General features: G+C 64.2%; 181 protein-coding genes, 1 tRNA gene and 2 pseudogenes. 75 read left to right on the plus strand and 109 right to left on the minus strand.

Going from position 1 to position 197,946, the window contains the following annotated elements; genetic code table 11:
• Positions 1–60: 60 nt before the first annotated feature.
• Positions 61–1,209, minus strand: coding sequence for a branched-chain amino acid ABC transporter substrate-binding protein (locus tag HUX88_RS22765; protein ID WP_373886828.1), 1,149 nt, complete (start codon positions 1,207–1,209; stop codon positions 61–63).
• 138 nt (positions 1,210–1,347) lie between these two features.
• Here HUX88_RS22765 and HUX88_RS22770 point away from each other — a divergent pair, with 138 nt between their 5' ends.
• Positions 1,348–2,499 (plus strand): pyridoxal phosphate-dependent aminotransferase, encoded by a 1,152-nt coding sequence (locus HUX88_RS22770; protein ID WP_176363227.1) that lies wholly within the window; start codon positions 1,348–1,350, stop codon positions 2,497–2,499.
• Between the two features lie 9 nt (positions 2,500–2,508).
• Positions 2,509–4,734: an ATP-binding protein gene (locus HUX88_RS22775; RefSeq protein WP_176363228.1), complete on the plus strand. Its 2,226-nt coding sequence runs from the start codon at positions 2,509–2,511 to the stop codon at positions 4,732–4,734.
• Here HUX88_RS22775 and HUX88_RS22780 read toward each other — a convergent pair.
• The 3 genes from HUX88_RS22780 to HUX88_RS22790 all read right to left on the minus strand — a co-directional run bounded on the left by HUX88_RS22780 (position 4,718) and on the right by HUX88_RS22790 (position 8,893).
• The gene (locus HUX88_RS22780; protein ID WP_229219486.1) at positions 4,718–5,482 is read right to left on the minus strand and encodes an ABC transporter substrate-binding protein; all 765 of its coding nucleotides are present in this window, start codon (positions 5,480–5,482) and stop codon (positions 4,718–4,720) included. The genes HUX88_RS22775 and HUX88_RS22780 overlap by 17 nt on opposite strands.
• Positions 5,483–5,580: 98 nt before the next feature.
• Positions 5,581–6,666 (minus strand): metallophosphoesterase, encoded by a 1,086-nt coding sequence (locus tag HUX88_RS22785; protein WP_176363229.1) that lies wholly within the window; start codon positions 6,664–6,666, stop codon positions 5,581–5,583.
• Positions 6,667–6,676: 10 nt separating this feature from the next.
• The gene (locus HUX88_RS22790) at positions 6,677–8,893 is read right to left on the minus strand and encodes a TonB-dependent receptor (protein WP_176363230.1); all 2,217 of its coding nucleotides are present in this window, start codon (positions 8,891–8,893) and stop codon (positions 6,677–6,679) included.
• A 268-nt stretch (positions 8,894–9,161) separates the two neighbouring features.
• Between HUX88_RS22790 and HUX88_RS22795 the strand changes: the two genes are divergently transcribed.
• From HUX88_RS22795 to HUX88_RS22815, 5 genes are read left to right on the plus strand one after another with little or no spacing between them, the layout of a single operon-like run.
• Complete coding sequence (locus tag HUX88_RS22795; protein ID WP_176363231.1) at positions 9,162–10,379, plus strand: cytochrome-c peroxidase; 1,218 nt, start codon at positions 9,162–9,164, stop codon at positions 10,377–10,379.
• A gap of 15 nt (positions 10,380–10,394) precedes the next feature.
• On the plus strand, positions 10,395–11,702 hold the full coding sequence (locus HUX88_RS22800) for a hypothetical protein (RefSeq protein ID WP_176363232.1): 1,308 nt from the start codon (positions 10,395–10,397) through the stop codon (positions 11,700–11,702).
• 1 nt (position 11,703) lies between these two features.
• Positions 11,704–12,240, plus strand: a complete 537-nt coding sequence (locus tag HUX88_RS22805; RefSeq protein WP_176363233.1) for an FMN-binding protein — start codon at positions 11,704–11,706, stop codon at positions 12,238–12,240.
• Positions 12,237–13,049: an FAD:protein FMN transferase gene (locus HUX88_RS22810; protein ID WP_229219487.1), complete on the plus strand. Its 813-nt coding sequence runs from the start codon at positions 12,237–12,239 to the stop codon at positions 13,047–13,049. Before HUX88_RS22805 ends, HUX88_RS22810 begins: the two co-directional genes overlap by 4 nt.
• Positions 13,050–13,052: 3 nt before the next feature.
• On the plus strand, positions 13,053–13,517 hold the full coding sequence (locus HUX88_RS22815) for a DUF4405 domain-containing protein (protein ID WP_176363234.1): 465 nt from the start codon (positions 13,053–13,055) through the stop codon (positions 13,515–13,517).
• 12 nt (positions 13,518–13,529) lie between these two features.
• Here HUX88_RS22815 and HUX88_RS22820 read toward each other — a convergent pair whose 3' ends face one another.
• The 7 genes from HUX88_RS22820 to HUX88_RS22845 form a co-directional block, all read right to left on the minus strand.
• A complete protein-coding gene (locus tag HUX88_RS22820; RefSeq protein WP_176363235.1) occupies positions 13,530–13,937 on the minus strand; it encodes a bacteriohemerythrin in 408 nt (135 codons plus the stop codon).
• 109 nt (positions 13,938–14,046) lie between these two features.
• Positions 14,047–16,278: a bifunctional diguanylate cyclase/phosphodiesterase gene (locus tag HUX88_RS22825; protein WP_176363236.1), complete on the minus strand. Its 2,232-nt coding sequence runs from the start codon at positions 16,276–16,278 to the stop codon at positions 14,047–14,049.
• A gap of 68 nt (positions 16,279–16,346) precedes the next feature.
• Positions 16,347–16,754, minus strand: a complete 408-nt coding sequence (locus HUX88_RS22830) for a response regulator (protein WP_176363237.1) — start codon at positions 16,752–16,754, stop codon at positions 16,347–16,349.
• A complete protein-coding gene (locus HUX88_RS22835; RefSeq protein ID WP_176363238.1) occupies positions 16,712–18,568 on the minus strand; it encodes a hybrid sensor histidine kinase/response regulator in 1,857 nt (618 codons plus the stop codon). Before HUX88_RS22835 ends, HUX88_RS22830 begins: the two co-directional genes overlap by 43 nt.
• A gap of 146 nt (positions 18,569–18,714) precedes the next feature.
• A complete protein-coding gene (locus tag HUX88_RS32570; RefSeq protein ID WP_373886829.1) occupies positions 18,715–19,734 on the minus strand; it encodes a sensor histidine kinase in 1,020 nt (339 codons plus the stop codon).
• Positions 19,731–20,618 carry a cache domain-containing protein gene (locus HUX88_RS32575; RefSeq protein WP_229219488.1) on the minus strand — a complete coding sequence of 296 codons (888 nt, stop codon included), beginning with the start codon at positions 20,616–20,618 and terminating at the stop codon, positions 19,731–19,733. Before HUX88_RS32575 ends, HUX88_RS32570 begins: the two co-directional genes overlap by 4 nt.
• A 99-nt stretch (positions 20,619–20,717) precedes the next feature.
• The gene (locus HUX88_RS22845) at positions 20,718–21,338 is read right to left on the minus strand and encodes a response regulator (RefSeq protein WP_117010444.1); all 621 of its coding nucleotides are present in this window, start codon (positions 21,336–21,338) and stop codon (positions 20,718–20,720) included.
• Positions 21,339–21,554: 216 nt separating this feature from the next.
• On the opposite strand from HUX88_RS22845, the gene HUX88_RS22850 reads away from it, so the two are divergent.
• The 3 genes from HUX88_RS22850 to HUX88_RS22860 are packed head-to-tail and all read left to right on the plus strand — an operon-like array spanning position 21,555 to position 22,901.
• Positions 21,555–22,430, plus strand: a complete 876-nt coding sequence (locus HUX88_RS22850) for a two-component system response regulator (protein ID WP_229219489.1) — start codon at positions 21,555–21,557, stop codon at positions 22,428–22,430.
• 37 nt (positions 22,431–22,467) lie between these two features.
• Positions 22,468–22,626, plus strand: coding sequence for a hypothetical protein (locus tag HUX88_RS22855; protein WP_176363239.1), 159 nt, complete (start codon positions 22,468–22,470; stop codon positions 22,624–22,626).
• A complete protein-coding gene (locus HUX88_RS22860; protein WP_176363240.1) occupies positions 22,623–22,901 on the plus strand; it encodes a helix-turn-helix transcriptional regulator in 279 nt (92 codons plus the stop codon). Before HUX88_RS22855 ends, HUX88_RS22860 begins: the two co-directional genes overlap by 4 nt.
• 259 nt (positions 22,902–23,160) lie before the next feature.
• Here the strand turns inward: HUX88_RS22860 and HUX88_RS22865 are convergent, their stop codons facing one another.
• From HUX88_RS22865 to HUX88_RS22945, 17 genes and pseudogenes are all read right to left on the minus strand, one after another.
• The gene (locus HUX88_RS22865; protein ID WP_176363241.1) at positions 23,161–23,541 is read right to left on the minus strand and encodes a hypothetical protein; all 381 of its coding nucleotides are present in this window, start codon (positions 23,539–23,541) and stop codon (positions 23,161–23,163) included.
• A 225-nt stretch (positions 23,542–23,766) separates the two neighbouring features.
• Positions 23,767–24,324 (minus strand): hypothetical protein, encoded by a 558-nt coding sequence (locus HUX88_RS22870; RefSeq protein ID WP_176363242.1) that lies wholly within the window; start codon positions 24,322–24,324, stop codon positions 23,767–23,769.
• Between the two features lie 78 nt (positions 24,325–24,402).
• Positions 24,403–24,711 (minus strand): hypothetical protein, encoded by a 309-nt coding sequence (locus tag HUX88_RS22875; RefSeq protein ID WP_176363243.1) that lies wholly within the window; start codon positions 24,709–24,711, stop codon positions 24,403–24,405.
• Positions 24,712–24,764: 53 nt separating this feature from the next.
• Positions 24,765–24,917 (minus strand): annotated as a pseudogene (locus HUX88_RS22880) (transposase); the annotation flags it as partial.
• Between the two features lie 108 nt (positions 24,918–25,025).
• On the minus strand, positions 25,026–25,412 hold the full coding sequence (locus HUX88_RS22885) for a VOC family protein (protein WP_176363244.1): 387 nt from the start codon (positions 25,410–25,412) through the stop codon (positions 25,026–25,028).
• Positions 25,413–25,492: 80 nt separating this feature from the next.
• Positions 25,493–26,512 (minus strand): FAD:protein FMN transferase, encoded by a 1,020-nt coding sequence (locus tag HUX88_RS22890; RefSeq protein WP_176363245.1) that lies wholly within the window; start codon positions 26,510–26,512, stop codon positions 25,493–25,495.
• Between the two features lie 43 nt (positions 26,513–26,555).
• Positions 26,556–26,882, minus strand: coding sequence for a cytochrome c5 family protein (locus HUX88_RS22895; RefSeq protein ID WP_161093179.1), 327 nt, complete (start codon positions 26,880–26,882; stop codon positions 26,556–26,558).
• 91 nt (positions 26,883–26,973) lie between these two features.
• Positions 26,974–27,492 (minus strand): nitrous oxide reductase accessory protein NosL, encoded by a 519-nt coding sequence (locus HUX88_RS22900; RefSeq protein ID WP_176363246.1) that lies wholly within the window; start codon positions 27,490–27,492, stop codon positions 26,974–26,976.
• Entirely contained in the window at positions 27,489–28,313 is an 825-nt protein-coding gene (locus HUX88_RS22905; protein ID WP_217916414.1) for an ABC transporter permease subunit, read from the minus strand. The genes HUX88_RS22900 and HUX88_RS22905 overlap by 4 nt, the downstream gene beginning before the upstream one ends.
• On the minus strand, positions 28,297–29,253 hold the full coding sequence (locus HUX88_RS22910) for an ABC transporter ATP-binding protein (RefSeq protein WP_176363247.1): 957 nt from the start codon (positions 29,251–29,253) through the stop codon (positions 28,297–28,299). Before HUX88_RS22910 ends, HUX88_RS22905 begins: the two co-directional genes overlap by 17 nt.
• Positions 29,234–30,529: a nitrous oxide reductase family maturation protein NosD gene (locus tag HUX88_RS22915; protein ID WP_373886830.1), complete on the minus strand. Its 1,296-nt coding sequence runs from the start codon at positions 30,527–30,529 to the stop codon at positions 29,234–29,236. Before HUX88_RS22915 ends, HUX88_RS22910 begins: the two co-directional genes overlap by 20 nt.
• A complete protein-coding gene (locus HUX88_RS22920) occupies positions 30,526–32,715 on the minus strand; it encodes a NosR/NirI family protein (protein ID WP_176363248.1) in 2,190 nt (729 codons plus the stop codon). The genes HUX88_RS22915 and HUX88_RS22920 overlap by 4 nt, the downstream gene beginning before the upstream one ends.
• A gap of 57 nt (positions 32,716–32,772) precedes the next feature.
• Positions 32,773–34,692: a TAT-dependent nitrous-oxide reductase gene (nosZ, locus tag HUX88_RS22925; protein ID WP_117010433.1), complete on the minus strand. Its 1,920-nt coding sequence runs from the start codon at positions 34,690–34,692 to the stop codon at positions 32,773–32,775.
• 81 nt (positions 34,693–34,773) lie between these two features.
• The gene (locus HUX88_RS22930) at positions 34,774–35,331 is read right to left on the minus strand and encodes a nitrogen fixation protein NifQ (RefSeq protein WP_176363249.1); all 558 of its coding nucleotides are present in this window, start codon (positions 35,329–35,331) and stop codon (positions 34,774–34,776) included.
• Positions 35,328–35,870 (minus strand): molybdopterin-dependent oxidoreductase, encoded by a 543-nt coding sequence (locus HUX88_RS22935; RefSeq protein ID WP_176363250.1) that lies wholly within the window; start codon positions 35,868–35,870, stop codon positions 35,328–35,330. Before HUX88_RS22935 ends, HUX88_RS22930 begins: the two co-directional genes overlap by 4 nt.
• Positions 35,871–35,891: 21 nt before the next feature.
• On the minus strand, positions 35,892–37,865 hold the full coding sequence (locus HUX88_RS22940; RefSeq protein WP_176363251.1) for a TonB-dependent siderophore receptor: 1,974 nt from the start codon (positions 37,863–37,865) through the stop codon (positions 35,892–35,894).
• Positions 37,866–38,142: 277 nt separating this feature from the next.
• Positions 38,143–38,721, minus strand: coding sequence for a TetR/AcrR family transcriptional regulator (locus HUX88_RS22945; protein WP_176363252.1), 579 nt, complete (start codon positions 38,719–38,721; stop codon positions 38,143–38,145).
• A 102-nt stretch (positions 38,722–38,823) separates the two neighbouring features.
• Here HUX88_RS22945 and HUX88_RS22950 point away from each other — a divergent pair, with 102 nt between their 5' ends.
• Both HUX88_RS22950 and HUX88_RS22955 read left to right on the plus strand, forming a co-directional pair.
• On the plus strand, positions 38,824–39,381 hold the full coding sequence (locus HUX88_RS22950) for a tautomerase family protein (RefSeq protein WP_158568789.1): 558 nt from the start codon (positions 38,824–38,826) through the stop codon (positions 39,379–39,381).
• Positions 39,378–39,776, plus strand: a complete 399-nt coding sequence (locus tag HUX88_RS22955; RefSeq protein WP_229219490.1) for a VOC family protein — start codon at positions 39,378–39,380, stop codon at positions 39,774–39,776. The genes HUX88_RS22950 and HUX88_RS22955 overlap by 4 nt, the downstream gene beginning before the upstream one ends.
• A gap of 67 nt (positions 39,777–39,843) precedes the next feature.
• On the opposite strand, the gene HUX88_RS22960 is transcribed toward HUX88_RS22955, so the two are convergent.
• The 5 genes from HUX88_RS22960 to HUX88_RS22980 all read right to left on the minus strand — a co-directional run bounded on the left by HUX88_RS22960 (position 39,844) and on the right by HUX88_RS22980 (position 48,714).
• Positions 39,844–42,729 (minus strand): TonB-dependent receptor domain-containing protein, encoded by a 2,886-nt coding sequence (locus tag HUX88_RS22960; RefSeq protein WP_176363253.1) that lies wholly within the window; start codon positions 42,727–42,729, stop codon positions 39,844–39,846.
• A 262-nt stretch (positions 42,730–42,991) separates the two neighbouring features.
• Entirely contained in the window at positions 42,992–43,774 is a 783-nt protein-coding gene (locus HUX88_RS22965; protein ID WP_217916415.1) for a hypothetical protein, read from the minus strand.
• On the minus strand, positions 43,734–44,948 hold the full coding sequence (locus HUX88_RS22970) for a hypothetical protein (protein ID WP_229219491.1): 1,215 nt from the start codon (positions 44,946–44,948) through the stop codon (positions 43,734–43,736). The genes HUX88_RS22965 and HUX88_RS22970 overlap by 41 nt, the downstream gene beginning before the upstream one ends.
• 110 nt (positions 44,949–45,058) lie before the next feature.
• Positions 45,059–45,691 (minus strand): response regulator, encoded by a 633-nt coding sequence (locus HUX88_RS22975; RefSeq protein WP_373886832.1) that lies wholly within the window; start codon positions 45,689–45,691, stop codon positions 45,059–45,061.
• A gap of 53 nt (positions 45,692–45,744) precedes the next feature.
• Positions 45,745–48,714 carry a sensor histidine kinase gene (locus HUX88_RS22980; RefSeq protein ID WP_176363255.1) on the minus strand — a complete coding sequence of 990 codons (2,970 nt, stop codon included), beginning with the start codon at positions 48,712–48,714 and terminating at the stop codon, positions 45,745–45,747.
• Positions 48,715–48,851: 137 nt separating this feature from the next.
• On the opposite strand from HUX88_RS22980, the gene HUX88_RS22985 reads away from it, so the two are divergent.
• A complete protein-coding gene (locus tag HUX88_RS22985) occupies positions 48,852–49,643 on the plus strand; it encodes an SDR family NAD(P)-dependent oxidoreductase (RefSeq protein WP_176363256.1) in 792 nt (263 codons plus the stop codon).
• A gap of 44 nt (positions 49,644–49,687) precedes the next feature.
• Positions 49,688–50,599 (plus strand): alpha/beta fold hydrolase, encoded by a 912-nt coding sequence (locus HUX88_RS22990; protein WP_229219493.1) that lies wholly within the window; start codon positions 49,688–49,690, stop codon positions 50,597–50,599.
• A 22-nt stretch (positions 50,600–50,621) separates the two neighbouring features.
• Here the strand turns inward: HUX88_RS22990 and HUX88_RS22995 are convergent, their stop codons facing one another.
• The 5 genes from HUX88_RS22995 to HUX88_RS23010 all read right to left on the minus strand — a co-directional run bounded on the left by HUX88_RS22995 (position 50,622) and on the right by HUX88_RS23010 (position 57,126).
• Positions 50,622–51,845, minus strand: coding sequence for a response regulator (locus HUX88_RS22995; protein WP_176363257.1), 1,224 nt, complete (start codon positions 51,843–51,845; stop codon positions 50,622–50,624).
• The gene (locus HUX88_RS23000) at positions 51,842–54,019 is read right to left on the minus strand and encodes an ATP-binding protein (RefSeq protein ID WP_229219494.1); all 2,178 of its coding nucleotides are present in this window, start codon (positions 54,017–54,019) and stop codon (positions 51,842–51,844) included. Before HUX88_RS23000 ends, HUX88_RS22995 begins: the two co-directional genes overlap by 4 nt.
• Positions 54,016–54,798, minus strand: a complete 783-nt coding sequence (locus HUX88_RS32580; RefSeq protein ID WP_229219495.1) for an ABC transporter substrate-binding protein — start codon at positions 54,796–54,798, stop codon at positions 54,016–54,018. The genes HUX88_RS23000 and HUX88_RS32580 overlap by 4 nt, the downstream gene beginning before the upstream one ends.
• A gap of 133 nt (positions 54,799–54,931) precedes the next feature.
• On the minus strand, positions 54,932–55,855 hold the full coding sequence (locus HUX88_RS23005; RefSeq protein WP_176363259.1) for an amidohydrolase: 924 nt from the start codon (positions 55,853–55,855) through the stop codon (positions 54,932–54,934).
• Positions 55,852–57,126, minus strand: coding sequence for an MFS transporter (locus tag HUX88_RS23010; protein WP_117010421.1), 1,275 nt, complete (start codon positions 57,124–57,126; stop codon positions 55,852–55,854). The genes HUX88_RS23005 and HUX88_RS23010 overlap by 4 nt, the downstream gene beginning before the upstream one ends.
• Positions 57,127–57,276: 150 nt before the next feature.
• Between HUX88_RS23010 and HUX88_RS23015 the strand changes: the two genes are divergently transcribed.
• Entirely contained in the window at positions 57,277–58,017 is a 741-nt protein-coding gene (locus HUX88_RS23015) for a GntR family transcriptional regulator (protein WP_117010420.1), read from the plus strand.
• A 58-nt stretch (positions 58,018–58,075) separates the two neighbouring features.
• On the opposite strand, the gene HUX88_RS23020 is transcribed toward HUX88_RS23015, so the two are convergent.
• Positions 58,076–58,444: a helix-turn-helix domain-containing protein gene (locus HUX88_RS23020; RefSeq protein ID WP_117010419.1), complete on the minus strand. Its 369-nt coding sequence runs from the start codon at positions 58,442–58,444 to the stop codon at positions 58,076–58,078.
• 68 nt (positions 58,445–58,512) lie between these two features.
• On the opposite strand from HUX88_RS23020, the gene HUX88_RS23025 reads away from it, so the two are divergent.
• Together HUX88_RS23025 and HUX88_RS23030 are read left to right on the plus strand one after the other, a co-directional pair.
• Positions 58,513–59,661 (plus strand): NADH:flavin oxidoreductase, encoded by a 1,149-nt coding sequence (locus HUX88_RS23025; RefSeq protein ID WP_229219496.1) that lies wholly within the window; start codon positions 58,513–58,515, stop codon positions 59,659–59,661.
• Between the two features lie 92 nt (positions 59,662–59,753).
• Entirely contained in the window at positions 59,754–60,728 is a 975-nt protein-coding gene (locus tag HUX88_RS23030; RefSeq protein ID WP_176363260.1) for an NAD(P)-dependent alcohol dehydrogenase, read from the plus strand.
• A 67-nt stretch (positions 60,729–60,795) separates the two neighbouring features.
• On the opposite strand, the gene HUX88_RS23035 is transcribed toward HUX88_RS23030, so the two are convergent.
• The 13 genes from HUX88_RS23035 to HUX88_RS23095 form a co-directional block, all read right to left on the minus strand.
• Positions 60,796–63,627 (minus strand): TonB-dependent receptor, encoded by a 2,832-nt coding sequence (locus HUX88_RS23035; RefSeq protein ID WP_176363261.1) that lies wholly within the window; start codon positions 63,625–63,627, stop codon positions 60,796–60,798.
• A gap of 89 nt (positions 63,628–63,716) precedes the next feature.
• Entirely contained in the window at positions 63,717–64,655 is a 939-nt protein-coding gene (locus HUX88_RS23040) for a carbohydrate kinase (protein WP_176363262.1), read from the minus strand.
• Entirely contained in the window at positions 64,652–65,755 is a 1,104-nt protein-coding gene (locus HUX88_RS23045) for an ABC transporter ATP-binding protein (RefSeq protein WP_176363263.1), read from the minus strand. The genes HUX88_RS23040 and HUX88_RS23045 overlap by 4 nt, the downstream gene beginning before the upstream one ends.
• Position 65,756: 1 nt before the next feature.
• Positions 65,757–68,072: a GH32 C-terminal domain-containing protein gene (locus tag HUX88_RS23050; protein ID WP_176363264.1), complete on the minus strand. Its 2,316-nt coding sequence runs from the start codon at positions 68,070–68,072 to the stop codon at positions 65,757–65,759.
• 43 nt (positions 68,073–68,115) lie between these two features.
• A complete protein-coding gene (locus HUX88_RS23055) occupies positions 68,116–69,093 on the minus strand; it encodes a family 43 glycosylhydrolase (RefSeq protein ID WP_176363265.1) in 978 nt (325 codons plus the stop codon).
• A 14-nt stretch (positions 69,094–69,107) separates the two neighbouring features.
• On the minus strand, positions 69,108–69,995 hold the full coding sequence (locus HUX88_RS23060; RefSeq protein ID WP_217916416.1) for a carbohydrate ABC transporter permease: 888 nt from the start codon (positions 69,993–69,995) through the stop codon (positions 69,108–69,110).
• Positions 69,992–71,068, minus strand: coding sequence for a carbohydrate ABC transporter permease (locus HUX88_RS23065; protein ID WP_117010411.1), 1,077 nt, complete (start codon positions 71,066–71,068; stop codon positions 69,992–69,994). Before HUX88_RS23065 ends, HUX88_RS23060 begins: the two co-directional genes overlap by 4 nt.
• Positions 71,065–72,333 carry an extracellular solute-binding protein gene (locus tag HUX88_RS23070; protein ID WP_176363266.1) on the minus strand — a complete coding sequence of 423 codons (1,269 nt, stop codon included), beginning with the start codon at positions 72,331–72,333 and terminating at the stop codon, positions 71,065–71,067. Before HUX88_RS23070 ends, HUX88_RS23065 begins: the two co-directional genes overlap by 4 nt.
• Positions 72,330–73,355, minus strand: a complete 1,026-nt coding sequence (locus tag HUX88_RS23075; RefSeq protein ID WP_176363267.1) for a LacI family DNA-binding transcriptional regulator — start codon at positions 73,353–73,355, stop codon at positions 72,330–72,332. Before HUX88_RS23075 ends, HUX88_RS23070 begins: the two co-directional genes overlap by 4 nt.
• A gap of 169 nt (positions 73,356–73,524) precedes the next feature.
• Positions 73,525–75,651, minus strand: a complete 2,127-nt coding sequence (locus HUX88_RS23080) for an amylo-alpha-1,6-glucosidase (protein WP_176363268.1) — start codon at positions 75,649–75,651, stop codon at positions 73,525–73,527.
• A gap of 334 nt (positions 75,652–75,985) precedes the next feature.
• Positions 75,986–79,027, minus strand: a complete 3,042-nt coding sequence (locus tag HUX88_RS23085) for an efflux RND transporter permease subunit (RefSeq protein WP_176363269.1) — start codon at positions 79,025–79,027, stop codon at positions 75,986–75,988.
• The gene (locus HUX88_RS23090; protein ID WP_117010406.1) at positions 79,024–80,094 is read right to left on the minus strand and encodes an efflux RND transporter periplasmic adaptor subunit; all 1,071 of its coding nucleotides are present in this window, start codon (positions 80,092–80,094) and stop codon (positions 79,024–79,026) included. Before HUX88_RS23090 ends, HUX88_RS23085 begins: the two co-directional genes overlap by 4 nt.
• Positions 80,091–81,452, minus strand: a complete 1,362-nt coding sequence (locus tag HUX88_RS23095) for a TolC family protein (protein WP_176363270.1) — start codon at positions 81,450–81,452, stop codon at positions 80,091–80,093. The genes HUX88_RS23090 and HUX88_RS23095 overlap by 4 nt, the downstream gene beginning before the upstream one ends.
• A gap of 200 nt (positions 81,453–81,652) precedes the next feature.
• Here HUX88_RS23095 and HUX88_RS23100 point away from each other — a divergent pair, with 200 nt between their 5' ends.
• The 4 genes from HUX88_RS23100 to HUX88_RS23115 are packed head-to-tail and all read left to right on the plus strand — an operon-like array spanning position 81,653 to position 87,316.
• Positions 81,653–82,306: a response regulator transcription factor gene (locus HUX88_RS23100; RefSeq protein ID WP_176363271.1), complete on the plus strand. Its 654-nt coding sequence runs from the start codon at positions 81,653–81,655 to the stop codon at positions 82,304–82,306.
• Complete coding sequence (locus HUX88_RS23105; RefSeq protein ID WP_176363272.1) at positions 82,303–83,682, plus strand: ATP-binding protein; 1,380 nt, start codon at positions 82,303–82,305, stop codon at positions 83,680–83,682. Before HUX88_RS23100 ends, HUX88_RS23105 begins: the two co-directional genes overlap by 4 nt.
• A gap of 8 nt (positions 83,683–83,690) precedes the next feature.
• Entirely contained in the window at positions 83,691–86,297 is a 2,607-nt protein-coding gene (locus HUX88_RS23110) for a TonB-dependent receptor (protein WP_217916418.1), read from the plus strand.
• Positions 86,298–86,323: 26 nt separating this feature from the next.
• Positions 86,324–87,316 carry a YncE family protein gene (locus tag HUX88_RS23115; RefSeq protein ID WP_176363273.1) on the plus strand — a complete coding sequence of 331 codons (993 nt, stop codon included), beginning with the start codon at positions 86,324–86,326 and terminating at the stop codon, positions 87,314–87,316.
• A gap of 43 nt (positions 87,317–87,359) precedes the next feature.
• Here HUX88_RS23115 and HUX88_RS23120 read toward each other — a convergent pair whose 3' ends face one another.
• Both HUX88_RS23120 and HUX88_RS23125 read right to left on the minus strand, forming a co-directional pair.
• Positions 87,360–88,751, minus strand: coding sequence for a sensor histidine kinase (locus HUX88_RS23120; RefSeq protein WP_176363274.1), 1,392 nt, complete (start codon positions 88,749–88,751; stop codon positions 87,360–87,362).
• Positions 88,735–89,409 (minus strand): response regulator, encoded by a 675-nt coding sequence (locus HUX88_RS23125; protein WP_117010401.1) that lies wholly within the window; start codon positions 89,407–89,409, stop codon positions 88,735–88,737. Before HUX88_RS23125 ends, HUX88_RS23120 begins: the two co-directional genes overlap by 17 nt.
• A 163-nt stretch (positions 89,410–89,572) precedes the next feature.
• Between HUX88_RS23125 and HUX88_RS23130 the strand changes: the two genes are divergently transcribed.
• The 6 genes from HUX88_RS23130 (at position 89,573) to HUX88_RS33310 (ending at position 94,806) form a co-directional block, all read left to right on the plus strand.
• Positions 89,573–90,901, plus strand: coding sequence for a porin (locus HUX88_RS23130; RefSeq protein ID WP_117010400.1), 1,329 nt, complete (start codon positions 89,573–89,575; stop codon positions 90,899–90,901).
• Positions 90,902–91,000: 99 nt separating this feature from the next.
• The gene (locus HUX88_RS23135; RefSeq protein WP_176363275.1) at positions 91,001–91,996 is read left to right on the plus strand and encodes an ABC transporter substrate-binding protein; all 996 of its coding nucleotides are present in this window, start codon (positions 91,001–91,003) and stop codon (positions 91,994–91,996) included.
• Positions 91,996–92,772: an ABC transporter ATP-binding protein gene (locus tag HUX88_RS23140; RefSeq protein ID WP_117010398.1), complete on the plus strand. Its 777-nt coding sequence runs from the start codon at positions 91,996–91,998 to the stop codon at positions 92,770–92,772. The genes HUX88_RS23135 and HUX88_RS23140 overlap by 1 nt, the downstream gene beginning before the upstream one ends.
• An 18-nt stretch (positions 92,773–92,790) precedes the next feature.
• The gene (locus HUX88_RS23145; protein ID WP_161088785.1) at positions 92,791–93,660 is read left to right on the plus strand and encodes an ABC transporter permease; all 870 of its coding nucleotides are present in this window, start codon (positions 92,791–92,793) and stop codon (positions 93,658–93,660) included.
• 194 nt (positions 93,661–93,854) lie between these two features.
• Entirely contained in the window at positions 93,855–94,382 is a 528-nt protein-coding gene (locus HUX88_RS23150; protein WP_161088784.1) for a glycine zipper 2TM domain-containing protein, read from the plus strand.
• A 55-nt stretch (positions 94,383–94,437) separates the two neighbouring features.
• Entirely contained in the window at positions 94,438–94,806 is a 369-nt protein-coding gene (locus HUX88_RS33310; protein WP_117010585.1) for a YXWGXW repeat-containing protein, read from the plus strand.
• Between the two features lie 273 nt (positions 94,807–95,079).
• Here HUX88_RS33310 and HUX88_RS23160 read toward each other — a convergent pair.
• The 4 genes from HUX88_RS23160 to HUX88_RS23175 all read right to left on the minus strand — a co-directional run bounded on the left by HUX88_RS23160 (position 95,080) and on the right by HUX88_RS23175 (position 97,207).
• A tRNA-Val gene (locus HUX88_RS23160) sits at positions 95,080–95,154 on the minus strand.
• Between the two features lie 70 nt (positions 95,155–95,224).
• A complete protein-coding gene (dnaQ, locus tag HUX88_RS23165) occupies positions 95,225–95,941 on the minus strand; it encodes a DNA polymerase III subunit epsilon (RefSeq protein ID WP_117010395.1) in 717 nt (238 codons plus the stop codon).
• Between the two features lie 53 nt (positions 95,942–95,994).
• On the minus strand, positions 95,995–96,435 hold the full coding sequence (rnhA, locus tag HUX88_RS23170; RefSeq protein ID WP_117010394.1) for a ribonuclease HI: 441 nt from the start codon (positions 96,433–96,435) through the stop codon (positions 95,995–95,997).
• Positions 96,428–97,207: a class I SAM-dependent methyltransferase gene (locus tag HUX88_RS23175; RefSeq protein ID WP_176363276.1), complete on the minus strand. Its 780-nt coding sequence runs from the start codon at positions 97,205–97,207 to the stop codon at positions 96,428–96,430. Before HUX88_RS23175 ends, rnhA begins: the two co-directional genes overlap by 8 nt.
• Before the next feature lie 21 nt (positions 97,208–97,228).
• Between HUX88_RS23175 and gloB the strand changes: the two genes are divergently transcribed.
• On the plus strand, positions 97,229–98,035 hold the full coding sequence (gene gloB / locus HUX88_RS23180; protein WP_176363277.1) for a hydroxyacylglutathione hydrolase: 807 nt from the start codon (positions 97,229–97,231) through the stop codon (positions 98,033–98,035).
• Between the two features lie 33 nt (positions 98,036–98,068).
• On the opposite strand, the gene aceB is transcribed toward gloB, so the two are convergent.
• Positions 98,069–99,667: a malate synthase A gene (gene aceB, locus HUX88_RS23185; RefSeq protein WP_176363278.1), complete on the minus strand. Its 1,599-nt coding sequence runs from the start codon at positions 99,665–99,667 to the stop codon at positions 98,069–98,071.
• 201 nt (positions 99,668–99,868) lie between these two features.
• Between aceB and HUX88_RS23190 the strand changes: the two genes are divergently transcribed.
• Positions 99,869–100,780: a LysR family transcriptional regulator gene (locus tag HUX88_RS23190; RefSeq protein WP_161085641.1), complete on the plus strand. Its 912-nt coding sequence runs from the start codon at positions 99,869–99,871 to the stop codon at positions 100,778–100,780.
• A gap of 98 nt (positions 100,781–100,878) precedes the next feature.
• On the opposite strand, the gene HUX88_RS23195 is transcribed toward HUX88_RS23190, so the two are convergent.
• The 6 genes from HUX88_RS23195 to HUX88_RS23220 all read right to left on the minus strand — a co-directional run bounded on the left by HUX88_RS23195 (position 100,879) and on the right by HUX88_RS23220 (position 105,850).
• The gene (locus HUX88_RS23195; RefSeq protein ID WP_008448165.1) at positions 100,879–101,082 is read right to left on the minus strand and encodes a cold-shock protein; all 204 of its coding nucleotides are present in this window, start codon (positions 101,080–101,082) and stop codon (positions 100,879–100,881) included.
• Positions 101,083–101,368: 286 nt separating this feature from the next.
• Positions 101,369–101,725, minus strand: coding sequence for an Hpt domain-containing protein (locus HUX88_RS23200; RefSeq protein WP_176363279.1), 357 nt, complete (start codon positions 101,723–101,725; stop codon positions 101,369–101,371).
• A 5-nt stretch (positions 101,726–101,730) separates the two neighbouring features.
• Positions 101,731–102,381 (minus strand): uracil phosphoribosyltransferase, encoded by a 651-nt coding sequence (gene upp / locus HUX88_RS23205; RefSeq protein ID WP_117010388.1) that lies wholly within the window; start codon positions 102,379–102,381, stop codon positions 101,731–101,733.
• A 38-nt stretch (positions 102,382–102,419) separates the two neighbouring features.
• Positions 102,420–103,001: a TetR/AcrR family transcriptional regulator gene (locus HUX88_RS23210; RefSeq protein ID WP_117010387.1), complete on the minus strand. Its 582-nt coding sequence runs from the start codon at positions 102,999–103,001 to the stop codon at positions 102,420–102,422.
• 15 nt (positions 103,002–103,016) lie between these two features.
• Complete coding sequence (locus tag HUX88_RS23215) at positions 103,017–104,693, minus strand: isovaleryl-CoA dehydrogenase (protein WP_176363280.1); 1,677 nt, start codon at positions 104,691–104,693, stop codon at positions 103,017–103,019.
• On the minus strand, positions 104,690–105,850 hold the full coding sequence (locus tag HUX88_RS23220) for an acyl-CoA dehydrogenase family protein (RefSeq protein ID WP_176363281.1): 1,161 nt from the start codon (positions 105,848–105,850) through the stop codon (positions 104,690–104,692). The genes HUX88_RS23215 and HUX88_RS23220 overlap by 4 nt, the downstream gene beginning before the upstream one ends.
• A 109-nt stretch (positions 105,851–105,959) precedes the next feature.
• Between HUX88_RS23220 and HUX88_RS23225 the strand changes: the two genes are divergently transcribed.
• The 4 genes from HUX88_RS23225 to HUX88_RS23240 all read left to right on the plus strand — a co-directional run bounded on the left by HUX88_RS23225 (position 105,960) and on the right by HUX88_RS23240 (position 111,830).
• The gene (locus HUX88_RS23225; RefSeq protein ID WP_176363282.1) at positions 105,960–107,162 is read left to right on the plus strand and encodes an acetyl-CoA C-acetyltransferase; all 1,203 of its coding nucleotides are present in this window, start codon (positions 105,960–105,962) and stop codon (positions 107,160–107,162) included.
• An 11-nt stretch (positions 107,163–107,173) separates the two neighbouring features.
• Positions 107,174–108,403 (plus strand): enoyl-CoA hydratase-related protein, encoded by a 1,230-nt coding sequence (locus HUX88_RS23230; protein WP_229219498.1) that lies wholly within the window; start codon positions 107,174–107,176, stop codon positions 108,401–108,403.
• Positions 108,404–108,663: 260 nt separating this feature from the next.
• Positions 108,664–110,337, plus strand: a complete 1,674-nt coding sequence (locus HUX88_RS23235) for a bifunctional diguanylate cyclase/phosphodiesterase (protein WP_117010382.1) — start codon at positions 108,664–108,666, stop codon at positions 110,335–110,337.
• A complete protein-coding gene (locus HUX88_RS23240) occupies positions 110,334–111,830 on the plus strand; it encodes an HDOD domain-containing protein (protein ID WP_117010381.1) in 1,497 nt (498 codons plus the stop codon). Before HUX88_RS23235 ends, HUX88_RS23240 begins: the two co-directional genes overlap by 4 nt.
• On the opposite strand, the gene HUX88_RS23245 is transcribed toward HUX88_RS23240, so the two are convergent.
• The gene (locus HUX88_RS23245) at positions 111,827–112,978 is read right to left on the minus strand and encodes an MFS transporter (RefSeq protein ID WP_176363284.1); all 1,152 of its coding nucleotides are present in this window, start codon (positions 112,976–112,978) and stop codon (positions 111,827–111,829) included. The genes HUX88_RS23240 and HUX88_RS23245 overlap by 4 nt on opposite strands.
• A gap of 3 nt (positions 112,979–112,981) precedes the next feature.
• The gene (gene aroC, locus HUX88_RS23250; protein WP_176363285.1) at positions 112,982–114,100 is read right to left on the minus strand and encodes a chorismate synthase; all 1,119 of its coding nucleotides are present in this window, start codon (positions 114,098–114,100) and stop codon (positions 112,982–112,984) included.
• Between the two features lie 252 nt (positions 114,101–114,352).
• On the opposite strand from aroC, the gene HUX88_RS23255 reads away from it, so the two are divergent.
• Positions 114,353–116,614: a bifunctional diguanylate cyclase/phosphodiesterase gene (locus HUX88_RS23255; RefSeq protein WP_117010378.1), complete on the plus strand. Its 2,262-nt coding sequence runs from the start codon at positions 114,353–114,355 to the stop codon at positions 116,612–116,614.
• 90 nt (positions 116,615–116,704) lie between these two features.
• Here the strand turns inward: HUX88_RS23255 and HUX88_RS23260 are convergent, their stop codons facing one another.
• Positions 116,705–117,160 (minus strand): CBS domain-containing protein, encoded by a 456-nt coding sequence (locus HUX88_RS23260; protein WP_176363286.1) that lies wholly within the window; start codon positions 117,158–117,160, stop codon positions 116,705–116,707.
• Between the two features lie 196 nt (positions 117,161–117,356).
• Between HUX88_RS23260 and HUX88_RS23265 the strand changes: the two genes are divergently transcribed.
• Both HUX88_RS23265 and HUX88_RS23270 read left to right on the plus strand, forming a co-directional pair.
• The gene (locus tag HUX88_RS23265) at positions 117,357–118,667 is read left to right on the plus strand and encodes an O-acetylhomoserine aminocarboxypropyltransferase (RefSeq protein ID WP_176363287.1); all 1,311 of its coding nucleotides are present in this window, start codon (positions 117,357–117,359) and stop codon (positions 118,665–118,667) included.
• A gap of 1 nt (position 118,668) precedes the next feature.
• Positions 118,669–119,478 (plus strand): alpha/beta fold hydrolase, encoded by an 810-nt coding sequence (locus HUX88_RS23270; RefSeq protein WP_176363288.1) that lies wholly within the window; start codon positions 118,669–118,671, stop codon positions 119,476–119,478.
• Here the strand turns inward: HUX88_RS23270 and HUX88_RS23275 are convergent.
• The 4 genes from HUX88_RS23275 to HUX88_RS23290 all read right to left on the minus strand — a co-directional run bounded on the left by HUX88_RS23275 (position 119,475) and on the right by HUX88_RS23290 (position 122,415).
• Positions 119,475–120,152: an RES family NAD+ phosphorylase gene (locus HUX88_RS23275; protein WP_176363289.1), complete on the minus strand. Its 678-nt coding sequence runs from the start codon at positions 120,150–120,152 to the stop codon at positions 119,475–119,477. The genes HUX88_RS23270 and HUX88_RS23275 overlap by 4 nt on opposite strands.
• Before the next feature lie 3 nt (positions 120,153–120,155).
• Positions 120,156–120,788: a hypothetical protein gene (locus HUX88_RS32585; RefSeq protein ID WP_229219499.1), complete on the minus strand. Its 633-nt coding sequence runs from the start codon at positions 120,786–120,788 to the stop codon at positions 120,156–120,158.
• Positions 120,789–120,800: 12 nt separating this feature from the next.
• Entirely contained in the window at positions 120,801–121,235 is a 435-nt protein-coding gene (locus HUX88_RS23285; RefSeq protein WP_176363290.1) for a hypothetical protein, read from the minus strand.
• Positions 121,236–121,323: 88 nt separating this feature from the next.
• Entirely contained in the window at positions 121,324–122,415 is a 1,092-nt protein-coding gene (locus HUX88_RS23290) for an HAF repeat-containing protein (protein WP_373886831.1), read from the minus strand.
• 222 nt (positions 122,416–122,637) lie between these two features.
• On the opposite strand from HUX88_RS23290, the gene HUX88_RS23295 reads away from it, so the two are divergent.
• Both HUX88_RS23295 and HUX88_RS23300 read left to right on the plus strand, forming a co-directional pair.
• Positions 122,638–123,222 carry a LysE family translocator gene (locus HUX88_RS23295; protein ID WP_176363292.1) on the plus strand — a complete coding sequence of 195 codons (585 nt, stop codon included), beginning with the start codon at positions 122,638–122,640 and terminating at the stop codon, positions 123,220–123,222.
• A gap of 9 nt (positions 123,223–123,231) precedes the next feature.
• Positions 123,232–124,695 (plus strand): PLP-dependent aminotransferase family protein, encoded by a 1,464-nt coding sequence (locus HUX88_RS23300; protein WP_176363293.1) that lies wholly within the window; start codon positions 123,232–123,234, stop codon positions 124,693–124,695.
• 3 nt (positions 124,696–124,698) lie between these two features.
• Here the strand turns inward: HUX88_RS23300 and HUX88_RS23305 are convergent, their stop codons facing one another.
• Positions 124,699–126,075, minus strand: a complete 1,377-nt coding sequence (locus HUX88_RS23305) for a YihY family inner membrane protein (RefSeq protein ID WP_176363294.1) — start codon at positions 126,073–126,075, stop codon at positions 124,699–124,701.
• Positions 126,076–126,140: 65 nt separating this feature from the next.
• On the opposite strand from HUX88_RS23305, the gene wrbA reads away from it, so the two are divergent.
• From wrbA to HUX88_RS23335, 6 genes are all read left to right on the plus strand, one after another.
• Positions 126,141–126,752, plus strand: a complete 612-nt coding sequence (gene wrbA / locus HUX88_RS23310) for an NAD(P)H:quinone oxidoreductase (RefSeq protein ID WP_176363295.1) — start codon at positions 126,141–126,143, stop codon at positions 126,750–126,752.
• A 13-nt stretch (positions 126,753–126,765) separates the two neighbouring features.
• Entirely contained in the window at positions 126,766–127,173 is a 408-nt protein-coding gene (locus tag HUX88_RS23315) for a DUF2069 domain-containing protein (RefSeq protein ID WP_176363359.1), read from the plus strand.
• A complete protein-coding gene (locus HUX88_RS23320; RefSeq protein ID WP_176363296.1) occupies positions 127,170–128,576 on the plus strand; it encodes an FAD-binding oxidoreductase in 1,407 nt (468 codons plus the stop codon). The genes HUX88_RS23315 and HUX88_RS23320 overlap by 4 nt, the downstream gene beginning before the upstream one ends.
• An 11-nt stretch (positions 128,577–128,587) precedes the next feature.
• Complete coding sequence (locus HUX88_RS23325) at positions 128,588–131,143, plus strand: FtsX-like permease family protein (protein ID WP_176363360.1); 2,556 nt, start codon at positions 128,588–128,590, stop codon at positions 131,141–131,143.
• Positions 131,143–132,240: a lipocalin-like domain-containing protein gene (locus HUX88_RS23330; protein ID WP_176363297.1), complete on the plus strand. Its 1,098-nt coding sequence runs from the start codon at positions 131,143–131,145 to the stop codon at positions 132,238–132,240. Before HUX88_RS23325 ends, HUX88_RS23330 begins: the two co-directional genes overlap by 1 nt.
• A gap of 67 nt (positions 132,241–132,307) precedes the next feature.
• The gene (locus HUX88_RS23335) at positions 132,308–134,152 is read left to right on the plus strand and encodes an ABC transporter transmembrane domain-containing protein (RefSeq protein WP_176363298.1); all 1,845 of its coding nucleotides are present in this window, start codon (positions 132,308–132,310) and stop codon (positions 134,150–134,152) included.
• Positions 134,153–134,181: 29 nt separating this feature from the next.
• On the opposite strand, the gene HUX88_RS23340 is transcribed toward HUX88_RS23335, so the two are convergent.
• Positions 134,182–135,414 carry a hypothetical protein gene (locus HUX88_RS23340; RefSeq protein WP_117017698.1) on the minus strand — a complete coding sequence of 411 codons (1,233 nt, stop codon included), beginning with the start codon at positions 135,412–135,414 and terminating at the stop codon, positions 134,182–134,184.
• A gap of 163 nt (positions 135,415–135,577) precedes the next feature.
• Between HUX88_RS23340 and HUX88_RS23345 the strand changes: the two genes are divergently transcribed.
• The 5 genes from HUX88_RS23345 (at position 135,578) to HUX88_RS23365 (ending at position 140,845) form a co-directional block, all read left to right on the plus strand.
• Entirely contained in the window at positions 135,578–136,351 is a 774-nt protein-coding gene (locus HUX88_RS23345) for a sterol desaturase family protein (RefSeq protein WP_176363299.1), read from the plus strand.
• Between the two features lie 24 nt (positions 136,352–136,375).
• The gene (locus HUX88_RS23350) at positions 136,376–137,461 is read left to right on the plus strand and encodes a low specificity L-threonine aldolase (RefSeq protein ID WP_176363300.1); all 1,086 of its coding nucleotides are present in this window, start codon (positions 136,376–136,378) and stop codon (positions 137,459–137,461) included.
• A gap of 64 nt (positions 137,462–137,525) precedes the next feature.
• A complete protein-coding gene (locus HUX88_RS23355; protein WP_117010362.1) occupies positions 137,526–139,091 on the plus strand; it encodes a DEAD/DEAH box helicase in 1,566 nt (521 codons plus the stop codon).
• Between the two features lie 84 nt (positions 139,092–139,175).
• Positions 139,176–140,150, plus strand: coding sequence for a thymidylate synthase (locus HUX88_RS23360; protein ID WP_176363301.1), 975 nt, complete (start codon positions 139,176–139,178; stop codon positions 140,148–140,150).
• A gap of 41 nt (positions 140,151–140,191) precedes the next feature.
• Positions 140,192–140,845, plus strand: coding sequence for an alpha/beta fold hydrolase (locus tag HUX88_RS23365; RefSeq protein ID WP_229219500.1), 654 nt, complete (start codon positions 140,192–140,194; stop codon positions 140,843–140,845).
• On the opposite strand, the gene HUX88_RS23370 is transcribed toward HUX88_RS23365, so the two are convergent.
• Positions 140,835–141,188 carry a cupredoxin domain-containing protein gene (locus tag HUX88_RS23370; RefSeq protein ID WP_176363303.1) on the minus strand — a complete coding sequence of 118 codons (354 nt, stop codon included), beginning with the start codon at positions 141,186–141,188 and terminating at the stop codon, positions 140,835–140,837. The genes HUX88_RS23365 and HUX88_RS23370 overlap by 11 nt on opposite strands.
• A 6-nt stretch (positions 141,189–141,194) precedes the next feature.
• Positions 141,195–142,076, minus strand: coding sequence for a metallophosphoesterase (locus HUX88_RS23375; protein WP_176363304.1), 882 nt, complete (start codon positions 142,074–142,076; stop codon positions 141,195–141,197).
• Positions 142,077–142,250: 174 nt separating this feature from the next.
• On the opposite strand from HUX88_RS23375, the gene HUX88_RS23380 reads away from it, so the two are divergent.
• The 10 genes from HUX88_RS23380 to HUX88_RS23425 all read left to right on the plus strand — a co-directional run bounded on the left by HUX88_RS23380 (position 142,251) and on the right by HUX88_RS23425 (position 152,791).
• The gene (locus HUX88_RS23380) at positions 142,251–142,790 is read left to right on the plus strand and encodes a sigma-70 family RNA polymerase sigma factor (RefSeq protein ID WP_117010358.1); all 540 of its coding nucleotides are present in this window, start codon (positions 142,251–142,253) and stop codon (positions 142,788–142,790) included.
• Positions 142,780–143,580, plus strand: coding sequence for an anti-sigma factor (locus HUX88_RS23385; protein WP_176363305.1), 801 nt, complete (start codon positions 142,780–142,782; stop codon positions 143,578–143,580). The genes HUX88_RS23380 and HUX88_RS23385 overlap by 11 nt, the downstream gene beginning before the upstream one ends.
• Before the next feature lie 60 nt (positions 143,581–143,640).
• Positions 143,641–144,369 carry a hypothetical protein gene (locus HUX88_RS23390; RefSeq protein WP_176363306.1) on the plus strand — a complete coding sequence of 243 codons (729 nt, stop codon included), beginning with the start codon at positions 143,641–143,643 and terminating at the stop codon, positions 144,367–144,369.
• 2 nt (positions 144,370–144,371) lie between these two features.
• Positions 144,372–144,866, plus strand: coding sequence for a membrane protein insertion efficiency factor YidD (gene yidD, locus HUX88_RS23395; RefSeq protein ID WP_176363307.1), 495 nt, complete (start codon positions 144,372–144,374; stop codon positions 144,864–144,866).
• Positions 144,863–145,354 (plus strand): dihydrofolate reductase, encoded by a 492-nt coding sequence (locus tag HUX88_RS23400; protein ID WP_176363308.1) that lies wholly within the window; start codon positions 144,863–144,865, stop codon positions 145,352–145,354. Before yidD ends, HUX88_RS23400 begins: the two co-directional genes overlap by 4 nt.
• Positions 145,355–145,383: 29 nt before the next feature.
• The gene (locus tag HUX88_RS23405; RefSeq protein ID WP_117010354.1) at positions 145,384–146,004 is read left to right on the plus strand and encodes a DUF4337 domain-containing protein; all 621 of its coding nucleotides are present in this window, start codon (positions 145,384–145,386) and stop codon (positions 146,002–146,004) included.
• Positions 146,005–146,204: 200 nt separating this feature from the next.
• Complete coding sequence (locus tag HUX88_RS23410) at positions 146,205–148,457, plus strand: arginine/lysine/ornithine decarboxylase (RefSeq protein WP_117010353.1); 2,253 nt, start codon at positions 146,205–146,207, stop codon at positions 148,455–148,457.
• Between the two features lie 263 nt (positions 148,458–148,720).
• Positions 148,721–150,511, plus strand: a complete 1,791-nt coding sequence (locus tag HUX88_RS23415) for a DUF1800 family protein (RefSeq protein ID WP_176363309.1) — start codon at positions 148,721–148,723, stop codon at positions 150,509–150,511.
• 8 nt (positions 150,512–150,519) lie between these two features.
• Positions 150,520–151,950 carry a DUF1501 domain-containing protein gene (locus tag HUX88_RS23420; protein WP_117010351.1) on the plus strand — a complete coding sequence of 477 codons (1,431 nt, stop codon included), beginning with the start codon at positions 150,520–150,522 and terminating at the stop codon, positions 151,948–151,950.
• A gap of 34 nt (positions 151,951–151,984) precedes the next feature.
• Positions 151,985–152,791, plus strand: a complete 807-nt coding sequence (locus tag HUX88_RS23425; RefSeq protein ID WP_117010350.1) for a lipid II flippase Amj family protein — start codon at positions 151,985–151,987, stop codon at positions 152,789–152,791.
• Here HUX88_RS23425 and HUX88_RS23430 read toward each other — a convergent pair whose 3' ends face one another.
• Genes HUX88_RS23430 through HUX88_RS23440 form a run of 3 tightly spaced genes read right to left on the minus strand, consistent with a single transcriptional unit; the run spans position 152,792 to position 154,931 of the window.
• Positions 152,792–153,664: an intradiol ring-cleavage dioxygenase gene (locus HUX88_RS23430; protein WP_176363310.1), complete on the minus strand. Its 873-nt coding sequence runs from the start codon at positions 153,662–153,664 to the stop codon at positions 152,792–152,794.
• Between the two features lie 13 nt (positions 153,665–153,677).
• A complete protein-coding gene (locus tag HUX88_RS23435) occupies positions 153,678–154,349 on the minus strand; it encodes a hypothetical protein (RefSeq protein WP_176363311.1) in 672 nt (223 codons plus the stop codon).
• 30 nt (positions 154,350–154,379) lie between these two features.
• Complete coding sequence (locus HUX88_RS23440) at positions 154,380–154,931, minus strand: Spy/CpxP family protein refolding chaperone (protein WP_176363312.1); 552 nt, start codon at positions 154,929–154,931, stop codon at positions 154,380–154,382.
• 205 nt (positions 154,932–155,136) lie between these two features.
• Here HUX88_RS23440 and HUX88_RS23445 point away from each other — a divergent pair, with 205 nt between their 5' ends.
• Together HUX88_RS23445 and HUX88_RS23450 are read left to right on the plus strand one after the other, a co-directional pair.
• Positions 155,137–155,829, plus strand: a complete 693-nt coding sequence (locus tag HUX88_RS23445) for a response regulator transcription factor (RefSeq protein WP_117010346.1) — start codon at positions 155,137–155,139, stop codon at positions 155,827–155,829.
• 3 nt (positions 155,830–155,832) lie between these two features.
• Entirely contained in the window at positions 155,833–157,425 is a 1,593-nt protein-coding gene (locus tag HUX88_RS23450; protein ID WP_176363313.1) for an ATP-binding protein, read from the plus strand.
• A 66-nt stretch (positions 157,426–157,491) separates the two neighbouring features.
• Here HUX88_RS23450 and dcd read toward each other — a convergent pair whose 3' ends face one another.
• Both dcd and HUX88_RS23460 read right to left on the minus strand, forming a co-directional pair.
• Positions 157,492–158,058, minus strand: coding sequence for a dCTP deaminase (gene dcd, locus HUX88_RS23455; RefSeq protein WP_117010344.1), 567 nt, complete (start codon positions 158,056–158,058; stop codon positions 157,492–157,494).
• 55 nt (positions 158,059–158,113) lie between these two features.
• Positions 158,114–158,941, minus strand: coding sequence for an alpha/beta fold hydrolase (locus HUX88_RS23460; RefSeq protein ID WP_176363314.1), 828 nt, complete (start codon positions 158,939–158,941; stop codon positions 158,114–158,116).
• A 91-nt stretch (positions 158,942–159,032) separates the two neighbouring features.
• Here HUX88_RS23460 and HUX88_RS23465 point away from each other — a divergent pair, with 91 nt between their 5' ends.
• A complete protein-coding gene (locus tag HUX88_RS23465; protein WP_217916419.1) occupies positions 159,033–160,394 on the plus strand; it encodes a hypothetical protein in 1,362 nt (453 codons plus the stop codon).
• 78 nt (positions 160,395–160,472) lie between these two features.
• Here HUX88_RS23465 and HUX88_RS23470 read toward each other — a convergent pair whose 3' ends face one another.
• Positions 160,473–162,956 (minus strand): DNA internalization-related competence protein ComEC/Rec2, encoded by a 2,484-nt coding sequence (locus HUX88_RS23470; protein ID WP_176363316.1) that lies wholly within the window; start codon positions 162,954–162,956, stop codon positions 160,473–160,475.
• Between the two features lie 390 nt (positions 162,957–163,346).
• Between HUX88_RS23470 and HUX88_RS23475 the strand changes: the two genes are divergently transcribed.
• A complete protein-coding gene (locus HUX88_RS23475; RefSeq protein WP_176363317.1) occupies positions 163,347–163,784 on the plus strand; it encodes a hypothetical protein in 438 nt (145 codons plus the stop codon).
• A 254-nt stretch (positions 163,785–164,038) separates the two neighbouring features.
• Positions 164,039–165,211 carry a DNA glycosylase AlkZ-like family protein gene (locus HUX88_RS23480; RefSeq protein WP_176363318.1) on the plus strand — a complete coding sequence of 391 codons (1,173 nt, stop codon included), beginning with the start codon at positions 164,039–164,041 and terminating at the stop codon, positions 165,209–165,211.
• Here HUX88_RS23480 and HUX88_RS23485 read toward each other — a convergent pair.
• The 14 genes from HUX88_RS23485 to HUX88_RS23550 all read right to left on the minus strand — a co-directional run bounded on the left by HUX88_RS23485 (position 165,159) and on the right by HUX88_RS23550 (position 176,795).
• A complete protein-coding gene (locus HUX88_RS23485) occupies positions 165,159–166,634 on the minus strand; it encodes a B12-binding domain-containing radical SAM protein (protein ID WP_176363319.1) in 1,476 nt (491 codons plus the stop codon). The genes HUX88_RS23480 and HUX88_RS23485 overlap by 53 nt on opposite strands.
• A gap of 46 nt (positions 166,635–166,680) precedes the next feature.
• Positions 166,681–167,379 (minus strand): dTMP kinase, encoded by a 699-nt coding sequence (locus HUX88_RS23490; protein WP_176363320.1) that lies wholly within the window; start codon positions 167,377–167,379, stop codon positions 166,681–166,683.
• Positions 167,342–167,584 carry a hypothetical protein gene (locus HUX88_RS23495; RefSeq protein ID WP_176363321.1) on the minus strand — a complete coding sequence of 81 codons (243 nt, stop codon included), beginning with the start codon at positions 167,582–167,584 and terminating at the stop codon, positions 167,342–167,344. Before HUX88_RS23495 ends, HUX88_RS23490 begins: the two co-directional genes overlap by 38 nt.
• A 24-nt stretch (positions 167,585–167,608) precedes the next feature.
• Entirely contained in the window at positions 167,609–168,412 is an 804-nt protein-coding gene (locus HUX88_RS23500) for a hypothetical protein (protein WP_176363322.1), read from the minus strand.
• Between the two features lie 18 nt (positions 168,413–168,430).
• The gene (locus HUX88_RS23505) at positions 168,431–168,634 is read right to left on the minus strand and encodes a hypothetical protein (RefSeq protein WP_176363323.1); all 204 of its coding nucleotides are present in this window, start codon (positions 168,632–168,634) and stop codon (positions 168,431–168,433) included.
• Positions 168,635–168,726: 92 nt separating this feature from the next.
• Entirely contained in the window at positions 168,727–168,879 is a 153-nt protein-coding gene (locus tag HUX88_RS23510) for a hypothetical protein (RefSeq protein ID WP_176363324.1), read from the minus strand.
• Between the two features lie 199 nt (positions 168,880–169,078).
• Entirely contained in the window at positions 169,079–170,836 is a 1,758-nt protein-coding gene (locus HUX88_RS23515) for an ABC transporter ATP-binding protein (RefSeq protein ID WP_176363325.1), read from the minus strand.
• 4 nt (positions 170,837–170,840) lie between these two features.
• Entirely contained in the window at positions 170,841–171,719 is an 879-nt protein-coding gene (locus HUX88_RS23520; protein WP_176363326.1) for a hypothetical protein, read from the minus strand.
• A gap of 147 nt (positions 171,720–171,866) precedes the next feature.
• Positions 171,867–172,043: a hypothetical protein gene (locus tag HUX88_RS23525; protein ID WP_175000991.1), complete on the minus strand. Its 177-nt coding sequence runs from the start codon at positions 172,041–172,043 to the stop codon at positions 171,867–171,869.
• Positions 172,044–172,152: 109 nt separating this feature from the next.
• A complete protein-coding gene (locus tag HUX88_RS23530) occupies positions 172,153–172,953 on the minus strand; it encodes a CsgG/HfaB family protein (protein ID WP_176363327.1) in 801 nt (266 codons plus the stop codon).
• 157 nt (positions 172,954–173,110) lie between these two features.
• Positions 173,111–174,043 carry a hypothetical protein gene (locus HUX88_RS23535; RefSeq protein WP_176363328.1) on the minus strand — a complete coding sequence of 311 codons (933 nt, stop codon included), beginning with the start codon at positions 174,041–174,043 and terminating at the stop codon, positions 173,111–173,113.
• Between the two features lie 8 nt (positions 174,044–174,051).
• Positions 174,052–174,837, minus strand: coding sequence for a TatD family hydrolase (locus HUX88_RS23540; protein WP_176363329.1), 786 nt, complete (start codon positions 174,835–174,837; stop codon positions 174,052–174,054).
• A 4-nt stretch (positions 174,838–174,841) separates the two neighbouring features.
• A complete protein-coding gene (gene lolD / locus HUX88_RS23545) occupies positions 174,842–175,537 on the minus strand; it encodes a lipoprotein-releasing ABC transporter ATP-binding protein LolD (protein ID WP_176363330.1) in 696 nt (231 codons plus the stop codon).
• Entirely contained in the window at positions 175,530–176,795 is a 1,266-nt protein-coding gene (locus tag HUX88_RS23550) for a lipoprotein-releasing ABC transporter permease subunit (RefSeq protein WP_117010335.1), read from the minus strand. Before HUX88_RS23550 ends, lolD begins: the two co-directional genes overlap by 8 nt.
• A gap of 150 nt (positions 176,796–176,945) precedes the next feature.
• Between HUX88_RS23550 and HUX88_RS23555 the strand changes: the two genes are divergently transcribed.
• The 5 genes from HUX88_RS23555 (at position 176,946) to HUX88_RS23575 (ending at position 182,732) form a co-directional block, all read left to right on the plus strand.
• A complete protein-coding gene (locus tag HUX88_RS23555; protein WP_229219501.1) occupies positions 176,946–177,989 on the plus strand; it encodes a hypothetical protein in 1,044 nt (347 codons plus the stop codon).
• A gap of 1 nt (position 177,990) precedes the next feature.
• Positions 177,991–179,685, plus strand: coding sequence for a single-stranded-DNA-specific exonuclease RecJ (gene recJ, locus HUX88_RS23560; protein ID WP_176363332.1), 1,695 nt, complete (start codon positions 177,991–177,993; stop codon positions 179,683–179,685).
• Positions 179,686–179,759: 74 nt separating this feature from the next.
• Positions 179,760–179,972: a DUF6434 domain-containing protein gene (locus HUX88_RS23565; protein ID WP_117010333.1), complete on the plus strand. Its 213-nt coding sequence runs from the start codon at positions 179,760–179,762 to the stop codon at positions 179,970–179,972.
• Between the two features lie 37 nt (positions 179,973–180,009).
• Positions 180,010–182,070 carry a response regulator gene (locus HUX88_RS23570; protein WP_176363333.1) on the plus strand — a complete coding sequence of 687 codons (2,061 nt, stop codon included), beginning with the start codon at positions 180,010–180,012 and terminating at the stop codon, positions 182,068–182,070.
• A gap of 119 nt (positions 182,071–182,189) precedes the next feature.
• Positions 182,190–182,732, plus strand: coding sequence for an LptA/OstA family protein (locus HUX88_RS23575; protein WP_117010331.1), 543 nt, complete (start codon positions 182,190–182,192; stop codon positions 182,730–182,732).
• Here HUX88_RS23575 and HUX88_RS23580 read toward each other — a convergent pair.
• Entirely contained in the window at positions 182,721–183,050 is a 330-nt protein-coding gene (locus HUX88_RS23580; RefSeq protein WP_176363334.1) for a hypothetical protein, read from the minus strand. The genes HUX88_RS23575 and HUX88_RS23580 overlap by 12 nt on opposite strands.
• 141 nt (positions 183,051–183,191) lie before the next feature.
• On the opposite strand from HUX88_RS23580, the gene HUX88_RS23585 reads away from it, so the two are divergent.
• The 3 genes from HUX88_RS23585 to HUX88_RS23595 are packed head-to-tail and all read left to right on the plus strand — an operon-like array spanning position 183,192 to position 184,652.
• Positions 183,192–183,629, plus strand: coding sequence for an antitoxin Xre/MbcA/ParS toxin-binding domain-containing protein (locus HUX88_RS23585; RefSeq protein ID WP_117010330.1), 438 nt, complete (start codon positions 183,192–183,194; stop codon positions 183,627–183,629).
• The gene (locus HUX88_RS23590) at positions 183,630–184,319 is read left to right on the plus strand and encodes an RES family NAD+ phosphorylase (protein WP_117010329.1); all 690 of its coding nucleotides are present in this window, start codon (positions 183,630–183,632) and stop codon (positions 184,317–184,319) included.
• Positions 184,320–184,322: 3 nt separating this feature from the next.
• Complete coding sequence (locus HUX88_RS23595; RefSeq protein ID WP_117010328.1) at positions 184,323–184,652, plus strand: DUF2288 domain-containing protein; 330 nt, start codon at positions 184,323–184,325, stop codon at positions 184,650–184,652.
• Here HUX88_RS23595 and HUX88_RS23600 read toward each other — a convergent pair.
• Complete coding sequence (locus HUX88_RS23600; protein ID WP_176363335.1) at positions 184,649–186,493, minus strand: carbohydrate-binding module family 20 domain-containing protein; 1,845 nt, start codon at positions 186,491–186,493, stop codon at positions 184,649–184,651. The two genes, HUX88_RS23595 and HUX88_RS23600, sit on opposite strands and share 4 nt — an antisense overlap.
• 228 nt (positions 186,494–186,721) lie before the next feature.
• On the opposite strand from HUX88_RS23600, the gene HUX88_RS23605 reads away from it, so the two are divergent.
• Positions 186,722–187,408 (plus strand): GntR family transcriptional regulator, encoded by a 687-nt coding sequence (locus HUX88_RS23605; RefSeq protein ID WP_161088724.1) that lies wholly within the window; start codon positions 186,722–186,724, stop codon positions 187,406–187,408.
• A 7-nt stretch (positions 187,409–187,415) separates the two neighbouring features.
• Here the strand turns inward: HUX88_RS23605 and HUX88_RS23610 are convergent, their stop codons facing one another.
• From HUX88_RS23610 to HUX88_RS23620, 3 genes are all read right to left on the minus strand, one after another.
• The gene (locus HUX88_RS23610) at positions 187,416–188,777 is read right to left on the minus strand and encodes an 8-oxoguanine deaminase (protein ID WP_117010325.1); all 1,362 of its coding nucleotides are present in this window, start codon (positions 188,775–188,777) and stop codon (positions 187,416–187,418) included.
• 75 nt (positions 188,778–188,852) lie between these two features.
• Positions 188,853–190,211, minus strand: a complete 1,359-nt coding sequence (locus HUX88_RS23615) for a nucleobase:cation symporter-2 family protein (protein WP_176363336.1) — start codon at positions 190,209–190,211, stop codon at positions 188,853–188,855.
• Between the two features lie 181 nt (positions 190,212–190,392).
• A complete protein-coding gene (locus HUX88_RS23620; RefSeq protein ID WP_176363337.1) occupies positions 190,393–191,292 on the minus strand; it encodes a LysR family transcriptional regulator in 900 nt (299 codons plus the stop codon).
• Positions 191,293–191,410: 118 nt separating this feature from the next.
• On the opposite strand from HUX88_RS23620, the gene HUX88_RS23625 reads away from it, so the two are divergent.
• The gene (locus tag HUX88_RS23625) at positions 191,411–191,956 is read left to right on the plus strand and encodes a carboxymuconolactone decarboxylase family protein (protein WP_176363338.1); all 546 of its coding nucleotides are present in this window, start codon (positions 191,411–191,413) and stop codon (positions 191,954–191,956) included.
• A gap of 25 nt (positions 191,957–191,981) precedes the next feature.
• Positions 191,982–192,614 carry a pyridoxamine 5'-phosphate oxidase family protein gene (locus HUX88_RS23630; RefSeq protein ID WP_176363339.1) on the plus strand — a complete coding sequence of 211 codons (633 nt, stop codon included), beginning with the start codon at positions 191,982–191,984 and terminating at the stop codon, positions 192,612–192,614.
• A gap of 15 nt (positions 192,615–192,629) precedes the next feature.
• Here HUX88_RS23630 and HUX88_RS23635 read toward each other — a convergent pair whose 3' ends face one another.
• The 8 genes and pseudogenes from HUX88_RS23635 to HUX88_RS23670 form a co-directional block, all read right to left on the minus strand.
• Positions 192,630–193,085 (minus strand): YbaK/EbsC family protein, encoded by a 456-nt coding sequence (locus HUX88_RS23635; protein ID WP_117010320.1) that lies wholly within the window; start codon positions 193,083–193,085, stop codon positions 192,630–192,632.
• A gap of 46 nt (positions 193,086–193,131) precedes the next feature.
• Positions 193,132–194,205, minus strand: a complete 1,074-nt coding sequence (locus tag HUX88_RS23640) for a DUF4272 domain-containing protein (RefSeq protein ID WP_176363340.1) — start codon at positions 194,203–194,205, stop codon at positions 193,132–193,134.
• Between the two features lie 54 nt (positions 194,206–194,259).
• On the minus strand, positions 194,260–194,991 hold the full coding sequence (locus HUX88_RS23645; RefSeq protein ID WP_176363341.1) for a hypothetical protein: 732 nt from the start codon (positions 194,989–194,991) through the stop codon (positions 194,260–194,262).
• 8 nt (positions 194,992–194,999) lie between these two features.
• Positions 195,000–195,851 (minus strand): aldo/keto reductase, encoded by an 852-nt coding sequence (locus HUX88_RS23650; protein ID WP_176363342.1) that lies wholly within the window; start codon positions 195,849–195,851, stop codon positions 195,000–195,002.
• A gap of 66 nt (positions 195,852–195,917) precedes the next feature.
• Positions 195,918–196,322 (minus strand): hypothetical protein, encoded by a 405-nt coding sequence (locus HUX88_RS23655; RefSeq protein ID WP_176363343.1) that lies wholly within the window; start codon positions 196,320–196,322, stop codon positions 195,918–195,920.
• Positions 196,323–196,438: 116 nt separating this feature from the next.
• Positions 196,439–196,912 (minus strand): lytic transglycosylase, encoded by a 474-nt coding sequence (locus HUX88_RS23660; protein WP_176363344.1) that lies wholly within the window; start codon positions 196,910–196,912, stop codon positions 196,439–196,441.
• Entirely contained in the window at positions 196,912–197,256 is a 345-nt protein-coding gene (locus HUX88_RS23665; protein ID WP_217916420.1) for a hypothetical protein, read from the minus strand. The genes HUX88_RS23660 and HUX88_RS23665 overlap by 1 nt, the downstream gene beginning before the upstream one ends.
• Before the next feature lie 199 nt (positions 197,257–197,455).
• Positions 197,456–197,946, minus strand: a pseudogene (locus HUX88_RS23670) (POTRA domain-containing protein); the annotation flags it as partial.

Consider the following 197,946-nt stretch of genomic DNA (forward strand, 5'->3'; position numbering starts at 1 on the left):
ATTGCTTAACTCGTTACGGAAGAGCTCGTGTCCGAATGCCAGACTTGACCCCAAATTGCTTTATTTAACGACGGCGAGCTTTTCGCGCTTGGCGTTGCGGAAGGTGTAGATGGTCAGCACGCCGTCCTGCACGTCGCCGCGCTGGTCGAAGGTGATGTTGCCGGTCACGCCTTTGTGCGTGATCCTGGCCAGCACCGGCAGATACCTGGCCGGGTCCGGCGAGCCGGCCTTCTGCATCGCCTCGACCATCGTCATCAGCGCGTCGTAGGTGTAGGGCGAGTAGGTCTGCACGTCGATGCCGAACTTCTTCCTGTACGCGACGCGGAAATCGGCCATGCCCTTTTCCTGCGACGGCTCGACCCCGCCCGCCTCGGCGCAGATCACCTGGCCGTCGCTCATGGCGTCGCCCGCCAGGCGCGGCACCGAATCCGAACACATGCCGTCGCCGCCCATGAACTTGATCGGGATCGCCAGCTGCTTCATCTGCCGCAGCATCGGCCCGGCCACCGCGTCCATGCCGCCGAAGAACACCATGTCCGGCCTGGTCGCCTTGATGGCGGTGAGGATGGCGCTGAAGTCGGTGGCCTTGTCGTTGGTGAACTGGGTCGACACCACGCTGGTGCCCGAAGCCGCCCCGCCGCGCTTGATGTTCTTGACGAATTCATCGACCAGTCCCTTGCCGTAGGCGGTGCGGTCGTCGATGACGGCGATGCGCTTGGCCTTGACGTTCTGCATCGCATAGCGCGCCAGCGCCGCGCCCAGCTGCTCGTCGTTGGCGATGTTGCGGAAGGCGGTGTTGAAATGCTGGCGCGTGTACTGCGGATTGCTGGCCGACGGCGAGATCTGCGGTATGCCGGCGTCGTGATAAATGCGCGAGGCCGGTATCGTCGTGCCCGAGGTCTCGTGGCCGATCACGCCGTTGACCCCGGCATCGACCAGCTTCTGCGCCACCACCGTGCCCTGCTTCGGATCGGCGGCGTCGTCCTCGGCCTGCAGCACGATCTTGTACTTCTTCCCGCCGATCACCACGCCCTTGGCGTTGAGCTCGTCCACCGCCATGCGGGCGCCGTTTTCGTTGTCCTTGCCCAGGTGGGCGATCGGACCGGTCGTGGCCGCCACGTGGCCGATCCGGATCACGTCCTCCGCCTGGGCGGCGCCGGTGGCCGCGCACGCCAGCGCGAGCGCCTGGACCAGTTTACTTGTTATCATCCGCATAAGATTTCGCATGCCCTTGTTGGTAAATTCCACGAGAATACCATCCAGCAAATAACGACGCCATGCGTGCGTACCGACTTCCGTATCTGAAGTAGAATGTCAAATCAAAAAATTTGCCATAGAGACATTAATATGGAACTTTCACAACGAATTGCCCGCTCCAGGCCACTGGCGACCACCGCCATGCACGGCCGCGTCGACGCGATGAAAGCACGCGGCGAGGATGTCATCGACTTCTCCATCGCGATTTCCCATTTCCCGGCGCCGCAATCCGTGCTGCAGGCCACGCACGACGCCTTGTCGCAGCCGGCGCTGCCCTACACCACGGTCGGCGGCGACGCCGGCATCCGCGCCCGGCTGGCCGCCAAGGTCGTGCGCGAGAACGGCATCGCCGCCACGGCCGACGAAGTCATCGTCACCAACGGCGCCAAGCAGGCCCTGTACCAGGCGCTGTACGTGATGGCCGATCCCGGCGACGCCGTGATCATCTTCAAGCCGCACTGGCCGGCCTACGTCACCACCTGCAAGCTGCTGGGCCTGGTGCCGGTGCTGGTCGACCTGCCCGCCGCCGTCACCGCCGACTTCCTGGCCAGCCTGCCGCCGGCCAAAATCCTGATCATCAACAACCCGCACAACCCCACCGGCGGCGTGCTGAGCGCCGACGAGATCGAGCGCATCGCGACCTGGCTCAAGCGCACCGGCACGCGCGCCATCGTCGACGAGAGCTACGAAAAACTGATCTTCGACGGCGCCCACACCAGCCTGGCCGCGCGCCCGGACTGGCGGGACATCGGCATCGTCACCCTGTATTCGGCCTCGCAGAGCTACGCGATGATGGGCTGGCGCGCCGGCTTCGCGGTGGCGCCTGCGCATGTCGTCACCGCGATGGAGACGCTGCAGGGCCCGATCACCGCCGCCGCGCCGATGCTGATCCAGCTGGCGCTGGCCGCGGCCTTCGAATCGGGCGAGCCGGCCGCGATGCTGGCCGAATACCGCCAGCGCCGCAACCTGGTGCTGGACCTGGTGCACGGCCTGCCGTGGCTAACCATGCACTGCCCGGCCTCCGGTCCCTACCTGTGGGGCGACATCTCGGCGCTGACCATGGACAGCAACCAGTTCGCCGAACAGCTGCTGAACGAGTATTCGGTGGCGCTGATGCCGGGCGAAGCGTTGGGTGCGCCAGGATTCATCCGCATCGGCTATATTTCGGACGACATCGCCACGCTGCGGCGCGGCGTCCAGGCGATCATCCGCTTTGGCAACGCACGCTATCGGAGCCGGTAAGCACCGAGCATGGCATTTCTTCTCTTTCAACTCAATAGCCTGCGCAGCCGCCTGATCCTGCTGGTGGCGCTGGCGATCGCGCCGATCGCTGTGATGACGCTGGTCAGCGGCGTGCGCGAACGCGAACACGCGATCGAAGTGGCGGAGGAGAACCTGCAGCGCCTGACCAACCTGGCCGCCGCCAACGAGGCGCAGTCGATCGAAGGCGCGCGCCAGATCCTGCGCGACCTGGCCAGCATCCCCGACCTGAACGGCGACCAGGCCCATTGCAGCCGCCTGCTGTCCAACATCCAGCGCCAGAATCCGGACTACGCCAACCTCGGGCTGATCCAGCTGAACGGCGACGTCACCTGCAGCGCGATCCCGTCGGACGCGCCGGTCAACCTGGCCGACCGCGCGCACTTCCGCCGCGCCGTCCACCTGCGCCGCTTCGTCGCCGGCGGCTATGTGTTCGGCCGCGTGATCCGCAAGCACACCGTCAACCTCACCTACCCGCTGATGGGCGAGAACGACCAGGTCAAGGCGGTGGTGTTCGCCGCGCTCGACCTGACCAAGCTCGATCGCTTCGTCGCCGACATCAAGCTGCCGCCCGGATCGCTGCTGCTCACCGCCGATTCCGAAGGCAGGATCATTTCGCGCAAGCCCAATCCCGACCAGTGGTACGGCCGGATGGTCTGGCCCGAGATGCGCACCGCCATGTCCGGCGAGCCGGGCAAGCCGGTGCTGCTGACCGGCCCGGACGGCATCGAGCGGCTGCACCGCTTCGCCCGCGTCGGCAACAACGGCCTGTCCGACTACACCGTCACCATCGGCATCCCGGCCGCCGACATCACCGCCGTGGCCCGCCGCGACCAGCTGCTGGACATGGCGGCGCTGGCCGTCACCGTGCTGCTGGCGCTATTGGCGGCGTGGTTCGTCGGCGACGTGCTGGTGCTGCGCCGGGTCAAGCGCCTGGCCACCACCGCCAACAACATCGCCTCCGGCTCGCTGGGCGCGCGCAGCGGCATCGTCTACGGCAACGAGGAGATCTCCGAACTGGCGCGCGCGCTGGACGCGATGGCCGAGGCGCTGCAGGCCAAGGAACAGCAGCACCTGAACGCGGAACGCCAGCTGCGCCTGGCCGACCAGCGCAAGGACGAATTCCTGGCGATGCTGGCGCACGAGCTGCGCAACCCGCTGGCGCCGATCAGCGCGGGCGCGCAGCTGCTGCAAAGCGGCCACGCCACCGAGGCGGCCGTCGCGCGCACGGCCGGCATCATCGTGCGCCAGGTGCATCACATGACGCGCCTGGTCGACGACCTGCTCGACGTCTCGCGCGTCACGCGCGGGCTGGTGACGCTCACGCGCGCGCCGCTGAACGTGGCCGACGTCGTCGCCGACGCCGTCGAACAGGCGGAGCCGCTGTTCCAGGCCAAGCAGCAGCATTTCGAACTGTCGCTGCCCGAGACCCCGCAGCGGATCGACGGCGACCACAAACGGCTGGTGCAGGTGCTGGTCAATGTCCTCAACAACGCCGCCAAATACACGCCGGTCGGCGGCAGCGTCAAGCTGGCGGTGCGCGGCGGGCCGGGCGTGGTGCGGCTGATGATCAGCGATTCGGGCATCGGCATGTCGCAGGAGCTGCGGACCCGCGTGTTCGAGCTGTTCGCCCAGGCCGACCGCAATCCGGACCGTTCGCAGGGCGGGCTGGGACTGGGACTGGCGCTGGTCAAATCGCTGGTGGAGCTGCATGGCGGCAGCGTCGCCGCCGACAGCGCGGGTGAAATGCAAGGCAGCACCTTCACCATCACCCTGCCCGGCGGACCGGGACAGCACGCGCCGGCCGCGCCGACGCGGGCGGCGAAAGGCGGCGGCAAAAGGCTGCGGGTGCTGGTGGTGGACGACAACGTCGACGCCGCGCAAACGCTGCAGCTGCTGCTCGACGCCTCGGGCCACGAGGTGCTGGTCGCGCACACCGCGCTGGAGGCGCTGGAGATCGCCCAGCGCCAGGCGCCGGAACTGTGCCTGCTCGATATCGGCCTGCCCGACGTCAGCGGCAACGATCTGGCGCGCGGCCTGCGGGCCTTGCCGCAGACGGCCGGTTCCACGCTGGTGGCGGTGACCGGCTACGGCAGCCGCGAGGACCGAGACCAGGCCAGCGACGCGGGCTTCGACCATTACTTCGTCAAGCCGGTCGACGTCGAGGCGCTGCTGCATTTGATCGCCGGACTGGCGCAGCCTACTCCCACGACTTAGCGATCCGTTCCAGCTCCCCGCTTTTTTCCAGCGTCTGCAAGGCGGCGCGCAGGCGCTCGGCCAGCGCGGGATCGAACCGCCTGGATACCATGAAGTACAAGGGACTGGCGGCCATCTCGGTCGGCAGTATCTTGACCTTGGCCGCGACGCCGGCGCGCTCCAGCAGGGTCTTCAAGCCCGGCGTGCGGTGGAAGAAAAAGCGGCCCCGGTGGGCCAGCAGCTTTTGCAGATTGAGTTTGGGATCGCCGGCGCCGGCATCGATCCGGGCCACGCCGGCCTGCTCCAGTATCCCCACGCCGGCGAAGCCGCGATTGGCCAGCACCACGTTGTCCGGCTCCAGCCGGCGCAGGTCGTCCCAGCTGCCGACCACCGCCGTGTCGTCGATGCGGGCCACCAGGTAGTAGCGGATGGTGAACAGCGCCGGCCCGACGAACAGGTATTTCCTCTCCCGCTCCGGGTTGCGCGACAGCCCGCAGGATGCATCCTGCATGCCACGGTCGAGCGAGGAGTAAATACGCGGCAAGGGCTGCCAGACCTGGTCGCCGGTGAATCTCAGGCCGGAGTCCAGTCTTTCGATGGCGCGCATGATGTCGATGCAGACGCCGGCCACGCGCCCGTCGCCCGCACCCTGGAATTTCGGCTCGGTGCCCTGCTGCGCCGCGGTGCGGATGTCGGTGGCGGCGATGCCATCCCCCGCCGTCGACAGCAAGGACAGCATCGCACTGAACACATAAACCCGAATCGGCATGCGTAACACAATAGGCCCGCTGGCTGGCGGCGGTGGCTGCGATCAACCCATTGTAGCGCTACGTTGCAGGATCGTCACTCATTTGGCGGTGCCCCGGTTCAGAAGTCGATGGTTTTCAGACGCCGTGTTTTACCGTAGTGTTCATCGAAGCCATGCACCTCGATGTGCACCTTGCCGCTGGCGCGCACCCGCACCAGGGCCCACGCGTACGTCCTGTCCTGCGGGTTGCGGCTCTCTCCCGGCTTGGCGCTGAACGGAGAACCGCCCGAGCCGACCATCACCTGCCACGCCTTGCCGCCGCCGGCGCGCGCCGGCTGCTGCGCGTTGAAGATGTGCTGGTGGCCGCAGAAATACGCGCCGCCGTATTCCTCCATCACCCGCCAGAAAGCCTGGGCGTTGTCGGGATAGATGTCCATGCCGTCCTTCTCCACGCCATCCTTGAAGTAGTAGGTGTAGGCCGGCTTGTGGCCGAACACGAAGAAGCGCCTGGCGCCGCGTGCCTTGGCCTGGCGGAAGTCCTCGGCCAGCCAGTTGGCCGGTCCGTGGCCGTCGTTGCCTACCGGGTCGGTGTCGATGACGGCGAAGTGGCTGCCGCCGGCGTCGAAAGAGAACGTGAGCTGCGACTGGCTGGTCCGGTTGCCATCCGGTCCGTCCACCGGCGGCGCGTTGGCGGCATCGAAGGCGGTGGCCTCGATGCCGGTGACGGCTTTCCAGCGGGCCGTGTCCAGTATCAGGTCGCCCATGCTTTCGCGCCACAGCTCCTCGTTTTCGAGACGCGCGGTCTTGGTGGTCTTGCCGGCGGCGTCCTTGTCCTTGAACTGCATTTCGTGGTTGCCGGTCACGGGCACCACGTAGGTGCCGCTTTCCATCAGGCCCGCCGTCATGCCGCGCCAGTAGGCGTACTGGCGCGCTATCGCCGCCTTGTCGGCGGTGTAGCCCATGATCATGTCGCCGTTGAAGAACAAGGCTTTCGGCCGCGCCGCCTGGATCTCGCGCAGGATGCGCGACAGCGCCCGCGTGTTCTGCAGGTAGACCTTGTCCTGCGCCGTTTCCGCGCTGGCCGGGTCGGCGCGCGAGTCGCCCACGGTGGCGAAGGACATCACCACCGGATCGGGCCTGGCGGCCAGCGCGGCGCCCTGGTGCAGCACCAGCGCCGCGCCGCACAGCATCGTGGATAAGCGCATGCCCGCCACCTTAGAAGTCGGCATTGAGCGAGACCGTCCAGCTGCGTTCCGGCACGAAGGTGTACTGGTCGAACGCCGCGCCCTTGCTGCTGGCCGAGATCGACGTCGCGTCCTGCTTGTTGAAGACATTGTTGACGCCCACCTGCAGCTTGAGCATCTTGACCACGCCGCCGCCCACGCGCCAGCGGTAGCCGGCCGTGAAGTCGGTCACGGTGTAGGCGCCGATCTGGTAGGCGGCCGGCTCGCCGTCCTTGGCGTATTGGCTGCCGTTGGTCTTGGCGATCAGCGATCCATACAGGCCATGGTCCTTGTACAGCAGGCCCAGTGCGGCGGTCGATTTCGGCACCTTGGCGATTTGCAGGCCGGTGTCCTTGGCCTCGGCCTTGTTGACCGAGCCGTTGGCGTGCAGCGAGAAGCCGCCGCCGACATACAAGGTCGCCGCGCCTTCGATGCCCTTGTAGACCACCCCGCCCTGGTTGTAGTAGACCAGGTCATTCCCGGTGCCGGTCGAGGCGATCTTGTTGTTGAAATCGATGTAGTAGACGTCCGCGTCGAAGGTCAGGCGGCCCGATTGATGCACGGTGCCCAGCTGGTAGTTGGTGGAGGTCTGCGGCTTGGGTGTGCTCAGGTTCGGGTTATTCACGTAGAACATCGACAGGTCCGGCACCAGGAAGCCGCGCGCCGCCTGGGCGTAGGCCGACCATTCCTTGTTCACGGCGTAGTTCGCGGTCAGGAAGGGCAAGGTGGTGTTGTAGGTCTGGTCGGCCTTGGTCGCGATGCGCGTGCCCTGGTTGACCACCGCGTCCAGCGAGCGCTTGAAGTCGACGTACTTGATCCCCGGCGTCACCGTCCATTGCGGCGCCACCGCCCATTCGAATTCGACGAAGGGCTGATACTGCTTCCACGACGAGTTCTGGTTGTACGAGACGTCCTTCGGCGCGGTCGCCTCCTTCGGATTGGGCACGTTCAGCGTCCAATCCAGGTCGAAGGTGTGGCGGTCGGTGTCCGAGTTCTCCAGCCAGATGCCGGTGCGCAGCAGGCCCGCGTCCAGGCGCTTGGTCAGCTTGAAGATGTCGCCGTTGACGCGGTAGGAATTGAGCTTGTTGTAGCCGGGGACGTTCTTGTTCCCCGCCGCGCCGGACTTGGTGCCGTTGGCGGTGGCGCCGCTGGCGTCCTGGCCGGAGAAGGTGTTGTTGTCGTAGGCGTAGGTGTACAGCGTGTTGTCGATGCCCCAGCCACCGTCCAGGTTCGATTGCAGACGGATGTACTCGAAGTCCGTGCGCTTGTCGTTGTAGTTGTAGCCGAAGTAGTTCTGGCTGGTCTTGTCGTTGTTGAGCGAGTAGTTTTTACCGTACAGCGCGACCTGGTTCAGCGTGACGCCCGCCTTGTCCGGCACGTAGCTGTGGATCTTGTTATAGGTCGAGAACACGGTCAGCATGGTGTCCTTGCCGAGCGGCTTCTGGAGCTTGAACTGGTAGTTGTCTTCCTTGACGCTGCTGTAGGTCTGGTAGCCGTCGCTGGTCAGGCGCGAGGCGTTGAACATCATGCGCGCGTCGCCGAATTTCTCCAATTGGCCGGAGTCGATCTCCGCGCCGAGGATCTTCGTGTTCCAGGAACCGTAGGTGGCGTAAGGAGAAAAGCGGAATTCGGTCGACAGCTCCTTCGAGAACAGGTTGATCGAACCGCCGAAGGTGGCCTGCCCCAGGTTGCTGGCGTTGCCCGGTCCGCGCTCGATCACCATGCCGCCGATGATACGGGCCGGGAAGTAGGACGTCGAATGGTGGGTCGGGTTGTTGGTGTCGCCAAACGGGATGCCGTCGTAGGTGATGTTGTACTCGCCGTCCTGGAAGCCGCGCAGCGTGACCTTCGATTCGCCCAGCCCTGGCCCGTTCGACGACAGCCCGGAGCCGACGCTGGGCGCGATGCGCGCCACGGCGTTGAAGTCCGCCAGCGGCGTGACAGCCTGCTCGATGAAGGTCGCGGTGATGATGGACTGCGGCTGGGTGGCCTGCAGCGATGCCTGCACCGGCGCGCGGTTGGCGGCGTTGGAACCGGTGATCACCACGCGACTCTTGATCGCCTCCGAATCCAGCGCGGTGTTCGATACCGGCACGTCGTCGGAGGGCGCGGCGGTTTGCGCCTGCGCGCCACCGGACATCAAGGTCAGCGCGGCCAGAACGTGGGCCGACATGGTCGACAAGATCAAGTGCTGCTTCGGATTCTTCATTTGGCTTTCCAGTTTGCGGGGTGTAAAAACCGGAAAGTCTAAGAAACTATTGTGACAACAGTATGAATCGCTTTGATAAACCTGCGCGAGCACATCCCCTAGCAGAGCGTTCATTAACGCAGAATTAAAGCCTCAAACATGAATGAGATTAATACGAACTCGCTATCCACGAGGAAAAATAAACCACACCAGCCCTTGATCGATTGGCATAAAACCAACGCATCGGCGATAATGCGAATTGTTGTCATTCCCATTTACTCGAAAACGCATGCGTACACAATATTCCCGCGCCCTCCTCCTCCCCGCGGCGCTGCTGCTGGCCAGCCTGGCGGCGTGCAGCGGCGGCGGCTCGTCCTCCACCCCGCCGTCCCCAACGCCGCCCGTGGTTGACGCGGGCCTCAGCCAGGCCGCCAAGCTGGGCGAGCTGATATTCAAGGACCAATCGCTGTCCGCCTCCGGCAAGCAGTCGTGCGCGACCTGCCACAGCCCGGACCGCGCCCACGGCCCGACCAACAACCTGTCCGCGCAGCTGGGCGGCGCCAATGGCGACGTGCAGGGCTTCCGCGCCGCGCCGTCGCTGCGCTACCTGAACCAGAACCCGGCCTTCTTCTTCGCCAAGGACGGCACGCCGACCGGCGGCATCGACCGCGACGGCCGCGCGCAAAGCCTGGCCGAACAAGCCGAGCGCCCCTTCCTGGCGCCGCACGAAATGGCCAACGCCAGCAAGCAGGACGTGATCGACAAGCTGAAAAAGGCGCCGTACGTCGAGCAGTTCCGCGCGCAATTCGGCGCCGCGATCCTCGACAACGCCGAGCAGGCCTTCAGCCGCATGACCTTCGCGCTGCAAGCCTACCAGCTGGAGGACACGGAGTTCCACCCCTTCGATTCCAAGTACGACCAGTTCCTGGCGGGTAAAGTGAAGCTGTCCGACCAGGAGCTGCGCGGCCTGGCGCTGTTCAACGATCCAACCAAGGGCAATTGCATCGGCTGCCACACCAGCGCGCGCGGAGCGAATGGCGCGCCGCCGCTGTTCACCGACTTCACCTTCGACAACCTCGGCGTGCCGCGCAATAAGAAGCTGGCGGCGACCGCCGATCCAACTTACTTCGACCTTGGCCTGTGTGGCCCGGACCGCACCGACCTGACCGCGCGCACCGACTTGTGCGGCGCCTTCAAGGTGCCGACGCTGCGCAACGTGGCCACGCGCCAGACCTTCTTCCACAACGGCGCCTTCGACAACCTGAAGGACGTGGTGGCGTTCTACGTGCGGCGCGACACCAACCCCGAAGAGTGGTATCCGACCGGCGCCGACGGCGTGGTGCAGAAGTTTAACGACCTGCCGCCGCAGTACCGCAAGAACGTCAACACCACCGAAGTGCCCTACAACCGCCAGCCAGGCATGGCGCCGGCGCTGTCGCCCAGCGAGATCGACGACGTCGTGACCTTCCTCGGCACGCTGACCGACGGCTACAAATCCAACCCTTAATCTCAGAGACCCGACATGAACAAACACCTGATCGCCACCGCCCTCGCCGCCGCCTTCCTCGCCGCGCCGCTCGCCGCCACCGCGGGCGAGGCCGAACTGATGGCCCGCATCGAAAAAATGGCCGCCGAGCTGGAACAGCTGAAAGCCGAACTGAAAGCCAGCGTCAAGAAAACCGAAGCGGTCGAACAACGCCAGCAAGCCATCGCCGCGGCGGCGCCAGCTCCCGTGGCGGCGGCACCGGCAACGGAGCCCGCCGTTGCGGCCTCCGCGCCATCGACCATCTTCGGCGCCTACGGCGAAATCAACTACAACCGCCCGACCAAGAACGCCAGCGGCGCGCAGGCCGACGTGCGCCGCGCCGTGATCGGCGTCGAACACCGCTTCGACCAGAAGACCAAGATGGTGGCCGAATTCGAATGGGAACACGCCGTGGTCTCCGCCGACGACAAGGGCGAGAGCGAAGTCGAACAGCTGTACGTCGAGCGCGAATTCGGCAACGGCTTGCGCAGCAAGGTCGGCCTGTACCTGATCCCAATGGGCCTGCTGAACACCAATCACGAGCCGACCGCCTACTACGGCGTCGAGCGCAACTTCGTCGAGACGGCGATCATCCCGTCGACCTGGCGCGAAGTGGGCGTGAGCCTGTCCGGCGACACCGCCGGCGGCCTGACCTGGGACACCGGCATCACCACCGGCTTCGACCTGGGCAAGTGGGATGCCGCCGGCAGCGACGGCCGCGAATCGCCGCTGGGTTCCATCCATCAGGAAGGCCAGCAGGCCAAGTCGCGCGACCTGAGCGTGCACGCGGCGCTGAACTGGCGCGGCGTGCCCGGCCTGCTGGTGGGCGGCTCCGTCTTCACCGGCAAGGCCGGCCACAAGGCCGACGGCTTCACCGCCAACGACGCCCGCATCACCATGGTCGACCTGCACACGCGCTACACGCCGGGCCGCTGGGACCTGTCGGCGCTGTACGCGCGCGGCCAGATCAGCAACACCGAGGCGCTCAACGAAACGCTGGTCGGCAATCCGACGCCGGTGCCGAAGAGCTTCGCCGGCTGGTACACGCAGGCCGCGTACCGCCTGATGGAGGTGGGCGACTACACGCTCAGCCCCTTCGTGCGCTACGAGCAGTTCAACACCGCCAAGAGCTACGCCGCCGTGCCGCAGGGCCTGGGCGTAGCCGCCTCGCCGGACGAAAAAGTCACCACCGTCGGCGCCAACCTGAAGGTCGGCGAAGGCGTGGTGCTGAAGGCGGACTACCAGAAGTTCAAGGAGGACAAGTCGCGCGACCGCCTGAACCTGGGCATGGGCTTCTCGTACTGATATGCGCTACCGCCACTTGATCCCCCTGGCGGCTTGCGCCGCCGGCGCGCCGGCCTTCGCGGCGCAGTACCTGAACGCCGAGCAGGCGCAGAAACTGATGTTCCCGGAGGCGACCGCGTTCCGCCAGCAGGACCTGGCGCTGTCGCTGGCGCAGATGCAGCAGGTGGAGAAGCTGGCCGGCCTGGCGGCGCGCTCGGTCAACTGGCGCGTGGTCGGCGCCTACAGCGGCGACCAGCTGCTGGGCTACATGGTGCTCGACGACGTGATCGGCAAGTTCGAGCTGATCTCGTACGCGGTCGGCCTCAATCCCGACGCCACGGTGCGCCAGATCGAGATCCTGACCTACCGCGAAAGCCACGGCGGCGAGATCCGCCTGCCGGCCTGGCGCCACCAGTTCGCCGGCAAGTCGGCGCGCACGGGCGGGCTGACGGTGGGCGACGGCATCGCCAACATCAGCGGCGCCACCCTCTCCTGCACCCACCTGACCGACGGCGTGCGGCGCATCGCCGCCGTGGCCCAGGTGGCGCTGAAAAAATGATGCGCCGCGCCCAGCCCTGGCTGGGCACCCTGGTCGACATCACGGCGGACGGCGATCCGCAGGCGATCACACAGGGCTTCGCAGAGATCGCGCTGGTGCATCGCCTGATGAGTTTTCACGACGCCGCCAGCGACGTCTCGCGCCTGAACCGCGCGGCGCCGGGCGAGCTGCTGGAACTGCATCCGCACACGTGGCGCGTGCTGCAGCTGGCGGCGCGCATGACGGAGCTGTCGCACGGCCTGTTCAACATCGCCTGCGCGCCGCGCCTGGTGGACTGGCAATGCCTGCCCCGCCCCGGCGCGGCCGACTCCCCGCCGTACCAGCCGGCGCTGGCCGTGTACCGCTGCGAGCAATCGCCGATGGCCTGCAAGCTGGCGCCGGGATGGGTGGACGTGGGCGGCATCGCCAAGGGGTACGCGGTCGATCTCGCGGTCGAGGCCTTGCAGCGCGCGGGCGTCGCCAGCGGCTGCGTCAACGCCGGCGGCGACCTGCGCGCCTTCGGCGAGCGTGACTGGCCGGTGGCCGTGCGCGATCCGCAGGCGCCGCAGCGCGTCGGCGCCCGGCTGGTGCTGCGCAACGAGGCGCTGGCGACATCGGCCTCCTATTTTTCCGCGCGCCGCCACGGCGGCCGGCAAGTGAGTGCGCTGGTGGACGGCCGCAGCGGCGAGCCGCTGGTGACGCCGGCCAGTGTGTCGGTGCGGGCGCCGCGCTGCGACATCGCCGACGCGCTGACCAAGGTGGTGCTGGCCAGCGGCGACGCCCGCCACCCGGCGCTGGCCGGATTGCAGGCCGCAGCGTTTATAATCTAGCCGATGCATACACACCGTCACCGTCCCCACATCAACCTGCGCGTCGAGCGCTGGCACCGCCGCTGCATCTACGCCAGTTTCGCCGCGCTGCTGCTGAGCGGCGCCGCATGGCTGCTGGCGCGCTACTTCTTCCGTCCCGTCGGACAATTCGGCGAAACCGTCAATCCGTTGGAACCGTGGTCGATGAAGCTGCATGGCGCCGCCGCGATGGCGATGCTGTTCTTCATCGGCAGCCTGATGAACGCGCACATCCGCCGCGCGCTCAAGGCCGGCCGCAACCTGGCGACCGGATGGGGCATGATAGGCGCGATGGCGCTGCTGACCGCCAGCGGCTTCGGCCTGTACTATCTCGCGGGCGAGAGCGACCGCCCCGTGTGGTCGGCGCTCCACTGGGCCATCGGCCTGGCCGCCGCGCTGCTGTTCGTGGCGCACGTGGTGCTGGGCCGCCGCGCCGTGCACCGCCCCTGACCACGTGGACGGTCAGTGGGCCTTGGCCGACGCCTCGTCCAGATCGAGGCCGCTCATCTGCAGCGCGATGGCCAGCGCCGTGTCGGCCGTGGCCAGGTGGGCGTGGAACCACGGCAGCACCAGCCCGACGGCGGTGCGGCAGCTTTTCAAATCGTCCAGGTTCAGCTGATTGAGCTTGCTCAGCACGCGCGCGTGCTGTTCGCGGTGGCTGTGCAGCGCGGGATAGTCGATCGCCTCCATCAGCGTTTCCTCGTGGCGGAAATCGGCGTCCAGGCAGTCCACCAATTGTTCCAGCCCGGCGGCGAAGTCTTCGTCCTTGCTTTGCATGAGCGTCTTGATCTGCTCGGCCAGCGCCTCGTGCGCCTCGTCGAACAGCGGTATGCCCAGCGCCATGTCCGGGCTCCAACCTTCTTCTTCCATGATATGCCTCTTTGTGGTTCGGGCCGGCGCAGGCTGCGCCGCCAACCATGACTATGGGCGGTTGGCGCGGTCAAATCCATGACGCAGATCAAATAATTCGGGCCTGCCCTCACTCGATCGCGACGCGCTCCTCGACGCCGGTGCACTTGGCCAGCCACACGCGGAACTGGTCGGCGGGCAGCGGCCGGCCGTACAGATAACCCTGGTAGCGGTGGCAGCCCGACTGCTCCAGCAGCGCCGCCTGCTCGGCGGTCTCCACGCCCTCGGCGATGACGTCCAGGCCCAGGCTGCGGGAAATGGCGATGATGGTCAGCACGATGGCCTGGTCGCTGCTGTCGCTGGCCAGGTCGCGCACGAAGGAGCGGTCGATCTTCAGCTGGCTCAGCGGGAGGCGCTTCAGGTACTGCAGCGACGAGTAGCCGGTGCCGAAATCGTCCAGCGAGAAGCGCACGCCCAGGTGGCGCAGCTGCTGCATGATGTTGATGGTCTCCTCGATATTCTCCAGCAGCATGCCCTCGGTCAGCTCCAGCTTGAGCAGCGCCGGGTCGACGCCGTGGCGCTCCAGCGCGGCCCGCACCTGCTCGCAGAAGTCGCGCTGGTGGAACTGGGCGGCGCTGACGTTGACCGCCATCACCAGATGCGCCATGCCCGGCTCGTCGTGCCACTGGCGCAGCTGGGCGCAGGCGGTCTCCATCACCCACTGCCCGATCGGCACGATCAGGCCAGTCTCCTCGGCCACCGGGATGAAGCTGTCCGGCGCCATGAAGCTGCGGTCGGCCAGGCGCCAGCGGATCAGCGCCTCGGCGCCGATGGCCTTGCCCAGGCCGTCCACCTGCACCTGGTAGTACAGCTCGAACTGCTGCTCGAGGATGGCGTGGCGCAGCGCTTCCTCCAGTCGCGCCCGGCTGCTGATGCTGTCCTGCATTTTCTGGTCGAAGAAGCGCATGCCGTTGCGGCCGGTCTGCTTGGCCTGGTACATGGCGATGTCGGCCTGCATCAGCAACTCCTCCGGCTGCGCCGGCCAGCCGTCGTGGAACAAGGTCACGCCCATGCTCGGCGTGCTGTGGCACTGGTGCGCGCCCAGCGTGTAGGGCCGGTTCAGCTCGCCCAGGATCTTGCCGCCGACCGCCTCGGCGTGCGAGATCGCGCCCGGCTCGTCGCAGCCCAGCCCCTCCAGCAGCACCACGAATTCGTCGCCGCCCAGGCGCGCCACCGTGTCGCCCTGGCGCAGGCAGGCCTGCAGACGCGCGCCGACCTGTTGCAGCAGCAGGTCGCCGATGTTGTGGCCCAGCGTGTCGTTGAGCGTCTTGAAGTTGTCGAGGTCGATGAACATCAGGGCGCCGTAGCGGTCGTGCAGCTTGCTCGCGTCCAGCACCTGGCGCAGCCGCTCGAGCAGCATGCGGCGGTTGGGCAGGCGCGTCAGCGGATCGTAGAACGCCAGCGTGCGGATGGCGTCGCTGGCGGCCTTGCTCAGGGTGATGTCGCTCAGCCCCGCCACGTAGTTGCTGATGTGGCCCTCCTGGTCGCGCACCGCCGCGATGCTCAGGTGCTCGGGATAGACCTCGCCGTTCTTGCGGCGGTTCCAGATCTCGCCGGCCCAGCTGCCGTGCTCGGCGATCGCGGCCCACATGGCCTTGTAAAAGTCGGCGTCATGGCGGCCCGAGCTGAGCATGCGCGGCGTGCGGCCCACCGCCTCCGCCATCGTGTAGCCGGTGATGCGGGTGAACGCCCGGTTGACCTTGAGGATCACGCCGCGGCTGTCGGTCACCATCAGGCCCTCGGACGACTCGAAGGCGATGGCGGCGATGCGCAGGTCGGCGTCGGCCACATGGCGCTCGGTGATGTCCTCGTGCACCACCAGCGCGCCCTGCCAGTTGTGCGCCATCGGCGACACCGTCATGCGGAACCAGCGCTGCCGGGACGCCGTATGGCTGGGGTACTCCATCTGGAATTGGCGGCTGCGCCCGGCCAGCACCGCGCCGACGCCGGCCTCGGCCTTGACACCGCCGTCCTCCTCCAGGCCCTCGGCCTCGCGGCAGGCGGCCAGGTAGTCGCTGCCGATGTCCGGCGTCAGCATCGCCTGCCCCGGCAGCGGCCGCACCTGGCCGCTCTGGCGCCAGGCGGCGTTGACGGCCAGCACCGCGCCATCCTTGGCCAGCACGGCGATCTGCTCGTGCAGCGCGTCGAACACGGCGCAGGCGGCGTCCAGGCAGGCCCCGTCGGGCCCCGGCGACGCCGGCCGCAACGCCGCCGACAACGCCCCCTCCGACGTGATGCAGGCAAAATCGCAACGCGCGCCATCCGCGCGTGCCGTGGCTCGTGGTCTCTGGTGGTGGGTCATGAGTAGCCTCGATACAAGATAGTTTCCACAAGGATACTGATCCAAATCAAAAAAAGATTTGATTCATATCAATTTTCAGCGAGGCCGCCGGCGGCGCCGGCGCCGGCCCAGCGCATCACCATGGCGTGGAACTGAGCCGCGCTGAACGGCTTGCTCAGGTAGTCGTCCATGCCGGCGGCGGCGCAGCGTTCGCGGTCGCCTTCGATCACGCTGGCCGTCAGCGCCACCACCGGCGTGCGGGCCAGACCCTCGGCCGCCTCGCGCGCGCGCCAGCGGCGGCAGGCGTCGTAGCCGTCCAACACTGGCATCATGCAATCCATCAGCACCAGGTCGTAGCGCCGCGCGGCCAGCGCGTCGAGCGCCTGCTGGCCGTCCGGCGCCTCGTCCACCTGCCAGCCCTGGCGGGCCAGCAGCACGCGCGCCAGTTGCCGGTTCATCTCGTTGTCCTCCACCACCAGGATGCGGCGCTGCGACATGCTCGCCTCGGCCGGCGGCGCGGCGGGCGCGGCCGGTGCGCCGCCGGCGCCAGCCTGCACCCGCCGGCAGGTCGAAGGCGAAGGGCGCCGGCGCCGGGTCGGTTGGCGCAGCCGATGTGTCCACCCATCAGTTCCAGCAGGCGCTTGCAGATCGCCAGACCCAGGCCGGTGCCGCCGTACTGGCCGCTGATGGTGCTGTCGGCCTGCGTGTAGGGCTCGAACAGCCGCGCCTGCGCCGCCTCCGAGATGCCGATGCCCTGGTCGCTGACGACGTAGCGCAGGCGCCACAGGCCGGTCTGCGCGCCATCGACCTCGGCGCTGTATTCCAGCGCGATCACGCCGGACGGGCTGAACTTGATGGCGTTGCTGAGCAGGTTGCCCAGCACCTGCCGCAGCCGCGCGGCGTCGCCCCGCACCCACAACGGGCCGGCGCCGGCGCTGAGCTCCAGCCGCAGGCCCTTGCGCTCGGCGGCCGCGCGGTGCAGCGCGACCACCTGCTCCAGCTGGGCGGCCGGGTCGAACGGCTGCTGCTCCAGCTGCATGTGGCCCGATTCGATCTTGGAAAAGTCCAGCACGTCGTTGATGATGTGGGTCAGCTCGCCGATGCCGCGGCAGACGTTCTGCGCGTAGCCGCGCTGCACCGGATCCAGGCCGGTCTCCAGCAGCAGCTCGGCCATGCCGGCCACGCCGCCCATCGGCGTGCGGATCTCGTGGCTCATCATGGCCAGGAAGCGCGACTTGGCCAGGTTGGCGGCGTCGGCCTGGCGCCGCAGGGCCTGGGCCTGCTCGGCGTCGCGCGCGCGCCGGGCCAGCAGGCGCCCCACCAGCCAGAACGCGGCCAAGAGGCCCAGCGTGCCGGCCAGGGCGACCGCCGCCAGCAGCTTCAGGTTGCGCCACCAGCCGGCCAGCAGCAGGTCCTCGGTGATGGTGGCGTTGATGATCAGCGGATAGTTGTGCACCCGCCGCACCGCGCCCATGCGCAGCACCGGACGCAGGCCGTCGGCCACGCGCGGCGCGCGGGTGACGCGCACATCGGCGTCCAGCCCGTCGGCGATGACCGCCTGGGTGACGCCGGTGGAGACCTTCGTGCCCATCAGGTTTTCCGCCTGCGGCCAGCGCGCCATCAGCGTGTAGTCGTCGCGGTACAGCGAGACCGACGCGTGCTGGCCCAGGCTGACGCGGCGGAAATAATCGACGAAATAATCCACCGAGATGCCGACCAGAACCACGCCGGCGAAGCTGCCGTCGGCGTGGTTGAGCCGGCGGCTCAGGTAGTACACCCAGCGGTCCGTGACCTTGTTGCGCACCGGCGCGCTGACGAAGGGCGCCGCGCTGGCGTGGTCGCGATGCCAGATGAAATAGTCGCGCTCCACCACATTGACGGCCGGCGCCGGATAGGAACGGCTGAAATTGAGCAGCTCGCCCTCGGCGTCGATCAGGCTGATGACATCCACCTGGCGCAGGCCGGTGCCGATCTCGCGCATCGTCTGGAACAGCTGCCGCGTGCGCAGCGGCGCATGCTCGTCGCCGCCGCCGCGCAGCAGCGTCTGCGCGACCTCGGTGGTGCTGTCCAGCACCTCGAAGCCGGACGCCATGCTCTGCGCCGTCGTCTCCGCCAGCATCAGCGACAGGTTGCCCAGCCCCTGGCGCCAGTCGTCGATCTCGTGCCCGCGCAGGATGTAGCCGACGCCGAACGTGGTGACGGCCAGCAGCAGCAACAGCGCCGCGCCGATCAACGCCAGCGCGCGCCTGGCCTCCGGCAAACCGCGCAGCCATGCACGCGGCGAGTAGCGCCGCAGCGACCAGCGCGTCATCGGCCGTCCTCCGCGCCATCGTAGCGCACCATGCTGAGGGCCACTCGTCCATGACCTGGCGGAACAGCGGCGCCAGTTCGCCGTCCGGCGCCGGCGCCAGGCCGGCGCGCGCCTGCCGCTCCAGCGCCTGCGTGGTGCAGCGCGCTTCAGGCGCTCGGCCCCGCCTCACCGTCATGCCCTGAGCGCAATGGCTGGCGGCGCCGATCGCGGCCGGAGTTCCCAGCCGCAGCGCCTGCTCCAGCCTGGCCTGCAACGGCGGCGCGTGCTCGAGGAAGGTTTGCGCCAGCGCGCGGAACGTCTGCAGGTCGGCGCCGGCGGCCTGCCACAGCACGCCCGGCGCGGTGGCGCGGTGCAGTGGGGCGCTCATGCGGCTTCCAGCTGGCCGCCGCCGTCCGGCACCCGCGCGCTACCGGCAGTCTGACCACGAACACGGCGCCGCCGCCGCTCGCTTTTCCGCGCAGGCGCAGGCGGTCGCGCATCAGCGCCGCCAGCCGGCTGGTTGCGATCGCCAGGCCCAGGCCGGCGCCCTCCTTGGCGCGGCTGGCGGTGTCGTCGGCCTGCGAAAAGTTCTCGAAGATGGCGCGGCGCATGGCCTCCGGCACGCCCGGCCCGGTGTCGCGCACCTCGCAGCGCAGGCCGCCGCCGGGGCCGGGCGCCACCCGCAACAGCACCGAGCCGGCCGCCGTGGCGGAGATCGCGTTGAGCAGCAGGATGTCGAGGATGCGCAGCAGCTTGACGCGGTCGCACGGCCACACGGCGGGCAGGCCGGCCTCCATCTGCGCGTTCAGCGCCACGCCCTTGAGCACCGCCGCCTCCCGATGGCGCGACAGCGCCAGCTGCGGCAGCTCGGCCATCACCATCGGCTCGACCACCAGCGGCTCGCGCCCCGACTCCAGCGCGCTCAGCTCCAGCACCGCCTCCACCAGGCCCAGCAGCCGCAGGCCGCTGCGGTGGATGGCGTCGGCGAAGCCGCCGGCGCGGCTGGCGCCCATTTCGATCTGCAGCAGTTCGGAGTAGCCCAGGATGCCGTTCAGCGGCGTGCGCAATTCGTGCGACATATTGGCCAGGAAGCGCGACTTGGCGAGATTGGCGGCCACCGCGCGCGCCCTGCTCCTGATGAGCTGGCCGAACAGGATGTGCAGGCCCAGCGTGCACAACAGGATCACCGTGGTGGCGCCGGCCGCCGAAGCGCCAGCGTGCGCTGGCGGCCGGCGTCGTAGCGCGCCATGCACTCCCGCAGGTCGATGCCGACCAGCACATACAACGGGAAGCGCTCCAGCCGCTGGAAGGCGTAGATGCGGTCGCGGCCGTCGACCGGGCCGGCGTCGGTGGTCGTGCCCTGGCGCTGGGCGCGCATGGCGGCGAACACCGGGCTGGCGGAAATATCCTGGCCCAGACTGCTGTCCTTGCCCACCCGGCGCACCCGCATGACACCGTCCGCGCCGACCAGCGCGATCAAGCCTTGGCGGCCGACGTCGATGTCCTGGTACAGGCGGGTGAAATACTGCGGGTCCATGGACGCCACCACCACGCCGCGGAAGCGGCCGTCGGGATAGTTGACGCGCCGCGTCAGCTGCAGCGACCACTTGTTCGACACCCGGCCCAGGATGGGCTTGCTGATGTAGAGCAGGCCCTCGTCGCTGTTCATGTGGACCCGGATATGTTCGCGGTCGGCCACGTTGGTGGACTTGAACGGCATGCTCGACAACGCCACGTCCCCGTGCTCGTCGACGATGCTGAATTGGTTGAAGATGTCGGCCGGCCCCAGGCCGTCCTGCAACTCGCGCTTGATGTCGAGCCGCGCGCCCTCCACCTCGTAGCGGTGGCGCAGGAAAATCACCGCCTGGTCGGCCGCCTCCAGCGTGCGCGCCGCGTGCTCGTTGAACAGGCGGCCCAGCGCCTGGGCGTCGCGGCGCGCGTCGTCGACCTGCAGGCGCTTCGATTCATCGAGCTGATGCAACGTCAAGGTCCAGCCGGCGGCCACCAGCAGCAGAGCGATGCTCCACAACATCCAGCGCACATCGAATCGCCCCATGACCTTCTGCCACATCCTGCCTCCCGCGCCTGAGAATTACTCAACGGAAAATTCTGGTATGGAGCGATGCTGCCTGAAACTCAAATATTTGTCAAATTCAATTAATTCGTTGGATTAGCTGTCGTACTGGGCGGCCCGCTGCAACTGCGCGCAGCAGGCCCGCATATAACCGCGCAACTCGTCGTAGTTGACCGGCTTGCCGAAGAACACCACGCCGGGCGGCACGCCGCCGCGCTCGGCCAGGTCCTCGGGCGTCAGGCTGGAGACGATGGCGATATGCATGCCCGCCAGTTGCGGATCGGCCAGGATGGTCTTGACCACTTCATAGCCGTCGATGCCGTCCATGATGATGTCGGCCAACATCACCTGCGGCCGCCGGCGCGCGATCTCCATCAGCGCCTGGTAGCCGTTCTCGCAGAACGTCAGGCTGACCGGCAAGTCCCACAGGGCGAACTGGCGCTCGTACACCGCGCGCTGCAGCGGACTGTCCTCGACCACCAGCACCGTGGCCTCGCCGTTCTGGCGCGCGGGCCGGGCGGCGCCGTCCGCCGCGGGCGCGGCCTTGTAGCGCAGCACCGCCGACAGCGGAATGCGGCGGTGGCCGCCCTGGGTCTTCCAGGCCTCGATCACGCCCGACTCCACCAGCTGTTGCACAGAAGATACGGAAATCCCGAGCAGTTCCGCTGCGCGCTGGGTTGTGCACACCTCGTCCGCCGGGGTATCGCTGCGTTTCATCGTCACATATTCCTCACAACAAAAAATAAAAAATCAATTTCAACATATTTTTACCAAAATCAATATAATCGGTAAAAATTCAGCGTGATGCTTGGCGCCGAAGGCTGTGTCCCCATTATGCCGCCGAATCGGCAACTTGGCGAACGTCATGGCAAACAATCAAATTCGCCGGATTTGCGTTCCACGCCAGTCCGATTTCTTAGCAGGAGAGCAAACATGCAGATTCTGATCGTCGACGACAATCCCGCCAATCTGGAATTGTTCGGGCATATGCTGGAAATGTTGTGCGATAGTCCGCCGGTGTCCATGAGCGATCCGGGCGCGGCCCTGGCCTGGTGCGCCGACCACGACCCCGACGTGGTGCTGGTCGACTACATGATGCCGGAGATCGACGGGCTGGAATTCCTGCGCCGCTTCCGCGCCCTGCCCGGCAAGGAGCAGACGCCGCTGGTGATGGTCACCGCCGACACCCAGAGCAAGGTGCGGCACGAGGCGCTGCGCCTGAGCGCCAACGACTTCCTGACCAAGCCGGTCAATTTCATCGAGCTGAACGCCCGGGTCGGCAACCTGCTGGCGCTGCGCCGGGCCCAGCGGCAACTGGCCCATCACGCGGCCGGGCTGGCCGACGAGGTGCGCAAGGCCACGGCCGACATCGCGGCGCGCGAGCGCGAGGCGATCTACCGGCTGTCGCGGGCGGCCGAATTCCGCGACCCGGAAACCGGCGGCCACCTGCTGCGCATGGCGGCCTTTTCCGAGCTGATCGCCCGCAACCTCGGCCTGCCGGAAGACGAATGCGAGCGCATCCTCGCGGCCGCGCCGATGCACGACATCGGCAAGCTGGGCATCCCGGACGCCATCCTGCTCAAGCCGGGTCCGCTCGACAGTGCCGAGCTGGAGATCATGCGCCGCCACGCGCAAATCGGCGCCGACATCCTGGCCGACAGCGCCTCGCCGCTGCTGCAGGCCGGCGCGCTGATCGCCGCCAGCCACCACGAGCGCTACGACGGCAGCGGCTATCCGCGCGGCTTGGCCGGCGCCGACATCCCGCTGTACGGGCGCATCGTACGCCGCCGACGTGTTCGACGCGACTGACCTCGGCCCGCCCCCCTTACAAATGGCCTGATTTCGCGTGCAGGCGCGCAGCGCGATGGAGGCCGGCTGCGGCAGCCACTTCGATCCTGCCTGCGTGGCCGCGCTGTTCCGCGACGAGGCGGCGCTGGCCGCCATCCGCCAGCGCTACGACGATCACCATCCATCCCCACAACAACAACTCAAGGAGGCCGCATGAACGCCTACGCAACCCCATTGACCTCGGCCGCCGCGCGCTGCCCGCATCCGCTGCTCGACAACATCCTGGACCATCTACGCTTGAAGAACGACGCCGCGCTGGCCAAGGCCCTGAACATCGCGCCGCCGCGCATCAGCAAGATACGGCGCGGCCGCATGGAGGTGAGCGCCGCCCTGCTGCTGCGCCTGCATGAGGTGGCCAACATCCCCGTGGCCGACCTGCGCCGCATGGTGCAGGACGCCCAGGCCGCCATGACGCCAAGCCCGTCAAATTGATCGGAACAGCACGGGGGCACCTTCACCCTCGATAATTTCACCATCCAACTTTGAAGAAATAGCCCATCCATGGCGGCGCCGCCGCCAGTGGCTGGTGCAGCCCTGTGCCGCTGGACAACGACTTGGCCAAGGCCTTGAAACTGTCCACGTATCTACTTTCGGACCTCCAACGCCTTTGCCAACTAACTTGTAAGGATTATTCCCGCCGTATGCATATCGGTTGAAGCTCGACCCAGTCCTTACATCGGTCACCACAGGATCAATGCTCAATAATTCGACCCTGGCCCCTCATTTGCATAAATGATGGGGCAGAAACAATATCGCCAAAGTAGCCCCAATCCTGTAACGCTTCGATAAATTCTCTTTGATTAACAATCGACAATGGATTCACAAACGAAATAGGGATATTTTCTCGCTCGGCAACTAATCGATGTGGCTCGCTAGTAGCAAAATCAGGCTCACAAACTTCGTTAATGAGTAGCCCTCGCCCACTACCAAAATGCGGCAAATATGCAGCAAACCTGACAACATCGCTGCCATTTGACAGGTCGTACGGACAGGTTGCCTTGATTCCTAACTCCACACAATGAGATTCAATCTTAAGAGACAAATTCATGCGTTCGTTTTCCAGAGTTTTCATTATTTCAATCCCGATATTTTCACCGTCCCTTTACACCTCAGTCGTGTAATTGATATGATTGTAGTCGTGCGGTTGATAGTGCATTTACTAAATCGCGCCACCTTTTATCCCCGTGCCAGCCTTCGTGCATGCCAAGTTACACCATTCCGTATCCCGTTCCTCGAAACATGGGGCTGTCCCTATTTGTGCACTCTGGTGTTGCACCTAGTCTTTGAGAATGCCACCTTAATTGGCCCTTAAGAAACCCATTTCCTTAAATGTGACACCCTTTAAACCAAGATTATTGACTCTATCCATGAAGGAAGGAAAAACAAAGATATTCGACCTATTCGAATCATCAATAACAAATATCTCACGCGCCAACAAAGACGCGTCATTGACAATCAAATAATTAATGAGAAATATCTGCCCTTCAATGCTTCGATAGAAAATTGACTCGTGCGAATCATATGCAAGTGTCGTTGATAGACAATTTAGGACAAACCAGCTTTCTCCCGCCACTTGGATCGGCAAAAACTCAAACATATCAGAATAAAATGGAAAAATTTCATCCTTCAATGCCTGACGAAATGCCAACCCTGCTCCAACAACGATAGATATATCTGGGATTTTGGTGATTTTTCCACGCTGAACAATTTGAAACTCATAGTTCAAACTGACCCACTCATTCCATAGTGGTCTTGAGTTAAATATCGGAACGACATCTGTAACTTTTTGATTAAGCGGCGCCAAAACCGCATAATCATTGGAAACTTGGATTCGATATATCTTTGACTCTGCCATGGAAAGACACCCATATTTATCTGAAATCGTATACCCGTAAGTCTAGCTGCTCCATCTGCATATGTAGTTGCACCACGCTCACGCCGTTCCCTTCTCGGGGAAAAAAGTAAAGCCCATCCCTGGAACGTCAATGCCTCTGAACGATCCGATCTGTTCAATTTCTGAAACAATTGCTACGGGCGGGTCATTCACATTGTTGAGCAACGCCCCCGTAGAATTCAGTTCGTTTCTAACAAGGTCTAGCGCATACTCAGACGCCTCGTCGGGATCCATCGCTTCCACATATCTAGTTGTGAAGTAACCAAGCCGCTCGATCCCCTGCATCTCCATCAACAAATTTGTCCCTTCAACAAGTACACGGTACTTTTTTTTCCGCTTGAAAAACATCGTCAGTTCCTTGATCCAGAATTCAGACGGTTGCGCTCACCATTCGATTGCTGGATCGGGTACACGGCGTCGAGCGGGCGGGCCTGCCAGAGCTTCACATTCTCGCCGACGGCATCCGTGACATTGGAGATGAGGGTCGGCGACACTTCCGTGCCGTACCTCTCCTCCAGATGGCTATGAATCTCCCGCACACTCAGCCCGCGCGCCTTCACAAAGCATCAAAATATGTGAGTTCGGTAGCATTCCCGGTGCTGACGCGCTTCAGGGAGCGCTACGGTTGTCCGCCCTCGCACGTGCGCTGAGGCGGCGCGGTGTCACTGGCCTGCCGGCGGCTCCCACAGCTCGACCTTGTTGCCGTCCAGGTCCAGCACCCAGCCGAACTTGCCGTACTCCGAATCGTCGACCTTGTCCTCGACGCGGCAGCCCTCCTCGCGCAGCGCGGCCAGCAGGCCGTGCAGGTCGGCCACCCGGTAGTTGATCATGAAGCTGGCCGTGCTCGGCGCGAAATAATCCGTGTCGGCCTTGAAGACGTTCCACGCCGTGGTGCCCTTGCCGCCCGGATTGTCCGGACCGGACCAGTCGAACGCGGCACCGCCCCAGGGCCCGATATCCACGCCAAGGTGGACCCGGTACCATTCGGACAGGGCCTTCGGGTCCGGTGACTTGAAGAACACACCGCCTATGCCGGTGACACGTTTCATGTAGGGCTCCTAAAGATGGGCAAACAGCGCGTCATGCGCGGTTATTGCCTCATCGATAATACCTTCATGCCGCCGCCCGATCAAGATCCTTCCATGCGGCTGCGCATCGCCGGCGTCAGCAACACGCGCCGCGTGGTGTCGACCATCATCACCTCGTTCAGGCCGAGGCGGCGCGACATGGCCTCCCATCCGGCCGGCCCGGTGATGAACAAGGGCTTGGAATTGCCGTCCGAGCGCAGGCCGACATCGCTGCCGCCCGAGGTGATGATGGTGACCGACGCCACCAGGTCGATCGGATAGCCGGTGCGCGGATCGATGATGTGCGGACGGCGCTTGCCGTCCTTCATGAAGTAGCGCTCGTAGTCGCCGCTGGTGCCGATGGCCTCGTTGTCGTGCAGCGTCACCATGGCCAGCGTGCCGCTGCCGCGAGGATCGCGGATGCCGACCTGCCACGGACGATCGCCCGGCTGGCCGAGCGCCAGCACATTGCCGCCGATGTTGACCAGAGCCGCCTGCACATGCTCGGCGCGCAGAATGGCGGCGGCGCGGTCGAGCGCGTAGCCCTTGGCATAGCCGCCCAGGTCGATCATCACCGCCGGATTGACGCTGGAAATCGTGGTGCCGTCGTAGCGCAGGTCGCTCAAGCTGGGCCGCGCGTCGACCCAGCGCCGCACCTCCTCGGCGCTCGGCGCGTGGGCGCAGATGTCGCTGCTCTGGAATCCCCACAGCCGTATCAGATGGCCGATGGCCGGGTTGAACAACTGGTCCGAACTGGCCGACAGTTTGGTCGCCGATTGCAGCAGGCCGACCATTTCCTCATCGGCCTTGAACGGCTCGCCGCGCTCGATGCTCGCGTTCAGGCCGGTGAGCATGCTCGGCTCCCACGCGTGCAGCTTGCGGTGCAGCCGGTCGAACTCCGACAGCACCTTGGCCGCCGCCGCATCGGCGTGCTGGCGCGTGCCGCCGTAGACCGTCACCTCCACCGTGGTGCCGAACACATGGCCCTGGGTGACATGGCGCTGCTCCTGCCGCGCACAGCCCGCCGCAAGCCACAACGCGGCCGCCAGCAAGGCGGCGCGCCTGACAAAATTCCACAACATGCTTTTCTCCGATGACGGGGCGCCGTGGAAGGTGCCCCACCGGTTAGTTACTCTTTGCGATCATGTAGTCGACCACGGCCTTGACCTCGTCGTCCTTCAGGGCCGGATTGCCGCCGCGCGGCGGCATCATCTTGAAGCCGTTGAGGGCGTTGGTGTACAGCGCAGGCTTGCCCTTGGCGACACGCGGTCCCCAGGCCGCCTTGTCGCCGAACTTGGGCGCGCCGAGCACGCCCGCGCCGTGGCAAGCCATGCAGGTCGCCTTGTAGATCTTCTCGGCCTTGGCGCTGTCGGCCGGGGCCGGAGCTGCGGCGGTGGCGGCGGTAAAGGCGCCGCCGATCAGCAGCGCGGCGAAGAGTTGGATTGCTTTCATTTTTAAACCTCTTTGTTGCGGGTGGTTGAACCAGCGCGGCTCGCCGCGCTGACGTAAATCCCGGCCGACACCGGCCGGATCGGGAGCGCCGTCAATGCGCAATGTCTGCGTGCGTGGCGGCCGTGCGGGCGGCGCTCAGCATCGACGCGCGGATATCGGCGAAGCGCAGCACCTGGCCGCCGTCGCGCTTGGCGAACGAGGCGGCGTCGGTCTGCCGGGCGAACGGCACGATGGTCGGGCCCATCGAGCCACGGGCGCGGCTGCCGACCACATACACCGCGTCGCGCGCGGCGATCCAGTTGCCTTGCGGGTGCTGCCAGTCGGCCGCGCCCATGTCCTGCACGTACTGCGCGTTGGCGCTGCGATGCTGCTCCGGCGCCAGCATCGCGCCCAGCAGTTCCATCACGTCGCAAAAATAATCGGTCTTGCCGTCGGCATAGCGGATCTGGCCCTTGGCGCCGGCGTAGTCCTGCAACAACATGCCATCCAGCGCGCAAGCGGTGTCCGCGCTCGGTTCCTGAGCCTGCGGCAAGGGGGCGATCTGGCCGCAACCGGCCAGCGTGGCGGCGACCAGCCAGGAACGCCAGCGCGGGCGATAGGTAAGCTTCATCGAAATCTCCTGTGAGCAAAATAAAACGGCACGACGATCCAGCCCAGCATCACCGCCAACAGCACCGCCGGCTGGGTCCAGGCCGGCGGCATGACGGTGGCCAGGCCGTACATGCCCTGCGCCTGGTCCGAGCTGAACACGTTCAACAGCCGGAACACGTCGGCCGGGTTGAGCATCAGCAGCGCGGCGAAGGCGCCACTACTCAGGCCGCCCTGGCTCAGGACCAGGGCGCCCATCAGCAGCAAGTCGAACACCAAAACAAAGAAGAACCACAAGGCCAGCGCGGCGCCGCTGGCGCGCACGCGGTCGCGGGCGATCACGGACACCAGCACGGCGATGCTCAGGAACGCCATCCCCATCAGCACCGCGCTGGCGACGAACAGCGCGTAGCGTTCGCCCTCGCCCACGGTCAGCTCGGACGACAACGGCAGCAGGCCGACGCCGAAGCCCAGCGCGGTGGCGGTGGTCAATGCAGCCGCCAGGCCGAGGTATTTGCCGCACAGGACTTCGAACCGGCTGATCGGCATCGACAACAACAGCTCCAGCGCCCCGCGCTCGCGCTCGCCGACGATGGCGTCGTAGCCCAGCAGCAGCGCGATCAGCGGCACCAGGTAGATGACCAGGCTGGCCAGGCTGGCGATGGTGGCGTCGACGCCGTGGAAGCCCACCTGCCCCTGCTGCACCGCGCCGAAATAGGCGATCGCCAGCGCGAACACGGCGAACACCACCGCCACCGCCAGCACCCAGCGGTTGCGCAAACGGTCGCGCCACTCCTTGGCGGCGATGATCCACACCTGGCGCCATTCAATGGGAGCTGGCATACGCACCTCCATAACCGAGAAAGACCTGTTCCAGCGTGGGCTCGTGCAGCGCGATGTCGCGCGCGTGCGGCAGCAGTGCGGCCAGCACCGCCAGCTTGTCGGCGGCGGCGCAGCGCACGTCGAAGCGCGTGCCCTCGCGTTCCAGCGTCGGCGCGCCGGAGGCGTCGCCCGGCAGCGCGGCCAGGGCGGCCAGGGCGGCCGTCTGGTCCGCTTCGGCCACGGTCGCCACCACGCCCAGCCGCAATGCCATGCCGCTGCGCAGCTGCGCCAGCGTGCCCTGGGCGGCGATGCGCCCGCCGTGCATGATCACCAGCCGGTCCACCCGGTCCTGGATCTCGGCCAGGATGTGCGAGGTGATGACGATGGTGGCGCCGCGCGCCCGCACCGCGCGCAGGATAGCGTAGAAGTCGGCGATGCCTTGCGGATCGAGGCCGTTGGTCGGCTCGTCGAGGAAGATCAGGTCCGGCTCGCCCAGCAGCGCCTGCGCCAGGCCCAGCCGCTGCCGCATGCCTTTCGAATAGCCGTGCACCGGACGGTCGGCCGCGCCGGCCAGGCCGACCTGTTCCAGCAGCGCCGGGCAGGCGCCGCGCGCCACCCGCTTCAGGTCGGCGAACAGGTGCAGCACTTCCCTGCCGCTGAGGTTGTCGTAGGTGACGAAGTTCTCAGGCAGGTAGCCGATGCGGCGCCGCGCCTGGCGGAACGCCGGGGCGCCGGTGGGCTGGCCGAGCACGTGCAGCGTGCCGCTGCTGGGCGTGATCAGCCCCAGCATCAGCTTGAACAAGGTGCTCTTGCCGGCGCCGTTGTGGCCGATCAGGCCGAACATTTCGCCGCGCGCGATGTCGAGCGTTACGTCATGCAACGCCGTCACCGCGCCGAAGCGCTGTCCGACGCCGGCCAGCGACACGGCGGCGCCGGCGGGTTCAACGTGGGTAGATGTCATGCCATTTTTTCCAATCAAGGGAGGCGGGCCGCATGCGCGGATGCTTGTCGACCACGCTCGGCGCCCGCAGCAGCGGGAACTGGCGCGCGACGAAACGCAGCGTCTGCAGCGCGGGGCTGGCGCTGAGCAGTTTCATCAGCGGGTATTGCCAGCCGAGGCGGTCGACCACGTCGTTGGCCTCGTACGGCAGGTCGCCGATGCCGTCGGCGTTCTGGTCCCAGCCGCCGTAGTTGCTCCAGTAGTTGCCGGCCGTGCGGCCCCATTGCACGTCCTGCGCGGCCACGAAGCGCACCTGCTCCTCGTTGCCGATGAAGTCGTTGTCGTCGACCTGGTTGTTGGACGAGCCGGCCGACAGGTGCACGCCGGTGCGGTTGTTGATCACCAGGTTGCGGCGCACGATGTTGTATTCGGCGTCGTAGATGAAGAAGCCGCGGTCGTTGCCGGCCACCACGTTGTCCTCGATGACCGAGTCCTGGATGGTGCGCAGCATGATGCCGTGGTCGGCGTTGCCCCAGGCGATGTTGTGTCGCACGATCAGGTCGCGCACCTCCATCAGCGCCAGGCCGGCGCGGTTCTGGTAGACCTCGTTGTCTTCCCAGGTGCTGTGGTTGGTGTTCATGTAGTGCGTGCCGTAGCGCACGTGGTGGATGCGGTTGCCACGGAACAGCGCGTCGCGCGAGACGTCGACGTAGATGCCGTCGCGCGTGTCGCTGATCTGGTTGCCGATCACCTGCGCGCCGCGCGTGTCATACACCTGGATGCCGTTGCCGCGCGCGGCCGATTGCAGGTCGGCGCGGCCGGTGACCACGTTGCGCAGCAGTTGGGCATCGTCCGAGCGCTCCAGCCAGATGCCGAACAGGTTGGCGGTCAGCTGGCAGTCGGCGATGGTCACATGGTGGCTGCCCGGCAGCACGTAGATGCCGGCGTTCTGCGCGGTCAGGTCGATGCCGCTGTCGCGCACCACCAGGCCGGCCAGCGTGACGTTAGCCGCGCTGACGCGGATCACGTCCGCGCTGCCGGCGCCACTGATGACGGGACGGCCCTCGCCCTGCAGCGTCAACGGCTTGTCGATGCGCAGGTGTTCGACGTAGCGGCCAACTTCCACGCGCACCGTGTCGCCCGGCTTGGCCTGCGCGATGGCCGCAGCGATCGACTCGCCGGCGCGCACCCGCAGCACCGCCGCTTCCGCGCCGGCGCACAGCGCCAGGCCAGTGGCCAGCACCAACGCCGCCAGCGCAAACGCGGGCTTGGGCCTGGGCCTGCCTCCGCCGTTCACGGCTGCTCCTTGCCGGAGGCCGAGACATCGCGCAAGCTGCCGCGCAGGCTTTCCAGCGAGACGAAATAGCCGTCCGCGCCGATCCGCGTCAACGCCTGGCCCTTGGCCGTGCGCTGCTTGCGTTCCTTGACCAGCGGCGGGCAGGCGTGGTCGTCGTAGTACATCACCATGCAGTCGAGGCACAACATGCATTCGGTCTGGTCGATGCGTCCCTTGGCGTCGATCGCGTGCGAGCCGCAGCCGGCGGCGCAGGCGTGGCAAGTCTCGCATTCGGATTTGCGCTTCAGGCCGAACAACCTGAAGCGGCCAGGCAACGCAAGCCCTGCGCCCAGCGGGCACAGGTACTTGCAATAAGGCCGCTCGCTGAACATCGATACGCCGACGATGCCGCCGATGAAGATCCAGAACGGCCACGTGCGGTTCCACACGCCGACCAGGAAGGTGGTCTTGAACGGTTCGATCTCGGCCAGGCGCTCCGCCGTCTCCATCGACCACAGCGACACCGCCAGCAGGCCGAAGAAGATCACATACTTGACCCATTTGAGGCGGTCATGCAGGCGCTTGGGCAGCAGCCCTTGCCAGCGCTTGAGCCCGATGACGCTACCCAGCTTGAGCGCCAGGTGTTGCAGCGAGCCGAACGGGCACAGCCAGCCGCAGAACAGGCCGCGTCCCCACACCAGCACGGTGATGATCATGAACCACCAGAACAGGAAGATGAACGGGTCGGACAGGAACAGCTCCCACTTCCACTGGTGCAGCAGCGAATGGACCCAGGTCATCACCTGCGTCACGCTGGGCTGCGCCTTCAGGTAGAAGCCGACGAAGCCGACGCTGAACATCCACAGCACCAGACGAGGCCGGCTGATCCACGGCTTGTGGCGGCGGGTGGAGGCGCGCACCAGGCGGTCGCGCATCGCGTACAGCACGGCGGTGACGGCCAGCAGCGCGACGAACAGCGCGATCTGCGGCACGCGTCCCAGCCAGATCGCCTGCCAGGCGGGACGCGCGACCACCACCTCGGGATGACCACCTTCGAGATAGCGCGCGGGCAGCCAGTACTGCTGGTCGAAGCGGGCGAAGGTCTTGACGCCTGCCGCGTCGCGCTTGTTGGCCAGCACGCCGAGCGTCCACGGCCAGGCCGGGTTGAAGCCCGACGAGCGCACGATGAAGATCGCCGATTCGGTGAACGCCGGCACGTCGGCCGGCTGCAGGTGGTACAGGTTCAGGTAGTCGGTGTCGCGGAAGGTGAAGGTCTGCGCCTCCTGGCGCACCTGGATGCGGTCGTAGATGCCGCCGCGTACGAAGCCCGAGCCCTTGAACGAGGTCTGGCCCTCGCCGATGATGAAGATGGCGTGCTCGTCCGGCCCCAGGCTTTGCATCAGGCGCTTGTAGGCGCCCTCGCCCAGCAGGCTGTTGCCTATGCTGGGGGTGTTCAGGTAGCCGAAATACAGGTCCAGGTACGGGCCGGCGGCGGGATCGACGCCCACTTCGGCGGCCGGGATCAGCAGGTGCGTGACGGCTCCTTCGTCGGCCAGCTTGCGCCAGTCCAGGCGCTCGTCGATGGGTGTGAAGCGGGCCGGCGGCCGCGCGGCGGTGGTGAAGATGCCGACCTGGCGGCCGATCTCGTAGGCGCTGCGCGAGATCACCTGGTTCTCGGCGATCGCGGTGACGGTGGCGCCGCTGATGGCGTCCAGGCCCGCGCTGCCGTCGCCGCCACGGCCGATTTCCAGCTTGGCGTCGCCACGGCGACCGACATATTGATGAATGAAATCGAGCAGCGCGGACTCGGGAATGCCGGCCAGCAGGATCGGTTCGGAATGCTTGAGCACGCGCACGCCGGTGATGATGCCGTGCACGTCCATGCCGATCAGCGTGACCACGGGTTTGCCGGAGTAGGCGGGAATATCGACCACGTCGGTCGACAGGAAGACATAGCCGATCAGCTGCTCAGCGCTGCCGGGCTTGGTGCGGAAGGCTTGCACGTACTGCGGCGAACCCATGCGTTGCGAGAAGCGCGTGGCTTCGGGCATCACGTCGGCGCAGGCCACGTTGGCGCACAGGTCGGGGCCGTGCATCAGGCCTTGCGACAATTCGGCGTCGTACACCGCCGCGCCGGCGGGCGCGCCGCACAGCAAGGCGACCAGCAACGCCAGCAAAATACGAATAATGGATGTGTTGGGTATCATAGTCTCAGGAGGCCGCACCACGCGCAACAGCGCGCGGCGCGGCAACACTCACCGCCGTCAGGCTTCTACCAGGAAGCGGCTGCGCATTTCCAGGTGCAGCGCGTGGCAGAAGTGCGTGCAGTAAAGCCAGAAGGCGCCGGCATGGTCGGCCTTGAACGTCACCGACTTCGTCTCTTGCGGATTGACGATGAAGTTGATGTTATAGGTCGGCAGCGCGCAGCCGTGCGTCAAGTCTTCCACCTTGTCGTGGTTGGTCAGGGTCAGCGTGACTTCGTCGCCCTTCTTCACCTTGATGATGGGCATGCTGTACGCCGGGGCCTGCGACATCAGGCGCACATGGACCTTGTTGCCATGGCGTTCGATACCGGCGTTCTCCGGCTTGACCGCGTTCGGGAAGTCGTCCATGTTGTAGATCTGGCGCGTCTTGACGATGTCGCGGCGCACGATGATGCCGTCGTGCGGTTCGGAGTAAGCCGTGTGATCGGCCACCAGGTGCATCTTGCCGCCGCTGATGTCGATCAGCTGTTCCGTTTCGGGATGCAGCGGTCCGACCGGCAGGAAGCGGTCCTTGGAGAACTTGTTGCCCGAGTTGAGGTATTTGCCGTCGGCTTCCTTGGTCTCGCCCATCGACGAGTAGTTGTGGCCGGGCTGGTAGTGCACGTCCATTTTCTCGATGATGACCTTGGCCGTCTTGTCGCCCTTGAATTGCGCGATGGCGGCGTCGACGTTCCACTTGACGCACTGGCTGTCCAGGAACAGCGAGGTGTAGGCGTTGCCCTTGCCGTCGAAGGCGGTGTGCAACGGGCCCAGGCCGATTTCCGGTTCCGCCACGACGGCGTCGCGTGGTTCCTTGAGCTCGCCATTGAACCAGGCCATCACACGCTTCAGTTCGATCACGGTGGCGGTCGGCGACAATTTACCCGAGCAGACGAAGTACTTGCCGTCCGGGCTGGCGTTGACGCCGTGCGGATTCTTGCCGACCGGGACGTAGCAGGTCACGGAGGTCTTCGGATCGCTGTTGGCTGCCTTGCGGCCGTCGACCACCGGCACTTTCGAGCCGCCGATGGTGGTGAACTTGCCGGCCTTGACCAGCGCTTCGATGCGCTCGATGTTGAAGAACACGCAGGCGTCGCGCTCGGCCGCCATCATGCCGTTCAGGTCGGCGGCGTTCTCGGTGTTGTACTGGTTGGAGGCGGCCAGCTTGCCGTCGTAGCTGGTGGCGACCAGGTCGTTGTTGCCGTCGATGCGGCACTGCCACTTCAGTTCCATGGTCTCGGCGTTGACGCAGCTGAACAGCGTGCCCCATTTGGTCGGATCGTCGAGGTCGCGGCCGTCGTTGGGCAGCGGGATGTGGAATTCGCCGCCGCAGAAGACGCGCGTGGTGTAGTTGATCTTGGTGTCGACCGGATCGCACTTGTCGGTGAACAGGCCGTGGAAGCCCATCACGTTCGGCAGTTCGACGATCTTGTCGCACTCCATCGTGTCCATGCGGATGCGCGCCAGGCGCGAGTGGATCTTGTCGTTGACGAACAGCCAGCGTCCGTCGTAGGTGCCGTCCTTGTAGCTGCCGTGCACGTGGTGGGTGTCGCCGGTGGTGTACTTGAGCGTGCCGTCGGCCTTGGTGCCCATGATCGCCTTCGATTCATTGGTCACGCCCCAGCCGACCATGCAGTCGGTGTTGAAGACCGGGATGCGCTTGAGCGTGCGGCCCGATGGCAGGCCCAGCACGCGCGCCTCGCCGCCGTGGCCGGCGCTGATGAATGCGTAGTACTCGTCCAGCTGGCCGGGGGCGATTTCCTTGCTCGCGCCTTCCTTCTGCGGAGCGGCCGCGCCGCCCTTGGCCGCGCCGGCCTCTTCCTTGCATGCGACCAGGCCGAGCGTCACGCCCGCCAGGCCCAGCGCCGCGCTCTTGCTCAGGAAGCCCCTGCGTCCACTTTGCTCGGCACCGTTATCGACGCCATTATCCTTGCTATCCATCTGTTCTCCAATCTATGCAGTTGTCATTGATCAACAGTGCATATTGTCGGGGTAACACCATGGATTAAAGAATGATGTGGATCATGGGAATTCGTACTGGCCGGGCACAGATTGCGGGAAGCAGGTGGCCGTCTGCGAACAGCGTGAACAGTCGGGGACGCAGCCGCCGTAGCCGCCGGTCAGCTCCGCCAGCTCCCGGAATAAAAAGCGCTTCCATTTCAGCTGCCCGGTATTTCGCCGGTACAGCGGCTCGAAGTAATGCCGCAGCAGGGCCGACACGTCGGCCCGCTCGCCCAGGCCCATGTCCTCCCACAGGTGCCGGCTGCCCAGCGCTGCGGCGGCGATCGCGTGGGCCAACCAGGCCGCGTGCCGCAGATCGGCCTGCTGCGAGCGGCCGGCCAGCAGCAGCGTGACCAGCCGGCCGTGCTCCGGCGGCGCCGCGCGCGAGATGGCGTGGTACTGCGGCTCCGGCATCGGCTCCATCGGTCCGAGTTCGGGGTAGCAGTGGGCGAGCAGCTTGACCAGTTCCGCCTGTGGCAGGCCGAGCGTCCACGCGAACAGCGGCAGCTCGCCCTCCTGCGCGTTGCGGATCACGCCGCCTATTGCCCTGACCAGCAAGCGCTCGCCTGCCGGGCTCATTCCACGATCCTCCTCACCTCGATGCTCTGCAGCCATTTGACGTGGCGCGGTCCGGGGCGCAGGTCTTTGCTGGAGACCATGGCGATGCGGCCCTCGTCGTCGGCCAGCGGCGCCCCGTCCTTCTCAAAGTACACCAGCACGCCATCGCCGACCGGCGAGTTGAACAGCTCGGACCACGAGAACACCACCGCATAGCCATCGCTGGCGGTGGCGATGACCACCATCTTCTTGACGTCGTTGTGGTTGCGGGACACCACGTTCGCCTGCTCCAGCAGGTCGCGCAGCCGCACGCCCTTCAGGTTTTCCAGCTGCCCCAGCTTGGCGCCGGTCTGGCACACCATCGGCACCTCCCCCAGTTTCTGCGGCGGCAGCTGACGCAGGTCCGCCACGCTCAGCTTCAGCACGTGCTCCACCGCGCCGGTCACGGCCAGCTGGGTGGTGACGTATTTGGCGGCGTCGCCGTCGGTGGGATGTGCGTAGGCGTGGGCGCTCAGGCCCAGCGCCACCGCGAGTACGAGCTTACGTATCGAACAAATCATGATCATTTCCTTTGCACGTGGTTAGTATTGGTAGCTGACATTGCCGAACCATTGCCGGCCGGCGCTGGGGAAGCCATCTGCCAGCGCGTAGTTGCGGTCGCCCAGGTTGCTCACGCCAGCCTCGACGGTGACGCCGCGCGCGGGCCGGTAGGCGGCCTTCAGGTTCAAGGTGGTGAAGCCGGCCAGCTGCACCGTGTTCGACGCCCAGCGGCTGCTGTTGTGCTCGGCCAGCGCGATGACGTCGACGTCGCCGCGCGGGTGCAGCAGCGCTTGCGCGATCAGTTTTTGCTGTGGCACGTCGGTCAGCCTGGTGGATGGCGAGCTGAGGTTCTTCAGGTCGGTGTAGGTGTAGTTGGCGGCCAGTTCGACCAGGCTGTTCAACGTATGCTGTCCGCCCAGCTCGATGCCCGAGGCGCGCACCTTGCCCACGTTCTGCATCTGCGAGCGGTTGCCGGAGACGTTGGCGACGGCCTGGATCTTGTCGTGGATCTCGCTGTAGAAGAACGCGGCCTGGATCGGTCCCTTGTAGCCGACCTCGTAGTTGCGCGCGGCTTCGGGGCTCAGCGCCGGGTTTTCGATGTAGGTGCCGAGGCGCTGCGAGTAGCGGTCCTTCAAGGTCGGCAGGCGCGACTTCTGCGCGACGGTCGCGTACACGCGGGCGCCGGCGGCGAGGTCGTTGAACAGGCCGGCCTGCCAGTCCCGCACCATCTTGGCGTCCGGCAGCGTGTAGGGGTTGCCGAGGCTGTAGACCGTCAGCGGCCGCAGCCGGTGCTGCTCCGCGCCCAGCGACAGCATCGTCGACGGACGGAGCTGGATGTTGTCCTCGACCGCGTACGAGACCAGCTCATCTTTGAGGATGGCGGTGGTCGTCGCGCTCGCGTCGCGCTCCAGATGCTTGTCGAGCTTGTAGTGCGAGATCAGGCGCAGCGTGTGCTCGGCCAGGCGGCGCGATTCCAGTTCGATCGACGCGCCGTTGGTCCAGTCGCTGTAGATGCTGCGGCCGGTGCCCACGCTGCCCGCCCCCGCCGTCTTGAGCGTGGAGTAGGCGCCGTTGGTATAGCTGTCGACCTCGTTGCCGTAGTTGTCGTGGTAGGCCCGGAGCTTCAGCGACTCGCTGGCGCCCAGCGCGGTACGCGAGATGAAGTACAGGCTCTCCTTGTCCCAGTACGGCCACTTCCAGTAGCGCGCGGCCAGCGGGTCGGTCGACGGCGGTTGTCCCTTGACGCCGTGCTGCTGGTAATAGCTGAGCGCGTATTCGTCGCCGGCGCCCGGCAGCAGGCCGAACTTCAGCGACACCTTGCTGTCGCGGCGATAGGCGTTGTTGCGCGAGCCGCCGTCCTCGGTGGCCGTCGGCCGGAAGTCCGACGACAGCGGGAACGCATCGCTCTGGTCGTAGGACACGCCGGCCTGCATATACCAGTTGCCCTGATTGCTGCCGACGTTGGCCGAGGCCTGGCGCGCCCTGCCGCTGATCCAGCCGAGCGTGGCGTCGCCTTCGATCGCGGCCTTGGGCTTGCGCGAAATGAGATTGATCGCGCCGCCCAGCGTGTTCGGCCCGTAGGCCATCGAGCTGAATCCCTTGGCCACCTGTATGCTCGCCAGGTCCGCCGTGGTGAAGCGGGCAAAGTCCACGTAGCCGTCGTACGGGACGTAGACGGGAATGCCGTCGATGAACAATGGCACCTGGCGCGCGTCGAAGCCGCGCACGGCGATGGTCTTCTCGTTGCGCGAATTGGTCGACAGCGTCACGCCGGACACCAGGTTCAGCGCATCGCCGACGTTATCGCGATTAAACTGGCGCATTTCCTTGCGGCTGACCACGGAGGCGACCTGGTCCTTCCCTATTTCGCCGACCTGGTCCAGCGAGCCGGTCACCACCACGACGCCCAGTTCAAACGGCCGCGTCTCGCCGCCCTGTTGAGCGCTCGCGCCCAGCGCCAGCATCGCGGAGGCCAGCACGGTCAGTTGCCCTGCCAATTTCGACTTCTTGTTCATCCAGTTCCTCGTTCCAATCGCTATATATCGACGTATATAGCGCATTACAAAAAAAATGGCGGCCTGCCGCCGCGCCCAGTCCAGCCCGCACCATAGCGATACGAAGACCAATGCGCAATATACATGGCTATATAGCGATAATCAAAACGGCAAGGTCTGCGCATCGGGCCAGCGCCAGTGTAGGCAAAGCCCGCCCCTTTGCCCATGCCCACGAAGGTGGATACGCGCGAGCAAAAGGAACTAGTCGGTCTACGACGAATTAACTATATGTCTATTTTTAATCAATGAGCGTCGATGCGGCGTGTTGAACCGCCTTGGCGATCTGCTCCGCAATCTCCGGATCTGGCACCGCGCGGGCCAAGGTCACGCCGCCAGTCAGCAGCGACAGCAGAACCCAGGCCTGCGCCGTGCGCTCCGCCTCGCTTCCCTTCGGCAACCCGGCCGCGATGGACTCCATCACGCCTTGCAGTTCGGCTTGATAGGCGTCGCGAATGGCAGGGTCCGACCGTTCGATCTCGACCGACAAGCTGGGCAAGGTGCAGGCGTCCGCCAGGGTGCAGGTGCGCTTGGGGCCCATGTAGAACGCAACGAACGCGCGTATCCAGTCCTTGCCCTGCTCCGCGCGCACCGCCTCGACCCCGGCCCGCAACGCCTGCAGGCCGGACACGACCGCCGCCTTGAACGCCTCCGCCTTGGAGCTGAAGTGTCCGTAAAATCCGCCGTGCGTGACGCCCGCCTCGCGCGCCAGGCCGTCGACGCCGATGCCGCCATAGCCGTGGCTCCTGAAGCCCCGGCCGGCCGCGTCCACGATCCGCGCGCGGCTCTCTTCCTTGTGTCCCTGCGTGTACCGAACCATCTGAAATCCTTTATATGACGACCGCAACATAATAATTGACAGTGTTACGATCGTAATGTAATGTGGAGTTGCTTTTCAACCAACTCCTGGAGAATATTGATCATGCCATTACTCAGAATCACCCACCAGCGCGGCGCCTTCACGGAAGCACAAAAAGCCCAATTGGCCGAGGAACTGACCTCCGCCATCCTGATCGCCGAGGTGGGAGCCGACACCCCCGCCGGCCGCTCGCTGGCTTACGTATTGTTCGACGAGGTCGATCCAAAGACCTCGTGGTACGTCGGCGGCAAGCCCGACACGAGCCCGCCCAAAGGCGGCCGCTTCCTGTTCGATGTCGTCTTTCCGGTGGGCGCCTGCACGCAGGCGGATAAGACTGCATTGCACGAAACCATCAATCGGATTATAGCGAACACACTGGATGTGGATGGCAGCTTCCCGAACCGCGCCGGCGACTGGGTATTTGTGCATGAGGTGCCGAACGGCAGCTGGGGCGCGAGCGGCCAGACCATCGGCATACGCGAAATCAATCACGTCGTCGGTGGCGCGCCGGAACGATCGGACTACTTCGAAAGCTTGCTGGCGGCGCAGGAGCGCGTGCGCGCGGCTCATGGATTCCCGTCCGAAGAACGCCGCGGGCAAGCCCAGCCCGAGGCCGCATGATGAAACTCGCCAACTACCTGTTCTTCACCACGACCTGCGAGCAGGCGCTGGACTTCTACGCCCGCTGCGGCCTCGGCCAGGTGACCGAGGTGCTGCGCTTTGGCGTCGACGGCATGCCGGTGCCCAATGAAGCCATGCGCAACAAGATCATGCACGCGCAGTTCGAAGGGCCGGGCGTCTTGTTCTATGCGTCCGACAACGATGACGCGGAACCGATGCGAGGCTCCGCGCACATCCTGCAGATGAACGACCCCGGCCAGACCGAGCAGCTCTTCGCGCGCCTGGCGGAGGGCGGCACGGTCACCACGCCGCTCGCGATGCAGGTCTGGGGCGACTACTACGGCAAGCTGACCGACCAGTTCGGTGTTCAGTGGATGTTGAACTGTCCGGTTTAAACGCATGCCAAAAAAAAGACCAGGCACGGAATGCCTGGTCTTTGCGTACCTCAGTCCCGCTCAGCGATCAATAGAACGTGTAGTTCGCGCTGAAGGTGAAGTAGCGCCCCTGGTTGCTATGCAGGCCTTCGTTGTAGCCCGCCAGCGGCGACGCCGCGGTGCTCACGCCGTAACGTGGATCGTATGGCGCCTTCTTGTCGAACAGATTCTGAATATTCAGGCTGAGCGACAAGTTCTTGAAGCCGGTGTAGGTGTAACCCACACCCACCGTGGTCCAGCTGTTGACCGCGCAGTCCGGATAGTAGTTCTCGTACAGCGGCACGGTTGCGTCGCGGTCTGGCTCGGCATCGGTTGGCTTCGGCGTGCCGTAGTGGCAGAACGGTTGGGCGAACGTGTCCTTGCCATCGTAGCGGCGCAGCAGCGATACCGGCCCCACATAATTGACGTTGGCGGAAACGGCATGATCGCCCAGGGTCCACGAGGTCGACAAGGTGCTCTTCCAGCGTGGAATGTCCAGGCTGCTGCTGATCGCCCAGTCGGTGGTACCGGCATTGCTGCCTGCCAGGTCGTGTTCGATATCGCCATCCTTGGCGGCGATCGAATAGTGCGAGGTGTACGTCGAGCTCAATTTGCTGCTCAACGAGCCCCACGCCCCCATATTCAAGCGATGGCGCAGCTCAAGGTCGATACCCTTCACTTCGCTCGCACCCTGGTTAATCCATGGTTCGCGGACCATCAACAACGGACCGCTGTTCGGTACCGCATTGCCGTTAGCGTCGGTGACCCAGTTAACCGGGTTGGGATCGCGAACGATGTTACCTGGAGCCTTGTCCTCGTTCTTCAACGCGTCGAAAGCCGAACCGAGAATCACTTCACCGGTTTTGCGTATGCGCCACATATCGATCACCACGTCGATATTGTTGGTTGGCGAGACAATCAGGCCCAGCGAGTAGCTCTTGGCTTTTTCCGGCACCAGGTCAGGATTGGCGCCGCCGGTGCCGGCTATTGTCTTGTTACAATCGACCTCGGTGGCGCCCGGCTTCGGCGTGCTTTCATCGGTTTCGCAACGCCGCGGATCGTAGATATTCCTCAAGAAGAACTGCGCACCGCCCGGTGATACCTGAGTCAGGCCTGGTGCGCGGAAGCCACGCGCATAGGTGCCGCGTAGGGCGACCGAGTCGCTCACGGTCCATTTGCCGCCAACCTTGGGCACGAAGTTGGTCTTGATGCCTGGGTATTTGTCGAGACGGCCGGCAAAGTCGAATTCCAGATTCTTCAACAATGGCGTACGCAGCTCGACGAACGCCGACTTGACGTCGCGCTGACTATCAATGACCGTGTTCGCCAATCCGAAGATCTGGCCGGAAGCGACCAGCGGATCAGGGTGCAGGTTGATTTTTTCGCGACGTACCTCGGCGCCAAGCGCCAGCGCCATCGGGCCGCCCGGCAAGCTGCCAAACTCCGTGTTGGCCTTGGCATCCCACTGCAGGATGGAGGCTTTGTTGTCGCTGGTGACGTCGTGCGACAAGGTCGGATCGGCGGCCAGCGCGGCCAGCGAAGTGCCGCTGTTCAGCTTGCGCAGCGTCGGCAGATACAAGCGGCCGTAGGTGATGTCGTCCTTGGTCGACTGGTTCCACAGCAGGCCGGTGCTCCAGTCCCAGGTGTTCCAGCTGCCTTCCAGGCCGACCAGCGCGCGAACGCCCTTGTTGATGTTCTGCGTGCCGCCGCGCAGATTTTCAAAGCGGTAGCCAATCGAGGCGCGCGCGTCCGGGAACGGATTGTCCGGATGGCCGATCGGCAGAACCACCTGGAATGGAGCGCCCACGCCGGTGGCCGTGAAGTTCATCGTCGATGTTTGGTCCAGCGTGATCGGCGTGCCCGTGTAGTTACGCTCGGTACGGCTGAACGCCACCTCGGCGAAGGCGCGTGTGTTGGCACCGAGCTTGAGCACGCCTCGGCTCATGATGTTGCCGTCGTTGCCGGCGCTTTGACCTTCCAGGAACTGCGTGGCGTCGTAGTTGCAGAAGCTACGGCCGACGAACACGCTTGCCTTGGACAAGCCCATGGCGCGGGTACCGACCAGCTGCTGCGACGGGTCGCAGTCCAGATTGGTGATCAGACGGGTGGCGGCATCCGCCCGCGACACGGCGAAGTCCAGCGACCCCGGCGACTTCTCGCGATAGAACGACGCGTGGCGCGACACGGTACTGCCGTAGTTGGTGGCGAAGCGGCCGTTCAGCAGCTTGTATTGATCGACTTCGATATCGGTCGCATCGGAGCGTCGGACACGGTCGCGCTTGGAGATGTCGGCGGCGACAAACACGTTGTAGCCGTCCTTGTCGATGTCGCCCTTGCCCCAGAACGCGCTGGCGCCGCGTTTGCCGAAGCGGCGGTCGTCATTGGCGCCGGCACGGACGCCGAGCTGTAGGCCCTCGTAATTGCTCTTGGTGATGAAATTGATCACGCCACCGATCGCGTCGGAGCCGTAGACGGCCGAGGCGCCATCCTTGAGGATCTCGACCCGGTCCAGCGCCGATAACGGAATGCTGTTCAAATCATACAGCGTGGAATTGCCGTCGTTCGGGTCGGCATAGGCCGATGGCGTCATGCGGCGGCCGTTCAGCAGGATCAGGGTCGAGGTCGACGACAGGCCGCGCAGCGAGGCGGTCGAAACGCCGCGCGAGAACCCGCCATCGTTGGTGTCATAGTTGTTGTCGGTACCCATCGACGGCACAGTACGCATCAGTTCAGCGACCGTCGCGGCACCGCTGATTTTGATATCCGCCGCGGTGATGACCTGGACCGGCGATTCACCCTCCTTGCCGACCCGCTTCAAGTTCGAACCGGTGATGTAGACAGTTTCCATTTCCTTGCCTGTGGCCTGCTGGGCATGGAGGGCAGGCGCATAGGCCAGCGCCAACGCGATGGCGATGGCACTGGGTTTCAGTTTCATGTGGTTTTGCAAAATTACCCCTCCTGAAGATTTATTTTGACGTGTTATTAAAATTACGTAAATTTTGTCAAAAATGGTTGTCATAAACAAAATGTTTGACAGAAGGTAATCTCTCACAACCTGGCTTACACTCAAAGCAAGATTTGTTTTTTAATCAGATATCCGCATCAATTGGGTAAATAACTGTTGTTAAAAAGCCAATCGAAAGCAACATCGTGCTCGAGCTTTCGAATCAAGGAGGGGAAAACGGCGCGAAGCCAAATCAGTCGATTAAGAAGCCCAGCTTGCCTTCGGCCTCACACCGCCGGGCGCTTTGCGCGTCCTGCTCAAACGCCGAACACAGGCGATTGCCCTGCGGGTCTTCGAGCTGTGGATGGATGCGCAGCAGATAGGCGCCGGGACGCCAGTTCCGCGCCGGCGTGAAACGCCATTCGCGCTCGCCCGCCGCGAGCGTGGCGGTGCCGGGCAGCCGCAGCCCGTCCGGCCCCTGCACGGCAATTTGTTCCGTGGCGGCGCCATCCAGCGCGGCCGGCATGATGACGCGCAGCGGCTGCCGGCCACCACGCCTGGCCTTTTGCACCATCCATTGTTGCGGATCGATGCGCTGGCGCAGCGGCGCCGTCACCTGCCAGCGCCGCTCCAGCGGCCGCCCGAGTTGCGGATCGTCGATGCGCAACGTCACCGGCTCGCCGCTGCGCAAGGCCGGCCCCAGCGCCATGTTGGGTCCGACCCCGCGCTTGATGCGGCCTGGATGCAGGAGCAGCGTGGCCCGCGTGCCGCTGCGGTCGGCCAGCGGCAGGTCGAGAAAGGCGTCGGGGATGGGGGCGCCGGCGCTGTCGAGCAGCGTGACATGGGCCATGTCCAGCGGCGCCGTCAATGGCCGGTCGAAGCGCAGCTCGATGCGCAGCAGGTTTTCGGCCACTTCCGGTCCCGAGGGCGTCACGCTGGCGCCGGCCGGCGCCGGACCCGGCACCAGCGCCAAGGCCAAGGCCAGCAAGGCCGCGCTAGCGGGCCAGTTCAGGATAGCCCTCGATGGTGCGCGCATATTTGTGGAAGTCGCGGAATTTATCGCCGTCCGGATAACGGTAGTCGGGGAAATCGTACTCGTTGACGAAATCGCTCAGGCGCAGGTAGCCGCCCTTGGGGATCGACACCAGCTGCATCTCGCCGCCGGCGTCCGAGCGGCGCAATGCCAGCAGCAATTGCGGATTCAGGTTATCGATCCGCATCACCGCCGACAAGGGAGCCATGACCGCCCTGACGCCGAGGTAGGGCTTGGCCGGCCAGTCGATCGGCGTATTCAGGCCCGGCGCGGCGGCGGCGCCGGCAAGATCGGCGGCGCTCAGGAGGTCGGCCGACCGGCTGGAGTTGACCAGCAAGGCATACTCCGCATCGCCCACCTTGAAGCTCACCAGGCCGTTGGGCGCGCTGCCCCAGCCCAGTTCCCCCACCGTCCGGGCGACGATATGCGCGCCGTCCTTCAAATCCTTGAGCGGGATGGTCACCAGCGGCGTGCAGGTGTAGGCCGCCACCAGCGTCGGCTCGCCGCCGAGGGTCATCACCGTCATGCTGCGGATGGGCGCACGGGTCTCGATCTGGTTGTGCACCGGATGGTACATCTCGACCGTGGTGGCGCTGGCCTTGCCGGCGAACGGATAGTCGTACACCCGCAAGGTCGAGGCGAAGCTGCGGTTCGACAGCCCGGCCACGTACAGCTTGTTCTGGTAGTAGCGCATGTCGGTCACGGTCAGCGTCTGTTGCGGCAGGTCGCGCCAAAATGCGACGTCGGCCGCCGGCGCATCGGTGATCGCGGCCGAGCCCGTAGCCTTGGCCAGATCCAGCCGCCGGACCTTGCCCTCCGCGTCGATGCTGACGATGGCCGGCTTGCCCTGGCCGTGGGCGCCGCGCACGGTCAGCGCCACGTAGGCCAGTTCGCTGTCCGGCTGCACGGCCAGGTCCTCGAAGCGCAGCGCCGCCGGCGCCACGCCAAGCGCCTTGGCGATCGGCGCCTGCACGTCCTTCAGGTTGAACGGCTTGCCGGCCGGCGCGGTGGGCGCGGGGACCTGCAGCGCGAAGATGCGGGCGCCCTTCCAGTCGGCGACAAACAGCGTTCGCGCATCGCCGAAACCGAGCTTGCCGGCCGACTGGATGGCCGGCGCCGCGTGGACCGCGCCGGCCGCGAAGAGTAGGCTCAACAACAAGCGGCATGGGATGTTCATGGCGATACCTTCCTTTCACTTGATGGCAAAAATGCAGTATAGGCACGGGATACCGTGCCGGTCGCTCCGCCATAAGTCGGTGTTCGGTTCGCCCTATCGTGTATTGTTCCTCAGCTTTCCCAGTAGCCGCGCCGCAGGGCGATCATCACCGCGTGGGTGCGGTCGCGCGCATCGAGCTTCTGCAGGATGGCTTTCATGTGCGCCTTGATGGTGTCTTCGCTCAGGCCCAGCTGGTCGGCCACGCGCTGGTTCGAATTGCCCTCCCCCACCAGCCGCAGCACTTCGATCTCGCGCTTGCTCAACGCGTCGAGCTGGAAGCTGTTCGCCAGGCTGGCCGCGACCGGCGGCGGCAACAGCCGCCGGCCGGCATGCACCGAAAGGATGTAGTCGCCCAGCACCGTGCGGGCCAGGTTCTTCAGCACGTAGCCGGTCGCGCCCGCCTTCAGCCCGCGCGCCACCTGCACGTCGCCGCCGAACGTGGTCAGGATGATGATGCGGGCCTCGGGGTCGATGCGGCGGATCGCGCTGGTGGCCTCGATGCCGTTCAATCCGGGCATCTGCAGATCCATCAGCGTGACGTCCGGGCGCCAACGTTGATATTGTTCGACGGCGCTGTCGCCGTCCTCCGCCTCGGCCACCACCGAGAAGCGCGGATTGGACGACAGCACCGCAGCGATCCCGCTGCGCATCAAGGGATGATCGTCGGCGATCATGACGCTGATCTGGCCACTCTCCATGACTATGCTCCTGTAATTGTCGCGCGAACGTAGCACCCGCGGCGGCGCCGCGCATCACACTATCGGGTATAGGCCAGCGCCGCCGGAACGTCCAGCTGCCACGCGGTGCCGCTGCCTTCGCGGCTGCGCACCGCCAGGCTGGCGCCGATCCCGGCCGCGCGCTCGTACATCCCGCGCATGCCCCAATGGTTGCGGCGACCGCCGTCGCTGAGCACGTCGGCGGGAATGCCGGCGCCGTTGTCGCTCAGGATACAGCGGAATGCCCGCCTGCCGTAGTGCAGTTGAACCTCTATCCGGCACGCCCCGGCATGCTTGCAGGCGTTCGCCAGCGCCTCGGTGAGGATCGCCAGCGCCTCGTCGTAGATGGTCGCGTCGAGGCGGCGGACGGTGCCGGAAACCACCAGGCGGACCGGCTCGGCATCGCCGTGCCGCAGGCGCGCCGCCGCCGCCAGCACCGCGTCGGCGAAACTCGGCTTGCCGGCGTCTTCGCCGCGCAGGTCGCGGATCCGCTCGCGTCCCTCGTCGAGCACCTCGTCGGCCTGCCGCAGCGCGGTTTCGATCTGCAACCGCGCCGCATCCCGCGCCGGCAATTTCATCAGCGCGGCATGCACATGCAGCACCAGCGCCTGCACCGACTGCAGCAGCGTGTCGTGCAACTCCCTGGCGATCCGCTCGCGCTCGTTGATCCGCTCCTGCAGGCGGACGGCCATCTGCCGGCCCAGGCGCGCGATGCGCCATCGATACACGAGGTAGGCGGCCGAGAGCAAGCCGAACACGCACAGCGCCTTGAACCACCAGGTCTGCGTGGCGAGCGGCGCGATCGAAAATTCCACCGTGGTGACCGCGTCCGACCACTGGCCGTTGTAGTCGGTCGCGGCGACGCTGAAGTGGTAATCGCCGGGCGCGAGGTTGCTGTAGTAGGCGCTGCGGCGCGCGCCCGCCTGCTGCCACGCCGCGTCCACCTCCTGCAGGCGATAGCGGAAGCGCAGGCGTTCCGGCATCGCCAGCGCGGGCACGGTGTAGTCGATCTGCAGTGCGGAACGGCCCGGCGCGAAGCGCGCAGGCTGGCGCAGCGCCTGGCTGTCGCCCGGCGGCCCCAGCGTCTTGACGACGACAGGCAGCCTGGGCGTGGGCGGCAGCGGCTCGGCGGGATCCAGCAGGAACACGCCGGTGGAGCGCGCGACCCACAGGCGCGCGTCGGACGCCAGCACCAGCGACGGCGTGGGATTGAGGTAGGGAGCGCTGCCCTCCAGGCCGTCCAGCTGGTCCAGCCGCTCGTATCGCACACGGTGGTCGCGCTGCCGTTCGAACGCGGCCACCTCGGCGCCGGCAACGCGGAACAGGCCGGAAAAGGCGTTCAGCCACAGATCGCCGTTGGCCAGTTCGACGATGCCGGAGATGCCGTCGAAGGTTTCGCCATCGACGCCGGTGAGGCGGTCGAACCGGTCCTCCCCGAACAAGGCCACGCCCCTCTCGCCGCCCGCCCAGACGTGCCGGCCATGCAGATGCAGCGCCATCACTGTTCCCAGCATCAGGCCGTCGGCCGGGCCGTAGCGGCGCTGCGCGGCGCCTTGCGCGTGGACCAGCAGGCCGGGGTGGTAGCCGATCCAGAGTCCGGCGGCATCCGAGCTGGCCATCACGTTGACTTCGCCCTCGTCGCCGATTTTTTGCCACTGTCCCCGCGGTCCATGGCGATACAAGCCCTGCTGGAACAGCGCCACCAGCACGCTGTCCTCCCGGTCCGCCAGCAGCGCCTGCACCCTCACGCCGCCGGTCGCCGCGGGCAGGTCCACCAGCCGGCTGTCCTTGCCCTGGATCCGCCGCAAGTTCCCGTACCCTGCTCCCCAGATGGCGCCATCGCTGGTGCGGGCCAGGCTGGTCAGGAGGTTGTCCCAGACGCCGCCGGTCTGCGTCCAGAGCGGCCTGGCGGTGACCTGGCCGGTCCCGCTGGCGGCGACATGATAGCCGCCGATCCAGACCCCGCCGTCGTCGGCGGCAAGCAGCCCGCCGCCGACGGCCGCTTCCGGAATATCCAGCCTGGTCGCGCGCCGATGGCGAAAGCGGTCGATCCCGCTTGAGGTCGAGGTCCAGATATCGCCCTCCCGGTCCTCGAAGATGGCGGCCACGGCGCGCCCGCTCAAGCCCTGTCGCGGCGCCGCCAGCGCGGTTCCCTGCGCGGTGCGGTATTCGAGCCCTTCCAGCTGCCCCACCCAGAGATCGCCGTGGCGGTCGATCAGCAGGCTGCCAGGATCGCCCAGTTCGCCCCATTGCCGGTACACCGTATTCGGGCGGGCGCCGGTCAGCAGGTTGAGGCGGCCATGCAACGCATCCCAGCTCACCACGTTGCCATCGGGGAGCTCGAACAGCACGCCGGGCCCGCTGTCGACGGCGGCCTTGGCGAAGCGCGTCCCGCCCGGCCTGAGGGAAAACACGCCGGCATCGCCCTGCGCCCACAACACACCGTGGCGGTCGCGCATCAGTGTTTTGTAACGGCCGTCCGCCACGCCCCATGCACTGTCCGGCTTGCGCCAGCGGTCGCGCTCCAGGTAGAACATGCCCTGCGAGGTGGCCGCCCACACGCGTCCGCCGCCATCCTGCTCCAAGCCCCAGACGGCGCGGTCGGGCAAGCCGTCCCGCACGCCGTAGTTGCGTACCCGCCCCTGCTGGATGAAGCTGGCGCCGCCGGTGCGATAGCCCACCCACAGTCCACCGCCCGCCACCGCATTCACCAGGCTGACGTTTTTGGTCGGCAAAGCCGTGTTGGCCGGCGCGAACTGCTCGAACTGCACGCCATCGTAGCGATACAAGCCGCCCGGCCCGCCCAGCCACAGCCAGCCGTCGCTGGTCTGCGTCATCGACAGTATCAGTTCCGGCGCGCCGTCGCGCGCGCTCCAGCTGGTGTGATGCAGGTTGATGGCGGGCGGCGAAGCGCCGTTCGACCAGCAGGTCGTCGGCGCAGCGGCGCCGCAAAGCAGCACGCAGCAAGCCAGCACTGCGCGGCAATAGCCAGGTAATCGCGTGATCATCATGCCGATTAGTTACTAGTTATAGTTTCGCAACTTTCATGTTGAGGATTGTATAGAAGATATCTACCCGATAGGGTGTATGTTTGCCCCCCGCCCCCGGATATCCTCTTTTCATCACCCCATTCGCAAGGAGAATCGACATGGACTTACAACTCAACGGCAAGCTGGTGCTGGTCAGCGGCAGCACGGCCGGCATCGGCTACGCGATCGCGTCCACGCTGGCGCGGGAAGGCGCCAGCGTGATCGTCAACGGCAGGACCCAGGCCAGCGTCGACGAGGCGGTGGAGCGCATGCGCGCGGAGACGCACGGCACGGTCCTCGGGTTTGCCTCCGACCTCAGCCAGGCCGAGGCGGCCAAGGAGGTGGTCCGGCGGCATCCCGGCATCGGCATCCTGGTCAACAACCTCGGCATCTTCGAGCCCAAGGCCTTCGAGGATATTCCCGACGAGGACTGGCTGCGCTTTTTCGACGTCAATGTCCTGAGCGGCGTGCGCCTCGCGCGGCTGGTGCTGCCCGAGATGAAGCGGGCGAACTGGGGCCGCATCATCTTCATCTCCAGCGAGAGCGCGGTGCAGATTCCCACCGAGATGATCCACTACGGCATGACCAAGACCGCGCAGCTCGCCGTCTCGCGCGGCCTGGCGGAAGCGGTCGCCGGCACCGGGATCACGGTCAACAGCGTGCTGCCGGGCCCGACGAAATCGCGCGGCGTCGGCGACTTCGTCGCGGACATGGCGCGCGCCAGCGACAAGAGCTTCGAGCAGATCGAGGCGGAGTTCTTCGACCACGTGCGCCCGACTTCGCTGATCAAACGCTTCGGCACGCCGCAGGAGGTGGCCTCGCTGGTGGCCTACGTGGCCAGCCCGCTCGCGTCGGCGACCACCGGCGCGGCGCTGCGCGTGGACGGCGGCGTGATCAAGAGCGCCTTCTGATGCAGGCCATGCAGATTCCATCGATCCAACCACAGGAGAACACCATGTCAGGGAATATCACCAAGTTGCTGCAGATCGGCTTGCTGCTGTTGTGCGCGGCCGTCGGGCCGGCGCGCGCCGAAGCACCCAAGAGTAATTTCGTCGAAGCCAACGGCGTGCGCCTGCACTACCTGAGCGCGGGGAAAGGCGATCCCGTCATCCTCATGCACGGCTATACGGAATCGAGCCACATGTGGCTGCCGCTGATGGCCCAGCTGTCGAAAGACCACCTGGTGATCGCGCCGGACCTGCGTGGCTTCGGCCAATCCGGGCTGCCCGCCGGCCCCTACACCAAGTCCGTGATGGCGCAGGATGTGCACGCCCTGGCGGCCAGCCTGGGCATCAAGTCGGCCAAGATCGTCGGGCACGATATCGGCCTGATGGTGGCTTACGCCTATGCGGCCCAGTATCCTAAGGAAGTCAGCAAGATCGTGCTGATGGACGCCTTCCTGCCGGGCGTCGGCAACTGGAAGGACGTGTGGCTGCTGCGCGATTTGTGGCACTTCCATTTCTACGGCGAGACGCCGCTGGCGCTGGTCAAAGGCCGGGAGCGCACCTACTTCGAGCATTTCTGGAACGACTTCGCCGCCGATAAAACCAAATCCCTGAGCGAGGCCGACCGCAAGTTCTACACGGCCGAGTACGCGCAACCCGGCCACATGCGCGCGGGCTTCGAAGTGTTCCGGGCCTTCGCCCAGGACGCGGTCGATTTCGAAGGCTACATGAAAACGCCGCTGACGATGCCGATGCTGGTGCTCACCGGCGAAAAGGCCTCGGGCGAATTCCTGATCCAGCAGGCGCGCCTGGTCGACACCCATGTGGAAGGCGTCGTCATCAAGAACAGCGGGCATTGGCTGATGGAGGAAGCGACCTCGGAAGTGGTGCCGAAACTGGTGAAGTTCCTGGCCAGGGAGTGACGCCGGCGCCTGCTTGCGGATGTCATGCCGCGGCGTTGCCGTGGATGGGGAGGTGCACGGTGAATCGGCTGCCCTTGCCCAGCTCGCTCTCGACGTCGATGCGGCCGCCGTGGCGCTTGACGATGCCGTACGAAACGGACAGGCCCAGACCGGTGCCGGTGCCGATCGGCTTGGTCGTATAGAAGGGTTCGAAAATGCGATGGACGGTTTCGGGGGCCATGCCGCCGCCGGTGTCGGAGATCTCGATCCAGACCCATTGCCCGGCGACGCCGGTGCGGATCGTGATCACGCCCCTGCCGTCGATCGCGTGGGCGGCGTTCACCAGCAGGTTCATGAACACCTGGTTGAGCTGGGACGCGACGCACATGACCGGCGGCAGCTTGCCGTATTCCTTGACGATCTCGGCCTTGTATTTGATCTCGTTGTTGACGATGTTCAGAGTGCTGTCCAGGCCGCGATGCAGGTCGGCGCTGGCGCACTCGGTGCTCCCGCCATGCGAGAAATCCTTGAGCGACTGGACAATATCCTTCACCCGTTGCAAGCCGTCCCGCGACTCGCTCATCAGGGCGAGAAAATCTTCGCGGATGAAGTCGACTTCGGCGGCATCCTTCAATTGCGCGATGCGCGCCGCGACCTCGGGCGCGCCGGCGGCCGCGAGCTGGTAGTCGTCGAGCACGCCGAACAGGGTCGTCACATAGGTCTGCAGCGAGCCCATGTTGGAGTTGACGAAACCGATGGGGTTGTTGATTTCATGGGCCACGCCGGCGGCCAGCTGGCCGATCGACGCCATCTTTTCGGCCTGGAGCAGGCGGTCGTTCGCCTCTTGCAGCAAACTGTTCTGGGACATCAACTGCCGGTGCATGGCACGCAGGGCCAGGTGGGTATGGATGCGCGCCAGCACCTCCGTGATGCGGATCGGCTTGGTGACGTAGTCGACGCCGCCGGCGTCGAAGGCCGCCACCACGTTCTCGCTGTCGGTCAGGGCGGTCATGAAGATGACGGGGATCGGGGCGGTGGCGCTGTCCTGCTTGAGCCGGCGGCAAGTCTCGAGGCCATCGATGCCGGGCATCATCACGTCGAGCAGCACCAGGTCGGGCTGCACCAGGCGGCAGCGCTCGAGCGCCTCCTCGCCGTCCTGGGCCACCAGCACGCGGAACTGGTTCTCCTCCAGGTAATTGACCAGCACGTCCAGGTTGGCGGGAATGTCGTCAACGATCAGGATGGTCTGCTGTTCTGCCGGATTCATAGGGCGCCCTCCACGTAGCGCTCGGCCAATTCCACCAGCGCCCTGGATTGGTATTCCCGCGTCAGTTGCCGCAACAGCTGGACGAATGCAGCATACCGTACATCGAACGCCTCGATCTCGTCGGCCAATTGGCGGATCGCGCGCATGTCGCCCTCGCGCGCGAGGCGGTGCAGCCGTTCCAGCTGGGCGCGCGGGGGCGGGATCATCTGGTCGGCGCCGGCCGCGCCCTCGGCCGGCGCGGCCTCCTCCTCGTAGCGCAGCGCCAGCCCGAGCAGGCCGCCCAGGTGCTCGAGCAGGCCGTTCTGGTGCACCGGTTTGGTCATGAAGGCGTCCGCGCCGGCCACCAGGCTCTCGTCCTGGTCCTCCTTGGTGACGCTGGCGGAAATGGCGATGATCGGCAGCCTCGCCATGCCCGGCAGCCGGCGGATCTGGCGGATCGCCTCGAGGCCGTCCATGACGGGCATCACGATGTCCATCAACACGGCGTGCGGCGCCTGCCTGCGCACGCTGTCGACCGCCTCCTGGCCGTTGCAGACCAGCGTGGTGTCGAAGCCCATGCCGCCCAGCAGGTCGCGCAGCACGTGGCGGTTGGCGGCGATGTCGTCGACGATCAGGATGGTCTTGCGTTCGCCGCTGTAGCCGGTCACGGCCCGTTCGGCCTGCGCCGGCGCCTGCACGGCGGCGGCCGGTTCGGCCTCCAGCTCGAACCAGAAGCGGCTGCCCACGCCGGGGGCGCTGTCGACATGGATCTCGCTGTCCATCATGCGTACCAGTTGCCGGCTGATCGACAGCCCCAGGCCGGTGCCGCCGAACCTGCGCTCGGCCTCGCCCACCTGTTCGAACGGCTGGAAGATGGTGTCGAGCTGATCGGCGGACATGCCCACGCCGCTGTCGCTCACTTCGAACCGGATCGCGACGCGCCCGTCGGCGCCCGGCAGGCCGGTGCCGGAGACCGCCAGCGCCACCCCGCCCTGGTCGGTGAATTTGACCGCGTTGCCCAGCAGGTTGAGCAGGATCTGCAGCAGGCGCTTCTCGTCGACCAGCATGGGCGCGAGCTTGGCCGGCGCGCTGACGTCGAAGGCCAGCCCCTTCTGCTCGGCGCGCACCTGGATGATGCGCGCCACGCCGGCCAGAAAGGCGTTCATGTCGACCGGTCCGAGCTGCAGTTCGAATTTGCCGGACTCGATCTTGGCGAGGTCGAGCAGATCGGTGATCAGCATCAGCAGATGTTCGCCGCTCTGCTCGATGGTGTTCAGGCCGGCGCTCTGGCGTTCGTCGAGCGCCTTGTTGCGTTTCAAAATCTGGGTGTAGCCGAGGATCGCGTTGAGCGGCGTGCGCAGTTCATGCGTCATGCTGGCCAAGAAAGTGCTCTTCGCGCGGTTGGCGAACTCGGCCTGCTCCTTGGCGATCTGCAATTGCGTGGTGCGGTCGCGCACCAATTCCTCGAGGTGGTCGCGGTGGCGCGCGAGCTCGGCCTCGGCGCGGGTGCGGTACTCGATCTCTTGTTGGAAGGCGATGTTCTTCGCCTCGATCTCGATGAAATAGGCGTGCAGCGCCCGCCGCGTGTGCTCGACGCTGCGTCCCAGCGCGCCGAGCTCGTCGTTCCGGTGCCAGACGAAGGGCAGGGAAAAATCGCCCTCGGCCAGGCGCGCCGACTCCCCCATCAGGCGCTTGATCGGGGCCAGCAGGCGGCGTTGCAGCAGGGTGACGATCATCAGCATCGACAACAACAGAGCGCTGCCCACCGTCAGCGCGAACAAGCGCCGCTCGCTGGCGATCTCGGCGTCGAGCAGGCCGCTGGCCATCTCCAGGTCGACATTGCCGATCAACATGCCGTCTCGCGTGACCTGGCGCACCACATGCGAGCTGCGCCCGCGCCGGCGCGTCGGATACTCTTCGGACAGGACGTCGCCGGTCCTTTGATCGCGCACCTTGATGGCGACGATGCGCTCGTCGGCGAACAGCGACGCGAGCAATGGGCGGCCGGCGTCGGCGTTGACGTTCCACAGCGGTTCCTGCATGCCCAGCGCCAGGATATCGGTCAGGTAGCGATGTTCGAACTCCCAGCGCTGTCTCTGCACTTCCTCGCGATGGCGAGTGGTGTAGATGTTAATCGAGGCCGGCAGCAGTAGCCCGACGGCGACGGCCAGCACGATGGCGACACGCAGTTTCAATGAGCGCTCTCGTGAAGGAATTGGCGCTTGGCGGCCGACATGCCGTCCAGCTTGTCGAAATACGCGTTTTCGATCTTCGCAATATCGGTGTGGAGCAAGGCGGCGTCGTAAGACTGCTGCATTTTCAGTCCGAGGGCGGTGCGCTGGAAGCATACGTGCAAGGTCAGCTCGGCCAGAGGATGGGCATCGAACGCCAGACGCGCGCGCTCCTTGTTGAGTACGGGGTCGGTGGCGAGCAGATAGCGCAGCACGGCTTTGTCGATCACGACCGCGCGCACCCGCCCGGCCAGCAGCTTCTTCAAGTTGATCGTGTCGTTGTCCGACGCGTCGACCCGCAGCTTGCCGTTCTTGACCATGTCGTCGAAGGCTTCGCCGTTGGAATAGCCCAGCACCACGCCCAGTTTGGCGCCCGCCAGATCGTCCAGAACAGACCAGTGCAGCGGTTCCCCGGCCAGTACGGCAAAGCCGACGGTGCTGTGGCCCATCGGCGCCGAGAAGTGGCATTGGCGCGCCCGCTCCGCCGTGTAATAAGCGGGGAAGTAACCGATGAAGTCCGGATCGGCGCCGCCGGCCTGCATCGCACGCTTCCAGGGGAAATAGTCGATCTTGACGTCGTAGCCGAAGTGCTTGCTGACGGCCTTGGCCACCGCACCGGACATGCCGTCCTCGGGCAGGCCAGGTCCGACGTATGGCAACCACTGCAGACTTGCAAGATGGAGTGCCGGCGCCTGGGCGTGGATAGGCTGTGGCAAGCCGGCCAGCGCGCCTACGACAAGCAAGAACAAACCCATTCGTGTCATCTCATATCCCCACGTGGAATGAGCCAAGTGTACCGCCGAATGGTGCCGGACAGGGTTATCGTTGCGGCACACCAACACTAAACACGAACAGAGGGGTGTCCCGCGCCATCGCTCATCTGTCGGTGAAGCGGAACAGCCTTGCCGGCGTCTGGTGCAGCACCATGCTGCGCTCGCTCTCCAAGGGCAGCAATTGTTCCAGTTGCCGCCTTTGTTCGGCGTATCGTACCGTGCTTTCAAACAGGGTATGTGGCCAGTCGCTTCCCCACAGCAGGCGCTCAGCGCCGAAATGCCGCAGCAACAAAGGCATCGCGGCCAGCGCGCTCGCCTCGCCGCGGCCGGCGGGGCCGTTGCGATAGGCGGCCGAAAGCTTGACCCACACCTGGCGCGACGCCCCCAGCGACAGCAGGTATTGAAAACCCGGATCCTCCACGCCCAGCGCCGCGCTGGGACGGCCGAAGTGATCCACCACCACGTTGACACCGGCCGCCAGCAGCGGCTCCAGCACCGGCTTCAAACCCGCCGCCACCTGATGCACCTCGACCTGCCAGTCGCGCTGGCGTATCTGCTCCAGCAGCGCGCGCCAGCCGGGGCTGTCAAAGTCCGGCGTGGGCAGGCCGATCAGGTTCAGCCGGATGCCAACCACCCCCGCCTGCTGCATCTCGTCCAGCTGCTGCGCCGTGACGCCTGGCGCCACCACGGCAATGCCGCGCAGCCGGGCCGGATGGGCGCGCAACACGTCCAGCATGTAGCTGTTGTCCAGGCCAAGAAAGCTCGGCTGCACCAGCACCCCGTGGGTCATCCGATTGGCATCCAGGGTGCGCAGATAGGCCTCCGGCGTGGCGTCGTAGCCGGCAGGAGCGCGGCGCGGATCCGGCATCGGCAAGGTGTGCAGGAATACATGGGCGTGGCAATCGATAGCAATCATAGAATCAGATCTTTGTGTTCCTGGAGTAGTCGCGCATCCGCCCAGCGGCGCAAGCACCATCCCGGCGGAGAGGCCCATCAAGCTCACGTTGAAATGTCGGCGCGTTATCATGGCGCCAGCTCGGGCTGGGTTGCGCGGACGGACGGCTTGCCCGCCTCCCCGTCCATCTGTTTGCCCATGGTCTCGGGCAGCATCAGCACGGTCAGCACCACCACGCCGTAGGCGATGGCGGCGTCGATGCCGATCGCCGCCCCCAGCGGCATGGACTTGCTCATATAGCCAACCAGCACCGGGAAACCAGCCGAGGCGATGCGGCCGAAGTTATAACAGAAGCCGACGCCGGCGCCGCGTATCGGCGCCGGATACAGTTCGTTGAACAACGCGCCCAGGCTGGCCGGGATGCCGGCCGCGAAGAAGCCCAGCGGGAAGCCGAGGAACAGCATCGCCGTATTGCCGAGCGGGACCAGCAGGTAGACTAACACGGTGATGGTGGAGCAGACCGCGAACAGCGCGACATTGCGGCGCCGTCCGATGCGGTCCAGCAGCTGCGCGCTGGCGATGCAGCCCATCCAGAACGCCACGATGATCACCGCCAGGTAGCCCCCGGTGCCAAGCACCGACAGATGGCGCTCGGTCTTCAGATAAGTCGGCAGCCAGGTCATCAGCGCATAGTAGCCGCCGTGCGCGCCCATGCCGAGCAGGCTGCCGATCACCGTGATCTTCAACAGCTTGGGCGAGAAAATGCCGATCAGCGGCACCTTGTCGGCTGCCGGCGCCGCAGCCGCCACGGCCTTGGCCGGCTCCTTGATCGAGCGGCGCACGTACACCACCAGCAGCGCGGGCAGCAGGCCAAGCATGAACATCACGCGCCATGCCATGTCCGGCGTCAGCCAGGAGAACAGCACGGTGTAGAGTATCACCGCCGCGCCCCAGCCCACCGCCCACGCGCTTTGCACCGTCCCCATGGCTTTGCCGCGATGCTCGCTGCGCACCGTTTCGGCCATCAGCACCGCACCGGCCGCCCACTCGCCGCCGAAGCCGAAGCCTTGCAGCGCCTTCAACACGATCAGCTGCGGAAAGGTCTGGGCGAAGGAACACAGGAATGTGAAGATGGAGAACCACAGGATGGTCAGTTGCAGGGTGCGCACCCGGCCAAGACGGTCGGAAATGGCCCCGGTGATCCAGCCGCCCAGCGCCGAGGCGACCAGCGTGGCGCCGCTGATCATGCCGGCCTGGGTCTTGTCGAGGCCGAACGCCGCGATCAGCGCCGGGATGGCCAGGGTGAACATCTGCACATCCAGCGCGTCCAGCCCCCAGCCGCTGAAGCAGGCCCAAAACGTCCTGCGCTCCTGCCCCGACACCTGCCGATACCAGTTAAACATTGCCATCTCCTCGTATTTTAGTCATTTAAACATATAGATGTTTGAATGAATGGTAATCCTCGAGTGCGGCGATGTCAACCATCGCCGATGGACTGGTGCGCGATATTCGGCTACAGTGCTACACATCCAGCCCTATAGTCCTACATATCAATGAAGAAATCGACCGTCCCCGCAGCAGACGACCGCCTGCCGCTGTACCAGCGTGTGCGCGACGACATGCTGGCGCGGATTTCCAGCGGCGAGTGGCAGACCACGGCGGCGATTCCCACCGAAGGCGAACTGACCAAACACTACGGTGTGGCCATGGGCACGCTGCGCAAGGCGATCGACACGCTGGTGGCCGACGGCATGCTGGAGCGCAGCCAAGGCCGGGGCACCTTCATCCGCCGCCCCACTTTCGACGCCTCGCTGTTCCGTTTCTTCCGCCATCAGATGCGCGGCGAGCAGCATCAAGTGCCGCGCAGCCGCATCCTGAAACGCACGCTGGCGGCGCCGCCGGCTGCCGTGGCCGCAGCGCTGGACCTGCAAAAGAAAGCCCAGGCCATCCGCCTCGACCGCCTGCGCCTGGTCGATGACAAGCCGGTGCTGCTGGAGGAAATCTGGCTGCCGCAGACAGCGTTCGCGGCGCTGATGAAGATCGCGCCGGCCGATTTTCCGGATTTGCTGTACCCGCTCTATGAAACACTGTGCGGCAAAGTGATTGCGTCGGCCGAAGAGACCTTGACGGTGGATTCGGCCGGCAGCCACGATGCCGAGCTGCTGGGCATCCAAGCCGGGAAACCGGTGGTGGTGATCGAACGACTGGCGCTCGGCTACGACCGGCGCCCGCTGGAATGGCGCCGCTCGCGCGGACCGGCGGAAGACTTCCGCTACCAGGTCGAGATCCGCTAGGCAAGCCTGACTGGCCGGCCTGGCGTCCCGTCCAACCCGCCCCGAAAGTTGGCCTACACTACTCCATGTTGCGTTGATCGAAGACTCGCCGCGCCTCCTCGACCTCGGCCAACTTTGTCAATGTCCAGTCGTGCATCACCTTGAACGGCTGCAGCAAAGTGCGGCCGAGCGGCGTAATTTCGTACTGCACCGCAATCGGCGACACCGGTATCACATGGCGCGACAGCAGCCCGTTTCGCTCCAGCTTGCGCAGGCACTGGGTGAGCGCCTTTTGCGTCACCCCCTCCAGCCGGCGCTTGATGGCGTTGAAGCGCACCGGCTCCTCTTCAAGCGAGATCAGCACCAGCATCGACCACTTGTCGGAAACCTGATCGAACAGGGCGCGGCTCGGGCAATCGGCGGAGAAACAATCGATACGGGTCTTCATGGTGGTTTCCTTGGCTATACCTAGGCACCTCAAAGTGCCTAATTGACACTAAGTATAAATCATATACCATGCGATTTCCATCCACCATCGAGAATCATTTCATGTCCTCCATCGACACCAATGTGCTGTTTCGTCCGCTCACCATCAAATCGCTCACGCTGAAAAACAGGATCGTCATGGCGCCGATGACGCGCACCTTTTCCCCCGGCGGCGTGCCGACGCCCGCCAACGCCGCCTACTACCAGCGCCGCGCGGCCGGCCAGGTGGGCCTGATCCTGTCGGAAGGCACGGTCGTCGACCGCCCCGCCTCGCGCAACGATCCCAACATCCCCTTCTTCCACGGCGAGGCGGCGCTGGCCGGATGGAAGGGCGTGATCGACGCCGTGCACGGCGCCGGCGGCCGCATGGGGCCGCAACTGTGGCACACCGGCTCGGCCCGCTACACCGAATGGGAGCCCGAGGCGCCGGTCGAAAGTCCGTCCGGCCTCAACGCGCCCGGCGCGGCGCGCGGCGTGGCCATGAGCGACAGCGACATCGCCGACACGATCGCCGCCTTCGCCAAGGCGGCCGCCGACGCCAAGCGGCTGGGATTCGACACCGTGGAAATCCACGGCGCGCACGGTTACCTGATCGATCAATTCTTCTGGTCCGGCACCAACCTGCGCACCGACCAATACGGCGGCGCGACCATCCAGCAGCGCTCGCGTTTCGCCAGGGAGATCGTGGCGGCGGTGCGCAAGGCCGTGGGCCCCGACTTCCCGATCATCCTGCGCGTCAGCCAGTGGAAACAGCAAGACCTCAGCGTGCGCCTGGCCGAGACGCCGGCGGCCATGACGGACTGGCTGCTGCCGCTGGTCGAGGCCGGCGTGGACGTGCTGCATTGCTCGCAGCGCCGTTTCTGGGAACCGGAGTTTCCCGAGATCGACGGCGAGAACGGCCTCAATTGCGCCGGCTGGGCCAAGAAGCTGACCGGCGCGACCACCATCAGCGTGGGATCGGTGGGGCTCGACGGCGACGTGCTGAACGCGTTCTCCGGCAAGGGCTCGGGCATCATGAGCCTGGACCGGCTGGTCGAACGCATGGAGCGCGACGAGTTCGACCTGATCGCCGTGGGCCGCGCCCTGATCAGCGATCCCGACTGGACCGCCAAGATCCAGGGCAAGCATTACGACAGCCTCAAAGGCTTCGACGCCGCCTCGCTGGCCGAACTCGTTTAATCCCACTCAAACGCCGGGGCGGGAGACCGCCTCCGCCCTCAGATGCGCTGCCTGGCAGTCCACACAAATTACCTCTTCAGGAGCTCTCCTCAATGCGCGCCATATGCCTAAGCAAATACGGTTCAATCGACAATCTGGTGCAGACCGAACTGCCAACGCCGCAACCTAAAAACAGGCAAGTCCTCGTCAGGGTTCACGCTTCAGCCCTGGGACCCGCCGACCTCAAGGTCGCACTGGGCAAAGTCAAGTTCTTGCACGGCCGACGATTTCCCATGGTGCTGGGCTACGACTTCTCAGGCGTCGTCGAATCGGTGGGGCCGGGAGAGACGCAATGGCAACCCGGCGATTGTGTCTTCGGATTCCTGCCCTACGGCCCGGCGAACAACCAGGGCGCTTTCGCCGAGTTCATCGTCGCACAAGCCGATCAAATCGCACGCAAACCGGACAACGTCTCCCACGCGCAAGCCGCCGCCGCGGCCACATCGGCCCTGACAGCCCTGCAGTGCATACGCGATCAGGGCCGACTGCCTGCGACGGACGCGAGTGTGTTGATCACGGGCGCCTCGGGAGCCGTGGGCTCAACGGCGGTTCTGGTGGCCAAGAGGCTCGGTGCCCAGGTGACGGCGCTGGGCTCCCCCAGCGGCCTTGAACTAGCCCGGCGCTTCGGTGCCGACGCGGTGATCGATCGAAAAAATCCCAACATGGTCGACAACGCCGTGGGCACCTTCAACGTTATTTTCGACCCGGCGGCTGCCTATCGCTGGAGCCAATGGAAGGGAAAACTGAAACACGGCGGCGCCTTCATCACCACGCTGCCGTCGGCCGCATTTTTCGCCGACAAGTTGAACAGTTTGTTCTCCCCGTCTTCGGTTGCGCTTGCCTATGTGAAGTCGAAACAAAAAGACCTGGAGCTTCTTGCCGGTTGGCTTGAGTCGGGCTTCGAGGTGGCCGTCGACTCGACCTATCCGGTCCGCGAACTCGCGAAGGCTTACGCCAAATACCAGAAAGGCGATTACCTGGGCCGTATCGTCATCACCGTGGACGATGGTTTCTCAACCTCGAAGTGACTTGCGCCCCTGGTGATGGCGATCCGCCGCCGGTCCGCCTTGCCAAGGCGGACCGGCGGCTTGTACGTCAGAACATGTACGTCAGGCTAAAGCGCAGGGTTCGGCCGAACAGCGGCCTCGCCACGCCACGGTTGCGGGTGCCGTCCGGAGACAGCAGATCGTTGAACAGCGGATCCCCCTCCGTGAACGACAGCTGGTTGGTCAGATTGGCCACATGCAGGTGCGCACTCAGCCGTTCGCTGATCTGATATTGCGCGCCGGCGTTGATGATATGGTAGGCCGGATACAACGTGACGTTGCTGTCCGTCGCCTCCGAGTAGCGCGAGCCGTAATACTGGTACTGCGCGTACAGACTCACCGGCACATCGGTCAGCGGCTTCAGGTCATACGAGGGCATGAGGTTGACCATCACCTTCGGAAGCCGGCGCGGACGGCGGCCGTCCTCGCTGACCTGCACATAGTGGTAGCCGGTGATAACGCCCTGCGGATCCTTGTCTTCCTGCGTAATGGTGTAGTTGGCGCCATTGACCTTGGGGTTCTGCATGACCAGATTGCCTTTTAGCTCCAGGCCCTCCAGCGCGGCGGGACGCCAGCTGAGTTCGATCTCCGTGCCAACGTTTTGCACGCCGCGCTTGTACAACTGCGCCACGTCCGGGCAGGAATTGATCTGCGTGACGCCGCCTTGCGTGCCGCACGAAGCGGAGGTGATGTCCTTGTAGATATTGATCGCGCTGCGCGGCGAGAAGTTATTGTAGAAGGCCGCGATCGAGGCGCCAAAGCCACGCGTGAGATAACGCAAGCCAATCTCGTACTGGCGGATATGTTCGACGGCGCTGACCTCCACCGGCTTGCCGTTGACCACGGTGGCGGTCGCGGTGCTCAAATCGTTCAGGTCTTGCAGGCTGGGCAAACGGAAGGAATCGGACGCCAATCCATACACCGCCAGCGGTTTGCTGAAGCTATAGTTCCCCCCGACCGACCAGCCAAACCCGTGATAGGTCTGCCGCAGCGTATGCGGATCGCCCGGCATGCTGATCTCATTGTCGGCCGTCGTATCCTGGGTGGAGCCGACCACCACGCCCGCCGGCGTCAGGTTGGTGATGACGTTGCGGTCACGCCGTGTGACATCCGCTTTCAGGTTCTGCCAGCGCACACCAAAATCCATCTTCAACTTGTTGCCCATGGTTTCCCAATGGTCAAGCAGGTAGGCTGCGTTGCCGTCCCCTTGTATCTTGCTGACAAAGCCTCCCCAGCCAGGCAAAATCGCGCCGCCCTGCGTCAGGCTTGGACCAACCTGATTGCCCTGCGCATCGACGGCGATCAAATCGACCAGGCGAGACTGATTGGCGACGTCGCTGACCAACAGCGCCTGCTGGAAGTTCGGGGCATAGTTGTAGCGGCTTTTGTAGACGCCGAAAGTCAGGTCATGCGAGCCCTTGAGCGTGAACGATTTCTGGGTCTTCAGATCCAGCGAGGTGCTCGATGCATCAACGTCGGCAATGAAGGGAATCATGAAGTTCAGATTGGCCGACGCCGGCACCGGCGAACCGTCATTCAGGTAGCGGCCCGCGACAGCAGTCGCTTTCGCATACTTCTTGATGAAGTCCTCGCGGCTGATGTTGGCGAACGACGCGCAGGCGTTGCTGGAGGGGACATTGAAGAAGCCGACCAGCTTCGCGTTGCCGAGATTGCAGCCCAGCGCCGCGCCATGCGCTGGCGAGATCACGTCGTTCTGGTAGCGCGCGTTGAGGAAGTTCGTCGAGGTCGCGGTATCGTTGCCCGTGAAGACGGCGTTGAAGCCGTTGGTGCCGGTGGTGTAGCGCAGTCCGGCGGAGACCTTCCATCCATCCTCCAGCTCACGCGAGCCACTCAGCGTGAACATCTTGAAATCGGGATGGATGCCGTCGGCCTGGTCGATGGTGCGCGTGCCGTATTCGCCGGTCATGTTGAAGTAGCGATTGTACGGCGAGGCCGTGGTGCCGTGGGCGAAGTCGATTCCCAGCGGCTGTATGGTGTTCTGGCTGATGGCGGTCGGATTGGCCGGCGTGCCGGGATTGCTGAAACGCGGCACGGAAATCGGCAGGTTCTGGTAAAACGCCGTGCGATCGTTGATCACCAGCGCGTCGGCGCGCGCCGTGGTCTTGCGGTCGTTGCTGGTGTAGACCACATTTCCCCGCACCTGGCCGCCCCGGTCGGCGGTATAGCCCGTGTCGCGCACGCCGTCGCTGCGCCGGTAGAAGCCGCCGACCGCGCCCGTCACATTGGGCGCCAGCGGACCGGAGATGAAAGCGTCCTGGCGCAGGAAACCATAGTCCGCGTACTCGATCTTGTAGCCGCCGGCCACATGATCGCCACCGGTGCGCGTCACGTGATTCACGGTGGCCCCCAGACCGTTCGAATACAAGATCCCGCCCGGACCGCCTTTGACCAGCTCGACACTCTCGGTCATCAGGTCGTCGCGGATGAAGACGTCGTTGTTCATGAACGGCGCTTCAGGCTCTTCATAGGCCGGTAAGCCGTCCACCAGCTGCGGCGCAAAGCGGTAGCCGCCGGTGACCGGCAGTCCCCGCACGGTGATGTTGTTGCTGGCCTCGCCGGCGCTGCCGCCTTCGGAATAGATGCCGGGGAAATTGGCCAGCATGTCGGCCGTGCTCATCGGTGCGAGCCGCTGGATTTCTTCGGCGCTCAACGTATTGATCGAGAACGTCGCATTCTTCTTGGTCGTTGTCTTGGTCACGCCGGTGACGATGACCACCGCCGACGGATCGGTAGCGGCCTCGGCGGCCTGAGGCGCCGGCTTGGCGGCCCCGCCCTGCTGCTGCGCGAATACCAGTGCGGGCGCCAGGCAAATTGCCAGTGCCGCCGAACGCGTGAGGTAACGAGTGATCGAATAAGTCATGCTGCATCTCCTTTTATGATTATCAGGCGGCGCGCTGCCGCCAGAACAATTTTTGTTATGTCTATCGTTGTCATTTCCGAGAAAATTGTTTAATCCTGTGTTGTTACCTCCTCCAGAGTTGGCATGTCGGCGCCGCGCCGGGAGCAGGTGATCGCCGCCGCCCGTCCGGCAAAGTCCAGCGCGGCGAGCAATGACGGGGCATCCAGCGCCGACAACGCGGCGCGCGTCAGCAGCTTGTGCCATGCCAGGTAGGCCAGCAACGCCGCCTGGAATGTATCGCCGGCCCCCACCGTGTCGACGACCTCGACCTTCCGCGCCCGCATGGCGTGCTTGCCCGCCGCGCGTGTCGCCGCCAGCACGCCCTGCTCTCCGCGCGTCACGACCACCAGCGCCACGCCGGCGTCGATGGCCATGTCGATAAACTCCTCGGGAGTCCGCCCCGGATAGACCAGGCCGATATCCTCGTCGCTAATCTTCAGCAAATCGGTCACCGGCAGCATCCATTCGATCGCGCCGCTCCATGCGGCGCGGTCGGGCTGTATCGTGAGCCGTACGTTCGGATCGAACGCAATCAGGCTGCGGCCATGTTGACGCATGACGAGCTCCTTCAACGTCGAGGCCACCGGCTCGACCGCCATACAATAGGATCCGACATGGATGGCGGCCGCATCGCGCGGCACGCGCAGCAGGTCGGCGGCAACAACTTGACGTTCGGCGGTCGCGCTGCCGTACAAGGTGTAGGCCGGCACGCCTCCGGCATCGACATCGACCGTGACCAGCGCGGTCGGCGCCGGCGGCCTCGGCGCGGCGGTAATATCGACACCCTCGATTTCCAGCGCGCTGGCCAGTTTGCGGCCGAACATATCGCCCGACAGGCCGCCGAAGAACATCGGCGACATGCCCAGCCGCGCAAGACCGACCGCCAGGTTGAATGGCGAACCGCCGATACGCGCGGACAGCGCAAATCCGGCCGCCGTGTCGCTGTCGCAAAACACATCAAATAACGCTTCACCGCAAACGACGATCATGCTACCTCCGACACTGCGTTGATATCCGGCGCGCGCGCGTCCACGCGGGCCCCATCCTGGTTGAATACATGGAGCCGGCCGACCATCGGGCTCACCCGCCAGGTGGCGCCGCTCGCGGGCGGTTCGCCCTGCACCACCACCATCAGCGACTTATCCAGTCCGGCGACCTGCACATGCACATAGGACTCCGCGCCCAGCCGCTCGACCAGCAGCACGGTGCCTGCGATCGCGCCGCCGCTATCCGCCGCGAGGTGTTCAGGCCGGATACCGACAGTGACGTCGGCCTGCGGCCCAGCGGCCGTCGCGCGCCAGCCCAGGCGCACGACGCCCAACCACAACTGGCCGCTCGCATCTATCCTGCCTGGCAGCATATTCATCCGGGGACTGCCGATGAAGCCGGCAACGAAGACATTGGCCGGCTGGTCGTACAGATGCATCGGCGCGCCGATCTGCTGCACGCCGGAAGGTCCCAGCACGACGATGCGGTCCGCCAGCGTCATTGCCTCGACCTGGTCGTGCGTGACGTACACCATGGTGGCGCCGAGTTGCTGGTGCAGCCGCGCGATCTCGACGCGCATGTCGGCGCGCAGGGCCGCATCGAGATTGGACAGCGGCTCGTCAAACAGGAAGGCGCGAGGCTTGCGCACGATCGCGCGCCCAATGGCGACGCGCTGCCGCTGTCCGCCGGAGAGCTGGGGTGGACGGCGTTCGAGCAAGTGCTCCATCTGCAGCATCTTCGCCACCGACTGCACGGCGGTCTTGATCTCGGCCTTCGGCACCCGCGCCAGCCGCAAGCCAAAGGCGATGTTCTCGAACACCGTCATGTGCGCGTACAAGGCATAGCTTTGGAATACCATCGACAGGCCGCGCTTGGACGGCGGCGTATCGTTGACGCGCTCGCCGCCGATACGGATCTCGCCGGTGCTGATTTCCTCCAACCCGGCGATCATGCGCAGCAAGGTCGACTTGCCGCAGCCCGACGGGCCGACCAGCACCACGAATTCTCCGTCCTCGATAGTGAAATCGATGTCGCGCAAAATGTACTGCGCCTCTTTTCCAGGGTAGGTCTTGCCGACGCCCTGCAATGCTATCGCTGCCATCTCAGTTCCTCTTTTCCGTCATGCCCATCGTCCACACCTTGAGCGAGACGACGCGGTCGCCAGCTTGTGCCAGCAACGCCAGGCCGTCGGCATCTCGTCGTGTGGGGTAGACGCGGCTGGTCAGACTGTTGCGCTCATTGACGTATGCCTCGATCATGGAGCCGTCCAGGAAAAGCCGCATGTGCAGCGGCTCCTCCGCCAATGCGAACGCCCCGCCCTGCACACCGCCATCGCGGCCACTGGCGCTGCGGGTGCGATCGATCTCCAGGCGATTGCGCGCGGTATCCACATACAGCTCGGTCAGCTCGGCGTGTGCGGGCGCTGCGCGCACACCCAGGCCTCGCTTGCCTGCAAGCGGCGATGGCGCCAGCACCAGTTCCATTTCCAGGGCGCGGCCGTGGATGGCCGAGAGCGCCGCCGCCGCTTGGTCCACGCTCACGTCGCGCAAGTCCAGCAATTGCTGGCCGCGCAACGTGGTCAGCTCGCCGATCGGCGCCAGCCGCAACTCGCCGTCCGTGCCCAGCGTAAGCACAATAGGCAACCCGCCGTTGTGGGCCCAGCCAGCGTCGTACTCGTCCTGCAGCTTGCGCTCGCCCTGGGCGATGGAAAACACAATGCTGCGCCCCGTCTTCGGATCGACGAACCCGCTTGGCCCGGAGAAGTGGCCCTGCCCCAGATCGAACACACGCGGCGCCTCGATGTCCGGCGTAAAGCGCGCGGTGGCGGCGTCGAACACCCCGATCCAATAGTAGGCTTGGCCATGCAGATCGTTGAGGAAGACGTGGCGTTCGCGTCCGTCAGGCCCTTTACCTACGGGCAGCAACACAGGCAGTTCCCACGTGGCCTCGAACCCGGGAAAGCGTTTGCCATCGATGGAGAACAGCGGGCCGCGCGGCGTCCAGTTGCGCAGGTCGGAGGACTCGTAGACCAACGCGGTGCCGCTGCGGCCGGGAAGCGACGAGCCGACCAGCTGGAACCAGTGCGATCGAGTGCCATCGCGGAACACAAAAGGATCACGGAATTCTCCGAAGCGTCCCTGTCCCTCCTTCTGCAACGTGACCGGCGTGGCGTATTTATCCCAACGCACCAGATCCGGATCCCGCAACTCGTGCGGTGTCGCCATGCCGGTGCGTTGGTTCGGCTTGGCCGCGTCATTGCCGGCGGTGAAAAACAGCACAGGCGTGCCGTCCGCCGCATAGGTGGCGCTGCCGGACCAGATTCCATCGGTTGCCAAGCCATCGTCCTCCGGCGCCAGCGCTATCGGCAGCTCGCGCCACCGCACCATGTCCGGACTGACCCAGTGTCCCCAGTGGATCTGATGCCAGAACGGTCCAAACGGATTTTTCTGGAAGAACAGGTGATACTGGCCGCCATAGTAAAACGGCGCATGCGGCTCGTTCATCCAACCGGCATCGGGCATCAGGTGGTATTGCGGGCGGTGCGGGTCGCCGTCGAAAATCGATGACGCGATCCGCAGGTCCGAAGGCGACAGCGTCGGCACGACGCCATGGCGATCACCGAGGTCGGCCGCCATGATGGCGGACACGGCGGCGGCATCGGATGGGCCGGCGCCGACGCGCACTTCGTCCATCAGGCCAAGGAAGGTGTTCAGCTTGAAGACCCCACCGATTTGCTCGGCCTGCGAGTAGCGGCCTATCGTCAACGGCAACGCCGGCATGGAAAATTCCCCGTCGACCGGCGCCGCGACATTGAGCAGCCGCTCGCCGTTGAGGAATAGCGCCACCAGCCGCTTGGCGGGATCGTAGCTGGCGGCGACATGCGACCAGGCGTCGCGCGGCAATTTGCGCTCCTTGATGCGTACATCGACGATGGCGCTGCCAAAGCCCAGCTTGATCCCCCAGGTGCCAAACCGGTAAACGCCGAAGGAAAAACCCTGCTTGGCCTCGCTGTCGAACTGGCTCAGGAAGGCCGAGTAATGGCCGCCATCGCCCCACTCGAACGCATGCGGAGCAACCCAGGCACTGAGCGTAAAGCCTTGCGCCAGCTGCGCCGAGCTCAGACCGGGCGCGGCGATATTGGTCGAATAGCCGTCGAACAGCAAGCAGCCGTTCCTGATGCAACTGCCGGCCGGACGCCACAGCGGCGCGGAGTCGGGCTTGAAGCGCGCGCGGTTGAAGACGTAGTCGACGGCATCGCGCCGCCCCGATACGGCCTCGGTGGCCAGCTTGCCGTCGCCCTCGTCCAGCGGCCAATACGCCAAGGGCGGCGCGGCCGTGGCGGCGACCGCATGCAGCGCCGTCATCAGGCAGGCCAGCAAGCCAGCGCCGCGCAGGCGCCGCAGGTAGTGATTGATCATCGTGTCTCCTCCAGGTGCTCTTATTTTTGTATGTCTATCGTTGTCATTCTCGAGCCAAAAGATCGTCAACCCGGTACAGGCCATTTTCCAACCGTAGCGGAATCGGATCGCAGATGCGGCCCACGAATTGACCGTCCACGCCGGTGTCTTCAAACGCCATCAGGCTGTCCTTGCCGGTGACCGGATCGCGCAGGATCTTGCCGGCATAGCGGCGGCAAGGGATGTCGCCGTCGAGGAAACCTGGCGCGGGCTGCCATGGTCCGAGCGGATGATCGGCCACCAGGTAATGGGTGCCGGACACGCCGCCATCGTGCTCGGCCCGCATTTGGTCCGACCAGTGCGGCGCGACATTGCAGAACACGCAGTACCAGCGGCCTTCCCGTTCGAACACCTGCGGCACTTCCAATTGGCCGTAGTGTCCGCCTTCATACACAGGCGCCGTCGCTTCCCATTGCATCAGGTCGGGCGACACCGCATGGCCGATCACACCGCGCTCATACAGCGGACCGTCGTTGCGGCGCGCGGTGAAGAACATGTGGTACATGCCGTCTATTTTTTCCGGCAGCACCCACGGATCGCGGAGCGCACGGTCATGCCAGCGCCCTTCCGCATGCTCTTCATAAAACCGTTCGTCCAGGTCGAGCGCCAGACCGGTGCCGACACGCGTCCACGGGCCGTCGATGCTGGCCGCCACCGCATGGCCTATGCGCTGGCGCATGCCATTTTCAGCGCGGCTGGTGCCGGTATAGAACAGGTGGTAGCCGCCTTCGGCCTTGATGACCGAGCCGGTCCAGGTGGTGTAATCGTCCCATGCGGGACCGGCCGACGGCCCGAATACCGTGCCCAGCGGCGTCCAGTCACGCAAGTCCGACGATACCGCGTGACCGATCGAAACATTCCAGTGGCGTAGATCTGGATTGCCGATCGCGCGGTCGGCCTGCAGGAAAAACAGGTGCTGCCGCCCCGCTTCCTCGAAGTGCCAAAAGTCCCAGATGAATTTGTCGCTGATTTGAAGTGTCATGATGCTTCCAAAAGTTAGCCCTTGACTCCGGCGCCCGCCACCGACGCGACAAACTGCCGCTGGAAAGCCAGGAACACCGCAAGTACGGGCAAAGTGATCACCGATGCGTAGGCCATGATCTGCCCCCACGAATTAGTGCGTCCGAAAAATTGTTGTATGCCCGGCTGCACCGGACGGAACGCCTCTCCCTGTATCACCATGATCGGCCACAGGTACTGGTTCCATGCGGAGATGAACAGCACAATGGCGGCGGTGGCGATCACCGGACCGCTATTGGGCATGATGATGCGGGCATAGACCGTCCACAGGCCGGCGCCATCCATCTTGGCTGCCTCGTCCAGTTCCGGCGGAATATCGCGGAAAAACTGATAGAACAGAAATACGCAGAAAGCGTTGGCGAGGAAGGGGATCACCTGCACGTGCAGACTGTTGAACCAACCGGTGTGCAGTACCAGCCGGCCATGTTCGATGGCCGGCCAAGGCAGGCGCGCCACCAGCGACAGCAACGGGATGGCGATCACTTCAAATGGCACGATCACCATCGCGACCACCAACGCCAGCAGCAGGTTGCGGCCGCGCCAGCGCATGCGCGCGATAGAAAAGGCCAGCATGCTGTTGACCAGCACGCCGCCGACCACGACCAGTGCCGCGATCAACGTCGAGTTCAGCAGGAAGGACGGCAGGTCGCTTTTCTCGAACACCGCCGTGTAATTGCGCATCGACCACTCCGCCGAGGGCAGGTACGCCGACCAGCGATTCAGATTGGCGAAGATCGCGGCATCGCTCTTGAACGACGAAATAAACATGAACAGCAAGGGCGCGATGAAGACGATGCCGATTGCGCTCATCGCGATGAACAACGTGGTTTCGTGCAGACGCTTGCGCCAGGTGGTGCCCATCATTTCTCTCCTTTTGCGACCAACGCGCGCTGCATCCAGGACAACGCCAGCACGATGACAAAGAACACCAGCGTGATGGTCGAACCATAACCGACGTCCTGCTCCTTGAAGCCGCTGCGTACAGCGTGGTACACCACGGTCGATGTCGAATCGAGCGGACCGCCCGAGGTCATGACATCCACCTGCGTGAACAATCCGAACGCCAGCAGCGTCGTCGATACCAGGACAAACACAATGGTGTTGCGCAGGCCCGGCAAGGTGACGTGGACAAAGCGTTGCCAGGCGTTGGCGCCCATCAGCGTGGCCGCCTCATACAGTTCCGGCGAGATGGACTGCAGGCCGGCCAGGAACACCAGCATCTGGAATCCGGCCCCCTGCCATGCCGACATCAGCGCGATGGCCGGCAGGGCGTAGCGGCTGTCGCCCAGCCAATCCGGACCGGCGTTCGGGTCGCCCAGCAAGCCTCGCAACAATTCATTGAGCATGCCGCGATCCGTGTTCAGCATGAAGGCCCAGACGATGGACGCCACGACCATCGACGTGACCACCGGTGCAAAATACACCGTGCGGAAGAAGATACGGCCGCGTATCTTCTGATTGACCAGCACCGCAAGGCCGAGCGCAACGCCGCACTGCAATGGCAGCACCAGCAACGCAAACAGGAAGGTATTGATCAGCGATCGATAAAACAATGGATCGCTGGCGGCCAACACCCAGCGCGCGCCGCCCAGCGCCTCGGGCAGGTCGAGATGGAACGCTTCCCGGTAGGCGCCCAATTCGGGATGCAAGCGCCGGACCTGGCGCCAGGTGGGATAGCGGACGCCATCCTCGTCCCTGAGCACCGCACCCGCTTCGCGCAGCGGTTCGACGACGGCCAGATCGAGCGCGAGCAATCGGCGGTAGTTGTCCAGTCCGATATATCGCGTGGGCTCGGGCGACATCAGGCGATGGTTGGTCAGCGTGGCGCCGGCGGCCAGCAGCAGCGGCAAGGCGACGAACAGCATGAACAGCAGCACCGCCGGCGAGGCGAACAGCGCCACCGCGAATGGACTGTCCTGGCCGAGTTTGAGTTTCATAAGGCCCCCCTCCCTTTTGGCGCGCCGAAGCCGTAGCCGTTGTTGCGCGCGATATTGTGCTCCATGGCTTCCACGGCCTCGTCCAGTGCCTCGGCCACATCCTTGCCGCTGCGGATGTCCGCCATGGCTTTCTCAAAGGTGGACGACAGCGCCGGATAGGCCGGCGTGGCCGGCCGCGCCACCGCATAACGCCTGGCGAATTCAAAATACGCCCGCCAGTCGCCATCGGGACGATAGTGTTCGGTCATCATGGCGCCCTCGGCGGTGACAGGTACGAGGCCGGTCATGCGCGAGGCGGCGGCGATTTCCGGCGAGGAGATCAGATGGGTCAAGAACGCCGCCGCGCCGTCGGGATTGCGGCAGCTCTGGGTGATGCCCCACTGCCAGGATGCGGCGCCTATCTTCGGCCCGCGGCCAAAGTCCGGTGGCGGCATGACCACCAGATCGCCACCGAACCGCTCGCTGTATTCGCGCGCCTTCCATGAGCCAGTGTAGTGGAACAGCGATCGGCCTTGTTCAAATGCGCGATCGTCGGCTGGATGACGCTCCACCAGCTTTTCCTTGAATAATCTGCCGTAATAGCGGCCGACGCCAACCGCCGTGTCATTATTGAGCACGCCGTCGACATGCAAATAGGTGGCGCGGTCGATCAGATCGGTGCCGGCGCTCTGCAGCCACGGCGAAAAAGCGTAGCTGTACCATTCGCCCTTGAAGCGGCCGTTCAAGTCCAGTGGAAAGCGATAATGACCGCTGCGCTTCGCGGTGGCGAGAATGTCGTGGAATTCAACCGCCGTGTAAGGCTTTTCCATGGTTGCCTCGCGCACGCCCAGCGACGCCAATTGCGAACGCCGGGCAAACAGCGCCAGCACCACGTCCAGTTGGCCGACGCTATAAACCTTGCCCTTGTAGGTGCCGCGTCCGCCTTCCAGCAGGCGGGCCAGTGCGTCGGCGGGCAACAGCGTATCCAGCGAGCGTATATGGCCCGCCCAGGCGAAGTTGGGCACGGTCGGCTGGTCCAACGCAATAACGCATGGCAGCTGGCCGACCATGGACGCGGCGGTAATGGATTCGGTATACGAGCCCTGCGGGATCGCCTCGACCACGACCTTCCAGCGCGACTGCGAGCCATTGAAGCGCTCGACCGCGGCGCGTCCCGCAGCCATCTCGAGGTCGCCGGTATCGTGGCGCCACACCCGGATTTCAACCGGCGCCGCCATCACTGTCCCCGCCATCCCGGCCAGCAAAACGATCAATGCGCGCTTCATGGCTTGGCCCTGGCCGGCGGTGCCGCCACCGTGCCCCGCATAACCGGCACGCAAGGCACGCGGACCGTCCTGGCCATTTGACCGCCGGGGTCCAGCACAAAACGTCCGGTGAGTTCGCCTATCTCACGGTATGGCAGCGCCACCGTGGTCAGGCCGGGATCGAGCGCTTCGGAAATGAGCCTGAAATCATCGAAGCCCACAATGGACACATCCGCCGGAACGCGCAGTCCCCGCCGTTGCAGGATGAAAATGACACGCATCGCCATCTTATCGTTGCCACACAAGATGGCGGTAGGCTGGTCGGCGCCGGCGAATAGACGGTCGACCGCACCGGACAGATGCGCAAATTCGTTTGCGTCGTCCGCCTCGGCGCCATGAATCAGCCATTCCGGTCTCGATGTGATGCCGTGTTCCTGCATCGCCTTGTGGAAGCCGCGCGCACGCAGATCGGTCGCCACCATGCCGGGTATCAGTTGCAGAAAGGCGATCTTGCGGTGACCGGCCCGCAGCACGATTTGCGCAGCGGCATAGCCGCCGCTCTCATCGTCCGGGACCACCTGCATATAACGCCCCGCCGTTTCAAAGCAATTGGCCAACGCGGTGGGCGTGCCGCCAAGCGACATCGCCAGTTCAACCCGACGGTGAAAAGGGGTCGCGAACAAAATGCCCTCGACACGGCGCTCCCGCATATCGGCAACCAGGCGCTCCGCCACATCGGCATGGCCGCCGGTTTCGCCGATCAGTAAAACCTTTCCCAGCTGTTCGCATACTTGCTGTATGCCTTTGATGATCTCGGTGGAATCGGGAGTTGTGGTCAGCTGCTCCGCAATGACCGCAACCAGACCGGTCGGGCGCCCACGCAGCATGCGTGCGGCGGCCGAAGGCGTGAACTCCAGCGTCCGCATCGCCTGTTCAATGCGGTTCCGGGTCTTCTCAGAAACTTCCGTGCCGCCATTCAGTACGCGCGACACTGTTTTGATAGAAACGCCTGCCTTTTCGGCGACATCATGAATCGTTGCCACACCGTCTCCTCTGCTGCTGTTTTTTTGAGTCGACTTCCTTGAACAAACGAAAATGTCCAACGTTGTCATTTTTAGAGATGATAGGCAATCCTTGGTTGGACGTCAACAGGTATCTACAGGACACCGCGCGCACCGCGATGACAGATTCGGCCAAGCGATACTTGCCGCCTCAATGCGCGCCAGGCAGCGTATAGGTCACCACGTACTGCTCGCCGGCCTTCAGCGCCATCTCGTAATGCTCAGGCCCGACGGCGCGAATCGCTGTGCCGCCGGCATGCGGCCGGGTTGCGCTCATAAACCGTAACACGCCATCCCCGGCTGGCGCCGACACCCGCATCTCCGTCCGGTTGGCGGACACCGAAATGTCCCCATGCGGCGTCGGCACCCTGCCTTCGATCCATTGCAAGCCGCCCAGCCGGGGCTCCACCACGTAAGCCTGGTAGCCGGGCAGAGTCGGCCGCACACCGAGATAGTAGCGGCCGAACAGGTAGACCGGACTCGCTCCCCAGGCGTGGCACAGGCTCATGCCAAAGGGCTTGCCATACATGGCGTAGCGCTCCGCTCCCTGCTGTTTCGGATCGTACTGCTCCCAGAAACAGCTCGCTCCGTCTCGCAGCATGCCGCCCCAATAGTCCTTGACCTGGGCGGTCACGTAGTCCTGCTGACCGCTTTCCGCCAGTGCCGCCAGTTCGTAGAAACGCATATACGGCGTGGTGATCTTCTGCACCGCGTCGTTCTTCAGCACATTGCGCTTGACTGCCTCCGCCTGGGCAGGCGTCAGATAGCCGAACATCAGCGCGAACATGTTCGCGTGTCGCGTCACCAGCGGATCCTGCTTGCCTCCGACCCGGCGGTTGACCAGCACCTGCCGCTGCGGATCCCAAAAGGCCGCCATGGTCTTGTCCTTCAATTCCGCCGCCAGTTGACGATATTGGGCAGCCCTCTCGTCATCCTTGGCCAACGCGGCGCAGTCGGCCATCGCCTCCAGGCTGCGCGCGAACAGCAACTGAATCACGCTCAGCTCGCCCTCCTTGGGCATGGGCGCCCAGTCGACAAACACCCAATCACCCGGCAAGCCCTCCAGCATGCCATCGACGTTGCGCCGCCCCAGCACGAAATCCATCAGCGTTACCATGCGCGGATAGATGCTCTTCACAAAATCGGCGTCGCCCGTGTAACGATAGTAGTCCTGTATGCCGATGAACCAGTACAGCGAATAATCCAGGATGGTGTTGATGTGCATGTCCACCGGATCCGCCCCGCGCAACGCCCAGGTCGTCCGCTTGACCGTATCGCCATCAAAGAACGAGTAGTAGTTCATCAGGTAGGCTTGCGCGGCATCGCCGGACCAGACCCAGTGGTCGCGCTTGATCCCATCAAGGAAAAACTCGCGCGTGTTCAACTCCAGTGTCCGGATCGACACGTCCCAGATTCGGTTCAGTTCGTCGTCCGAGCTTTTGAAGCTGCCGCGCTGGGTGATCGGCAGGTACTCATACATCAGCACGACATCGTCAACCGTCATACCCTCGTCCAGCTGAACGTTCACATAGCGCATGGCGCGCGAATGCGCAGCGACGAAATCGCCGTCGGCGTCGACGGAATAGCGGTCCAACGTCTCGCAGGTTTCGATGGAGAGCGCCTCGTCCCGCGATTCGCCATAATACAGCGCGACCTTGCCCCGCCCCGTCACATGTTTCAGCCTGACGAAACCTATGGTTTCCTGGCCGAAGTCCACCAGCAGCGAGCGCGGGCTGCGTTGGATCACGGCCGCCTGGATCTCGCGCGTCGCCAATTTGTAGCGCGACGGCAGCGCATCGGGTGTATCGAAGTTCCAACTGGCGGCCCGCACCGGCGCACTCTTGGGTGGCTTGTAATGAGGCACCGGCCCCACCGTCCACGTCGCGTCGGAGCGCACAGTCGTACCCTGCAGGTATAGCGCTGGCGGCGATGCCGCGTTGTACACCTGGACGTTGATCACATGCTTGCCGGACGGGAGCATGATATGGTGCGGATCGCCCTGCACGAAGCGGCCATCCAGCATCACGCTGAACTTGCCTTCCACCGTCAACCCAAGCTCCTCCGGAGCGGCCAGGTCGACATCCTTGATGAAGTTCACCAGCGGCTGGTGGCTGTAGAAGCGCCAAAACGGCATGAACAGCGCATCGCGCTCCTTACGCTCGACCTGCATCTGATTGCTCAGCCAGATCTCGAAGTCGCCGGGAGACCAAATCCATGTGGCTGAAGAGGCCGCGAACGCCTTGCAGCAAGCAGCGAAAAGCAGGGCCGCGAAGGCCATGTGGCGAGAGCGTGTAGTCATGCCGACAATGTAGCGGAACCCAAAAACCGCGCGATAATTTATTCAGCCGTACCGATACCCGTTTCGATATTTCGATGGCTGCCGCGTCCCATTGCACCTGCAAGTTCCCCATTCCGGACTTTCGGCGGCGCAAAGAAAAAAGGCCCGCATCAACTTGATGCAGGCCTTATGGGAGTTCTCCGAAGATAGCCCTCATAGGAAGTGCGACCGATTGATGGCTCCCACCTGCTCCGGAAAAATCCCACCGCACTCCGTACTGACTCCGTACTCCCCCTTCGAATTTTCATTGCGCGGGAACGATAGGACCGCCGCCCTATGCACCGTTCCGATTGCGCGTTACATAGGCCAGCACCGGCATCAGCAACAGGACCAGCGGCAGTTGCACCACCAGCCCCGAGATGATCGCGATGGCCAGCGGTTGCTGCATCTCCGAACCCTTGCCAATGGCGAAAGCCAGCGGCAGCAAGGTCAGGATCGCCGCCAGCGTGGTCATCGCAATCGGCCGCATGCGGTTGATGCCGGCCTCGACCAGCGCCTGTTCCATCGGCATGGTGCGCAACAGGTCACGCTGCTCGGAGTAGTAAAAGATCGCCACCTCGGTGGCCATGCCGATGATCATGGTCATGCCCATCATGGCGGAAATATTCAACTCCGTCCGGCTGATCCACAGGCCGGCGAACACCGCCGACACCGCCAGCAGCGCCGTCACCAGAATGGACAGCGCGATGCGGAAGCTCTCGTACATAAACAGCAGCAGCAGGAACACCAGCGCGGCCGCGGCGGCGAACACCATCAGCAAGCCCTGGAAGGCGATCTGCTGCTGCTCATACAGCCCGCCGAGCGTGAAATACGCGCCGGCCGGCAGCGCGTCAGGCTGCGCCATCGCCTGTTTGACGTCGGCGATCACCGAGCCCAGGTCGCGCCCGCTGATGCGGGCGGTCACCGCCACCATGCGCTTGAGGTTTTCACGGGCGATCTGCGGCTGGCCGGTGACCGCCTGCATCGTCGCCACCCTTTGCAGGGGGAACAGATGGCCGTCCGGCGCGCGGAGTTGCAGCTGCAGCAGCGCCGTATCCGTGCCGCGCAAGGCCTTGGGGATCCACAGGCGCAGGCCCACCATCTTGGCGCCGACGGCGACGCGCGTCGCGACCACGCCGTTCAGCATCGCGTCGACCGACTTGCTGACCGCGTCGACATCGGTGCCCTCCTGCGCCGCCTTGGCCGGGTCGATGTGGATCAGCAGCGCGTCGCCGGCCGGATTGATGCCGTTGCGGACATCGACCACACCGTTAATTTTCGCGATGCGCGCGGCCACCTTCTGCGCCGCGCGGTTCAACTGCTCGGGGGTGTCGGCGAAAATCTTGATCTCCACCGGCTGCGGCACGGCCGTCAGGTCGCCGATCAAGTCCTCCATCAGCTGCGCCATTTCGATCGTCAGGCCGGGCACGTCGCGTTCGACGCGGCCGCGGATATCGTCCATCACCGCTTCCACCGGACGGCGATTGCCGGCCTTGAGGCGGATGAAGAAATCGCCGCTGTTCGCCTCGCTCAGGCCGCCTCCAAGGCCGGTACCGGTGCGGCGCGAGTAGCTGTCCACATCGGGAGTGTCGCGCACGATCTGCTCGACCTGGCGCAGCAGGCGGTCGGTCTCCGACAGCGCGGTGCCGGGTTGGCTGCGGTAGTCGAGGACGAAGCCGCCCTCGTCCATCGCCGGCATAAAGCCCGAGCCGACGGCCCGGAACGCCAGGATGCCGACCATCACCAGCGCCGCCACCGCCGGCAGCGCCAGCAGCGGACGGCGGAACAGCGCCGTCAGCGTCCGCCGATAGTGGCGCTGCAACCACAGCAGCAGGCGCGATTCGGGATGCGGCTCGGCGTCGCGCGCCTTGAGGAAGCGCTCGGCCAGCAGCGGCACGGCCAGCCAGGTGAGCAGGAAGGAAATGAACAGCGCCGCCGCCATCGTCAGCGACAACGCCTTGAAGAAGGCGCCGGTCACGCCGCTGAGGAAGGCCAGCGGCGCAAAGATCACCAGCGTCGAGGCGCTGGAGCCGGCCAGCGGACGGGTGAATTCGATCGCCGCCGAAATCACGCGCTCGTGCATTTCTCCCCGCCCGCCCTGCAAGCGGCGCACGATATGCTCGATCATGACGATCGCGTCGTCGATGATCAGCCCGACCGCCGCCGCCATGCCGCCCAGCGTCATGATGTTGAAGCTCATGCCCAGCACCGACAGCAGCAGCACCGTGCTGGCCAGCACCGCCGGCACCACCACCACCGCGATCATGGTCACCTTGACATTGCGCAGGAACACCAGCAGCACCAGGGCCGACAGGCCGATGCCGATCAGCACCGCGTCGCGCACGCTGGCCGCCGATTCCGTCACCAGCTCGCTCTGGTCATACCAGCTGGCGATCCGCACGCCGGCCGGGATGTTGCGCCGGTATTCCGCCAGCTTGGCCTTGACGTCGGCGGCGATCTGCACGCTGTTGCTGCCCGGTTGCTGGTACACCGAGAACAGCACCGCGTCGCGGCCGTCGGCGGTCACGCGCGTCCATTCCGGCACCACCGCCTGCTCCACCGTGCCGACGTCGGCCAGCCGCACCATGGCGCCGGCCGCGTTGCGCAGCACGGTCTGGCGTATCTGCGCCAGGCTTTGCAGCCGGGTGTCGGACATCACCAGATACAGCTTGTAGTGATCCTCCAGCCGCCCCACCGCCGACAGGACATTGGCGGCCGCCAGCGTGCGCGCCACCTCGTCCAGCGTCAGGTCGTGCGCGCGCAGCCGGACCGGATCGACCGTCACGCGGTACTCCTCCAGCGCGCCGCCCATGGTCTGCACGCTGGACACGCCATTCACACTGGACAGCAAAGGCCGCAGCTGGTACTCGGCCAGGTCGCGCAGCTGCACCGGCGACAGCGTGCTCGACACCAGGCTGTAGGCGATGATGGGAAAGACGGTCGGATCCATGCGCCGCGTGGTCATCTGCGTCCCGGCGGGCAGCTGGCCGAGCACCTGGGCGATGGCGGCGTTGACCTCCAGCGTGGCGCCGGCCATGTCGCGGCCCCAGTCGAAATTGATCGACACCTCCGCCGAGCCGCGGCTGGTGGTCGAGCGCAGGTTGCGCACGCCCGGCACGCGCCGCACCGCCTCCTCCACCGGCCGCGTCACCAGCATTTCCATCTGTTCGGCCGGCTGGTCGCCCGCGTCGAGCGACACCACCGCCCGCGGGAACGGGATGGTCGGGAACAGCGAGACCGGCAGGTGCAAGGCCGCCACCATGCCCGCCATGGCCAGCATCAGCAGCAGGAACAGGATCGAGCGGCGGTGCGACTGGGCCCATGCCGCGACGCTCATGGCGTGCTCCCGCGCACGGCGTCGCCGTCGTGCAGTTCGTAATTGCCCAGCGCCACCACCGGCAGCGCCGCGTCGAGCGGCCCGTCGACGCCCACCAGACGGTCGGCCTCCACCAGCTTGCGCACGGCCACGCGGCGCGCCTTGCCCTGCGCCACCTGGAACAGATAGGCGCCCTGGTCGTCCACCAGCACCGCCTGGCGCGGCAGCGACCACGCGGCACGGCTGCCCAGCTCGATCGCGCCCTGGAGATGGCTGCCGACCGGCATCCGCGCCTGCGCGGCGGCCGGCAGCAAGGCGATCGCGCCGGCCATCTGGGTCTTGGGATCGACCATGTTCTGTATCGAGACGAGGGTGCTGGCGACCGCCGGCGCGTCCTCCTGCAACGGCGCGAGCGTCACCTTCATGCCGGGCTTCAGTTCGGCGACGCGCGCAGGTTCGACCGCCAGCAGCACCTTCAGCCCATCGGTGCGTCCAAGCTGGACAATGGTGGCGCCGGCCGCCACGCGGTCGCCCTGGACGACCGGGATGGCGGCGACCACGCCGTCGAACTGCGCCTTCAGCTCGACCGAGCCGTGGGCGCCGTTCAGGCGCGCCTGCGCCGCCAGCATGGCCTGCGCGTCCGTCGCGGCCTTGGCGGCGGCATCGACCTGGGATTGCGTGGACAGCTGCAAGGCCAGCAACTCCCGTTGCCGTCCCAGCTCACGGCGGGCGAATTCCATGGCGCTGGCCGCCTGTTCATAGGCCACCAGCGCGTTCGGATCGCTGGACAGGACGGCCAGCAACTCGCCGCGCCGCACGGCTTGCCCGGCGACGACGGCGATCCGGGTCAGCTGCCCGGCCTGTGGCAGGCTCTGCGACTCGACCTTGCCGGCAGCGACATCGCCGAACACGCTCAAGGTCAAGGGCATGGGCTGCATGCTGGCCTTGACAGTCTGCACCAGCACGCTGCCGCCGCCGGGCTCGTCGCCGGCAGCCGCGCCCGCGCCGCCCGCGTGGGAATACCACCAGGCGCCGCCGGCGGCCAGGGCCAGCAGCAGCGCCGCGCCGATCAAGTTCATTCGGGTCATGGTTTAACACTTTCAAGGTTGGTCATATCGATGCCGAGCACGGTGCGCAAGCCGACCCGCTGCTCCAGCATGGCCTGCTCCAGCGCGAGGCGCTCCAGTTGCCTGGCCAGCAGCGCCGAGCGCGCCAGGGTGTAGGCCAGCACGTCGGCGTCGCCGGCGCGCAAGGCCCGGTCGCTGCGCGCCAGCACCCCGGCCTGGTCCCGCAAGTCGGCGTCCAGCCTGGCGGCCTGGGCGAGGTTCAGCGCCTGTTCGTCCAGGATGCGCCGGACATCGTTGCGCGCGGCCTGCACCCGCACCTGGTATTCGTCATACGCCTTCTGGCGGCTGGCCTGGCTGATCGCGATGTTGCCGCGATTGCGGTTCAGGAACGGCAGCGACATCGTGACGCCGATCCCGCTCGAATACACGTTGCTGGAATCGCGCGCGCGGGTAAAGCCCAAGGTCAGCGCGGGAAACTGCGCCAGCAGCGCGCCGCGATAGCGCTGGTCTTCGGCCTGGTACGCGGCCTGCAACGCGCGCAGGTCGGGACGCCGCTGGGCAAGGTCGTCCAGCGCCGACCGCGCCAACGCCGCGTCCACCGCGCCGGCGTCGCTGTCCGTCCGCAGCGCCAGGACCGTGCCGGGCGCAAGTCCCAGCAAGGCGTTCAGTTCGTGGGCGGACTGGTTTTGCAACTTCCGCAGATCAAACAACTGGCGGTCCACATCCTGCAGCGCCGCCAGATTGGGCGCGACCGCGTCGCTGTTCAGCAGGCCGCCGTCGAGCGCCCGGCGCGTGCGCGCATAACGGTCGGCGAACACCTGGCGCGTGTCGTTCAACACCGCCATCTGCTTGCGGCCCTGCACCACCTTGACGAACAGCAGCTGCGCCTGCGCGGCCACCTGCCATTCCTGCCACAGCAGCGTGAGGTCGGTCTTGGCGGCGTCGTTTTCGGTGGCGCGGTGCTGCGCGCCGTGCGTCAGCAAGCTGGCGACGTCGTAGCTCAGCCCAGCGCCGAACGCCGTGGTGGCGCCCGCCCCGCCGCTGTTGGACAGGTCGCGGCTGAAGGACAGCTGTGGATCGGGCAGCAGGCCGGCGGAGAACGATTGCGCATGGGCGATCGCCGCGTCGTCGCGCACCAGCCGCAATTCAGGATTGTTGACCACCGCCAGCATCGCCACTTCGACGATATCGAGACCGTCGTCCGGATCAAAGCGATGCGCGGCCATCGCTGGAAACGGCAGGCTGCGGGTGTCGACCACCAGCCTGGCCGGCTGGCCCTCCTGTAGCGGCAACGGCTGGTAGCTGGAGCAGGCCGACGCGCAGGCGCAGGCCAGCAGCAGTCCATGCCGCAGCAGCGGGGTTTTCAGTGCCAAGAACATAGTGGAATCCAAGCGGGGGCTGAACAATGCGTGCAGGATACTTGCGACAGAATTAAGTGCGCGTTAAACCTGGTCGGATATCCAGCCGCTGTCTTTCAGCTAAGTTTGCTGTAATCAAGCCTACATATTTGCTCGCCATACTTGCCGCTTGTTCAAGGCGCAGGATGGTCCGGCGCCTGCAAGTCAAAGGATGGCCCGGCGTGCGCGTACTACTGGTGGAAGATGACGACATGGTGGGCGAGGCGCTGCAGCTGGCGCTGCAGCTGGCCGCCTTCGCGGTCGACTGGATCCGCGACGGCGCCAAAGCGCTGGAAGCGGTCTTCACCCGCTACGACCTGGTGCTGCTCGACCTCGGCCTGCCCGGCTGCGACGGCATCACCGTCTTGCAGGCCTTGCAGCAGAACGCGCCGCTGCTGCCGGTGATGATCGTCAGCGCCCGCGACGGGCTCGGCGACCGCGTGCGCGGGCTGGACCTGGGCGCCGACGACTACATCCTGAAGCCGTTCGACATGCCGGAGCTGCTGGCGCGCATGCGCAGCGTGCAGCGCCGCTACCGCAAGCAAAACGAGCGCCACGTCGGCACCGACGCCATCCGGCTCGACCTCGATTCGCTGAGCATGTGCGCGGGCGGCATCGAGGCGCCGCTGTCCCAGCGCGAGGCATCGCTGATGCAAGCCCTGCTCGCCAGGCCGGGGGCGATCCGCTCGCGCGAGGCGCTGGAACGCGAGGTGTACCGCAGCGACGACGACGTCTCGAGCAACGCGCTGGAATTCCTGATCTATTCGATCCGCCGCAAATTCGGCCAGTCCACCATCCGCAACGTGCGCGGCATGGGCTGGGCGGTGGCCAAATGAGCGCCTTGCGCTCGCTGCAAGCGAGGCTGGCGCTGTGCCTGGCCGGCGTGATGCTGATCGCCGCCGGCATCGCCGGCACCGTTTCCTATCGCACCGCCTTCCACGAGGTCAACGAGCTGCAGGACGACCAGCTGCGCCAGATGTCGGCGCTGGCGAAGCGGCGCCACCTGGCCACGCCCTACGGCCTGCAAGACCTGGACAACCAGGTGGTGGACGTGGGCGCGCGCATCATGGTCCAGGTGCTGCACCAGGGCGCGTGGGGCGACGTCGAGGGCGCCGAACTGCCGCTGCCGCTGGCGGCCGACCTGCCGGACGGCCTGCAGACCCTGGAGGTGCAAGGCCAGCAGCGGCGCCTGTTCCTGCGCACCCTGCCCGGCGGCGAGCGCGTGGCGGTCAGCCAGAGCACCGCCGTGCGCGATGAAGTTGCGCACAACGCCGGCAAGACCACCATCGTCCCCATCGCCGCGCTGATCCCGGTATTGGCGCTGGCGATGATCGCCCTGATACGGCATATGCTGGCGCCGGTCCTGCGCCTGGCCCAGGAGCTGGACCGGCGCGGCGACGATCAGCTGGCGCCGCTCGACGACAGCGACGTGCCCAGCGAAGTCTTGCCGTTCACCGCCGCCATCAACCGCTTGCTGCATCGCGTCGAACTGGCGCTGGCGCAGCAGCGACGCTTCGTCGCCGACGCCGCCCACGAGCTGCGGACGCCGCTCACCGCCATCTCGCTGCAAGCCGAACTGCTGGCGGGCCTGAACCTCGGTGAGCAGGCCCGGCCCAGGTTGCAGTCCCTGCAGCGCGGCATCCTGCGGGCGCGCCATCTGGTGGCCCAGTTGCTGCTGCTGGCGCGCCTGCAAGGACGCGAGGACGCGCACCGGGACGCCGTCGCGGTCGGCCTGGTATGCCAGAGCGTGCTGGAAGACTTGCTGCCGCTGGCCGATCACAAGCAGATCGTCCTCACCGCCAATGTGGACATGGCCTGCAGCGTGCACTCGGACGCGATGGACTTGAGCGCCGTGCTGCGCAATCTGATCGACAACGCCATCCGCTACACCCAGCCCGGCGGCCAGGTGGGCATCGACATCGCATACCACGGCGCCGCGCTGCACATCCGCGTCAGCGACAACGGCCCCGGCGTGCCCGCGCACGAACGCGAGCTGGTGCTGTCGCCCTTCTATCGCGGCGCGGCGGCCACCGGCAGCGGCTCCGGCCTGGGACTGGCGATCGTGCACAACATCGTCCAGCGCATGGCCGGTACGGTCGCCCTGAACGCCAGCGGGCCCGACGCCGGCGGCCTGACCGTGCGCATTGCCCTGCCCATCCCATCGACGGAATCCCCTGCCCTTCCCACCCCGGACGTTCTTCATTTTCAATGAGAGTATGTATGCACACCAAACCCATCCAGCAAGCGCTCCTTCCCGCCCTCATCAGCCAACTGTTCCTGATGCCCGCCTACGCGGCCGACCCGGCGACGCCCGCGCCGTCCGGCGACGCGATCCAGGTGATCGTGGTGGACGCCCAGCGCGCCACCAACGCCAACGCGCGCCAGGCGCAGGAGCAGGCGCCCAACCTGATCAACCTGATGACGGCGGCCGAGATGCGCAAGCTGCCCGACGTGAACATCGCCGAATCGGTGCGCCGCATTCCCGGCATTTCGCTGGAGACCGACACCGGCGAGGGACGCTTCGTCAATATCCGCGGCCTCGACGCCGATCTCAACAGCACGACCTTCGGCGGACTGCGGCTGCCGCCATCGAACAACGCCTCGCCGTTCGGCGGCGGCCGCGCCGTCGCGCTGGACGCGATCCCGACCGGCCTGGTGGGCGCCATCACGGTGACCAAGTCCAACCTGCCGGAGCAGGACGCCGAGGCGCTGGGCGGCACCATCGAGATCACGCCGAAGACCACGCCCCGCAATGGCAAGCCCTTCCTGGAGGCGCGCATCGGCAGCGGCCGCGAACCGCTGCGCGGCACCAATATCGCCGACCTGTCGCTGACGGCCGGCAGCCGTTTCGGCGGCGACGGCGCGGACAAGGACAGCGGCAACGCCTACGCGTCCCATCCGTTCTCGATCGTCGTCACGGCCGCCTACTACGAGGACAAGCGCGGCATCGACGATGTCGAACCGGGCTTCCTCGACGATGGCGTCCATTCCCCCCTGACCTACGCCGGCTGGGACCAGCGCTGGTACCAGTATCACCGCCGGCGCCACGGCGTCGGCATCGACCTGGGCTACCAGCCGGACGCGCGCAACAGCTACTACGTCCGCGGCTTCGACGCCGGCTATACCGAATCGGTGCTGCGCCAGCGCCTGACGGTGACGCCGGACGGCGCGCCGGTCGCCACGGCCAGCGGCTTTATCGACGGCATGGGCGCCAACGGCTTCGACAAGACCTTGCGCGACGAGCAGGAAACCATCAACAACAAGGTGTTCATGGCCGGCGGCAAGAACCAGCTGGAGCACGCGGTGCTGGACTACCGTCTGGGCTACACGCGCGGCTCGTACAACAAAGCGCACGACTACAATTCCGACTTCAACTACACGCCGTCAGGCGCGGCCACCGTCAGCTATGCCAACAGCGGACCGGGCAACGTGCCGGCGTTCACCGTGAGCGGCGCGGACTACCTGAATCCCGCCAACTACGCGCTGGCCAAGCTGCAGAACAGCACCACCGACATCTCGGACCACGAATGGTCGCTGGCCGCCAACCTGGCATGGGATGCGCGCATCGGCGGCTACGATGAAGAGAGCCTCAAGGTCGGCGCCGGCGCCCGCCTGCGCAAGCGCGTGGTCAACGGCCAACCCTATTCATTCGACAATCTGCCGGCGCTGCCGCTGACCGCCGCCTCGGGCGGTCCCGGCGTCACGTTCTATGACGACCGCTATCAGAACGGACCGCAGCTCACGCCGGGGCTGATGCAAAAGCTGTACGGGGACCAGCAGATCGTATCGGCCTCGGACGCGCAAAACGCCGCGCTCCAATACCTGCAGGACAAGGAGGACGTCTACGCCGCCTACGGCCAGTACCAGATGCGCGCCGGCGCGCTGGGCGTGACCGGCGGCGTGCGCGTGGAGGCGACCCGCGCCAACTACGCGGCCAACGCCAAGGGCGCCGACGCCGCCGGCAATCCCCTGATCCAGCCGGAGAACCGCGACCGCAACTACGTCAACTGGTTCCCCAGCGTGCAGGCGCGCTATGAACTGGGCGGCTCGACGCTGCTGCGCGCGGCCTTCTCCTCGACCATCGCCAGGCCGGGCTTCAGCCAGGTATCGGCCTCGCTCAACATCGATCCCGGCGCGAACACCGTCACCAAGGGCAACCCGGACCTCAAGCCCACCACGGCCAATTCGTTCGACCTGTCGTTCGAGCGCTATCTGCCCAACGCCGGCATCGCCTCCATCGGCGTCTTCGACAAGGAGATCAGCAATTACATCGCGGCCAGCCAGAGCAGCCAGACCTTCCCCAACAACGGTTTGTTTGCCGGTTTTGTCGGCGTCGCCCACGTCTACTCGTTTGCCAATATCGGCAAGTCGGCCGCGCGCGGACTGGAGCTGAACTACGAACAGCGCTTCACCGCCCTGCCTGGCTGGCTCGGCGGCCTGGGCGCCAGCGCCAACTACACCTTCGTCGCTTCGCGCTTCGAGATACGGCCCGGTGAGACCTCGACCCTGCCGTCGACCTCGCGCAACACCGTCAACGCGGCCGTCTTCTACGAGGCCGGCCCGTGGAATCTCCGTCTCGGCATGTACACCCTGTCGCGCAATTTGTGGGCTATCGGCGCCAGCGCGGCGCAGGACGTGTATTCCGAACGCCGCACGTCGTACGATTTCGGCGGCGCGTACGCGCTCAACAAGCACGTGTCGCTGTATCTCAACGCGAAGAACCTCAGCGACACGCCGCTCAAGTTTGCCGAGGGCACGGCCAACCGCACCATCCAGCGGGAATTCTACGGCCCGACCTATCAGGCCGGCGTCAATCTCGTTTACTGATCCTCATCCACCACTTCGGACACGCTATGAACCACACCGCACGCTACACCGCCCTGCTCGCCCTGCTGCTGGGCCAACTGGCCACGCCCGACGGCATGGCGGCCACCGCCGGCTACGCCATCCAGGACCGTCTCGCCCTGAGCGGCGACGGCAAATGGGACTACGCCAGCATCGACGCCAGCCACCAGCGGCTGTATGTCACCCACGGCAACCAGGTCCAGGTGCTCGACCTCGCCACGCACAAAGCGGCGGGCGCCATCGCCGGCACGGAAGGCGTGCACGGCGTCGCCTTCGCGCCGGAGCTGAACCTGGGCTTCACCAGCAACGGGCGCTCGGACAGCGTCACCGTGTTTGCGCTCGACAGCCTGGCGGTCCGGCAGCACGTCAAGGTCGGCGGAAAAAATCCCGATGCCATCCTCTACGTTCCGCAAGCCCGTCAGCTGTACGTCTTCAACGGCAACAGCGCCGACGTCACGGTCTTCGACGTGCCGAGCATGCGGATCGTCTCGACCATCAAGGTCGGCGGCCGGCCGGAATTCGCGGTGAGCGACGGCGCCGGCCGCATCTACCTCAACATCGAGGACCAGAACGCGATCGAGGTGATCGACATCGCGGCCGGCAAAGTGGTCGCGCACTGGCCGCTGGCCGGCTGCGAAGAGCCGACCGGACTGGCGCTCGACATCGCCCATGCGCGCCTGTTCGCCGCATGCAAGAACAAGCTGGCGGCGGTGGTCGACGCGCGGGACGGCAAACACGTGGCCGGCTTCGCCATCGGCGCCCACCCCGACGCCGTCGCCTACGACGCGGCGACCGGCCGCATCTACGTCTCCAACGGCGACAGCGCCACGCTGACCGTCGCCCAGCAGCTGACGCCCGATCGCTACAGCGTGCTGGCACAAGTACCGACCGCGGCCGGCGCGAAGACGATGGCCTTCGATCCCGCGACCAAGAACGTCTACCTGCCGGCATCGATCGGCGGAGGGTTGAAGGTGCTGGTGGTCGCGCCGGCGGAGCAATAACCGTCGGTTGAATCGCGATGGGGACGGGAGTGCGCCAGCCAGCTCAATCCGGCAGGGAAAACAAGACCTCAACCTGCAAGCCCTGGCCCTCCGGGGGGGGCGACAAGGCGATCCGCGCGCCCAGGGCGTCGCATATTTCCTTGACAATGGCCAGCCCGAGACCCGAACTGTCCGGCCGCGCCTCGTCGAGCCGGTAAAAACGCTCGAAGACCTTGGCGCGCTCGGCCGCCGGAATGCCGGGACCGTTGTCGACCACGCGGAGCCGGGCCTCGCCGTCGTGCCGGGCCAGGGTGACCGTCACCGTGCTGCCGGCGGGCGTGTGCTGGATCGCGTTGTCGACCAGGTTGGACACCAGCTCCCGCAGCAGGTGGGCCGGCGCCGGCGCCGTGATGGTCTCGTCGAGGCCGTCGATGCCGAGGTCGATTTGCCGCTGCTGGGCGAGTGGCGCCAGCGAGTCGATCGCCTCCACCAGCGGCACCGAGAACAAGGTGCGCTGCGTCCGCTCCGCATGCTGGCGCTTGCGCTCGAGCGCGGCGAGCACCAACAGTTGATTGATGACGCGCGTGCCCTGCTGCACCGACTTCTGGATCGCGCCCAGCACCTCCTTCTGCGTCCCCTCCACGCCCGGACTGCGTTGCGCAAAATTGAGCTGCGACGAGATGATGGCGAACGAGGTCCGCAATTGATGGGCCGTGTTGGCCACGAAGCGCTCGTAGGACGACAACGCGTGATCGAGCCGCTCCACATAATCGTTGATCGCGTCGGCCAGCGGTTGCAGCTCGACCGCCTCGTCGCTGGCATCGAGCGTTTCCAGCGAGCCGGGGCTGCGCTGTTGCAGTTTCCGTCCGAAGCGGGCCAGCGGCTTGAGGGTCCAGCGCAACGTGATCACCAGTCCGATGATCACGATGACCAGGATCAACAGGTGTTCGCGCATGGTCAGCAGGAACAGATCGTGGCGGAAGGCTTGGTGGCCGCGCAGCGTCTGAGCGACCTGGGTGACGGCGAACTCGCCGGCCGGCATGTTCGGCAACGCCAGCGCGTAGGCGATGGTGCGGGCTGGCTCGCCGCGCATGGTGGTGATGAAAAACTGCTCTTGCTCGATGGCCAGCGGCCCCGGATAGGGCGGCAGTTTGGCGTCGCCGGCAATCAGCTGGCCGCGCTTGCTGCGCACCGAATAAAACACCATGTCCTGGTATTTGCTGGCGAACAGCTCCAACGCGGCCGGCGGGATGCTGATTTCATAGCCGCCCTCGACCGAGATCAATTGTTCCGCGATGATGCGCGCCGAACCTTTCAGCAATTGCTGCTGCACCAGCGTCGCGATCTGGTCGGTGCTGCGGTAGGTGACGACCAGGTCGATGCACGAGATGATGACGGTGGGCAGGAATACCCACAGCCCCAGCCGCCACTTCAGGCTGTTAAGCGGCCGTATCATGGGTCAGCATATAGCCCAGGCCGCGCAAGGTGATGATCTGCGCGCCGGAACATTCGAGTTTCTTACGCAGGCGCAGGATATAGATCTCCAGCGCCTTGGCGGACACGCAATCGTCCAGCGTACACAGGCTGTCGCACAGCGCCTTCTTCGAGACCGTGGAGCCCTGCCGGCGCATCAGCATCTCCAGGATCGCATGCTCGCGCGGCGTCGGATTCAGGTCTTGCTCGTTGAGGAAGAAGCGTTTGGAATTGCTTTCATAGCGTATGGCGCCGCAATGGAGCACCGGGTTGATACGCCCGCTGGAACGGCGCAGCAGCGAACGCAGCCGCGCCTCCAGTTCCGTGATGTCGAAAGGTTTGGCCAGATAGTCGTCGGCGCCAAGATTGAGGTGCTCAACGATGTCGGGCAGCGAATCCTGCGCGCTGATGATCAGCACCGGCGTCGGATCGTCCTTGCGCCGCAACCCCTTCAGCACGGCCTGGCCTGGGACGCCAGGCAAGGTCAGGTCCAGCAGGATGGCGTCGTACTGCTGCGTCAACAGCAGCGTACCCGCCTCTTCGCCGCTGTATGCCTGCTCCACGGCGTAACCGGACTGGTTCAGCAGGCGCTTCAGCCAGGACGACAGTTCGCGGTTGTCTTCGACCAGCAGTAATTTCATGGCATTCCCTGTAACAGTGCGGTGGCCCGGCCGGTGTCGTATTTTGGTGCAACCGGCCGGATTGAAGGCAAATTGAAGGGTTCGCTCTCGTATCTTGAGTGTGTCGCACCGGCAACGAAAAACCGCTTGCCATATTACTCTAAAAAAACAGGAGACAGAACCAATGAAGACCAAACTTATCGCGCTCGCCGTATTGACCACCTTGGGCGGCGCGGCGCATGCCCAAAGCAGCGCGGAGCAATTACAACAAGCGCTGGCGCAAGCCCAACAGGCCGCGGCCGACGCGCAAAAGGCGGCCGACCAGGCGCGCAAGGCCTTGGCCGATATCCAGCAAGCCACCGCCAGCGCCAGCGCGCCGGCGCATACCCCGGCGGCGCCCCAGCCCGGCTTCGATACCGACAGGCCCCTGAGCGGCGGCCTGGTGCTGGGCACCAGCAACGATTTCGTCCGTTTGTACGGCTTGATCGACCTGAGCGTGAGCCGCCACACGAATGCCGACAGCAGCGGCGCGTCGCTGACCGATATGTCGGTGGCCTGGTTCAGCGGCAACCGCTGGGGCCTGGAAGGCGCCCACGCGCTCAAGACCGGCGACGACCTGAAAGCGATCTTCCGCCTGGAGAGCGAGTATGAACTGCCGACCGGGAACATGGATACGCCGGGCACGCTGTTCAACCGCGACGCCTGGATGGGACTGGAAAGCAAAACGCTGGGCAAGCTGACCGTCGGCCGCCAGAACACGCTGGCGCGCGAGTTCTCCAAGATCTACGGCGACCCCTACGGTTCCAGCAAGGTCACCATGAACGAGGGCGGCTACACCAACAACAACAACTTCAAGCAGTTGATCTTCTATTCGGGCAGCGCCACCGGCACCCGCTACGACAAAGGCGTGGTCTGGAAAAAGGAATTCGACAAAATCATGGTGGGCGTCGGCTACCAGTTCGGCGGCATCCCCGGCGATTTCAACTCGGGCTCGACCAAGTCGCTGGGCGTGGCCTACAACGGCGGCACGGCCAACCTGTCCGCCTTCTACAACACCGCCAGCGTGGCCGGCATGACCAACACCAGCTACTCCGTCGGCGGCAACTACAAGCTGGGCATCGTGCGCCTGAACGCCGGCTACTTCCACTACACGGCGGACCAGCCGACCGCCCTCGGCAACCGCAAGGACAACGCCTACACGGTCTCGGCCAAGATCGCACCGAAGGGCGTGTTCGACTACGAGGTCGGCTACCAGGTCATGGACGCCGACAACGCCGCGGTCAACGGCGGCGGCTATGTGCTCAACGCCTACGCCAACGCCAGCAACGCCAAGGCCACCGCCAGCGGCAAGCGCAAGACGCTGTACGGTTCGATGTTCTTCCACTTCGACAGCCGCACCGAACTGTATCTGGCGGCCGACCGCCTGAACACCGACGGCAGCTACCTCGCGGCCCAGGCCAACGGCCACAAGTCGCAGCTCGGCCTGGCGACCGGCATGCGCTTCCGCTTCTGACGGCCGGCCACCGGCGATCGCCTATGATGCAAGCTCGCCCGTCCGGGCGGGCTTGCCGCCGCGGGCCAGATAATTAAAACATAAATAACGGAGACCACCATGAAATCCCCACTCAGCGCCATCACGGCCGCGCTCTTGCTGGCCGTTGCCGGCCCCTCCCAGGCGTCCGACAAAATCACCATCATGGTCGGCGGGATCGAGAAGCAGATTTACCTGCCGGCCAAGCTGGCGGAACAACTGGGCTATCTGAAGGAGACCGGACTGGACATCGAACTGCTCAGCGAACCGGCCGGCGTCAACGCGGAAACCGAAATGCTGTCGGGCGCGGCGCAGGGCGTGATCGGCTTCTACGACCACACGATCGACCTGCAGGCGCGCGGCAAGTCGGTGCAATCGGTGGTGCAGTTCAGCCAGGCGCCGGGCGAAGTCATCCTGGTGTCCAAGGCCGCCGCCGGCAGCGTCAAGTCGCCGGCCGACTTCAAGGGCCGCACCCTGGGCGTGACCGGACTGGGCTCGTCCACCAACTTCCTGACGCTGTACCTGGCCGCCAAGTCCGGCATCAAGAGTACCGAGTTCACCACCTTGCCGGTCGGCGCCGGCTCGACCTTCATCGCCGCCATGAGCCAAGGGAAGATCGAGGCCGGCATGACCACCGAACCGACCATCTCGCGGCTGGTGCGCACCGGCGCTGCCAGCATCCTGGTGGATCTGCGCTCGCCGAAGGAAACCGAAAAGGCGCTGGGCGGCACCTACCCCGCCGCCTGCCTGTACATGGAGTCGGCCTGGGTCAACGCCCACAAGCCGCAGGTGCAGAAGCTGGCCAACGCCTTCGTCAAGACCTTGCGCTACATCCGCACCCACAGCGCCAAGGAAATCGCCGACAAGATGCCGGCCGATTACTACGCGTCCGACAAGCAGATGTATATCGCGGCGCTGGAGAGCAGCAAGGCCATGTTTACCGACGACGGCGTGATGCCGGCCAACGGCCCGGCCACGGTGCTGGGCGTGCTGAACGCCTTCGACAAGTCGGTCCAGGGCAAGTCGGTCAATCTGGCCAACACCTACACCACCGAATTCGTGAAGGCCGCGAAATAATGAAGACACCCGCCATAGATCTGAACAATGTCAGCAGGAAGTTCGTCAGCCCGCAGGGCAAGGTCACCCTGGCGCTGCGGGAGTTCAGCCTGACCGTCAACGAGGGCGAGTTCTGCGCCATCGTCGGGCCGACCGGCTGCGGCAAGTCGACCACGCTGGGGATGATCACCGGCCTCAATCCACCGTCGTCGGGCTCGGTCAGGGTGTTCGGCCAGCCGGTCACCGGCATCGATCCGAATATCGGCTTCGTGTTCCAGGCGGACGCCGTCTTCCCGTGGAAAAACGTGATCGACAACATCGCCATCGGCCCCATCTACCGCGGCATGGACAAGTCGGCCGCGAAGGACAAGGCGGCCGACTGGGTGCGGCGCGTGGGACTGGCCGGCTTCGAACACCACTACCCGCACCAGCTGTCGGGCGGCATGCGCAAGCGCGTGGCGCTGGCCCAGACCTTTATCAACGAGCCCAGGATCCTGCTGATGGACGAGCCGTTCTCCGCGCTCGACGTGCAGACCCGCGCGCTGATGCAGGACGAGTTGCTGGGTCTGTGGTCGGAGCGGAAGGCGTCGGTGGTGTTCGTCACCCACGACATCGAGGAAGCGATCGCGCTGGCCGACCGGGTGGTGGTGCTGAGCAAGGGACCGGGCAGCGTCAAGAGCACTTACGACATCCCGCTGGCGCGCCCACGCGATGTGGCCGAGGCGCGCTACACGCAACAATTCATCGACCTGTCGAAACAGATCTGGTCGGACCTCAAGGACGAAGTCCAGGTTTAAACCACACGGAGACTATTTATGCATGCAATGACATCGGCCGACAGCGCCGGCCTGCCGGGCGACGGCGGCGAGGAGCGGGCCGCGGTGGCGCGCGCGGTCAACCACCGGCGCATGGTGCTGTTCCTGCGCGTGGCGCTGGCGGTGGTCACTCTGGGCGCCTGGGAATGGGCGGTGGAGCGGCAGTGGCTGGATCCGTTCTTCTTTTCCCGTCCCTCGGCCATCTACGAGCAACTACTCACCTGGCTGAGCGAAGGTACGGCGCAGGGGCCATTGTGGAAAGAACTGCTGGTGACGATGGAAGAAACAGTGCTGGGCTTCCTGATCGGCGGCGTGCTGGGCATCGTGTTCGGCATCGCGCTGGGGCGCAACAAGCTGATGTCCGACGTGCTGAGCATCTACATCAAGGTGGCCAACGCCATCCCCCGTGTGGTGCTGGGCTCGATCTTCATCATCATGTTCGGCCTGGGCATGGGCTCCAAAGTGGCGCTGGCGGTGGTGATGGTGTTCTTCGTCGTATTCGGCAACGCCTTCCAGGGCGTGCGCGAAGCCGACCGCAACCTGATCGCCAACGCCTACATCCTGGGCGCCAGCAAGCGCCAGGTGACCTTCACCGTGGTGTTCCCGTCGGCGCTGAGCTGGATCCTGGCCAGCCTGCATGTCAGTTTCGGCTTTGCCCTGGTTGGCGCGGTGGTCGGCGAATTCCTCGGCGCACGGCACGGCATCGGCCTGTTGATCGCCACCGCGCAAGGCACCTTCAATGCGGCCGGCGTGTTCGCGGCGATGATCGTGCTGGCCGTGGTGGCGCTGGCGGCGGAATACCTGCTGACCGCGCTGGAGAACCGCTTGCTTAAATGGCGTCCGGTGCAGTTCGTCGAGCAAGGAAGTTGATTCAAGCATTTGCCCCATTCGTACTCAGCGTGCCGACCCGGCCGCCAGGCAACTGGAGACCGGGCTAACCGTTACCGGTTTGCCTGTGCTTGTTACACATGCTTACCCAGGAAACGTCTGCCATACATCCCGTTTGCCGGTTCAGCCGTTATTGGCCTATCAGCGCGACATCCGCGCCATACCGGAGAACGACCATGGAAACCGCCGCCACCTCGAATCGCATTCACCCACTGATGGCAGCCGCCGCAGTCTCCCTGACCCTGGTCAGTCTGGCTGGCGCCGCAGCGATTACCGGGCTGCTGCCCAACTCACATGGTGCGGCCGTATCCAATCCGGCAGCAGACATGGCGAACAACGCAAGCGCCCCGCTGGCACAGCAGGCGGCGCCTGCCCCAACCGTGCGCGAGGTGGTTCGATACAAAACCATCGTGCGCCATGAATACCCACGTCGCCAGGAAATCGCCTACGACAGCGACCGTGTCCACCCGGCACAAGCCGAGCAGGCCCGGGACTACCGGCCAGCCCCCGCATATCAGCAACCCGCTCCGGTCGCTCAGAACAGCCCGCTCGGCATAGGCATCGGCGCCCTGCTCGGCGGCTTCGTGGGCAGTCATGTTGGCGGCGGTAATGGCCGCACCCTGGCAGCTATCGCCGGCGCCGTCGGTGGCGGCTACGTGGGCAATGAAATCGCCAAACACAATCAGCCAGCTGGCCAACAATAATTTCGGTCAGGGTTCAGACCGTCTTTCCCCACTATAAAACAAGGACATTTAAAAAATGACTAAAAAATTATTTTATGCGGCCGCATTTGCTGTTGCGTTGAGCGGCTGCACGACTGTCGTCAAAGAGCGCGTCGTGGTCCACGAGCAACCAACCGTTGTACGCCAAGCCCCGGCGCCTATCCAGGAAGTGATTCCGCCCCCCCCAGCATCAGGCTACGCGTGGGTGCAAGGTCACTGGGCATGGCGTGACCATGGATGGCGCTGGCAGTCGGGACATTGGTATCAAGGCTCCGCGCGCCCGATGCCTGCCGTAATCGTTGAGCAGATCACGGTCGCGCCCAGCCCCTCACACTACTGGATTCCTGGCCATTGGAGTTGGCACCACAATGAATGGGAATGGTCGCGCGGCCACTGGGAGCGATAGAGCCTTAACATCCCCAAGATTAAAAAGGCCGTCGATGATCGCAATCGAATCATCATCGGCCTTCGATTCAAGGAAGCTTCATTGCGGGCGATTCGGCGCAAAAGCGTAGGTGATTGGTAGTTGGGAACAGGACCGAACAATCTACTGGATACCGAGCGCACTGCCGAAGAATACGAACGGGAAAAATTATCCGTACTGCTCTGTACTATTCTCATCACAAACAAAAAAGGCCCGCGTCGATTGACGCAGGCCTTTGATTTTCTTACTAAATTCTGGTGGGAAGTGCAAGTTTCGAACTTGCGACCCCTGCAGTGTGAATGCAGTGCTCTACCCCTGAGCTAACCTCCCGAAGCGGGGCGAATTATCGCATACAACCTGCCAGGAGGGGAAGGCCGAAAGCGAAAATTCCCGCATTTTCTTACGCCGCGGCCGGCGGCGTGGTGGTGGCGGTCCAGATGCACTGGCCTTTGACGGCCTTGTCCAGCCCCGCCAGCGTGGCCGCGTGGGCCGCCAGTTCGTCCTCCGACGCCGGCAGGAAGATGATGTCGGCCAGCGGCACCGGCTCCAGCAATTCGGCGCCGCTCACCACTTCCTCCTCCGCGTCCATGCCCAGGCTGTTCTGCCCGCGCGTCATCGACAGGTAGACGTCGGCCAGCAGCTCGGCATCGAGCAGCGCGCCGTGCAGCTTGCGGTGCGAGTTCGACACGCCATAGCGGTCGCACAGCGCGTCCAGCGAGTTGCGCTTGCCGGGATGGAGCTCCTTGGCATGCACCAGCGTGTCGATCACGCCGCCGATGTGGCTGGAAAAGTCCGGCAGGTTCAGCAGCTTGAATTCGTGATTCAGGAAGCCCAGGTCGAACGGCGCGTTGTGGATGATGACTTCCGCGCCCTGGATGTAGGCGCGCAGGTCTTCGACGATCTGATGGAATTTCGGCTTATCGCTCAGGAACTCGGTGGTCAGGCCGTGGACGTTCAACGCGCCCTCTTCCGACTCCCGTTCCGGGTTGATGTAGACGTGGAAGTTATTCCCCGTCAGCATGCGGTTGTTCAGCTCCACGCAACCGATCTCGATGATGCGGTTGCCCAGCTTGGGGTTGATGCCGGTGGTTTCGGTATCGAGTACGATTTGGCGCATAGTGTTCTGTGGTGGCTACATCCGAACGCAGGAGTATAACAGGCCGTGGCCGCTCATCGGCCGCGGGCCAGTTCGACGCCGCGGTTGGCCAGCATGTCGGCCCGCTCGTTGCCCGGATGGCCGTTGTGGCCGCGCACCCAGCGCCATTCGACGGTGTGCATGGCCTGCGCGGCGTCCAGCGCGCGCCACAGGTCCTCGTTCTTGACCGGCTCCTTGGCGGCGGTCTTCCATCCGCGCGCCTTCCAGCCGTGGATCCATTCGCTGATGCCTTTTTGTACATACTGGCTGTCGGTGTGCAGCGTCACCATGCACGGCCGCTTGAGCGCGTTGAGCGCCTCGATCACCGCCTGCAGTTCCATGCGGTTGTTGGTGGTGTCGCGCGCGCCGCCGCAAATTTCCTTCTCGGCGCTGTCGGCCACCAGGAACGCACCCCAGCCGCCGAGGCCGGGATTACCCTTGCATGCGCCGTCCGTAAAAATCTCTACCTTATCCATCCTGCTGTTCCCGCCTTTTATTTGTTGCCGGGACGACCGCGGGGGCCGTCGCTGTTCTTTTGGTCCAAGCCGGACCGATCAAATGCATGCCTTTCACGCGCTTGATCGCCTGCACGATGTACACGCCGCCGAAGTACGGCCACCAGCGCGGCCCGGCATTATCCATGAATGCGTAGCGATGCAGCCACTTTTCTGTGCGGCAGGCCGGCGCGTAGCAGCCGAAGTGGCTTTGGCTGGAGCCCATGTTCAATAATTTTAACCAGTCTTTCATGCGCGGCATAGAGATCAGCTCCTCCGTGCGCGGCAGGAAGGAGGTGCCGCCGACGCGCCGCAGCACGTGGCGCGCGCCCCACAGGCTGGCCGGGTTGAAGCCGCAGATGATGACCTGCCCTTCCGGGATCAGCACCCGCTCGACCTCGCGCAGCACCTGGTGCGGGTCGGTGGAGAACTCCAGCACATGCGGCAGCACCACCAGGTCGATCGATTGCGAAGCGAACGGTAGCTCGGTGTAGTCCAGCGTCAGCGACACCGGCCGCTGCGCCGGGCTGGTCACGGGACGCACCTTGCGGTCGGCCAGCAATTTGTATGGCATGCGGTTGGCGGCCAGTGCATCGATTTGCGGCATGCCGATTTGCACGGCGTTGAATCCGAAGATATCGGCTGTTAAATTATCGAGACAGGTTTGTTCCCACTCACGCAAGTACACACCGGCGGGCGTTTGCAGCCAGCCTTCCAGCGCTATAATGGATTTCTCAGATCCTGCCTTGTCCATGCCTAGCCTTTTTGCGATCCAATGACCAATTCATCTATTCAAGCACTCAGTGTTCTGACGGTTCCAGCGTTCCACGACAACTACCTGTGGCTGATCCACGATGGCGTCCACGCCGCCGCCGTCGACCCCGGCGACGCCAAGCCGATACTGGCGGCCCTCCAGGCCAACGGGCTCAAGCTCACCGCCATTCTACTCACCCATCACCACGCTGACCATATTGGGGGCGTTCCTGAATTATTACAGCATTATCAGGTTCCCGTTTTTGGTCCGCGCAACGAGAGCATCGCCGCGATCACCTTGCCGGTCGGCGAAGGCAAGACGATCGACGTGCCCGGCCTGGCGCTGCGGCTGTCGGTGCTGGACGTGCCCGGCCACACCATGGGCCACATCGCCTACGTGCGCGAGCCCGCCGACGGCGAGCCGATCTGGCTGTTCTGCGGCGACACGCTGTTCGCCGGCGGCTGCGGCCGCCTGTTCGAGGGCACGCCGGCGCAGATGATCAGCTCGCTCGGCAAACTGGCGGCGCTCCCTGATGATACCAAGGTCTTCTGTGCCCACGAATATACGCTATCCAACCTGCGCTTCGCGCGCGTGGTGGAGCCGGACAACCTGGCGTTGCAGGAACGGGTGAAGGTGGAGACCGACAAGCGCGAGCACAACGTGCCGACGGTGCCGAGCACGATAGGCGTGGAAAAGGCGACCAATCCCTTCCTGCGCTACCGCGAGCCGGCCATCGCCGAACAATTGCTGCGCGCCGGAAGGCTGGACCGCATCGACACGCCGCTGGCCACCTTCACCGCGCTGCGCTTGTGGAAAAATGACTTCTGATGAAAAACGGCCCTTGCGGGCCGTTGGTCTTTCTTAGATCTCTTCGTACAGCGGCAAGGTCAGGAACTCCGCGAACTCGGTCGAGGTCGACATCTCCTCGAAGATCTGGCCGGCGCGGACGTAGGTCGGGCCGTCGCCGCCCGGCGCATCGCGCTGCACCTTGACCAGCTCTTCCTTGATCATCGCGCGCACCATGTCGGCGGTCACTTTGCGGCCGTCCTCCAGCACGCCCTTGTCCGAACGGATCCACTGCCACACTTGCGAACGGCTGATCTCGGCCGTGGCCGCGTCTTCCATCAGGTTGTGGATCGGCACGCAGCCGTTGCCGGCCAGCCAGCTGCCCAGGTAGTGGATGCCGACGTTGATGTTGTAGCGCAGGCCGGCTTCGGTGATCGGCGCTTCCGGCTTGAAGTCCAGCAGCTGCGCGGCGGTCACGTCGATGTCGGGACGCTGCTTGTCGATCTGGTTGGGCTTGTCGCCCAAGACCTTGGTGAACTCGGTCATCGCCAGTTCCACCAGGCCCGGGTGGGCGACCCAGCCGCCGTCATAGCCGTCGGTGGCGTCGCGCGCCTTGTCGTTGCGCACACCGCCCATGGCCACTTCGTTCTTTTCCGGATCGTTCTTGATCGGGATCAGCGCGGCCATGCCGCCGATCGCCGGCGCGTTGCGCTTGTGGCAGGTCTTCAGCAACAGCAAGGCGTAGGCGCGCATGAACGGCGCGGTCATCGTCACCTTGGCGCGGTCGGCCAGGCAGAAGTCCTTGTCCAGCTTGAACTTCTTGATGCACGAGAAGATGTAGTCCCAGCGGCCGGCGTTCAGGCCCGAGCTGTGCTCGCGCAGTTCGTACAGGATCTCGTCCATTTCGAAGGCGGCCAGGATGGTCTCGATCAGCACGGTGGCCTTGATCGTGCCTTGCGGCAGGCCCAGTTCGTTTTGCGTCATCACGAAGATGTCGTTCCACAGGCGCGCTTCCAGGTGCGATTCCATCTTCGGCAGGTAGAAGTATGGGCCGGCGCCGCGCGCCAGCTGCTCTTTGGCGTTGTGGAACATGAACAACGCGAAGTCGAAGATGCCGCCGGAGATGCGCTTGCCGTCGACCAGCACGTGCTTCTCGTCCAGGTGCCAGCCGCGTGGGCGCACCACCAGCGTGGCGATCTTGTCGTTCAGTTTGTAGGACTTGCCGTTCTGCTCCAGCGAGATGGTGCGGCGCACGGCGTCGAACATATTGATCTGGCCGGTGATCTGGTTGTCCCAGTTCGGCGTGTTCGAATCCTCGAAGTCCGTCATGTAGCTGTCGGCGCCCGAGTTGAAGGCGTTGATGACCATCTTGCGCTCGACCGGGCCGGTGATTTCCACGCGGCGGCATTCCAGCGCCTTCGGAATCGGTGCGATCTTCCAATCGCCGGCGCGGATGTGCGCGGTCTCGGGCAGGAAGTCGGGACGCTCGCCGGCGTCCAGGCGCTTGGCGCGCTCGACGCGCACGGCCAGCAGTTGTTGACGGCGCGCTTCGAACTCGCGGGTCAGCTTCACCACCAGCGACAGTGCCTCGGTGGTCAGGATGTTTTCGTAGCCAGGCTTGATCTCGCCGGTGATTTCCATGCCTGCCGGCAGATTGATGGTGGACTGCGTCATGAGGTCTCTCCGATAGTAAAAATATTAGCAACCAAACTAATTATAAGCACTGGCCTTCTTGTTGCACGCCGAAAGTTTTAGTGTGCGGACTCAGTTACGCCTTGATATGTTTTACAGTATATTCACTAATAAGTTATGCAAACGAGACTAAAAATCACATCATCTATGCGTTTTTATCACAAGTGACAGGCTAGGCACTCCATGGGTCAATTCAGACAGATTTCCACCTTCGTCGAAGTGGTTTCCAAGGGCAGCCTGTCGGCCGCCGCACGTGCCGAAGGCATCGCTCCGGCCATGATAGGCCGCCGGCTGGACGCGCTGGAAACCCGCCTGGGTGTCAAACTTTTGCAACGCACCACGCGCAAACTGGCGCTGACCAACGAGGGCGCGGCCTTCCTGGAGGATTGCCAGCGCATCCTGGCCGAGCTGGAGGAGGCCGAAACCGCCGTCGCCGAGCGCAGCGCGCACGCCACCGGGCACCTGATGATCTCGGCCCCGGCCGGCTTCGGGCGCCAGCACGTGGCGCCGCTGATCCCGTCCTTCCTGGCCGAGCACCGCGACGTCAGCGTCACGCTGAACATGAGCGACCGCGTGGTCGACATCGTCGGCGAAGGCATCGACGTGGCGATCCGCATCGCCAGCCTGTCCGATTCCAGCCTGGTCAGCGTCAAGCTGGCCGACAACGAGCGCGTGGTGGTGGCCGCGCCCTCCTACCTCAAGCGCCACGGCGAACCGAAAACGCTGGCCGACCTGGCTAAACACAACTGCCTGGCGATCAGCAGCGAAGGCAGCCAGCGCGGCTGGACCTTCCGCGACAACGGCAAGAACGTGGTGGTCAAAGTCAGCGGCAACATGGGCAGCAACGACGGCCAGGTGCTGCACGACTGGGCGCTGGCCGGCAAAGGCCTGGCATGGCGGTCGATGTGGGAAGTGGGTAACGAGATCGAAGCGGGCAAGCTGCAGACGGTGCTCAACGAGCATTCCGCGCCAGGCAACGATATCTACGCGGTGTTCGCGCAGCGCCGCCATCTGCCGCTGCGGATACGCGCCTTCGTGGATTTCCTGCGGCACACGTATGCGCAGCCGGATTATTGGCGCAAATCCTGGAAATGATGCCGATGTGACAGCCAGCACCACAGCCCCGCACAAAAACGCGGGCGAAAAAAAATCCTCGGATACCGAGGATTTCTTATTTCGTTTGATTCAGCGTATTACAGTGGCTGAATGTTCGAAGCTTGCTTGCCCTTAGGACCAGCGGTCACTTCAAAAGAAACGCGTTGGTTCTCTTGCAGCGACTTGAAGCCTGCGGACTGAATCGCCGAGAAGTGAGCGAACAGATCTTCGCCGCCTTCGTCCGGGGTGATAAAGCCGAAGCCCTTCGAATCATTGAACCATTTTACGATACCAGTTGCCATTACAATTCCTATTTCAGTTAAGTTGGGCTTGCGCCCGTGATATCGTTTGAGGCAAGAAAGAAATGACAGACAAACTGCACTACTCTTGAATCTAAACGATCCCGCATTATACCCATTTACGAGAGAAAAGCACGTTTTCGCGAAAATAAATGCAAAGGCAGATTTTTTTTGGTAGAAACCCAGCAAAAACGCCAACCTTCCTTCGATCAACCGCCTGTCTCCCAGGGTGTATTTGTCACTATAGACAACTTAATCCTACGTCATTTGATATGGATCAAGCGCACGCTTACTCGTAGTCTGTTGCTTGCGGGTCACGGGCTGCCCAATTCAGCAGCTGTTCGACTTCCGGAATGACCGCCGGCCAGCCGGTATCCTCGGTCAGCACGCCGCGCACCATGTGCTCGATGCGCCGCGCCTGCTGTCCCAGCATGCCGAAACCGAAGGTGCCGGCGGAGCCGGCCACTCCGTGCAGCAATTCGTGAAGCCGGCGCAGTTCCGGTTCCGGCGGCGGATCGCCGGCGCTCGCCCGGCAAGCCGCCAGCGCCTCGGTGATCTGCGCCATCGTGCCCGGCACGGTGGCGGCGAACCGTTCGCTCAACGCCGCCAGGCGGGCGCGGTATTCTGGATCGGCCGGAGTCGCCATGATGATTACTTGGTGCCGAAGATGCGGTCGCCGGCATCGCCCAGGCCAGGCACGATGTAGGCGTGGTCGTTCAGGTGCGAATCGAGCGAGGCGCAGTAGATCTTCACGCCGGGATGCGCTTTCTGGAACACTTCGACGCCTTCCGGCGCGGCCACCAGGGCCAGGAAGATGATCTGGTCGTCGGTCACGCCGCGCTTTTTCAGCACGTCCACCGCGTGCACGGCCGAATTACCGGTCGCCACCATCGGGTCGCACAGGATGAAGGTGCGTTCGACCGTGTCCGGCAGGCGCACCAGGTATTCCACCGGCTGGTGGGTTTCCGGGTCGCGGAACACGCCGATGTGGCCGACGCGCGCCGACGGCACCAGGTCCAGCAGGCCGTCGCTCATGCCGATGCCGGCGCGCAGGATGGGGACGATGGCCAGCTTGCGACCGGCGATGACCGGCGCGTCGATGGTCATCAGCGGAGTTTCGATGGTGCGGGTGGTCAGCGGCAGGTCGCGCGTGATCTCATAACCCATCAGCAGCGTGATTTCCTTGAGCAGGTCGCGGAAGGTACGGGTCGACGTGTCCTTCGCGCGCATATGGCTCAGCTTGTGTTGTATCAGCGGGTGGTCGGTGATGAACAGGTTGGGAAAACGCGGATCTTGTTTCATTGTTTGCTCTGTTTGGTCGGTATGTGCTTTTTATTATACTAGGCCTCGGAACCCAGAAACATGGCGACCGCCTCTTCCGCTATCTGGTCCAGGCTGGATCCATGGCCCGGCTTGTACCACAGCACGCTGTAATTGATCGCGCCCATCAGCAGCAGGCGCGCCACCGCGCTGTCGCTGCGCAGCAGTCCGGCGGCAGACAATTCATTGACCACGTCCTGCCACAATTGATCGTAGCGGTCGCGCAGCACCTGCACGCGTTCGCGCAGTTCCGGAGTCAGGCGGCGCCAGTCGTACAGCAGCACCGGGATGAAGTCGTGGCCTTCGCCCAGCACGATTTCCAGGTGGGCGCGCACCAGGGTCTGGAACTTGGCGCGCGGCGGCAGACCGCCCGCGACGATGGCCTCGGCGGCCGGCAGCCCCGCCACCAGGCCTTCCTCCATCACCGCAGCGAGGATGTCCTGCTTGCTCTTGAAGTGATAGAACGGACTGCCGGAGCGCATGCCGACGGCATCGGCGATGTCGCGCGTGGTGGTGCCGTCGAAACCGCGCTCGCGGAACAGGCGCGCGGCCACGCGTACCAGATCGGCGCGGCGGTTGTCGACAGGGGCGGTATTCGTCATAACTATTTATCCAGTTTATTCAATCAACGCGCGCGCCAGGATGGCCGCGCAATCGACACCCGCCGGCAGGCGTCCGAACGCGCCGCCGGGTTCGCGCGCCAGCCGCGAAGCGATAAACGCCGACGACACGCAGGCCGGCGCATGCCGCAACAGCAGGCCGGCCTGCACCGCCAGCACCACCCGCTCGGCCAGCACGCGGGCGCCGAATTCGTCGGACTGCGGCTGGTCCAAGTCGGCCAGCAAGGCCCGCGTATAGCGGACGTAGTCGGCGTCAGACTCGCCGGCCAGGGCCAGCTCGGACGCCAGCGCCTCGCGCGCGGCTGGAGTTTTGCCGAAGGCGCGCAACAAGTCAAGGCACATCACGTTGCCCGAGCCTTCCCAGATCGAGTTGACGGGCAGCTCGCGGTACAGGCGCGCCAGCGGGCCGTCCTCCACGTAGCCGCTGCCGCCGATGACTTCCATCGCCTCCGCGCCGAACGCCGGCCCGCGCTTGCAGACCCAGTATTTGCCGGCCGGCGTCAGGATGCGCGCCAGCAGCGCCTGCGCCGGATCGGCGCCCTCGTCGAAGCAGCGCGCCAGCCGAAGGCCGAAGGCCGTCGCCGCTTCCGATTCCAGCGCCAGGTCGGCCAGCACGTTCTGCATCAGCGGCTGCTCGGACAGCGGGCGGCCGAACGCCGAGCGCCTGCGCGCGTGGTGCAGCGCATGCGTCAGCGCGGCGCGCATGGTGCCGGCACTACCCAACACGCAATCGAGGCGGGTGTGGCTGCCCATCTCCAGTATCGTCGGAATGCCGCGTCCCGGCTTGCCGATCAACCAGCCGTAGGCGCCGGTGAACTCGACCTCCGACGAGGCGTTGGAGCGGTTGCCCAATTTATCCTTCAGGCGCTGCACGCGGATCTGGTTGCGGCCGCCGTCCGGCAGATAGCGTGGTAGGAAGAAGCACGACAACCCGGCGCTGCCCGCGTCGTCGGTCTGCGCCAGGATCAGGTGCGCGTCGCTTTGCGGCGCCGAGAAGAACCACTTGTGGCCGACGATGCGATAGACGTCCTCGCCCTCCTCGCCGAACATCGCGCGCGCTTCGGCCGGCGGCACCGGCTCTGCGCGGGTGGTGTTGGAGCGCACGTCGGAGCCGCCCTGCTTCTCCGTCATGCCCATGCCGATGATGGCGCCGCGCTTCTGCTCGACCGGCAGCGAGCGCGGGTCGTATTCGGTCGACAGGATCTTCGGCAGCCACTTGGCGGCGATCTTCGGCGCCTGCTTCAGCGCCGGCACGGACGCATACGTCATCGTCACCGGACATTGCGAGCCGTTCTCCACCTGCCCGAACAGCATGTAGCGCGCCGCCCGCGCGACCTGCGCGCCGGGGCCGCCCAGCCATGGCGACGCATGCGCGCCGTTCTCGATCAACAGCGCCATCAGGCTATGCCAGGCCGGATGGAACTCCACCTCGTCCACGCGCTTGCCGGCGCGGTCGAAGTTATGCAGCTTCGGCGTATGCTGGTTGGCCAGCCGCGCCAGGTCGAGCACCTCCGCCCGGCCCAGCTGCGCGCCCAGCGCGTGCAGCGACTCGGCCGCCGCCGCGCCGCCTTCGCGCAGCAGCGCCTCCTGCAAGGCCGGATCGGCCGCGTACAGGTTGACGTTCTCGAACGGTGCAACCGTGTTGCTCACTTCATGCGTATCGAATGGATTCATTTCTTCTCCTTCTTCGGCAAGATGCCCATTTGCTTGGCGATGATGCCCAACATGACTTCATCGGCGCCACCGGCGATGGATGTCAGGCGCCCGTCGCGGAACATGCGCGCGACGCGGCTCTCCCAGCTGTAGCCCATGCCGCCCCAGAACTGCATGCAGGCGTCGGGCACCAGTCGCAGCAGGCGGCCCGCCTTCAGCTTGCACATCGAGGCCAGCTCGGTCACATCCTGGCCGCCCACATACAGCTGCCCGGCGCGATAGGTCAGCGCGCGCAGGCTCTCCACTTCCGTCTTCAACTCCGCCAGCTTGAAATGGACGTGCTGATTATCCAGCAGCCGGCCGCCGAACATGGCGCGCTCGCGCGCCCAGTCCACCGTCAAGTCTATACAATTGGCTAGCGTTTGCACCGCGTTTGCCGCAGCCCACAAGCGCTCTTCCTGAAACTGCAGCATCTGGTACACGAAGCCCTGCCCCTCCTCGCCGATGGCGTGGCGCCGCGGCACGCGCACCTCGTCGAAGTAAATCAGGCCGGTGTCGGAAGCGTTCATGCCGATCTTGCGGATCTTCCTGCCGACCGAGACGCCCGGCGTATCCATCGGCACCATCACCAGCGTCTTGTTCTTGTGGGCCGGGCCGTCGGAGGTGTTGACCAGCACGCACATCCAGTCCGCCTGCAGGCTGTTGGTGATCCACATCTTGCTGCCGTTGATGATGTAATCGCCGCCGTCCTTGCGCGCGCTGGTGCGGATGGCCGCCACGTCCGAGCCGGCGTGCGCTTCGGAGACGCCGACGCAACCCACCATCTCGCCGCTGATGGCCGGCGCCAGGAACTCGCGGCACAGGGCGTCCGAGCCGAAGCGCGCCAGCGCCGGTGTGCACATATCGGTCTGCACGCCGATCGCCATCGGAATCCCGCCGCAGTCGACATGGCCCAGCGTCTCGGCCATCGCCATCGAATACGAATAATCGAGGCCCAAACCGCCGTATTCCACCGGCTTGGTCAACCCCAGCAAACCGAGCCCGCCCATTTTCCTGAACAGGGCGTGCGCGGGAAATATGCCGGCCTCCTCCCACTCATCGACATAGGGGTTGATTTCGCTCTCGATGAAGCGCCTCAGTGTGCGCTGTAATTGCTGATGTTCGTGGCTGTCAAACATGGCCTGTCCCCTGGTTATCCGGCCAGACTAGCGCAATTGGCGCCACGAAGCAAGCAGTTGCTTTGTTGTCGTTTGCACTCTATGATGGCCGTCCAGACAAGGAGGTTCCATGATCGAAGCCTATGTGTACGAGGCCATCCGCACCCCGCGCGGCAAGGGCAAGAAGGACGGCAGTCTGCACACCGTCAAGCCGATTACGCTGCTGTCGGGCCTGATGCGCGAGCTGCAGACGCGCCACAAACTCGACACCGCGCTGATCGACGACGTCGTGCTCGGCTGCGTCACGCCGGTCGGCGACCAGGGGGCGGACATCGCCAAGATCGCCGCGCTGGCCGCCGGCTGGGACTGGAAGGTGGCCGGCGTGCAACTGAACCGTTTCTGCGCCTCGGGCCTGGAAGCGGTCAACCTGGCGGCGCAGAAGGTACGCTCCGGCTGGGAGGATATGGTGGTGGCCGGCGGCGTCGAATCGATGTCGCGCGTGCCCATGGGCTCGGATGGCGGCGCCTGGGCGCTGGACCCCGAGACCAGCCTGCGCACCGATTTCCTGCCGCAAGGCATAGGCGCCGACCTGATCGCCATGCTGGACGGCTACACCCGCGAGCAGGTCGACGCCTACGCCATGCGCTCGCAGCAAAAGGCCGCCGCCGCGCGCGCCGCCGGCCGCTTCCGTTCGGTGGTGCCGGTGCACGACCAGAACGGCGTGCTGATCCTGGCCGAGGACGAATTCATCAAGCCCAACACCACCATCGAAACCTTGAGCGGCCTGAAGCCTTCGTTCGAGGCGGCCGGCCGCATGGGCTTCGACAGCGTGGCGCTGCGCAAGTATCCGCAGCTGGACCGGGTCGACCACATCCACACGGCCGGCAACTCCTCCGGCATCGTCGACGGCGCCGCGCTCGCGCTGATCGGCAGCGAGGCGGCCGGCAACCAACTGGGCCTGAAACCGCGCGCGCGCGTGCTGGCCACCGCCGTCACCGGCACCGATCCGACCATCATGCTGACCGGCCCCGCGCCCGCCGCCCGCAAGGCGCTGATGAAGGCCGGCCTCGACATCGCCGACATCGACCTGTTCGAAGTGAACGAAGCCTTCGCCTCGGTGGTGATGCGCTTCATGACCGAGCTGGGCGTGCCGGAGGAAAAGGTCAACGTCAACGGCGGCGCCATCGCGCTCGGCCATCCGCTGGGCGCGACCGGCTGCATGCTGCTCGGCACCCTGCTGGACGAACTGGAAGCCCGCGACCTCAAGCGCGGCCTGATAACCCTGTGCGTGGGCGGCGGCATGGGCATCGCCACCATCATCGAACGCGTGTGAACGGAATGAGCATGATCACTACCCATCAAACCGGCGGCGCCGTCACCGTCATGGTGGCCGCGCGCGCCATCAATCCGCTGAGCCGGCTGTTCCAGCGCGAGCTGGGCGCCCTGCTCGACAAGCTGGAAACCGGCCGCGCCGGCCTGCACGGCGTCATCGTCGGCTTCGACGCCGAGGCCACCGATTCGGACCACGAACTGGAACACCTGATGGCGCTGACCACGGCCCAGGCCGGCGACTGCATGCACATGCTGGCCGCCTACAACCGCCTGCTGCGCCGCCTGGAATGCCTGGGCATTCCGGTCATCGCCACCTTGGCCGGCGCGGTCGGCGGCCACGCGCTGGGCCTGGCGCTGGCCTGCCATCACCGCATCAGCCTGGACGACGCGACCTTCAGCCTGCCGCAAGTGCATCTGGGCGTGGCGCCGGCTGCGGGCGAGATCGTCCGCACCGTGCGCCTGGCCGGCCTGCAGGGCGCCATGCCGCTGCTGCTCGATGGCGCGACGTTGACAGCCGACCAGGCCCTGCACGCCGCGCTGCTGCACACCGTGGCCTACAACGAGGAACAGGTGGCCGAACTGGTGCACACCACGCTGGCCGCCGACGCGCCCGCCGTGCAGCCGTGGGACGCCAAGGGCTATCGCCTGCCGGGCGGCGCGCTCACGTCCGCCCCGGTGCAGACGCTGCTGCAAATGGCGCCCGCCGTGCTGCGCCAGCGCACCGGCGGCCACCTGCCGGCGCCGGAGGCCATCCTGTGCGCCATGGTCGAGGGCCTGCAAGTCGATTTCGACAGCGCGCTGCTGATCGAAAGCCGCTATTTCTGCCAGACCGCGATCAGTCCGGTGGCCCACAATCTGATGCACTTAAATCAAATTCGCGCCGACCTGGCATCGCCGGCGGCGCTGGAACTGGCCGCCGCATTGCGTTTATGCTACGCGGACGAGATCAGCGCGCTGCGGGCCGGATCCGTGCCGGAAGCGCTGCTGCGCAACGCCGCCCTCGCGGCCGGCCTGCCGCCGCCGCCCGACACCGCCGCCAGCCCCGCCGGCGACGAGGGTGAAGCATCCGCGCTCCAGCTGACTGAGCTCCGCGACCGCCTGCTGCACACGCTGTGCGCCACCGCGCGGCAGCATGTCGAAAGCGGCGCCGTCAGCGCCCCCGAGGCCGACCTGATTTCCGTACAACTATTCGGTTTCCCAGCCCACACCGGAGGCGCCATGCATTTCGCGCAACCCGCCTGAACCAGGCCTGCACGGCTGTCCAGCACAGCCGTGTTTTCCCCTATGTAAACTTCAATTTATTGGCCTAACTCAAGAGAAAACTGTAAAAGTCGCTTCGATGTTGTCGTTTTTCATGTAAATCCACTCTCATCAGTGATACATTGCGTTCTGGTTTTGCAAGTTTCGCGCAGCCACGTTACATGTATAAAATGAAAGATTAGATCCTCGCGATGTTTTCCAGTATCCCAGCCCCATCCCCGCGACATGAATTGGATAACCTCATGGAAGAGGCGGGCGATGTTGTGTTCCGCCTCAATCAACTGGGGCAGATACTGTATGCCAGCAAACGCGCGGTGGCCCTGATCTCCAGCCATGTCCCGCTGGCCGGCGACACGCTGCTCAAGCTGGTATCGCTGGACGACCAGGCGCCGCTGGCCGCCGTGCTGGCCGAAGTCGGCGGCACCAGTGTGTCGCGCCAGCTGGAAGTACGCATCAAGACGCCGGACGCCGAGATCTGGCACGAACTGAGAGTCTCCTGCTACGCCAACCAGCACGGCCTGAGCGAGCTGCTGGTGGTCGGCCGCGACATGACGCTGCAGCGCGCCACCGAAGAGCGGCTGCGCCACATGGCCACCCACGACGCCCTGACCGAACTGCCCAACCGCCTGCTGCTGTCGGACCGCATGCGCATGGTGATCGCCAACGCGCGCCGCTCCGGCCAGGGCTTCTCGGTCGCCACCATCGGTCTGGACGGATTCAAGAAGGTCAACGACGGCCTCGGCCATCCGGTCGGCGACGCCGTGCTGCGCACCGCCGCCGCCCGCCTGCGCAAGACATTGCGCGACAGCGACACCCTGGCCCGCGTCGGCGGCGACGAGTTTGTCGCCGTGCTGCCCGGCACCGCCACCGAGGCGCAGATCAAGCTGGTCACCGGCCGCCTGATCGCCACCCTGCAGTCACCGTTTGAAATCGACAACCACACGATCTACGTCGGCGCCTCGGTCGGCGTGGCGGTCTATCCGCAGCACGCCGAGGACGAGGTGCGCCTGGTCGCGCTGGCCGACGCCGCCATGTCGCGCGCCAAGGAGACCGGCAAGGCCCGTTGCGTGGTCTACAGCCAATCCCAGTCCGGCCCGCCGGAACACGACATCTCGCTGGAGGCGGCGATGTTCCAGGCGGTACGCGAGGGCGAGTTCCTGCTCTACTACCAGCCCATCGTCGACGCCCGCACGCGCGAGATCCAGGGTTTCGAAACGCTGATGCGCTGGAAGCACCCGACGCTGGGCATGGTGCCGCCGGCCCGCTTCATCCCGATCGCCGAGACCAACGGCCTCATCAACTTGCTGGGCGCCTGGGCCTTGAAGGCCGCCTGCGTACAGCTGAAACAGTTCGAGGAAGTGGCGAAGCGCAGCCTGTACATCTCTGTTAATATCAGCCCGCGGCAATTCCGCAACGATAAATTTCTGGATGTGCTGGACGACGCGATCGCCTTCTCCGGCCTACTTGGTGAGCAATTGGTTTTGGAAATCACAGAAGGTACTTTGATGATCGACCCGGCGCATGCCGAGTCCATCCTGACCAAGATGGCCGAGCGCCGCGCCCGCATCGCCATCGACGATTTCGGCACGGGGTATTCCTCGCTGGCCTACCTCAAGCGCTTCCCCATCTCCGTGCTGAAGATCGACCGCACCTTCATCCGCGACCTGCCCGGTTCGCAGAAGGACGGCGCCATCTGCAACGCCGTGCTCGACCTGGCCAAGCACCTGGACCTGTCCGTGGTGGCCGAGGGCGTCGAGACCGAGGGCCAGATGGACTACCTGGAACAGCGCGGCTGCCAGTACATCCAGGGCTACCTGACCGGCAAGCCGATGGCCGCCAATGTGGCGCTGGCCGCGCTCAAGGAAAGCATCCACGTCAAGGTAGTGCCGCCCGAACTGCGTCAGGTGGCCCAATGACGGCGCGTTTCACCGCCAGCACCCCGCTGGGCGACGCCACGCTGGCCGCGCTGTGGGACTGCACCCGCCGGCGCGGCGACATGCCGGGCTTCGCCAAGGCCATCACCGCCATCCTGGGCGCGATGCGCGGCGAGGACGAGCAGGAATTCAACATGACCCGCACCGTGCTGTCCGATCCGGTGCTCACGCAAAAGGTGCTGCGGCTGGCCAACAGCGGCATGTACTCGGCCTTCGGCCAGCATGTGAACACGGTCTCGAAGGCGGTGCTGGTGCTGGGCACGGAGGCCATCGGCCACCTGGCGCTGGGCCTCAAGCTGATCGAGGAACTGGCGGCCGGCTCGCCCGACGCCACCATCGCCCACATCGAAATGGAAAAGGCCGTGCTGGCCGGCATCGTGGCGCAGCAGATCGCCTACACGGCCGAAAGCCGCCACGGCGAGGAAGCCGTGGTGTGCTCGATGCTGCACACGCTGGGCCGCATGATGATGACCTTCTACATGCCGGAGCGCTGGCAGGAACTGCAGCGCGCGGCCGACCAGGCCGGCTGCGGCATCGACCAGGTCGCGCCCGAAATGCTGGGCCTGACGATGGAGGAGATCGGCCACGCGGCCGCCCTGCACTGGGGCCTACCGGGCACGCTGGTCAAGGGCATGCGCAAGGTCGCGCCGCCGGAACCGGGCGCGGAGGTGAGCAGCTCGGACTGGATCGCCGGCCTGTCGACCATGTCGGCGTTGTGCGCCGAATCGCTGTGGCATGACGACGCGGCCGGCGCCGCCGTGGTCCAGGAACTGACGCAGGCGTATTCCGCCATGCTGGGCGTGGAGCCGGACAACCTGATGCACGCCATCGAGCAGGCCAAGGTGGTGGCGGCAAACGACCTGAGCATCGCGCCGCTGTCGCGCCCCGCCGAGCGCCGCGCCAAGGCCCTGGCCAAGACGCGCCAGCGCGCCGCCGGCAACAAGATCCTGCTCAGCGGCCTGGCCGACATGCGCGACATGCTGGAGACGGCCAACCCCGGCCAGATGGTGCAGATCGCGCTGGAGACGGTGTACAAGGGACTGGACTTCTCGCGCGCAGTGGCCTTCGTGCGCAACCGCAAGGACAACCAGTACGCCGCCAAGATCAGCTTTGGCGAAGGCAGCAAGGAACTGCTGCCGGCGCTGGCCTTCGACGACGCCTACGAGCCGAACGTGTTCCACGCCGCGCTCAACAGCGACCGCGTGATCTTCATCGAAAACGCCCGCGACGCCAAGTTCGCCGCCAAGCTGCCGTTGTGGTGGAAGAGCTCCCTGTCGGAGGCGCGCAGCTTCGTGATCCTGCCGCTGTCGGCCAACGGCCAGCCGGCCGGCTTCCTGTACGGCGACTGGGACGATTCCTTCCCGCCCATCCAGCTGAGCCAGACAGAGTTCGCGCTGTTGAACGACATGCGGGCGCTGGTGGTGCGGGCGGTCGAACGCCGTCACAAGCTGGAAGCGGTCGGCTCGCGCGGCTAGTAGGTGTCGCGCTGCTGCCAGCGGTAGGACAGCACGGCGGCCAGCATCGAGCACGCCACCAGCGCCGCCGCCACGTAGTACACCGACTGCGGCCCCGCCCTCTCCCACCACTGCGCCAGGAACAGCCCGCCCAGCGAGCCGCCGATGCCGTACGAGATGCTCATGTACAGCGCCTGCCCGCGCGCCTGCAGCGGCCCGGAGAACCAGCGCTGCAAGGTCATCACGGACGACGAATGATGCAGCGCGAAGGTGGCCGCGTGCATCACCTGCGCCACGATCAGCAGCCACAGCACGTGTGGGCCGAAGCCTATCATCAGGAAGCGCACCACCGCCACGGCCAAGGTCACCAGCATCATGTTGCGCGCGCCCCAGCGCTTGAACAGCGGCGCCTGGAAGTAGAACAGCAGCACCTCGGCCGTCACGCCCAGCGACCACATGGCGCCGATCACGGTCTTGCTGTAGCCGTTGCGCTCCAGGTAGAGCGAATAAAAGGTGTACAGCGAGGTGTGGGCCGCCACCATCAGCGCGGTCGAGGCGAAGAAGGCGATCACCTCGCGCCGACGCAGCAGCGACAGCAGCGGCGGCGGCGCCACCTTGTGCACGCGGCGCGGCACGTCCTGCAGGCGGAACGCGGCGGCGATGGTCAGCACCAGCAGCACGGCGGCCACCCACGGCAGCGCGGCGATGCCGTAGTGCTCCAGCGCGTACGCGGCCAGCGTGACCGAGGCGATGAAGCCGATCGAGCCCCACATGCGGATGCGGCCATAGTAGGTCAGGTCGCCGCGCATCTCGGACAGCATCAGCGCCTCGCAGATCGGCGCCTGGCCGCTGGTGAACAGGTTCAGCACGATCATCGCCAGCATGAAGTGGACGAAGGTGCTGCCGAAGAAGAAGCCGCTGAAGCCCGCCAGCGCGGCGAAGCCGGCCATCCGCAGCACGAACACGCGGCGGTCGTAGTGGTCGGCGACGTAGCCCCAGACGTTGGGGCCGACGATGCGCAGCACCTGGATCATCGACATCAGCACGCCGATCTGCGCCACCGTCATGCCTTTGTCGGCGAAGAACAGCGTGGCGTAGGTGGACCAGGTTCCCGCGTGCGCGTAGTAGCAGAACAGGAATAAGGCGAAGCTGAACGCTTGTACCGGCACCGCTTAGTTGGACGTTGGCGGCGCCGGCGGCGCGATGTTCGGCGTGGCGACGTGGACGTCGCCGCACTGCGCGCGGTGCATCAGCGCGTGGTCCATCAGCACCAGGGCCAGCATCGCCTCGGCGATCGGCGTGGCGCGGATGCCGACGCACGGGTCGTGGCGGCCGAAGGTTTCCACCATCACCGGGTTGCCGTCCTTGTCGATCGACTGGCGCGGCGTGCGGATCGACGAGGTCGGCTTGATGGCGATCGATACCGTGATGTCCTGGCCGGTCGAGATGCCGCCCAGCACGCCGCCGGCGTTGTTGCCGATGAAGCCTTCCGGCGTCAGCGAGTCGCCGTGCACCGAGCCCTTCTGCTCGACCGACTTGAAGCCGGCGCCGATCTCCACGCCCTTGACGGCGTTGATGCCCATCATGGCGTAGGCGATGTCGGCGTCGAGCTTGTCGTAGATGGGCTGGCCCAGGCCGACCGGGATGTTGCGGGCTATCACGTCGATGCGCGCGCCGATCGAATCGCCGGCCTTACGCAGCTCGTCCATCGCGTCCTCCATGCGGGCGATCAGGGCGGCGTCGCCGCTGGCGGCGAAGAACGGGTTGTCGTGCACGTGCGACCAGTCCTGGAACGGCACGGCGATGTCGCCGAGCTGGCTCATGCAGCCCTTGAACTCGGTGCCGTACTGCTGGTTCAGCCATTTCTTGGCGATGGCGGCCGCGCCGACCACCGGCGCCGTCAGCCGCGCCGACGAGCGGCCGCCGCCGCGCGGATCGCGGACGCCGTATTTGTGCCAATAGGTGTAATCTGCATGGCCTGGACGGAAACTTTCGGTGATGTTGCCGTAATCCTTGCTGCGCTGGTCCTCGTTGCGGATCAGCAGCGCGATCGGCGTGCCGGTGGTGACGCCCTGGTACACCCCCGACAGGATTTCCACCGTGTCAGGTTCCTTGCGCTGCGTCACGTGACGCGAGGTGCCCGGCTTGCGGCGGTCCAGCTCCGGCTGGATGTCCGCTTCCGACAAAGGCAAACCTGGTGGGCAGCCATCGATCACACAACCAATCGCGGGACCGTGCGACTCACCAAAGGTAGTTACTGAAAACAATTTGCCAAATGTATTGCCGGACATAGGAAGAGAATCTTTGGAAAAAGGTGGAAAGTACCCAATTCTACCAGCCGGCGGCGTTTGCCGCCCGCCAAGCACGATAATTTCCACAAGGCAAGTTTCAATTGGTAAAATACCATTCTTTCGATGAAAGCTGGGCAAACTTGCACACCGGTATGCAACGTTCTGTGTAAAGCGCCGGAAAACCGCGTTCTTTTTAACAATTCGCTATATACTTGATCTCAAGAACACCGAGATATCCTGGAGATGTTACACATGCCCCCACCGATCACACCCCTTGAGCAATCCAAGGACGATCACGACGATCTGGTATTCTTAGAAGAGCATCCGGCGACGCCCGCAGTGCCCGGTGCCCGCAACGTCTGGCGGGTCATGATCATCGACGATGATGAAGACGTTCACTCGACCACCACCTTCGCGCTGGGCAACCTCGACATGCAGCAGCGCCCGCTGGAATTCGTGCATGCGTATTCGGCCGGCCAGGCGCGCGAACTATTGAAGCACGAATCCGAAATCGCCGTCATCCTGCTGGACGTGGTGATGGAGCAGGACGACGCCGGCCTGCACCTGGTGCGCTACATCCGCGAAACGCTGAACCTGGCCGACGTACGCATCATCCTGCGCACCGGCCAGCCCGGCTACGCGCCGGAGATCGACGCCATCCGCGATTTCGACATCAACGACTACAAGACCAAGTCCGAGCTGACCCGCATCAAGCTGTACACCACGGTGACGGCGGCGATCCGCTCCTACGAACAAATCCGCAAGATCAACGACAGCCGGCGCGGCCTGAACCAGATCGTCCACGCCAGCACCCAGCTGATGGCGCTGCACGGCGTGCAGAACTTCGCCTCCGGCGTGCTGGCGCAGATCGCCGACCTGCTGGGCCAGGACGGCAACGGCGTGCTGTGCGTGCAGGAGTGTCCCGAGGACGGCTGCCACCAGCTGATGGTGATGGCCACCATCGGCAGCTACCGCCACCTGGACAACGCCACGCTGTGCAACCAGGACCACAAGCCCATCTACGACGCCATGGAGCTGACGCTGGGCCAGCGCCGCAACATTTACGGCCCGGACTTCATCACGCTGTACTTCGCCGGCAAGGCCAGCCGCGACTTCGTCGCCTACCTGGACGTGGGCCGCGCTCCGACCGAGATCGACGAGCGCCTGCTGGAAGTGTTCTGCTCCAACGTGGCCGTCGGCCTGGACAACGTCGAGCTGGTCACGCACCTGCACAACGCCGCCTTCTACGACCAGCTGTCCAAGCTGCCCAACCGCACCCGCCTGGTCGAGATCCTCGACGCCACGCTGGCCGGCCCGGCGCGCGACGACGCCACGCTGTCGCTGGTCGACCTGGACCACTTCGCCGAGACCAACGACGCGCTCGGCCACCAGTTCGGCGACATGCTGCTGGTGGCCGTCGCCGGGCGCCTGCAAACCCAGCTGGGCGACCGGCTGACGGTGGCGCGCATCGGCGGCGACATCTTCTGCGTGCTGGGCGATTCGTCGCAGGTCAACCCGGCCAACATCCTGGCGCTGTTCGCCGACCCGTTCAGCATCGACGGCCAGGACGTGCAGCTGTCGGCCACGCTGGGCCTGGTGCGCCTGGGCGAGCACGAAGGCAGCGGCGCCGACGCCCTCAAGGACGCCGACATCGCCCTCAAGCGCGCCAAGTCGCAGCAGCGCGCCGGCCACTTCTACTTCTCGCGCTCGATGGGCGTGGAGATCCGCGAACGCGTGCGTATGATGCACGCGCTGCGCACGGCCTTCGGCCAGAACCAGCTGTTCGTGGTGTACCAGCCGCAGATCGACCTGGCCACGCGCCGGCCGATGGGCGCCGAGGCGCTGCTGCGCTGGCAGACGCCGGACGGCAAGTTCATTTCGCCGGACCGCTTCATTCCGATCGCCGAGTATTCGGGCCTGATCATCGACCTGGGCGCGTGGGTCATGCGTACCGCCTGCCAGGAGCTGGTGGACCTGCGCAAGGCCGGCCACCTCGACTTCATGATGTCGATTAACGTCTCGCAGGTGCAGTTCCGCCATCCGCACTTCCTGGAGACGCTGCGCAAGGCGCTGGACGACACCGGCGCGCCGCCGGAATACGTGGAGCTGGAGATCACCGAATCGATGGCGATGGAAGAGCCGGACATGCTGATCAAGATGCTGGGCCAGATCAAGCAGACCGGCGTGAGCATCGCGATCGACGACTTCGGCACCGGCTTCTCGTCGCTGTCCTACCTGCAGCGGCTGCAGATCGACCGCCTGAAGATCGACCGCGCCTTCGTCACCGAGATCACCGGCTCCGCGCGCGGCAGCAGCATCGCCGAGATGGTGATCCAGCTGGGCCGCAATCTCGGCCTGGCCGTGATCGCCGAAGGCGTGGAGGACGAGCGCCAGGCGCAGATCCTGCAGGCGCTGGGCTGCCCGCTGGCGCAAGGCTTCCTGTTCGCGCGGCCGATGACGGCGACGGCGCTCAACGGTTGGCTCAACAACGACACGTTGGAAGGCGCGGCCTGATAAAAAAACCGCCATGCGGCCATGCGACGTTCAAGATCGTCGCATGGCCGCATGGCGGTTTGCCTGCCGGCGCCGGGCGCCGGGGTGGATTTAGTCGGTCTGGTCCGCCGTCTCGGCCGGCCAGTCGCGGATGTAGGCCTTCAGCATCTTGTTCTCGAAGCTCTGCGCCTCCAGCACCGCGCGCGCCACGTCGTAGAACGAGATCACGCCCAGGATGGTCTTGGCGTTCATCACCGGCAGGTAGCGCGCGTGCTTTTCCAGCATGATGCGGCGCACCTCGTTGACCTCGGTGTCCGGCGTGACGGTGATCGGATGATCGTCCATGTGCTTGCGCACCGTGCCGGTGCCCACCGTGCCCGCGTTCTCGTGCAGCGCGCGCAGCACTTCGCGGAAGGTCAGCATGCCCGCCAACTCGCCGAATTCCATGACCACCAGCGAACCGATGTCTTTCTCCGCCATCGTATTGGCGGCGTCTGCCAAAGGCTGGTCAGGAGAGATCGTGTAAAGAATGCTGCCTTTAACCTGAAGAATTTCGGAGACTTTCATTTTGGGCCGTCCTGTCCGCTGATATAGGCTTTGTGAATGGGGGTTCTGTTTATTGTAGCCTTATAGCGAATGTAGCGTATGCCCGGCAAAAAATCCAGCGCTCTCGATAAGCAAATCTCAACATTTTTACAGTGCTGTTGCCAAGCCGCGATTCAGGGTAGGATGCCCAGCATTCCTATAACTCCAACGAGACCACATGAGCGGACCAAGATACCCCGGCTTTGACACCCTCGCGCTGCACGCCGGCGCCGCGCCCGACCCGGCCACCGGCGCGCGCGCCACGCCAGTCTATTTCACCTCATCGTTTGCTTTCAAGGACTCCGACCACGCCGCCTCGCTGTTCAACATGGAACGCGCCGGCCACGTCTACTCGCGCATCTCGAACCCCACCAACGCGGTGCTGGAGGAACGCATCGCCGCGCTGGAAGGCGGCGTGGCCGGCATCGCCACCGCCAGCGGCCAGGCCGCGATGCACCTGGGGCTGGCCACCATCGCCGGCGCCGGCTCGCACATCGTCGCCTCGCGCGCGCTGTACGGCGGCTCGCACAACATGCTGGCCTACACGCTGAAGCGCTTCGGCATCGAGACCACCTTCGTCGACCCGCGCGACCTCGACGCCTGGCGCGCCGCGATCCGCCCGAACACCAAGGTGCTGTTCGCCGAAACGCTGGGCAATCCGGGCCTGGACGTGCTCAATATCGAAGCCGTCGCCGCCATCGCGCACGAGCAGCACCTGCCGCTGATGATGGACTCCACCTTCACCACGCCCTACCTGCTCAAGCCCTTCGAGCACGGCGCCGACCTGGTGTTCCACTCGGCCACCAAGTTCCTGTGCGGGCACGGCACCGCCATCGGCGGCCTGCTGGTGGACGGCGGCACCTTCGACTGGCAGGCGGCGTACGACAAGACCGGCCGCTTCGCCGAGCTGTGCGAGCCGTACGACGGCTTCCACGGCATGGTGTTCACCGAAGAGTCGACGGTGGCGGCGTTCGCGCTGCGCGCGCGGCGCGAGGGCCTGCGCGACTTCGGCGCCGTCATGAGCCCCCACAACGCCTTCGCCGTGCTGCAGGGCGTGGAGACGCTGGCGCTGCGCATGGACCGGCACGTGGCCAACACCCGCAAGGTGGTGGAGTTCCTGCTGTCGAATCCCGCGGTGGAATCGGTGTCCTATCCCGAGCTGCCGTCGCACCCGGACTACGAGCTGGCCAAGCGCCTGCTACCCAAGGGCTGCGGCGCCGTGTTCTCGTTCAACCTGAAGGGCGACCGCGCCGCCGGCCGCCGCTTCGTCGACAGCCTGAAGGTGTTCTCGCACCTGGCCAACGTCGGCGACGCCAAGTCGCTGGCGATCCATCCCGCCTCCACCACGCACTTCCGCGTGCCGGCCGAGCAGTTGGCGGCGTCCGGCATCACCGAGGGCACGATGCGGCTGTCGGTGGGACTGGAGGACGTGGACGATTTGATCGAAGACCTGGCGCGCGGCCTGAAGCTGTCGCAGAAAGGAGCATGACATGCTGCTGACCGTACAAGGCGTGGACGCCTACTGCTACACCGGCGGCAAGCCATTCAACGCCGCCTTGCCGACCGTGGCCTTCATCCACGGCGCGCAGAACGATCATTCGGTATGGGTGCTGCAGACCCGCTACTTCGCACACCATGGCTACAGCGTGCTGGCGGTGGACCTGCCGGGCCACGGCCGCAGCAAGGGCGAGACCAAGGCCAGCGTGCCGGAACTGGCGGACTGGCTGCTGCAAGTGCTGGACGCCGCCGGCGTGCAAAAGGCCGCGCTGTTCGGCCACAGCATGGGCTCCCTGATCGCGCTGGAAGCGTCGCACAAGGCGCCCGAGCGCATCACGCACCTGGGCATGATCGGCTCGACCTACCCGATGAAGGTCTCGGACGCGCTGCTGGAAACCTCGCGCACCGATGAGCAGAGCGCCATCGACATGGTCAACATCTGGTCGCACTCGTCGATCGCGCAGAAGCCGTCCTGTCCGGGGCCTGGCTTCAGCATCATGGGAGGCTCGCGCCGGCTGATGCAGCGCATCTCGCAGATCAATCCGCAGCAGGTGTTCCACACCGACTTCTCGGCCTGCAACGCCTACGCCAACGGCGAAGCGGCCGCGCAGGCGGTGCGCTGCCCCACCCTGTTCCTGTTCGGCGCGCGCGACATGATGACGCCCCCGAAATCCGCCAAGCTGCTGACCTCCACCATCAGCCACGGCAAGGTGGTGACGGTGGACAGCGGCCACTCGCTGATGAGCGAGCAGCCGGACGCGGTGCTGGACGCCCTGTTCAGTTTTGCGGGCGCCGCTCGCTAGAACTTGGAAAAGCAAGGATCCCGCTGCAGTCTTAGATATTCAGCGGTTTCCTCGAAGCGCGCGATTGAAGTCCGACGAAGCATATCCAGACCAGCCATTCGGCGCGACGAGATGGCGTACGCGTAGTGCCCAGGATGCTTTCTGGACATGTAGCGTATTCCATCCAAATGGGGATGTCTTGCGATGATGCGATCCAAGACACAGCCAAGCCACTGACACCACTCGTGCCCCGGCCCCAGTAGTTCAGCGTAGATGCCGAGTTTGCTGACAGCGTCGCCGGTCAAATCCAACAGGCGAAGATCCCGGGTAAACGTCATCTCCGCGATCAATGCATCAGCAGCATTGCGCTTAAAGAAAAATGTTCCCGGCATGCTAGCGTCGTTGACGCACAACTGGGCCTCCCACGCGGCAGTAATCACATTATCGCCAAGATAGATCCAGTGGAATGCGAACGCGCCGTTGTCATCAGCAGGTACGGCAGGCGGTCCAAAACGGTAAGTCTTTTCGACTCGCTCAGGCCATACAGATTCCGGGTTCCATGCTGCCCGGATCATCAAGGTGCCTGCTTTAAGTTCGCAGATGCCGCCTCTTAATGCTTGCCATATGCGCGCGTCAGATGGCAAGGTCCGAGCGATATGTGACGGTGGTACGTGGGCCTTCTTTTTTGAAGACATGCTCTAGCCTATGATGTCGGCCATGCCCCTGGTATAAAGTTCAGCCAGTTCCTGAACCTTCCGCAAGCGCTCACTTGCGGGAAGACTCAACAACCGACGCTGACTTTCGTGAACTTCAATACGCGTCTCGAAAGGCTTACCCGCCAGCAGCTCCGCCGGCGAAAGCTCATTAATATCGTCAACCGCGCCCACCCAGAATGCATGAATTTCACTACTCGGCTGATTCTCAAGTTGGTGCAGCACCGGTTCGATCAACTCAGGCACAGGCTCAATAAATTGCCAAGCCGGGAATTCCCTGCCGATACTACGCCCCCTAGGGGTAATAAAGTAGAAGCGTCCATTTTCAGCAGCACGGTAAAGCGTGGCCTGCGAAAGTGACACCAATCCCTGAGAAATAACATCCGAAGCCTTTAGCTTGGTAGCAGGCAGTGATTTTTTAATAGGGATACTCGTCAGCGACGCACGCGCTTCGCTTAGAGCTTGTATACCTAGCGCGATCACCTTCTCACGATCACGGCCACGAGCAAGAGCTGCCAAACGATCTTCAACAAGCTGCGTAAACTGTTCAAGCACACGCTCGACGGCATCGTATTGCGCCGGACTGCGCTCGGGACCTCTATTTTTCACTGATTGCACCAAGATACCCTCTTAAGCAGCGAATGGAGGAGCAATTGGAGGATGGGCGACAAGGAGTTGACGGGTACGCTTTCCGCAAGCATCGAAAGTCGCCGGAATGGAATGCGCCAGCGCCTGTCGCAAAGAGACCATAAAGCGCATCATCGGGCACGAAGCACGGCGCCTTAAATCTGAAAGGTGGTAAAAAACCCAGGGAGTCAGCCGGACCGTCGCAGGCAGACGCACTGCAGACCACAACTGGGAAATCCGTTCAAGCAAGCGATCATATTCGCACTTAAGCAAGAGCGCAGAGCGCCCCCCAAAAAAGGTCCCCCGCTTAATTGATGCTAGCTGATTCCACTCTTCGACCTGCTTAGATATCTTGGCAAGCTCACTCATCTGATCAATCATACGAAATTGATCAGCAAGCATTTTGAGGTCAGCAAGCGTGCCATCTGGATTCATCATCACTACTCCGGTCGATGAACTCAGATTAGCACACTTTCTCAATATTCTCAAGATTCTCACGGACCAGCAAAAACCCGATACCCCGCTGTCAGTTTTGTGGGAACTTGAAGCGGATGATGCGGTTCGCACCTTCCAGCACGATGCCGCGATAGCGGCGGCGGTAGATCACGACGCCCGTGGTGGCGGCCAGCACCGCCACGATCAGCATCACCAGGTCGTTGCCGCCGTGCGTGACCACGGCGCGCTGGGACGAGTGCATGGTCGATGCCTCGAACTTCTTGCCGACGTATTTGGCGCCGATCACCAGTTCCTCGGCGTTGATGCTGTTGACCAGGTACAGGCCGTAACCGCCCGGATGCACGGTCATCTTGCCGTCGCGGTAGACGAAGGAGCGGCGCTCGTCGCCGACGCGGATGCTGCCGACCACGTGGCCGGCGGCGTTGATGGCGGTAGCGAAGCTGTTGCCGTAGCCGATCAGCGCGCCCAGGTCGACCATCTTCTTGCCATCGTGGACAAAGGCGTGCCAGTGCCGGTCCGGCGTCTCGGACGCGCCGACCACGACGCCGGAATCGTTGACGGCGGTGGCGCTGCTGGAGCGTCCACCCAGCGTGCCCAGATCCTTCATGCCGGCGCCCGGCCTGTAGATAAAGGCGCGCCGGTAACCGTCCACCAGCGCCGCCGTGCCGACGATCACGCCATCGGTGTTGACGCCGGCCGCGTAGCTGATATTGCCGCCCAACGTGCCCAAATCGACCAGCGGGCCGTCGCCGGTGGGGCCGGTGGTGAAGGCGTGGAAGTAGCCGTCGCTGGTATCGGCAAAGCCGACCGCCTGGCCCGAACGGCTGATGCCCATGCCGTAGCTGCTGCCGCCGCCGAGCGTGCCGAGATCGCGCATCGACAGGCCGGCGCGGTAGACGAAGGCGCGCCAGTGGCCGTCGCTGTCCTGGGCCGAGCCGACCACGTCGCCGCCGATGTTGATGCCCTTGGTGAAGCTGTCGCTGCCGCCCAGGGTGCCCAGTTCGATCAGGCGCTTATTCCACAGCACCGCGCGCTGGCGCCCGTTCTCTTCCTCGATGATGCCGGCCACCTGCCCCGTTGCGTTGATGTCGACGGCGATGCTGGCCTCATTGCCGCGCTCTCCCAATCCGGGCGGGTGCAGCTGCTGCGCAGACGACGCCACACCGGCAATTCCAAACAAGACCACCGCAATCGGCATTCTCAGCATGACGTCTCCAAGTTGATTTTTATGAATGCCGATTCTATAACGGTATTCGAACGATCAGCAACTGTAACCATGGACCGACTGATACAGCATGCATCTGCCCCCGGGGGCCTGTGCCTTGCGCCCCACCGCGCCGCGCCCCTAGACTGGCGCCATCCCCCACAATGCGAGCCACAGACCATGACCGAACTGCTGCCCCTGATGACCTACTGCCTGGTGATGTCGGCCACGCCCGGACCGAACAACGTCATGCTCGCCACCACCGGCGCCAATTTCGGCGGCCGTGGCGCGATGCCCGCCATCATGGGCATCCAGACCGGCATGTTCGTGCAGACCATGCTGATGTGCCTTGGGCTGGGCAGCGTTTTTGTAACCTACCCGTTGGCGCAGCAGGTGCTGCGCATCGCCGGGTCGGTGTATCTGATCTACCTGGCCTGGAAGCTCAGCGGAGCGTCGATGAGCGGCGCGCAGGCGCCCAAGGCGGTGACGTTTGCCCAGGCGACGACCTTCCAGGCGCTCAACCCCAAGAGCTGGGTGAAGGCCGTCACCGTGGCATCGGTCTTCATGCCCGCCGGGCAGAACACGTTCGGCAATGCGCTGCTGGTGGCGGCGATCGGCACCTTGGTGGGCATGCCCTGCAACGCCATGTGGGCGCTGTTTGGCGTCTCGATCCGCCGCTTCCTGCTGGATCCGCAAAAGCAGCGCGTGTTCAATTGGACCATGGCCGCCATCCTGCTCGTGCTGGCCGTGATGTTTTTACGCTAGACTCTCACCATGTTCCCCATCGACCGCTCCTCTCCCATCGCCCTGTCCAAACAGATTGAGGCGCAGTTGCGCCACATGGTCGAGAGCCGTGCCCTGCCCGGCGGCGCCAAGCTGCCGTCGATACGCCAGCTGGCCACGCAGCTGGAAGTCAGCACCAATACCGTCGTCGCGGCCTACGACCGGCTGGTCGCGGCGGGCGTCATCGATTCCCATGGCACTGCGGGCTTCTTTGTCTGTTCACCCAAGGACGCCGGCAGCGTGGTGCCCGATGAAGTCGCGCTGGAAGCGGGCGAGGAGCAGGAACCGGTCTGGCTCGCGCAGCAGGCCAACGACCAGCGCGCCGGCATTCTGCTGGCCAGCAGCGGCGCCCTGCCGCCGACCTGGCTGCAGGACGCCGTCCCCGCCAGCGCCGTGCAACGCGCCCTGGCTCGCAGCGCCGCCGGCATGGCGTCGCGCTGTCCTCCGCAAGGACTGCCCGAATTACGTGAACATATCGCGCTGCTATTGCGCGGGATCGGCGCGGCCTTCGACGCCGGCCATATCCTCACGACCTTCGGCGCCACCCACGCGATCGACCTGATTTGCCGCAGTTTCCTGCAGCCCGGCGACACCGTGCTGGTCGAAGATCCCGGCTACTTCCTGATGTTCGGCCGGCTGCGCCAGGACGGCATCCGCCTGGTGCCGATCAAGCGCCGGCCCGACGGCCTCGATCTCGACGAACTGGAGGCGGCCTGCCGCGAGCACCGTCCGCGCCTGCTGTTCGTGCAGACCGCCTTGCACAACCCCACCGGCTGGAGCAGCAGCGCCGCCAATCTGCACAAGGTCTTGATGCTGGCGCAGCAGCATGGCTTCCTGATCGCCGAGGACGACGTGCACGGCCAGTTCCAGCAAGGCCATGCCACGCGCCTGGCCGCGCTGGCCGGCCTCGATGGGGTGATCTACTACTCCAGCTTTTGCAAGTCGCTCAGTCCCGCCCTGCGGATGGGCTATCTGGCGGCCGCCCCCGCCCTGCTCAAGGTGCTGATGCGGACCAAGATCCATTCCATCATGACGCTGCCCGCGTTGAACGAATACGTGCTGCTGGAAGTGCTCAGGGCCGGCAATCTGCGCAAGCACCTGGAGCGCATGCAGCGCAAGATCATGGCGGCCCGCAACGCCAGCACCCAGCAATTGAGCGAGGCCGGCGTGCGGTTCGAGCAGCCCGGCGACGCCGGCATTTTCTTGTGGGGCACGATGCCGGAAGGCTTGGACGTCGACCTGTTGGTGCAGGACGCCTACCGCAACAACATCCTGCTGATGCGCGGCGCCGCCTTCTCGGCCAATGACATACCCGACCAGCATATCCGCTTCAACGTCGCCTTCAGCCAGCATCCGCGCCTGAGCAGCTACCTGCGGGAGCGCCTGCAGGCCGTGGCCGGCGCCCGCTCAAGCCTGGCGCGCGTCAGCGGCGCGGCCAGGTCGGTGGGCTCTTAGCACTTAACGGCAGTCGATAGGCCCGAAGTGCGCGGCCAGGGTCTTGCCCAGCCCCGCTTCCACAGCCGATTCCACCTCGCGCGCCAGCGACGCGGCCTCGCGGGCGGCCTTCAGGTCGCGTTCATCGTCGCTGTCGCCAACCACGCCGGCGTTGATCGGCATGCCGGAGAACACGAACAGGCGATAGACCTCGGCCAGCGTCAGCTTCTCCACATTGGCCAGGATGACCCAGTGATCGCTGCCTTCGCTGACACGCTTGCCCCATTGGACCCGCGCCGGCGCATCGACCTTGACGCGCCCCACCCAGCCTTCGGTCATCATCTTTTCCAGCAGCGTGTCCATCTCGTCGAAGCCCAGCCGCGTGCGCGCGCGGATCGCGCCGGCGCTGACCAGCGCCGTGTCGCCGCATTTGCAGGCCACATGCAGCACGCGCAGGATCGCCATCGCGTCGACGAATTCGCCGCCCGGCTGCGCCTCGTGCCACCAGCGCTCGTACTTCACCACCGGCAGCGCGGCCACCAGCAGCGCGCCGAACAGCGTGATCAGCCACGACACATAAACCCACAGCAGGAACAGCGGCAGCGCGGCCAGCGCGCCGTAGATCTTCGAATACGTCGGGAACTGCGTGATGAACACCGCGAAGCCGCGCTTGGCCACCTCGAACGCCAGGCCGGCCACCAGGCCGCCCCAGGCCGCGTCGTGCCAGTCGACGTCGCGGTTCGGCACCGCCACGTACAGCAGCGTGAAGGTGGCCGTGGTCAGCGCCAGCGACAGCACCGTGTAGATCAAGGCGCCGATCACCGGCACGTCGCCTATCAGATCGCTGGTGGCCATGAAGACCCGTCCCGACAGGGTCAGCGAGACGCCAATCAGCAAGGGACCGAGCGTGATGATGGCCCAGTAGACCAGGATGCGCTTGCTCCAGCGCCGCTCGGCGCGCACGCGCCAGATGCGATTGAACACGCGCTCGATCAAGTTCATCATCGCGATCGAGGTAAAAATCAGCGCCACCGCGCCCACCGCCGACAGCCGCGTGGCCTTGGAAGCGAACATGGTCAGGTAATTGAGGATGGTGCTGGAAATCGACTTCGGCATCACGCTCTGCACGAAGTAAGCCTCCAGCGACGAGCGGAAGGTGTTAAACATCGGGAAGGTGGTGAAGATCGCCAGCGCGATCGTCAACACCGGCACCAGCGCGAACACGGTGGTGAAAGTGAGGCTGCCGGCCACCTGCGGCAGGCTTTCCTCGCGCAGGCGGCGGTGGGCGAATAAAAACAGGTCCCGCACCTCGGGCCAGGACAACGAGCGCACTGTCTCTATCCCGCTACGGCAGTTGCGGGATACATACTGTAAAACCGGATGAATAAATTTTTCGTACATGAGCGATAATCGAAATACAAGAGTGGCGACGATGCCACCCGCCAAAGCGCCCTATAATACCGCCGATGAACCAAGCCAATCTGATTATTCTTGTATTGTTTTACTCACGTCACGGCGCAACGCGCAAATTGGCGGAGTTGATCGCCCAGGGCGTGGAGAGCGTGCCAGGCTGCGACGCGCGCCTGCGCACGGTTCCAGCCGTATCGACCGTGACTGAGGCCACCGAGCCGGACGTGCCGGCCGAAGGCGCCCCCTACGTCGAACTGGACGACCTGGCCGAATGCGCCGGGTTGGCGGTCGGCTCGCCCACCCGCTTCGGCAACATGGCCTCGGCGATGAAGTATTTTTGGGACGGCACGGCGGCCCAGTGGCTGTCCGGCGCGCTGGCGGGCAAGCCGGCCTGCGTGTTCACCTCCACCGGCAGCCTGCACGGCGGCCAGGAATCGACGCTGCTGTCGATGATGATACCGCTGTTCCACCACGGCCTGATGGTGCTCGGCCTGCCGTACACCAATCCGGAACTGATGACCACCTCCAGCGGCGGCACGCCGTATGGCGCCAGCCACTGGTCGGGACTTGACGGCAAGAAGACCATCACCGAAGATGAAAAACGCCTGGCGATCGCGCTGGGCCGGCGCCTGGCCGAAACGGCCGTCAAACTGCGCGCCGTCGCTTGACCGGGGACGCATGATGGAAAACACAATGCAGAAGTATTTTCACTGGGGCGCCATCGGCAGCCTGGTCACGCTGATCGTCTGGTGCGTGCTGTGGGAGATGGTGCTGGCGCCGCTGAAGCCCGGCGGCTCCTGGCTGGTGCTCAAGGCCGTGCCGCTGCTGCTGCCGCTGTACGGCGTGTGGAAGCGCGACATCTACACCTTGCAGTGGACCTCGATGATGATACTGCTGTATTTCACCGAGGGTGTGGTGCGCGGCTGGAGCGACAAGGGCAGCATCTCCGCCTGGATGGCCTGGGGCGAGGCGCTGATCGTCTGCGTCTATTTTGTTTGCGCCGTGATGTATCTGCGTCCGTATAAAAAAGCGGCGAAGAAGCTGGCCAAGGAGCTGCTGGACAAGGTGAAGGTCAACACCGTCAAATGATCGACTTTCTCGCGCATTGCCGCTCCGTCGTGGGCGACGCCTTTGTACTCGACTCAAGCGCCGACATGGCGCCCTTCCTCACCGACTGGCGCGGACGCTTCACCGGCAACGCGCTGGCCGTGCTGCGGCCCGGGTCCGTGGACCAGGTGGCGGCGCTGGTGCGCGCCTGCGCCCAGTGGCGCGTGGCGCTGGTTCCGCAGGGCGGCAACACAGGGCTGGTGCTCGGCAGCGTGCCGGATGCCGGCGGCGGCGCGGTCGTGCTGTCGCTGGCGCGGCTGAACCAGATCCGGCAAGTCGATCCCGTCAACCGCACCATGACCGTGGACGCGGGCTGTATCCTGCAACAGGTGCAGGACGCCGCGGCCGCAGCCGGCTGCCTGTTCCCGCTGTCGCTGGCGGCGGAAGGCAGCTGCACCATCGGCGGCAATCTGTCCACCAATGCGGGCGGCACGGCGGTTCTCCGATACGGAAACACGCGCGAATTGTGCCTCGGGCTGGAAGTGGTCACGCCGCAGGGCGAGGTCTGGAGCGGCTTGCGCGGCCTGCGCAAGGACAATACCGGCTACGACCTGCGCGACCTGTTCATCGGCGCGGAAGGCACGCTGGGCGTCATCACCGGCGCGGTGCTCAAGCTTTATCCGCAGCCCAAGGCCAGCATCACCGCGCTGGCGGCGCTGCCCTCGCCCGCGCACGCGCTGCAATTACTGACTTTAATGCAGGACCATTGCGGCTCCAGCCTGACCGGCTTCGAACTGATGTCGCGTTACTGCCTGGAGCTGGTGGCGCGGCAGTTCCCGTCGCTGCCCAAGCCGTTCGCGGCGCCGCATCCGCAATACGTGCTGCTGGAGCTGTCGAGCAGCGAGTCGGAGCAGCACGCGGTCGGACTGCTGGAACAAGCCATCGGCGCGGCGCTGGAGCGCGATGTCATCGGCGACGCGGTGGTGGCGACTTCGGTGGCGCAATCGGCCGGGTTGTGGCAGCTGCGCGAGCACATCCCGCTGGCGCAGGCCAAGGCGGGCAAGAACATCAAGCACGATATCTCGCTGCCGGTGTCCAGCATCGCCGACTTCATCTCGGCCACCGGCCCCCTGCTGGACGCGGCCTTCCCCGGCTGCCAGCTGGTGTGCTTCGGCCATCTCGGCGACGGCAACCTGCACTACAACGTGGCGCCGCCGGACGGCATCTCCAACGAGGACTTCCTACTCAACCAGGACAAGGTCAATCGCGTGGTGCATGACAGCGTGGTCGCCTTCGGCGGCTCGATCTCGGCGGAACACGGCATCGGCGCGCTCAAACGCGACGAGCTGGCGCACTACAAATCGGCGGTGGAACTGAACATGATGCGCGCCATCAAAGCCGCGCTGGACCCGCTGGGCATCATGAATCCCGGGAAAATCCTGTGAGCGGTGCCGCGATGGGCCGCTTGTCGCGCTGGCTGTTGTTGGGCGAGTGGCGCGCGCATCCGCTGCGGGCGCTGGTGGCCATCGCCGCGATTGCGGTCGGCATCTCGCTCGGTTTCGCCATCCATCTGATCAACGCAGCCGCGTTCAACGAATTCTCGTCCGCCATCAAGGGCCTGTCCGGCGTGGCCGACGTGCAGGTGCGCGGCACCGAGCAGTTTTTCGACGAAGCCATCTACCCGGTGCTGGCGCAGCGCGCCGGCGTGGCGGTGGCGTCGCCGGTGCTGGAGTTCGACGCCTCCGTGCCCGACGAGAAGACGGCGCTGAAGATACTCGGCATCGACGCCTTCCGCGCCAGCTTCATCTCGTCCGACCTGGTCGGCGTGCCTTCGGAAGATCACGTGATGGACACGCTGGCCGACGACGCGCTGTTCCTGTCGCCGGCCGCGCAGCAGTGGCTCAAGCCCGCCGCCGGCGCGCCGCTGACGCTGCAAGTGGGCGTCGGCGAACTGAAACTGCGCGTGGCCGGTTCGCTGCAGCGTGCCCGCGCGGGCCAGCGCATCGGCGTGATGGACCTGGGCGCGGCGCAATGGCGCTTCGAGAAGCTCGGCCAGCTGTCCCGCATCGACCTCAAACTGCGCGACGGCGTCAATCGCGACGCCTTCAAGGCGGAGCTGGAACAACAGCTGGAACACGATTATCCCGGCCGCTTCCGCGTCAGCCAGCCCAATGACGAAGACCAGAACAGCCGCAACGAAGGCATGAGCCGCGCCTACCGCGTCAACCTGACCGTGCTGGCTTTGGTCGCGCTGTTCACCGGCGCCTTCCTGGTATTCTCCACCCAGGCGCTGTCGGTGATACGCCGCCGCAGCCAGTTCGCGCTGCTGCGCGTGCTGGGCATGGACCGCAAGCACCTGCTGCGCCAGATCCTGATCGAAGGCCTGAGCCTGGGCGTGGCCGGATCGGCCATCGGCATCGCCGCCGGCTACGGCATGGCCGCCGCCGCGCTGCACTTCATGGGCGCCGACCTGGGCGCAGGCTTCTTCTCCGGCGTGCGGCCGCAGGTGCAGTTCACGCCCATCGCCGCAGCGGTCTATTTCGCGCTCGGCGTCGCCGTGGCCTTGCTGGGCTGCGCCGCGCCGGCGCTGGACGCGGCGCGCGCCAAGCCCGCCGTCGCGCTCAAGTCGGGCACCGAGGAGGCGGCGATGTCGCGGCTGTCCAAGGCCTGGCCGGCGCTGGCCTGCATCGCATTGGCCGCCCTGCTGTCGCAGGCGCCGCCGGTATTCGAGCTGCCGCTGTTCGGCTACCTGTCGATCGCATTGCTGCTGGTCGGCGCCATCGCGCTGATGCCGCGCCTGGCCGCCATCGTGTTCCGCGTGGCGCACCGCCGCTGGAGCGCGGCCACCGCCGGCAAGCCCGGCGCCTCGCCCGTGGTCACGCTGACGCTGTCGCGCCTCGCCAACGCCTCCAGCCAGGCCGGCATCGCGCTGGGCGGCGTGCTGTCCAGCTTCAGCCTGATGGTGGCGATGGCGATCATGGTCTCCAGCTTCCGCGTGTCGCTGGACGACTGGCTGCTGCACATCCTGCCGGCCGATATCTATGTCAGCACCACCAGCGCCGGCACCACCGCCGGCCTGCGGCCGCAGGAGCAGGCCGCCATCGCCGCCCTGCCCGGCGTCGCCAGCGCCGACTTCCTGCGCATGCGCGGCATTTCGCTGGCCGCCGCCCGTCCGGCGGTCGCGCTCATGGCGCGCAATGTGGATCCCGCCGATCCGGGCAAATCGCTGGCCATCGTCGGCGCCACGCAGGTACCCGGCCCGGGCGCCCCGCCGCCGGTCTGGATTTCGGAAGCGATGGTCGACTTGTACGGCATGAACGTCGGCCAGCGCATCGAACTGCCGCTCAACGGCAAGCTGCGCGCCTTCCAGGTGGCCGGGGTCTGGCGCGACTATGCGCGCCCCACCGGCTCGATCCAGATGCGGCTGAGCGACTACCGCGCCATCACCGGCGACATGGACGCCAGCAACGTCGCCCTGTGGCTCAAGCCCGGCGCCAAGGCGGCCGACACTGATCGCGCCTTGACGCGCCTGCCCTTCGCCGCAGCGCTGACGACCACCGCGCCGTCCGAGATCCGCTCGATGAGCATGAAGATCTTCGACCGCAGCTTCGCCATTACCTATCTGCTGGAGGCGATCGCCATCGTCATCGGCCTGTTCGGCGTGGCTGCCACGTTCTCGGCGCAGACGCTGGCGCGCGCCAAGGAGTTCGGCATGCTGCGCCACGTCGGCGTCACGCGGCGGCAGGTCCTGTCCATTCTGGCCATCGAAGGCGGCGCCTTGACGGGGCTGGGCATCGTCACCGGTTTCGCGCTGGGCTGGGTCATCAGCCTGATATTGGTTTTTGTCGTCAATCCGCAGTCCTTCCACTGGACCATGCAGCTGCACCTGCCGTGGCCTTTGCTGGCCACCGTGGCGGGCCTGCTGCTGGCCGCCGCCGCGCTAACCGCGCTGCTGGCCGGCCGCCAGTCGCTGTCGGGCGGGCCGATACGCGCAGTCAGGGAGGACTGGTAATGAATCTGATCCAACGCGGCGGCGCCGCACTGGCGCTGCTGGCGGCGCTGGCCGTCCAGACGTCCGCGCAGGCGGCGGAGCCGGTGTTCAAGGCGGTCACGCCGCTGGCGCCCGGCGCTTCGCTGAGCTTCCCGGCGGATTTCGGCGCCCATCCCGACTACAAGACGGAATGGTGGTACGTCACCGGCTGGCTCGCAAAACCGGACGGCAAGCCGATGGGCTTCCAGGTCACGTTCTTCCGCAGCGCCACGTCGCACGACCGCGCCAATCCCAGCAAATTCGCGCCCAAGCAGCTGATCATCGGCCACGCGGCCCTCTCCGACCCGGCCAACGGCAAGCTGCTGCACGACGAGCGCAGCGCGTGCGAAGGCTTCGGCCTGTCCTACGCCAAGGTCGGCGACACCGACGTCAAGCTCGAAGACTGGCACATGGCGCGCGCCGCCGACGGCAGCTACCAGGTCCACCTGGACGCCGCCAGCTTCAAGCTGGATCTGAAACTGGCGCCGTCGCAGCCCGTGCTGCCGCAGGGCGACCGTGGTTATTCCCGCAAGGGCGCGCAGCTTTCCGACAGCAGCTACTACTACAGCGAACCGCAGCTGACCACCACCGGCACCGTGACCAGCGGCGGCAAGACGGTCGCCGTCACGGGCGCCAGCTGGTTCGATCACGAGTGGTCCACCCAGTACGTCGCCACCGATGCGGCAGGCTGGGACTGGATAGGCGCCAACCTCGCCGACGGCGGCGCCATGATGGCTTTCCAGATGCGCAGCAAGACAGGTGCTAAACTATGGTCGCACGCGACATGGCGCGATGCATCCGGTAAGATCACGCAGTTTTCCCCGGACCAGGTCAGCTTTACCCCGCAACGGCGGTGGCGTTCGCCCCGCACCAATGCCGAGTATCCCGTCTCGACCCAGCTCACCACCGGCAGCACCGTGTGGCAGGTCGTCCCTTTGCAGGACGACCAGGAGCTGGACTCGCGGCGCTCCACCGGCGCGGTGTACTGGGAGGGCGCGGTGACGCTGGAACGGGACGGCAAACCCGCCGGACGCGCCTACCTGGAGATGACCGGCTATGTGAGGCCGATCAAGTTTTAGCAGCACCGAACAATTTAACGACTACTGAATCGTCAACAAAAGAATACTTACGAACCGCAGCCACACGATGACCAACAGCACCACCGCCAGCACCCCGTCCGCAGCCGCCCCCAACACAGCCAGGGAAGCCAAGAAAGGCAGTCTAGCCACCCTGCGCGGCCTGACGCCGTTCCTGCTGCCGTACAAGCGCCAGTTCCTCATGGCCGGCATCGCGCTGGTGGTGGCCGCGTGCTCCACGCTGGCGATCCCCGCCGCCTTCAAGCAGATGATCGACCTGGGCTTCGGCGGTTCCGGCGCCAAGAGCATCAAGCATGTCGACCTGGTGTTCCTGGCGCTGTTCGGCGTGGCCACCGTGCTGGCGCTGGCCACGGCGGCGCGCTTCTACACCGTCTCCTGGCTGGGCGAACGCGTCACCGCCGACATCCGCAGCGCCGTCTACAACCACGTCGTCACCCAGAGCCCCGAATTTTTCGAGACCACGCAAACCGGCGAGGTCCTGTCGCGCATCACCACCGACACCACGCTGATCCAGGCGGTGGTGGGCACCAGCATCTCGATGGCGCTGCGTAACGTGCTGCTGTTCATCGGCGGCCTGGTGATGCTGTTCGTGACCAGCGCCAAGCTGTCGGCCATCATCATCGGCCTGCTGATCCTGACGGTGCTGCCGATCGTGATGTTCGGCCGCCGCGTGCGCAAGCTCTCGCGCGATTCGCAGGACCGCATCGCCGACGCCTCCGCCATGGCCGGCGAAATCCTCAACGCCATGCCGACCGTGCAGGCCTTCACCCACGAGAAGATCGAATCGCAGCGCTTCGGCGACTCGGTCGAAGGCGCGTTCGGCACCGCCATGCGCCGCATCCGCGCCCGCGCGCTGCTGACCATGATCGCCATCGTGCTGGTGTTCGGCACCATCGTGTTCGTGCTGTGGCTGGGCGCGCACGCCGTGCTGGAAGGCTCGATGACCGGCGGCGACCTCGGACAATTCATCCTGTACGCCTCCATCGTGGCCGGCGCCATCGGCGCCCTGTCCGAGGTGATGGGCGAGGCGCAGCGCGCCGCCGGCGCCACCGAGCGCCTGCTGGAACTGATGTCGGTCAAGTCGGCCATCCAGTCGCCGGCCCAGCCGCTGGCGCTGCCGCCGCGCGCCGCCAACGGCGCGGCACTGAGCCTGCACGACGTATCGTTCTCCTATCCTTCGCGTCCCGACACGGCGGCGCTGGGCCACCTGTCGCTGGACATCAAAGCCGGTGAGACAGTGGCCGTGGTCGGCCCTTCGGGCGCCGGCAAGACCACGCTGTTCCAGCTGTTCCTGCGCTTCTACGACCCGCAGAGCGGCAGCATCAAGCTCGATGGCGTCGACGTCACCAGGCTCGATCTGCACACGCTGCGCGACGCCATCGGCATCGTGCCGCAGGATACGGTGATCTTCTCGGCCGACGCGATGGAGAACATCCGCTACGGCCGCGCCGGCGCCACCGACGAGGAAGTGATCCAGGCCGCCAAGCTGGCCGCCGCCCATGAATTCATCGAACGCCTGCCGCAAGGTTATCAATCCTTCCTGGGCGAGCGCGGCGTGCGCCTGTCCGGCGGCCAGCGCCAGCGCATCGCGATCGCGCGCGCGCTGCTGAAAAACCCGCCGCTGCTGCTGCTCGACGAAGCCACCAGCGCGCTGGACGCGGAGTCCGAGCGCCTGGTGCAGACGGCGCTGGAGGCGGCGATGGTCGGCCGCACCACCGTCATCATCGCGCACCGCCTGGCGACCGTGCAGCGGGCCGACCGCATCATCGTGATGGAGGACGGCCGCATCGTCGAAACCGGCACCCACGCGTCGCTGGTGGCGCTGGGTGGCGTCTACGCCAATCTGGCCGCGCTGCAGTTCCACAACGTTCATATCGAACACCGCGCGAACTGACCGCCCGCCGCGCTGGGACGCTCAGCGCGTCAGGGCGAAACGGCAGGCAGCGACGACAGCGGCAGGATGCGCGACTTGGTCTCCTGGCTGACCGTGTAGCTCGGGTCGCGTATCAGGCTGAGGAAGCGGCCATGGCCATCGGAGATGCTGACCACTCCCGACGTCGAGCCGCTCTTCGTCATGACGTTGCCTAACAACAGGTTACCTATACCGGCGTTGCCCACCACACCTTGCGACACAAACGCTTCCTCATACAATCCGGTGGAGATGATGACGTTACTCCAGGAATGCGGACCAAAGTTGAAGCCGTTGACCACACCCTCGCCTCCCATCAGGCGCGGCGCAATGAAGATATTGTTGCTAAATTTGTCCACGTCGACGCCATTGGTCACGTTCTCGAAGCCGAAGTTGTAGAACTTATTGCCGTTGAACTGACCAACCTGCGCAGAACCCGGTACGGCCGCGAGACCGGTCACGCCGTTCATCTTCCCGCCGGTGAAGGTATTTTCGTTGGCCCAGCCGTCAATCTCTGTCGTCAGCAGTACGCCGACGTCATTATGCGTCAGCAATTCGAAGTCGATCTTGTTGTACTGCGAGCCATTCTGGTCCTTGCCGACCACCTTGATGGCGTTATGAAAACCGTCGATGGAATTTACGTTTACCTTCGCGTACTGGGCATTCATCAGCGTGATGGCGGAGCCGACATAGCCGTAGGTGGGTGTGTTTTGCCAAGTAATGCCATGCAGCTTGGACAATTCCAGCACATGGCCATACCGCCCCTGCACGACGATGCCATCGCGCGCACCAAAGTCCAAATCGCCTCTCGCGGTAAATCGGACGTATTTATTGCTTGGCAGGGTAATCGTGTCCTGGAACTTATAGTAGCCCTCCGGGATCAACAATTCCTGGCCGTTACGCAGCGCGGTGATAGCGGCCTGCACGGCGGGCGCGTTGTCCAGCGAGCTCTCGCTCAGGCCGAACCATTTGGCGTTGACGGCGCCGTCGAACATGCGCTTGTACATTTTTCTGGCGCCGCTGTTGCTTTTATTGCAGAACAACGTGGTCCCGCCGTTCGCCTGGTCTGTCGAGCTCGACGCGACCGGATAAAACAAACCCTCCTTTCCCACGTCCGAAATAAACACCAGCGGAGCGGTGCAGCTGGTCGACGTTTCGAGACCATTGATGGTCATGACCGTCTGGGCTTGTGCGGAAAACGCTGCGGCCAGCGCGGCAACCAAAGTGGCGCCTTGTAGATTTTTCATCTGAAATCCATTCCTAAGAAATGAGTTAATTAGCAATTTTAAAGCGTCACAATCGTAGCATTACGATAACTCCGCACGATTGCCAAACCAGAAATTAATTAGTTTATAAACATTGTCCGCACGGTCGGCCTTAGCATGCGGGATCCAATTTCAAGGGAACGCCATGCTCTACCCACTCCTCCGCAGCATCCTGCAGGTCGCATGGCACTACGCGCTGGTGGTGGGCGTGTTTGCGGCGCTTTGGCTTTGGTGGCGCTTACGGCCCGGCCGCCGGCGGCGGCTGCAGGCGAAGCCGATCGGCGCGCCGCAAATCCGGCGCGAGATGCTCACTTCCGTGTTCAGCATCATCGCGCTGGGCAGCGTGATGCCGCTGGCGTTCGCGCTGGGCCTCGGGCGCCACACCAATTTCTACCAAAGCGTGCATGCCTACGGGCGCGGATGGGGCTTCATCGCCTTGATGGTGGTGCTGATGATGCTGATCCAGGACACCTGGTTCTACTGGACGCACCGCCTGATGCACCACCGCCGCCTGTTCCGCTGGGCGCACCGCACCCACCATCGCTCCACCAACACCGGGCCTTGGTCCACCTACTCGATCAGCCCACTGGAGGCGGTGATCGACAGCGGCGCAAGCATCGTGATCCTGCTGCTGTTGCCGGTCACGTTCTGGTCGCTGTTCATTTTCTCGTGGATTAACACGATCTTCGCCGTGTACACGCACCTGGGCTATGAGCTGTTCCCGCGCGCGCTGTCGAAGCACTGGCTGGGCCGCTGGATCAACACCTCCATCGCCCACAACACCCACCATGCGCGGGGACGCTACAACTACAGCTGGTACTTCCTGTTCTGGGACCGGATGATGGGCACCCTGTCGCCGGACTACGACGAGCACTATCGCAAAGCCGGTTTTTCAGCTCCCGAGGCAAAAAGCCGGTAACATTCTCCCTTTCAGGAGAACGCCTTGACCGACGCCGAACTGCGCCTCAGCTGCGCCACCCACCTGCCCGGGCACCGGCAGCCCTCGCCCGCCCAGCTGTTCGCGGCGATGTCCGCATGGTGCGAGGCCAACGGCGTCGCGCACGACACCTACGGCAGCGGCACGCTGATACAGGACTTCGAGCAGAAGGTCGCCACGCTGCTGGGCTTTGAATCGGCGCTGTTCTGCATCACCGGCACCATGACGCAGGCCACCGCGCTGCGCATCGCCTGCTCGGAGCGCGGCAGCCGGCTGGTGGCGCTGCATCCGACCTCGCACATCCTGCGCCACGAGCGCGGCAACCATCAGCTGTTCGATCATTTCCAGGCCTTGCAGATCGGCGACCCGCACCGCCCGTGGACGCTGGACGAACTCAGAGGCATCCCGGACAAGCTGGGCGCGGCCACGCTGGAGCTGCCGATGCGCGAGATCGGCGGCCAGTGCCCAAGCTGGGACGAGCTGGAAGCCATCAAAGCCTACTGCCGCGAGCAATCCATCCACCTGCACCTGGACGGCGCGCGCCTGCTGGAAACCGCCGCCGCATACGGCCGCCCGGCAGCCGACATCGCGGCCGGCTTCGACACCGTCTACCTGTCGATGTACAAAGGCATAGGCGGCATGGGCGGCGCCATGCTGCTGGGTAGCGCGGCCTTCGTCGCCAAGGCCCAGGAATGGTTTCGCCGCCAGGGCGGCAACGTCTACCAGCGCACGCCGTACGTGGTGGCCGCCGCCATGCAGTTCGACGCCAGGCTGGCGGCGATGCCGGACTACTTCCGCCGCACCGAGTGGTTGTACGAGGTGCTGCGCGACTATCCGCTGCTGACGCCCAACCCCGCCCGTCCGCAGGCCAGCATGCTGCATCTGCACCTGCCGGTCAGCCGCGAGCGCGCCAACGAGATCCGCAACCGCATCGCCGAACAGCATGGCGTGTGGCTGTTCAACGCCGCCAGCCACGCCGCGCTGCCGGGCCGCAGCTCGGTGGAGCTGTACATCGGCGACAACCTGCTCAACCTGCCGGACCAGCGCGTGCGCGAGATCCTGGCCCTGTGGTCGGACGCGCTGTCCAACTAAATTCCTGCACAAGCCGGTGCAACCGGCTACACTGCGCCCTCTTTTCGTTTTACGGCATAACACCATGACCTTCCAAGCCCTCGGCCTGATCGACCCCATACAGCGCACGCTGGAGACGCTGGGCTACAAGCAGCCCACGCCCGTCCAGAAGCAAGCCATCCCCGTCGTGCTGGCGGGCCGCGACCTGATGGCGGCGGCGCAGACCGGCACCGGCAAGACGGCGGGCTTCGCCCTCCCCATCCTGCAACGCCTGACCATGGACGGCGTGACCGCGCCGAAAGCGGTGCGCTGCCTGGTGCTGGTGCCGACCCGCGAACTGGCGGAACAGGTCTACGAGAGCTTCCGCAGCTACGGCGGCAACCTGCCGCTGAAATCGGCCGTGGCCTACGGCGGCGTGCCGATCGAGCCGCAGATCACCAAGCTGCGCAAGGGCCTGGACGTGCTGGTGGCCACGCCGGGCCGCCTGATCGACCTGCACGACCAGGGCGCGATCAGCTTCGCCATGCTGCAAACGCTGGTGCTGGACGAGGCGGACCGCATGCTGGACCTCGGCTTCGAGCGCGACCTGGACATCCTGCTGGCGGCCCTGCCCAAGCAGCGCCAGACCTTGCTGTTCTCGGCCACGTTCTCCGATGAGATCCGCAAGCTGGCCGGCGGCATGCTGAAGGACCCGGTGTCGATCCAGGTCAGCGCCAGCAACACGGCCACCAAGACCGTCAAGCAGTGGCTGATCCCGACCGACAAGCGCCGCAAGCCCGAGCTGCTGCTGCATCTGCTGAAGAAGCTGAACTGGGGCCAGGTGCTGGTGTTCGTCAAGACCCGCAAAGGCGTGGAGGCGCTGGTCAAGACGCTGCAGGAACACGGCATCTCGGCCGATTCCATCCACGGCGACAAGACCCAGCCGGCCCGCCTGCGCGCGCTGGCCCGCTTCAAGAACGCCGAAGTCCAGCTGCTGGTCGCCACCGACGTCGCCGCGCGCGGGCTGGATATCGAGGCGCTGCCGCAGGTGGTCAACTTCGATTTGCCGACGGTGGCCGAGGACTACATCCACCGCATCGGCCGCACCGGGCGCGCCAGCATGGAGGGCGAAGCCGTGTCGCTGGTCTGCGCCGACGAAGTCGATATGCTGAAGGCCATCGAGACGCTGACCCGCCAGGTCATCCATCGCATCGAGGAACCGGGCTTCGAGGCCGACCACCGCGTGCCGGAGACCGGACCAAAAGGCGCCGCCGCAGCAGCAGCCAAGAAAGCGGCGGCCGAAGCGCCGGCCAAGAAGAAGCGCCCGTTCACCGGCCCGGCCGGCGGCAAGGCGGCCGGCGGCAGCGCAACAGCCAGCGGAAAGCCGGGCAACGTCGCAACCGGCGGCAAGGCAGCTGTCACGGCCCGTCCCGCAGGCGGCGACGCCTCGCTTGGTACGTGGACTCCCCCTGCGCCATCGGGCAAGCCGGCCGGCGGCGCGCGCTCCGCCGGCGCAAAGCCGGGCAGCAGCCGCACCTACGGGGGCGGCGGCAAGCCGGCAGCGCCCAAGGGCGCCGTCGTGGTCACCGGCGGACGTGGCGCCAAGTCGCTGGCGCGGGCCGCAGGCAAGGCCACCGCAAAGCCGGGCGGCCGCAAGACCGGCCCACGCTGAGCACCTGGGCGGCCATGCGCGCCGCCTGATAAAATAGCCGTCTTTCCGGGCCATCGCGGCCCGCGCACCACGTTGGAGAATTGAATGCAGCAATACCAGGAACTGATCCAGACCGTCCTCGATACCGGCAGCTGGCAAGACAACCGCACCGGCATCCGCACCCTGAGCGTGCCGGGCGCGATGATGCGCTTCGACCTGCTGAACGGCGGCTTCCCGGCCGTGACGACCAAAAAACTGGCATTCAAATCCGTGGTCGGCGAATTGTGCGCCTTCCTGCGCGCCTCCAGCAGCGCCGCCGACTTCCGCGCGCTGGGCTGCAAAGTCTGGGACCAGAATGCCAACGAGAACAAACAGTGGCTGGACAATCCCTACCGCCTCGGCGAGGACGACCTGGGCCCGGTCTACGGCGTGCAATGGCGCCAATGGCCCGGCTTCAAACTGATCGCCGTCGACCAGCCGGCGCAGATCGCCGACGCGCAAAAGAACGGCTTCCGCCTGATCTCGCAGATCGAGGACGAAGGCGTGACCAAGGTCCTGCTGCACAAGTCTATCGACCAGCTGCGCGAATGCCTGGACACCATCGTCAACAATCCAGGCAGCCGCCGCATCCTGTTCCATGGCTGGAATCCCGCCGTGCTGGACGCGGTCGCCCTGCCGGCGTGCCACTTGCTGTACCAGTTCATTCCGAATCCAACCACGCGCGAGCTGTCGATGTGCCTCTACGTCCGCTCGAACGATCTGGGTCTGGGCACGCCGTTCAACCTCGCCGAGGGCGCGGCATTGATGCACCTGGTCGGCCGCCTGACCGGCTACACGCCGCGCTGGTTCACCTACTTCATCGGCGACGCCCACATCTACGAGAATCACATGGACATGGTCAAGGAACAGCTGACCCGCACGCCGTTCCCGGCGCCGCAGTTCCGTATCTCGGACCGCGTGCCGGACTTCGCCAAGACCGGCAAGTACGAACCGGAGTGGCTGGAAAAGGTCGAGCCGTCGGACTTCTCGTTGGAAGGCTACCAGCACCACGCGCCGATCACGGCGCCGATGGCGGTATGACGCGGCTGGACTTCATCCCTGGCACACTCTGTGACGAAAGGATGTGGTCCCGCCTGACGCCGTTGCTGGGCAGCGGCTTCGCATTCAATTACGTCCCGCTGCATCGGGCGGAGACGCGCCAGCAAATGCACGAGGTGATCGCGGCGCACAGCGCGCCGTCGGCGCATCTGGTGGCGTTCTCGCTGGGCGCCTACCTCGCCATCGAATACGCACTGCTGCATCCGGAGCGCGTGCAGTCGCTGGTGCTGATCGCGAACTCCGCGCGCGGCCTGAGCGAAAACGAGAAGCAGACCCGCCGCCGCATCATCCCGATGTTGAAGAGCAGCGCCTACACCGGCATGACGCGCATGCGCCTGCGCGAGCTGCTGCATGAATCGCACCTGGGCGACCAGTCCATCATCGACATCATCCAGCAAATGGCGCTGGACCTGGGCAAGGACGTGCTGCTGGCGCAGTTCACCGCCTCGATGGAGCGGCCGGACCTGATGGAGCGGCTGGCCGAAATCAAATGCCCGGTGCTGATCGTCGGCGCCGCCGGCGACCAACTGGTCGATCCAGCCGACCTGCGAGAAATGCAGCGCCACCTGCCCGATGCCCGCCTGAACATCCACGACGGCACCGGCCACATGATCCCGCTGGAAGCCCCGCAGGCGCTGGCCGCCGACATGCTGGCCTTCCAACCGCTCAGGCCTTGACGATGATGGTGCCGGCCATTTCCTCATGGCCGCTGCCGCAGAAGTTATCGCACAAGAAGCCGAACTGTCCAGCCGTCTCCGGCTTGAGCCTCACCTGCACCGGCTTGCCCATCACCAGATCGGCGCGGATCTTGAGGTCCGGCACACTGAAGCCGTGCGGGAAGTCCAGCGCGGTCAGTTCCAGCACCACCGCCTCGCCCTTCTTCAATTCGATCACGTTCGGCGCGAAGCGGAATTTGCGCGCTTCGATCTTGATCACGCGTTCCTTGGCCCTGGCCTGCACGGCGCCAAGGGCCACCAGCGCCAACGGGGCGCACATCAGCAATCTACGTTTGGTCAACATGATGGTTCATCCTTTCATCGCGGGGAATTCGGTGATTTGATAGGCCACGGGCTTGGCCTCCGCCTCCACTTCGCGGAAGCCCAGGCCCTTGCCTGGCGCCGCCGGGTCCCACGGCAGCGGCGTGCGCTTGTCCTGCGAGCCCGGCGCCGGCAGCGGGAAGATCAGCGACTTGGCCGCGTGGTGCGCGATGTGGCCGCTCATATGGTGGTTCTCCTGGTGGATATGGCCATAGAACACCGTGACATTCGAATACGGCATCAGCAGCGCCATCGCCTGCTCGCCGTCGCGCGTGGCCCAGTCCCATTTCGGCGCCAGATCGAACAAGGGCCGGTGCGTCAGTACGACGATGCGCGCGTCCTTGGCCTGCTTGTCCAGGTCCGCCTTCAGCCACGCCAGCTGCGCCTCGCCGATGCGCGCGCCGGGGTCGGAGACGTTGTCGATGGCGACGAAGTGCACGCCTTTATGGTCGAAGCTGTAATTCGAGGGACCGAAGAACTCGTGGAACGCCGCGCCGTTGTCGAGCGAGGCATCATGCTCGCCCGCCAGGAAATGCACGTCCTTGACCTTCAAGCCGCCGACGATCTGCTTGAACTCCGCCATGCGGCGGCGGCGCTCGGCCGCGTCGTCGGTGGTGTGGGTCAGGTCGCCGGTGAAGACGATGAAGTCCGGCGGCACCGCCAGCGCGTTGACGCTCTCCACCGCCTGCCGCAGCGTGTTCTGCGCCTCCGGGTTGGCCGGCCCCTTGTAGCCCCAGTGCGAATCGGACAACTGGACGAAATAGAAGTCCTCGTAGCCGGCTGCCGCAATCGCCTTGCCGTACAAGCCGGACATGAAGACGGCGCCGCCGCCCACTGCGCCCAGCCTTAAAAATCCTCTGCGATCGATCATGATGAACTCCGTTGTGTAGTTGAAAAGCCGGCGCCGCGCCATGGCATAATCGGCGAGCGCCGGTCGTACCGGCTAAAACCCGGAGCCAGGCCCGGATATTCCCGATATTTTTTATATTTCTGAACCGGGAATAAATCCGCACCGGACGGAGTCTTCATCCACTGGACCACTGCAATGGATAAGTATTTGGGCGACGACGACAAAACCGCGCGGTTCGAGGCGATGGCCATGCCGCATCTGGACGCGGCCTACAACCTGGCCCGCTGGCTGACCCGCAACCAGCACGACGCCGACGATCTGGTGCAAAGCGCCTACCTGCGCGCCTTCCGCTTTGCCGACGGCTTTCGCGGCGGCGACGTGCGCGCCTGGCTGCTGACCATCGTGCGCCACACCTACTACAGCACGCTGCGCGACGGCCAGGCGCAGCGCGGTGATGTGAGCTTCGACGAGGCGCTGCACGGCGGCGACGATGACAGCGCCGATCCGGCCGCCATCGCCGCCAGCCGCGACACCGGCCGCACCGTCAACGCCGCGCTGGCCCAGCTGCCGCAGGCGTTTCGCGAGGTGCTGGTGTTGAAGGAGATGGACGATCTGTCGTACAAGCAGATTGCGGAGGTGACCGAAACGCCGATCGGCACGGTGATGTCGCGGCTGGCCCGCGCGCGCAAGCTGCTGCTGGCCTATCTGAAGCACGGAGAGCAGGATGGAATCTAAGCACAGCCAGGAGAAGCTGTCGGCGTACCTGGATGCCGAACTCGATGCGGCCGACCGCGCGCAGGTGGAGGCGCATTTGGCCGGTTGCGGCGAGTGCGCCGAAGCGCTGGCGCAGCTGGAGGCGCTGCGCGGCCGCGTCGCCGCCGAGGCGCAGCGCCATGCCGCGCCCGAGTACCTGAAACACCGCATCCACGCCGCGCTGCGGGCCGAGCCTGCGGGCACGCCGGCACCGCGCACACCGCCGCGCACCTCGTCACGCGCGTGGCCATGGGCGTGGATCAACCTTGGCCTGGCGGGCGCGATGACGGCCGCCTTTGCCGTCACGCTGACGCTGTACCTGGGCCAACCCAACGCCGACGACCGCATCGAGCAGGAACTGGTGGCCAGCCATTTCCGCTCGATGATGCCCGACCACCTGGCCGACGTGGCCTCGACCGACCAGCACACCGTCAAGCCCTGGTTCGCCGGCAAGCTGGATTACTCGCCGCCCGTGTACGACCTGGCCGCGCAGGGCTACGCCTTGATCGGCGGCCGTTTGGACTATCTCCAGCAGCGGCCCGTGGCGGCGCTGGCCTACCGCCACCGGCTGCACATCGTCAACCTGTACATCTGGCCGGACGCCGGCGGCCACGCCAGCGCGCCGCAAGCGGGCATGCGCCAAGGCTTCCACCTGCTGCGCTGGACGCAGGATGGCATGCGCTATTCAGCCGTGTCGGACATCAATCCGCAGGACCTGGCGCAATTCGCCGCGCTGCTGCGCCAGAAAGTGGCACAGGCCGACGCGCAGTAGAGGACACGGCTTTCCGCTGCGGCGTGGTATTGTGGCTTGTTTATTCAACCACATTAAAGCATGAACAAGAAATTGATAGGATCCGTCGTCGCGCTGGCCACAGTCGTGGTGGTGGTATTGGCGGCCAACCGCCGTCATGGCGAGGCCCCCGTCGCGCCCACTCCACGGGTCGTGGCCGAGGCGCCGGTTGGCGCCAAGGCCCCCGCCCCGGCTTCGTCTGCGGCAAGCGATCCGGAAGAAGCCGAAGGCTATGTCACGCAATCGCTGAAGGGCAAGGACTTCAATCTGCAGGTGACCGTCAACGGCAACCCTTCGTACCGCAATCTGGAGGTGAGCATGGCCGACGGCAGGCCTATCCTCCTGGAACGCTCGCTGGGGGGGCAAATTGGCAAACTGGCCGACACGACCTTCGCCCCATCCGACGAATTCGAACTCAAACAGCTCATCCCCGGCGACGTGCGCGAGCAGATCGTCTGCCATGGCAACCAATACCTGACCCAAGGCGAGGGCAAGTTCGGCGCCTACGCCATCTACCGCATTGAAGGCGACCGCCTGCAGACGCTACTCGAACTCATCACCGAACGCGACCGCGAAGAAGGCAATGGCCCGTCGTCACAGAAACTCAAGGCCACCGTCGAGGAAACCACGAGCGACGGCCTGCCGGCCCTCATCTACCGGGTCAAGGTGGAACAGCAGCCGGAGCGCACCATCGTCTTCCGCTGGAACGGCAAGATCTTCGAGGACGCCAGCGGCGAATACGCGAAGATCGAGTCCGAATACAATCCCTGACCATGAAGCGCCTCGCCCTCGCCGCCATCGCGGCCTATCAACGCTGGCTGTCGCCGCTGAAGGGCTTTAGCTGCGCCTTCCGCGTGCACACGGGCCGCGACAGCTGCTCGCAGTACGGCAAGCGCGCCATCGCCCGGCATGGCGTGGCGGCCGGCCTGCTGCTGTTGAAGCGCCGCATGGAGGATTGCGGCGATCTGCACCACCGCCACCATCAACCCGTCCAGCGGCCAGCGTTGAGCGCGCGCCACCGCCTGCAGGCGGGCTTTTGCAGCTGGGGCGAGGTGTTCGAATTCGGCTGCGACTTCCTCACCGGCTGGGCGGACGGTGCGCGCTGCTGCGCGTGGCGCTACAACACCTCGCCGACCGAAGACGACGACAACTACCCCGGCAACGCGCCGCGCCGCGCGCGCCGCAAGAAATCGGCCACGCCGAAAAAACCCAAATTGAACGATAATGTCGGCTCCGCACCTTCAGCACCGGATAGCACCGAAAAATGAGCACACTGACCATCATCGTCGCCATGGACGCCCAGCGCGGCATCGGCATCAACAACACCCTGCCGTGGAAACTGCCGGAAGACCTGGCGCATTTCAAGCGCGTGACCACCGGCCACGCCATCATCATGGGCCGCAAGACCTTCGATTCCATCGGCCGCCCGCTGCCCAACCGCCGCAACATCGTCATCACCCGCAATCCGGAATGGCGGCATGACGGCGTGGAAGCGGTCAACTCGGTCGAGGCGGCGCTGGCCCTGCTGGACGGCGCGCCCGGCTTCGTCATCGGCGGCGCCGAGATCTACAAACAGTCGATGCAACTGGCGGACCAGTTGATAATCACCGAGATCGCCCGCACCTTCGAATGCGACGCCTTCTTCCCCGCGCTGGAAGCCGGCGCATGGGAAGAAACCGCCCGCGAACAGCACGCATCGGCCACTGCCGATTTGCAGTACGCTTTTGTTACACTGCGCCGCAAGGCGGCAGTTTGATCATCAACCCCATCAAGGAATAAAAGAACATGTCAGGCGACGGTTTTCACGTACACGGACCGCACGATCACGCGGTCGAACACGCAGCCCACGGCAGCGATGGCTTTTCGAACAATATTGCTGTCATGACGGCGATCCTGGCCACGGTGGGCGCCACCTTCGGCTACCTGGGCGGCGCCACGCAGAACGACGCGGCCCTGTTCAAGAACAACGCGGCCATCGACAAGACCCAGGCCTCCAACAGCTGGAACTACTACCAGGCCAAGTCCAGCAAGCAGAACCTGGCCGAGCTGGCCATGTCGCTGCCGGGCGTCGATCCGAAGAAGTACGAGGCCGACATGGCCCGCTACAAGTCGGAAAAGGAAGACATCAAGAAGGACGCCGAGAAGTGGGAGGAATCCTCTAAAGAGTGGAACCACAAGTCGGACGAGGCCATGCACGAGCACCACCAGTGGGCGCTGGCCACCACCGCCGAGCAGATCGCCATCTCGCTGGCCGCCATCACCCTGCTGACCCGCAAGAAGTGGATGATGGGCCTGGCCTACGGCGTGGCCGGGGTCGGCATCGCGCTGGGCGCGTTCGCCTGGCTCCACGTCGATCCGGTCGGCCAGATGCTGGCCAAACTGGGCGGTGGCGCGGTCGGACACTAAGGCCTGACAGCCGGTGTAATACCGTCGTCATAGTATTGCGGCAATCTTGTCTGGATTTTTGCAATATTTTTTTCCCGCAGCGGCCCCATTTCTGCGAGAATCCCGTTCTTATTTTTTTTCTGCGGCGGCTCGGTGAGCGGTCGCGCCCTAGTCCGCCCCTCCACACAAGTCAGGGGCGGCTTGCTTTTTTGGAGACATGCATGAAATTTCGTTTCCCCATCGTCATCATCGACGAGGATTTCCGTTCCGAGAACACGTCCGGCCTGGGCATTCGCGCCCTGGCCGACGCCATGGAAAAAGAAGGCATGGAAGTGGTGGGCGTGACCAGCTACGGCGACCTGTCCCAGTTCGCCCAGCAGCAATCGCGCGCGTCGGCCTTCGTGCTGTCGATCGACGATGAGGAATTCGGCGCCGGCTCGGTCGAGGAGACCGACACCGCGCTGAAGTCGCTGCGCGCCTTCGTCGAGGAAATCCGCTACAAGAACGCCGACATCCCGATCTACCTGTACGGCGAAACGCGCACCTCGCGCCACATCCCCAACGACATCCTGCGCGAGCTGCACGGCTTCATCCACATGTTCGAGGACACGCCGGAGTTCGTGGCGCGCCACATCATCCGCGAAGCCAAGTCCTACCTGGACGGCCTGTCGCCGCCGTTCTTCCGCGCGCTGGTGCACTACGCCAACGACGGCTCGTACTCGTGGCACTGCCCCGGCCACTCGGGCGGCGTGGCCTTCCTGAAGTCGCCGATCGGCCAGATGTTCCACCAGTTCTTCGGCGAGAACATGCTGCGCGCCGACGTCTGCAACGCCGTCGAGGAACTCGGCCAGCTGCTGGACCACACCGGCCCGGTGGCCGCGTCCGAGCGCAACGCCGCCCGCATCTTCAACGCCGACCACTGCTACTTCGTCACCAACGGCACCTCGACCTCGAACAAAATGGTCTGGCACTCGACCGTGGCGCCGGGCGACATCGTCGTGGTCGACCGCAACTGCCACAAGTCCATCCTGCACTCGATCATCATGTGCGGCGCGATCCCGGTGTTCCTGATGCCGACCCGAAACCACCTGGGCATCATCGGTCCGATTCCGCTGGAAGAGTTCACGATGGAGAGCATCCAGCGCAAGATCGAGGCCAATCCGTTCGCGCGCGAAGCGAAGAACAAGAAGCCGCGCATCCTGACCATCACCCAGTCGACCTACGACGGCGTGGTCTACAACGTGGAAACGCTGCGCGAGATGCTCGACGGCCAGATCGACACCCTGCACTTCGACGAAGCCTGGCTGCCGCACGCCACCTTCCACGACTTCTACAAGAACATGCACGCGATCGGCAAGGACCGTCCGCGCGCCAAGGAGTCGATGATCTTCTCGACCCAGTCCACCCACAAGCTGCTGGCCGGCCTGTCGCAGGCCTCGCAGGTGCTGGTGCGCGAATCGGAGTCGGTCAAGCTGGACCGCGACGCCTTCAACGAGGCCTACCTGATGCACACCTCGACCTCGCCGCAGTACTCGATCATCGCCTCGTGCGACGTGGCCGCGGCCATGATGGAGGCGCCGGGCGGCACCGCACTGGTGGAGGAATCGATCCTCGAAGCGCTGGACTTCCGCCGCGCGATGAAGAAGATCGACCAGGAATGGGGTAAGGACTGGTGGTTCCAGGTGTGGGGCCCGCAGGAGTTCGCCGAGGAAGGCATCGGCTCGCAGGAAGACTGGATCATCAAGGCCGAGGACGACTGGCACGGCTTCGGCAAGCTGGCGCCGAACTTCAACATGCTCGACCCGATCAAGGCCACCATCGTCAATCCGGGCCTGTCGCTGGACGGCCAGTTCGCCGAGACCGGCATTCCGGCGTCCATCGTCACCAAGTACCTGGCCGAGCACGGCGTGATCATCGAGAAGTGCGGCCTGTACTCGTTCTTCATCATGTTCACCATCGGCATCACCAAGGGCCGCTGGAACACGCTGCTGACCGCACTGCAGCAGTTCAAGGACGACTACGACAAGAACCAGCCGATGTGGCGCATCCTGCCGGAGTTCGCGGCCGCCAACCCGACCTACGAGAAGATGGGCCTGCGCGACCTGTGCCAGCAGATCCACGACTTCTACAAGGCCTACGACGTGGCGCGCCTGACCACCGAGATGTACCTGTCGGACATGATCCCGGCCATGAAGCCGTCGGACGCGTTCGCCAAGATGGCGCACCGCGAGATCGAGCGCGTCGCCATCGACGAGCTGGAGGGCCGCATCACCTCCATCCTGCTGACGCCTTACCCGCCGGGCATTCCGCTGCTGATCCCGGGCGAGCGCTTCAACAAGACCATCGTCGACTACCTGCGCTTCGCGCGCGACTTCAACGAGCGCTTCCCCGGCTTCGAGACCGACGTGCACGGTCTGGTCAAGCGCGAGGTGGATGGCAAGCGCGGCTACTTCGTCGATTGCGTCAAGCAATAACAGCTGCTGTACACCAATAGAAACCGCCGGTCCTGAATGCGTTCAGGCCAGCGGTTTTTTTACGTCCGCAAAAACTGCATTGCGCAAAAAATGCATTTCCCTGAGGAACGGATATTTTCTCACCAGAAGTTCGTCCATTTACACCTCTACTTCACTCTACATCACTCAACTTCACGCTATTGCTGCGCGGAATTGAAATCAGTTTTCTCTTGAAAGTCGGACTCATCTAAAATTCCGGGTTTGAAATTCCAGAAGGCAAGGGTATGAAGCTAACATCTCTGAAATTGACATTCGGGCTGGTGCTGGCCTTGGGAACTGCGGCATGCGGCGGCGGTGGCGGTGGCGGCTCCATCGATGCGGGAGAGCGCACATCGTCCAGCGGCCCCATCAGCAACGGGGTCAAGTCGGGCGTAGGCCGCCCCGGCAACGGGCCAAGCGCACCGCTAACGCCAGCCATGCCGGATGCGCCGGAACCGTCCGGTCCCGCCGCCGCGCCGCTCACGCCGGCGGCCGCATCGCATTTCCTGGCGCAGGCCACCTTCGGTCCGACCGCGGCCGAGATCGCCTCGCTCGTCGGCAGCACCAGGGCCAACTGGATAAACAGCCAATTGACGAAACCGCAAACACTGCACCGCAACTATCTGCAGAGCCTGACCAGCGTACTGCCGGCCGGCGCGCCGCTGACGCAAAACCATCTGCTTGAATCGTTCTGGAAACAGGCTGTCATCGGCGACGACCAGCTGCGCCAGCGCGTGACCTTCGCGCTGTCGCAAATCTTCGTGATTTCCTACGCCGACGAAATCCTGCCTTCGCATCCGGCAGGCGTAGCCAGCTACTATGACATGCTGGGCCAGCACGCCTTCGGCAACTTCCGCGATCTGTTGCAGGGGGTAGCGCTGCACCCGATGATGGGCATTTATCTGAGCCACTTGCACAATCAAAAGGAAGACGGCGCCCGCGTCCCTGACGAAAACTTTGCCCGGGAAATCATGCAGCTGATGAGCATCGGACTGTATCAGCTCAATCCCGATGGCAGCCAGAAACTCCAGAACGGCAAGCCGGTCGAGACCTACACGCATGACGACGTCGCCGGACTGGCCAAGGTGTTTACCGGTTGGAGCTGGGCCGGCCCCGACCAGTCGCGGAACCGCTTCTTCGGCGCCGTCGCCGATCCCGCCCGCGACTGGACGCCGATGCAGAATTATCCAACGTATCATTCCACCTCGACCAAGAGCTTCCTGGGCACACAGGTCAGCGGCGGCAGCGGCGCCACCGACCTGAAGGCCGCACTCGACACCTTGTTCCAGCACCCGAATGTCGGCCCGTTCATTGGCCGGCAACTGATCCAGCGACTGGTCAGCAGCAATCCGAGCCCGGCCTACATCGGCCGCGTCGCGGCGGCGTTCGCCAACAACGGCAACGGCGTGCGCGGCGACATGCGTGCCGTTGTTCGTGCCGTGCTGCTGGACCCCGAGGCCGCCGACAACGGCAGCGCCAAGAAATTGCGCGAGCCCGTGCTGCGCCTGGCCAACTGGATGCGGGCCTTCAACGCCAAAGCGGCTTCCGGCCGCTTCCAGCTTCCCAACCTGGACGACCCGCTCAACGGCTTGGGGCAGACGCCACTGCGCTCGCCGTCGGTGTTCAACTTCTTCCGCCCTTCCTATAGCCCGCCCAATACCACTTTGTCGGCGCGCGGACTGGTGGCGCCGGAAATGCAAATCACCGCCGAGCCTTCCGTCACCGGCTACCTGAACTACATGCAGAGCATCATTCCCCGGGGCGCCGGCATGGCGCGCGATATCATGGGCGACTACCGCACCGAGCTGGCCTTGGCGGCGCAGCCGGCGCAGTTGATGGACCGGATCAATCTGCTGCTGACGAACGGCGCCATGTCGTCCACCTTGCGCAATCAAATCATCAGCGCGCTGAACAGCATCGGCCTCCCGGCCGCGACGGCCGGCAACGCCGCCACGGTGGACGCCGCGCGCAAGAACCGCGTTTATATGGCCATCTATCTGACCATGGCATCCCCAGAATATCTGGCGCAACACTAAGGAATCCTATGCATCCCGACATCTCCTCCCGCCGCCACTTTCTCGGCAAAATGCTGGCGCTCGCCGGCGGCAGCACCGTGCCATTCACCTTGAACCTGGCCGCCATGGGCAACGCGGCGGCCGCCGGCGCCACCGACTACAAAGCCATCGTTTGCCTGTTCCTCACAGGCGGCAACGATCATTTCAACACGCTGTTGGCCACCGATAGCGGATCATGGAACGAATACCAACGCCTGCGCAGAACCACCGACAGCGGCTCCATCGCCCTGCCCGCAGCCGGCGCGGGGGGCGGCGTGCTGCCCATCGTGCCGAATGCACCGCAAGCCGGACGGACGTTCGCGCTGCACCCGTCCCTGCGGCCATTGAAGGAACTATTCGACGCCGGACGTGTCGCCGTGCTGGCCAACGTCGGCACGCTGATACAGCCGACCACGCTGGCGCAGTACAAGGCGCGCAGCGTCGCCACCCCGCCCCGCTTGTTTTCGCACAACGACCAGCAGGCAATGTGGCAATCCTCGCAGACGGAGCAAACCGCCAGCGCCGGCTGGGGCGGCCGCCTCGGCGACATCATGGCCAGCGCCAATGGCAATGCGGCGTTCACCAGCATCTCCACCGCCGGCAACGTCTTGTTCCTGAGCGGGCGCACGGTGCGCCAATATCAACTCAGCGGCACATCGACTCCCGCCATCAACAACCTGGGCGGCTCCCTGTTCGGCGTGACGGCCTCCGCCAATCCATTGCGCCAGATCGTGACCGCCGACTCCGCCGACCCGTTCCTGAAGGAACACGCGGCCGTCACTACGCGCGCCATCAACTCCCAGGCCACATTGAGCGGCGCGCTGGCCGGCATCGGCGCGGTCGCCGATCCGCTGCCCTACATCAACCCGAATACCGGCGTGGCCGGCGTCAATCCGCTGGCGGTCCAGTTGCAGACCGTCGCCCGCCTGATCGCCAGCCGCAATGCGCTGGCCATCAAGCGCCAGGTGTTCTATGTCAGCCTGGGCGGCTTCGACACCCACGATTTCCAGGTCCGCAACCAAGCCGACCTGCTGGCCAGGGTGGCCCACGCCATGGCCTATTTCGACGGCGCGATGGCGAACCTGCAAGGCGCCGACTTGCGCAAGCAGGTGACGCTGTTTACCGCCTCCGACTTCGGCCGCACCTTCACCAGCAACGGCGACGGCACCGACCACGGCTGGGGCTCGCACCACTTCATCATGGGCGGCGCGGTCAAGGGCAAGGACATCTACGGCAGCATGCCGGTCACCGGCCTGGGCCACGATCTCGACGTCGGCTCCGGCTCGCTGCTGCCGACCACCTCGGTCGACCAGTACGGCGCCACGCTGGCCAGCTGGTTCGGCCTGTCGGCCTCGCAGATCGCCGACGTGTTCCCGAATATCGGCAACTTCAGTATCCGTAACCTCGGCTTTATGGGATGATGCCGGACCTGCAACAAGCGCCCCCGCACGGTCCATGGACAAGCAACTGCTCTTCATCTGTTTTCTGACGTTTGTGATTCACCTGATCGGCACCCTGGCCTACTCGGTCAGGATAGCCGGGGTGCGCACCCGGCGCATCGCCGTGTCGCTGGCCCTGTTCAGCATCCTGGTGCTGGTGTCGCGCACGTCGAATTCCTTTCTCGGCCCCTTCCTCGCCAAGCGCATCGAGCTGAGCCTGTCGCTGCCGCTGGCCGCGGCGCACGTGCTGTCCGACCTGCGCTGGCTGCTGCTGTCGGCGGCGCTGGCGACGGTGGCCGGCGCGCTGCTGATTCCCACCTTCCAGCGCGTGTTCTGCCGCGCGGTGGAACACTTCCAGGTGCACCGCTCGGTGCCCAAGCTGCTGCTGCACGGCTTCTTCAAGGGCGGGCTGTCCTACGTCCGGGACGTGGCCGCCGTGCCGTCCGGCGGCAACGTGCGCGGCCTGCGCGACAGCGGCAGCGTGTCGATGTCGGTGACCTTGCTGAACGTGGGCGCGGTGGCGCTGTGGACCGTGGGCGTGTTCGCCTCGCTGTACGCGGGCGTGCTCGATCCCGAGGTGCGCGTCACGTCCAGCACGCTGTCGTCCATCATCAACGGCGGCGCCACGGTGATGATGGCGGTGTTCATCGATCCCCACATGTCGGGCATGACCGACGACGTCATCGAGGGCCGCGTCAGCGATACGCAGTTCCGCCGCGCCGTGGTCTGGCTGGTGGGCAGCCGCCTGGCCGGCACGCTGCTGGCGCAGCTGCTGCTGGTGCCCTCGGCCGCCCTGATCGTCTGGGTGGCCAAGGTGCTGTGATCAGCCGGCCACGCCCACCGTCAGCGTGACGACATAGCCGTCGCTGGCGTTGCCGGTGACGGTGCCCATCTGCAGGGAATAGCCGTCGCTGAAGATGTTGTCGGTGGCGTAGCTGATCTGCGCGAGGTTGCGCACGCTGGTGCTGTAGCCGGCGGTGGCGTAGACCTCGTTGAGCGTCGCCATCGGGAAGGTGAACTGCGAGGTCTTGATGCGGTTGGCCGCGCTGGTGCTCTTGGCCAGCGTCGGATAGACCTCGAAGTGCACGTGCGGCATGCGGCCCGAATAACAGCCCGGGAAGATGGTCTGGAAGGTCACGTTGCCGCCGCTGTCGCTGGCCTGCACGCCGCGCAGGTAGTTCTGGTCCGTGACGCCGTTCGAGTACAGCGAATAATTGCCGTCGCGGTCGCAATGCCACAGGTAGACCGCATAACCGGACAAGACCGCGCAACTGCCGTTGGCGTTGACGATCTGCAGCTTGATCGTCAGCGGCACGCCGGCCGCCACGCCGGTCGGGCCGTTGAAGCTGCTGCGGATGTCGCTGCGCACCACGCCCGACTGCGTCAGCACATTGACCACGCCGCTGGTGTTGCTGTTGGTGCCGTCGCCCGGATACGGGCCGCCGGTTTCCTCGGGGATCACCGCGCAGGTGCCGGTGGTGGGCGTGGTCGTGGTGGTGGTCGGCGTGGTGGTGGTCGCGGCCGCGCTGGAGCTGTCGCTGGCCGACGAGCCGCCTCCGCCGCAACCGAGCACCGGCAAGGCCGAGGCGCCGGCCAGCAGCCAGCGCAGGGTCCGCCGACGATCGCTGGCCAGGCTCAGCATGGCGCTCAGGTCGGCGGCCAGGCTGTGTTCGTGGTCGTCGTCGTGGGATGTCATTGTCTCTCCTGGGTTAAACCGTGGTGTTGACCAGATTGCCGCTGGTCCCGCTGCCGGCGACCTTGGTCGACAGCGCTTGCAGGAAGGCCGCCAGCTTGGTGTTGGCGTCGGTGCTGTCGGTGCTGGAACTGCTGCTGCCGCCGCCCAGTTTGTCGAGCAGATTGGCGAAGCTGCTTTCCAGCTGGCTGACGGCGTCGTCACCGCCGGCGCTGGTGCCGTCGGCGCTGCTGCCGGTGCTGCCGGACGTCAGCTTGGAAAGCAGGCTTTGCAGGTCCGCTTCCAGCTTGCCCGGACCGCCGCCGCCGGGACCGCCGCCCTGCTGCGCCTCGCCGTAGGGCGGCGCCTCGTTGCTGACGGCGGCGTTCTGCGCATGCAGCGCGCCCATCAGGCTTTGCAGGAAGCTGCCCAGCGCGTCGGCCACGCTGCCGCTGCTGTCCGTGCTGTCGGTGGCATCGCTGCTGGCGGCCGATGTGGTCGCACCGCTGCTGCCGGTGTCGCCGCCGCCGGCGATGCCGATGGCTTTCAGCGCATCGGCGATGGCCGAGGCGAAACCTCCCCCCTCGGGCGGGCGCGGCGGTGGTGCGCCGCGCGTGGCGTCGGCGCTGCTGCTGGCGTTGGTGCTGCTCAAACGGCTCAGGAAGCTGAGCTGGCTGGTGTTGCTGGAACTCAGAGCGTTAATCGACATAAGTTTCTCCGTTCAGTGGGGCCAGGCAAATCAGGGACGCGGCGCGCGGCGGGCCAGGCCTTCGGCCTGCTTCTTGCGCTGTTCCGGGGTCAGCACCGCCAGCAGCTTCTGTTCGGTACGCACATGCTGCAAGGCGATGTTGGCCATCGCCGTCGCCGCCTCCTTGGCCAGCGCGGCGGCCTTGGCGTCGTCGTACTGGTCGGCGCCGGCCAGTGCGCGCAGCGCTTCGTGGGCCTTGGCCGCGGCCTTGCCCTGCTCGCGCAGGTAGGGCTGCTCCGCGTGCAGGATGGCGAAGACCTTGTCCTCCTGCGCCTCGCTCAATTCGACACCGTGGACGAACGGCGGCCGGCCGCCCATGCCCGGACCGCCGAACGGCGGCATACCGCCATGGAAGCCGCCGCCGGGACCATGTTCCGGACCGTCGCGGCCGGGGCCTTGTTGGCCTTCATGCCTCATCATCGGCGGATGGCCGGCGTCGCCATCCAGGTCGTCGGCGCGGGCCGCACCACCGGTGGCGAACAACGGCAGCGCAAGGCTGGCAGCCAGCAAGATTTTGTGTACGCTGTTTTTCTGGGTTTTCATGCGAACTTCCTTGGTTGCTAGGGAGCAGCCATTCTCCGGCCGCCCCATGTAAAGCGCCGTAAACCCAGGGTAAATCGATGTAAAGATGGCCGTTTTGACACCTAATTGGCCGCTGGCAATGCGTTGTAAAACGGCGTAAATGGCCGCCGGCCGCGCGCGCGGGGCTGTTATGATCGGTCCATTGACATAAAAAGAAGCACGCGGCATGAAGAGCAAAGTACTGCTGATAGACGACGACATCGAGCTGGTGGGCATGTTCAAGGAATACCTGGAACAGGAAGGCTTCGACGTCAAAATGGTGCACGACGGCGAGGCCGGCACCGCCGAGGCCTTCACCGGCCTGTATTCCATCGCCATCCTGGATGTGATGATGCCGCGCATGAACGGCCTGGAGACGCTGCGCCGCATCCGCACCAACAGCCAGCTGCCCATCCTGATGCTGACCGGGCGCGGCGACGACACCGACCGCATCGTCGGCCTGGAATTGGGCGCGGACGACTACGTCGCCAAGCCCTGCACCCCGCGCGAGCTGACCGCCCGCATCCGCGCCATCCTGCGCCGCTCGCAGAGCGCGCCGCTCGACAACGGCGCCGCCGCCGCGCTGACCGTCGGCCAGCTGACCATGTGGCCCGAACAGCGGCGCGCGGCCTGGGCCGGCAACAAGCTGGAACTGACCAGCACCGAATTCAACCTGCTCGAAGTACTGGCCCGTAACGCCGGCCGCCCGGTCAGCAAGAACGCCCTGTCGGAACAAGGACTGGGCCGGCCGCTGGCGCGCTTCGACCGCAACATCGACGTCCACCTGAGCAGCCTGCGGCACAAGCTCGGCACCATCGCCGACGGCCGCTCCTGCCTGCAAACCGTGTACCGCCTGGGCTATCAGCTGATCAAGGAGTAGCCTGTGGGCCGACTGTTCTGGAAGTTTTTCGTCTGCATCCTGCTGGCGCAGCTGACCGCCATCGTCGGCATCGGCGGCGCCGTCTGGCTCAAGAACCACAACCAGGAGGCCAACCAGCCGAAGGACCTGGACACCAGCCCGCCGGCCGAGATGGCCATCAACTCGGCCGCCGCCACGCTGGAATATGGCGGCGTCAAGGCCTTGCGCCGCCTGCTGGAGAACATGGAACGGCACCGCGTGTTCGCGGTCGACGAGCAAGGCCATGAGCTGCTCGGGCGCGCGGTGAGCGCGTCCATGCTGCGCGAGTCGCACGCCCTACTCAAGCAGGAAGGCAAGCGCCGCGTGGTGCGCCAGGTGGGCGATCCGGAAGGCAAACGATTTATACTGTTTCTACCGTCGCACGGCATGGATCTCGACCGCCCGTTGATGGCCGGCCTGGGCGGCGCGCAGATGGCGCTGCAGGGCGGCCCGCCGATGCCGCGCGGCCAAGGCCCGGGCTTGGGTCCGGGGCCGAATCCGGGCCCAGGGCCGGGCACAAGTCCAGGGCCGGGACCGCAACCGGGCCAGGCCTACGGACAGTCCCCCGGTCCCGATCCCCGCTTCGACCCAAGCCGCACAGGCGCCCCGCCCGACGCTCCACCCAACGGCCGCGGCTACGGCGGCCCCGGCGACATGCGCGGCCCGCGCTTCCAGCCGCTGACGCTGTGGGTGCCGATCGCCGCCGCCACGGTGGCCAGCCTGCTGTTCGCGATGCTGCTGGCGTGGTACTTCTCGCGCCCGATCCGCGCGCTGCGGCAAGCCTTCGACGCGGCCGCCGGCGGCGACCTGGCGCCCCGCTTCGGCGCCGGCGGCAAGGGCAAGCGCAGTTCCGAACTGAACGACCTGGGCCGAGACTTCGACCGCATGACGGCGCGCCTGCGCAGCCTGATCGACGGCCAGACCCGGCTGCTGCACGACGTCTCGCACGAGCTGCGCTCGCCGCTGGCGCGCCTGCAGGCGGCGATCGGCCTGGCGCACCAACAGCCGGAAAAGCTGGCGGCGTCGCTGGAGCGCATCGAACGGGAAAGCGTCCGCATGGACAAGCTGGTGGGTGAACTGTTGACGCTGGCCCGCCTGGAGGCGGGCGCCATCAAGGCCAGCGAGGAGGAAATCAGCATGGCCGAGCTGCTGGAGCAGATCGCCGACGACGCCAACTACGAGGCCTCCAGCCAGCAGCGCAGCGTGGTGCAGGAAGGGGAAGCCGACGTCATGGTCGCCGGCCAGGCCGAGTTGTTGGGACGCGCCATCGAGAACGTGGTGCGCAACGCCATCAAGCACAGTCCCGAGGGCGGCGTGGTGCAGCTGCAGACCCGCACCCTGCCCGACGCGCGCCAGTTGTGCATCCGTGTGCTCGACCGCGGGCCGGGCGTGGACGAGGCCGACCTGGCGACCATCTTCCAGCCCTTCTTCCGCTCCAGCAGCGCCAGCACCGAAGGGCACGGCCTGGGCCTGGCCATCGCCCAGCATGTGATCGAGGCCCACGGCGGCAGCATCAAGGCCAGCAACCGCGCGGACGGCGGCTTGTGCGTGGAAATGCTGCTGCCGGTGAAAGGCTGACGCAGGCGGCCCGCAAAACAAACGCGGGCCGAAGCCCGCGAGTGGTAAAGACAGGTAAAGCGCGGCTTACGCTTTAGGCAAGGTCACGCCATGCTGGCCCTGGTATTTGCCGTTGCGGTCCTTGTACGACACGTCGCACACTTCATCGCTCTCGAAGAACAGCACCTGCGCGCAGCCCTCGCCGGCGTAGATCTTGGCCGGCAGCGGCGTGGTGTTGGAGAACTCCAGCGTCACATAGCCTTCCCACTCCGGCTCGAACGGCGTCACGTTGACGATGATGCCGCAACGGGCGTAGGTCGACTTGCCCAGGCAAACCGTCAACACGCTGCGCGGAATGCGGAAATATTCCATGGTGCGGGCCAGCGCGAAGGAGTTCGGCGGGATGATGCACACGTCGCTCTTGACGTCGACGAAGGAGTTCGAATCGAAGTTCTTCGGATCGACGATGGTGCTGTTGATGTTGGTGAAGACCTTGAACTCGTCGGCGCAGCGGATGTCGTAGCCGTACGACGACGTGCCGTACGAAATGACCTTGCGGCCCTCTTCCTGGCGTACCTGGTCCGGGAAGAACGGCTCGATCATCCCATGTTGCTCCGCCATACGGCGTATCCATTTGTCGCTTTTAATCGTCATCGCAAGGCATTCCTAAAGTTCAGGGGGCGGTGCAGGGCACCGAATGCCCGAGATTTTACGCCATCAGGCCGCTTTTACGAACATTTTTGACATTCAAGAGGCCGGCGATCATCTCGCGCGTGGCCTCGGCAGCCAGCGCCGGCGACTCCATCGGGAACAGGTGTCCCCCCGGCACGATGCGGAAGTGCTTGCCCACCAGCGCCTGCGTGTGGCCCAGGCCGGACTGGCTGGTTTCCCACGAATCGGTGCCGCCGATGAAGCCGATCGGCGCCGGGAAACGGCCCCGCACCAGCTTGGGCAGGTGGTGCGGCAGGCTGGCGTAGATGCGGGTCTCCACCTCGCGGGTGAAGCGTAGCTGCACGCCTTCGGGATGTGGCTTCAGGCCGCTGGCCATGTAGTCCTCCAGCACGCCCGGTGCCCAGGCGGCGAACAGGTCCTTGCCGGCGAAGTGCTGGTAGGCCGCCTGCGCGTCCGGCCACACGTTGCGGCGGCGGATGGAGAACTTCGCCGGCGGCACGCGGTTGGCGCTGCCGCTCATCTTGATCAGGCGCCAGAACAGCGCGCGCCAGCCGGCCACCACCGGCGCGTCCAGCATCACCACGCAGCGCACCAGGTCCGGTCGGGCATGGGCCACCATCAGGCTCAGCATGCCGCCCAACGAATGGCCGACCAGGATCACCGGCTCGTCGTAGCGTTTGGTCAGTTCGTTGATGTATTCGTCGACCAGCGCCGGCCAGCCGTCGCTGACCGGGTAGCGCGGGCTGTGGCCATGCATGTCCAGCGCCTGGATATCGAAATCGTCGGCCAGCAGCTCGAAAAACTGGCGGTACACGCCCGCCGGGTAGCTATTGGCATGGGCAAAATGCAGCTTGGGCTTGCTCACAAGCGGTCTCCGTATGATTGTTTTCGGCCCATTGTAATGGCACTTACCAAGGCAGGCTTGGGGGAAAGGCTCTAATTTGCCGCCCGTGGCGATGAAATCGCTGTTATTCTTCCTATCCTCCAATGCAACCTTGCCATTTAAGGAACAGGAAACCACGATGCTAGTTAAAAGAACCCAGCACGCCATCGGCCAAGGCGGTTTTCACGTCGCTGAAATTCAAGTTGATCGCTCAAAATTTCGTTATATCTACGACTGCGGTGCCAGAAATACCAAAGGACTGGTAGAAATCATTGAAACATGGCCATCCACAGACAAGGCGTTCGACTGGCTTGTGATTTCCAGCTTCGACTCTGATCACCTCAATTGCGCGAGTGAGTTGCTTGATGAGGGATTTACGTTTAAAGCCGTTATCCTTCCGCACTTGTTGAACGCTGATTTATTCAAATATATATTTTTGCGCTACATTACCGATGATCTGGAAATTGACGAGCTGACTCGAGTGACGAAAGTATTTCGTAGAATAATTGCGGGAGATTTTGGCCGGGTTTTACCTGGCGAAGACCGTGATGGCATCACTGAGGCCATGGATGGCGATGGATTGGTGAGCACTAAAGACTTGGCATTGGATTCGGTTGGTCATATCTCCAAACGCTCCTACAAGGTCAAAAACGCCGACTGGATGCTTCGCTTCTATTCGGTTGAAGTCGAGGCCAAGGACGCCATCGACAAGATATTTAACGCCCCAGACTTGACAGCCCTGAAGACAACCATTTTGGAAATTGGCGAGTCTCTCGTGAAAAAGGTTAGCGAAGACAAAATGCAAGTTTTGTTAGATGAAGTTTTAACCGAGCTAAAACGAGAAGTTAAAATGCCAGCCACGCGAACTTCGGCGAAAAAACCTGCAGCCCAGAAGAAAAAGACCGTAAAAGATATTTTAAACGCAGCATGTAAAACGCCAGAAGATGGAAAAGGCATCATTCATGACTACAATTCCGCATCTTTATGTCTGTATTCAGGCCCGGTTCCGGAACCATATGCACACCGGGATGATAGCTTCATCTGCTACCGGACATGCAATGATCAACGTAAAACTCGAACCCTTGCGAATCGAAACGGGCGTGCGGTCGGTTGGATGGGGGTGGGCGATATCACGTTCAAGAATTCCGCGAGTACCCTTGGTTTCATTCGATACTACTTTGCTGAATTGGCGCTTACCGGGACGCGCATGCTGCCCCACCATGGCGCGCAAAGTAATTATGATCCCGATCTCGCTCAATTTCGCCTGTTCACCAGCACCATTCCAGATGGTTCCCTGTGGGTCGCGGCGGCCGATCCGAAAGCAGGCGGCTACCGGCATCCTGACGGCGCCATTGTCGCGGAATGTGCGCTAAGCGGGACGTTCCACCTCGTAAGCGCAGATCCAACAACAACTTTGCAGGAAGTCATAGGGTAGTCGTCGTCCGCCATTCATCCCCAACATGGAACCTATAAACCACGTGCCGGTCGCCGGGAGCACGCGCCAGGCCCGGATTTAGCGGCCGTACCAGTAGCGGGCATGGGCGTCGCGATATGCGCGCACCTCGACCGTGCTGCCAAAGTCCAGCGTCAACGCGCCCGTTTGGTCGGTGCGCAGGCGTTCGATGTGCATGGCGCCATAGCGCTCGTAGACCTCCGGCTTGGGATGGTGGTAGCGATTGCGATAACCCATCTGGAACACGGCGGTCTGCGGGTGGACCGCCTGCAGGAAGGCCGGTGTGGACGAGGTGCCGCTGCCGTGGTGCGGCGCCAGCAGCACGTCGGCGCGCAGGCTGGCGCGGTCGCGCTGCAGCAGCGCGGCCTCCTGGGCGGCTTCGATGTCGGCGGCCAGCAGCATCGCCTTGCCGCCGGCGGTGATCTTCAGCGTGCAGCCGCGCGCGTTCGGCTTGAGCGCCGCGTCGGCGTAGCTGGCGGGCAGCGGATGCAGCATCTCAAAGCGCACACCGTCCCACGTCCAGCGCTGCCCCGCCGCGCAGTGCAGGTGCTGGCGCGCGGCGCCGGCAATCGGATGCTGAACGGGCAGCGAGGACAGCACCCAATCCACCCGCACTCCGTCCAGCACCGTCAAGGCGCCGCCGGAGTGGTCGATGTCGCTGTGGGTGACGATCATACCGTCCAATGCGGCGATGCCGCGCGCCTTCAGGTAAGGCAGGATGACGCGGTTGCCGGCGTTGGAGGTGGGTGCATAGGAGGGGCCGGTGTCGTACAGCAGGCGATGCCGGCTGGTCTCGATCAGCAACGCCATGCCCTGCCCCACATCGAAGACGGTGACGGTCATGCGGCCCGGCGCCGGATGCGAAGGCTCCGCGGCCAGCAGCGGTATCCACGTCGCGAGGCCCAGCCAGCGCACCGGCCAGCCGCGCGGCGCGAGCAGCCAGATGGTGCCGCCCATGGCCCAGTAGAACAGCCAGAACGGCGGCGTCGGCGCACTCCACACGGCATAGCGCAAGCCACTGAACCATTGAAGGCAGACGGCCAGCCACTCCACCAGCAGATGCGCAAGACCCAGCACTGGCGCCGCCAGCGGCGCGGGGAGCATGCTGCCGGCCAGCGCAAGCGGCGTGACCACAAGGCTGACCAGCGGGATCGCCACCGCGTTCGCCAGCGGGCTGACCACCGATACCTGCGCGAACAGCAGCATCGTCAACGGCACCAGGCCGAATGTGACGGCGTACTGCGTGTGGACGCCGGCTTGCAATGCCTGCCAGAGCCGCTCGCTGCGGGAAGGCCCTTCCGCGTCGCCCGGCGCATGGCCCGCATCATGCGCGGCGTTCGGTGCACGCGCAGGCCTGCGCGCGATGCGACCAACGGTGGCGTACAAAATCGCGGCGACCGCACCGAACGAGAGCCAGAAGCCCGGCCACAACACTGCCCACGGATCGATCAGCACCACCACGCCGAGCGCGCTGCACAGCACCTGTGTCACGCTGGCGATGCGGTTCGACCATAGCGCGACGGCGACCACCATCAGCATGTACAAGGTACGCTGCGCCGGCACGCCAAAGCCGGCCAGCAGCACGTAGAACAGCGCCACCGCCGCGCCGACCAGCGCAGCCACTTTTTGCGCGGGCAGCAGCAGGGGCAATTGCGCGCGCGTGAAGAAGGAATGGCGCCACAGATTGAATGCCACCAGCGCGAACAGCCCCGCCACCATCGTGATGTGCAAACCTGAGATGGAAATGAGGTGGCCGATGCCGGTGCGGTTGAAGACGTTCCAATCGGATTGGTCGATGCCGCGCTGGTCGCCAACCACCAGCGCGACGATCACGCCGGCATACGGTTTGTCCGGCAGCGCGGCCAGGATGCGTGCCCGCAGCAGCGCGCGCGCATGCTCGATCACATTGCCGGCGCTGAAGACGAAGCTATCGAGCCGGCGGTTGTCCCGCGCCGGCCGCACATAGCCCGTCGCGCGCAGGCCTTGTTCCAGCAGCCACACTTCGTAATCGAAGCCATACGGATTGGCGTTGCCGTGCGGCCGTTGCAGCCGCACGGTCAGCTGCCAGCGCTCGCCGGGCTGCACGTCGCCGACCTCGTTCACCTGATCGCGAAAGCCCGCGTACCAGGCCAGCGAGATGTGCGGCGGCACCGCGTTTCGCGCGCCGTTCAGCACGCGCTCCACCGCGAAATTGAAACGCACACCTTGATCGAAGCTGTACGGCAGATTGTCGATGGTGCCGACCAGGGTGAAGTCCCGGCCTTCGTCGGCGACGGCAAGCTGCGGCGCCAGCACGCGCTGCGCCATCCACGCGGCCCAGAAGAACCCGATCACGCCACCGGCCAGCAATGACGCGGCACAACGCAACGCAGCCTGCGCGTGCAGACCGACACGGACAGCGCGCCGCCGCAACCAGCCGCGCCACAATCCAAGCCAGAGTGCGAGCAGCAGTGAGGCGGCCACACCGGCCGACGCGGGCGGCAGCGTCGCCTGTGTTTGCAGCAAGGCCGCTCCCGCAGCGAAGCCTGTCATCACCGCCCTCATCGCGTCGCCGCTCCTCAAGTATCGCAACAGTCCGATACTACGCAGTAGTGTCGTGATGACGAGACTGACCTAACCGCACCTTGATGTAGGTCATTCAGCGGCCCGTTTACTTATTCGAGGCCGCTCGGACTTAAGGGCACCTCGAAAAACCACCCCAGTTCTGGCATGATGTTGATGAACTGACTCCTACCTGATTCCAATGATCAAACACAGCCTGTGTGCCGACCAAGAGCGCGAAATGAAGCTCAACGTCCACCGCTACGCAAGTCAATCTGGATAGGCCTTAGCCGATGTACCAAGAAGAAGGTTTCAAATAGGACGCTCCAAGCTTAGCTCACTGAGCCTGGCAAACCCAGCAACCGGCGGTGCCCTGAATGGGCACCTGAAGCCTTGAAGTCGTACGTCGAGAATCCCGATAATTCTGAGGCGTTGGAGGCTGGTTGCAGGATTCGAGCGCCGGACTTCAAGTCTCCCAGGGTCTGGCCAGTTGAGGTCGATTCCAAGCACAGCGTCAAGTTCGCGACTAACGAAATTCTTGCCGATGAGCGGCGGCTGAAGGAATGGCGCGAGGCGGGCTTCGACAAATTCCCAGCGATGCTTCATGCGTTTGAGATCCGCATGGATCGGAAGCTCAGTTCTATGCGAGATACGCTAAGCTCCATCGACAACGCGCTCAGGAACTCATCGACTTTCGATGAGTTCAAATCCAAGGCACTGGAAACCATTAGGGACAAGGAGGTCGCATCTTGGATCGTCCCAGATACCAGGAAAGCAATTGAGACAGGCACTGGCGAGTTTGCAGTTTCGGGCGAAGAGGACGAAAAGTAGCAATGAGACCTGATCGCCCACATCCAGGACCTAGGTTGAAGTGTTCAATCACAGGAGCCAACCGTTGTCGATCTTGGATGAGCCGCTCCTGAAGAGAACCCAGTGCTTGCTCGATAAGCTTTCGTGATGGAGGTGATAGTATACATATACACGCCAGTCTGGTCGTAGTACAATCGAAGGTTAAGCCTTGAAGTTTGCCCATCGATTTCAGCAGCCAGGCAATCTGACGGCCCTCAAAATTTCCCATACAGCAAGTGAAACCTCCAACCATCGACCTGGCGCTGGCCAGGGAATACTGTTGCCATAAGCAACACATACTACCTGGCAGTCAAGCATCTTCCGTTCTCGAAGTAGCCGCAAGTCTGGTAGGCATTCACGCTGCTCGGCTGATCACCCCTTACTTTGCATTGAGATCGCGATTGCATGAGGTTCGACACGAGGACATCCATTACGCATTGCATGGCGCAAAGTCGCTCATCAAGGCCCGTTGTATGCGGGGAACGCTGCACCTTCTTCCCCCCCATCTATTTCCACATGCGCATAACGCCACACTAAGTAAGCGACTTAGTGTGTGCAACAGCATGTATAAAAAACATGGAATTAGCGATAAGGTTAAAAAGGCGATATCAGACACAATTATCCGTAATTTGCAAAAAGGGCCTCTCCCTTCCACAACGATACCTAAATTATTTTTGAATTTCCCGCTGGTTGAAGGCCCCAAAAAGCAGGCGAACTTAACACCCGCCGTTGTGCGGAACGTGGTGAAAGAGCTCTGGGAGCGAGCTATTGTTTGTTACATTAATACCGACGAAACCTTTGGAGCTGAACAACGCTCGTATGGCATAACGAAAGATGTCTATCCTGCAGATTTCCATACTGATGGAAATGAACACTCTGCATTAGTAGAGCTCCTACGCGCTTATATCCTGACTTATGGGCCCGTGTCCATCGGCGATATTGTCTGGTGGTCGGGCCAAGATAAAACGAGGATCAAAAGAGCACTCGCGGAGTTCAAGCAGGATTTACAAGAAATAAAATTTACAGAATTTGATGAATCCCTTTTAATTTTTAAGGACGATCTTGAAAAGTTGATGTTATTCGATCCCAAATACGAGGACTGGGTTAACATTCTCGCATACGAAGATCCGAGCCTTAAAGGTTATTTCACGACGCGTGCTCGTTATGTAAATTCAGACCATTACGATTTGCTATTCAACGACATTGGTGAGGCGCGCCCCTCCATTATGTTGAATGGTCGCATTGTCGGCACCTGGAGTTTTAACAAAGTCTCAAAGTTAACCAGTTTCCAGCTCTTTTCGACACTTCCAAAACGACAGTTAAAAATTATTGAAAGTGAATTCAAAAAAATTCAGGCTAACGTGTCGCAATTACTCCGCCCTGCTGAAACGTACGACTTATTTGAATAGTTTCCATTGGCGACGGCAATATTATCGATTTGTAATTTCCATCCTTAAAAGACCGTGTACGCATCAGATTATTGCTATGATCAATCCATCTGTCCTCCGGCAATTCAGCTAATGCGATCTTAGAAGGCCAACGGCTTTCGACATATGAATGTAGCTCCCAATACGACCGCGTCAATTCATCGAACTCCCGCGCGCTCCCCCACCAATGGACGTGATTATGATGAATGTGATATTTACCCCAATCACCGTCCCAGTCATCACTCTTATCAGTACCCCTAATACCGAACTGATGCGCATTTTTGTAGACATATGTACCCGGCAAAGGTACGAAGCGAAATAGTGACACCCGTTCTATAAACTGACCCACCTCATCCAGCAGAGAAATTGTTTCTCTAACAGAGTCCATATCTTCACCCGGGTAACCGTGAACAAGAAACACTTTGTTTTTTATTCCAGCCTCATAAGTCAAACGCAATGCCTGACGGACTTGTTCGACAGTTGCTCGCTTGTCCATAGCATTCAGTATCCGATCGCTTCCAGACTCAACCCCAAATTCTAATTCGTAGCAACCTGCGTCGTGCATTTTTCTCAGAATATCAGCATCCACCCTATCAACACGCGAAAGGGTCGCCCATTTTAATTTCAATTCCTTAATTGAATCACATATTTCACCTACATTTGCCTTACTGAGAATAAAGTCATTACCAACCACTGCAAATCCTTCTATTCCATATGTTTCAACCAGGTGTTTCAGCTCATTACGTAAATTTTCACCACTTCGATATTGAACTTTAGTTTGCGCTGACGCGCAATATCGACAAGGAAATGGGCATCCCCGGCCTGGCATAATATGGGTCATCCTGACGTCCGTGTTTGACATCCGGTTATTCATTACAAAATCGTCGACAGGAATTAAGTGGCGCGCTGGAAAAAGGTATCTATCAATATTTTTCTCCATTTTCCGAGCCGGTGTTTTTGTAATACAACCATTTTTCAAATAGCAGACGCCTTGCACTTTTGAAAAATCCCGTCGCTCGGCCTCACGAAGAAGTTCAATAACAGTATCCTCACCCTCCCCAATTCCCACCACGTCCAATTCCAAATCGATCAGAGTTTGCTCCGGAAACAGGTTCACATGAACTCCCCCGCCCATTAGTAACGCGTCCGGCTTTATCTTGCTTTTAAATCTACACTCAAGGAACATATTAAAGGTAGCGGAAGCAGAAATACTGAAGGCAACCACATCAAAGTCCGAGAGGTCTGGAGTCAATTCGCCAGGCGTGAGTTTAACTATTGTGACCTGATATCCCGCAGCTTCGATAGCAGCCGCAATATATAGAGCACCGAAGGGAGGGAATTCTTTGCGCTTCTCCCTATAACGGGCCATGTCCAATACTTCCGGGTAGAGTACGACTACTTTCATATGGACCTCCGCTCAGGTGAGGAAACTCTCGATCCTTGAAATAGACTTATGGCTCTTTAGCAAGCGTTTGATATTCGAGGCAATTCGTTAGCTGCTGCAATATGGCATCTACATTTTTTTTCAGCTCATGCTTTGCATCTATCACTAACCACTTATCACTACTGAGATTTAGAAGCTTCAAACGAACCTCATGCTGAAAATCAACAAATTGTACAAGCGATGTAGACCCACGCGAGTTTGTTTCCGTATTTCGGTAGGCGGACTTTCGCATACCTGCTATCTCTGGCTCCACATCAAGCAAAATAGTAATATCGGGCACAGGAAGATCTGCAAAAAGGTTAAGCACCCAACTCTGCTTCTTTACGAGAAAGCGAGCCAGATATTTATTTATCCAGGGCTCAACCACGACTATTTTTCCTGAGGCCAGCTCCGGCCGAATAACACAATTTTCAAACAAATAAAACCAAGACGCCATTAACGATATAAGATGGCGATCACCCAATTCTTCTATATCCAAGTTAGAAGGATAATTCCATAAGAAATCACCAATTTCCCTTAAACGTTCTGTGGCCGAAGGAAATTTTGATGGTGTAGTGCGACAAATTAATTTCGCATTATAATCAGCCGAAATCAGCGCAGACACAAGACTTTCAGCCAGTGATGTTTTTCCTGACCCATCAATCCCTTCCACTGCTACAAAGCAAGGATTATTGTTTTTCGCCTGAATCAACAAATCCAGCCTCATGAAAGTTAATTATATTAGCTGAAACGAAAGCCTCTACTTCATATAATTGATAATCAGGAAATAGAGAAGAAATGCTTGTGATAATTTCCTCAAGAGTATGTCGACCATCTAATTTATCCCAGACAGCCTCACTGAAAGCGTCAATTTTTAGCAAATGAGTAAGGTGAATAAGATACACACTTTCGCCATCCCAGCGCTTTCTCACAAAATACGCTCGCCTTAAATTCATTTAGTCAACCTGCATCAAATTTCGAAACTTTTTTTGCGCCCCTTCCACAAGCTCAGAAGAAAACCTAAGCAACTCTGCAATATATGATTCTTGTTGAGGGCCTTCATTTGGAATAAATCGTCTGTAAGACCAATACTTTTCGATGATTGACAGAGCATCTGGAACCTTTGCGCCCAACAACTCTAGTTTCCGTAATCGAAATTTCGTCTTATCATTTGTAATGTTGTTCGAATGCAAAAAACAGTCAATCGAAAATTCTACAGCTTCCATTGCTCTAATGCATGCCATAGGCAGTTGATTTGCGCGCTGCATTCCAATGGTGTCATCGAACGCATCGTCCGCGCGGCGAACGGCAGTATCAAATAGGTAGCGAACAAAAGTGGAGCGGTCGACGGCATTATGAAGCTGGGCAAAGTTTTCAATTTCACAAAGTGGAACACCTGTCAATAGGCGGTGAACGAATTCGCTTTCCCAATATTCCAATGTGTGCAAATTATTCCGTTTGGGATCATTGATGGGAATCGAACTGGTCTTACCAATCAGCGCTCTGATCTGAGACAATGTCCATAGCTCAATGTCAAAGCGAATTCCTTCGCTTATAAAGGCTAATACACCATGGTCTTTTCCTAGGCGGGTTACAGAATCGTGACGTAGCTCATCATGGACAGCAACAAATATGTCGACGTCAGAACTAGAGTTTCCAAGATTTTCCACCAGTGACCCGGCCACCCAAGAAGTGTTTATGCCCTGAAGGCGAGCTTGTTGCAACGCCCTCAGGGCAATGGTAGCAAGATTGGAATCCACGTAGGGACACTCCACTGTCTACATCATGATCAGAGCAGGAGAAAAGTGGGTAGTTGCTGTATTAGGCAAACCAAGCCTACTAACTGAATCACGCCCGACACCTAATATTCCTAATTCATCTGGAATATATTTTATGTCTATCCCTAGCGTTTTACTCAGCTCGCTACGTTGGCTGTCAGTCAACTGAATTTTGGTCGTAATCGCCTTCGGCTGCATATTCATGAAACTCTCCTTAAATACCCATGGTTAGACAACGGTCCTGCAATGGCTACGTTATAGGCTTCATGCAATTGATTACATTTAGCTTAAGCCTATCACAACAATTTCTTCGGATTCTCACTATTTGTAACCAATACGCGGCCCACCGCGAAACTGAAACGCACGCCCTGATCGAAGCTATATGGCAGATTGTCGATGGTACCGACCAGGGTGAAGTCGCGGCCTTCATCGCCGAGGGCAAGCTGCACAACCAGATCCAGATCGCGAGCAGCAGCGCGGCCGCCACGCCGGTCGACGCCGGTGGCAGCGTCGCCTGCGTTTGCCGCAGGGCCGCCCCTGCGGCGAAGCCAATCAACACCGTCCTCATCTCCTCAAGTATCGCAACAGTCCGATACTACGCAGATGCGACAACGAGGCACAGACAACCGTGTCGTATGTTGATACAGATCAGCCGGTGCGGTAGGCGGTCAGCTGGTTCTGCATCAGGTGGAAGTATAGGCCGTCGCGTTGCTGGATCAGCTCCGCGTGCGCGCCCTGCTGCACAATGGCGCCGTGCTCCAGCACCAGCGCGCGGTCGGCCTTGACGATGGTGGAGTAGCGGTGCGCGATGACGATGGTGGTGCGGCCTTCCATCAGCTTGTCCAGCGCCTGCTGCACTTGCAGCTCGCTGGCCGAATCGAGCGCGCTGGTGGCTTCGTCGAGGATCAGGATCTTCGGATCGCGCAGCAAGGCGCGGGCGATGGCGATGCGCTGCTTCTGTCCGCCGGACAGCTGCACGCCGCGCTCCCCCACCACCGTGTCGTAACCGTGCGGGAATCCGGCGATGAAATCATGCGCGTTGGCCAGCCGCGCGGCTTCGGCCACTTCATCGCGCGTCACCAGCCGGTCCGGTACGGCGAAGGCGATGTTCTCGAAGATAGTGCCAGAGAACAGCGACGGCTCCTGCTCGACGATGGCGATGTGTGCGCGCACGCCGGCCACGTCAAGCCGTTCCGAGGGCACGCCGTCGAAGGCGATGCAGCCTTTCTGCGGGCGATAGAAACCCAGTATCAGGCTGGCGATGGTGGACTTGCCCGCGCCCGACGCGCCCACCAGCGCCACGTTTTCACCAGCCGCGATCGCGAAGCTTACGCCGTCCAGGGCCACCTTTTCCGGCCGCTCGGGATAGACAAAGCTGACGTCGCGAAATGCCAGCGCGCCGTGCAGCGTCACCGTGCCCGCAGGCTCCGAGACTGGCTGTACTACCGGCTGCGCTTCGCTCTCGATGATTTCGAACACCCGCTCCGTGGCGCCGATGGTGCGCATCCAGTCGCTCCAGAAATCGCTGACCGCACCGGACGAACTGGTGACCATGCCGGCATAAATCACAAAGCTGGTCAGCTCCCCGACCGACAGGCTGCCCTGCCCTATCAGCCGTGATCCCAGCCACAAGGTCACCAGCAGCGCCAGGTACATGACGAACGACGACACGCCACGGAACGATGCCATCAAGCGCGTGTTGGCGATGGCCGCCGTCAACGCATGCGCGGTGGCGTCGGCATATTTGGCGCCGGCTGCGCGTTGCTGGTTGAAGGCGTGCACCAGCCGGATGTTGGTAAAGTATTCGTGCGCCACGCCACCGCATTCCGCTTGCCGCTGCTGGATGTCGCGCGAGCGCTGGAGCACTTGCTTGCCCAGCCAGTCGCCCATGTACAGCGTCAGCGGCACGTAGACCAGCAGGATCAGGCTGAGCACCGGAGAGATCAGCAGCAGCATGACGACGCAACCAGCCAGCACGCACAGCGAGCGCAGTGAGATGGCCAGGCCCATGGTCAGCGTGTCGTGCAGGATTTCGACGTCGGCCGACAGGCGGCTGGTCAGTTCGCCGACGTTGTGCTTGTCGTAGAAGCCCACCGGCTGCCGTATCAGCGCGCCATACAGCAGGCGGCGGATGCGCGCGACGATCATATGTCCGGTCGATTCGAACAGATAGTAGCGCATCGTGGTCGCCACGGCCTGCAGCGCCAGCACCGCCGTCACGATCGCGGCGAAGGGAGCGAACCAGCTGCTGTCGCCCTTCATGCCGATATGATCGATGAAGTACGACAGCGCCCTCGGATAGCTCAATTCCACCAGCACCGTCAACGCCATGAACAACAGGCCCAGGGCCAGGCGCGGCGCGAACGTGCGCAGCAGCGCAAGCCGTTGCAGGTGTGGATTGCTCATCCGTTCAGGCGGAGCAGGACCAGCGCGGCAGCAATCCGTCCTGCCGCCGGTAGCGCACCGCCACGCCGTCGCGCGTGGCCAGCAAGGCATCCTGCACCGGCGCCTCGACCGAGGCTCGGGCGCCACCGCCGATATGGGCTTGCAGCATCTGCGAGATGTCCCACGCCAGGTCATCGATCCCCGGCTCGCTCCTCACCCGCAGCCCCAGGGCCGCCAGCTCATCGCCGGTGATGGCATAGTGATGCGAATGATAGCCGGACATCAGGTGCTCGACGATCCGCGCGCGCGCCTCGGCATCGCGCTGCGGCAGTTGGTGGCGCAGCAGTTCCTCGCCGATCTGTCGCAGCTCCAGCGTGGTGCGGTAGAACGCCGTCAGCGTCGGCGGAAACACGCTTGCGCTCAGCAGCGACAAGGCCTCCGCGCGCGCCTGCCCCGCGTCCGCGCCGAACCAGGCGGCGCACATTTCGCCGAAGCGCTGGATGTCCTGGGACGATACCGCGCTCGATTCGCCGCCATCGGCATCGCCCTGCAGGTGCGGATCGATGGGCGAGAAAATGGCCAATTCGCCGGCGATGATTTCGTCGCCCGCGAGCGTCAACAGCGTGGCCGACGACTGGCAGTGGAACGGCACAATGAAAGTCAATCGCTGCGTGTACTCGCGCAGCAGCAGCGCGATCCGGCGCGCCGCGTTGACGACGCCGCCCCGGCATTGCAGCACCACGTCCAAGCGCTCGCCGCGCCCGATGGCGCGCAGCTGGCGGTACAGCTCCGGCAGCATTTCCATGTCCAGCTGGGAGGCCGCCATCACCAGCACGCGGCTGCCGCGCAGCGCTTCGAGCTGCTTGATTTTCTCGGGTAGAAGTTCGTTCAATGGGTGCGGCATGCGGCCTCCTGCAACAGCTGGCCGGGATGGCGGATTTCGCCGTGGCGGGGGGCGATCAGGACTTTCTGAGTCATGGATTGGGCTGGCTGCCTGGCCGGTGCCGCGCCATTGGACGGCTAGCGTCCGAGGCGCGGGACGGTCAGAAGCTTAGCACCAGATGCCAGTGTCGGCGATGTTGTTGCGTGGGCCGCGGGCGTCAGGACCCGAGCAGCCGGCCAGCGCCACACCTTCGCGTGCTTTCCACTGCGGCGCGGCCTTCACGGCGCCGGCTTTTTTCTCTGCCAGTTTGAATGCAAACAGCTTTGCCTCATTTTGCTTTTTCATTTTCAGAACCTTTTCAGATAGTTAAAGTTCAAACGATGACCACGGGTAGTGGTGCAAGAAAGGTATCATTGCCGTTTATTCATGTCAACAAGGCACAGTTATTACTGCGTCATTTCACCGACACATCGGTGGACTTGACCGCCACGCGCTCGGTGATGTTCTTGGCGGCGATGGTCTCGGTCAGGAAAGAGGTCGACTTGACCAGCAAGTCGCGCGCGACTTCTTCCAGCGGCGAACCGCTGATGCTGGCGTGGTTGCCGCCCAGCCCGACGCCGCCGCCCCAGCCCAGGGCCGACACGCCGAAGCCGTTCTTCTCGTTATTGGCCTGGAAGGTCTTGGAGGCGATGATCTTGGCGCGCTTGACGTCCACCACGCGGATGTCCATGTTCATGTGCACCTTGGATTTCTTGAAGTCGACCGAGCCGGCCAGCAGGCCCAGCGGACCTTTGAGGAAGCCCAGGCCGCCCAGGCCCGTGGAGCTTTGCTCGAAGCCCAGCGAGGTGATCGAACCGGTGATCATGTAGTCGGCCGCCTCGGCCTCGACCTTCTTGCCGATCAGCGCCAGTTCCTTGTTGATCTCTTCCATTTCGGCGCGCTCCTGCACGTCGAAGCAGCCGGTCTGCGTGAGCGCGGTGGCCAGCATTTCGGTCATGCCGGTGCCGACGCCGGTGTAGCTCGGCTGCGCCACGTTGCCCGAGCGCTCCCACCAGCGGTACTGGCGCGGATCCTGCTGGCCGGCGCCGGACGAGCAATCGGCCGATTTGCACTTGAACTCGGTGAACACGACCTTGGCGGCCGGATTGGCGCACTTGGGCACGTCGATCTGGCGCTCGGCCACCTCGCTCGAGTCGGCAAGGCACAGGACGGGGAAAAACAGGAGGGCGGCGGCAATGCCAGCGTGAGATTTCATCGTAGGGATCGTGAGAAGTGGAGGGAAAAACATTGGCAATTATGCACCACACCCCAATCCGCAATTCTATCTAAATGTCACAAAGACATTATAAATCAATATACTTTAATCTTCCGCAACACATCCTTTGAAATTTTATGCTTGAGCTTGCTTGAGCTTATTGCTTCACCGGCTTGCAACGTTGTGAATACGCGATCTTGCCGTTCGAAGTAGCCGCCATCCCGGTAAAGATATGCCAGTCGGTGGACGAGGTGTGCACCCGGCACATGAACTGCTCCACCTGAGATTTCATTGAAATATTGGGGATGGGATCCAGCTGGGCCATCACTGTGCCCGCCGCAGCGCCGCTGGACGGCGCGGTGACCAGATCGGCATAGACCCAGTGTCTGGTGATCTTTGCGAAATCCACGGCGTAGACGCGGTAGACCTGCGCCGTGAGATCCGCCGGAATGCCGGCGACGTTCGGCAGCACATCCTGCACGCGCAAGCCGGGGCACTCCGCCGTTGGCGCTTTCATCTCAACGAAGATGGTGGCCTTGGATTCGACGATGACAACGAACTTGACCGGCTGCCACAGCTTGGCCATACGCTCGGAATATTTGGCCTCCTGCCAAACCGGGCAGCGCTCATGCGGCAATTGAACAATCACCCGGTGATCGTCCTCGACGGTGGCATTTCGATAGAAAAATATCTCCTGCTTGAAGTCGGATGTCATCCTGTTGTCGGCGACGGTATCCAGCACCCGCGCGGCAGGGTTGAAACTGTACGAAGGAATCAGATTGGGGACGCCGGTAAAGCTGCGGGGTGGCTCCCAGAGTCCCGAACTGATGGCCGGCGCCCCGTCGCTTGACGCCGCATCGAAGTGGACGAACGTGTAATCCACTGGATCGTGCTTATCGCACTTGTTGGAGCAACTCGGGCAATCGATGGTGCACTCCTGGTATGCCTTGAGCAGCGGGAAGCGCGGGTCCAGCGTCGCGGTGCGTATCCTGATATCGAAGGAGTCGCGATTAAAGCTCGGGTAGGCGCAACCGCTCAACATGGCGATCGACGCCACCACCGTCAACCAACGGATCAATCTCATCGTCATCAACATCCTTACATGCGGGGTAGTGTTTGTTTGGCGTTTGCCGTGGTCGCGGACGCGACCTCCTCCACGCTAATTCCGCGCAGCTCCGCCAGCACCGCGCCGATGCGGGGAATCTGGTCGGGACTATTGCGGCCGGGATGGACCCAGCTCGGGGCGATGTCCGGCGCGTCGGTTTCCAGCACGATGGACTCCAGCGGCAGCTCGGCCGCCAGGCGGCGGATTTGCAGCGCGCGGGTGAAGGTCATGGCGCCGCCGAATCCGAGCTTGAACCCCAGCTCGATGTAGCCCTGCGCCTGCTGGAAGCTGCCGTTGAAGGCGTGGGCGATGCCGCCGACCGGCCGGATCTGGCGCACGTGCTTGAGCACCACGTCCTGCGAGCGGCGCACGTGCATCAGCACCGGCAGCTCGAAATCGCGGGCGATCTTGAGCTGTTCGCGGAAGAAGAAGATCTGCTTCTCGCGCATCGCCGGTTCGGTCAGCATCGGGATGAAAAAATCCAGGCCGATCTCGCCCAGCGCGACGAAGCGCTGGTCGCCCATCGCGGCGGCGACCTGCTCGCGCAGCACGCGCAAATCATCCTCCCCGGCGTGCGGCACATAGATCGGATGGATGCCCAGGGCGTAGCAACCATTGTCCACGCTGGCGGCCAGCTGCGCCACCACCGGGAAATTGGCCGTCTCCACCGCCGGGATCACGATCATCGACACGCCCTGCTCCCGCGCCAGCGCCGCCTGCGCGACGGACTCGCCGCCGAATTCGTGCGCGTCGAGGTGGCAGTGGGTGTCTATCCACATGATGTCAGTCCCGGTATGGCTGCAGGCCCTCGTCGGTCAGGCGCAGCACGCGGTCGCAGCGGCGCGCCAGCTCGATGTCGTGCGTGACGATGATGAAGGCCGTGCCCAGGGTGCGCGACAGTTCCAGCATCAGGTCGAAGATGGTCTGCGCGGTGGCGTGATCGAGATTGCCGGTCGGTTCGTCGGCCAGCACGCAGGCGGGCTGCGTGACCAATGCCCGCGCCAGCGCCACGCGTTGACGCTCACCGCCCGACAGCTCGCCCGGCACGTGCGTGACGCGCTTGGCCAGGTTGACGCGACCGAGGATCTGCTGCGCCGTGCCGGTCGCCTCGGAGCGTTTCACGCGGCGTATCATCAGCGGCATCGCCACGTTATCGAGCGCACTGAATTCCGGCAGCAGGTGGTGGAACTGGTAGACGAAGCCCAGCGAAGCGTTGCGCAGGTCGCCGCGCGCGGTTTCGCTCAGGCTCGCGAAGTCCTTACCCAGCAAGGTCACGCTGCCCTTGGTCGGCGTATCGAGGCCGCCCAGCAGGTGCAGCAGCGTCGATTTGCCGGAGCCGGAAGCGCCGACGATGGCCACGCGTTCGCCGCGCCGCACGTCGATGTCGATACCGTTCAGCACCTGCACCGAGTAGGCGCCTTGCGTGAAGGTTTTGCCCAGGTTGCGGCAGGACAGGACCACGGGTTCGAGATTACTCATAGCGCAGCGCCTCCGCAGGTTTCACGCGGGCGGCCCACCAGCTCGGGTACAGCGTCGCCACAAAGGCCAGCACCACGGCCACGCCGCCGATCTTGGACACGTCCGGCCAGCGCAGGTCGGACGGCACGGTGCTGATGTAGTAGATATCCTTCGACAAGAACTGCACTCCCAATAAATGTTCGATAAACGGCACGATGACGTCGATGTTGAGCGCCACCAGCACGCCCAGGCCCACGCCGATCGCGGTGCCGAGGATGCCCACCAGCGCACCCTGGATCATGAAGATCTTCATGATCGAGCGCGGCGAGGCGCCCAGCGTGCGCAGGATGGCGATGTCGGCCTGCTTGTCGGTCACGGTCATCACCAGCGTCGACACCAGGTTGAACGCGGCCACCGCGATGATCAGCGTCAGGATGATGAACATCATGCGCTTCTCGGTCTGCACGGCGGCGAACCAGTTGGCGTTCAGCTTGGACCAGTCGCGCATGATCAGGTCACCGGACATGCTGTTCTTCAGATCCTGCGCCACTTGCGGCGCGCGGTGCATGTCCGACAGGCGCAGGCGCAGCCCGGCCGGCGCGTCCATGCGCAGCAGCTTTTCGGCGTCGGTCAAGTGGACGAAGGCCAGCGCCGAGTCGAACTCGTTGTGGCCCGCCTCGAAGATGCCGACCACGGTGAACGAGCGCAAACGCGGCAGCACGCCGGCCGGGGTGGGTTGGCCCTGGGCCAGCGCCAGCGTCACCTTCTCGCCAAGGTTGACGCGCAGCGCGCGCGCCAGCTCGATGCCCAGCACGATGTTGTAGCTGCCCGGCTGCAGCGCGTTGAAGCTGCCACGCCTGGTCTGTTTGGCGACGTCGGAGACGTTGGGTTCCTGCTCCGGCAGCACGCCGCGGATGATGGCCGGACGCAGCACGTCGTCGCGCACCAGCATGCCCTGCGTTTCCGCGAACGGTGCCGCGCCGATCACTTCAGGATTCTTGCGCGCCTCGGCGGCGGCGGCGTGCCAGTCCGGCATCGAGCCACGGGCGTCGAAGATCTCGATATGGGCCAGCACCGACAGCATGCGGTCCGTCACTTCCTTCTGGAAGCCGTTCATCACCGACAGCACGACGATCAACGCGGCCACGCCCAGGCCTATGCCGGCCATGGAAATGAGCGAGATAAAGGAGATAAAACTATTGCGCCCGCTGCGCTTGCCGGCGCGCGTATAACGCAGGCCAACCAGCCACTCAAAGGGCAGATTCTGGATAATGCTCATGGGCTCCGTAGGGAATCAAACTTGGTGAGCCCGCAGTTTGCCATATAAACAGCATGTCATGGGTGAAAAAGGCCGTGCCGGGCAGCAGCACCGCCGCCGGCGGGCCATGTAAACATCCCGCCGCAGTCCGCTATGCCCTACAATCTCGGGATGACTGAAATCACTCTTGCCCTGCCCTACGCCCTGCCCCCGCCGGAGATGGCGCCCGACCTGATGCGCGCCCTGAACACCCCCGCCCTGGCGGCGCTGTTGTCTCTCAATAAACACTATCAATACCAGACTTACGACGCGAAAGCCCGGCTGCTGCCGCACGAAGCCTGGCTGGCGCACGCACTGGGCCTGGCGTCCGCGCCCGATCGGCCGGACGCCGGCGCGCCGCTGGCCACCGCCGTCATGCACGGCTGCGGCCTGCAGGCGGAGGCCGCGCAAGGCCATTGGTTCATCGTGCAGCCGGCGCACATTCAGCTGTCGCGCACCCACCTGCTGCTGTCCGACCCGCGCGGCATGCATCTGAGCGAGGCGGAATCGCGCGCGCTGTACGATCTGGCCCGCCCCTGCTTCGAAGAGCAAGGCAAGACGCTGCTGCACGCGGCGCCCGGCCTGTGGTTTGCGCGGGCCGACGAGTGGTCCGGCCTGGACACCGCGTCGCCCGACGCCGCGACCACCCAAAACCTGAGCGACTGGATGCCCGAGGGCGAATACGCGCGCCCCTACCGCAAGCTGCAAAACGAGATCCAGATGCAGTGGCACGAGCTGCCGGTCAACGAAGCGCGCCAGGCGCGCGGCCTGCAGGCGGTGAACTCGTTCTGGCTGTGGGGCGGCGCCGGCCCGTTGAAGGCCGCGCCGCGCGCGCTGGCGATCGGCGGTGGCCCGGACTGGATGCAGGCACTGGCCGCGCCCGCGCTGCGCCAGCCGACCGCCGCCCAACTGATCTCCCAGCCGGGCGCGGTGATGCTGGCCGAGCTGATACCGTCGGCGCAAGCCGGCGACTGGTCCGACTGGATCACGCGCCTGCAGCGCATCGAACAGGAATGGCTGGCGCCATTGCTGGCGGCCTTGCGCGATGGCCGCATCAGCGGCTTAAAGCTGCTGCTCAGCCACCGCAACGGCTGGTCCAGCGTCGAGACCAGCAAGCTCTCGCTGCGCAAATTCTGGCGCAAGCAAAACCTGAACCTCTTACTGAAGCAAGCCTGACATGACCCGTATCGCCATCCGCCCCTGCCCGTTCCGCGAATCCGAAATGCTGCGCCAGGGCGGCATCCATCCCGTGCTGGCGCGCCTGTACGCGTCGCGCGGCCTGACCGACGTCAAGGAGCTGTCGAGCGAGCTGGCATCCATGATCCCGCCATCGGGCCTGCTGCACATCGGCGCCGCCGCCGTGTTCCTGGCCGACTCCATCGCCGCCGGCAAGCGCATGGTGATCGTGGCCGACTACGATTGCGACGGCGCCACCGCCTGCGCGGTCGCGCTGCGCGGCCTGCGCGCCATGGGCGCCAACATCGACTTCATCGTGCCCAACCGCTTCGAATACGGCTACGGCCTGACGCCGGAAATCGTCGAACTGACGGCGCGCGAAAAGCAGCCGGACATCATCATCACCGTCGACAACGGCATCGCCAGCATCGACGGCGTCGCGGAGGCCAACCGGCGCGGCATCGAAGTAGTCGTCACCGACCACCACCTGCCGGCCGACACCCTGCCCGCCGCGCGCGTGATCGTCAACCCGAACCAGCCGGAATGCGGCTTCCCGAGCAAGCATATCGCCGGCGTCGGCGTGGTGTTCTACGTGCTGCTGGCGCTGCGCGCGGAGCTGCGCAAGCGCGGCGTGTTCGACGCCCAGACCCAGCCCAAGCTGGACAACCTGCTCGACCTGGTCGCACTGGGCACCGTGGCCGACGTGGTGCGGCTCGATCCGAACAACCGCATCCTGGTGGCGCAAGGCCTGAAGCGCATGCGCGCCGGCCGCATGCACGCCGGCGTGGCGGCGCTGTTCCGCGTGGCCGGCCGCGAGCCGCGCAACGCCAATCCCTTCGACCTCGGTTTCGCGCTGGGCCCGCGCCTGAACGCGGCCGGCCGGCTGGAGGACATGTCGCTGGGGATCGAATGCCTGATCACCGACGACGAGGGCCGCGCATGGCAACTGGCGCAGCAGCTCAACGAGATCAACCTGAAACGGCGCGAGATCGAAGCCGAGATGCAGGACGCCGCCTTGCTGCACCTGGACGCGTTCGAGCCGGCCAACAGCAGCACCATCTGCGTGTTCGACGAATCGTGGCACCAGGGCGTGATCGGCATCGTCGCCTCGCGTTTAAAGGAGAAGTTCTTCCGCCCGACCATCACCTTCGCGCCAGGCGCGGACGGCTGGATCAAGGGGTCCGGCCGATCGATACCCGGCTTCCATCTGCGCGACGCGCTGGACCTGGTGTACAAGAAGGCACCGTCGCTGATCGACAAATTCGGCGGCCACGCGATGGCGGCCGGCCTGACGCTGCGCGCCGACGCCTTCGACGCCTTCGCGGCGGCCTTCGAGGAAGTGGGCCGCGCGTGGCTGAGCAAGCAGCAGCTGGAGCGCGTGATCGAAACCGACGGCCCGCTGGAAGACGCCTACTACACCACCGCCTTCATCGACCTGATGGACGGCCAGGTGTGGGGCCAGGGCTTCGCACCGCCGGTGTTCTGCGACGAGTTCCGCGTGGTGAGCCAGCGCATCCTGAAGGAGCGCCACCTCAAGCTGCTGCTGGAGAAGAACGGCGCCCGCTACGACGCCATCTGGTTCGGCCACGTCGACTCGCTGGGCGAACGCGCCAAGGTCGCGTTCCGGCTCGACGCCAACGAATACAACGGCGTCACCAAAGTACAACTGATGGTGGAGCACGCCGAGCCGGCGTGAGAATGCGCGTACTTTTCACATGAACATGATGGTATTCTGGGCATTCCGGTCTTGCTACCCAGGGAGTGCGAAAAATGAAATTCGATTGGCATGGCGGGCTAATATCGCCCTCGACTGAGATCGATTCCGGCTACAGGAACACGCAAAACGTCCGACGCTTTCTTTCCGGGGAGTGCGGGCCGGAGTTCAAATTCGACCGCGACCTGATGGCGTGGATGCGCAACGGCGGCGCGAAAAACATGGCCGATGTGGTGGAAGAATGGAAGCGCCGGCGCGGCCGTAACTGACTGCCGCGAAATCTGGACTACAGCCTAACGGGAACATATGGAATCGACAATTCCAAATGACGAGTTCGTCCGGTCGAATTTCCCCAGGCTGGCCGCCGCACTGGAATACATGCCGGTCGGCGTGACGATCGTCGACCGCGACTTGACCATACGGTTTTGGAACCCGGCCTTTTGCCAGGTGCAGGGGTTTCCGGATCAAGTGATGCATCCTGGCGTCACCATGGCCGAAGTGTTCCGCCACATCGCCTCGCGCGGGGATTACGGACCCGGCGCCATCGACGAGCTGGTGGCCGCCCGGGTCGGACTGTGCCTGAAGTTCGAACCCCACAATTTCACCCGCACCATGGCGAGCGGCGTACGGCTGAATATCGTCGGCCGCCCCATCTATGCCCCGGATGGCGCGGTCAGCGGCTTCGTGACCATTTACCACGATGTGACGGCCGAGAAGCGCCACGAGGAAGAGCTGGAGGCCAAGAACAACGAGCTGCAGCAGGCCAAGCAGCTGGCCGAGGCGGCGAGTTTGGCCAAGGGACAGTTCTTGTCCAATATGAGCCACGAGATCCGCACGCCGCTCAACTGCGTCATCGGCATGGCCTACCTGGCCTTGAAGACCGAGCTCGACCCGCGCCAGCGCGACTATCTGGAGAAAATCCGCTTCGCCGGCGAGCACGTGCTGGGCATCATCGACGACATCCTCGACATTTCCAAGATCGAGGCCGGCAAGCTGGAAATCCAGCATATCGATTTTTCGCTCGACCACGTGATGCAGACGCTGACCACCGTGGTGGCGCCGAAGGCCGCCAGCCGCAAGCTGGAACTGGTGTTCGATCTCGATCCCGCCCTGCCGCCGACGCTGGTGGGCGATCCGCTACGGCTCGGGCAGGTGCTCATCAACTACACCAACAACGCCATCAAGTTCAGCGAGCAGGGCCGGATTGAGATCCGGGTGCGCCAGCAGGCCAGCGACGGCCAAGGCTGCCTGCTGCGTTTCGAGGTGAGCGACCAGGGCATCGGCCTGTCCCAGGCGGAAATGGCCAAGTTGTTTGTCTCGTTCCAGCAAGCCGACACGTCGACCACGCGGGAATATGGCGGCACCGGCCTCGGCCTGGCGATCTGCAAGGAGCTGGCCCAGCTGATGGGCGGCGATGTCGGCGTCGACAGTCAGCAAGGTGTCGGCAGCACGTTCTGGTTCACGGCCCGGCTTGGCGTATCGGGCAAGACCGTGGCCATGCTGATCAACCAGCTCAGCGACGCCGCCGCCGAGCTGCTGGCCGGCGCCCACACCTCGGCCGCGACGGTGGCACTCAAGGTGGCGCGCATTCTGCTGGTCGAGGACAATGTCTTCAATCAGCAGATTGCACGGGAGATGCTGGAGGAAGTGGGCGCCGCCGTTTGCATCGCCAGCAACGGCGTCGAGGCATTGGAACTGCTGCGCCAGACGCGATTCGATTGCGTCCTGATGGACCTGCAAATGCCGCAAATGGACGGGCTGGAGGCGACCCGCCGCATCCGCGCCGACCCGCAACTGGCCGGGCTGCCGGTACTGGCGATGACGGCCACCGCCACCATCGACACCCGGGCGCGCTGCATTGAAGCTGGCATGAACGATTTCATTTCGAAGCCCATCCAGCCGAGCCTGATGCGCCAGACCATCGCCAATTGGCTGCCGCAGGGCGCGCTGCTGACCGCGCCGCCTGAGCCGCGCCATCCGACGGCGGTCGTCGAGTCCGCACCTTGCGGCGAAGCGGCCGCGATCGACTTCTCGGTGCTGGCCACGCTGTTCGACGACGACCTGCCGAAGGTGCGCAAATTCGCCGCCAAATTCCTGCACAGTGCGCAGGCTGGCGTGCGCGACATGGAGGCGGCGCTGGCGCGCGGCGAAATGCAAGCCTTGCGCGATCTGGGCCACCGCATCAAATCGTCGGCGCGCAGCGCGGGCGCCTTCGGCATGGCCGAGTTGTGCTGGAAGCTGGAGCAACTGACGCCGGGAGACGCGGTCAGCGAGGCGGCGTGCGCCCAGCGCCTGGTGGCGCAACTGAGGGATTCACTCGAACAAGTGGCGGCGCAAATCATGCGGAACACGGACGACGCCGTCTGAAATGGTGGCGCCATGTTGGACCTTTGGTATCGCAAATCGGCGCTACTTCATCAGCCCATCGTCTACCCGCCCGGACTCGCGGCAGTCTGTTACTGTGCGCTTTTTCCCCGGGGGCACTTATGAGATTTCTGCTTGCTGTACTGGCATTGACACTTCCGGCGCTCGCCACGGCGGAAAGAGCCGACCGATTCCAGAAAACTATCATTTCCTACGACGGCGAGATGCATTACGACACCGTCAAGGGCATCAGCCAATTCAGCGACCACGTCGAGACATCGAAAGGCACCCTGCTGATCTCGTCGGATTACCTGACGGCGGTGCAATCGCCGGAGGGGGACTATCTCTATACCGTCACCTCGCTCAAAGACAACGTCGCCAAATTCAAGCAAAAACAGGATGCAGCGAGTGACAAATGGGTCAATGGCGAAGGCAAAACGATGGCGTACCGGGAGAAGGATGACCTCCTCACGGTCGATGGCAACGCCGAAGTTAAAATCATCGAAAACGGCAGCGTTACCGGCGTCGCGACAGGCGCAAAAATCACCTACGACGCCCGAACCGAACAGATCTTCGTGAAGAGCGCTGGCGACGCCGCGGATCCCGCCAAGAAAACGCGCGCCATGCTGGTGCTGATGCCCAAAGCGGATCCGCTAAATAAGTAAATACCACACCGCTGCAGCCAAATACAAAGAATAACAAGTGACTGCTGATATGGCGAACCATCGCGGCGTCGGGGCAGCCGACTTCAAGGAGACTGGGCTGTATAGCTTTTTCCGTAGCGCCATCATTTCGTCCGTGGCAACAAGAAAATACATAATCGCAGCTCCAAAATGATAGAGCGTCGATGGCGCCGCACCGTCATGGGCTTGCTCGATGCCCACAAATAATTGATAGGACCCAATACTGACGAAAAGTAGTTTCCAAAGGAAATAAAATATCGATCTTCGGTATTTGGAAATTTTCACAATCTTTGAAGTCATGGTTTACCCTCCCGACTTAATGATAGAGATTATTAATTGTGAAATATTCACAAAATGTCACCGTGCACTAAGAGGTCCAGTTGATTCCCGGTTGCTATCCATCCTAAAAAGGAGTATAACAACTCCAACAACGGAGGATTTATGAATCTTACCTACGCTTACCCCCGCAGCCGCTTCGAACCCACCGTATTGGTCGACCTGAACGCCAAAGCCGAGCGCGAACGGCTGTCCAAGGCTGCCCTCAAGGGCTTTTTCAAACTGGCCGCCGCCTGGAAACTGCGCGACGACGACGCCCGCGAACTGTTGGGCGGCATTTCCAGCAGCGCCTACTACGAGTGGAAAAAACACCCGGAACGCACGCTGGAGGTGGACTGCATCACGCGCATCTCCTACCTGCTGGGCATCTACAAGGCGCTGCACATCCTCTACGGCGACAAGCTCGCCGACGAGTGGATGAGCCTTGCCAACACCAACCTGATTTTCGGCGGCCGCACCCCGCTCGCCTATGTCGCCGCCGGCGGCCTGCCCGCCATGCAGATCGTACGCCAGTTGCTGGACGCCCGCCGCGGAGGACTGTAAGTGCCGGTCAGCCTGATTCCACCTTTAACCACGCTGCGCCAGTTCGACACTTGCCGTTTGCTGCCCTCGCGTTTCGCCGACATGGAAGACTCGGTGTTGGCGCCCCTCGCCGACAACGAGCAGGATCTGCACGACCTGTTTGAACTGGATAACGCCACCAACGCGCGCCTGCAGGCGCAGAACGGCAACGCCGCCGGCATCACGATGGATGAACTGGTGTTCGGCGTGCCGAACTTCCGCATCGTCAACGCCGCCTTTACCTACGCCCGCCCTGAAGGCAGCCGCTTCAACGGCGGCACGCGCGGCGCATGGTACTGCGCCTTCAACGTCGAAACCGCGCTGGCAGAAGTGAGCTTCCACAAGGCCGTCGAATACGCGGAGATCAACCGCTTCGACGACAGCGTACAGTACCAGACCATGCTGGCCGATTTCACCGCGCCGTTCCACGACCTGCGCGGCCAGCTACGCTATCTCGGCTGCCTGGCGCCGGACAGCTACATCGAATCGCAACTGCTGGCGGAACGCCTGCTGGAAGGCGGCTCGCTGGGCATTATTTATCCAAGCGTGCGGCTGGACGGCGGCATCAACCTGGCCTGCTTCCGCCCCGCGCTGGTGGGCAATGTTCGCAAAGGCGCGGTGTATCGGTTAACATGGCGGGGTAGCCCTGTACCGATCATCGAACTTATCTGAATCATGCAAACCAAACCTGAAAACGACACCGACCTGCGCCTCAAAGTGAACCGCGAGACCGCGCGCCTGCCATGGACCGAACTGCTCAAGCATTTCGCCGCCGGCAATGTGGTGTGGGTCGCCAATTCGCTGGACCTGGTCGACGTGGCCGTGCGTATCTCGCACGACGACAAGGCCAACATCGCCCAGTGGATGAACGCCGGCCTGCTCGCCAAAGTCAGCGACGAGCAGGCGGCAACCTGGCTGGAGACCAGCGCCGAACTATGGGCGGTGGTTGTCAGCCCCTTCATCCTCGTCCAGCAGGAAAAGGCTGTTCCAGCCAGCGTGCATTAAAACTGGAAGCTGCCCGCGTCGAGCGTGACCGAGCCGCCGCAAGCCGGCGTGGTCGCCTCGCGATTGCCGCTGGCGGTGGACTGGTTACTCTCCCACACGGTGCTCACGCCGTACTTCATGAACTTGTATTGGATCGCCGTCGACGGCGGCAGCTGGAAGGTGCGCGACCACGGCACGTTGGCGCCGCTGCCTTCGATGTTGAGCTGATCGCTCGCACCCGGTGTCCAGTTGCCCAGCTCCGCACGATTACCCACCACGTACACGTTCTGCCCCACCACTGTATTCGCATTCGCCACGCGGAAGGTCACAGGCACCGTGGTGCAGGTACCACCGCCGCCACCCACCTTCTGGTTGATGTGCAGCGCCACCGCAGGCACGGTCGCGCCGCCATTGGCCGGGATGCTCACGCTGATCACACCATTGCCGCCGACGGTGACGCTGTCGCTGGTGCAGCCCGTGCCGGCGGCATTCAACTGGCCGTGCACCACGTTGCAGTAAGTCCCCGCAGGCAGCAGCGTTTGCAGCGAGGCGTTCCAGGCCGCGTACTCGTTGTTGATCGCGACGAAGCCCTTGGCGCCGCGCCCGAATGCGATCTGGTTGGCGGTGCCGTTGGTGAAGTAGTCCACGCCCTGCCCCGACGTCGCCGCGCGGAAGGCGACCATGTTGGAGATGTCGCCCCAGCGATGGATAAAGTCCCACTGCTGGTTGATCAGCGGGTTGCCGCTGGCGTCGAACGGGCTGGCACTCGGCGGGGCCTGGTCGTAATTGGTAAAGCGGAAGCCCGAGTGCAGCTGGGCCGAACCGTAGGGCCAGGCCAGCATGAAGATGTTCGCCAGGTCGTAGCGCTTGGTGCCCTGCGTGTCGTTGGTGGTGCCGGAGACGTAGTTGCTGGCCACCAGGGAGCTGCCGTTGCGCTCCGTGTCCCAGTTGTTGACGAAGACGGTCGCCTTCTCGCTCGGCACGAAGCCCCAGGTGCCACCCCAGTTGCCCGGCGTGCCCATGATGGCGCGCACCTGCGACAGGCTGGCTCCGTTCTCGTTGCGGAACATCGCCTTGAGCGCGAAGGTGTACTGGAATTCGTTCAGCGTGCCGACGCTGTAGTAGTCCGAGCGCACCACGTTACTGTCCGGGATCACCTCCTGCGTGATCCACAGCGCCTCGCCGGCCTTGGTGGTGTGCGTGACGCCGCCCATGATCGCCTGCAGGTCGCTCGGCTGCATATGCTTGGCCGCGTCGAAGCGCACGCCGTCCACACCCATGTTGATCAATTTGGTCAGGTAGGTCTGGACCTGCCCCTGCACATAGGCGCCGTCGGTCTTCAGGTCCGGCAGGCCGCTCAGGCGGCAGAACATCACGTTGTAGCGGTTGCCCGGTGAGCCGTAATCGCCGCCGGCGATGTCGCAGGCAGGATGAAAATCGCTGGAGCTGAAAAACGGATAGGCCAGCGTGGACGAGTTCCACGTCGAGCCATCGGTCGCGGTGCCCGAACCGGCGGCCAGGTGGTTGACCACCACGTCCGCATACACGCGCACCTTGGCGGTGTGGCAGGCGCTGATCATGGACTGGAACTCGGCCTCGGTGCCCATGTTGCTCTTCAGTGAGGCGAAGTTCACCGGCTGATACACGTCCCACCACGCGCCCAGGCTGGCCGAGGCCTGCGGCGGCGATACCTGCACCGCGCCAAAGCCCTGCGGCCCGAGCCAGTTGACGCACTCCTTGGCGATGTCGTTCCACTTCCAGCGGAACATCTGCACCGAGGTGTCGGCGGGGTTGAACGCGGCGTGGGCGGGTGCCAGGGCGCAAGCCCCCAGCAGGCCGGCGGCCAATAGGGTTTTCTTCATTTTTCGTCTCCGTGTCGTTTTATTTGTATTTTGGGAAATACTGCAGCCCAGATAAAATGTAGCAGAACTACAGTAAACAACAAGCGAAATACGATTCAATTTTTCACAATCCCCCATAGGAACCGCTTCCACAGCCGCATCTCCCGACACAGATGTAATGCGATTACCTCTGCAATACTGCGGTATCATGGGACGAAAAAACGACACTACAGAATTCAAAGCCACTTCATGTCCATCACCCAGCCTGCCGAAAGCGCCAACGACATTGCCACCCATCTCGCCGAGGCCATCGCGGCGCGCAAGCTGCCGCCGGGGACCAAGCTGCGCGAGGAAGCGCTGTGCCGCCTGTACTCGGTCAGCCGCACCAAGATCCGCGCGGCGCTGCTGATACTGTCGAAGGACAAGCTGATTAACATGGTCCCCGACAAGGGCGCCATGGTGAGCCAGCCCAGCGAACAGGAGTCGCGCGAGATCTTCGCCACGCGCCGCATCATCGAGGCCGCGCTGGCGCGGGAGTTCACCGCCAAGGCCAAGCCGGCCGACTACCGGAAGCTGGAGAAGCATTTGAAGGAGGAGCGCAGCACGCTGTCGCAGGTGCCGTCCAAGATGCGCCAGCAGCTGCTGGGCGATTTCCACGTGCTGCTGGCGGACGTGGTGGGCAATCAGGTATTGAAGGAGATCGTGCGCGAGCTGGTGGGCCGTAGCTCGCTGATCACTATGCTGTATCAATCGGAGCGCGATGCCGCCTGCTCGTCCGATGAACACGCGGCCTTCCTGGCGGCGGCCCGCTCGGGCGACGCGGACAAGGCGGCGGAGCTGATGCTGCACCACCTGAGCCATGTAGAGGCGGCGCTAAACTTCGACATCAACGCCAGCCCGGCCAAGCGCGACCTGGTCTCCGCGCTGCTGATGTAGCCAGACTTCAGCGCGCGGCTTGCGCCAATTGATGCGCCAGCGCGTTGTGGCGTTCGATCACCACCGGCAGGTCGATGGTACACAGCACGCCGTCGCGCACCACCACCTTGCCGTTGATGATGCTGTGCGAGACATTCGGCGGCGTGCAGAACACCAGCGCCGCGACCGGATCGTGCAGTGCGCCGGCGAAGCCTATCGTATCGAGCTTGAACATCACGATGTCCGCCGCCATGCCCGGCTTGAGCGCGCCGATGTCGTCGCGGTTCAGCACCTTGGCGCCGCCCAGCGTGGCCATTTCCAGCGCCTGCCGCGCCGTCATCGCATCCGGGCCGAAGCCAACGCGCTGCAGCAGCATCGCCTGCCGCACCTCGCCCATCATGTGGCCCGAATCGTTGGAGGCGCAGCCGTCCACGCCCAGGCCGACCGGAACGCCGCTGTCGAGCATCTTGCGGATCGGCGCGATGCCGGAGGCCAGGCGCATGTTCGAACAAGGACAGTGCGCGATCCCGGTGCCGGTGCGGCCGAACATGTAGATGCCGTCGTCGTCCAACTGTACACAGTGCGCGTGCCAGACGTCGCGCCCCACCCAGCCGCAGTCTTCGGCGTATTCGGCCGGCGTCATGTTGAATTTTTCGCGGCTGTAGGCGATGTCGTTCGCATTCTCGGCCAGGTGCGTGTGCAGGGAGACGCCGAAGTTGCGGGCCAGCGCCGCCGCTTCCTTCATCAAATCGCGCGACACTGAAAACGGCGAGCAAGGCGCCACCACGATGCGCTGCATCGCGTAGCGGCCGGCGTCGTGATAGCTTTCGATCAGGCGCTGCGTGTCCTTGAGGATGGCTCCCTCCTCTTCCACCACGCGGTCCGGCGGCAGGCCGCCCTTGGACTGACCCACGCTCATCGAACCGCGCGCGGCATGGAAGCGCATGCCGATCTTGCCGGCCGCCTCGATGCTGTCATCGAGCTTGCAGCCATTGGGATAGATGTACAGATGGTCGCTGCTGGTGGTGCAGCCAGACAGGATCAGCTCCGACATCGCCGCCAGCGTCGACACGTTAACCATCTCGGGCGTCAGGTTGGCCCAGATTGGATACAGGTTGGTCAGCCAGTTAAACAGTTCACCGTTCTGCGCGGCGGGGATCACGCGCGTCAGGCTCTGGTACATGTGGTGGTGGGTGTTGACCAGGCCGGGCATCACCACATGGTTGGCGGCGTCGATGATTTCGTCGGCCTGCTGCGGCAGATCGGCGCTGCGGCCGACTTGCTCGATCACGTTGTCCCGGATGTAGACGGCGCCGCCGGCAATTTCACGGCGCTCGTCATCCATCGTCACCAGCACGCGCGCATTTTTGATCAGTAGAGTTTTAGTCATTTTCTATAAGGGCTAAACACTGCGGAAACAATGCGCGGGCACTGCGGAAACAGTAGGGTTGATATCAGGCGTATTTTAAGCTGCTTCACGCTCGGAGGTCAGGAAAGCCTGCGGGACGTCCTCTTCCTCATCGTCGTCGTTCAGTTCCAGCGGACGCTCGGGCAGCACCAGGTTCAGGGCCACCGCCACCAGCGCACCGACCGTGATACCGGAGCCGAAGACTTCCTTGACGAAGGCGGGCAGCTTGGACAACAACTCCGGCCGCACCGTCACCGCCAGGCCGCAGCCGATGGCCACCGCCATGATGATGCCATTGCGCTTGGTGTGTTCGACATGGCTCAACAACTGCACGCCGGCCGAGATGATCATCGCGAACATCATCAGCCCCGCGCCGCCCAGCACGGGCTGCGGTATCGTCACGACCACCGCGCCCAAGACCGGGAACAGGCCCGCCAGGAACAGCATCACGCCGGTCAGCGCAACCACGTGGCGGCTCGCCACACCAGTCAGCGACACCACGCCCACATTCTGCGCGAAGGTCGATACCGGAGGGCTGGACAGCAGCGCGGCGAAGGCCGAACCGACGCCATCGCACAGGATGCCGCGCGCCAGCGTCTTGCCGCGCATCTTGGTGTCGGTGGCGGCGCCCAGCGCCATGAAGGTGCCGGTGGTTTCCACCATCGTGACGAGGTAGGCGATCGCCATCGCGACCACGCCGGCCACCGGGAAGGTCATGCCGTAGTGGAGCGGCCGCGGCAGCGCGAACACCTGCGCGTTCCGCACCTGGGAGAAATCGATCATGCCCATCGAAACGCACAACAGGTAGCCGATGAACATGCCGATCACCACCGCTGCGGCGGATACAATCCCCTTGCCGAATTGGACCAGCATGATGACCGTGACCAGCACGAAGGCGGCGATGCCAAGATTGAGCGGCGAGCCGTAGACCGCACCCGGCGCATGGCCGCCCGCCGCCCAGTCCACCGCGACCGGCACCAGCGACAGGCCGATCATCGTCACCACCACGCCGGTCACCGCATGAGGGAACAGCTTGCGGATCTTCGGCATGAAGCAGCTGCCGACAATCATCACCACCGAAGCGGCCAGCGACGAGCCGAGTATCGCCGGCACGCCGTGTTCCAGGCCTATGCTGATGGCCGCGCCGACGAAGGCGAAGCTGGTGCCCATCACGCAAGGAAGCCTTATTCCGACTGGCCCTATGCCTTTACACTGCACCATGGTGACGATGCCAGAGCCGAGCAAGGCGGCGTTGATCAGGGTGATGATCTGGTCGGCCGGCAGCTTGAGCGCCGCGCCCACCACCAGCGGCACGGCGATGATGCCGCCCAACGCGGCGAGCATGTGTTGCGCCGCCAGCAATACGGTTGTGAATAGGGGTGGCCGATCCTCGACCTGAAATAACAAGTGATTCATAAACGCGTCTCCGTCTGTCTTTTTTTATGGGCGTTACTTTGCAACTACAACCCGCACGGGCTGCCCTTAACCGTGCGTAGAAAGGATGCTTAGCAACGCAACAGCTCGTGACCGACGCGTTTATTGACGACGATATTGCGCCTCGCCGGATACATTGTCAACGAATTTTGTATACAATTTTTTATCGAAGCGCGGCGTCCCCGCGCAGCGTGGCGATGGCCAGGTCGAGGAAGGCGCGCAGTTTGCGGGACGAGTGGCGCCCTTCGTGGTGCACCACGCTGACCGGCACCGGCGCGGGTTCGTAGGCGCTCAAGACGGAGACCAGGCGGCCGTCGGTGAGATACGGCGCGGCCATGTAGGACAGCACACGGGTCATGCCGAAGCCGGACAGCGCGGCGCGCAAGGCGGCGTCGTTGCTGGTGCTGCTCATGCGGGGATGGACCTTCACCGTCTGCGTCTTGCCGTCGCATTCGAAGCGCCATTCGTTGGTGGCCGTGACGGCGGTCGCCGCGATCAGGTCATGGCCGGACAGCTCCTGCGGCGTGGATGGCGTGCCGCGCGCGGCCAGGTACTGCGGCGACGCGCACAGCACCTGCCTCACCTGCCCCACGCCGACCGCCTGATAGCTGGAATCGGGCAGCACGCCGATGCGGATCGCCGCGTCCACGCCTTCGTCCATCATGTTGACCACGCGGTCGAGAAAGCGGCATTCGACGTCGGTTTCCGGATAGCGCCGCAGGTACTCGGTGACGATGGGCGTGACGTACATCGCGCCGAACATCACCGATGCCGTGATCACCAAACGCCCGCGCGGCGCACCGTGAGCGCCTGCGGCGGAGGTCTCGGTTTCCACCACATCGGCCAGGATGCGGCGGCAGTCCGCAGCATAGCGCGCGCCGGTTTCGGTCAGTCGCACCACGCGCGTGGTGCGCAACAGCAGGCGCACGCCCATGCCCTCCTCCAGCTCCGTGACGGCGCGCGTGACCACCGGCGGCGATATCTTCAGCTTGCGGGCGGCGGCGGCAAACCCGCCTTCGTCGACGACGGCCACGAAGATCGCCATGGCGGAGAGCTTGTCCATATTATTCCCAATTTAGAAATAGTTCATTGCATATTTAACGGATTCTCATTATCGCGCTTATCGATGAAACTGCAAGTGTTCGCTGAACAAACAACCCACAACCCAAAGGAGCAACACCATGACCCGTATCGCCACCATCGAAACCGCCACCGCCAACGCCGAACAAAAAGCCCTGCTGGACGCCATCCAGGGCCAACTGGGCATGGTGCCCAACTTCCTGAAGGTGTTCGCCAATTCGCCGGTCGCGCTGCGCGCCTTCCTCGGCCTGCACGGCGTGGCCAACGACGGCTCGCTGAATGCCCTGACCCGCGAACGCATCGCCCTGGCGGTGGCGCAGCAGAACAGCTGCGAATATTGCGTGTCCGCGCACACCGCCATCGGCCGCAAGACAGGCCTGAGCGGCGACGAGATGAGCGCCGCCCGCAGCGGCACCAGCGCCGACGCGCAAGCCGCAGTGGCGGTGAAATTCGCGCAAAGCCTGATGGAGAAAAAAGGCGAAGTCAGCGCCGTCGAACTGGCGGAGATCCGCAACGCTGGCTACAGCGAATCGGACATCGTGGAGATCATCACCCACGTCGCCATGAACTTCCTGACCAATATCCTGGCCAAGGCCAGCCGCGTCGAGATCGACTTCCCGAAAGTCGAACTGAAAATCACAGCCTGATTCCAACCAAACCGGGGAGCCCATCATGGGACGTGCATATTCCGACATCACCTTCACGCCTGCGGTGCGCGAGGTTCAGGAGAACATGGGAAGCCGCGCCAGATATGGGTTCCTCGATCGGATGGAGGACCGGCAAGACAGCCTGGGGAAACGGGAGATCGCCTTCATCGAAGAGCGGGATCATTTTTTCCAGGCCACCGTCAACCAGAACGGATGGCCGTACGTGCAGCATCGCGGAGGACCGGCGGGCTTCCTGCGCGCGCTCGATGCGAAGACGCTGGCCTTCGCGGACTTCCGCGGCAACCTGCAGTATCTCAGCGTGGGCAATCTTAAAACGGACGACCGCATCTCGATGATATTGGTCGACTATGCGGAGCAGGTGCGGCTGAAGATCATCGGCCGCGCGCGCACCGTTGAAGCGGCGGAGGACCCGGCGTTGATGGAGCGGTTGCGCATGCCGGGCTACGCCGGCCGCATCGAACGGGCCTTCGTCATCACCGTGGAGGGCTTCGACTGGAACTGCCCGCAGCACATCACGCCGCGATATACCGAGCAGGAAATTGGCGCCATGACGGCACCTCTGTATGCGCAGATCCGGCGCCTGCAGGAGCAGTTGGCGGTGCTCACCGCGACGAAGGCCGATCCGCCTGCGTCGTAAACTCTGGCGCAGCGGTCAGCAGACGTCCACCCACTGCCCTTGCGTGACGGTCGCCAGCAGCGCTGGCGTGATCCTCACCATGCTGTTGGTGGAACCGGCGGCCGGCAGCACCTCATCGAAGTTGCTCAGTGAATGATCGAGATAGACCGGGAGCGCCTGCGCAAGGCCGAACGGACAAACGCCGCCGACTGGATGGCCGGTGGCTTCCGCCACTTCGTCCGGCGGCAGCATCTTCCCTTTGCCGAAGGCTTCCTTGAATTTGCGGTTGTCGATGCGCGCCACGCCGCTGGCCACCAGCAAAATCACGCGCCCTTCGGCGACGCGGAAGGCCAGCGTCTTGGCGATGCGGCCCGGTTCCACGCCGTGCGCCTCGGCCGCCAGCGCCACCGTGGCGGTGCTGACCTCCAGTTCTACGATAGGGAGATCAAGATCACGGGCAAGGAAGAATTCACGAACGGATTGCAGGCTCATAGACTTATGCTGGACGGTTTTTATCAGCCAGCAGTGTAGCAGCAGGTCAGGTCGGCGTGTCGACGTCGTCCCAATCGCGGTCTTCGAAATGCACCAGCCAGTTCAGCGCATGGTGGCGTTCCTGCAGCACGCCGTCGTTCAGCGTTGCGGGAGCGGCGGTTTTCTTCAAGATCGCCTGGCGCGTGGCCCAGTGCTGGCGGTAGTGCAGATCCAGCGCATCCAGTATCTCCACCGCCGGACGCATGGCCAATTGCTTGCGCAGGCCTTCGGTACCGCGTTCGATGACGGTGCGCGATATGGCCGCCACGTCGCCGATCGCGTCGGCAAACGGCAGCGCCTCTTGCAGACCAAGCGCCCATTGCAGCACGAGGATGGCTTCATAACGCCACAGGAACTGGGTGGTCTCATGCTCCGTGGGCGTCTCCTGCGCGAGGAAGGCGCGCTCCGCGTCGGTCAGGCCGGCGAAGGCGGGTGGGAAGCGTTTTTTCAGATCGTCGACGGCGATGGCGCGGCCGCCCGTCAGCGACTCGGCGCGGATCGCGACCACGAACAACGCCAGCATCCGGCGCAGCACATCCTCCGGCGTGCGCAAGCGCAGTTCCGGCTCGGAGACCAGCGGCGGCAGCGTGGCCGGCACGGCGATCTTGCGGGCGGCCAGCAGCTCGTCGGAGCGCGCCTTGCGCTGCCAGGCCTGCGGTGGATATGGAACCACCGCCTGCGGATCGCCATCGTCGCCGGATGTGGACAGCAGCACGCGCCCTTGCGGATCGCGCACGCTGCCGTCGGCCATGAAGACGATGGCGTTTGCCGCCTGCGCCCAGGCGACGAAGCTGTCCATCGCATCCTCCTCGACGGACAGGCTGACATGCTGGCGCACGCGCTGCACATGGCGGATCACGTGATACCGCACCTGCGTCATCTGGCCCGCTCCGGCCTGGGCCAGATAGTTCATGAAGCCGTTGAGGTGGGGCGGCAGTTCGGGATCGGACAGGTCGCGCCGTGCGTTGAGTACGTGCGGGAAGCCGGGCTTGGGAACCTCGGCGACCGTGCAGTAGGCGTTGATCAGGATGTGGTGACTGGTGTCTTTGGCGGAGAACAGTTGCTTGATTCGGTTTAGCATGATTTGCTGGACAGTTTGACTGTCCAGCAGTGTAGCAGAGGCCACCGCATGGTCTTACATGGACGCCGTCGCGAATTCATATTCGATCAGCGACTCGTCGTCCCAGCTGGTGTCGGCCAGAGGGGGCGCGAACACGTTTTTCTTCTTTGCGATGAACGGCAACGTTTGACGTCGATCTCCGGAGACCAGCGTCACGCCGGTCGCGTTCAGTGGCGCCTGATAACTCAGCTGTACACTCTTGATATGGCAAACACCGCCGGCCAGCGCGAGCCCGTTACGGATCAGGAAAGACAGTTCGTCCTTGTTGACAGCCCAAGCGATCTCGCACTCCATGCGCAAATCGCCGAGGCGGCGCGCATTGGAGGGAACGCCGGGCGTATGGATGTCGCCGCGCCAGCGCACCAGGCTTTTCTTCTTGTTCGTGACCAGGTCCGCCTTGTCGTCGATCGCGGCCTGGATGCGCGGCAGGACGAAGGTGCCATCCGCAGCGACAGGAACGTTTTCCGACGTATTGTCGCCAGCGATGCGCAGCGTAACGCCATCCACCGATCCACCGGGCATGGTTGACACCAGCTTGAATTTCATCGGCGCGGCGGGCGCATACTTGCGGTGCTCCTCGAATGCGTCCACGCCTTTCAGCATGACCTTGTAGGATTTCAGCTCAGGGTTCTTCACACCGCCCACTTCCACCACTTGCGGCGCCTCAGCATCGGCCGCAGGGACTTCCTGTGCGCAGGCGCCGGCACAAGCCAGCAGCATGCTTAAACAAAGCAGTTCGTGTTTCATAGGTCCTTTTAACGCATGTCGAGCGCGCGGCTCCGACGGGGTGGCGGGAATGCTTGATCCAGCGCGGCCAGATCTTGCGGGGAAAGTTTGATATCGGCGGCGGCGCGGTTGGCGCGCACGTGCACGGGATCGGTGGCCTTGGGGATGGCGATCACGCCGTCCTGATGCAGCACCCAGGCCAGCGCGATCTGCGCCGGCGTGACGCCGTGGGCGTGGGCGTGGGCGTGGGCGACAGCATGCAGGCCGGGATTGTCCAGCAGCGCGGCCTGTTCGCGGCCGTGCGACTCCAGCGGCGAGTAGGCCATCAGCGGTATGCCCTGCTGGCGGCACCACGGCAGCAGATCGAACTCGATACCGCGCTTGCACAGGTTGTACAGTACCTGATCGGTGGCGATGGCGCCGCAGCCGACGGCGTCCTGCATGCTTTCGAGGTCGAAGTTGCTGACGCCGTAGTCCTTGATCTTTCCGGCTTTCTTGAGCGCCTCGAAGCCGTCGATGGTTTCGTCCAGCGCGAAGTGGCCCTGCCAGTGCAGCAGGTAGAGGTCGAGGCAATCGACCTTCAACCGGCGCAGGCTGCGCTCGCACGCGGCTTGCGTGCCTTCGAAGCTGGCATTGTGCGGATAGACTTTGCTGACCAGGTAGACCTCGTCGCGGCGGCCGGCGATCGCCTCGCCCACCACCTCCTCGGCGCCGCCCTCGCCGTACATTTCGGCGGTGTCGATCAGCGTCATGCCGAGGTCCAGGCCCAGTTGCAAGGCGCGGACTTCATCGCGCTTGCGCGCGGCTTCCTCGCCCATGTTCCACGTGCCCTGGCCCAGCGCAGGTACGGTCGATCCCGAAGGGAACTTCACAGTCTTCATCGCGGCGCCCGCCGTTAAAAAAATGTATGGTATCCCCAACCATGCTTTTTAGGCAAATGCACGGGCTTATTTGAATTCGAAGCGAACGTCCGTGATGATTTGAACTTTGCCCCAGCGGAAGTTACAAACACGCGCGACTTCGATCTGGTCCTTACTTTCGGGGACGCAGCCGCCGACGATACTGACCGTGTTACCGCCTTGGCGTGACAAAGGGAATTCGATGGTCGGCCCATCGAGCAATTTGTGCTCCAGTTGCACCGACTCGGCGTAGTCATCTACCAGGGCGGCGATCAAGACCTTGTCCGCCTTCAGCGTGTACAAGTCATGCTGAAACGCCGCGCCGGGGAGCAGGCACATTTCGAAAACCGTCTTTTCGGCGGTCTGCGTCTGGCACTGCGCCGGCTCACTGGCGTGGGCGGTTTGGATCATGCAGGCGGCGATTGCCGGGATAAGGTATTTGATTTTTTTCATTTTGGTGTTTTTTGCTTTCTAAAATTTATGTTCGCAAGAGACGCTAACGTCGCTGCCCCCCCTTGTAGCGGTTGACAGCAGCTAGTGGCCGAAACATCAACGCGGCTTAGCTAATTTCAGCTTCTCTCAACTCGAATTAGTTCATCGTAATGAGCAAACTCCGGCGTCGAAGAATAATTGGAACTAACATCCACCGTTGATGTGGCCGTTTCAAGACTATATGGACTAAAGCGCTCACGTCTGATCTTGACCGAACCATCTTGCTCAAACATATAAGAGCTGCCGCCTACGACTTTGTCTGTGTCGCCTTCAAATTCACGGTATGTCGCCATCGTTAAAAATAACTTTCCTGACTCAACCTCTTGGAATGTATAGGTTAGTGATTCACGCAAAAACTCGTCAAGAAAGCCCACTCCAATCACACCGCTCGCAATGTCAATAAAACAATTTGGCCTGTCTATAGAGCCAACGAGAACTGTATAGGTCTCTTTGCTGAAGTGGGCTGCTCTAGCCTGATCTTCGGACCACATTTCTGTAGGCTTCTTTTTGGCACGAAACCACGATTTACAAAAAGAAATAGAGCTATTCATTAGTAAATTTTACCCTTTATGTCTCGAATTACAACGCCTGCGCGATGCGCGGCATCGAGGATTGGTTCGGAAAACTGAGTAAATTTTCGAGAAACAATTTCACCTGATATAGGATTATATGAATCAAGCCGAGTATATCCTGCTCCCTTAGGGTTGTTTATATACACTTCATTGTAAGGATATTCGCTGGCACGCTCGGCATTAAATGCGTTCCCCTCATCAAGACGCTTTAGCCACTCCGGCTTACTGCTTACTCTTGTGACAATAGCTTCCGCACTGTTTGCCTCGCCCGCATCGACAACAACAGGAGCAGTTTTACTGAAAAAAACCCACACCTTCTTCAATACACTCAATATCTCAGCTGCGGCTGCATCATCGACGCATTGCGCTGCTGCGACCGCTCGATCAGCTTATTCCTAGTCTGACAAGCTGCAGCATCACCACTACCATTTCCGCAAGCCGCTACTGCCGCTTCCAGTATTCGTTGCTCCGAACTCCTGAAGCCAACGCCATGCTGATTCAGGTAGTTATTCTCCACCTCGGTCCCTGGTACTTGCCGGTGGAGTCGCTGCCGCTGTCGTCGGCGGACAGGCTCAGACGCACCGGCAGCGCCTGGCGCCACTTGATCAGCAGGTCGCTGTCGCCGGGCTGCTCGCCGGGGACGATCTCGATGTCGGCCTCGGCGGTCGGCACGCGCTTGAAGTTCTCCAGCGCCTGCTCGATGTCGCGCAGGTTGAGCAGGTCGCCGGGCCGGGCCGGCAGCGCGGTGCGCCACGAGGCGCGGTCGTTGCTGGCGCCGGCGGCCGGTTCGGCGAAACGGATGGCGCGGATGCGCCCCGGCACCAGCACCAGTTGCAGGTCGCCGCCACGCAAGTCCTGCGGCGCGGCCACCACGCGGGTGGTGACGTAGCCGGCCGCGATCAGCGCATTCTGCACCTTGCCGATCACGGCATTGACGCCGCCGCTGCCCAGGCAGCGGCCGATGGCGTCGGCCGCCGCGTCCAGCGCCCCGGGGACCGTCGCCGCCGGGGCGG

Source organism: Duganella sp. BJB1802, assembly GCF_013369445.1.
GTDB lineage: Bacteria > Pseudomonadota > Gammaproteobacteria > Burkholderiales > Burkholderiaceae_D > Rugamonas > Rugamonas vulcania_A.

Bases quoted from the DNA above. Each gene is read 5' to 3' on its own strand.
- HUX88_RS22765 (WP_373886828.1), bottom strand. From the start codon at position 1,209: ATGATAACAAGTAAACTGGTCCAGGCGCTCGCGCTGGCGTGCGCGGCC.
- HUX88_RS22770 (WP_176363227.1), top strand. From the start codon at position 1,348: ATGGAACTTTCACAACGAATTGCCCGCTCCAGGCCACTGGCGACCACC.
- HUX88_RS22775 (WP_176363228.1), top strand. From the start codon at position 2,509: ATGGCATTTCTTCTCTTTCAACTCAATAGCCTGCGCAGCCGCCTGATC.
- HUX88_RS22780 (WP_229219486.1), bottom strand. From the start codon at position 5,482: ATGCCGATTCGGGTTTATGTGTTCAGTGCGATGCTGTCCTTGCTGTCG.
- HUX88_RS22785 (WP_176363229.1), bottom strand. From the start codon at position 6,666: ATGCGCTTATCCACGATGCTGTGCGGCGCGGCGCTGGTGCTGCACCAG.
- HUX88_RS22790 (WP_176363230.1), bottom strand. From the start codon at position 8,893: ATGAAGAATCCGAAGCAGCACTTGATCTTGTCGACCATGTCGGCCCAC.
- HUX88_RS22795 (WP_176363231.1), top strand. From the start codon at position 9,162: ATGCGTACACAATATTCCCGCGCCCTCCTCCTCCCCGCGGCGCTGCTG.
- HUX88_RS22800 (WP_176363232.1), top strand. From the start codon at position 10,395: ATGAACAAACACCTGATCGCCACCGCCCTCGCCGCCGCCTTCCTCGCC.
- HUX88_RS22805 (WP_176363233.1), top strand. From the start codon at position 11,704: ATGCGCTACCGCCACTTGATCCCCCTGGCGGCTTGCGCCGCCGGCGCG.
- HUX88_RS22810 (WP_229219487.1), top strand. From the start codon at position 12,237: ATGATGCGCCGCGCCCAGCCCTGGCTGGGCACCCTGGTCGACATCACG.
- HUX88_RS22815 (WP_176363234.1), top strand. From the start codon at position 13,053: ATGCATACACACCGTCACCGTCCCCACATCAACCTGCGCGTCGAGCGC.
- HUX88_RS22820 (WP_176363235.1), bottom strand. From the start codon at position 13,937: ATGGAAGAAGAAGGTTGGAGCCCGGACATGGCGCTGGGCATACCGCTG.
- HUX88_RS22825 (WP_176363236.1), bottom strand. From the start codon at position 16,278: ATGACCCACCACCAGAGACCACGAGCCACGGCACGCGCGGATGGCGCG.
- HUX88_RS22830 (WP_176363237.1), bottom strand. From the start codon at position 16,754: ATGTCGCAGCGCCGCATCCTGGTGGTGGAGGACAACGAGATGAACCGG.
- HUX88_RS22835 (WP_176363238.1), bottom strand. From the start codon at position 18,568: ATGACGCGCTGGTCGCTGCGGCGCTACTCGCCGCGTGCATGGCTGCGC.
- HUX88_RS32575 (WP_229219488.1), bottom strand. From the start codon at position 20,618: ATGTGGCAGAAGGTCATGGGGCGATTCGATGTGCGCTGGATGTTGTGG.
- HUX88_RS22845 (WP_117010444.1), bottom strand. From the start codon at position 21,338: ATGAAACGCAGCGATACCCCGGCGGACGAGGTGTGCACAACCCAGCGC.
- HUX88_RS22850 (WP_229219489.1), top strand. From the start codon at position 21,555: ATGCAGATTCTGATCGTCGACGACAATCCCGCCAATCTGGAATTGTTC.
- HUX88_RS22860 (WP_176363240.1), top strand. From the start codon at position 22,623: ATGAACGCCTACGCAACCCCATTGACCTCGGCCGCCGCGCGCTGCCCG.
- HUX88_RS22865 (WP_176363241.1), bottom strand. From the start codon at position 23,541: ATGAAAACTCTGGAAAACGAACGCATGAATTTGTCTCTTAAGATTGAA.
- HUX88_RS22870 (WP_176363242.1), bottom strand. From the start codon at position 24,324: ATGGCAGAGTCAAAGATATATCGAATCCAAGTTTCCAATGATTATGCG.
- HUX88_RS22875 (WP_176363243.1), bottom strand. From the start codon at position 24,711: ATGTTTTTCAAGCGGAAAAAAAAGTACCGTGTACTTGTTGAAGGGACA.
- HUX88_RS22885 (WP_176363244.1), bottom strand. From the start codon at position 25,412: ATGAAACGTGTCACCGGCATAGGCGGTGTGTTCTTCAAGTCACCGGAC.
- HUX88_RS22890 (WP_176363245.1), bottom strand. From the start codon at position 26,512: ATGTTGTGGAATTTTGTCAGGCGCGCCGCCTTGCTGGCGGCCGCGTTG.
- HUX88_RS22895 (WP_161093179.1), bottom strand. From the start codon at position 26,882: ATGAAAGCAATCCAACTCTTCGCCGCGCTGCTGATCGGCGGCGCCTTT.
- HUX88_RS22900 (WP_176363246.1), bottom strand. From the start codon at position 27,492: ATGAAGCTTACCTATCGCCCGCGCTGGCGTTCCTGGCTGGTCGCCGCC.
- HUX88_RS22905 (WP_217916414.1), bottom strand. From the start codon at position 28,313: ATGCCAGCTCCCATTGAATGGCGCCAGGTGTGGATCATCGCCGCCAAG.
- HUX88_RS22910 (WP_176363247.1), bottom strand. From the start codon at position 29,253: ATGACATCTACCCACGTTGAACCCGCCGGCGCCGCCGTGTCGCTGGCC.
- HUX88_RS22920 (WP_176363248.1), bottom strand. From the start codon at position 32,715: ATGATACCCAACACATCCATTATTCGTATTTTGCTGGCGTTGCTGGTC.
- nosZ (WP_117010433.1), bottom strand. From the start codon at position 34,692: ATGGATAGCAAGGATAATGGCGTCGATAACGGTGCCGAGCAAAGTGGA.
- HUX88_RS22930 (WP_176363249.1), bottom strand. From the start codon at position 35,331: ATGAGCCCGGCAGGCGAGCGCTTGCTGGTCAGGGCAATAGGCGGCGTG.
- HUX88_RS22935 (WP_176363250.1), bottom strand. From the start codon at position 35,870: ATGATTTGTTCGATACGTAAGCTCGTACTCGCGGTGGCGCTGGGCCTG.
- HUX88_RS22940 (WP_176363251.1), bottom strand. From the start codon at position 37,865: ATGAACAAGAAGTCGAAATTGGCAGGGCAACTGACCGTGCTGGCCTCC.
- HUX88_RS22945 (WP_176363252.1), bottom strand. From the start codon at position 38,721: ATGGTTCGGTACACGCAGGGACACAAGGAAGAGAGCCGCGCGCGGATC.
- HUX88_RS22950 (WP_158568789.1), top strand. From the start codon at position 38,824: ATGCCATTACTCAGAATCACCCACCAGCGCGGCGCCTTCACGGAAGCA.
- HUX88_RS22955 (WP_229219490.1), top strand. From the start codon at position 39,378: ATGATGAAACTCGCCAACTACCTGTTCTTCACCACGACCTGCGAGCAG.
- HUX88_RS22960 (WP_176363253.1), bottom strand. From the start codon at position 42,729: ATGAAACTGAAACCCAGTGCCATCGCCATCGCGTTGGCGCTGGCCTAT.
- HUX88_RS22965 (WP_217916415.1), bottom strand. From the start codon at position 43,774: ATGCGCGCACCATCGAGGGCTATCCTGAACTGGCCCGCTAGCGCGGCC.
- HUX88_RS22970 (WP_229219491.1), bottom strand. From the start codon at position 44,948: ATGAACATCCCATGCCGCTTGTTGTTGAGCCTACTCTTCGCGGCCGGC.
- HUX88_RS22980 (WP_176363255.1), bottom strand. From the start codon at position 48,714: ATGATGATCACGCGATTACCTGGCTATTGCCGCGCAGTGCTGGCTTGC.
- HUX88_RS22985 (WP_176363256.1), top strand. From the start codon at position 48,852: ATGGACTTACAACTCAACGGCAAGCTGGTGCTGGTCAGCGGCAGCACG.
- HUX88_RS22990 (WP_229219493.1), top strand. From the start codon at position 49,688: ATGTCAGGGAATATCACCAAGTTGCTGCAGATCGGCTTGCTGCTGTTG.
- HUX88_RS22995 (WP_176363257.1), bottom strand. From the start codon at position 51,845: ATGAATCCGGCAGAACAGCAGACCATCCTGATCGTTGACGACATTCCC.
- HUX88_RS23005 (WP_176363259.1), bottom strand. From the start codon at position 55,855: ATGATAACGCGCCGACATTTCAACGTGAGCTTGATGGGCCTCTCCGCC.
- HUX88_RS23010 (WP_117010421.1), bottom strand. From the start codon at position 57,126: ATGTTTAACTGGTATCGGCAGGTGTCGGGGCAGGAGCGCAGGACGTTT.
- HUX88_RS23015 (WP_117010420.1), top strand. From the start codon at position 57,277: ATGAAGAAATCGACCGTCCCCGCAGCAGACGACCGCCTGCCGCTGTAC.
- HUX88_RS23020 (WP_117010419.1), bottom strand. From the start codon at position 58,444: ATGAAGACCCGTATCGATTGTTTCTCCGCCGATTGCCCGAGCCGCGCC.
- HUX88_RS23025 (WP_229219496.1), top strand. From the start codon at position 58,513: ATGCGATTTCCATCCACCATCGAGAATCATTTCATGTCCTCCATCGAC.
- HUX88_RS23030 (WP_176363260.1), top strand. From the start codon at position 59,754: ATGCGCGCCATATGCCTAAGCAAATACGGTTCAATCGACAATCTGGTG.
- HUX88_RS23035 (WP_176363261.1), bottom strand. From the start codon at position 63,627: ATGACTTATTCGATCACTCGTTACCTCACGCGTTCGGCGGCACTGGCA.
- HUX88_RS23040 (WP_176363262.1), bottom strand. From the start codon at position 64,655: ATGATCGTCGTTTGCGGTGAAGCGTTATTTGATGTGTTTTGCGACAGC.
- HUX88_RS23045 (WP_176363263.1), bottom strand. From the start codon at position 65,755: ATGGCAGCGATAGCATTGCAGGGCGTCGGCAAGACCTACCCTGGAAAA.
- HUX88_RS23050 (WP_176363264.1), bottom strand. From the start codon at position 68,072: ATGATCAATCACTACCTGCGGCGCCTGCGCGGCGCTGGCTTGCTGGCC.
- HUX88_RS23055 (WP_176363265.1), bottom strand. From the start codon at position 69,093: ATGACACTTCAAATCAGCGACAAATTCATCTGGGACTTTTGGCACTTC.
- HUX88_RS23060 (WP_217916416.1), bottom strand. From the start codon at position 69,995: ATGATGGGCACCACCTGGCGCAAGCGTCTGCACGAAACCACGTTGTTC.
- HUX88_RS23065 (WP_117010411.1), bottom strand. From the start codon at position 71,068: ATGAAACTCAAACTCGGCCAGGACAGTCCATTCGCGGTGGCGCTGTTC.
- HUX88_RS23070 (WP_176363266.1), bottom strand. From the start codon at position 72,333: ATGAAGCGCGCATTGATCGTTTTGCTGGCCGGGATGGCGGGGACAGTG.
- HUX88_RS23080 (WP_176363268.1), bottom strand. From the start codon at position 75,651: ATGGCCTTCGCGGCCCTGCTTTTCGCTGCTTGCTGCAAGGCGTTCGCG.
- HUX88_RS23085 (WP_176363269.1), bottom strand. From the start codon at position 79,027: ATGAGCGTCGCGGCATGGGCCCAGTCGCACCGCCGCTCGATCCTGTTC.
- HUX88_RS23090 (WP_117010406.1), bottom strand. From the start codon at position 80,094: ATGACCCGAATGAACTTGATCGGCGCGGCGCTGCTGCTGGCCCTGGCC.
- HUX88_RS23095 (WP_176363270.1), bottom strand. From the start codon at position 81,452: ATGTTCTTGGCACTGAAAACCCCGCTGCTGCGGCATGGACTGCTGCTG.
- HUX88_RS23105 (WP_176363272.1), top strand. From the start codon at position 82,303: ATGAGCGCCTTGCGCTCGCTGCAAGCGAGGCTGGCGCTGTGCCTGGCC.
- HUX88_RS23110 (WP_217916418.1), top strand. From the start codon at position 83,691: ATGCACACCAAACCCATCCAGCAAGCGCTCCTTCCCGCCCTCATCAGC.
- HUX88_RS23115 (WP_176363273.1), top strand. From the start codon at position 86,324: ATGAACCACACCGCACGCTACACCGCCCTGCTCGCCCTGCTGCTGGGC.
- HUX88_RS23120 (WP_176363274.1), bottom strand. From the start codon at position 88,751: ATGATACGGCCGCTTAACAGCCTGAAGTGGCGGCTGGGGCTGTGGGTA.
- HUX88_RS23125 (WP_117010401.1), bottom strand. From the start codon at position 89,409: ATGAAATTACTGCTGGTCGAAGACAACCGCGAACTGTCGTCCTGGCTG.
- HUX88_RS23130 (WP_117010400.1), top strand. From the start codon at position 89,573: ATGAAGACCAAACTTATCGCGCTCGCCGTATTGACCACCTTGGGCGGC.
- HUX88_RS23135 (WP_176363275.1), top strand. From the start codon at position 91,001: ATGAAATCCCCACTCAGCGCCATCACGGCCGCGCTCTTGCTGGCCGTT.
- HUX88_RS23140 (WP_117010398.1), top strand. From the start codon at position 91,996: ATGAAGACACCCGCCATAGATCTGAACAATGTCAGCAGGAAGTTCGTC.
- HUX88_RS23145 (WP_161088785.1), top strand. From the start codon at position 92,791: ATGCATGCAATGACATCGGCCGACAGCGCCGGCCTGCCGGGCGACGGC.
- HUX88_RS23150 (WP_161088784.1), top strand. From the start codon at position 93,855: ATGGAAACCGCCGCCACCTCGAATCGCATTCACCCACTGATGGCAGCC.
- HUX88_RS33310 (WP_117010585.1), top strand. From the start codon at position 94,438: ATGACTAAAAAATTATTTTATGCGGCCGCATTTGCTGTTGCGTTGAGC.
- dnaQ (WP_117010395.1), bottom strand. From the start codon at position 95,941: ATGCGCCAAATCGTACTCGATACCGAAACCACCGGCATCAACCCCAAG.
- rnhA (WP_117010394.1), bottom strand. From the start codon at position 96,435: ATGGATAAGGTAGAGATTTTTACGGACGGCGCATGCAAGGGTAATCCC.
- HUX88_RS23175 (WP_176363276.1), bottom strand. From the start codon at position 97,207: ATGGACAAGGCAGGATCTGAGAAATCCATTATAGCGCTGGAAGGCTGG.
- gloB (WP_176363277.1), top strand. From the start codon at position 97,229: ATGACCAATTCATCTATTCAAGCACTCAGTGTTCTGACGGTTCCAGCG.
- aceB (WP_176363278.1), bottom strand. From the start codon at position 99,667: ATGACGCAGTCCACCATCAATCTGCCGGCAGGCATGGAAATCACCGGC.
- HUX88_RS23190 (WP_161085641.1), top strand. From the start codon at position 99,869: ATGGGTCAATTCAGACAGATTTCCACCTTCGTCGAAGTGGTTTCCAAG.
- HUX88_RS23195 (WP_008448165.1), bottom strand. From the start codon at position 101,082: ATGGCAACTGGTATCGTAAAATGGTTCAATGATTCGAAGGGCTTCGGC.
- HUX88_RS23200 (WP_176363279.1), bottom strand. From the start codon at position 101,725: ATGGCGACTCCGGCCGATCCAGAATACCGCGCCCGCCTGGCGGCGTTG.
- upp (WP_117010388.1), bottom strand. From the start codon at position 102,381: ATGAAACAAGATCCGCGTTTTCCCAACCTGTTCATCACCGACCACCCG.
- HUX88_RS23210 (WP_117010387.1), bottom strand. From the start codon at position 103,001: ATGACGAATACCGCCCCTGTCGACAACCGCCGCGCCGATCTGGTACGC.
- HUX88_RS23215 (WP_176363280.1), bottom strand. From the start codon at position 104,693: ATGAATCCATTCGATACGCATGAAGTGAGCAACACGGTTGCACCGTTC.
- HUX88_RS23220 (WP_176363281.1), bottom strand. From the start codon at position 105,850: ATGTTTGACAGCCACGAACATCAGCAATTACAGCGCACACTGAGGCGC.
- HUX88_RS23225 (WP_176363282.1), top strand. From the start codon at position 105,960: ATGATCGAAGCCTATGTGTACGAGGCCATCCGCACCCCGCGCGGCAAG.
- HUX88_RS23230 (WP_229219498.1), top strand. From the start codon at position 107,174: ATGATCACTACCCATCAAACCGGCGGCGCCGTCACCGTCATGGTGGCC.
- HUX88_RS23235 (WP_117010382.1), top strand. From the start codon at position 108,664: ATGGAAGAGGCGGGCGATGTTGTGTTCCGCCTCAATCAACTGGGGCAG.
- HUX88_RS23240 (WP_117010381.1), top strand. From the start codon at position 110,334: ATGACGGCGCGTTTCACCGCCAGCACCCCGCTGGGCGACGCCACGCTG.
- aroC (WP_176363285.1), bottom strand. From the start codon at position 114,100: ATGTCCGGCAATACATTTGGCAAATTGTTTTCAGTAACTACCTTTGGT.
- HUX88_RS23255 (WP_117010378.1), top strand. From the start codon at position 114,353: ATGCCCCCACCGATCACACCCCTTGAGCAATCCAAGGACGATCACGAC.
- HUX88_RS23260 (WP_176363286.1), bottom strand. From the start codon at position 117,160: ATGAAAGTCTCCGAAATTCTTCAGGTTAAAGGCAGCATTCTTTACACG.
- HUX88_RS23265 (WP_176363287.1), top strand. From the start codon at position 117,357: ATGAGCGGACCAAGATACCCCGGCTTTGACACCCTCGCGCTGCACGCC.
- HUX88_RS23270 (WP_176363288.1), top strand. From the start codon at position 118,669: ATGCTGCTGACCGTACAAGGCGTGGACGCCTACTGCTACACCGGCGGC.
- HUX88_RS23275 (WP_176363289.1), bottom strand. From the start codon at position 120,152: ATGTCTTCAAAAAAGAAGGCCCACGTACCACCGTCACATATCGCTCGG.
- HUX88_RS23285 (WP_176363290.1), bottom strand. From the start codon at position 121,235: ATGATGAATCCAGATGGCACGCTTGCTGACCTCAAAATGCTTGCTGAT.
- HUX88_RS23295 (WP_176363292.1), top strand. From the start codon at position 122,638: ATGACCGAACTGCTGCCCCTGATGACCTACTGCCTGGTGATGTCGGCC.
- HUX88_RS23300 (WP_176363293.1), top strand. From the start codon at position 123,232: ATGTTCCCCATCGACCGCTCCTCTCCCATCGCCCTGTCCAAACAGATT.
- HUX88_RS23305 (WP_176363294.1), bottom strand. From the start codon at position 126,075: ATGTACGAAAAATTTATTCATCCGGTTTTACAGTATGTATCCCGCAAC.
- wrbA (WP_176363295.1), top strand. From the start codon at position 126,141: ATGAACCAAGCCAATCTGATTATTCTTGTATTGTTTTACTCACGTCAC.
- HUX88_RS23315 (WP_176363359.1), top strand. From the start codon at position 126,766: ATGGAAAACACAATGCAGAAGTATTTTCACTGGGGCGCCATCGGCAGC.
- HUX88_RS23320 (WP_176363296.1), top strand. From the start codon at position 127,170: ATGATCGACTTTCTCGCGCATTGCCGCTCCGTCGTGGGCGACGCCTTT.
- HUX88_RS23325 (WP_176363360.1), top strand. From the start codon at position 128,588: ATGGGCCGCTTGTCGCGCTGGCTGTTGTTGGGCGAGTGGCGCGCGCAT.
- HUX88_RS23330 (WP_176363297.1), top strand. From the start codon at position 131,143: ATGAATCTGATCCAACGCGGCGGCGCCGCACTGGCGCTGCTGGCGGCG.
- HUX88_RS23335 (WP_176363298.1), top strand. From the start codon at position 132,308: ATGACCAACAGCACCACCGCCAGCACCCCGTCCGCAGCCGCCCCCAAC.
- HUX88_RS23340 (WP_117017698.1), bottom strand. From the start codon at position 135,414: ATGAAAAATCTACAAGGCGCCACTTTGGTTGCCGCGCTGGCCGCAGCG.
- HUX88_RS23345 (WP_176363299.1), top strand. From the start codon at position 135,578: ATGCTCTACCCACTCCTCCGCAGCATCCTGCAGGTCGCATGGCACTAC.
- HUX88_RS23355 (WP_117010362.1), top strand. From the start codon at position 137,526: ATGACCTTCCAAGCCCTCGGCCTGATCGACCCCATACAGCGCACGCTG.
- HUX88_RS23360 (WP_176363301.1), top strand. From the start codon at position 139,176: ATGCAGCAATACCAGGAACTGATCCAGACCGTCCTCGATACCGGCAGC.
- HUX88_RS23365 (WP_229219500.1), top strand. From the start codon at position 140,192: ATGTGGTCCCGCCTGACGCCGTTGCTGGGCAGCGGCTTCGCATTCAAT.
- HUX88_RS23370 (WP_176363303.1), bottom strand. From the start codon at position 141,188: ATGTTGACCAAACGTAGATTGCTGATGTGCGCCCCGTTGGCGCTGGTG.
- HUX88_RS23375 (WP_176363304.1), bottom strand. From the start codon at position 142,076: ATGATCGATCGCAGAGGATTTTTAAGGCTGGGCGCAGTGGGCGGCGGC.
- HUX88_RS23380 (WP_117010358.1), top strand. From the start codon at position 142,251: ATGGATAAGTATTTGGGCGACGACGACAAAACCGCGCGGTTCGAGGCG.
- HUX88_RS23385 (WP_176363305.1), top strand. From the start codon at position 142,780: ATGGAATCTAAGCACAGCCAGGAGAAGCTGTCGGCGTACCTGGATGCC.
- HUX88_RS23390 (WP_176363306.1), top strand. From the start codon at position 143,641: ATGAACAAGAAATTGATAGGATCCGTCGTCGCGCTGGCCACAGTCGTG.
- yidD (WP_176363307.1), top strand. From the start codon at position 144,372: ATGAAGCGCCTCGCCCTCGCCGCCATCGCGGCCTATCAACGCTGGCTG.
- HUX88_RS23400 (WP_176363308.1), top strand. From the start codon at position 144,863: ATGAGCACACTGACCATCATCGTCGCCATGGACGCCCAGCGCGGCATC.
- HUX88_RS23405 (WP_117010354.1), top strand. From the start codon at position 145,384: ATGTCAGGCGACGGTTTTCACGTACACGGACCGCACGATCACGCGGTC.
- HUX88_RS23410 (WP_117010353.1), top strand. From the start codon at position 146,205: ATGAAATTTCGTTTCCCCATCGTCATCATCGACGAGGATTTCCGTTCC.
- HUX88_RS23415 (WP_176363309.1), top strand. From the start codon at position 148,721: ATGAAGCTAACATCTCTGAAATTGACATTCGGGCTGGTGCTGGCCTTG.
- HUX88_RS23420 (WP_117010351.1), top strand. From the start codon at position 150,520: ATGCATCCCGACATCTCCTCCCGCCGCCACTTTCTCGGCAAAATGCTG.
- HUX88_RS23425 (WP_117010350.1), top strand. From the start codon at position 151,985: ATGGACAAGCAACTGCTCTTCATCTGTTTTCTGACGTTTGTGATTCAC.
- HUX88_RS23430 (WP_176363310.1), bottom strand. From the start codon at position 153,664: ATGACATCCCACGACGACGACCACGAACACAGCCTGGCCGCCGACCTG.
- HUX88_RS23435 (WP_176363311.1), bottom strand. From the start codon at position 154,349: ATGTCGATTAACGCTCTGAGTTCCAGCAACACCAGCCAGCTCAGCTTC.
- HUX88_RS23440 (WP_176363312.1), bottom strand. From the start codon at position 154,931: ATGAAAACCCAGAAAAACAGCGTACACAAAATCTTGCTGGCTGCCAGC.
- HUX88_RS23445 (WP_117010346.1), top strand. From the start codon at position 155,137: ATGAAGAGCAAAGTACTGCTGATAGACGACGACATCGAGCTGGTGGGC.
- dcd (WP_117010344.1), bottom strand. From the start codon at position 158,058: ATGACGATTAAAAGCGACAAATGGATACGCCGTATGGCGGAGCAACAT.
- HUX88_RS23465 (WP_217916419.1), top strand. From the start codon at position 159,033: ATGAAATCGCTGTTATTCTTCCTATCCTCCAATGCAACCTTGCCATTT.
- HUX88_RS23470 (WP_176363316.1), bottom strand. From the start codon at position 162,956: ATGAGGGCGGTGATGACAGGCTTCGCTGCGGGAGCGGCCTTGCTGCAA.
- HUX88_RS23485 (WP_176363319.1), bottom strand. From the start codon at position 166,634: ATGAAAGTAGTCGTACTCTACCCGGAAGTATTGGACATGGCCCGTTAT.
- HUX88_RS23490 (WP_176363320.1), bottom strand. From the start codon at position 167,379: ATGAGGCTGGATTTGTTGATTCAGGCGAAAAACAATAATCCTTGCTTT.
- HUX88_RS23505 (WP_176363323.1), bottom strand. From the start codon at position 168,634: ATGAATATGCAGCCGAAGGCGATTACGACCAAAATTCAGTTGACTGAC.
- HUX88_RS23515 (WP_176363325.1), bottom strand. From the start codon at position 170,836: ATGAGCAATCCACACCTGCAACGGCTTGCGCTGCTGCGCACGTTCGCG.
- HUX88_RS23520 (WP_176363326.1), bottom strand. From the start codon at position 171,719: ATGCCGCACCCATTGAACGAACTTCTACCCGAGAAAATCAAGCAGCTC.
- HUX88_RS23525 (WP_175000991.1), bottom strand. From the start codon at position 172,043: ATGAAAAAGCAAAATGAGGCAAAGCTGTTTGCATTCAAACTGGCAGAG.
- HUX88_RS23530 (WP_176363327.1), bottom strand. From the start codon at position 172,953: ATGAAATCTCACGCTGGCATTGCCGCCGCCCTCCTGTTTTTCCCCGTC.
- HUX88_RS23535 (WP_176363328.1), bottom strand. From the start codon at position 174,043: ATGACGATGAGATTGATCCGTTGGTTGACGGTGGTGGCGTCGATCGCC.
- HUX88_RS23540 (WP_176363329.1), bottom strand. From the start codon at position 174,837: ATGTGGATAGACACCCACTGCCACCTCGACGCGCACGAATTCGGCGGC.
- lolD (WP_176363330.1), bottom strand. From the start codon at position 175,537: ATGAGTAATCTCGAACCCGTGGTCCTGTCCTGCCGCAACCTGGGCAAA.
- HUX88_RS23550 (WP_117010335.1), bottom strand. From the start codon at position 176,795: ATGAGCATTATCCAGAATCTGCCCTTTGAGTGGCTGGTTGGCCTGCGT.
- HUX88_RS23555 (WP_229219501.1), top strand. From the start codon at position 176,946: ATGACTGAAATCACTCTTGCCCTGCCCTACGCCCTGCCCCCGCCGGAG.
- recJ (WP_176363332.1), top strand. From the start codon at position 177,991: ATGACCCGTATCGCCATCCGCCCCTGCCCGTTCCGCGAATCCGAAATG.
- HUX88_RS23565 (WP_117010333.1), top strand. From the start codon at position 179,760: ATGAAATTCGATTGGCATGGCGGGCTAATATCGCCCTCGACTGAGATC.
- HUX88_RS23570 (WP_176363333.1), top strand. From the start codon at position 180,010: ATGGAATCGACAATTCCAAATGACGAGTTCGTCCGGTCGAATTTCCCC.
- HUX88_RS23575 (WP_117010331.1), top strand. From the start codon at position 182,190: ATGAGATTTCTGCTTGCTGTACTGGCATTGACACTTCCGGCGCTCGCC.
- HUX88_RS23580 (WP_176363334.1), bottom strand. From the start codon at position 183,050: ATGACTTCAAAGATTGTGAAAATTTCCAAATACCGAAGATCGATATTT.
- HUX88_RS23585 (WP_117010330.1), top strand. From the start codon at position 183,192: ATGAATCTTACCTACGCTTACCCCCGCAGCCGCTTCGAACCCACCGTA.
- HUX88_RS23595 (WP_117010328.1), top strand. From the start codon at position 184,323: ATGCAAACCAAACCTGAAAACGACACCGACCTGCGCCTCAAAGTGAAC.
- HUX88_RS23600 (WP_176363335.1), bottom strand. From the start codon at position 186,493: ATGAAGAAAACCCTATTGGCCGCCGGCCTGCTGGGGGCTTGCGCCCTG.
- HUX88_RS23605 (WP_161088724.1), top strand. From the start codon at position 186,722: ATGTCCATCACCCAGCCTGCCGAAAGCGCCAACGACATTGCCACCCAT.
- HUX88_RS23610 (WP_117010325.1), bottom strand. From the start codon at position 188,777: ATGACTAAAACTCTACTGATCAAAAATGCGCGCGTGCTGGTGACGATG.
- HUX88_RS23615 (WP_176363336.1), bottom strand. From the start codon at position 190,211: ATGAATCACTTGTTATTTCAGGTCGAGGATCGGCCACCCCTATTCACA.
- HUX88_RS23620 (WP_176363337.1), bottom strand. From the start codon at position 191,292: ATGGACAAGCTCTCCGCCATGGCGATCTTCGTGGCCGTCGTCGACGAA.
- HUX88_RS23625 (WP_176363338.1), top strand. From the start codon at position 191,411: ATGACCCGTATCGCCACCATCGAAACCGCCACCGCCAACGCCGAACAA.
- HUX88_RS23630 (WP_176363339.1), top strand. From the start codon at position 191,982: ATGGGACGTGCATATTCCGACATCACCTTCACGCCTGCGGTGCGCGAG.
- HUX88_RS23635 (WP_117010320.1), bottom strand. From the start codon at position 193,085: ATGAGCCTGCAATCCGTTCGTGAATTCTTCCTTGCCCGTGATCTTGAT.
- HUX88_RS23640 (WP_176363340.1), bottom strand. From the start codon at position 194,205: ATGCTAAACCGAATCAAGCAACTGTTCTCCGCCAAAGACACCAGTCAC.
- HUX88_RS23645 (WP_176363341.1), bottom strand. From the start codon at position 194,991: ATGAAACACGAACTGCTTTGTTTAAGCATGCTGCTGGCTTGTGCCGGC.
- HUX88_RS23650 (WP_176363342.1), bottom strand. From the start codon at position 195,851: ATGAAGACTGTGAAGTTCCCTTCGGGATCGACCGTACCTGCGCTGGGC.
- HUX88_RS23655 (WP_176363343.1), bottom strand. From the start codon at position 196,322: ATGAAAAAAATCAAATACCTTATCCCGGCAATCGCCGCCTGCATGATC.
- HUX88_RS23660 (WP_176363344.1), bottom strand. From the start codon at position 196,912: ATGAATAGCTCTATTTCTTTTTGTAAATCGTGGTTTCGTGCCAAAAAG.